The following is a 230,686-nucleotide window of genomic DNA, read 5'->3' as shown; positions in this document are numbered from 1 at the left end:
ATTACTTTTTCCCATGATTGATAAGTATTTAAACGAAAACTTCCTTGGAAATTAAAATTACATTGATCTTGAGCTATAATTGATAAAAAGTTTTCACCATTAGCTCTTTTATACAAATGATAGGTTTTACCTGTAATGGGTTCAAAATTAAATTTTGCATTGTATATGACGTTGTTAAATTCAAATTCTTGGATTAGTTGTTCGTACTGCTTTTTTATCTCTTCAAACCTTGAATGTATTTGATGGTTTAATTTATGAATGCTTCTGTTTTTCCAAGCTGCAGTGTCAGTACTTGTAATTACTGGTGCGCCAACATTGGTTGCATATGGTTTTAAAGAAGCGTCATATTTTTGCGATTCAATATTAAAAACAATACTATCGGGTTTCTTTTTATCGCTCATTTGTTAATTTAGATTTTCTAACTTTTTCATAATCTCCTCGGCTTCATAAACTTTTTGATCACTCAGTTTTCTATTATTAGAAGAGAGGCTATGTGCTTCTTTTGTAAGCTTTTTATATTGCTCGTATAATTTATCTTTTTCTGACTTCTTTTTAAATAGTCCAAACATATTAGTAGAATTTAGGTTGTTTTTTTATATTTATAAGTAAAGATATAAAAATGTTTAATTTAAAACTCAAAAAGTTAAACAAATAATGGTAAATTTTTATTTATTTTGTAATCTACTCCAAGAATAAAAGAATTTAGATTAGCTTTTTTATCTATATTTAAATTTATTCATGTAAATTATTAAATGTTTTTCACTACAAATAATGATGGATACAAACATAGTATCTCTATCTGATTATTGGTTTTCTTTTGATTTAGGAAGCGTAAGAAGTTTTAAAGAATATTTTCATTGACACGTTGATAAAACGGTATATTTTAATAATTAATTCGCTAAAGTGATTATCAACTATTATAAGGAGTTACTAAAAAGTAGCGGAGAACAATCTAAAGTAGATAGATCTTTATAAACTAAGAAGAGTTTATTTTAAACATATCAAAATTAAAGATGCGTTACAATATCATTTTTTCTATGGCGTTGTTTTAGCTTTGTAATTATACAAATATTTAATGCAATATAGTTTAAAAAAATAAATGTATTACATTATTATTTATAGGAATATCATTTTAAAATGAATTAGTCCAAAATCTAAATATTTGTAAAAATATCCATTAGAAATAGGGGAGAATAAATTATCATTTCAAATTACATTAAACTATAATAATTTATAGTTTTTTCATTTGTATATTTGGCGACTTATTAGAAAAGTGTTTTATGAAGAAAAGCCCCATAATGTTTGTTGGTACAGGATCAGATGTTGGAAAAAGTATTATTACAGCAGGATTTTGCAGAGTTTTAAAACAAGATGGCTATCATCCAGCACCTTTTAAAGCGCAAAATATGTCGCTGAACAGTTTTGTAACTCCTGAGGGTTTAGAGATTGGTAGAGCACAAGCAGTGCAGGCTGATGCTTGTGGTATTCCTTGTAAAAGCAATATGAATCCTGTATTGTTGAAACCAACTTCACATAAATCTTCACAAATAATATTGCACGGTAAGCCTATTGGAAACCAAACAGCAAACGAATATTTTTTAGGGAATAATAAAGAGAATTTATTTAATGAGGCTAAAAACGCGTTCGATTCTTTGGCTGCTGAATACCATCCAATTGTACTAGAAGGCGCAGGAAGTATTTCTGAATTAAACCTAAAGCATAGAGATATTGTAAATATGAGAATGGCACAATATGCCAAAGCCTCCGTTTATTTAATTGCAGATATTGATAAAGGTGGTGTTTTTGCAAGTGTTTACGGAACCATTGAATTGTTGGAAAAATGGGAGCGAGATTTAATTAAAGGAATTATTATAAATAAGTTTAGAGGTGATATTAATTTATTTGAAACTGGTAGAGACAAGATTGAAGAGCTAACAGGTATTCCCGTTATTGGAGTAGTGCCTTATGCATCGGATATTTATATTGAAGATGAAGATTCTGTTGCTTTAAGTCAGAAAAATGAAATGGCTTCTACAGAAAAAATTAATATTGCGGTTGTTTTATTACCACATATTTCAAATTACACCGATTTTAATTTATTGGAACGTGATGAGCGTGTTAATTTGTTTTATTCAAAAAGTGCTGAAGAAATAGAGAAGGCAGATATCATTATACTTCCAGGAACTAAGAACACTATTGCCGACTTACAATTTTTACGTACAGATTGTATTGCAAAAGTGGTATTAAAAGCATTTGATGTAGGTAAAAAAGTGATAGGTATTTGTGGTGGTTATCAAATGATGGGGGAAGAAGTGAGTGATCCTTTTGGTGTAGAAAGCGATGCTACCATTATTCCTGGTTTAGGAATATTACCTTTAAAAACAGCATTAACAAAAGAAAAAACCACTATTCAGCGTGAATTCAAGTTTAAAAACTATGAAGAAAAATGCAGAGGTTATGAAATTCATATGGGAACGTCTGTAACTAATAAACCATCACCATTACTTCAAATTAATGATACTAAAGAAGGTTATTTATTGAATGATAATTGCTGGGGATCTTATATGCACGGGATTTTTGATAATCAAGTGGTGATTGATGATTTATTAGGAAGTGTGTCTAAAAATGAAGTGAAAAACTACGAAGCATTTAAAAATGAAAATTTTGATAAGCTAGCAGATTTATTAAGAGATTGTCTTGATATTGAAAAAATATACGCTCAAACAACTATAGTAGCATGATAAATGGACACGGTGATGATTTGCATCAATTTAAGGGTGGCATAAAATACAATTTCAGTTCAAATGTATATTATAAAGGTTGTTCTTCTTTATTGTTAAAAGAGTTGGAAAGCAAGGTAGTTCAAATCCAAAATTATCCTTCACCTGCAGCTAAAGAATTAAACGTGTTGGCTGCCAAACATTTTGATTTAGATGAAGATCAGTTTTTGTTTTCTAATGGAGCAACGGAAGCCTTCTATTTAATAGCACAGTGTTTTCAACATAAAAAAGCTATAATTGTTGGGCCTACTTTTGCCGAATATGAAGATGCTTGTAAAATTAACAAGTTAGCACATCGTTTTATTTCAAGAGAAGAGATTTTTGAAACTAATTATGAAGATAACTTGGTTTTTATATGTAATCCTAATAATCCTGATGGAAAAATTTTAAACTTTGAAGAAATTGAAAGTTTACTAAAATCTTTTCCAAATGCACATTTTATAATAGATGAAGCGTATTATGAATTTACAAATGCTGTAAATTCTGTATTGCCTTTGATACGTACCTATTCAAATATTTCAATAGTACGTTCTTTAACAAAAACATTTGCAATGCCAGGTTTGCGTTTGGGATATGTAATATCAAATTCAATAGTTATCCATAATTTATTTGCGTTAAAAATGCCTTGGAGCGTCAATAGTTTGGCGATTGCTTCGGGTGTGTTTATATTTAATAATTATAAAAAGTTAACGTTTGATATTGATGAGCTATTAGCGGAAACAGCTGTTTTTAAAACTCAAGTAAATAGCATTCCTTATTTAAATGTGATGGAGGGTTATACCACCTATTTTTTGGTTGAACTTCAAAAAGGAACAGCTTCTGAATTAAAGAAGTATTTGATTGAAAATCATCAAATTTTAGTCCGAAATGCTACTAATTTTACCGGATTAAAAGGAGAGTGTATTCGTTTAGCAGTGCAATCTTCAATAGAAAATTCAGTATTGATAAAAGCCTTAAAAGAATGGAATTAACATTCGTTTATATATTAGTTTCAGGGTTTTTATTGGATCTTTTAGTTGGTGACCCCAAATTGTTACCGCATTTAATTGTTGGGTATGGAAATTTAATTTCATCAGGAGAAAAACAATTAAATAAAGGAGCTTCTCAATTTATAAAAGGAATGTTGCTAACCATCGTTTTGGTTGGAAGTGTTTTTCTATTGCCTTTTTTCTTTATTAATTTTTTGAGAAATAACAATTATCATATGGTTGAAATTGCTTTCTCAATATTAATGTTATTTTACTGTTTAGCAAATAAAACATTAGTGATTGAAGGTAAAGCTGTTTTTAATGTGTTAAATAACGAAGGGTTAGAAGCTGGCAGAAAAAGATTATCGTGGATAGTTGGTAGAGATACTTCAGCATTGAATGAGCAACAAATTAGAATAGCCACTTTAGAAACAATGTCTGAGAATTTAAGTGATGGTATTATTGCGCCGTTGTTTTATTTTGTTTGTTTTGGTGTGCCAGGAATTATGGCGTATAAAATGATCAATACTTTAGACTCTATGATTGGTTACAAAAATGACCGTTACGAGCAATTTGGTAAGTTTGCAGCAATTTTAGATGATGTTGTAAATTATATTCCATCAAGAATTACAGCTATTTTAATTTTAGTAGTTCAGTTTAAAATTAAAGGTGTTTTCTTTGTTTTTAAAGAAGGAAAAAAACATAGCAGCCCAAATGCGGGTTATCCAGAAGCAGCATTAGCCTATGTGATAAACTGTCAATTTGGAGGGCCAAATTTTTATGGTGGTAAAATTTATAAAAAGCCTTTTATAGGCACTAACAATCGATTAATTCAACATCAAGAAATTAATAAGGTGGCCAACATAAATTATGCATCTAGTATAGTATTTGTAATTGTTTCAGTACTTGTTTTTTTATGGCTGAAATAAAAAAAAAATATATTATATCGGGGGCTCCAGGATCTGGGAAATCGACATTGATAAATGCCTTAGAAGAAAAAGGAATTCAATGTTTAAATGAAGTTTCTAGAGACATAATTATTGCAGAACAAAATTCAGGAAATAACGGAATGCCTTGGGGAAATATGGAACGATTTGCAAGGTTGGTATTTGATGAAACATTGATTCGATTTAAAAAGCAACCTGAAAGTTTATTTTGTGACAGAAGTTTAATTGATACGATGGCATATTTAGAATTTGCTGACAAACCCATATTTGAGGATCTAAAAAACTTTGATTTCAATCAATATTATCACCCCGTAGTGTTTTTTGCATTGCCGTGGTCTCATATTTATATAAAGGATCCTCAACGGCCTGAATCTTTTGAGTATCAATGGTCATTATCCAATAAATTGATAGCATACTACAAAAATCATAATTTCAAAATTGTGTATTTGCCTTTTACTTCTGTACAGTTAAGAGTTGATTTTATCATAAATAATTTAAAAGACATTTACTGTTGAATTTAAGATAAATTAATATTTTATCTTAGGTTTAGATTGTATTAATATTTACATTTGCCTCGCTTTTGGTTTCTTGTTTTGTAAAAGAAATGGAATTAAAAAGGGAATCTCGTTTAAATCGAGAACTGTACCCGCAGCTGTAAGCTCTAAAAAAGCTTTTAACACTATGTCACTGTCAATATTTTGATGGGAAGACGTTAAAAGTAGAGTAAGTCAGAAAACCTGCCAAAAAGCAAAATTTATATACAAAACTTTCGGGAGTAAAAGTTGAAGTGTTTGAAAACTACCTATAGGTTTAGTTCTTACTCTTTGTTTTATTCTTGATGAAACAAAAGTAGAATGAAAAAATCAATTTTTTTTAAACTATTTTATGCAATAAACGGAGTATTTTTTGCGCTAAAAATAGTTTTTCTAATAGCTACTATCCATCTTAATTTATTAAGTAATGGGTAAAAACTTAGCAACAGCAACTACTACTACTACTTTTTTCTTTTGTGATGGAGATTCTTGTCAAAAGGCAGGAGGCGAAATTGTAACTAGAAATGCAAGAGCCTATATAAGAAATAATAACCTTTGGAATAAAACCCACACCATTAAAACTAGATGTAACGGTAGGTGCGAAGATGCTCCAACCTGTATTGTGCAATCTGGAAACTATTGGTATAAAAACTTAACAGCTTCTAAAATTCAAGAAATTATAGCATCTCATGTCAATGAACAAAAGGGGGTAACCCCTTATTTATTGTATCAAAATAATTGGGGTAAAGTAATTTCTGAAAAAGAAATAAAACCAATACAACCAAATGGTTTTCAGCAGAAAAATGATGTGGATTTGGGGATGTGTTGTATTACAAAAGGATTTAGTTCAGATCAATATTTATTTCCGTTATTTCTATTTCTTTTTCAAACAAAAAGTGGCGCTACGTTACAATTAAATAATGGTGAATTATTTGATTTTAAAGATTTGGTTGCAGTGCGATATGAAGATGTTTATGCAATAAATCTAGAATTTATAAATAACAAAAGCATCCATTTAATTATAGGTTTTGTTCCAAAAAGGAACCTATAGAACTGGTACAACAAAAAATAACGAGTACAGAATATTTTAGGTTGACAAGTAATGGCGCTAAAGGCATAGGATTTAAAAATAAAATAGGAGAAACAGTCGCAATAATTAAATTGGATTCAACAAAAAATACAATTTGGAATTATTGTTTAAATATTCAATTGGGAGGAATTTTAGAACCTCATATAAATGAAACAAATGTCTAAGAAAATAGCAATACTTGGTGTTGGATGGTTAGGAGAATCATTAGCCATAAATCTGCATCAAAAAGGAAATTTAATTACAGGAAGTACATCATCAATTGCTAAATCAAAAGAATTAGCAAAGCATCCTTTTTATGTTAGTAGGATTGAAGTTTTACCAACTAAAATTATAGGAGATTGGGATAGTTTTATTGAAGATACAGCATATTTAGTTATCAATATTCCTCCAAGAAGAATAGAAAATATATTAACTATTTATCCAAGTATAATAGCACAAATTGCAAATAAAACGCCAAAGAATGTAAAAGTGATTTTTGTAAGTACTACGGCTGTTTATGGTGCTAGTGCTATTCCTATTTCTGAAAGTATTGAAGCTATTCCAGTGAAAGAATCGGGTGTTGCCGTTTTGGCAGCTGAAAAAGTAATTCAAAATCATTTTGGTGAAAACGCAACAATTTTACGTTTAGCAGGATTAATTGGTCCTGACAGACATCCAGGGAAATTTTTAGCAGGGAAAAGAGTCTTAAAAAATGCTTCAGCTCAGGTGAATTTAATTCACAGAGAAGATTGTATAGGTCTTATAAATGCTATAATTGAACAAGATTGTTTTGGCGAAATTATCAATGGTTGCGCTTCAAAACATCCAGTAAGAGCAAATTATTATAAAAATGCAGCTAAAATTTTAGAATTAGATCAACCTGTTTTTGAGGCTTCAGAAAAAATTTCAGAAAAGAAAATAATTGATAACTCTAAATCTAAAGAGCTGTTGAATTTTACATACAAATTTGACAATCCTGAACAAATTTTCAAAAGTGAGTCTGAAGGTACGGTTTCTATCATAGGCGCAGGTCCAGGAAATATTAAACTATTAACACTTCAAGCGTATGAATTAATAAAAGATGCTGAAATTATATTACACGATAACTTAATTAGTGAAGAAATTTTAGATATAAATACAACTGCGGAAAGAGTTTATGTAGGACGAAAATTTGGAGATAAATTCTGTCAAATGGAGCGTCAAGATAATATCAATATGTTATTTCATAAATATTATTATTTAGGAAAAAAGGTTGTTCGTATAAAATCAGGTGATCCATATATTTATGGAAGAGCAGGTGAGGAAGCTCGTTATTTAACCAAAGAAAAAATACCATTTAATGTTGTGCCAGGTATTTCGGCGGCGTTAGCTGCTGCAAGTTATTGCAATATTCCAATTACCGAACGTAAAAAATCTAACGCAGTTTTAATTTGTACAGCACATACAGCCGATTATTCATTTGATCAGCTAAAGGGTATTGCATCTTTATTAAAGGCAGGTAATTCATTGGCTTTATATATGGGGTTAAAAAGTTTAGATAAATTAATTCCAAAATTAATTGAAGTTACTGGAAATCCAAACATTCCAATCAATGCTATTTCCAATGTATCTCGAGCAAATAAACTGTTGCTAAGTTCAACATTAGGAGAAATAGAAGCAGCTATAAAAGAAAATCCATTACCAATGCCAGTAGTGTTTTTAATAGGAGTTGAACCAATTCAATAATTATGAAAAAAGGAATTTTATTATGTGGTCACGGTAGTAGAACCAAAACGGGTACTACTGCATTTAAAGAAATGGTTGATGTTTTGAAGGCAAGGTATGCTGATTATGAAGTTGATTATGGTTTTTTAGAATTCAATCATCCTTTATATGAAGCTGCAGTAGAGCGTATGTATGAAAAAGGGATTCGTGAAATTTATGCGTTACCAATTATACTTTTTGCAGGTTCTCATGCCAAAAATGACATTCCGTATGAGTTAAATACGTTACAATCTTACCATTCAGATTTAACTATAAAAATGGGGAAACATTTAGGTGTTAGTACTTTTTTATTGGATTTATCTCAGAAAATTATTTTAGAAAAAGAACAAGAATTACCAGCAATACCAAGAAAAGAAACGGCTTTAATTGTGGTAGGAAGAGGAACCACTGATCCTGATGCAAATTCAGATGTACACAAATTATGTAGTATGCTTTGGGAAGGAATGGGATTTGGTTTTGCTACCGTTGGGTATAGCGGTACGGCGTATCCAAGTGTTAAAGAATCAATGGAGTTTGTTGAGAAATTAGGTTTTAAAAGAACCTATGTAATTCCATTTTTCTTTTTTACAGGAATTTTGTTAGAACGTATTTATAAAGCTGTTGAAGATTTTAACGAAACAACCACAAATACCTATATATCAACAAAACCTTTTGGAAAAGATGAGCTGATTTTAAAAGCTTTTGATGAACGCTTAGATGAGGCAATTAATGGAACGGGAAATATGAATTGCCAAGTTTGTAAATACCGTAAGCAAATTGTTGGGTTTGAAGAGGAAATAGGAAAAGAACAAATAGGTCACCATTTAAATGTGAAAGGAATTTTGTTTGAAGAAGATGAAAAAGTAGGTGCTAAAAAAAGTATTTCAAAAACATTAAAAAATATTTTAGGAATTTAATCAATTCCAATAAAAAAAGAATAAATGAATACAAAATCAATTATTTATGGAGTTTCATTAGGACCAGGAGATCCTGATTTAATTACCTTAAAAGGATTAAAAGTTTTACAAGAAGCAGATAAAATTTACTACCCTGGATCTTTGTTTAAAAGCGGAGTGAAATCAAGTTACTCACTAAGTATTTTAGAGCATTATAAATTAGATGCAACTAAATTTGAAGGGTTCTATTTAGAAATGGATTTGGCACGAGTTAAAGTAAGTAAATTATACGATTTAACTTTTGAACAAATTAAGGAGGATTATAAAAAAGGCTTGAAAATAGCCATTGTAAGTGAAGGAGATGTAAATACGTTTAGCTCTTTTTCATATTTGTTAGAGAAAATTAAAAAAGAAAATTTCAATGTAGAATTAATCCCTGGAATTACTTCATATGCATTAGCCGCTTCAGAACATTTAGCACCTTTATGTTTACAAAATGAAAAGCTTATTATTTTACCAAGAGTACAAACTGAGGCAGAATTAGAAGAAGCTTTAACATATTTTGATACTGTTGTTTTAATGAAAATTAAATCGGCAATGGGTGTGGTTAATAAGGTGCTTTCCAAGGGGAATTATTTCGTTAATTATTCTGAAAAATTAGGAACAAAAAATCAATTTATAGCTTCTAATTTAGAAGAAATTAACAAAAGAGATATTCCATATTTCTCTTTAATAACTATCAAAAAATGAAAATTACAGTAGCAGGTCTTGGACCAGGAGATAAAAATTATATGTTGCCATTAGTAAAAAATGCGTTGGCATTAGCTGATGTTGTTATTGGGTATGATTACTATTTTCAATTTGGAAAAGAGTTTTTCAGAGAAGATGCAGAGTTAATCTCAATGCCTTTAGGAAAGGAAGAAGCGCGTGCAGAAAAAGCAATTGAAAAGGCAAAAGAAGGTAAATATGTTGTTGTAATTGGTTCTGGTGATGCCAGTATTTATTCAATGGCAGCAATTGTTTACGAAATGGTTGCTAAACGAGATATTGAAAACCTTGAATTAGAAACCTTACCAGGTATTTCAGCATTTTTAGCCTCAGGAAGTAAATTAGGAGCACCACTAGGTCATGATTTCTGTTGTATTTCATTGTCAGATTTAATGACACCTTGGAATGTGATTGAAAAAAGAATTAGAGCAGCTGCAATGGGAGATTTTGTAACAAGTTTATACAATCCAAAAAGTATAAAAAGACACTGGCAGTTAGGTAGATTACAAAAAATATTTTTAGAAGAAAGAAGCGCTTCAACACCCGTAGCTATTGTAAAACAAGTGACACGTCCAGATGAAAATATTAAAATTACTACGCTTGGAGAATTCAACCCAGAAGATGTAGATATGTTTAGTTTGGTAATGATTGGGAACTCTCAAACATTTCAATTTAAAAACTATTTGGTAACGCCTCGTGGATACTTAAATAGAAAACCACATACAGGAAAAGAAATTCAGCAAGAAAGCTTTAGAATAGTTACAAATCATATTCAAGATTTAGACTACGCTAATAATGATAAATGGGCAATTACACGTGTAATTCATACCACAGGAGTTTTAGACGATCACCAGTTTTATAAATCTACTGAAAATGCAATTTCAACCTTACATAACTACCTTAAAAGCGGAGGTGAAATTATCACTGATGTAACTATGGTAAAAGCTGGAATTACGAAAGCTTTTAGTGAACAATATGGAACAAGTATCCATTGCTATTTAAATGATGAAGATGCACAGAAATTAGCCGTAAAAGAAAATATTACACGTTCTCAGGCAGGAATTAGAAAAGCCATTGAATTGCATCCAAACGCATTGTACGTTATTGGAAATGCACCAACTGCTTTAATGGAAATTACAGATCAGATTAGAAATAATAACGGTTTTAAACCAACGGGAGTTATTGGAGCACCCGTAGGATTTGTAAATGTAATTGAGTCTAAAGAACAATTATCACAGGTAAAAGATACCGATTGGGTACTTATTGAAGGAAATAGAGGAGGAAGTAATGTAGCAGCAGCAATTGTAAATGCGGCTTACACATTAGAAGAAGCTTCAACTTACTTCGAATCATAAACAAATTCCAATGAACAAATTTACTTCAGAAGACATAGAAACTTTAGAAAACATCATTCTTTCCAGAAGAGATGTTAGAGGAAACAGGTTTATAGATAAAGATATTTCAAAAGAAGATCTTGAAAAAATATTGTTTGCGGGTGTAAATGCGCCTTCTGTTGGATTTTCTCAGCCTTGGGAATTTGTTGTGGTAAAAGATGCTGCCATTAGAACTAAAATTAAGCAAAGCTTTTTTGAAGAAAATGAAAAAGCGGCTGATTTATTTGAAGGAAAAAAAGGAGATGCTTATACCCAATTGAAATTAGAAGGAATTTCAGAATCGGCTTTAAATATAGCAGTATTCTATAAGCCTAAAGAGCATCCAGTTTTAGGACAAACTTCTATGAAAGAGGCTGGAGTATTTAGTGTGGTTTGCGCTATACAAAATATGTGGTTAATGGCAAGAGCATTAGGTGTGGGGCTTGGTTGGGTTAGTATTTTGAACCCAAATAAAGTTAAAACTATTTTAAATGCACCAGAAGACCGAGAATTGATAGGTTATTTATGTTTAGGACACGTAGATTTTTTTTATGAAAATCCTGAGTTGGAGAAATTAAAATGGGAAAAAAGAAAAACTATTGACGAAGTTTTAATTTACAATCACTATTAACAATGAGTAAAAGACAACATATAGAATTTTATTTGGTTGGTATTGGCAATCATTCCAAACCAATTATAAATGATGCCATTTTGTTTTTAATACAAAGTACCAAGGTTTTTTCTGGCGGAAAAAGGCATTACGAACTCGTGAAATCAATGTTGCCAAAACAACATACTTGGATAGAAATATCTGGAAGAATGGATTCCGTTTTATTAAAATACGGTGATGCGCATAAACCAATTATGATTTTTGCTTCAGGTGACCCTTTCTTTTATGGGTTTGGAAACACATTAAAAAGGTATATGCCAGAAGCTAGTATCAAATCATTTCCATATTTCAATAGTATTCAACGGTTATGTCAAAAAACAATGATTGATTATAGTTTATTGCGTTCAGTATCTGTTCACGGTAGAGTTTGGTCAGCGTTAGATATTGCTTTAATTCATGAAGAGCCTTTGATTGGAGTTTTAACCGATAACAAAAAAACGCCTGCAGCTATTGCAGCACGTTTGTTAAAATATGGTTTTGATAATTATAATATTACAGTAGGAGAAGAATTAGATGGTGATGATGAAAAAATTAACACTTATAGTTTAAAGGAATGCCAGTTGTTAAATCATCAAAATTTAAACTGTGTACTATTGGAGCGGAAATTTGTGAAAAATAGTTCTTTTGGAATTCCAGATGCAGATTTTATTCCACTTCCGAACAGATTGAATATGATTACCAAAATGCCTATTCGGTTGAGTACTTTAAACGCTTTACAATTAAAAAACACAGCTGTTTTCTGGGATATTGGAGCGTGTACTGGCTCTGTATCTATTGAAGCAAAAAAACATTTTCCGCATTTGGATATTACCGCTTTTGAAAAAAGAGAGGAATGTAGCGCAATTATTCAGTTGAATAAAGAACGATTTTCAACGCCGGGAATTAACGTGGTAATCGATGATTTTTTCGATTTAGACTTGTCAGAATATCCAACTCCAGATGTTGTTTTTATAGGTGGTCACGGAAATAGATTGAAAGAAATGATTCATAAAATATATCAGTTAAATCCTTCAACAAGATTTGTAACCAACGCAGTAAAAGAAACAACTAGTACAACCTTTGTAAATGAGCTGACAGCACTTGATTATGCTATTGATAGCACAAGTATTCAGTTAAATCAACACAATAAAATTACAATTCACGCAGCAGTGAAAAATTAGAAAAAATGAAAAAAATAAGCATCATAGCAATTACGGATAAAGGGATTGAACAAGCCTTAGTTTTACAAAAACAATTTCCAAAATCATTAATAATTACAACGCGTACATCTGATAATAAACATGTATCAGTAGTCTCTTCAATTTCAGATTATCTGGCTGATAATTTCTCGAAAATTGACGGCATCTGTTTTATCAGTGCCTTGGGAATTTGTGTACGCACAATTGCACCATTTTTAAATGATAAATATAAGGATGCAGCTGTAATTTGTGCTGACGAATTGGGATTAAATGTACAGTCTGTAATTAGCGGACATACTGGCGGTGCCAATGATTTTGCAAATAAAGTTGCGCAATTATTGGGTGGAAAAGCAATTATTTCAACATCAAGTGATGTGCAAGAAATTTGGGGGGTGGATACGCTTGGAAAACAATTTAATTGGAAAACAGAAAGTACTTCGACATTAAATGAAGTAATGGCTTTATTTGTAAATAATAAGCCTACTGCTTTATTGTTAGATGTAAAAGACCACGGAACGGATTTTTTAGAAAAGAGTCTACCCAATTTTGTCACTGTTTTTTATAATGAAAGTGAAATTGATTTCACTCAATTTGAATTATTAATAGCCGTAACGTATAAAGAAATTACAACTACAATTCCAGTATTGTATTATGTACCTAAAGTGTTATCTGTTGGTTCAGGTTGTTCAAAAAGTTTAGATGAACGTTTATTTGATGAAACTTTTAAAGTAAAATTCGAAGAAAAAGGATTGTTGTTCTCAGCTATTGAAAACTTTGGTTCTATTGATATTAAAGCAAAACAAAGTGCTTATTTAGATTGGAGTAAAAATAATAAGACTCCTTTTAAAACTTTTACTTCTGAAGAAATTGATACTGTAAATGTGCCAAACCCAAGTTTAATGGTACAAGAAAAAATTGGAGTGGACGGTGTTTCAGAATCTACAGCTATGTTAATGGCAAATACCAAAACATTATTAGTTGAAAAGCAAAAAGTTATTTTGGATAATAATGAAAAATTCACGTTTGCCGTTGCTTTAAATTCAAAGGTTGAAAGAAAAGCTCAAATAGCAATTATTGGAGCAGGTCCTGGTGATGAAGAATTAATTACTGTAAAAGGAAAACAATACTTAGAAAATGCTGATTGTGTGTTATATGCAGGGAGTTTAATTCCTGAAGAAATGACCAATTGGTGTAAAAAAGGCGCTGTGGTTCGTAATTCAGCTTCAATGACTTTGGAAGAGCAAGTTGCTTTAATGCAAAAACATTATATCAAAGGAAATTCAATAGTTCGTTTACAATGTGGTGATCCTTCTATTTATGGCGCTATTCAAGAGCAAATGACCATTTTTGATGAATTAGGAATGGAATACTTTATCGTTCCTGGTATCTCTTCATTTAGTGCCGCTGCGGCAGCATTAAAATCAGAATTTACAATTCCTGAAGTCGTACAATCTATTATTTTAACTAGAGGAGAAGGTAAAACACCATTACCAGCAACTGAAAAATTAGTTGAAATGGCAAAGCACAAAGCTACTATGTGTTTGTTTTTAAGTGTTGGTATTGCGAAGAAAGTTCAAAATCAATTATTAGAACATTATGATGCAAGTACACCAGTTGCTGTGATGTACAGATTGACTTGGAAAGATGAAGAAATTTACCAAGGAAAATTAGAGGATTTGGCACAAATAGTAAAGGATAGTAAAAAATCGAGAACTGTTTTAATTATTGTTGGTGAAGCCATTGGAGCACGAAAAAATAGATCACATTTATACAGTCCAGAATGGAAACACATTTTTAGAACAAACAAAAAATTTGTTTTAAACGAGTAAATAGAGCGCACTTCGACAAGCTCAGTGTGACAATTATAGAAAGAGTGCAATTCGACAAGCTCAGTGAGACAATTTTAGAAGAGATAAAAAAATAAGAGAATAGAGATGATATTAGTTTTTGGAGGAACAACAGAAGGTAAACAAGCAATTGAGGTGTTAGAAGCACTTCAATTGCAGTATATCTATTCCTCTAAAACTGAAATAAAAGTGGAATTAGGTGATTGTGGAATTTATCGTTTTGGTGCTTTTTCTGTTGAAAATTTAGAGCAATTTATTTCTGATAAAAATATTACAGCCATTATTCACGCATCACATCCTTTTGCGGAAGAATTACATAGAACAATTGATGTAGTTGCCGAAAAATGTGAAATACCCGTTTATAGATTGCAAAGAGAGTATCCTGAGAGAATACAACATGCAATGATTCATTATGTAGATGATTATGAAGATGCATTGACTCTGTTGCATGAAAAATTCAATGGAAAAATCTTATTGGGATTAACAGGAGTTCAAACAATTGTAAAGTTTGAAAACTTTTGGAAAAATAACTTGAGTTATTTCAGAATTTTAGATAGACCATCTTCAAAAGATATTGCGTTGAAAAGCAATTTCCCAGAAAGTCAATTGATTTTGGGTTATCCAAATACATCAGTTGAAGCTGAGGTTGCACTTTTTCAACAAAAAATTATTGAAGTTGTGATCACCAAAGAAAGTGGGAATAGCGGCGCATTGTCGGTGAAGATAGATGCTGCAAAACACTGTAATATTCCAATTGTAATTATAAAAAAGCCTGAATTACCAATCTCTTTTCAATTGGTGAACAATAAATCAGCTTTGTTAGAAATTTTAAAAACAACAGTTCAATAAAATGGGATTAAGAAAAGTACCAGACGGACCTTTAAGAGATGGTTTTACAACCGGAACTTCTGCTACGGCAGCTGTTAAAGCAGCGTTGGTATCTATTATTGAACAAAAAAAACAATCGAAAGTCAATGTTCATTTGCCAATAGATAAAATATTGGAGATTAAAATTCATACCAATGAATTTACAAATGATAGTGCAAAATGCAGTGTTATAAAAGATGCAGGAGATGATCCGGATGTTACAAATGGCGCTGAGGTTGGCTGTGAAATTCAATTGACTAAAAGTAAAGAAATCAAGTTTGTTGGTGGTGAAGGTGTTGGTACGGTTACATTGCCCGGTTTAGAGTTGGCAGTTGGCGAACCAGCTATTAATCCTGTTCCAAGAAAAATGATGACAAGTGCAGTTCAAAAGTTATTGCACGACTATGATCTAGAATGTGGCTTGGTAATTTCAATTTTTGTAACCAATGGAAAAAAAATGGCAAAACGTACCTTGAATGAACGTGTCGGAATTTTAAATGGTTTATCCATTTTAGGAACTTCAGGAATTGTAAAACCATATTCCTCATCATCCTATATTGCAAGTATTGAACAAGGAATTGATGTTGCTGTCGCAAATGGAATTAATGAAGTTGTTATTAATTCTGGAGCGAGAAGTGAGAAGTATTTACGACAATTATTTCCAAATTTAACAGAACAATCTTTTATTCATTTTGGAAATTGGATAGGAGAAACTTTAAATAAAATAAGCACTTCAAAAATAGAAAAAGTAACGATTGGAATTATGTTGGGGAAAGCGGTGAAATTGGCTTATGGTAGAACGGATACGCATAGTTGTGTTTCTAGTTGGAATAAAGAATTTGTTGTAAGTGTTGCTGCAGCTTGTGGTTATGATTCAACAACAACCGATAAAATTTTAGAACTAAATATGGCAGGAAGATTAACTGAAATATTTCCGTTTAATAGTGAAGAAAATTTTTATCAAAAGCTATTGGAAAAATGCTATTTCCAAAGCAAAGAAATAATTAATAAAGTAGCATTAGATGTGTACTTAATCGGTAAAAGTGGCGAGTACATTAAATATAAAAAAATATGAGTATAGTAAATTTGGTGAGACCCTTAATGGCTGGTGTTTTACATTCATTTGAGCCAGATCACGTTACTGCAATTTCTGTATTAGCAACAGAAAATGCAATTACAAAAGAAAAAACATCATTTAAAACAGTTTTACAAGCTTCTCAATGGGCTTTAGGGCATTCTTTAACATTGTTATTGTTTGGAGTTGTAGCCTTGCTATTTAAATCTTCGTTAGGACTTTTTATTCAAGATATTTCTTACTGGGCAGAAGTCTCTGTTGGTCCAATTATGATTTGGTTGGGAGTTACTGCAATTAGAAGAAATCATAGAATCAAAGAGATGATTCAAAAGCATAAAGAAATTGAAGAACACGATCATTTAGATTCAAATTTAATCCATTTACACGGTAAAGGTGGTGAAGAAATAGCAATGAATCCAATGAATAAATCTTTTTGGGTTGGTATGTTACACGGATTGGCTGGTACTGGTGGAGCGTTAACTTCGGCATTGGTTATTAGTGCCGCAACAATTACAGATGCTGTTATTGTTTTAGTGGTTGAATGTTTGGGAATTATCATTGCAATGGGTGTTTATAGTTATTCTTTAATTGCCGTAATGAGTCGTTTTATAGAGAAGAATCTTTCCATTTTTAAATGGATGAATGGTGTTGCTGGTTTGGCTTCCATTTTAATAGGTTCTTATTGGATTTATAATACAATTTTTGCTGTATGAAAACATTAAATAACATATTTCCATTTTCTGCAATTGTCGGTCAAGACGATTTTAAATTGGCCTTGCTATTGAATGTTATTGATCCTTTATTAGGTGGTGTTTTGGCCATTGGAGATAAGGGGACAGGTAAAACAACTTTAATTCGTTCTTTGGCTCATTTAATTGAAGCTGAAGATTCGTTTCCTTTTGTGAATTTACCAATTGGTGTTTCTGAAGATCGGGTTTTAGGGCACGTGAATTTAGAGAAGTTGATTAATGAAAAGAGAGAGCAAGTTCAACTTGGATTATTAGCAAAAGCGCATAAAGGTTGCTTATATATTGATGAAATTAATTTGTTAAATGATTATTTAATGGATGTTTTATTAGATGCATCCGCTACCGGATCTTACCATTTGGAAAGAGAAGGAATTTCAAAAACTATTGAAAGTCGCTTTTGTTTAATTGGATCAATGAATCCTGAAGAAGGAGATTTACGTCCGCAATTAAAAGACAGATTTGGATTAAGTGTTGTTATAAAAACAGCTATTTCTTTGGAAGAAAGAACTCAAATTATTTCGAACAGATTGCAATTTGATGACCATCCACAAGATTTTGTAACTACTTATGCTGAAAAACAAGAAAAAATAGTTGAGCAAATTAAAAATGCTCAGAAAAATTTGAAGTCTATAAAAATAGATGAAAGTTTATATGAAATAGCAGCTAATTTGGCCTTGATAAATGAAGTTGAAGGGCATAGAGCAGATATTTTATTGTTGAAAACTTCAAGAGCGTATGCAGCATATTTAAGCGATACTATCGTTGAAGAGTTTCACTTGCAAAAAATAGCTCCTTTTGTATTGAATCATCGTTCAAATAATGGCGATTTTTCTAAAGAACAGAGTAATTCAAAAGAAGAACAACAACAAGAACAGCAACACCAAGAACAACAAGAAGAAAATTCTTCAAATAGTTCACAACAAGAGCATACATTTCAATCCATAATTCCTGCCAATGAACGTAAGCATTTAAATGGGGTAAAGGCTGGCTCAAAAAATGGAGCGAATACCAAGAGTTATCATCAGCAAAATCAATTGACTGAAAGTCCTTCAGAATTGAAGAATATTGACAATAGAAAAACGGTTTCTCAATATTTAGCTACGGATAAATTCGAAATAAAAAACAAATTTCAACAAAGTAAAACACAACCACATCTAATATTTTTATTGGATTCAAGCGGATCCATGTTAAAAGAAAAAGTGGTTGCGTATGCCAAAGGTTTGGTGGAGAAATTCGCAAAATCAGAGAGTGGTTTAAAACCTATTTATTCATTAATTTCATTATACAATGGTGATGCCGATTTAATACAAGACTCATCCAAAGATATGGATGAATTGCTAGAGAAACTGAAAGACATTAAAACAGGAGGTAAAACAAATATTATTCCTGCTTTTAAGAGAATTAAAGCCTTGACAAACAATTCAAAGGACATCAATTATGAATTAATCATTATTACGGATGGTAAATTTAATACCGATGCGGAGAATGCTTTTGATGAAGCCGTTATTGCTTGTCAGACCTACTGTAAATCTGTACATCAATTAACCGTTGTAGATGCTGAAAAAGGTTTGGTGAAATTAAATTTAGCGCAAAAATTTGCAACAAAAATTAGAGCGAATTACGAACCTTTAATGCTACAAAATGGTTAAACAAATTCCTCAATTTATTATTGCTGCACCTACAAGTAATTCAGGTAAAACTACCATTACTTTAGGTTTACTTCGTGCTTTAGAAAATCGTGGTATTTCTACGCAACCTTTTAAAGTTGGGCCAGATTATATCGATCCTAAATTTCATAAAGTAGCCTGCGGAAAAAATGGTTTGAATCTGGATTTATATATGACAGATACCGATGATATTTTAGCAACCTATGCAACATATGCTAAAGATAAAGGAGCTGTTTGTGTTGAAGGTGTGATGGGCTTATTTGATGGTGCCAGAAGGTCCAACGGAAGTACGGCAGAAGTTGCAAAAGTGTTGGATTTACCTATTATTTTGGTCGTTGACGCTAAGTCTGTAGCCTATTCTGTTGCTCCATTATTGTATGGTTTTAAAAACTTCGATAAATCGTTGAATATTGCTGGAGTCATATTTAACAGAGTGAATACCAAGAGTCATTATCAATTCTTATTAGAAGCTTGTGAAGATGTTGGTATTCCGGCTTTGGGTCACGTTCCATTTCTTGCCGATTGTGAAATTCCTTCCAGACATTTAGGATTGTCTATTCAAGAAATGCAAGGTTACGATTCAGTAATTGAAAAAGTTGCTAATGCAATGGAGGAAACAGTGGATATAGATTCATTATTGGATTGTTGCTTGTTGGATGAGAAGTCAACGAATGAAATTCCGACTATTTCAACTTCAAAAAAAATAAACATTGCTGTTGCTGAAGATGAAGGATTTAATTTTAGCTATGTTCAAAATGTTGAATGTTTAAAACAATTTGGTGATGTTACGTTTTTTAGTCCGTTAAAAGATGAAAAATTGCCCCATGTAGATTTGGTGTATTTACCTGGAGGTTACCCCGAATTTTACACAAAACAATTGTCTGACAACAAATCAATGCTTCAAAGCATCAAGAATTTTGCTGAAGCAGGAGGGAAGATTATTGCTGAATGTGGCGGAATGATGTATTTGGGGAAATCTATTATAGATAAAGAAGGAAATGAATTTGAAATGGCCAATGTTTTTGATTTTTCAACTTCAATGCAAGCAATGAAATTGAATTTAGGTTACAGAACCATTCAGTTTGATGATTTTGAATTGAAAGGTCACGAATTTCATTATTCAACAATCTTTCAACATAAAAATTCAAAAAGTATAGCAACCGTGTTTAACGCAAGAGAAAGCGAAGTAGATACGGTTGTGTTTCAATATAAAAATGTTTTAGCATCCTACATTCATTATTATTTAGGACAAGAAAAACTATTAAAAAACCTATTAAAATTACTTACTAACTAAAAAATTAAAAGAGATGAAAGTTTACACTCGAAAAGGAGATAAAGGACAAACAGGAGTTTTTGGAGGAAGCAGACAATATAAAGACTCACCAAGAGTGGAATGTATTGGAACTATTGATGAAGCAAATTCAACCATTGGACTGTTAAGAGCTAAATTGGGTGAAACCCACGAATGGCAACCAAATTTACATAAAATTCAAAAGGACATTATGAATATGATGTCTCATTTGGCACGTCCTTCAGATGCAAGAAAGGAAAATGAAAATCCGAGACCAGAAGATGGGGCAGAATTTTGTGAACAATGGATTGACGAATTGGAAGGAGCAATGAGTGCTTCTTCAGATTATTTTTTATTACCTGGAGGAAATGAAATTTCAGCATTATGCCACGTTTGTCGTACACAAATTAGAAGAGGAGAGCGTAAAATGGTAACGTTAATGCGAGAAGATCCTGAAAGTGTCCACGATTATATTTCAGCGTATATAAACAGATTGTCTGATTTGTTTTTTACAATGGCAAGAGCTGAAATGGACAAGCAAGGAGTTGCTGAAGAAAAATGGAATTTATTTCTATATAAAAGAAAAAAGAAAACTACTAAGTAAAAATAGCTACAAATGAAAAAAATACCTATTACTGTTATAACAGGTTTTCTTGGAGTAGGAAAAACTACGTTAGTTCACAATATGATTAAAAATGCCAACGGTAAAAAAATTGCTGTGTTGGTAAACGAATTTGGTGAAATTGGAATTGATGGAGATATTATAAAATCGGGTTGTGGAGATGATGAATGCAACTTAATTGAATTGGCAAATGGCTGTATTTGTTGTACCGTTCAAGAAGAGTTTTTGCCCGCTATGTTAGATTTAATTGAGCGTAAAAATGAAATAGACCATATTGTGATAGAAACTTCTGGTTTGGCAATGCCTAAACCTTTGATTAGAGCTGTAAACTGGCCAGATTTAAAGCCGCATATAACCATTGATTCTGTAATTACAGTTGTTGATGCTGTTGGAATGATTACAGGTGAATTATGTGATAGAGAACGAGTTCAAAAACAACGTTTGGCTGATGATTCTTTGGATCACGAAATACCCATTGAAGAATTATTTTTAGATCAGTTGTCTTGTGCAGATTTGGTATTGGTTAGTAAAACCGATTTATTAGAAGCTGAGAAATTAGCCGAGGTTAAGAACCTAATTATTAAAAAAGCCAGACCAAATGTAAAAATTATTTCCATTCAAAATGGATTAATTGATAATGAATTGTTATTGGGGATTGAAGCAAGTACGGAAGATGATTTAGACAATCGTCATTCAATTCACGAACATCACCATGAGCATCATCATGACCACGACCACGATGATGATATCAATACCATTGTTGTTGAATATCCTGAAACTGCTGATATTAGACAATTGGTAGCAACATTAAAAACACGTGTTCAACAAGAAGAAATTTACAGAATAAAAGGTTTTGTAAATATTCCAAACAAACCAATGCGTATGGTATTACAAGGTGTTGGCGAGCGTTTTGATTACTATTTTGACAGACCTTGGAAAGCAACCGAAATAAGAAAAACAAGCTTGGTTATTATTGGTCGTAATTTGAAATCAATTGCTGAAACTGTTTTATCATGACAATCAAACCAACATAATTTGCATTTAATATCAACCATACCTGGAGGCTGGAATCCTAATGACGAAGGTGTTTTTTATGTACAACAAAAACCTGGAGATGTGTTGTTTTTATCAGCAGCAGATACCGATTTGTACATTCTAAATAAAGTATATAAAAAATTATATGCTGAAAATGAGAAGCTACCAAGTTTACGATTGGCAAATCTCAGCTATTTTAAACAAGAGCTAACCATTGATACTTATATTGAAGAAGTAGTTTCAAAGGCAAAAGTGGTTGTTTTGAAGTTATTGGGAGGTACCGCTTATTTTTCCTATTTGTGTGAAGCGATTTCTGATTATGCTGAAGAAAATGACATTCAGTTAATCTTTATGCCAGGTGATGATAAGCCAGATTTAGAATTAATGCAATTATCTACACTTCCATTAACAGAAGTAGATAGTATTTGGAACTATTTAATGGCTGGTGGATCGGATAATACAGAAGAAGCTCTTAAAAAAATATTGAATTCAACTTTAGCTGTTGATTTTCAAATTAAAGAAAAAATAAATACGCCGGAGTTGTTTTTATTTCATCCTAAAGAAGGTGTATTAACAACAGCTTATAAACCAACAAATCAACCGTTGGCAATTATTTTTGGATATAGAAGCTATTATTTAGCTGATAATTTAGATCCAATTTTAAAATTGACTGAAAAGTTAGCGGAAAATGGAGTGTTGGCCATAACTGTAATGGCTTTATCTTATCGAGATAAAAACATAAAATATAGCATTCTTGAATTATTAAAAGAACATAATTTAAGCACGCCAAAAGTAATTATTAATACAACTGGTTTTTCAATTCAATCGTTTAACGAAACTACTGAAGATGGCTTGTTTAACACGTTTAATGTTCCTGTAATTCAAGGAATAATGGCAAGTTGTAATAAAGAAACTTGGGCTGAAGGTAGTTTTGGGTTGCCTCCAACGGATGTTGCTATGAATATTGCTTTGCCTGAAGTTGATGGTAAAATTATTTCTACAGCTATTTCATTTAAAGAAGCTTTAGAAAAAGATGATTTAACCGATTCTGAAGTCGTAAAATATGTTGCTTTTGATGAAGGTTGTAACAAGGTTGCTAAACAAGTAAAAGCTTGGATCAGGTTGAATAGTAAAGAAAACAACGAAAAAAAAATTGCTTTAGTCGTTCCAAATTATCCGAATAAAAATAGCAGATTGGCGAATGGAGTTGGTTTAGATACACCACAAAGTACGGTAGATTTAATTCACGAATTAAACAAAGTTGGATATGATTTAGGGGCAGATATTCCTAATACTGTTGATGATTTAATAACTCAATTAACGGAGAATATTACCAACGATCCTGATTCTTTGCATTCAGCAACAATAAATTTGACTATTCCAGCAAGTGACTTTTTTGCCTATTACAATAATTTAGCCATTTCATTACGTGAAAAGGTTGAAGAGCAATGGGGAAACCCAACTGATTCTCCTAATTACAGAAATGGCAATTTTATAATTCCTGGAGTTTGTTTAGGAAATGTTTTTGTAAGTATTCAGCCAAGTAGAGGATATGATATTGATTTACAAGCAACCTATCACTCACCAGATTTACCGCCAACATATGCGTATTTGGCGTATTATGTTTGGTTACAGCAGTATTTTAAAGCGGATGCCATTATTCATATGGGAAAACACGGGAACTTGGAATGGTTGCCAGGAAAAAGTGTTGCTTTAAGTGAAGAAAGCTGTTTTCCGAGTGCTATTTTAGGCGAAATTCCACATTTCTATCCGTTTATTATCAATGATCCGGGTGAAGGTACACAAGCAAAAAGAAGAACACACGCTATTATTTTAGATCATCTAATTCCTCCAATGACTCGTGCTGAAAATTATGGGGATTTGTTGAAGTTAGAATTGTTAATTGATGAATTTTATGAAGCCGCTTTATTAGATCCTAAAAGAGCTAGTTTGATAAAAAGTAAGATTGAAGCATTGGTGAATACCACCAATTTGAAATCCGATTTAAATAATGATGGTAAAGATATTGATGAATTGTTAGAAGTAATTGATGGTTATTTATGTGAATTAAAAGAGGCACAAATTAGAGGTGGACTTCATATTTTTGGAAAACATCCAGAAGGTGAAAAATTAACCGATTTAATGGTGGCTTTACATCGTTTACCATCAACTAATAATCCAGGGATTACGCAAGCTATTGCAAACGATTTAAAACTTAATTTTAATCCGATTGACGTGGATTTTGAATTGAATTATAATCATTTTATAGATTCCATTCAATGTAGAACTTATGGTCAAGCGGTTGAAATATTAGAGCTGAAAGCGAAAAATTATATTGACGATTTGTTAAATAATGAATTGAATAAAGAAGGTTTAGGTACTGAAACGTTGGCTGTTATTAATGAAGTCGAAACTTCTACGTTACCAAAAATCACAAGAACCAAAGATGAAATTACAAACCTGTTAAAAGGTTTAAATGGAAGTTATGTTCCTCCCGGTGGTTCAGGTGCTCCAACACGAGGAAGGTTAGATATTTTACCAACTGGGAAAAACTTTTATTCTGTAGATACAAGAACAATTCCTTCTCAATCAGCGTATGAATTAGGTGTGAAAAGTGCTAAAAATATTATTGATCGTTATGTTCAAGATCAAGGAGAATATCCAACCTCCATTGGAATTTCTGTTTGGGGAACTTCAACAATGCGAACAGGAGGAGACGATATTGCGCAAGCATTTGCTTTATTAGGAGTTCGGCCAATTTGGTCTGGAATGAATAGGAGGGTAAGTGATTTTGAAATTATATCATTATTAGAATTAAAACGACCAAGAGTTGATGTTTTATTGCGTATTTCTGGATTTTTCAGAGATGCATTTCCTGATGTAATTTCATTATTTAATGCTGCCATTGAAAAAATTGCGACGTTGGATGAAGATGATGAAATGAATCCTATAAGAAAACGATTCAATGCTGAAAAAAAGGATTGGGTAGCTAAAGGATTATCTGAACAACAAGCAGAAGAGCGCTCACTGTACCGGGTTTTTGGATCGAAACCTGGAGCTTATGGAGCAGGATTACAAGGTTTAATTGACGGAAAGAACTGGGAAACACAAGAAGACTTAGCGCAAGTATATATCAATTGGAGCGGTTTTGCGTACTTCGGAAACAAAAATGAAGGAAAATCTGCTCACGAATCTTTTGAAAAACGCTTAGAAAATATTGAAGTTGTAATTCAAAATCAGGATAACAGAGAACACGATTTGTTAGATTCTGATGATTATTACCAGTTTCAAGGCGGAATGACTTCCGCAGTAAAAAAGGTTAAAGGAGAGCAACCAGAAACATTCTTTGGAGACCATTCAAGACCCGATAATCCCAAAATTAAAACGTTAAAAGAGGAATTACATAAAGTATATCGATCACGCGTTGTAAATCCGAAATGGATGAGCGGAATGCGTGATCACGGTTATAAAGGTGCTTTTGAAATGACAGCTACAATGGATTATTTGTTCGCCTATGATGCTACCACAAATTTAATTGAAGATTTCATGTATCAGGGGATTACAGAATCTTACTTATTTGATGAAGAGAATAAAGCATTTATTGAGAAAAATAATAAATGGGCTTTAAAAGATATGTCTGAGCGTATGTTGGAAGCTATTCAAAGAGGTATGTGGGAAAATCCTTCGGAAGAAACCGTTGAAAAATTGCAGAACTTATTTTTGGAATCTGAAAATGAGTTGGAATAAATTTGAATAAAATAGTTATTATGAAAAAATTAGGAATTGCTTTATGTGTGTTATTAATACCTTTTAAAGGATTTAGTATGCATATTGCTGAAGGTTTTTTGCCTAAAGAATGGGCTTTGTTTTGGGTGGTTATTTTTACGCCGTTTTTAATAATAGGTTATAGGAAATTAAAAAAACAACTAGAAGAAGTTCCAAAAGCTAAAATGTTATTTGCGGTTGTAGCAGCATTTGTATTTGTCTTGTCATCATTTAAAATACCATCAGTTGCAGGAAGTAGTTCGCATTTAACAGGTATTGCATTGGGTGCAATTTTGTTTGGAGCGTCTACTATGTCTGTTGCAGGAGTAATTGTCTTATTATTTCAAGCTTTATTGCTTGCCCACGGGGGAATTACTACGCTTGGAGCAAATGCTTTTTCAATGGCTGTTGTTGGTGCATTTAGTGCAGTTTTGGTATATAAATTAGCATTGAAACTAAAACTATCACAATGGTTAAGTATTTTTTTAGCAGCTGTTGTATCTGATATTTTAATATATGTTGCTACTTCATTTCAATTAGCTTTAGCGTTCCAATCAGAAACAAATAGTTTATTAGAAAATACGAATAAATTTTTGAGTGTTTTTGCTATAACACAGGTTCCGTTAGCTTTAATTGAAGGTGTTTTTACCGCTTTTGTATTTAAGCTTATTATGAATTACAGTAAAACAGAGCTTCTAACAATAAATCCTTCATTGAAATGAAAAATAGAAAAATAATTAATATTACAATTATTGCTGTTGCTTTAGGACTTATTGCAATGCAGTTTTTTTTAGCAGATATTGTATCCAATTTTGCAGGTACAGACGATCAAACAGTTGGAATAATTAATGAATTAGCGCCTAACTATAAGCCTTGGGCTGAAAGTATTTGGGAACCATCAGGAGAATGTGGAGAAACCCTTTTATTCGCTTTTCAAACAACTTTGGGGTTAAGTGTAATAGCATTTTATTTTATTCAAAGAAATTCAAAACAAAAAGCGTAAATGCTCATTAAAGATTTATATAATTACAATCATAAACTAGTGAAAACACCTGTAGTCATAAAAAGTCTATATGTGTTACCTGCATTTATATTGTCTATTATTTCAACTAATATATTTTTTCATATTGGTATTGTTGTCATTTTTTTAATAGCAATTATATATGTAACACAACAGTCAATTTTAAAATTACTAAAACTATTTTTAATACCAAGCGCTTTTATTTTTATAGGGTGTTTAACATTGCTTGTGTCAATTAATTTGAATGGAAATTGGCATACGTATATTTATTTTAACAAGGAGACATTACCTGTTGCTATATCCATTTTATTTAGAAGTTATGCAATTGTAAGTGTTGTGTATTTTTGGTTATTAACGCATACAATTTCTGAAATTGCAGAAATTATGTTTGTTTGTAAAATAACAAGCTTGTTTATAGAGTTGTTTGTGCTTATCTATAAGTTTATTCATATGCTTATGTATACTACTAAAACCATGTTAATTGCTCAAAAATGTAGAATGGGCTATGCTTCTATTCGAAAAAATTCAATAAACTCATTTGTCTATCTTTTTGGAGCCGTTTTTAAACAATCTATGCTGCAAACTTCAAAAATAGAAATAGCAATGGATTCAAGGTTAGGAAATAATGAATATCTATTTGTAAAACCAAAATTGAATTTCGATATAAAAAAGATAACAATTCCTTTAGCGGTAAACATGGCAATAGTTGCAGCCTTTATAATTTCTATAATATGATTCAAAATATAATTGAACTGAACAATATTAGTTATACCTATCCGAATGGTGATACAGCTTTAAATGGAATTAATTTAGAAATTCCGATAGGAAAAAAAATTGCTTTACTTGGAGGGAATGGAGCAGGGAAGTCAACTTTAATGTTGTTGCTTAATGGTATTTTAAAACCTACAAAAGGAGATTTGTCATTTAAAAATGTAGCGTATAGTTATAAGAAAAAAGGATTACGAGAATTGCGATCTAAAATAGGGTTGTTATTTCCTGAACCCGATTATCAATTAATAGCACCTAGCGTATATGAAGAGATTTCTTTTGGTTTATTGAATAAATTTAAAGATGTTGAGATTGTAAGAGCAAAAGCAGAGAAAGTAATTATTGATTTTTCGCTAGAATCTATTATAAATAAACCACCATATCAATTAAGTACTGGACAAAAAAAGCGGGTGTGTTTAGCTTCAGTATTAGCAATGGAGCCTGAATTAATTGTTTGTGATGAACCAGCTTCTAACTTGGACCCTATGTATTCAAAATTAATTTTTAATTATTTAGATACGTTACATAAAAAAGGAAAAACAATATTAATTTCAACTCACGATGTTAATAGGGCATATTTTTGGGCAGATTATGTTATCATAATGGATAAGGGTGAAATACTTGAAAAAGGAGTTCCAGATACTATTTTTGAAGATAAAGAATTGCTAAAAAAAGCTAATTTAAATCAACCTTTTATTATTGACTTTTTAAATAAGTTTGGAGATGAATTTATAGGTACATTTAAAGAAATTTCAATGTTGAAAAAACACTACAAAAAAACTTTTATATAGCGTGTTGACTTTTGTCTTATCTAACTTAAAAATGAGTTGTTAAAAGATCATTGTTTCCCAAAGTCAATTATTGCCCTCATTATATTTAACTAGGTAAATTATATTAGTGTATTGCACCTTTAAGTTTGTCTACTTCAATATTATTAACCCTCAATAGGGTTCTGCCTCATCTGCTAAAAATAAGTTTTTAGACTTAACTAATATTGGAAACTAAATTAGTAAACCCTCTATAGGAATGGATGCGAAAAGTATCAGTCGTTGGAATTCTTTTATTGGATAACCAGCACATTTGTTGCTAAATAAAAGAAGAGGAATCATGAAAAAAAATAATCTTGTTACAATCCTTGTCTTATGTTTTGTGTAAAGGTAATTACAGTTTAATATAATTACAGGTAAAAAAGTCGTAGGCGAAGCCAATGGAATAAATTGAACAGTTTTTCGTGATTTATTGAATATAGTTAGCCGCCAATATGTAACTCAAATATAAACTGCGGAATGTTGCGGGAAAACTACGGAAACAAAAAAAAACAGCGGAAATTCAACGGAAAAACAGCGGAAAGTAGCGGAAAACAGCGGAAAATAGATAGACCAGTCTAAATTAAGAGGAATTTATTTTAATCCATCTTAATTTTTAAGTTGCGTTATTCTGAATAATTTCAAACACACCTTCTCCCAGTTTTTTTTAAAGTAAATTTGCGATCTGTAATAAATACATTCTAAAAACACTACAAAACCATAGAATACGCCACCACATAAACACCAAGAGCCACCAATTCTTTATTAAATTCGCCACCAACAGCCACCACTAGCCACCAAAATACCCCGTTTATATCTAAATTTGCCACCAGTTGCCACCGTTTAAGGTGAATTCGCCACCACCAACCACCAAAACACTGGTTTTTATGTGTGATAAGTATTTATGATAGCTTTATCAACATTAAAAACGTTTATTAAAATCATACTTTCGATTTCATCAAGATCTAATTGAGGTTTTTCTTTCACCTTTTTAGCAACTAACTTCTTAGATTGCTTTTTTATTATTTCTTGATTGGTGTCTTCTGATTTTTTTTGTTTTAATTCCTTTTTGTTAATCTCATTTTGAACGACTACTTCATCTCGATTTTCAATCATTTTAGAATATCTTGATAAGATATCAGGAAGGTATTCAAAAACAAACAGCCCTACTGTGAAATTAAAATCCTTTTCTAAATTCAAAAGCTCTCCAAAGTAATTACAGATATCCTTTAAATGTTTTATGAAAAATTGATGCTGTACTTGGAACGCTCCAATAATACTTAAATCTACATTTTCTCCATTGTACTTTTTAATATTTGTAATTAACCATTCTGTGAAATCTATAAATAGCATTAAGTATTCGTAATACTTTTCTATAATAGCCAAGAACTCTAATTTTTTCTTTTTTTTAATTAATTTAAACGTATTCTGTTCTAGAAAAGCTCTTTTACCAATTAAATTTGAATTTAGGTCTTTCGCATCATTATTGTTAAATGCACTAAATCCTAATTCATTATCTGCGAAATAATATTGGTCAAAGTAGTTAAGTTTTATTTGAAGCCTTACAGCATCTTTAGCGTTTTCAGGAATGATTTCGCTAGGAATATAGTATATCGACTTATGAAAAAACACTTCTACTAATTCATCTAAAAACAAAGTGGTATTTTTAATTTTGGATGCCATTTTAGGTTGTTTTTAAAAGTTCAGAATAGTCTTCAGCAAGTTCAGCATCAATATCTCTTAAATATTTTTCCAAAGCAGTCATTGATGCATGACCAGTAATTCGCATGAGCCTACTTTTTGCTTCAAAAGGAGCGTATTTCTTTTCAAGTTCGTTATATGATTTAGAGATAAAATAATGTCTAAAACTGTATAATCCATAGTCTATACCTAAATCAAAATGATCTTTGACGACACTTTTAAATCGTTTAGAAAAATAATCCCTTTTATTTTGTTCTGAAGATTCCCAAACAACTCCAATTTTTTTTGGAGTGAATAAATAATCATCTGGATTTAGGTTAGATAAATCTGGTAGTTCATTTAGTAAAATATCTGGAATACTCTTCTTTTTAAAAGGTTTGTTCTTTGCTTTAAATTGTAGATACTTCTCTTTTATATTGATATCCTTTACTTTTAATCTGTTTACTTCGATAGGTCGAAGAAAATTGTAAGAAATAAACAAGATATACAATCGGAGTAAAGGGTCCTTGGTTTCTAAATAGCTAAAAATCTCTTCTTGAGTTTTGCTTGAATAGGTTTTGTGCCGTTCTGGGGTGGTTTTTAAAGCAGAAATTTTCCTAACTATGTTAGACGCAATGATTTCATTGTCTTCCAATATCTGCATTAAACTACTTAAGTCCAAACGATAATTGTTTCTACTTCTTGCACTGGTACGTTGCAACACACTATTTAAAAATTGCAGTACCATATTTTTAGTTAACTCATCTATATAAGTTATATGCGGATACTGTTTCTTGATAAACGCTTGTAGTTTTTTTGCTTGCTATCGTATTCTGTATAAGTTCTAGGATTAACGACGTTTTTCTTTAATGATAGCGCAAATTCAAAGGCTTCTTTAATGGTTTTTTGATCGGTTGTAACCACTTTTTGAGGCTCTTTAGCTATTTCAAGTTTTTCAGGTGTAACTGGTTTTGAGTTTTTATAGCTGCTTCCTGTTTTTCAATTGAAACCACTTTGGGATGTTCCGCCTCATGTTGTTTTTGAAATAACGCTGTATTATTTTCAAAAGGATTGTAACCTTTCTTTAATAATTCCAATAATTTTTTACGGTAGGCAGATAAAACATATAAACGATCTTCCTTCGTTTTATACTTGTTGGCTTTTCCATAAAATGGTGTAACTCTTTTTAATTTTCCAGTTTCAGGATTTTGAAAGGAAAAATATACATACCAACGCTTCTTTAAATCGCCATTGGCGGTATATATTTTGGGGTTAGAAAAATTCTTATTCATTGGAAAATCGTATGCACTTTTGACATTAAAGGTAAGTAATTCATTTAAATTAGGCATAAAACAACGGTTTAGAAAGTTAAACCGTTGTTTTTATTGAATTTAAAATAGTAGCGTGATGCAGAATTGAACTGCAGACCTCCGGGTTATGAATTTGAATAAAACCCGTATTTTATGCTATTATATGCTTTTTTCTACTTAAATCGTTTACGGAACTGTTTACGGTAAATTAAACAATATTTGTAAGTATAAATATAGCTTATTTTGAGTTACTAAAGATTTAGATTTTAAAAAAATATCTCAATTAATCATTTAGAAACTCATCAATTTCTATTTGAGATATTTTGGGATTAGCACCATCATTTTGTGCAACTATGGCACCAACAGCACAAGCAAAATTAATAGCCTCTTGTGGATCGGGTTTGTTAAATAATTTTGTTATTAATGCTGCTAAAAATGAATCACCGGAACCAACTGTATCAATTACATCAACCTTAAAGCCATAATTATTGTAAAACTTTCGTTTGTGATATAATACGGCCCCATGAGAGCCTAAGGTTACACAAATAGTATTTGTATTAGTTTTTTTAGAAATGTATTTTATATTTTGCTCTAAAGATTTATGTTTTGAATCTAAAGATTTTGCAACCTTAAACAATTCATCATCATTAAATTTAATGAAATCTGCAGCTGCCATAAGTTCTTTTAGCGTACTTTCAGAATAATGTGGAGCTCTTAAGTTTACATCAAATATTTTGTATTTTGCTACTTCTAAAAGTTGTAATAGTGTTTTTTTTGTAGATTTATCACGAGAAGCTAAACTTCCATATAATAAAAGATCAGCATTCCTAACTAGTTCAGTGTCATCTCTAGTCAAACTAATTTTATCCCAAGCAGAAGGGTGAGTTATATTGTATGATGCATTTCCTTTCTCATTTAAACTTACGTTTACAATTCCAGTTGGGTAATTTTCATTAATTTGGATTGAATCAGAATTAATATCTAGATTATTGAAATACTCAATCAGCTCTCTGCCATTATTATCATTGCCTACAGCGCTTATAATCAAAACATCAATTCCAAATGATTTTAATCTTGAAATTACATTTAAAGGTGCGCCTCCTATTTTTTTATGTTTTAGAAATACGTCGAAAAGAATCTCTCCAAAGCATACAGCTTTTATTTTACGCATTATCTAAATAATTTTTTTGGTTACTTTAAAATTCATTCTAAATTCAGAAGGTGTACAGTTTTGTTTCTTTTTAAAAATACGATTAAAGTTAGAAATGTTATTAAACCCACAACTATAGCAAATTTCGGAAACACTATCATTTGTATCAATCAATTGCCGTGTTGCATATCCTAATCGAAATTCATTGACAAACTCAACAAAAGTTTTTCCTGTTCGTTGTTTAATTAATCGACTAAATGAAATTACAGACATATTGATGGTTTTTGCAGCATCTTCAACTCTAATTTTATTATTATAATTTTCTTTTATGTATTTAAAGACTTTTTCAATCCTATTGCTGTTATGAAAATCATTTTGATCATCAAATGATAAATTTGTTAAGATTTTTTGTCCACGACTAATTGCTAAGTCGTACAGTAGTGATTGAAAGTCAATAAAATTGTCAAATCCATTCTTTTTACTGATGATATTTAATTTACTTTCTAAGTTTTTGGTGGTTTCCTGAGAAAAGAGAACTCCGTGATTTGCATTTTTAAATAAATCTTTAATTGGTTTTAATATATTTTTATTCAGTAATTGCACATCAAATAAGTATCTCGGGAATTGAATGGTAATTTCATACATTTCTTTAGAATTATCATTTTTATAGTTTTCCCATCCGTGATATATGTTTGGCCCAACCATCACCAATTCAAAATCTTCAATTTCCCCAATGTGATCTCCAACAACTCTTTTTGCTCCTTTTCCACCTTTAATAAAATTAATTTCAAATTCAGGATGAAAATGAATTGGAAAATCAAAATCATTTTTATGTCTGTCAAAAACTAAAAAGCAATCATTTTCATTTAACGGAGTAATTTCTCGATGTATTTCCATTTGTGTCGGTGTAAGATTTGATGTAAAAGTATAATAATTTGTTGTATTTGTATTGCTTGATATTGAAATAGTACTAATGCTATACTGATGGTTTTATGTATTATTTTGTTTTTTACATAAGTAGATTTTGCTTAATCACTTGATTATAAGTCTATTGTTTTGATGTGTGTGTATTGGTTTTAGTACGCTGTAATAATTGAATGATGTAAAAGTATCATCTAATGATGTAAAAATATTTGTTAAAATTACACTCTCAGCATAATTTTGATAGTATCATTTATTTATAGTTTCTGTAAGTAATTTGAAATCAAACAAACAATTAATTATTTAAAAAGAAGGTTTATGATAATCAACTTAACAGCTTAAAAACAATAGTTATTTCATAAGCCTTAAAACCAAATTTATTATTTATTATGAAAAAAAATCTTCGATTTATTTTAATGATGCTCTTTCTAGCTTCCTCTTGGGTTTCAATTGGACAAGAAAAAGTTTTAACTGGTGTGGTTACTGATGAGAGTAATCAACCTTTGCCTGGTGTTACTGTTGTAATTAAAGGAATGTCACAAGGTACAACAACTGATTTTGATGGTAATTATACTATTAATTTAAGTAGTGGTCAAGAAATTTTGACATTTTCATTTATGGGGTTTACTACCCAAGAAATTAAGGTAGACGGAAAGTCTACAATTAACATTGTTTTAAAAACGGATTTAGTGGGACTTGATGAGGTGGTAGTTGTTGGTTATGGTACCATGAAAAAGAGTGATTTAACTGGTTCTGTAGCTCAAGTAAAAGGAGAGGTTTTTGAAAACTTTGCTTCAAATCAACCTTTACAAGCAATACAAGGTCGTGTAGCTGGTGTAAATATTACTAAAAGCTCGGGTGAACCAGGTGCAGGATTAAAAGTTAGAATTAGAGGGGTAAGTAGTACAAATAATTCTGACCCATTATATGTAATTGATGGTATACCTTCAGGTACAAGTATGGAACATATAGCTCCTGAAGATATCCAAAGTGTAGAGATATTAAAAGATGCATCTTCAACTGCTATATATGGTAATAAGGGAGCAAATGGAGTTGTAATTGTTACTACTAAATCTGGAAAAGCTTCAAGCAAGCCTGTTTTTTCTTTTAACAGTTATTATGGTTATGGAGAAGTTCCTAATCAAGTTGATATGTTAAATGCCAATCAACAGGGTAGCTTAATATTAGAAGCAGCTGCGAATGATGGAATTTCTATTCCAACAGATTTAGAAACAAGAATAAACTATGTACTTGCAAATAATTCAGTTGGAACTAATTGGCAAGATGAAATTTTTAGAAACGCTTCACAAAATAATTACAACTTAAGTGTTAGAGGTGGTTTTAATGATGCAAACAATGAAGATAGAAGCTTAATGTATGCTATTAGTGGTTCTTATTTTACGGAAGATGGATTGGTTAAAAATACTGATTTTGAAAAATACATGTTACAGTCAAAGTTAGATTTTCAATTCAGTAAAAGAATTAAAGCAGGTATGCAAATAAATCTATTTCATAAGGAAAATGGAAACATACCACAAGGATTATATAGTGGGCCTGTGCCATTAGGTTTAAAAACGAGCCCTATGGATAGAGGTATTGATGATGAAGGTAACTATATTTCAACAGGAACAACTTTGGGCCAAAACCCTTTGTGGGCAGTTCATGAATTGCAATATGGTGATAATGCTACAAATTCTTATGGTTTAAGAAGTTGGTTAGATATTAATATTACTGAAGGGTTAGATTTTAAAAGCACCATTAATATTTCAAAAGGGTTTACTCACAGTAAAAATTATGCGCCAAGTTACTATTTAAATGAAAATTTTTATAGAGCTGATAGTGAATTATATGAAGGAAGAGGTGAATGGTTTAGTAGAACTTGGATCAATGTTTTAAATTATAATAAAACATTTAATGATGTTCATAAGTTGATTGCTACATTAGGTCAAGAGTCTTCTTTTAATGAAAATGACGGATTTAGTGGTGTTGGTATTAATGTGCCAGAAGATAGTGATTTGCGTTATTTAAATTTGGCTAGTTCTTATAAGGAACAATTAGGTGCATATCAAGGGCAATCTTCAACTCAATCGTTTTTTGCGCGTGCTTTTTATTCTTTTAAGAATAAATATATGATTACAGGTACTGTACGTTATGATGGTTCAAGTAAATTTTCAGGAGACAATAAATGGGGGCTTTTTCCATCGGTTGGAGCATCTTGGAAATTGGATGAAGAAGAGTTTATTCAGAATTTAGATGTGTTTTCAGTATTAAAGTTTAGAGTTGGATGGGGGCAAGTAGGAAATGAAGCTAGTGCGCAAGCAGGTTCTGATGTTGCGAATATTGGAAACTATGGAATGTACTATGTGTTTAATGGGATTCCTTATAAAGGAGGAACAGCTACAAATATTCCAACACCAGATTTAAAGTGGGAAGTAATTGAAACTACTAATATTGGTTTAGATGCAGGTTTTTTAAATGGAGACTTAGCTATTACTGCTGATTATTTTATTAAAAATACGGAAGATATGATTACCCGTGTTTCACTTCCTGGTTACTATCCAAAAGATAGACCAAACGCAAATATTGGTACAATGTCTAATAAAGGGTTTGAGTTTTCAGCTAATTATGGTAAAACATATGATAAATTTAAATTTAATGTTGGAGCAAATTTTACGGCAATTAAAAATGAAGTTGTAAAATTAAATTCTGATACAAACGCATATTTAGATGGTGGTTACATAGATAAATTAGGATATACCACAAGAACTGAAAAAGGGCATGAGATCGCTTATTTTTATGGGTACCAAACAAACGGTATTTTTAGAACACAGGATGAAGTTGATGCATATGTAAGTGAAGGAGGAGATCCTATTCAACCTGATGCTAGAGTAGGTGATGTAGTATTTGTTGATAATAATAATAACGGATTAATAGATGCTGATGACCGTACTAAATTGGGATCTGGTACACCTGATTTTTCTTATGGATTTAACTTTAGTATGGAGTATAAAGGTTTTGATTTATCTGGAGATTTTTTCGGAGTTTCTGGAACTGAAATTGTAAATGGAATGGGAATCTTCACTTTAGAGGTTAAAGATTATACCAACGCATTTGCTTCAAGAATGGATCGTTTTCACCCAGTAAATAATCCTAATGGAACTGAGCCTAGAGCTACATTATCTGATACAAATAATAATACACGTTTTTCAGATAGATATGTTGAAAACGGGTCTTATTTAAAATTAAGAAACCTTCAAATTGGATATTCATTACCAGCTTCAGTTTATGAAAAAAGCTTTTTAACTAAAGTTCGTTTTTATATGTCAGGTCAAAACTTGTTAACCTTTACAGATTATAAAGGGTATGATCCTGAAATTGGTGATTTAACTCATGATGCAAATAGTGATAATTCAAGTTTGGGTATTGGAGTTGACTTAGGAAACTACCCTCAACCAAGATATTACTATTTTGGTGTAAACGTAACATTTTAATTAAAAAAATAATATAGATATGAAATATTTCAAATTTATGTCCCTTTTTACGATTGTATTTTTCACAATGTCTTCTTGTACCGACTTGGACTTGGAGAATATAGGGACTCAAACAGCAGAGTCATATTTTAATAATCCTGAAAACGCACTAGCAGGTTTAAATGCTTGCTACTCAACAATGTCGAAGGATGAATACTTTGTATATGGTGATTTAATGTCAGATGATGCCTTAAAAGGAGGTAGTGATTTATTTGACTGGGCTGAACGTCAATATGTACGAGATTTTACTGCAAATGCAGGAAATGGGGTTTCTTCAGGAACTTGGTCGTTATTGTACACAGGAATTGTTAGAACTAATGAGATTATTAATTCATTACCTGAAGCTACTTTTGATGAAGAGTTAAAAGAAAGAATAATTGGAGAAGCAAAATTTTTAAGAGCATATTCTTATTCTAAACTTGTTTCTTTGTTTGGTGGAGTTCCGTTAGTAACTGCAGATTATTCAGTTGATGACCTTATAGAGCCAAGAGCGTCGGTTGCAGAAGTGTATGCGCTTATTAAAAAAGATTTAGATGATGCAATTGCAGTACTTCCTAAAAAAGGTAGTTACAATGCAAATGATTTAGGTAGAGTTACTAAAGGTGCTGCTATGGCTTTAAAAGCAAGAGCTTTAATTCAAGAAACATCATATGCCAACAATACAGTTTTAGCTGCTTCGTCAGGACATACAGTTGATGTAATGACCAATTGGAATGAAGTTTACAACTTAACAAATGATATTATCAATTCAGGTGAATATTCATTAGCTGCTAATTTTGCTTCAATTTTTGAACAAGATGGTGAAAATAATAATGAATCAATTTTTGAAGTACAACACGAAACTACCAATAATGAATGGGGAGAAAGTGTAGGTAATACAACAGTAGTTCAAATGGGGAACCGTGATGATTGGGGATGGTGTTTTAATCTTCCAACAGATGCATTATACAATGCATATGGAGATAAAGATCCACGTAGAGAATCAACAATTTACGGTCAAGAATTTGATGTTTTATATGGGGTTAAGCAAAGTTGGGAAAAACAAGTTTGGACTTTAGAACACAGTAGTACTAAAGACTTTGTAACTAGCTGTAGATTAAATAGAAAATATGCTTTAGCTCCTGATGCAAGAAATGGGAATCATAATAACCAACCAAATAATAAAAGAGTTATTCGTTATGCTGAAGTTTTACTAATGCATGCTGAAGCTGCTTATATGAAAGGAATGGAGAGCGATGCTCGTTTGTATTTAAATATGATTAGAACAAGAGCAGAAGGAAGTACTTTTCCATTAGGTTCAGCATTGGGTCAAAAATCAGGATTTACATTTGATATATATCCAGGCGCTTCAGTTCCAGAAGTAACAAGTACTGGAGATGATTTACTTGAAGATATTTGGAATGAAAGACGTTTAGAGTTAGCACTTGAAGGTATCAGATATTTTGATATTATAAGAACGGGAAAAATTGATTTATTACCTGAAACTGGAAATTACGAATCTCACGATGGATTATTACCAATTCCATTAGCAGATGTAAATACTTTTGGGTTAGAACAAAATAAAGGCTATTAATAAAATAAAACAGAATAAAATGAAAAAATATTTCATAAATACAATTGTGATGGTATTATTTTTAGCTGGATTTACTAGCTGTCAAGATGATACTGAATATGATATCCTCTGGCCAATACCAGAAATTTCGAGCGTAAGTTCTTATAACGATGTACTTTCAAGTACTATTACTTTAAAAGGAAATTTTACACAAGTGAAAAGTGTATACTTTGGTGAGACCAAAGGAGATAATTTACAAGTTTCAGCTGATGAGCAGTCCTTAACAATACAGGTTCCAAGAACTATGTCAGTTGACGGTGCTCCAATAATCGTTTCTAACGAGTATAGACAAACGTATTCAACTTCAGAAAAATTTGTACCTATAATACCAGAATCATCGGTATCAGAAGTAAGTGATATACAAGTAGGTTTAACATTTATTGTTACGGGTGAGAATGTAGATTTATTAGATGAAATTTTAATTGATGGAGAAACTGCGGCTGTTGTTTCAAAAGGACAGAATGCCATTATAGTTTCTGTAGCTGGATTGGATTTAAAAGCAGGTGATTTAGTTGATGTTGACTTTGTAAGTTTAGCAAAAAATGATGTTCCAACAGTTGAAAAAGTAAATGTGATTTATCCATTTATAACTTATGAAGAAGTTGTGATTTGGGATTTTGCTGATGGTACACATGAATATATTGGTGAGCCAACTGCAAGTGTTGAGAATGGAGATGTATTAGGAAAAACAGCTAATTACTTTTCTTTAAGAGCGCCAGGATATGGTTGGGATAAAGCAACAGGAGAAATGACATCAAATGAAGTTCCTGATATTAGTGGTATTGTAACACCTTATTTAACTTTTGCAGTAAGAACTCCTGTAGGAAGCGGTGGTTATTTTCAAATGGAAGACCAAGCTGGAAATTGGAGACATTTTGGATATGGATTTGATACAGGAGGAGAATGGGTTATTATTTCGCAACCACTTAAATCTAATTGGGAAGGTGGAGAATTTAACTCGGGTGATTTTAAACCTAAATTAGGATTTAAGGCTGGTAATGCTGGTACAAATCAAGATTTAGATATTGCATTTGTAAAAATAACTGAAGGACAGTATGATGGTAGTCAGGATATTGGAGATGTAATTGGTGGTTCGTCAAAACCTGCAAAAATAGTAGTTATGGGGTTTGAAGATACTGAAAACTGGCCAGATGTTATGAATGGAAGCGAAGTAATAGGTTCATTGGATTTCAGAAAAGATGCTATAGAACCTTTTTATGGTGATAATTTTTTCACATATGTTGATGATGGTTCTTTAGGAGGCTGGGGAGCTTACTGGGGACAAACAATTTCAACAGATATGTCGAGTGTAGATTTATCTTTATATGAAGATCCTTACCTATCATTTGCTGTAAATTCTATAGATGCACAGCAATATATAATTGTAAGAATGTATCAATATGATGAGCAGTTAGTAATGGTTCAAAAATTCTTCCCAAATACTTCAAAAGATTGGCAAACATTTCAATTTAGCTTATTTAATACAGATATGGAAAATTGGAGTGATGATAGCACAGATTTAGGAGCACATTATAAGTCAAAAACTAGATTTGCTTTTGATGTACCGTTTGATAGAATTGAGGTAATTGTTGGAAGAGCAGGAAGCAATGAAGTAACAGTTAGTATTGATGAAATGGTAATAACAGAAGGAGCTCGTTATTAGTTTTTTGTGTTTGATTTTGATTTAAACAGAGCATAATTTTATTATGCTCTGTTTAAAATTTAATTATAAAATAAAGTATTTGAAATGAAATATTATATAAAAATTATAGTACTGTTTTTTATAGTGGTAGCTGCCTGTACAAAAGAGGATGATGAAACTGTTGAGAAAAGTAGCGAATCTAAATTGATAAGTTTTTCAATAAAAGATGTATCAAGCACTTTTACTATTTCATCAAATAATAATGTTGAAACTATTTTAACGGAAGATATTGATGTTACAAATTTAACTGCTGTTTTCTCAATATCTGCAAAAGCTAAAATATTTGTTGGTAGTACGCAACAAAATTCAGGTGTAAGTAAAAATGATTTTTCAAATCCATTAAAATATACAGTTGAGGCAGAAGACGGATCACGAACAACATATACCGTAATCATAAATTCTGAATCAAAAATTTTAACTTTTAGTGTTGTTGAATTAAACAGTGTTACATTTTCAATAAGTGAATTAGATATAGAGGCAACTGTTCCGTCAGGGACAGAACTTGAAAACTTAACAGCTAAATTTACGGTAAGCGAAGATGGCGAATTATATATTGGCAGCACAAAACAAGTATCCAATGAAACAAAAAACAATTTTAGTAACCCAATCAATTATGATCTTAAAAAAGATGGGATTACAAAAAAAACATATACTGTTAAAATAATTATAGCAGAAAATAACAAACCTATAGCAAATGCAGGTCCAGATAAATTAGTCCTTATCTCATCAAGTGAATCAGAAGGCTCCGTTAATTTAGACGGCTCAAATTCTTCAGATGTTGAAGCTCCTATAAAAAGTTTTGAATGGTTATTAGACAATACCGTTATAGCTTCAACAGAAATGACAACTGTTAATTTACCGTTAGGGACACATGCAATTACGTTAAAAGTTATTGATTCCTCAAATGAAACAGCTACAGATGAAATGAATGTAGAAATTAGACATCAAGGCGAATATAAGCCTGTAGATGTTGATGCTTCTGCAATGACAAAAAATTTATATACCAATATTGCTTCTATAGCCAATAGTAGTCAATTTGCTTTTGGGCAAGAGTTTCCTCTTTCATTTCAACTTAATAGTATTAGTGATAATGTAAATACTTCAGACTGTAAAGATGTTACAGGTGATCACCCTGCAGTTTATGGAATAGATCCACATTATATGTTGTATAAAATAACTGAGCAAAAACAAATTCATATCAATGAGGCTAAACATGCCTATGATAACGGATCTATAGTAACATTTGATTTTCACCAACAAAGTAAAACAGATCACAAAATTTATTTGAATGATATAACTTCAAGTACAGACAAAAGTTTAATGTATGATGTGGTAAAAGATAACAATGGGTCTCAAGCTTGGTTTTATGATGAACTAGATCAATTAATTGATATCATCAACAATGATTTAGGTTTCCCTGTTGTATTTAGGTTATTTCACGAAATGGATGGCGATTGGTTTTGGTGGGGTTCAAAAGCTACAAACCATTCTTCTCAACTGTATGTTGATTTTTATAGGTTGGCCGTAGATTATATTAAAGAAAGAACAAATTTGGTGTTATTTGGATGGTCTCCAAATCAACAATTAAATGAAAGTTATTATCCTGGAGATGCCTATGTAGATATAGTAGGGATTGATATGTATGACTCAGGCTCATCAAGCTTAAAAGATAATTTAATTCAATTATCAAATTTCGCATACAATCACGGAAAAGTTGCTGCTTTAACAGAAACGGGTAAAAATAATTACATTAATCTTTCACCTAAGTTTTGGACTTCAAATATATTAACAGCTATTGAACAAGGTGGAACAGACATAAGAATTGCTTGGGTACTTGCTTGGTTTAATGCACCTTGGAAATCTTCTCAAAATGATTTGTTTATTCCAAATAATAACAGTTCAACAACGGTTAAAGATGACTTTGTAGATTTTAAAAATAGTTCAACAACATTGTTTCAGGAAGAAGTTAAGACTCTTTCGGTTTATAATTAAATTACCAATTTAGAAATGGGAAAATTAATAAAAATTATAATTTTATCTTTTATAGTTTTAAGTTGTTCGCAACCAGCTAAAAAAGTAGAAAGTAGAAAGGAAACTCCTGCAATCTTATTGTTAAGTAAGTTAAATAAACTAAATGATAAAGGGGTTTTATTTGGTCATCAGGATGATTTGGCTTATGGAATAGGTTGGAGATATGATGGCGGTGCGTATTTACAATCTGATGTAAAAAAAGCAACAGGAAGTTATCCTGCAATTTTAGGTTGGGATATTGGTCATATAGGAGATTCTTTAAATATAGATAAAGTCCCATTTGATCATATTAAAAAATTAATTGTAAAAGGAGACTCAATTGGGGCAATAAATACCATTAGTTGGCACCCTTCCTTTTTAAATGATAGTATAAACTCTTGGTTTAAAGAAATTGACATGGTAAATACGTTAATTCCTGGAGGTGAAAATCACCAAGAATTGATTTATAAATTGGATCTTTTTAGTGCTTTTCTAAGAGGTTTAAAAAGAACAGATGGAAGTTTAGTTCCAATCATTTTTAGACCTTGGCACGAAATGAATGGCAATTGGTTTTGGTGGGGTGAAGATTTTTGTGATAATGAACAATATAAAAAACTGTTTCAATTTACTGTGAATTATTTAAGAAATGAAAAAGGTTTAAACAATCTTTTAATTGCATATTCTCCAGATAGGCAGTTTCATTCTGAAGAAGAATATTTAAAATGGTATCCAGGTGATGCTTATGTAGATATTATGGCAATGGATAATTATTACGATTTTCAGCCTGGAGGCGAAGGGTTAGATGCGGCAGTTAATAAATTAGAAATTGTTGCAAATGTTGCAGAGAAGAAAAGTAAACTAGCAGCGTTTACCGAAACTGGATTTGATAAATTGGAACATCAAAATTGGTACTCTCAAGAGTTGTTACCAATACTTAAGCAAAAAGAACTTATTAAAAAAATATCATATGTAATGGTTTGGCGTAATCATGATACCACTCATTTTTATGTGCCATACAAAGGACATCCATCATTGCCAGATTTTTTGAAATTTAAAAATGATGAGCAGATATTATTATTAGACGATATCAATTAGAAAAAGTATAAAATATTTAAAAATATATTGAAATGAATTATTTAAAACGTATAGAACATATAGAAGACAACTACAAGGAGTTAGTTGTAGAGCAAAATAAAATGTTATTTAGCACAAATGGAATATATAATAAATACGAAAATCCAATTTTAACCAGAGATCATATTCCTTTAGAATGGCGTTTTGATTACAACCCTGAAACTAATCCTTATTTTATGGAACGTATTGGTTTTAATGCAACGTTTAATGCAGGGGCAATAAAACTTAATGGTAAATATTTATTGGTAGTAAGAGTAGAAGGTAATGATAGAAAATCATTTTTTTCAATTGCTGAAAGCCCAAATGGTGTAGATAATTTTAAGTTTTGGGATAAACCAATTACAATCCCTCAAATTGTAGGTGATTTTGATACAAACGTTTATGATATGCGTTTAACACAACATGATGATGGTTGGATTTATGGTGTGTTTTGTAGTGAGCGTAAAGATCCATCTTCACCTGATGGAGACACTTCAACAGCAGTAGCCAATGCAGGAATTGTAAGAACAAAAGATCTATTAAGTTGGGAACGCTTACCAGACCTAATTTCAACAACTGGTCAACAACGAAACGTAGTTTTGTTTCCGCATTTGGTTGAAGGTAAGTACGCTTTTTTTACGCGTCCTCAAGATGGGTTTATTGACACTGGAAAAGGTGGGGGAATAGGATTTGGCCTGTCTGACACCATTGAGAACCCTGAAGTAAAAGAAGAGAAAATTGTAGATGCAAAAACCTATCATACTATTTATGAAGTAAAAAATGGCTTAGGTCCAGCACCAATTAAAACATCAAAAGGATGGTTGAATCTAGCACATGGTGTTAGAAATACAGCAGCTGGTTTAAGATATACGTTGTATATGTTTATGACAGATCTTGAGAAGCCTTGGATAGTAACTCATAAACCTGGAGGTCATTTATTGGCTCCTCTTAAGGAAGAAAGATTAGGAGATGTTTCTAATGTTGTATTTTCAAATGGTTGGATTGATGATGAAGATGGAAAAGTTTACATTTATTATGCTTCATCTGATACAAGAATGCACGTAGCAACTTCAACAATTGATCAATTGGTAGATTATTGTGTGAATTCTCCTGAGGATAAATTGTATTCACATTTATCTGTAGAAACTATCATAAATCAAGTTGAAAAAAATCAACAGCACAAACAAATTACCAAGGTTGTTTAACACACATAAATTTAAAGTAAAATGGTAATTGATAATAACATATTAGCTAATAATATCAATAATTTAAAAGAGGAATTGTCGCTTGAACTAAGTTCCTTATTAAGTTTTTGGGCTTTAGAAGCTATAGACAATAATAATGGAGGTTTTATTGGAGAAATTAATCATTTTGGAGAAAAAAATAGTGAAGCTTCAAAAGGGGTTATTTTAAATACTCGAATTTTATGGACATTTTCAGCTGCATTTAGAACCACAAATTTAGCGGAATATAAAGCTGTTGCTGACAGGGCTTACAATTACCTTATCAATCATTTTTGGGATGCTAAAAATGAAGGATTGATTTGGGAAGTAGATTATCTTGGAAATCCATTAAATAGCAGAAAACAGGCATACGCACAAGGTTTTGGAATATATGCGTTTTCAGAATATTATAGAGCTACACAGCATACAAAAAGTTTAAATTATGCTAACTCTCTTTATGAAATTCTAGAAAATAAGTTTTGTGATAAAATAAGCGGAGGTTATATAGAAGCATTGAAGGATGATTGGAGTGTAATTAAGGATATGCGTCTAAGCGATAAGGATCAGAATTCTCCGAAATCTATGAACACTCATTTACATATTATTGAACCATATGTGAATCTTTATAGAATAAATCCTTCAGAAAAATTAAAACAAAGCATTACTGCATTGTTAGAAATATTTAACGATAAAATCATCGATAAAAACACAGGGCATTTTAATTTGTTTTTTGGAATGGATTGGGAAATACAATCCACAGCAATTTCTTTTGGTCACGATATTGAAGGCGCTTGGCTTTTGCATGAAGCAGCTCTAATAATTGGTGATGAAAATTGGATTAAAACAATTCGAAAAAAGGCATTACAACTTGTTGAAATAACGATAAAAAAAGGATTAGATATTGATGGGTCATTGTTCAATGAATTTGATAATGGTCATATGGATACAGATAAGCATTGGTGGCCACAGGCAGAAGCTATGGTAGGATTAATGGATGCATATGAGATCAATCATAACGAAAAATATTTAGAAGGAATAATCAAACTTTGGAACTTTATTAAATTCAATTTAAAGGATAAAGAAAATGGAGAATGGTATTGGAGAGTAGATGAGAATGGAAATCCAATTACATCAGAAGTTAAAGTTGGTTTTTGGAAATGCCCCTATCATAATGGAAGAGCATTAATGGAGTTAATTGAACGTATAGAAAAAATTTAAAATATGTCAGAAAAAATAAACTTTAAAGAAAAAGTAGGTTACGGATTTGGGGATTTTGCATCCTCAATGTTTTGGAAATTATTTTCCATGTTTTTAATGATATATTATACGGATGTTGTTGAAATTTCACCAGCATCTGTTGGTACAATGTTTTTATTAACTCGTTTATGGGATGGATTAAACGATCCTATAATGGGAATCGTTTCTGATAGAACGAAAACTTCAATGGGTAAATTCAGACCGTATTTATTATGGGTAGCAATTCCTTTTGGACTTATAGGTGTTTTAACATTTTCAACACCGGATTTAGGTCCTTCAGGCAAATTAATTTATGCCTATGTAACATATACTTTAATGATGATGGTTTATACAGCTATTAATGTGCCGTATTCATCGTTAATGGGCGTAATGACTTCTGATACCAAAGAGCGAACCTCGTTGGCTTCATTCCGATTTATAGGCGCGTATTCGGGTGGTATTTTTATGACAGCTACCGTTCCTTATTTACTAGATTTTTTCAGAAATTCAGGAAATGATGATGCGCAAAGCTATCAATATACCGTTGCTATTTATGCAGTTTTAGCCGCATTCTTTTTTATAATAACCTATAAATGGACAAAAGAGCGTGTAAAGCCTCTTACTGAAAAGTCATCCATAAAAAAAGACATCAAAGATTTAGCAAAAAATGGTCAATGGTTTATAATGTTGGGAGCTGGTATTGCAGTTTTAATATTTAACTCGTTACGTGATGGAAGTATCATGTATTATTTTAAATATTTTGTGCACGATCAAGTATTGCCAGTTTTTGGAGAAGTTAAATGGGATAAGCTAGCAGGAGCTTATATGACTGTTTGGTTGGTAACAAATTTATTAGGTGTGTTATTAGCAAAACCGCTTTCAGCAAAATATGGAAAGAAGAACACTTTTATTGGAGCAATGGTTTTAGCCTCTATATTCAGTTTTGTATTTTATTGGGTTAATCCAAATGATATAGCTGTCATTTTTGGATTGAATATTATTATCGGAGTTACAGCAGGTATTGTATTGCCACTAATTTGGTCTATGTACGCTGATATTGCTGATTATTCTGAATGGAAAACAGGAAGGCGTGCAACAGGTTTGGTATTTTCATCTTCATCAATGTCACAAAAAATGGGGTGGACATTAGGAGGAGCAATTACTGGTTGGTTATTAGCAGGATATGGTTTTGAAGCCAATGCTGAACAAACCGTAGAATCTTTAAAAGGAATAAGAATGTTGATAAGTATATATCCAGCTGCAGGTGCTTTGCTTTCAGCAGGAATTTTAGTAATCTATAAATTAAGCGATAAATTTATGGATGAAATCACGAAAGACTTAGCATCAAGAAGAAAATAAAAAAAAACAAAAATATTTCAAAAAATGAAACAATTAGCTATATTATTTTTGTTTATGGCAAGCATCGCTTGTACAAAAAATGAGTCTAAGAAGGAGCAAGTTAATGAAGATAAATTTAAAGGGTTTACCACATTTATTACAGCAAAAGAGCATTCATTAATGGATGGAGAAAAGGAATTTAGGTTTGTTTCTATGAATATTCCTAACCTTAATTATATTGAAGACGAATTAAATTTTTTAACTAAAAATCCATACAGATACCCTACTGAATTTGAAATACGTGATGCTTTTGAAACTGTAAAGCAAATGGGAGGAACGGTAATTAGAATTTATACGCTTCCTGTTAAAAGAGCTGATGAACCTGACAACCCAACGTTTATTACTGGTCCAGGAGAGTTTGTTGAGGAAGCATTTGTGGTGAATGATTTAATGTTGAAAATTGCAAATGAAACAGGTGTGAGAATTATTTTTTCGTTATTAAACAACTGGAAATGGATGGGTGGTGCACCACAATATGCGGAGTTTAGAGGAAAGACATTTGATGATTTTTGGGTAGATGAGCAACTAATGGATGACTTCAAAAAAACAATTGATTTTACGTTAAATAGAACCAATACTTTAACTGGAGAAAAATACAAAGACGATAAATCTATTTTGTGTTGGGAAACAGGAAATGAGTTGAGTTCGCCATATTCTTGGGTGAAAGAAGTAGCAAAATATATTAAATCTATTGATAAAAATCATTTAGTTATGGATGGTTATTATGCGATGGATAATTATAGATATGTGCATAAAGAATCTGTTGAAGATTCAAATATTGATATTTTATCTTCTCATCACTACGAGCAAAATCCTTATTCACAAATAGATAATATCAAGTCAAACTTGGCTGTTATTAAAGGTAGAAAGCCTTATATTTTAGGAGAATTAGGGTTTGAGAGTACAACTGCACATAGAAGTGCATATGATTATATTATTTCAGAAAAACAAATTGCTGGTACGTTAAATTGGAGCATTCGTTCTCATAGAGAAGAAGGTGGTTTTTATTGGCATTCAGAACCTGTAGGTCATAATTTATACAAAGCATATCATTGGCCTGGTTTTGCGTCTGGTTTTAATTATGATGAAATTGGTTTGTTAAAACTAATGCGTGAAAAAGCCTATGAAATAAGAGGCGAACTAATTCCTGAATTACCAATACCAAAAGCACCAAAACTATTACCAATTAAAAATGTTTTTGAAATTTCTTGGCAAGGTTCGGTGGGTGCTTCAGGATATAATATTGAAAGATCAGAGAGTGAAAATGGTCCTTGGAATGTTATTGCTCAAAATATATCAGATGCAGCAGTTCAATATGTAGCATTGTTTAATGACGAAACAGCAGAAATGGGCAACTCATATTATTACAGAATTGAAGCATTAAATTCAGTAGGAATTTCACCTAAATCAAATGTTGTTGGTCCTGTTAAAGTTTCTGAAAAAGCTTTGATTGATGAAATGGGGAATTTAATGACTGTTTTTGGATATAATAATGTAATTGTAGATCAAGGATTTGATCGAAAATTTAAAGAAGACACTGAAAGAATACTAGGTGATAAAGGAGGTAATGTGTCTTATATAGTTCCTGGTGATATTAAAAAAGTGACAATTTATTCTTTTGAACAAGCTAATGAAAATGGTTTGACTTTTTCAGTATCTAAAGATGGTAAAGAATTTGTACCAATCACGTTCAGTGTTTTAAGTGAAAAACATGGAGAAGGAGATTATGGTTATTGGAATCCAACCTTATATGAGTTGTCAAATTTTGTTGAAGGGTATAAGTACCTAAATATTGATTTTCAACATAAAGCACAGATAGGTAGAGTTTTAATTAGTTATAAATAGCATAATTGACAGTGAGTTATAAATTAATATTATTAAAGAGAATTATAAATGAAGAGTTCTATCATTAGCCCACGAATTAAACTTGTAATTCTCTTTTTCATTGTCTGTACTCAGTTGATTAGAGGGCAGCTAAATGAAAGGTTAGAAGGGTCTTATTCTTTTGAAAATACGTTAGAAATAACAAAAGACAAGACAGCAACAAAGCGTTCTTTTTTAAGACTTGAAGACAAGGGTAATGTAAAATGGAAAGTGAATTTACCAAAAGAAGGGTACTATAATGTTCATATTGCATACAGAGCATTTAATGGTAGTAAAGAGCAATATTTATTAAAAAATAATGATACAATACCTGTTGGTTTTTCAATGTCCGAAACATGGAATGAGTTTAAACAACCATTTTATTTTCAGAAAGGATCAAATATACTAGGATTACAAGAAAATTGGGGGCATATGGATATTGATTGGTTGATGCTATCTGAAGCGCAACCAAAAGTAGCTATTAGTCCTAAAAAGCAACAATTTGTAAAAGAAATACATACTCCTTTGGTATTTAAAGTAGAGAATTATCACCAAGAAATTGAAACTGTTTTGTTGAATGAGAAACCAATTGAATTTAGTGTAGAATCATATACTTATCAAGAATCATCGGTATTACTAAAAATATCAAGTGAAGAATTAAATAGTTTTGAGGAAGGTGATTTTCTGTTAAAAGTGGTATTAAATAAATCTACTATTACCACCCATCTTTCAATTGTAAATAATTCTGAACAAGCTGGGGTAACAATAATTGTACCTGACGTAGAACATGGCTCGTCAGTTTTTATGAGACTACCGTCAGGAAAAAATTTATTGATTGACTCTGGGAAAAAATGGGTAAGAGATAGCATTGTTGTCCCAATGCTAAAGAGGCACAAAATAGATACAATTCATACTTTTATGATTACACATTATCATGGAGATCACGATAGTGGAGATAGAGGAGAACTTATAAAACGTGAATTTAATGTTCAGCAGTTTATAGACTATAATTCTTATCCTACAGGGTATGTTTTAGAGCAAGATGGAATTGCAATAAAATTTCTTAATTGTAGTGAAAATGGAAATGAGGAGAATACAAAATCATTAGCGTTAAAAATTACATATAACGGTTTCACATATTACCATGGAGGGGATACGTATGCGTCTAATCAAGAAAATATACTAGAAAATTATCCTGATGATATAAAAACGGATGTTTTTTATGCTAATCATCATTTTCACGGTTCTGTTTTGCCTAAATATATTTTAAAAGCAGACCCAGATATTGTTGTTGTACAAGCACAAGAAGCGGTATATGCAAGAAGTGCTTTTATGGTAAACTACAAAAAAAAATTCTTAGAAATTTCTAATAGTAAAAGAAAAGAACCTGTTGAAACACTTCTTGGGTTAGAAACTGGAGCTACTGTAATTTCAGTTAACAGTGGTAAAGATTGGACATATAGAGCCCATCGCGATCAACATAAAGTTATTGCACCCGAGCTTATTAAAAATTAATTATTACGAATAGACATAATTAAATATAATAACTATGAATTCAACAGTGAAACTGGTTTTAGTAGGTCTGTTTTTAACTGTTTTTACTTCTTGTAAAAATGAGAAAGAGCAGCTTGTAGAAAGCCCAAATGTTATTTTAATTGTTACTGACGATCAAGCTTATGGAGATGTATCATTCACAAATAATCCTTTAGCAGAAACACCGATTTTAGACAATTTAGCTAAAGAAGGTGCGTTTGCCAATCATTTCTACGTTAGCCCTGTTTGCGCACCAACGAGAGCTAGTTTACTAACAGGGCGATACCATCAACGTACAGGAGTTTCTGGAGTTACTCGTGGTCGAGAAAATATGAATTTGAATGAAACTACATTGGCTGATATTTTTAAATCTTTCGGATATAAAACGGGAGCATTTGGAAAATGGCACAATGGCGCTCATTATCCATACCACCCTTTGGGTAGAGGTTTTGATGAGTTTGTTGGTTTTACTTCTGGACATTGGACAAATTATTTTGATACTACTATTGAAAAAAATGGAAAACCATTTAAAACTGAAGGGTATTTGCCTGATGTTTTAACAAATGAAGCAATTCGTTTTATTTCAGAAAGTAACAAAGAAAATACTCCTTTTTTGTGCTATATTCCTTTTCAAACTCCACATACTCCATTACAAGTTCCAGATACCTATTTTGATAAATACAAACAAAAAGGTGTCGATGATTTTAATGCTACTATCTATGGAATGGGAGAAAATATTGACGACAATGTTGGACGAATCCTTAAAGAATTAGATAGTCTGAATATTCGAGAAAATACCATAGTCATCTATATGTCGGATAACGGACCATTGAATTATAGATTTAATCAAGGACTTAAAGGTCGAAAGGGAATGGTAGATGAAGGTGGAGTTAGAGTTCCTTTTATCATCAATTGGAAGAATAATATTAATACAGGTCAGATTATACACCAATCATTAGCACACATTGATGTTTTACCAACATTGTTAGATTTAATTGATAAAGAGTATCAATATAAAAAATCAATTGATGGCATTAGTTTTAAGCCTTTATTACAAGGAGAAAAAGATTTTCTAAAAAGAAAATTATTTTCAGAATGGAGTGGCAAAAAAAGAGTCCTTTCAAATAATTATTTGATGATAAATGATGAATTATTTAATATTGAAAAAGATCCAGCTCAAACTTCTAATATTCGTGAAGATTTACCAAAAGTATATGATTCATTAGTATCATCTTATAATCAGTGGTATTCTGGAATAGAAATGCATTCAGAAACTAAAGAAATTCCTGTAGGATATTCTAAATATCCTACAACGGTTTTACCAGCTCATGAAGCAAACTTATATCCTCCTTTTGAATTTAGAAAAGATCGCCGTCATACAGGAATTGCATATCACAGTTTATATGGTTGGGCACACGATTGGATTGACTTTTGGACAAATACGTCAGCTTATGCACAATGGGAAATTGAAGTTGTTGAGGAAGGTGATTATGAAATTCATTTACAATATGCCTTAGACCAAGAAAATTTAGGAGTGAAATTACAAGTAGAGATTGGAAATCAAGAGTTAATAGTAGAAAATTTGGAAGTATTTGAACATTCAAAATTTAAAAACAATGATAGAGTTCAAAGAGAACAAGAAGCTCCAGAAACAGATTGGAATTTAATTATAGGAGGTACATTGAAATTAAACAAAGGAATCCAAAAAGTAAAAATAAGTTCAATTGAAATTCCTGGAGGAAAATCAATAGAATTGAAAGCTATTCATTTAAGAAAAATAAAATTATGAGGTACAATCAATTAGGAAATTCAGGTTTGGTGGTTTCAGAATTATCATTAGGTACAATGAATTTTGGGAATGGAGTTTCTGGAGGCTTAAATTTAGTGTTTGACGAAAAAAAAGCACAAGAATTAGTAGGCAAAGCAATTGATTATGGGATTAACTTGTTTGATACTGCTGATATGTATAGTGAAGGAGAAAGTGAGTCAATATTAGGAAAAACTCTAGAAGGAAAGAGAAAGGATGTGTTAATTTCAACAAAATATTCTTTTAGAACAGGGAATCAAGCCTTTAATGCAGGAGTAAATGCAAAGCACTTAATTGAACAAGCTGAGAATAGTTTAAAAAAATTAAAAACAGATTATTTAGATGTTGTTTTACTTCATAATGACGACCCTATAACTCCAATAGATGAGACTTTGAGAGCTATGGAAAATCTAGTACAAAAAGGAAAGGTTCGATATATTGGTTTTTCAAACTATCAAGCCTGGAAAGCAGCTACAATGATTCAACGTCAAAAGGATTTGAATTTTCAACCTTTTACAGCTTCTCAAATGCATTATTCAATTTTAAATCGTGAAATGGAACACGAATTTATTCCAATGAGTTTACATCACGGAGTAGGTATGATGGTTTGGTCACCTTTAAGTAGTGGTTTTTTAACAGGTAAATACACCAAAGAAAATCCTGAACCAGCTGGGGCTAGATTAAACTCATTTGATTTAGGATTATTTGATAGAGAATTAGGTTATAGAGTTGTTGATAAACTTAAAGAAATTGCAGAAAACCATAACAGCTCAGCTGCAGAGGTTTCTATAGCTTGGTTGTTGTCTAAAAAAGTAGTTTCAACGGTAATTGTTGGTGTAAGTAAGTTAACACAACTTGAAAGCAATGTGAATGCAACTAAAATTAATCTTACTAAAAAAGAGATTGAAGAAATTGATAATTTAACGAAACCAGAAGTAAGGTACCCAGCTACATTTATGGGGTATCAAGATGAGGTTCTTATTAATTCGGTGAAATAGAAGATGAAAAATTACCTGCTAATATTATTGATGTTTGTTTTTTTATCTTCTTGTAATGCACAAGAAAAAAAAGATAAACAGTTAAGTATTATATATTCAAAACAGATAGAGAATTTAATTAGTTTTTTTGATGAAAATGCTTACGATTCAATTCAGAAAACATACTATTCTGAAATTGATAATAAAGGGAAAGTAACCTCTAAAAAAATATACAATGTTGCTTTAAGTAGAATGGTTTATGGATTATCCTATACGTCTGAATTTTATCCTGAAAACATAAAAAAAGCCAAAAATGCAATAAACTTTCAACTAAACAATTTAATAGCTAATGATTCAATAGGAATGTATTTTATTTCTAATGTTGAGAATGGTATAAAATCTAATTCAAATGAAATTGACATTTGGCAACAAGCATATGGTTTATGTGGCTTAATTGAATATTATGGAAACAAACCTAATGATCAACTATTAAAAAAAATACACCAATTAAATGCCGCCTTTGTAAAACGATTTAAGGATACAATAAATGGAGGGTTTTATGGTAATTATAGTTTTTTGAAAGGTCAAATATCTGGAAGTAAATCATTACAGTCTTTAATGTATCCAGTGACTTCTTATATGGCGAATTTATGGGAAGTAGATTCAGAAAACAGGATTAAATATGAAACTATTTTAAAAGAGAACCTTCAGCTTTTATATCAAAAAGCGTGGAATAAAAAAACGGGATGGGTAAATGTCAAATTTACCGATACTTGGAATGTTTGTGATAATTCGGATGAAAACAATCCTTGTTTTACTGTAACTCCAGGACATAATTTTCAACTAGCATCTTTGTTTTTAAGAACTAGAGATTGGAGTTTTTTACCCGAAAAAGATAAGGTGAACTATCAACTTCTTGGGCAGGAAATTATAAAAAATACAATTTCAAACTTAAAAACAATTGAAAATGGATTTTATAGTGAATATAACCCAATAACAAACAAAGTTATAGATCAACGAAAAACATGGTGGCAGCATGCTGAAGCAATAATTGCACTTTCATTAGCTGAAGGTAACTATAAAAAAGAACTTATTGAACTTGAAGAATTCTATTTTGAAAATTTTCAAGATTTTGAATATGGAGGTGAGTATTTCTATTTGACAAACAAGAATACCTCTATTAAAACAGAATTGAAAGGTAGTATTGGGAAATCAATATATCATACCATTGAAATGATACGATATCAAACAAAAAACCAACAAATAAATGAAAATTAAAATAATATGCTTAGGACTAATTATCTTGTCTGTAGTCGCTTGTCAATCAAAAAAAACTAAGAATATGATTATACAAGAAATACACTCAAATTGGGTGTTTGCTGAGATTGATGGAACTCATACAGGTAAAGCAACTGTACCTGGAACAATTCATACAGATCTTTTAGCTAATAATTTTATTGAAGATCCATTTTATCGTGTAAATGAAAAGGAACAGCAATGGATTGATAAAAAAGATTGGGAGTACACAACTATTTTTACTGTTTCAACAGAAGAATTTAAGAAAGACAATATTGTTTTAGAATTTAAAGGTTTAGATACTTATGCTTCCATTTATGTAAATGATAAATTCTTGTTGAATGCTCACAATATGTTTAGAGAATGGGAAATTGATGTTAAAAAGCTTGTAAAAGTTGGAGAAAATAAGTTAAAAGTAGTATTGCATTCTCCAATAAAAAAAGGGTTGGAGTTACTGGAAAATCATTATCCATTACCAGCGATTAATGATCAGTCTGAAAATGGAGAAATGGGAAATGAAAAAGTATCTATTTTTACACGTAAGGCAGGTTACCACTATGGTTGGGATTGGGGACCTCGCTTGGTGACTTCAGGTATTTGGAAACCAGTTTTATTAAAATCTTGGAATCAAATTAAAATTAAGACTGTTTTTATCAAGCAGCCAAAAGTAACAAAAAGTGTTGCTGAATTAGTTACTGAAATTGAATTGGACATAACGACTAATTTTTCTGGTCAATTAAGGATTTCAAATCAAGAAACAAATGAGCAATATATAACTGAAACTCTTAAATTAGAAAATGGAGTTGCAAAAGTTTCATTTCCAATTACTATTCAGAACCCTAAATTATGGTGGACAAAAGCGTTAGGAGAACAAAATTTATATCATTTTAATGTTGAATTATTAGATGAAGGCAATAACCAATTAGCGTCTAAAGATATCACTACAGGATTACGAAGTATTAAATTAATTAGAGAAAAAGATGAAGCTGGTGAATCGTTCCTTTTTGAATTAAATGGAGTTCCTGTATTTATTAAAGGAGCAAACTATATTCCTAATGATAGTTTTGTAACGCGTGTAACAACATCAGATTATGAGAAAGTAATTAAAGATGCCGTAGATGCCAATATGAATATGTTGCGTGTTTGGGGTGGAGGAATTTATGAATATGATCAATTTTATGAGCTTTGCGATAAAAACGGTTTGTTAGTTTGGCAAGACTTTATGTTTGCTTGCTCTATGTATCCAGGTAATAAAGACTTTTTAGAAAACGTAAAGCAAGAAGCTATAGACAATGTAATTCGTCTTAGAAATCATCCAAGTATTGCGATTTGGTGTGGAAATAATGAAATAAATACAGCTTGGAGCCATTATTCTGATGGTGGTTGGGGATGGAAAGAAGAATATAAAGAAAAGCAAAGAGAGGAAATTCAAAAAGCATATTTAGATATTTTTCATGAGATTCTTCCAACCGTTGTAAATAAATATACAGATGGTGATGACTATTGGCCATCATCACCACAAGCGGGTTTTGAACCAGAAAAGCATGCAGGTTATGAAAACCCTTCAGGAGATATGCATTATTGGGGAGTTTGGCACGGAAAACATCCATTCGAGGATTTTGAAAAGTACAAAGCACGTTTTATGAGTGAGTATGGTTTTCAATCTTTTCCTGATTTAGAAACCGTTAAAAAATATGCGCTACCAGAAGATTTTAATATTGAAAGTGAAGTAATGTCATCACACCAGCGAAGTGGTATTGGAAATCTTACAATAAAAGAATATATGAGTTGGGACTATAATGTTCCTACTAATTTCGAAAACTTTTTATATATGAGCCAAGTGTTACAAGCTCGTGGAGTCAGAAAGGCAATTGAAGCACATCGAAGTGCAATGCCTTACACAATGGGAACTATGTATTGGCAAATTAACGATTGTTGGCCAGTAGCTAGTTGGAGTAGTACAGATTATTATCATAAATGGAAGGCATTACATTATGCAGTAAAGAAAGCCTATGAACCTGTTTTATTAGTTACTAAAGAAAAGGAAGATACCATTTTAGTATATGGTGTTTCTGATTTATTGGAAGAAACAAAAGGTGAATTGAAATTGTCTTTAATTGATTTTGATGGAAACATATTAAAAGAAATTTCAGATGAAGTTTTATTAATTAAGAATACAAGTACTAAAGTTTTTGAAATTAGAAAAGAAAATTTTTTAGCTAAGGTTAATTCAAGTAAAGCTGTATTAAAAATTGAGCTAAAGAAGGATGAAGCTGTACTTTCGGAAAATCTGTTCTATTTTGAAAAACCAAAAGACTTGCAGTTAGAAGAACCAAATTTCACTACTGAAATAGTTGAAGAAGATGGAGAGCATTTTATATATATAACATCAAATAAATTAGTGAAAAATTTGTATTTGAATTTTAAAAATCAACATATATTTCTTTCAGATAATTATTTTGATTTATTGCCAAATACTACAAAAAAAATTAAAGTTACAACTACTGAAGTTTTAGACCTCAAAGACTTAAAACTAAAGCATGTTCAACAAGTTACAAACAATATTAATTAAAAATTAACATATGGAATTATATCCTTTAAAATTTCAACCAAAATTTCATTACAGAATTTGGGGAGGCGAAAAATTAAAAACTGTATTAAATAAAGAGTATACAGAAGAAAACATAGGAGAGTCTTGGGAGATTTCTACGGTTCCAAACAGTGAAACGGTCCTAATAGGAGGAGAACTCAAAGGAAAAACAATTAACGAATTAATAAGTTCCTTTGGTGCTGATTTTTTAGGAGAGGTCGTTTATCAAAGATTTGGTACTGAGTTCCCGTTGTTAATTAAATTTATTGATGCGAAAACTCCATTATCTATACAGGTGCATCCTGGGGATGAATTAGCCAAAAAAAGACACAATTCATTCGGTAAAAATGAAATGTGGTATGTTTTGGAAGCTGAAGAAAATGCGGAATTGATTGTAGGATTAAACAAACAGCTAGATAAAAGAAGCTATGTAGATTTAATTTCGAAAGGAGCAATTGAAGAAGCTATGAATAAAATAAATGTAAATGCTGGTGATACTTTTTATATTCCTGCTGGACGAGTTCATGCTATTGGTGGAGGCGTATTAATAGCAGAAATACAGCAAACATCAGATGTTACCTATCGTATTTTTGACTTTAATAGGGTTGATAAAAAAACAGGAGCTAAAAGAGAATTACACGCGGATTTATCAGTTGATGCCATTGATTTTAATTTAGTAGATAACTATAAAACACAGTACGATCTTGGTCAAACTCAAAATAAGTTGGTGCATTCCAATTATTTTAGAACAAATATTTTAAACATAAATGGCGAAGCAACGATAAGTATGTCTAAAAAAGAATCGTTTAAAATTTTAATAGGTGTCGAAGGGAATTCAGAGATTATATATAAAAAAGAAAACTATTTCATTAAAAAAGGAGAGACAATTTTATTACCTGCAGGTTTAAATGAACCAATAGTTTTATCATCTACAGGTTGCAAATTATTAGAAGTTTTTATTTAATCGACAATATTAAATTATGCCCAACAAAACCAAAGTTCCTGTTGTACCAAAACAATTAATTGGATCTTTTATTTTAATCACATCTTTGTTCGCTCTTTGGGGCTTTGCAAACGCTGTGACTGACCCTATGGTTCAAGCTTTTAAAAAAGTTTTAGAGTTAACTAATTCAGAATCAGCTTGGGTGCAAATGGCGTTTTATGGAGGCTATTTTTGCATGGCATTACCAGCTTCATATTTTATTCAAAAATATTCATACAAAACAGGCATACTTATTGGTTTGGGGTTATATGCTCTTGGAGCATTGTTGTTTTATCCAGCTGCAACTTATCAAGAGTTTTGGTTTTTTTGTTTAGGGCTTTATATTTTAACTTTTGGATTGGCATTTTTAGAAACAACTGCGAACCCATATATTTTAGCAATGGGAAGTAAAGAAACAGCAACGCAGCGGTTAAATTTAGCACAAGCCTTTAATCCTTTAGGCTTGGTATTAGGCTTGTTAGTAGCAAAGTATTTTGTACTTAAAAATCTTCAGTCAGACAGTATAGATAATTTTGCAGGGTTAGAAGAAGCCAAAAAAGCATTGATCAGAGCTTCAGATTTAATTGTAATTAGAAACCCATATGTAATTCTTGGTTTAGTTGTTTTACTCTTTTTCGTGTTGATTCTACTTTTTAAAATGCCGCAAATAAAAGGTGAAGAAGGTTTGAGTTTTAAAGAGACATTTGTAATGCTCTTGAAAAAAAAGAAATATACATTAGGTGTCCTTTCACAAGTGCTTTATGTTGGTGGACAAATAATGTGTTGGACGTATATATACCAATATGCCGAGTCTAAAGGCATTTCAAATAGTATTGCTGCAAATTATCAATTTTTCGCTTTTATTATTTTCCTTGTAGGTAGAGCCATAGGAACCTATTTGTTGTCTTTTATAAATTCAGGAAAACTTTTGATGATTTTTTCTATAGGAGCCGTAATATGTATGTTAATAACAATTGGGAATTCTGGAATTACAGGAATGTATAGTTTAGTGGCTGCCTCTTTATTTATGTCAGTCATGTTTCCAACAATTTATGGAATTGCACTTGAAGGACTTAACGAGGAAGAATCTAAAATTGGCGCAGCTGGCTTAGTAATGGCAATTGTAGGAGGTGCCATTATGCCAAAAATGCAAGGAATGATTATTGATATTGGTGGAAGTGGTGTAAATGACTCACAAATTTTTGGGATTTCAGAAGTGAATATATCTTTCATATTACCTCTTATTTGTTTCTTTTTTATTGCACTTTATGGTAAATGGATAACAGTTAGGTTCAATAAAACAACGTAGATTATTACAATTTAAATTACATCATTAATACTATAACCATTTATTATTATGAACATTAAACAATTTATACTTAGCTTTCTAATTGCAATTGTATTTATTTCTTGTAATCAAAAATCGCAACCAAATTTTGTAAAGGTTGCTGATAATAATTTTAAAATCAACAATGAAAATTATAGTTTTATTGGGTCCAATTATTGGCAAGGAATGAATTTAGGAGCTCCAAAAAGTGGAGATAGAGATCGACTTGTTAGAGAGTTAAATGAAATGCAATCTTTGGGGATAACCAATTTAAGAGTGTTAGCCGCAATTGAAGCAGATGAAGAAATGAAATACTGTATTCATCCTGCGTTACAAACAGCTCCAGGTGTTTATAATGAAGATATTTGGGAGGGATTAGATTTTCTGTTGGACGAAATGAAAAAGCGAAATATGAAAGCAGTCATGGTTTTGGGTAATTTTTGGACTTGGAGTGGCGGTTTTCCTCAATATTTAAAATGGGTTCATAATGATACGATTCCTTTTCCACAAGATCCAGCATATAGTTGGCAGAACTTTACGGATTATTCTAAGCAATTTTATGTGAATGAAAAAGCGCAAGAAATGATGAATAATCATATCAAAAAAGTAATTAATAGAAAGAACTCAATAACAGGAACTCGATATAAAGACGATCCAACAATAATGTCGTGGCAACTAGCCAATGAACCACGTGGTTATGACATGCCAAATGAATTTAGAAAATGGACAGTTAAAACAGCTGCATTTATAAAAAAATTAGACAACAATCATTTAGTTTGTTTAGGGACAGAAGGGAATACATCAGGAAAAACAGCAGGTGTTGATGCCTTGTTGGATAATGACAATCCGAATATTGATTATATTACCATGCATATTTGGGCTCAAAATTGGGGGTGGTTTAATCCTACGCAGGGAGAAGAAGCATTTACAGATGCTCTAAAAAAGGTAGATGCTTATTGGAATGATCATTTGGTTGTTGCTGAAAAACTGAACAAGCCAATTGTTTTAGAAGAATTTGGGATTGCTCGTGACAGTTCTTCATATAATCCTAAAGCAACTACAGTATGGAGAGATCGTTTTTATACACATTTATTTAGTAAAGTAACAACATCTATTAAAGAAGGAAAGTATGTAAAAGGATTAAATTTCTGGACATACTCAGGTGAAGGAAGACCTCCAAGGCCAGGTCAGTTTTGGGAAAAAGGAGATGTGTTTTTAGGTGATCCACCACACGAATTACAAGGTTGGTATGGCGTATATAGTACTGATCTTAGAACTTTAGAACTAGTAAAGAAGTATTCTGATAAAATTAAATAGAAATATAGTTTTGTTCTGACTAGATTAAAACGGAATTAAAAATAGATTATTAGTATGAAAAGTTAGAGTTCTTCAGTTTAGTTTTTTACATGTTAGCATCAAAAATAAAGGAATATTTTAAAAAGTCTATTCTAACGGATTTAAAAAAAAAATGAGAAGTGTAATAATAAATAAATCTTATCTAATCAATGTTTAATAACTAGTTGTTATAAAACTTCTTTAACTAAATTTCACAACAAATAAATCGGTTTGAATTGAAAATCAAAAATATAAAGGAAAGTAAAAGAACTCTTTTTTAATTGAAGACTTAGTTAATTAAGGTTGACTAAAAAGTTGACATTTTTAATTGTGAATGTTGTAATATCCCACTTTTTAAGAGACCTTTCGAATAGACTTTTTATTAGTATTTAAAAATTTTTGATGTTGATAATTTGATGTTGACTTGTTGTAAACTCGAGGTACAAGAGTTTTCAATAAATCAATATCTGCGTATTGTTTTGGCGCTATATTTCCAATAGAATTATGAGGTCTTTCATAATTATAATCATCCATCCAAATATCTGTTTGTTGACGTACTTCGTCTAGATTCGCAAATAAATAAGCATCCAACACAGATTGTCTATATGTTCGATTTAATCGTTCTATATAAGCGTTTTGTGTCGGTTTTCCTGGTTGAATATACTTTAGCTCGATTCCTTTAAATTTACACCATCCTTTCATCATATTTGAAATAAATTCAGGACCATTATCCATTCTAATACATTTAGGAGTACCTCTTTGCTTGGTTAATCTATTTAATACTTAAACAACTCTTTTACTAGGTAAAGAATAATCAACTTCAACATGTAATGCTTCCCTGTTATAATCGTCAATCACATTAAACGTCCTAAATTTTCTCTTATTTTCAAGAGTGTCAGTTGTGAAATCAATGCTCCAAGTGTCGTTGAAATCAGAAGGAACAGCTAACTCCTCTTTAACTCTAGAAGGTAGTCTTTTTTTCTTTTTACGCCTCAAACTTAATCCCATTTGCGTGTAAACACGCCATACGCGTTTATGATTCCATTTCTTACCTTGATTCTTAAATCGATAAAAACTAAGCCAAAAACCTTCCTCTGGATGCGCTTCTACTTGGTTATTCAAGGCCGTTATAATGACTGAATCATCTTTAGGTTTTGATTTGTGATAATAACCATTTGTACTTAAATTTATAACTCGGCACGCCCTGTGGATGCTGTACTTTTTTTTATGAATCAATTCCTTTACAATTGATCTTTTAGCGCAGGGCTCTATAGCTTTTTTTCAATAATCTCTTTAGCTAATTGATGATCCAATGCCAATTCCGCATACATATGTTTTAGTTTACGGTTTTCTTCTTCCAAGGATTTAAGATGTTTTAATGACTTTGAATCCATTCCTTGATAGTTTTGACGCCATTTGTAAAATGTAGCACGTGAAACTCCGTATTCTCGCACAATAGTGTTTACATCTTTACCGTTATCGTAAGCTTGTAAAATCACGCTAATTTGTTCTGGTTTAAATCGTTTTCCTTTCATAATTTCAGTTTAAAGTTAAAAAATTATTTTCTATTTCTAAACTGTCTCATTTTTGGGGAAGATTACATGAATATGTTTTGTTTCTAGTAGGTATTGATTTTAGTGTAGGTATTTTCTTTGCATAATTAGAAATAATAATTTCATTGTCTTCTAATATTTGGAAGATGCTACTAAGGTCTGCTCTAAAATTATTTCTATTTCGTGCACTTGTTTTTTCTAGTTGATAATTTAAAAATTCAGTGAGAATTTTTTTATTGAGAACTTCAATAGTTTTGAGTTTTGAATGATTTTTTTCAATCCATTCAATAAAATTATTCATTCTATTGTTAAGTCCTCTATATGAAGTCTTAGCTAATGATTGTTTTTTAAGGTTAAGAGCAAAATCAATCGCTTCTTTAATCGTCATTTTAGGCTCTTCAACATCAGCTATTGTTGATGGAATTTTCTCAATTTCTTTATTATATAATTCTTGATTTTCCTTAAATGGATTGTATCCTTTTTTTAGGAGATTTAATAAATTTTTTTGAAGTGAAGTTAGAATAGATAGACTTTCAGCTTTGGTTTTGTAATGATTGGAATTACCATAAATGTTCCCCATTTTTTCCAATAGGCCTGTTTTAGGATTTCTAAAATAATAATATACATACCAACGCTTTTTTAAATTATCGTTTCCAGTGTATATTTTAGGGACGGAATAGGGTTTTTTAATTTGCAAACTATGTTCGTTTCTATGTTCAAAGATAAGCAATTCAATAAGTTTAAGCATAAAAAAAACGGTTTAGTGAACACTAAACCGTTAATTTCTAATCTTATAAATTTGTAGCGTGATGCAGAATTGAACTGCAGACCTCCGGGTTATGAATTACAAGTAAAACAAATTTTTAACAGTTTTACTGGGCTCCCGAGCTATGTGATTTTAAAATCGTATGCAAAAACGTATACAGTTTTAAGCTTTGTTGTTGTACAATATATTTAGCGCAATTTAGAAAATAAATGTTTGATTAAAAAGTTATATTTTATAAAATTAAAAATCGTTGTATTAGTTTATAATTAGATGAAGTAAGAAAGAAAGTTAAGACTAATTTTATTGATATTACAAGAATATTTTCATTGCTGATTATCATTTATTAATAATATTACTATTGAACTAAACATGTTTGTGTTTTAACAAAAATGAGGTTTTCATCATATGTAATTATGGCTTTTCCATAAATTATATGGATTTCATACTATATGAAATTAAGTTCTAATAATTGTCACCTTTTATTTTAGAAAAGAAACTTTTTTGATTTATGACGGTTATTATTGGAATAAACCCAGGCGACTTATTTCGAATATACTGAAATGATCGTAATATTAAAATATACATTTATATATGTTAGTGTGTTTTGAAATATATGAAGTTGGTAATAATTAAAAAAGCTAATCAATTAGGGAAACAACCTTCTTACGGAATACCGTAATTTAATTTTAATTAAAATATCGATATTTACATAAATAAAAAATACTATGGCAACATTTGAAATTAAAACTGGTCAAACAATTAATGTGAATGGAGAGTATGTTGATAAAGGTTTATCCGTTCAAATAAGCTCAATGTTTTCTAACCCTTTTGATGAGGCTGAAAAAGTACACAAAGCTTTTATGAGGGTTCATGGTATTGATTTTAAAAAGGAGGGATATTTAAACCCTGGATATTTTGAATATAAAATAGTATAATTGAAATGACTTTACCCCTGAACCCCAACAGAGCCTACCGTAGATTAGAAATTGACTTAGTATTTAAGGCTTTAAAAGTGAGCATGCATAAAGAGGCATGTATTCGTGGTAACGGTGTAGCTTTATATGAAGACCTATATACTGGGGAAACACTAAGAGGTGGAGATCCTTATGATTATGATCACATACGATCGGCAGAAGAAATATTTAGCAAATACAAAAAATGTTTAACTGATAAAGAAATTGCTGCTGTAGTAAACTGTAGAGAGAACGTAGGCGTTACTCTATCCTCCATTAATAAATCCAAAGGGAAAAAAAGAATGGAAGAATGGCTGTCAAACTCATCAAATATAGATACTTATAATATCGATTTAAAAGTAACCTTACTAAGTTTAAAAAGAGCAGATAATGGGATTGAAATGGGTGTAAAGCAATTTTCTAAGGTTATAAAATAAATATTTATTTTATAACGTCACTATGTGGCGATATAGGAAGATAATTTTAGCATAATTAGGTATTAAATATAAATTAATAAGAAAGGACGTTTAATTGGTAAGATGTATTGTTTGAACTATAGATGAAATAATTATTAGTTTGGTATATATACTTGAGGCATAAACTTAATAAAAAACTTAATAAAATTAAAATGAAAAAATTGAATTATTTGATAGATGTTGCAGAATTTTTAAAAATAGATGATGTAATGGTTGAATTAAATTATATAAAAAATCGGTTAAATTCAGAAACAACAGATTTAATATTACCTATTGTGGGAGAATTTAGTTCAGGGAAAACAACTTTTATAAATGAAATTACGGAAGGGAAAAAGTTGGAGACAGCTTCAAAACCAACAACTTCAGTTATTTATGAAATTTATTTTAGTAATAAAGAAGAAAAAGCAGAAATTATTTTTGAAAATAATGATATTAAACTTGTAGAAGATGTTACATCAATAAAAAACGATGACTTAGAAAATGTAAAGCGTGTTAAAATTTATGATACTAGTACAAAAATAACTAGTGAAACTATATTGGTTGATACTCCTGGTTTGTCTTCGAATGATCCAAAGCATATAGAAGCCTTGAGCAGTTATTTACCATATGCAGATGCTATATTTTTGTTTTCAGATGTTAATCAGCAAATCACCAATTCACTTTTAGATTTTATTAATACAAATAAATTGGTACATCTCCCTTTATATTTAGTAATTACAAAGTCAGATACAAAAACCAAAAAGGATATTGAGGATGTTAAGGAATATATTTCTAAAAATATTAATTTAAAAATTGATAATATTATTAGTATTTCCTCTGAGAAGCACGATTTAGAAGAATTTTATCAATTAATGAATAAAATTCAAGATAATAAGAAATATATAATTCATAAAACGCTTGATTATAGGCTTGAGAAGATAGCAGTATATCTAAAAATCTATATTGAAAATTTAATAAAGAATACCAGTTCAGATTCAAATTTTGAAGTAGAAATAAAATTACAAAAAAGAAAACTTGATTCAACAATTATGACCATTGAAAACTTAATATTTGATATTCGAAATGGTATTGATGATATTGAGTATGGAGCTGTTAAGCAATTTGAAAATCATATTTTTTCTAAATTAAACACTTTAATTGCTAAAAATAGTGAGAATATTGACAATGAGATTAGAGGAGTAATTAACAGTACTGCTAATTTAGTTTTTGCTAATTATCAAAATGAAATTAAAAGAAAATTATTTATTACAGCCTCAGAAAGAAAGCATTCACAATTGGAAATACCATTAAGATCAATAGAAAGTATAGATTTTTCTGGTATTAGTATGGGGGAATTGTCATATGATATGAGTTTATCAGAAGCCGGACAGGGGACGATTAAAGGTATAACTACTGGTATAAAGATTGCAGCTGTTGTAGGTGCGGTTGTATTAACAGCAGGAGCCGCTTCTGCAGCTGCAGCTCCTGCCGCTGCAGCAGGGACTACTGCTACAGGAGCTGCAGCAGTTACTACGGCGGGAACTACAGCTGCAACTACAGTTGCAACTGGAGCGGCTGCTAATTTAGCAAGTAAAGCAGGAACTATAATTAGTGCTGCTGATACAGTAAGTGATGTTGCTAGTATTCAGTCTAATAGGAATTTAAGGAAGAAGGTAATAGAACAAACTCAAAATACAGGCAGGTATGTTAAAGAAGTTCAACAGAATATTAAAACATATGACCAGTATAATGAACAGGCAGGTCAAATGATCAAACCTAAACAAAAAATAGGATTTATGGAGGCGATGGTTGGTTCCGCTACAGATGGTGTTATTGGTAAGCCAGAAAGAAAGAGAATGATAAATAATTATTTGAGAGATTCTCTTAATCCAGAGTTTAGAAACAAATTAACAATTATTTCAGGGGATTTATTAAGAGATATGCAAAATTCATTAAATCAAGAGGCTGCTACTACAATAAATCGTTTAGAAGAGCATTTGATGGAATTAGATGAGCAGCGTAAAAATGAAAAAGAAAATTTTGAAGCTTACAAGAAAACATTAGAACAACATTTAGAACAATTAACATAATTATAATGGGTATAGCATTATTAAGTATTGGAGCAATTTTTGGAGGGGGTATTAGCTATTTTTATTTTCAAAAAATGAATAAAGAGTTAAAAAATAAACTTGATAAAGCAGATAAGGAACTTTTAGAGATAGAAAATAAAAACTCTGAAAGATTGAAAATTCTAGAAGGTGAATTAAAATCAAAAGATAATGAATTAAAAAAATTGCGAGGAAAAAATGATTCTACCGAAGATAGATTTGATGATTTAGAGTTTGAAGTATCTAAATTAAAAAAAGTAAATCATTCTCTTAAAGAAGAAAATGAGCAACTTACTTCATCCATAAGAGAATATGATATGCTTTACAATGCGAAAAAAGACGAAATAGAAAAACTTAAAAATCAAATAGGCCAATAGCTTTAAAACCTTTTATATAAATGGATTACACTATAATTTCAATTACAACAACAGCAGTATTAGCTAGTGCTGGATTTATATTTTTATTTATTTCTAAAGTTAAAACAAATAAAGAGATAAAATCAAATCAATCTTCAAATGAAAATAGTAAGTCGATAAAAAAAAAATTAAGTGATAATATAAATAAATTACTAAGTGAGAAACTAGTAATGGAAAAATTATTAAAAGAAAAAGAGAGGCAGTTGTCTGATTTTGAAAAGGTTAAGCAGTCGGGTGCGAAATTTGAAACTGATGAAAAGTTAATAAAAGAAATCAACGATTTAAAAGAAAAGATTGAGGATCTAGAAGATGAAATTTCTGATTTAGAAAAAAGAAACAAACGTTTAAAGGAAGAGAAAAATGAATTAGAGGAAAAAATTTACAGTATTGAGAAAGGAAAAAATGAATTAGAAGATACTTTACAAAAAAATGAGAATAAACTTAATGAGGCTGAAAAAGTAAATAAGAGACAACAAGAAACTTTAAGTTTTATTAGTGATATTTTAAATGCTAATAATGCTAAAAATGAAAAGTATGAAGAGATTAATAATAAAACGTGGGAGATTTTTTCATATATAAATGATAATTTAAAAAATGGATTATCCTATTTAGAAAACGATTTTATAAATGATGATACTATAGACGAATGTTGGAATTGGTGTAATCAAGAGGTTAAAACATGGATAAAAAATAAAAAAGTTGTTGCTATAGTTGGGGAGTTTTCTGCAGGTAAAACAACTATTGTAAATAGAATATTAAAACAAGACGATCCTAATGCAATAGAATTACCTGTGAAATCAACAGAAACTACTGCGATACCAACATATATATCAAAAGGAATAGATTTTAATTGTCAATTTTACTCTCCGTCTGGAGATTTAAAAAACATTTCTTCAGAATCATTTCAAAAAGTAACTAAGTCTGTATTAGATGATATTAATATTTCCTCTCTTGTGAAATATTTTGTGTTGTCATACAAAAATGAAAACTTGTCTAACCTCTCTATTCTAGACACTCCTGGTTTTGGTTCAAATAGTGAGGAGATTATCAATAAAACAACAAAAGTCGTAAAGGAGGCTGATGCTTTATTTTGGGTTGTTGATGCCAATTCAGGCGAATTAAATAGCAGTTCTGTTAAAGTTATTAAAGATAACCTTCAAGATATACCGCTTTATCTAATTATAAATAAGTCAGATACTAAAAGTCCAAAAGATTTGAAAATTTTGGAATCTAAAATAAAAGAAACATTAGATAAGAATAAGATTAATTATAAAAAAGTGATAACCTTTTCACATGTTAAAGAGTTAGATGAGTTAATGACTATTCTTAATTCAATCTCACCTAAAAACCAAAGAAACATAATTTCGGAAATTAGAGAACAAATTAATATTACATTAAAGGATTCCAAAGCGTTATTAGGTGAACTAAAGAGAGAAGAAAAAAGTTTACGAAGAGGTATAGAAGTTGTAAAAAGAAAATTGAATGATATAATTAATGAAATAGATTATTCATTAGATGATATGCAAAGTGTTATAGAGTTTAAAGAAAAATTTTTCGTAGAAGATTACTATAAAATCACAAAAGACAAATATGGAAAATTTGAGAATGGAAAGGAACGTATATTAAGTTCAAACGATAGATTACCAGATTCAATTAATAATTTTATCGATTTAAATGGATCTCATTCTGAAATGTTAGAAAAAATAAGTAACAAAAAATACTTTATTGATAATTTAAAAGATTCAAATAAAAAATTTGAAGACTTAATTAATAATTATAACCCTAAACTAATAAGCTAATATGAGTAATAACATTTTTAAAAGTATAGCAGATAAAAAAGAAGATTTTAAAAGATATGCTCAAAAAGCTTTGGATTTTAAATGGATTAGTCAAGATGAGTTTGATGGGATAATCAACAAATTAGAAAAAGATGTTTTAACTATTGGAGTTATTGGACAAATGAAGTGTGGTAAGTCCACTTTTTTAAATGCGTTGCTCTTTGGAGAGGAAAAATTACCTGCAGCAACAACGCCAATGACCGCGTCTCTATCTATAATCACTTATGGAGAACAGAATAAATTAGAAGCAGAATTTTATACATCTAATGAATGGGAGGAATTAAAACATCTTTCAAAAAGAAGTATTGAAGAAGTAGAATCGGATGATAATTTAAAAACAAAAATAAAAGCAGCCAAAGAGATAGTTGACAAATCTCTCAAGATTGAATCAGAAATTAGAAATCTTCTGGGTACCAAAAAAGAAGATGAATTTAACAAATTAATTGATTACGTAGGTGCAAATGGTAAGTATATTGCAATTACTAAGTCTGTTAAAATTTTTATGCCTTTAGATTATTTAAAAGGTGTAGAAATTGTTGATACACCTGGTTTTAATGATCCTATAGTTTCTAGAGAAGAACGCACTAAAGATTTTTTAACAAAAGCAGATGCTGTAATAATGTTGCTCTATGCAGGGAGAGCATTTGATTCAGTAGATAAGGATATTATATTTAATCAATTAAGGACGATTGGTATTGGTAAATTATTGATTGGTGTTAATAAATATGATTTATGTATTGAAAACGAATCTGAAAATGAAATTGTTTCGAATGTTAAAAATCAGTTATTGTTAGCAAGTAAAGAATATCATAATAATTCAATTGCAGAATTAGTTACAGAAAAAGATCCTTTACTACTTTCTGCTAGTATGGCCTTAATGTCAAAAATGAAATTTGAAGAAATATCTAAAGATAGCGACTGGGATTTTTATTATAAAAATGCCTCAGACGTTTTTGGAATTAGTAGCCAAAAGGAAATGTTTGAAAAAAGTAAACTTTCTAAATTTGAAGATGCTTTAATGGGGGTTATTTTCGATTCAAAAGATGAAATTTTATTAAAGAAACCTAGAAACTTCATTAAGCAGAAAGGTGAAAATAAAACAGAGGAATTAACGAGTGCAGTTAATCAAACAAAAAACAAACTTGTAAGTTTGAATAAGCCGGATGTTGAGCTAGAAGAACAATTAAAAAACACTAAAAAATCTGAAAGAAAAATTAATAGAAAAATTAATAATCTTGAGATTGATATTGAAGAAGTTTTAAGAAGAAGACTTAAAGATTTAACACGTAAAACAGAAGATTTAATTAATGCTTCTAAAAGTAATTGTAAGAGAATAATTGATGACAATGGTATTGTGGTAAATTCAAGTAATCTAAATTTAAAGTTAGAATCAGAAATAGAAGATCTTGAGATACTTTTAAAAAGACTTTTTGAGAAAAGTAATGATGACATAAATTATGATTTGAAAAAATTAATAGATAATTTTATTTGTGAAATAGAAGAGATTGCTGAAGATAATTTAGAGGATTTCGATATGCAAGATTATATAATCTCTTGTAAGAAAATGTTATTTAGAAATATTATAAATTTAGATTTTAGAGATTTAATACCTTCCTCGGAAGAAAGTGAAGAAGGAGACAGCTTATTTGAAAAAGCATTAAGTCTATCCGCTTCTTTTATTGATGGAGCTACATTTGGTATCTTAAAAGGTACAATCAGCACTACATTAAATGTTATGTCAGGGAAAAAGGATGCTAGAGAATGGGTTGATTATTTTTATTCAATTTTAAATTTAGAACCAATAGAAAATGAAATCTTCGAAAATGGAGTAGATATTCTTGAGGAAATAAAGCGAAAGTTTATGGGAGATTTTTTAACACCTATAATAGAACATACGGAAGAGCTAATTAAAAATAAAGATAACAGAGAAAATGACCTACTTGTTGAAAATAATAAATTATCAGGTTTAGAGAAAGAAAAGGAGCAATTAGAAGGGCAAATGGGTGAGATTGAATTATTGGTGTAATGGAAATGTTTCAGGGATTCAAATTCAATACCAAGGTTACTGGCATAATACCAGTCTAAATTGGGATAATAATAGGAAGTATGTTAAAAACCCGAATAATAAACGGTATTATTTTTAACTATTTATTATTCAATTCTTATTTATATAAAACTTAACAGTATATTTTTTTAATAGAGTGGTCTACTTTATTTATACAGAAATTTATAAAGATTTCACAAATCACAAAGACATAGTTTGTCTGTCTGTAAGCTATATTTGTAGTTAAAAGTAACAATGTCAAAGAAAGAATATATAAATCGTATTTTATTAATAATTAAACGAGTTGAAAGACGGGATTATCCGTCATATGAAAACTTGGTTGATTATGTAAAAGAGAATGCATATTTGCTAGGGCAAGATAATTATCAAGTAGGATTTTCTCAAAGAACTTTAAATCGTGATATTAATGAAATTAGAGAGATTTTTGGGGTAGATATTCTACACTCAAGTAAAGAGAAAGGTTATTATTTAGAAAATGATGATTATAACCGACCCAACTTCATAGAAATGCTGGAAACATTTGAAGTTTTAAAACTTTCTCAATTTCAAAATGAAGTAAATAAGGTTGTCCTTTTTGAACAAAAACAATCAAAAGGTACTGAATATTTAAAGCCCATTATTTATGCGATCACACATAGAAAAAAAATAACAATTCAATATGAGAAATATTGGGAAGGAACTATAAATAAAACATTATTAGAACCTTATGCTTTAAGAGAAATTCAAAACAGATGGTATATAATAGCCAAAAATACTAGAAATTATATTGCTACTTATGCACTAGATAGAATTAAGGAAATTAGCATTGAAAAATCAGCTGATTATATTTTACCTGATAATTTTGATGTTTCGGAATTGTATCAATACAATTATGGAATATCTATAGATAATGAGTTAAAACCCGAAAAAGTGATTTTTAGTACTGACACCATTCAAGCAAAATATTTAAAGAGTTTACCCATTCATAGTTCTCAGAAAATTATTGAAGAAACTGATAGTAATATAGTATTTCAATTGGATTTGAAATTAGGAGACGAATTAGTTTACAAGTTACTTTCATATGGAGACAGAATTACAATACAGCAACCAATAGAATTAATAGATCTCATAAAAGAAAAATTAAAAATTTTAAATAAAAGATATGAAAAAATCTAAGAATATTTTGTTTGAATTATTTTTTGAAAACATCGCATATAGAAAAAGAAATGAAAATGATCTTTCAGATATAACATGGGCTGCTTGTTGTACATCACCCTCATTTCAATTACTATTTCTTAATTTTTTTTCCCAAATGTAACTTTCAATAACATTACACGATTTGAAAGAGAGAAATCAGAAGGAGATAGTAGGCCTGATTTTTTAATTGAAAATAATGGGTTAATTTATTTGATAGAAATTAAAATATATGATACGAATCATCATTTTGAGCAGTATGTAGAAACATTTAATATTCCCAAAGAACGCTTAGGGTATATTACAAATTATCATATGACTAAATTGGGTTTTACTGTTCATACTTGGGGGAATTTTTATGATGAAATTCTTAAACAATTACCCAAAGATGAAAATGAAAAGGAATTATGGATTTGTTACTCATCATATTTAAAAAATGTTTGTTCAATTATTAAAATAACAAAGGAGATGGACTTAAATGGAATGTATTCATTGTATTCTTTCAATGAAATAATAAAAAAAATTGTCAATCGAGATGAAGTTGATTTCGAATTAAGTTATTATTCAAATAAAAACATTCAGGGAGGAGCTGGAATTAGTGGGAATTATTTCCATATTAAATATAAGAATGTTGATATCAAAGATACATGGGCATGGATTGGTGTTTATTATGAGCGTGAAGAGCCATTAATTTGCATTGGCTTTGAAAATAAAGATGGTTGGGGAAAACCTATTTTTGATTTAATTGATAGTAATTTAAACAAATTAAATGAAGGGGAATTGACAACATTACCTTATCTAATTTCTGGTTCAATTTGGTTTGAATTAACTAAAGAAAAACACAAAGAGTTTCAAACATGTGATTTAGAAGCTCAAATTCAAATGTTGAAAGATTTTTTAGATGAGGTGATAAAATTTCCGTTAAATATTCTTAAAAAAAATATTTAAACTTAAATAACTATTTTATACAAAGACACCCTTTGTCTTTCAGCTATTTAATTTTGTATTCTAATTAAAATTAGAACGATGAAATTAAAAAAGAAATGTTTTATAGGTTTAGGAGGAGCTGGCAGAAATGCGTTAGTTTATTTTATAGAAAAAGAAAAAAATGCAGAGTTCATGTTGTTTGATGCTGAGTGTACAACTAAAGATGATAAAATACTGGATTACGAGGGAAAGTATTCGGAACAAATAGTAAATATTGAAAAACTAGATGCTATTACAAATCAATTTTCTAAAGATAAAAGTTATGTGCTTTTAGCATCATTATCATACTCTGAGTTTAGAAAAAAAGCGAGTACAGCCTTGGTAAAGCATATTGCGTTGTATTTTTATAAAAATAACTATGACTTTAAAATAGTTTTAACAACTCCTTTAATTTTTGAATATAATGCAGTACAACATTTAAAAATTAATAAGATTAAATTAGAAATAGAAAGTTTAGGAGAAACCATCATTGTTAATTTAGATGAATATCTAAAAAAATACGGTGATTATGATTTAGTTCATTTCACCAAATTTCATTATATCGCCTGGAAAAATGTAATTAATAAAATATAAAAATTTAGTTAACAAGTACTAACTAAGTACCTTCAAAAACCAACCATAAACAATTAACATTTTTAAAACCTATTTGAATATATAATTATGTTAAACCGTAATTGTATATCAAATAGGTTTCTTACTTTTAAGTCTTCAAAAAAGAAAGCGAATAAATGACCGAACAGAAACAAAAATTAGAACAACAATTGTGGAATATTGCCGATAGCCTTCGTGGAAATATGGATGGTAACGATTTCAAAAACTACATATTAGGTTTTATATTTTACAAATATTTAAGTGATAAAATGAGTCTGTTTGCCAATGTAATTTTAGAACCAGACAACCTGAAGTTTAATGTGATTGATGTTGAAACTGAAACAGGAACTGAATATTTAGAAGCCATAAAAGGCGAAGCATTAGATAGCCTAGGATATTTTTTAAAACCTAACGAGTTATTTAGCGAGCTAACACGCCGCGGAAATGCCGATGGGAAAGCTAAATTTATACTAAACGATTTAGCCAAAGTATTGACCAATATAGAGCAAAGTACAATGGGTAGCGAAAGCGAAGACGATTTTGGCAACCTGTTTGAAGATTTAGATTTAACAAGCAGCAAGCTAGGGAAATCTGAAAATGCAAAAAACGAACTTATTGTAAAAGTATTATCCTATTTAAACGAAATAGACTTCGACATAAACAATACCGAAAGCGATATTTTAGGTGATGCCTACGAGTATTTAATAGGTATGTTTGCCAGTGGCGCAGGAAAAAAAGCCGGTGAGTTTTACACACCGCAACAAGTAAGCAAAATATTAGCAAAAATAGTTACTGTAGATAAAACCAAGCTAAAAAGCGTGTACGATCCAACTTGTGGGTCCGGTTCCTTGTTATTGCGTGTAGCTAAAGAAGTAAGTGATGTAGGTACGTTTAATGGGCAAGAAAGCAACCCAACAACCTACAACTTGTGCCGTATGAATATGATTATGCACAATGTACATTACAAACGCTTTGATATTTATAATGAAGATACTTTAGAAAACCCATCACCAAGCCATATAGACCAACGTTTTGAAGCTATTGTAGCCAATCCGCCATTTTCAGCAAATTGGAGTGCAAGTCCGTTGTTTTTAAGTGACGATCGTTTTTCTGCCTACGGAAAATTAGCACCAAAATCCAAAGCCGATTTTGCCTTTGTACAACATATGGTACATCAGTTAGATAACAACGGAACAATGGCATGTGTTTTACCGCACGGTGTATTGTTTAGAGGTGCTGCCGAAGGTCATATTCGTACATTTATAATAGAAGAACGTAATTATTTAGATGCCGTTATAGGCCTACCAGCCAATATTTTTTACGGTACCAGTATACCAACGTGTATTTTGGTGTTAAAAAAACAACGCGAACACAATAAGGATATTTTATTTATTGATGCCAGCCAAGGTTTTGAAAAAGTAAAAACCCAAAACTATTTACAAGACAGCCATATTGAAACTATTGTAAACACGTATAAAGAGCGAAAAACAATAGACAAATATAGTTATGTAGCCAAATTAAGCGAAGTTGCTGAAAACGACTACAATTTAAACATACCAAGGTATGTAGATACCTTTGAAGAAGAAACACCAGTAGTTTTAGCTGAAGTTTCAAAAGAATTAAAAACGTTAGAAACCAATATTGCCAAAACTGATGCTACTATAGCCGATTTTTGCAAACAATTAAATATTGAAACTCCTTTTTAAAACGTTATCCTGAACTTGTTTCAGGATCTCAACAAAACGAGCACAAAACAACCAAATGACCAACAAAGCACAACATACAATTACTCGTCATCCTGAACTTGTTTCAGGATCTCATCATAAAAAAACCAAAACCAATACTTTGGGCGTGCCCCAAGGGTCGGGCTTTACGTTGCAATCTTTTGGCTTGTGCCGCGCCAAAAGGATTTTCACTGCAATCCCTCACGCAAAAAATACAACGCTATGAAAACTACAACACAAAAATTAACACCACAATTAAGGTTTAAAGAGTTTGATGGAGAATGGGAACAAAAGAATTTGGGAGATGTAACAAAATACATAAAAGGTTTTGCTTTTAAATCTGAAGATTATAAAAACGAAGGTGTTAGAATAGTGAGAGTTTCTGATTTAGGTGTGGATAGAATAAAAAATAATAATGGTAAATTATTTATTGATGAAGACAAAGCAAGCGAGTTTGATAAGTACAAGTTAAGAACTGGAAATATTGTCATAACAACAGTTGGGTCTAAACCTGAAATGTTAGAATCAGCGGTTGGAAGAGGTATTTATATTCATAATGATAATGAAGGGTTGTTAAATCAAAATATGTTGAAATTTGAAAATGTAAAAGATGTTTCAAATGGTTTTATTATTGGATTAATTAATTCAAAAAGATACCAACATTATATGAAGGGTATTGCAAGAGGAAATGCAAATCAAGCTAATATTACTGTAGTTGATTTATTACAATATAATCTTAATATTCCTCAACTCCCAGAACAACAAAAAATAGCTACATTTTTAACATCGGTTGATACTAAAATACAGCAACTAACCCGTAAAAAACAATTATTAGAAACCTACAAAAAAGGAGCAATGCAACAATTGTTTTCTCAAAAGTTGAGGTTTAAACAAAATAATGGAAGTGAGTTTCCAAAGTGGGAAGAGAAGAGGTTAGGGGCTGAAGTTGTATCATACAATAAGAAATCAACTTTTAATGATGAATTTGAAGTTTTAACGTCTTCAAATAAAGGATTGATGCTACAAAGTGAGTATTATGGAGAAAATAGATTAACTGAAAGAGATAATTTAGGCTTCAATGTAATTCCTGAAAAACACATCACATATAGGTCTAGAAGTGATAATAGAAAATTTACTTTTAATATTAATAAGTTAGGAATAACAGGTGTTATAAGTACTTATTACCCTGTTTTTATATCTAAAAATGGAAGTTCTAATTTTATTGTTGAATTGCTTAATTTTAATCAAAATTATATCGGTAAATTTAGTGTGGGAACTTCGCAAACAGTACTTTCTTTTAATGAACTAAAACGAATTAAATTCAAAATTCCTTGTTCAGAAGAACAACAAAAAATAGCCAATTATTTATCGGCACTAGATACTAAAATTGAAAGTGTACAAAAACAACTAAGCCAAACCCAAACCTTTAAAAAAGGCTTGTTGCAGCAGTTGTTTGTGTAAAAAAAGAAATAGAAATGACTATAGATACTTTAAAAGAAATTAGTACTAAAATTAAACCAACAGAAGTCTATAATGAAGGTTGGATGACAAGATTGTTGGTGTATTATTCTATAGAAGAAAAACTAGTATTAAAGAATAAGGAAAAAGTAATTATAGATTTTTCTAAAATCCAAAATTGGACTTCTGAAGCATTAATTTCTAGCCCGTTTGTAAAAGCAAAAGCTATTAGAGAAGGATATACTCATGCAGATATTGCTCTAGGTGATTTTACAGTTAAGTATAAGAAAAAAGGAGAAAAAGAAGAAAAAGGTAGTGGTAAATTAACAGTTAAAGATAATGCTAATAATTTTGGAATTATTGAAGCTAAAATGGCGAGTCCTTTAAGTAAAAAAACTAGTAATACAGAAGACTATAATCAAGCCGCTAGAAATGTTGCTTGTATTGCGTATAACACGTATGAGCTAAGTTGTAAAACTTTCTTCTATGTTGTGGCTCCTCAATCAAAATTGAAGTTGAATAAGAAAAACGTTAATATAATAATTGATTTAGTTGATTCAGAAAAAATTGTTAAGTGTATTGATAAACGGATTGAAGATCATAATGTTAAGAATACTAATGACGAAGATAAAATAAAGAATAAACAAGATCTTATAGATCAAGCGAGCAATTGTGAGGTTGGAGTAATTAGTTATGAAACTTGGATTGAACAAATTCAAGATGAGAATACAAAAGCTGAATTAAATGAGTTTTATACTAAATGTAAAAATTGGAATAATATAAAAGACGCTTGATCATTGATTATAAAAAATTGCTAAATGGAACTAAAAGAGCTTAAAAAAAGACCAGAATTTACCCAAAATAAAAAATTGACCAATGCTTTTAATCAATTGGATAACCTTCTAATTGAATTGAACAAAAAGGAACTTCCTAACAACATAATAAACACTATAAATAGTGAAATAGACCAAGTAAATTCAGTTTCACAATCAGAAAAAAAATTAAAAAAACAATTAGTAAAAGCGCAAAATGCTATTCTAAAATTGGTTGAGAAAGAGCTAAAATACGTGTCTAAAAGCCACTATAGAAACCTTTGGCTAGTTTTAGGTATGGCGGTATTTGGTGTTCCGTTTGGAGCTGCTTTTGGAGCAAGTACTGGAAATATGGGATTACTTGGAATAGGTTTACCTATAGGAATGGTAATTGGTATGGTGTTAGGTGCTAATTTGGATAAAAAAGCACAAAAAGAAGGCAGACAATTAGATTTGGAAATAAAACAATAAGTACAACAAAATAAATACCTATGGATTTTTCAGATATATTAGTAATTGGAGTTTCGTCTAGATCTTTATTTAATTTAGAGGAAGAGAATGAAATATTTAATAAAAAGGGAATTGAAGAATACCGAAAGTTTCAACAAAAAAATGAAGATGAACCTTTAGAGCCTGGAACAGCTTTTTATCTGGTTAAAAGTCTTCTTGAGTTAAATAATCAGGCAGATAAAAGAATTGTTGAGGTTATAGTAATGTCTAGAAACAGTCCGGAAACGGGTGTAAGGATGTTAAATTCAATAAAAAAACACAACCTAGATATTACTAGAGTTGCTTTATCTGGCGGAGAACCGTTATCACCTTACATTGATGCGTTTGACATTGACTTATTTCTGTCAAAAGATGAAACAGATGTTCAAACTGTTATTGATTCTAAAGTTTGTGCAGCTGCAACTATTTATGCACCACCTGAAAAATTTGATTCAAAAGATAGCCGAGTTAAAATAGCATTTGATGCAGATGCAGTTTTATTTTCTGATGAATCGGAATTACGATACAAACAGGAAGGAATGGATGCATTTCACAAGTACGAGTCTGAACACGAAAATGATCCATTAAAAAAAGGTCCTTTTGCAAAGTTACTAATTAAGCTATCTAAAATTCAGGAACATTTTCCAACACGAATAGAATTTTCTCCGTTGAGAATTTCTATAGTCACGGCAAGAAATGCTCCATCGCATATGAGAGTTATTAGAACTTTAAGAAAATGGGGTGTTTATGTTGATGAAGCCTATTTTTTAGGAGGATTATCAAAGGATAAAGTTTTAAAAGCATTTGGTGCACATATTTTCTTTGACGATCAAGAAACGCATTTAGAAAGCTCAAGTAAAGTTGTGCCATCAGGAAAAGTGCCATACAATACGAACTCTCCAATGAAAAATTTAGAAAAGAAATAAAAAAGATGCTATGAAGAAATATAATTTACCAGTAAATGAACTTGAAAAAGTTGTAAATGAAATTGAACTACATTTATTAGATAGGTCTAATAGAATATCGTTTACATACGAAACCAATTGGAACAAAGAGAATTTTCCAAAAGCTCCAGGAGTTTATGCAGCATTTGAAAATGACGATCTTATTTATATTGGCCAAACAGCAGAATTAAAGTCTAGAATGAGTGATATTAGGAGAACCTACAATCATACACTTCGTAAAAAACTAGGTAAGAAAGAATTTGATGGTGAATTAATTAAGAATAAATTTTCAGATGAAATAGAAGAAAAACTTACCAATTATATGGTGGAAAATATAAGTTTTTCATTTCAAGAAATTTCATTTGGGCGTTTAGAAGTAGAATCACAACTAGTAAAAAAATATGATCAAAAAAACGGAGTGAAATTGCTAAACTCCAAAAGTGTTAGAGGTTTAAAATAGAAAAAAAATGAATGAAAAAGAACAGACTAAAGCAACTTGTAAAAAACTTACAAGTTTGCTTTCAACTACAAAACGTATTGTAAAACATAACAAAGAATTAACGATTGCAAAAGGAGAACATTTCAATTTGTTTTCGGTATTAGATATTGAAACCAAAGAAAATAAAACACATTCTGCATTTTTAACAGAGTTGTTAAATCCAGATGGTTCTCACCAAATGGGAGATGTGTTTTTAAAGTTGTTTTTAGAAATTCTTGTTCCTGTAGTAACCAATGATAATGAAGAAGATAAAACAACATTAAAAATATCACAATTTAACACTTCAAATCCTTTCGTTAAAGCCGAGTATTCTATTGGTAAAATTAATTTATATGAGAAAGAAGGGGAGGATGTATCAATGGCAAAAGGAGGAAGAATAGATATTTATTTAAAAGACATAAATAATACTATTATTTGTATTGAAAATAAAATTCACGCAGGCGATCAACCAAAGCAAATACAACGTTATTACAATCATAATACATCTAAAAACACCGTGTTTCATCTTACGTTAAAAGGCGGTGACCCGAGTAAAGAAAGTAAACTTGAATTAAGTTCAGGAGAAGATTTTTATAATATAAGTTATAGAGAACATATTGTACAATGGTTAGAATTGTGTTTGAAAGAGGTTTCAAATTTTACGTATTTACGTGAAGCCATAAACCAATACATTTTACTAATAAAAAAATTGACACATACTATGAATAAAGAGCAAGAAAAAGAACTATTAGAAATTATGATGGCAAATATTGAGGAATCAAAATTTGTAGCTAATAATTATGAAAAAGCTTTAAATAAATTACGAAATAATTTTAGAGAAGATTTAATGAAAGCTTTAAGGTTAAAACTAGGTGATAAAAATTATGATGTTTTAGAAGGAAAACCAGTGAAAAATAAATTTTCACAAATTTGGCTTCATTTTAAAAGTAACCCTCAACCTCAAATTTTATTTGGTGTAGAGTCTTTTAGCGGTAGAGGTCATTATAATGGAGATATGTTTGTTGGTCTATTGGATAAGTATAAATCACCTGCAGTAGCTAATCTTCCAGAAGAAAATAGGTTAAATGGAATGTGGAAGCAAGTTCGTTTTATTAAAACAGAAAAAAAGAATAATATAAATTTAGGACATAATTATACCATCAATATTTTAAATGATAAAACATCAGATGATTATAAAACGTTGTTAAATACTTGTTGTACTCAAATTGTGGCATTTATTGAAGATTATGAACAAAAATTATCACCCGAATTGTTTCAAAGTAAATTAATTGAAAATTAGTTAAATCTATTGTATTTAAATGTGATTTAGTAAATTTATAGTTCAAAAAGATGAATGTAAAGCTATGAGCCATCAATCAGAAGCTGAATTAGAAAATAACCTGATAAAACAATTAACAGGTTTAGGATATAAACAAGTTCAAATTAAAGACGAACAAACCTTATTATCAAACCTAAAAAGTCAGTTAGAAACCTTTAACAATACCAGTTTTTCTAAAAATGAATTTGAAGCTATCTTAAATAATTTAGCCAAAGGATCCATTTTTGAAAAAGCAAAAAAACTAAAAGATCGTTTTCAGTTAAACCGTGATAATGGTGATGTTTTTTATGTGCAGTTTTTTAATAATGAAAATTGGACAAAAAACTTGTTTCAAGTTACCAATCAAATTACGCAAGAAGGAACTTATAAAAACAGGTATGATGTTACTATTTTAATCAATGGTTTACCATTGATTCAAATTGAATTAAAACGAAAAGGATTAGAGTTAAAAGAAGCATTCAATCAAATTTGTAGGTATAAACGACATTCATTTTGGACAAATTATAGTTTGTTTAATTATGTGCAACTATTTGTAATAAGCAATGGTGTAAACACAAAGTATTATTCAAATAATCCGCTTGCTGCATTAACATTTAAACAAACATTTTTTTGGGCAGACAAGCACAATAAAAATATAAAGGATTTAACAGATTTTTCTACTGAATTTTTAAATACTAGCCAATTAGGTAAATTCTTATCTCAATACATAGTTTTAAACGAAACACATAAAATATTAATGGCTTTAAGGCCATATCAATACTATGCAACTGAAGCAATAGTTGAGCATGTAAAAACTACTGAAGAGAACGGATATATTTGGCACACCACAGGATCAGGAAAAACACTGACTTCGTTTAAAGCTAGTCAAATTATTATGGATTTACCGGAAGTGCATAAAGTTGTATTTGTGGTAGATAGAAAAGATTTGGATTACCAAACAATGAAGGAGTTTAATAGCTTTAAAAAAGATAGTGTTGATGTAACGGACAATACAAAATCGTTGGTTTCTCAATTTGCAGATGATACAAAACTAATATTAACTACTATTCAAAAGTTAAACAATGCTATTTCTCCAGGTCGTTATCAAAATAGTATGAATCATTTAAAAAATAAGAATATCGTTTTTATTTTTGATGAATGTCATAGAAGTCAGTTTGGAGATACGCATAAAAAAATTACAGATTATTTTAATAACAGTCAGCTTTTTGGTTTTACAGGAACACCCATTTTTGCTGATAATGCGTCAAAAAATGATTTAGGAAAACGTACTACGAAGGATCTTTTTAATACGTGTTTACATAAATATGTAATAACAGATGCTATTAGAGATCAGAATGTTTTAAAATTTGGAATCGAATATATAGGAAAATACAAGCAAAATAGCAATACGTATATAGATATTGATGTTGAAGCTATTGATACCAAAGAGGTATTAGATTCCCCAAAACGATTAGAAAAAATTGCTGATTATATTATTCAGCATCACGATCAAAAAACACATAATAGAACGTATTCTGCTCTTTTTGCTGTAAGTAGTATTGATAATTTAATTACTTATTACGATATTTTTAAAAAGAAAAAAGAAGCTGGAGAGCATAGTTTGAGAATAGCTACTATTTTTACTTATGGTGCTAATGAAGAAGATGAAGAGGCAACAGGTTCATTGCCTGATACTGAAAATAAAGCTGCTGAGCCACAAACGGTATATAAGTTAAACCATACCAGAGAAAAATTAGAAGAGTACATACAAGATTATAATAAAATGTATGGTACAGGTTTTTCAACAAAAGATAGCAAACAGTTTGAGAATTATTTTAAAGACATAAGTAAACGATTAAAAGAACGAGAAAAAGTTATTTTTAATGAAGATGACCGATTAGATATTTTATTGGTTGTAAATATGTTTTTAACAGGTTTTGATGCTAAAAAGGTTGATACATTGTATGTAGATAAAAACTTAAAGCATCACGGTTTAATTCAGGCTTACTCAAGAACCAATCGTATTTTAAATGAACAAAAGTCACAAGGGAATATTGTAGCTTTTCGTAATTTAAAACAAGCTACAGATAATGCTATTGCACTGTTTTCAAACAAAAACGCTAAAGAAGATATTTTTGTTCCAGAGTATGAAACTATTGCACAAAAATTTAGCGAAGCATTTATTGAATTATTAAAAATTGCACCTACTGTAAAAAGTGTAGATACTTTACCCAGCGAAGATGAAGAGTTAGCTTTTGTAACTGCTTTTAGGAAGTTAATTAGAATAAAAAATGTATTAGCTTCTTTTGCCGATTTTGATTGGGATGACTTACCTATGAGCGAACAGGCTTTTGAGAACTATAAAAGTAAATATGTTGATATTTATAGTAAAGTGAAAAATGAGCATCAAAAAGAGAAAACGTCTATTTTAGATGATGTAGATTTTGAACTGGAATTGATTCATAGAGATGAAATAAATGTGGCTTATATTTTAAAGCTAGTCGCAAAGTTAAAACAAGCTAAAGAAACAGATAAAGAACAGCAGAAAAAAGCAATTTTAGAGTTGCTAGGAGGTGAAGTTGAACTAAGAAGTAAACGAGAATTGATTGAACAATTTATTGAAGAAAATTTACCTCACATTGAAGATGTAGATTTAATACAAGATGAATTTGAGAAATTTTGGCGAGAACAAAAAGTGCTAGCATTACATAAGTTATGTGAAGAAGAGCATTTAGATGAAGTTCAATTTAAAAACTTGATTGATGCTTACTTATATAGTGGTCAGGAGCCTATACGGAATGAAGTTTTTAATTGTTTGGAAAGTAGACCTAGTGTATTAAAAGCAAGAACAATAGGAGAAAGAATTATTTCGAAAATGAAAGAGTTTGTTGAAACTTTTGAAATAGGAATGGTTTCGTAAGTGACGCCACCAATGTTAAAACCTTGCGAAAACCCGTAAAATTCAGTTTTTAAAAAGGATTATTTTTGTGTTTTAAATAAATAAAAAAAATATGCATATTAAAAGTATTGAAATCAAGAACTTTAGAAATTTCTCAGATTTCAAGATTGATTTTACAGAAGGATTCCAAACAATTATCGGCGAAAATAATATTGGAAAAAGTAATTTATATTGGGCAATAAGACTTGTTCTTGATAGAAACCTGTCATATAACTCACGGAATCTAGAAGAAAAAGAATTTTATGATTTTATTGATTTAGAAATTGATACATACTCATCTATTAGCATTGAGCTGTATGGAGATAATTTAGCTAGCATGCCAAATCTACATGCGTTAAAGATTTCTGATGATACAGTTAGAATATCTTATCTATATGCTCATAAATCAAAACTAATTGAAACTGATGAAGACTTTGATAAAATTGAAATTAAAGATTTTCAATGGCGTTTATATGGGGGGGGGACTGAATTTAATATTGAAGAAATTGATAATCTTAATCAAATTACCTTTAGAGATATTGAAGGCATAAATCTATATTATATATCTGGATTTAGAAATATTAATTCAGATTTATTTGGGGGTTCAAAATCCTTACTTAGTGAATATTGTAAATCAAGAACAGAAGCAGATATTGAGTTAGAGTCGGTAAAAACAATTCTAACTAAAACATCAGATGATTTAAATGAATTAGAGTTTATTCCTGAAATTTCTGAGACTGTAAAGAATAAGAATAAAGAAATTGCAGGTAGTCATTTTACTTTCCCAGTTAGCCTAGGGTTTATAAATAATGATGACAATGAGGTATGGAATCAATTAAAATTGTTTTTCAATCCTAAAACAGGTAAAAATGTACCAATAAATGTTCTCGGTTTAGGTCAGAAAAATTTATTGTATTTAAGTTTATTTCTTTCAAGATTGATAAATGAACAAAATACGAATGAAGTAAATATTCTTTTGATTGAAGAACCTGAAGCTCATTTACATCCTCAGTTACAAAAAATATTATTTTCAAATTTAAGTGAGTTATTGAATACTCAAGTTTTTATGTCGTCTCATTCAACGCATATTGCAAGTGATTGCAATTTTAAAAACCTAAATATTATATACAAGAATCCTGATAATGTAGTAAAATCTTTTTCACCTTTCATAGAAAAAAAGGAAGAAAAAAGAGAACAGAGAGAAGAACTTCTTTTAAAAAGATATTTAGATGCTACACGTTCTGAATTGTTTTTTTCAACGGCAGTAATATTTGTTGAGGGAGTCGCTGAGCAATTCATAATTCCTGCTATTGCACAACAATTGTATGGAGTTAATTTAACTGAACACAACATATCTGTAGTTCCAATTCATAGTAGGTATTTTGACCCATTTCTTAAATTATTTCAACCAAATAAATTAGAATTAACTGCTTGTGCAATAATTGATGGTGATAGCAAAGAACATGAGGATGATGAATCAACAACGGCTGTAGCTAATGCCAAAATCTTTGAGGTAGATGAACGAGTTTTAGTATTTGAAGGTATTGAAACACTTGAAGTTGATTTATTTCCTAGTAGCGAAATAAATGATACATATTTAAAAATATGTTTTGAAAATCTAGGACATACTAAATCATATGGAAATCTTATGGCAACAGATGATGATTGGTCTGATGAGTTGCTAAAAAGAGTAGATGGAACTGTGAAAAAAGGAAGGTTTGCTCAAGAATTAGCGATCAACATTGATAAAAATTTTATAATACCCGACTATATAAAGGATGCTTTGGAATTTATCTTTAAGCAAAATGAAATAGCCTTTGATGTATGAAGCTAAATAAAAATCAGAGAAAAGCAGTTTTTGAGTTAATTGGTAGTGCTTTAATTACTGCATCACCTGGAACGGGTAAGACAAGAACCCTTGTTGCTCGTGCTATTAATAAATTAGAAACTTTACCAAAACACAAATCTATTGCATTAATTACCTATACAAATGCAGGGGCTGATGAGATAGCATCAAGATTGATTACTGAAAAACCCGTATTTGTAGGTACAATCCACAGCTTTTGTTTGGAGTATATTTTGCGACCATTTAGTTGGTTAAATAAATGGAAAAGACCAAAAGTAATTAGTTACGAACAGCAGGAAGAATTCTTTGAAGTAAATGAAGATATTGATTTAGAAGGTAATTTTGGACAAAATAAGTTTGATGAGTTAGGAAAGATTGGTAAAAATCTTGACGGATCTTTAAACTCTGAAATTGAATGGAATCATTCAATACCCATTCAAGAGGTCGCATTGAGATATTATGACTATCAAACAAGTATAGGTGTAATGGATTTTAATGAAATACTATATCGTTCCTACTATATTGTAACGAATAATTCATTTGTTTGTAAATCCCTTTCCTCTAAATTTCATGAGATATTGGTTGATGAGTTTCAAGATACTAATCTTTATCAATACAAAATTTTAAAATCAATAAATGATTTTGGTACTTGTACATTTTTTATGGTTGGCGATTCAAAACAAAGAATTTTCTCATTTGCAGGGGCAATTAAAAAATCATTTGAGCAAGCAAAGATTGATTTTAACTCAGAACAACTTGAATTAACAGAAACCTATCGCTCAACAGACAATATAGTTAATACTTATTCAAAATTATTTGAAGACCATCCTATTATAGATAATAAATCGGATAATAGCCGCCTTGATATTGACGTTACTCTAATTCAAACAAAAAAGGATAATCATTTAGAATATGTTAATAGCATCGTCAATCAGTTAATTGAGAAAGAGAATATTGAATTGAATGAAATAGCGGTCTTATCAACAAGTTGGTTTTCTGCATACCCTCTAAGTCAATCTTTACGACAAAATCATCGTATAGTTGGCCTCGGAGCCTTACCGCATAAATACATTAGTAATTCGACTACTAGTTTATTGAGAATCTTAGCTAAGCATTATCTTGAACCAAGTATAAGAAAACTAAGGAGTATTAAGAGAAACATTGAAATGCACCTTTTAGAAAATGGTCTACAATTATCAGAAAAAGAGCTTACATATAAAACAAACACCTTAATTACAAACTTCTTATTATTGAATTCAGACAATAATATTGTTGCTGGATTTTGTGAGATTAAGAAAATGTTTCATTCCGTATTTAAAATTACACATGCAACATTTGATGAAATTTTAGATAAAATATCTACTGAGGAAAAACAAACATGGACAATAGGTGAATACTTAGAAACATTAGCAGGAGTTAATGGCATTAATTGCAATACGATTCATAAAGTAAAGGGACTTGAATTTGATGCTGTAATTCTGAATGAGATGAATGAAAATAAAATACCTTTTCAAAAGTTTTTAGGAAAGGAAGGGAACGACTGGATATATCAAGAGCTTTCAGAAGAAGATATTGAGAATGGGAAAAACCTATTTTACGTTGCTGTTAGTAGAGCAAAAAAATATTTGATAATTTTACATAACTGGAAACCTTCAATGTTTATTAATATAATAAGAAATTAACTCCCATAACATTATGTATAAATAATATATAATGATGTGCGTAATTTGAATTTTGTTTCTCATTTCAGAGTTTATCTCAATTAGAAAAAAAATCGAAATATTGCACTACTGATACATGAGTATCTCATTACAAAACAATAAATAAAAAACCAAATGAAAATACTTCATACTGCCAATTGGCATTTAGGACATAGATTACATGAACAATCTCAACTAGAAGAACAAACGTTGTTTTAGGTTGGATTGAAGATTATATCATTGACCAAAAAATTGATGTACTGTTAATTTCGGGAGATATATTTGATACTGGTTCGCCATCAAATCAAAGTTTAGAAATGTACTATAGCTTTTTAGTGAAGTTAAAAGCAACAACTTGTAAGTCTGTTATTATTACAGGAGGTAATCACGATTCGGCAGGGACATTAAATGCGCCAAAACATATATTGGATGCCTTATCAATAAAAGTAATTGGAAAAGCAACAGAAAACATAGAAGATGAGGTTTTTGAAATTGAAGTGAATGATGAAAAAGTAATTATAGGAGCTGTTCCTTATTTGCGTGATGGTGATATTAGACGCGCTGTTGCAAGTGAATCATTTGAAGAGTTAACCGATAAATATAAAACAGCATTAATTAATCATTATAAATCATCTGCTGAGCAATGTAAATTGATAAATTCAACCAATGCTCCTGTTATTGCAATTGGACATTTATTTGCAACAGGTGGCTCAATATCGGATAGTGAACAAAATATTTATGAGGGTACATTAGGTCATATTGGTGCTGAAGATTTTCCAACTTATTTTGATTATGTCACTTAGGGGCATTTACACAGACCATAAATAATTAGGAGGAAACGATAAAATAAGATATTCTAGATCACCACATATTTTAAGTTTTAGTGAAGTTTCTTATGAGAAAAAAGTAGTTGTTTTAACAATAGAAAATAATACATTCAGTCAAATTGAAGATGATCTAATTCCTCGTTTTAGAGAATTTTATAGTCTAACTAGATCCTTGACTGAATGTATTGATCAATTTCCAACTGTTATTTCTAATTCCTACGAATTAACACCTTGGTAATGTCCATTTATACAGGTTAAACAAGCGTTATTCATTAAAACTGGAAGATAGTTATATATCAAAAGAAGAGCTTAATTTTAATTTGATTGATCATTGCCAAACCGATCACGCTAGATTGGTAGATATATCAAGTGGAGGTGGAAAATTCATTATCTGTTTAACCTTAGCCTTAGGACAGTCAGATTTAGCTAGTAAAAACGTGAAAATTGATTCTTTATTTATAGATGATAGGGTTTGGAACTTTAGGTAACAATACTTTAGAAACATTACAGTCACAGGGAAAGATGATTGGAATAATATCACACGTTGAAAATTTGAAAGAGCGTATTGCTACACAAATACAGATTACTAAAAAAAAGTAACAGAGTTAGTGTTGTTGGTATATTGTAATTAACAAGTGTATATCAATATCTCAAATTAAGGTAAATAAAAGTTTAAATTAACACAATTTACATCGAGATGTAAGTGTGTTTTTTTTACGTTTCTAGTGGTCTCTATCTAATTGTATGGTTTAAGGTAATTTAAATTAGTTTGTAACAACTACCTTTGAGTATAAAATAATTAGAATGAGTTTTTATAAGCAAATAGTTTCCTATTATCATCATATTTTTAAAATTAATGCCAATCAAGTTGATTTTATTAAGTTAAAAATACTTGAAGGTGATTTTAAAGTTTTAGATGTAGGATGTGGAATTGGCACGCTTTCTTTTGAGTTAGCTAATTATTACAAGCATGTATTAGCAATTGATATGGATGCTGAAATGATATGAGCAGCTACAAAAAGAAAGGAAGATGAGTCAAAACACATTCAATTTAAACAAATAAGTATGCTTGAATTAGATGCTTTTATCGATAACAACTCTGTTGACGGCATCATTTGTTTTGGAAATACCTTAGTCCATTTGAATTCGTTAGATGAAATAGCTGATTTTTTACAACAATCAAAAGCTACGCTAAAATCAAATGGGAAATTGTTGCTACAAATAGTTAATTACAATAAATTTGTTGAAAAAAACATTCAGCAATTACCCCTTATAGAGAATGATGAAATTATATTTGAACGAAATTATTCTTATCGTAAATCTGAAAATAAGATTGATTTTAATACACGTTTAACAGTTAAATCAACTCAACAAATTATTGAAAATAGTATTAAATTATTACCTGTGTTAAAAAATGAATTAGCTCTTTTATTGAATAAGGCAGGTTTCAGCAATTGTAACTACTATGGTAATTTTAATATGGAATTATATTCTATTGATAGCCCACTTAATAATAGAGGCTTGGTAATAAAATTATGTGGAGAGTAGCTTTTAGATTAAACCTAAGTCTTTATAAATTAAAATAAACCTAATTGTCCATTATTACTTTTCAATGAGTTAGCAACCAAATCACAGCTATAAGGAAATGAAAAATCTTTATAATTATCTCCTTGTAACCAGTTTTGTTCATCTTGTTTTTTTAAGATGATAGGCATTCGTTGTTTAGTATTGTGAATTTCACTCATTAGTTCATTAGCCTGTGTGGTGATAATAGAGTAGGAGTTTACAATTTCATTATTAAAATCAATCCATTGAGAATATATTCCAGCAAAAGCAAATAATTCTTCATTGGGTAATGTAATTAGATATTTTTCTTTTACTGATCCAGTTTTATTCCGCCATTGCCATTCATAAAAACCATCGGCTAAAATCAAGCAACGATTTTGTATGACATTTTTAAAAGATTTCTTTTCGTCCAGTGTTTCAATACGTGCATTTAAAGTATAATTTCTTATTGAATTATCCTGAGACCACTCTGGGATTAATCCCCAGTTAAATAGTTGTGCTTTATTTGGTGATGCATTGGTTATAATAGGTGTTTTAGGGAAGTCAAAGGCACTACAGAACTCTATTGGGTTGTATTCATTAATAGTATCTATAGCAACGTTAAAACGATCCTTGATTTCTTGTTTTTGTTTTATTATTTTAGTCTGGAAGCACATAAAATACGTAATCTATTTAGAGTTCTAATTTATTCAATTTTTCTTTAACCAATAATTCCATAGATATTTTACAATAGCTTGATAGCTCAATTAAAAAACGTATTGATGGTTTAGCTCTGTTTTCTTCATAAGAGCTAATTCTGGAACGAGAGACTTTTAAATCATCCGCAAATTGTTCTTGCGTTAATCCCTTGAGTGTCCTTATGTAACGTATATTTTTTGATAAATAATTCACAATGCTAATTATATGAGCAACGATTGATTTAATAATGAGCTAAATTAGCAAAAACATTTTACTCATTTAAGTTTTGTTAATAAATGTATTTAAATACGCATACATATTATAGTTTAAGGTATGGTACAATTTCACCTAAGGAGTTAATTGCAAGTGCACTGCGATACAAATTAGCTGCGCTGTGTTTAACAGAAATAAATAGTACTTCCTCAAATTTAGAATTTGTGCGTTTATCAAAGGAAAGTGTAATAAAACCAATACTTGGTGTAGATTTTAGAAATGGTATACAGCAGCAATTTATATTGATAGCAATAAATAATGAAGGCTTACAATCCATAAATTCTTACTTATCTGATTTTTTGCATACACCAAGTTTTGTAATTCCTAAAAGAGCTAAATATTTTAAAAACACCTATGTTGTTTACCCTTTTCAAAGTAATATTTATGAGTTAAGAGAAAATGAATTTATAGGAATTAAACCTTCCGATATAAATAAATTAAAGTTTTCAGAATGGAGGTTTCATCTTGAAAAATTAGTGGCTTTAAACACTGTTTCATTTCAAAATAAAAAAGGATATAATACACACAGATTATTAAGAGCAATTGATAATAATACATTATTGAGTAAACTTCCATTAACAGAACAAGGACAAGAAACTGATGTGATGTTTGAAGTGGAAGTTTTAAAAAGTATGTATCATGAGTTTCCTCAATTACTTTCAAATGCACAAAATTTGCTTAATAATTGCTCTATAGAGTTTGAGTTTTTGGATGCAACACCTAAAAACCAGGAAAGCTATACGAATAATCAAGAGTTAGATTTTAAACTATTAAGAAAGTTAGCTTATGATGGGTTGAATTATCGTTATCAAAAAATAGGAAAAAGAGTATTTACAAGACTGGAAAAAGAATTAGATATAATTAAGAAAAAACAGTTTGTGTCTTATTTTTTAATCAATTGGAAAATATTAAAATATGCCAGAAGTAAACAATATTACTATGTAGGAAGAGGAAGTGGAGCTAACAGTATAATTGCTTATTTATTACGTATTACAGATGTAGATCCTATTGAGTTGGATTTGTATTTTGAGCGTTTTATCAATCTATACAGAACCAATCCGCCAGATTTTGATTTGGATTTTTCTTGGAGAGATAGAGATGATATAATGAACTATATTTTCAGAACTTTTAAAAACACATCTCTTATAGCTGTTTACAACACTTTTAAGTACAAGGCTTCTGTTAGAGAATTAGGTAAAGTCTTTGGGTTGCCTAAAGAAGAAATAGATAAACTAACAACCAACAATTTCAATCCAAATCAATTAGATAAGTTATCTAAGCTGGTATTAATTTATAGTAAATATATTCAAGGTTTCCCTAACTATTTGGGTATTCATCCAGGTGGTATATTAATTTCAGAAAAACCAATTCACTACTATACAGCAACTTATTTACCTCCAAAAGGATTTTCAACTGCAATGTTTGATATGGTAATTGCTGAAGATGTTGGGTTGTATAAGTTTGATATTTTAAGTCAGCGTGGTTTGGGTAAAATTCGTGAAGCTGTAGATATTGTAAAGTATAATCATCCAAAACATCCAGCTATTGATATTCATGATATTAAACGTTTTAAGGAAGATGAAAAAATTAAAACGATGTTAAGAAATGCTAAGGCTATAGGATGTTTTTATGTCGAATCGCCTGCAATGCGAATGCTGCTTAAAAAATTGCAAGTAGATAATTATTTAGGTTTGGTTGCTGCTAGTTCAGTTATAAGACCAGGAGTATCAAAATCAGGTATGATGCGTGAATATATTAAACGTTATAGAAATCCTGAAATGAGAAAAGATGCACATCCAATTTTATTAGAAATTATGCCAGAAACTTTTGGTGTTATGGTATATCAAGAAGATGTAATTAAGGTAGCTCATTATTTTGGTGGATTAAGTTTAGGAGAGGCAGATATGTTGCGAAGAGGAATGAGTGGGAAGTTTAGATCTAGAGATGAGTTTTTAAAAGTTAAAAACCAGTTTTTTGACAATTGTAAAACCAAAGGGCATTCACAAGAACTTACTTCTGAAATATGGCGACAAATAGAAAGTTTTGCAGGGTATGCTTTTGCTAAAGGACATTCAGCATCTTATGCCGTTGAAAGCTATCAGAGTTTATTTTTAAAGGCTTATTACCCTTTAGAATATATGGTAGCAACATTAAATAATTTTGGAGGGTTCTACAGACCAGAGTATTATGTACACGAAGCAAGAATGAATGGAGGAATTATTCATCCACCAAGTATAAACAGGTCCTATTATCAAAATTATATTGAAGCAAATAACATTTATTTAGGGTTTATTATGTTGCATTCATTTGAATTAAAAAATGCGGAAAAAATAGTAGCTGAAAGAACTAAAAACGGACAGTTTTTAGATTTGGATGATTTTATAGATCGTGTACAAATATCATTAGAACAAATTGTGATTTTAATAAAAGTAAACGCATTTAAATTTACAGGAAGAAATAAACGTGAATTACTATGGGAAGCCCATATGAAAGTACATAAAGTAGTTTTAGAAGAAAATATATCGACCTTATTTAAATCGGAAAAAATAACCTATAAAACACCAGAGTTAGTTAGCTCTCATATGGAAGATGCTTTTGATGAATTACAGTACATTGGTTTTACACTGGACAGTCCTTTTAATTTATTAACCACTCCTTTAAAATCTCAATTATTTGCAAATGAATTGATAAATTATATAGGGAAGAGAGTTACAGTTTATGGTTATTATGTAACAGTAAAGAGAACAATAACAAATAAAGGAACTATGATGTATTTTGGAACCTTTATTGATATGAAAGGAGATCATATAGATACGGTCCATTTTCCTCCTTCAGCAAAAAAATATCCTTTAAAAGGAAGAGGTATTTACAAGTTAATAGGAAAAGTAACTGAAGAATTTGATTGTGTTAGTATTGAAGTTCAGGAGCTTGAAAAATTAGCTATAATTCAAGATCCTAGATATACAGATGAACCAATACAGAAATTAGGATAATGGAGCGTTCAATAGTACATATGGATTTAGATACTTTTTTTGTGTCTTGTGAGCGATTAATTGATAGTAGGTTAAATAACAAACCTGTATTAATAGGAGGAACCTCAGATAGAGGAGTAGTAGCGAGTTGCAGTTATGAAGCTCGTAAATACGGAGTACATTCTGCAATGCCAATGCGTATGGCAAGGCAATTGTGTCCTGAAGCAATTGTATTACGTGGTAATTCTGGAATTTATACCAAATATTCTAAACTGGTAACAGATGTTGTGAAAGAAAGTGTTCCTCTTTATGAAAAATCATCAATAGATGAATTTTATATTGATTTAACAGGAATGGATAAATTTTTTGGTTGTCATCAATTAGCTTCCGAATTAAGGTCTAAAATTATACGAGAAACTGGCTTGCCTATCTCTTTTGGATTGTCTGTAAATAAAACCGTTTCTAAAATTGCCACTGGAGAAGCAAAACCGAATAATGAGTTGAAAATAAATTTTGGAACAGAGAAACCATTTTTAGCACCATTATCTGTTCGTAAAATACCAATGGTTGGAGAAAAAACATATAACTCTCTTTGTGATTTGGGAATTAAACGCATAAAAACTGTACAGGAAATGCCTATTAATATGATGGCAAGAGTTTTTGGGAAACACGGAGCTTCTATTTGGAAAAAAGCAAATGGTATAGATAATACCCCAGTTGTAAAATATCACGAAAGAAAATCAATTTCTACAGAGCGTACTTTTGATAAAGATACAACGGACATTAATAAACTGAAAAGTATTATTGTTGCTATGACAGAGAATTTGATCTATCAATTAAGAAGAGGAGATAAACTAACTGCTTGTGTAACCTTTAAAATTCGATATTCAGATTTTCAAACATATACTAAGCAAAAGAGAATATCATATAGTTCTTCTGATCATTCTATATTACCAGTTGTAATGGAATTGTATGAAAGTTTGTATCAAAGACGATTGTTAGTCAGATTGATTGGTGTTAAGTTTAGTCATTTGGTAAGTGGAGGGCATCAAATTAATTTATTTGAAGACAATGATAAAATTCTAAGTTTATACCAAGCAATGGATAAAATGCGTGAGCGTTTTGGTGATAGAGCTGTTATAAGAGCTGCAGGAATGGATGCGAAAAGTATAAGCCGTTGGAACCCTTTTAATGGAGAACCACCTCCTTTGTTGCCAAATAGAAGAAGGTAATACATGAAAATATAATCATGTTACACCCCTTATCGTATGTTTTCTACAAAGTTTATTCCATTCTAAAATTAATGAGGGTGGCAAGTTGTAGCGGAAACCAGCGGAAAGTAGCGGAAAGTAGCGGGGAAATTTCGGGAATTCTCCGGAAAGTAGCGGAAAACACCAGAAATTCAACGGAAATATTGCGGAAAACAGCGGAAAACAGCGGAAAGTAGATAGACCAGTTCAAAATTAAGAGGAATTTATTTTTATCCGACTCAATTTTAAAGTCACGTTATTCTGAATAATTTCAAACACACCTTCTCCCAGTTTTTTTTACAGCTGATTTGCGATCTATAGCAAACACTTTTACAAACACTACAAAACCATAGAATACGCCACCACTAAACACCAAGAGCCACCAATTCTTTATTAAATTAGCCACCGACCGCCACCACTAGCCACCAGTTGCCACCAAAAAACACCGTTTACACGAAAATTTGCCACCACTAGCCACCGGTTAAGGTGAATCCGCCACCACCAACCACCAGAACACTGGTTTTTATGTGTGATAAGTATCTATGATAGCTTTATTAACATTAAAAACGTTTATTAAAATTGTACTTTCTACTTCATCAAGATCTAATTGAGGTTTTTCTTTCACCTTTTTAGCAACTAACTTCTTAGATTGCTTTTTTATTATTTCTTGATTGGTGTCTTCTGATTTTTCTTGTTTTAACTCCTTTTTGCTACTATCATTTTCAACGACTACTTCATCTCGATTTTCAATCATTTTAGAATATCTTGATAAGATATCAGGAAGGTATTCAAAAACAAACAGCCCTACTGTGAAATTAAAATCCTTTTCTAAATTCAAAAGCTCTCCAAAGTAATTACAGATATCCTTTAAATGTTTTATGAAAAATTGATGCTGTACTTGGAACGCTCCAATAATACTTAAATCTACATTTTCTCCATTGTACTTTTTAATATTTGTAATTAACCATTCTGTGAGATCTATAAATAGCATTAAGTATTCGTAATACTTTTCTATAATAGCCAAGAACTCTAATTTTGATAATTTTTTCTTTTTTTTAATTAATTTAAACGTATTCTGTTCTAGAAAAGCTCTTTTACCAATTAAATTTGAATTTAGGTCTTTCGCATCATTATTGTTAAATGCACTAAATCCTAATTCATTATCTGCGAAATAATATTGGTCAAAGTAGTTAAGTTTTATTTGAAGTCTCACCGCATCTTTAGCTTTTTCAGGAATGATTTCGCTAGGAATATAATATATCGACTTATGAAAAAACACTTCTATTAATTCATCTAAAAAAAAGGTGGTATTTTTAATTTTGGATGCCATTTTAGGTTATTTTTAAAAGTTCAGAATAGTCTTCAGCAAGTTCAGCATCAATATCTCTTAAGTATTTTTCAAGAGCAGTCATTGTAGAATGCCCTGTAATAAGCATTAATCTACTTTTAGCTTCAAAAGGAGAAGAAGTCTTTCTTATTTCTCTGTATAATTTTGTAATATAAGTATGTCTAAAACTATACAAACCATAATTCTTATCCAGATTAAAATGATCCTTCACCACCTTTTTAAATCGTTTTGAAAAATGATCACGTTTATTATTTTCTGATGCTTCCCATTTTGCACCGAATTGTTTAGGAGTAAATAGAAAATCATTAGGATCTATCTCTGATAAATCAGGGATACTTTCTAATAAGATATCAGGAATAATCTTTGTTTTCAGTGCTTTATTTTTTGCTTTAAATGAAAGAGTGCGCTCCTTCAAGTTAATATCTTTCACTTTAATTCTATTAACTTCAATTGGTCTGAGGAAATTATAAGAGATGAATTTAATGTACAACAGTAATATTGGATCTTTTTTTTCTAAATAATTGAAAATATCATCATCTAATTGCTTAGAATATGATTTATGTCTCTCAGGAGAAGATTTTAGGACTGGTATATTTTTGACAAAGTTTATTGGAATAATTTCATTTTCTTCTAAAACCTGTACCAGACTACTTAGTTCAGTTCTATAATTATTTCTAGTTCTTGGGCTACTTTTATCTAATATGCTGTTTAAAAACTGAACAATTATACTTTTAGTTAGCTGATCTATATAAACCATATCTGGATAATTCTTCACTAAGAATTCTTGCAACGCATTAGATCTACTTTTATATGCCTTTAATGTAACTTCATTTACTAACTTCTTTTTTAAGTTTAATGCAAATTTAAATGCTTCACTAATAGTTTTTGATTTTATAATTTCAGGTGTCTTTGCAACAATTTCAGGAGTTGTTTTTGTTTCAATAATTTTATCATCACTTTTTTGAGCTACCTCTATTCCTTTTTGTTGTTGTTCTTTTATGAATAAATCCGAATTATCTTCAAAAGGATTATAGCCTTTTTTTAATAGCGTTTCAATTTTATGCTTGTAAATCGACAAAACAAACATCCGATCTGATTTCGTTTTATGCTTATTCGCATCACCATAAAAAGGAGTAATTCGTTTTAATCTTCCTGTTTCAGGATTTCGAAAGGAAAAATAGACATACCAACGTTTCTTTAAATCACCATTGGCGGTGTAAATTTTGGGGGTTGAAAAATTTTTTCTCATAGACAAATCGTATGCAAAATCGTATGCACTTTTGCTTTCAAAGGTAAGAATTTCATTAAAAAAAGACATAAAAAAACGGTTTAGAAAGCTAAACCGTTGTTTTTATTGACCTTAAAATTGTAGCGTGATGCAGAATTGAACTGCAGACCTCCGGGTTATGAATCCGACGCTCTAACCAACTGAGCTACCACGCCAATTATTGAGGGTGCAAATATAAAAATAAATCTTTTGTTTCAGCAAATTATTTCATTTATTTTTTTTCATAATTTTAATTTTTTTTAAATAGAATATTTATATATATTGTGGTCATAAATTTAACAGATGTCAGTAAAAATAAAATTTGAAATTGAATTTCCAATACACGCTTCACCACACATGTTATATCAATATTTTGGAACGCCTTCAGGGCTGTCCGAGTGGTTTGCAGACAACGTAAATTCAAGAGGAGAAGTGTTTACTTTTATTTGGGATGGAGCTGAAGAAAAAGCAAAAGTATTACAGGAAAGACCAGATGAAAAAATAAAATTTAAATGGGAAGAGGATGAAGATCCTAAATCATATTTTGAATTTAGACTAGAAATTGATGCGATCACTAAAGATGTGTCTTTAATTGTAACCGATTTTGCCGAAGAAGATGAAATTGAAGAGTCAAAAATGTTTTGGGAAAATCAAATTGATGAACTGAAGCATACTATAGGAGCTTAAGATTTTTATTTTAATAAATTTGAACCTTGATTTATCAAGGTTTTTTTTATGATATGTAATTAAAAAATATAGAAATTGTAATGATAAATTTTAATGGAAATTTAACAGCATCAAATTTAGTGCTATCTTCTAATAATAGAGCCTTTAAATATGGTGATGGCATTTTTGAAACTATTAAAGTTGAAAACTTAGATATTCGTTTTTTAGAAGATCATTATTTTAGATTAATGGCTTCAATGCGCATGTTAAGGATGGAGATTCCAATGGAGTTTACAATGGATTTTATTGAACAAGAAATAATAAAAACAGTTCAATGTAATAACCTAAATAATGCTCGAGTTCGAGTTTCTGTGTACCGTGAAGATGGTGGTTTATATACGCCCAAATCCAATAAAATTAACTTTATAATTGAAGCTTCTGAACTTAATGTAAAAGTTAAAGATAGCTATGTATTAGATTTGTTTAAAGATTTTTACGTGTATTCTGGACTACTTTCTACAGTAAAAACAACGAATAAGTTAGTAAATGTTTTAGCAAGTATTTATGCCGATGAAAATGCTGTTGATAATTGTATTTTATTAAATGAGAAAAAACAAGTTGTTGAAGTTATGAATGGTACTATTTTTTTGGTAGTAGGAAATACCATTAAGACTCCAGCCATTACTGAAGGTTGCGTAAAAGGAATCATCAGAAAAAAAATAATTGAAATAATAACAGCACATCCTGTTTATACTATTGAAGAAACTCAAATTTCTCCTTTCGAAATTCAAAAAGCAGATGAAGTTTTTATAACAAATACAATAATAGGTGTTCAACCTGTAACCAATTATAAAAAGAATATTTTTGAAACTAAAGTATCAAAAGAGTTAGCATTAGCTTTAGCTAATTTAGTTTAAAGCAGGATTTTCAGGCGCATTTGCCCAAATTTGATATTCTCCACCGAATTTTAATAGCTGATTTTTCCAAAACTCATCACTTTCTATGTTTAATAGGTTTTGAAATTTATTTTCGGTAACAATCCAAGTTGATTCTTTTAATTCTTCAGTTAATTGTTCTTCAGACCAACCTGAATATCCTAAGAAAAAGCGAATTTTAGATTTGTCTATTGAATTAGAATTTAATAAATCTGTTAAGGCATCAAAATTTCCACCCCAATAAATATCATCTGAAATTTGAATACTGTTCGGAATTAATTCAGGTAACTGATGAATAAAGTATAAATTTTCTTGTTCAACAGGTCCACCATTGTAAATCATAAAATCCGATTCAATTTCAGGCATTAAATCGCTTAAAATAAATTCTGTTGGTTTATTTAATATAAAGCCAATACTTCCTTCCTTGCTATGTTCGGTTAAATAAATTACAGATCTGTTAAATGATTTGTCATTTAATATAGAAGGTTCGGCAATAAGTAATTTTCCTTTTGATGGATGTATCTTTGTCATAAAATTACATTTCTTTAAATATAGCAAAAAAAAAGTATAAAAAAAACTCTCTAAAAATTAGAGAGTTTTTATTACTAAGAAAATATCTTAGGTATTAGTTTACTGCATCACTAAATCCAGCTCCTGCTTTAAATTTAACAACATTTTTTGCTGCAATTTGAATAGTTTTTCCTGTTTGAGGGTTTCTTCCTGATCTTGCTGCTCTTTTAGAGATAGACCAAGTTCCCCAACCTACTAATGTTACTTTTCCACCATCTTTAAGTGTTTTTGTTACATTTTCTGTTAATGATTCTAGAGCTGCTTTAGCTGCTGCTTTTGAAATGCCAGCGTCAGCTGCCATAGCATCGATTAAATCTGATTTGTTCATAATTAAAATCTTAATTTATTTTTGGTTAAACATATTTTGTGCTTAATAGCTTAACAAAGTTAGACGGAATAAGGGTTTGTGCAAGTTTTTACTATAAAAAGTGCTGTTTTTGTTGATAAAAGATGTTAAATGTTAATAACCTATCCATTGTTTTTTGAAAAACGCTGTAAAGCCCCATAAAATATAGGTTTATTGGAAATATGCTTGTTCACTAAAAGCAAACCCATTTAATAAACTTTTACTATCCATTTTTCTTTTTCCAGAAAGCTGTAAACTATCAATAATTAAGTAACCATTTTTAACGGCTACTTTTATGTCGGTTTTAGTAGTGCTAATTGTTCCTGGTTTAAGTTGGTGTTCTTGGAACTCTTTTTTAACATCGTAAATTTTGACTTTAATTTTGGTGTTGTTATCATTTAAAGTTGTCCAAGCTGCTGGATACGGATTTAAACCTCTAATTAAATTATAAATATTGGTTAATGTGTCGTTCCAGTTTATTTTACACGTTTCGTTAAATATTTTTGGAGCCGATTTTTCTTCAATTTCCGGTTGTTTAAATGTTGTTACCTTATCCTCTTTAATAAGTACTACAGTTTTTACAACTAAATCACTTCCAACACGCATTAAGGTGTCGTGTAATTCTCCTAAGGTATCATGTTCGCCAATTGAAACTTCTTCTTGTAAAATAACATTTCCAGTGTCAATTTTTTCATCAATAAAAAAAGTAGAAACACCCGTTTTTGTTTCACCATTTATAATGGCCCAATTTATAGGAGCTGCACCTCTATAGTCTGGTAGTAAAGAAGCATGCAAGTTAAACGTTCCATATTCGGGCATTTGCCAAACTACTTTTGGTAACATTCTAAAAGCAACTACAATTTGTAAATTGGCATTTAAACTTTCTAATTCAGCAATAAAAGCTTCATCTTTTAAATTGGTGGGCTGTAAAACTTTCAAGTTATTTGCTACTGCAAATTTCTTTACAGCCGATTCGTTTATTTTTCGTCCTCGTCCTGCAGGTTTGTCAGGTGCAGTAATAACACCAACAACATTAATGTTTGCTTTTAAAAGTGCTGCTAAGGTACCAACAGCAAAATCAGGCGTACCCATAAAAACAATTCTTAAATCTCTCATGAACTAATTTGTTTAAATTTATTTTGCGAAGTTATTGTTATTTTATCTTGTTCTAATAATATTTTTAAGGAATTTAGAATTGCCTTTTCGGGGTGATTTAAAATCGTAGCAATTTCAAAAGAAGTCAATTCCTGATTTTTTAATACATCAAAAATGTCTTCAGTAATTATTTTTAATGAAGTGTTTTTCGTGTTTTTTGATAAGCACACATCACAAGTTCCACAAGGTATTGTTGATTTTTCATTAAAATAGAAGAGTAGCTGAATGGTGCGACACGTTTTTTTGTTTTGAATAAAATTAATTACAGCGTTTAATTTTTCAAATTTCAAGTTGTTTTGCTGTTCAATATTTTTTGAAATCCGATTTATGGTATATGCATCTTCTCTAATCACTAAAAAATGAAGTGTAGAAGTAGTATTTGCATGATAATAGGTTAGAATTCCTAAGTCATGTAATTCCTTTAAACTTTTAATAACTTCATTCTGACTAACTTTTAGCTTTTTAGACAATACATATTCATTAATAATGGTGTAATGTTCAAAAACACCACCGTAGCTTCTTAAAATTAACTGTATTAATTCGGTTTTAGAATTATTGTTGTCTAAATAATTAAATAATTGCTGATTACTAATTGCGAATTTTAGTGTTGATTTTTTGCTGTAGTTTTCGTCTAATAATACAATATTTTCTCGTTCTAAAATTTTGATAGCGTTGTAGGTTTGTAATAAATTGAGTTGATATACTGAACAAAATTTTTGTAAAGAAAACTCAAACGAAGCTAAAGGCATTTCACCCAAAGAAATAGAAAAAAATTGATTTAAATTGAAATAGACCTTTTTTATAAATTTTATAGTAGGAATGTTTGCTTCAAACTTTGTTGTTGTTTCATGTAAAATACCATCGTTGGTTAATAATACCGAATGCGATTTTTCACCATCTCGTCCTGCTCTTCCGGCTTCTTGAATAAAATTCTCTAAACTATTTGGAGTATTAATATGTATAACCACTCTAACATTTGGTTTGTCAATTCCCATACCAAAAGCATTGGTTGCTACCATAATAGGAGTCTCATCGTTCATCCAATTTAAATAGGCTTCATTTTTTTCAGAATTAGACAAACCGCCATGGTAAAAACTAGTTTTAAAATGTTGACGATTTAAAAACAGACTCACTTCTTTTGTTTGTTTTCTGTTATTGGTGTAAACAATTACCGAATTCTTGGCTCTTTTTAAAAGTTGAACCAATTTAGCATAGATATCTTCACTTTTTAAAATATGATAGCTTAAATTTTTACGTTGAAATGATTTTTTAAAAATCCGTGCATTTTCAAGTACTAAATTTAATTGGATATCATCTAAAACCTTTTGTGTTGCGGTGGCTGTTAAAGCTATAAATGTTGCGTTTGGTTGCAACTCGTGAAGTATATTTAATTGTAAATAAGAAGGTCTAAAATCGTGCCCCCATTCCGAAATACAATGCGCTTCATCAATGGCTATTAATGAAACGTTTAATTGTTTTATTTTTTCCTGAATAAATTTTGATTGTAGTTTTTCAGGCGAAAGATATAAAAATTTAATACCTCCAAATTGTAAATTGTCAAAAGCTATAATTATATCATCTTCAGAAAGCTGAGATGTTAAAGCTATTGCCTTAATATTTTTTTCCTTTAAGCTGTTTACCTGATCTTGAATTAGTGCAATTAGAGGAGAAATTACAATACAAACACCACTCATTGCTAAAGCAGGAATTTGATAACAAATAGATTTTCCACCACTTGTTGGTAATAAAACCAATGAATTTTCACCTTTTAGAACGGTGTTTATAATTGCTTCCTGCGGAGGTCTAAATTCAGTATAGCCCCAATATTTTTTTAATATATCAAGAGGCTTTTCCATTATTTTATACAGTTTAAAATAAAATCAGTGCGGTTAGTTACTGAACCTGTTGGAACTTCAATAATAGGGTAATTTAAATCTTTGTAGGTGCGCTCAAGGTGATTATGAATGGCTAAGGCTTGTTCAAAATTTTCATAACGTTCATTGTCTGAAATATAAATTTCTTCCCAAGGAGGCATTAAAAAAATATAATCGTAGCGGTATAAATTACTTTTATGAATGTAAGTTGAAGGATAATCAATACTTATATAATTCATATATGCATGTACATCTGGAATTCCTCTATCAAAAAACACCATTTTATTATTTTTTTGTTCGGCTTCAGTAAATTGGTTAATTCTACCTTCAAGCAGTAACTCACTAAACAATAAAGGTTTTGTTAAAAATAATTGTTCAATTCCTTTTTCACGAGCATTTAAGGTTACTTCACGAGATATTTCGGGCATACACGTAAAATTACGGTTACATAATTCTTCAATTACAGTAGATTTTCCAGTACCTGGTCCGCCAGTAATAACAATTTTTGTTTGCATTTGGTAAAAATAATGTATTAGATAAATTTAACTAAAAATATTCTTGTAAATTTGTTATTTGATATTAACAATGCTAAATGGTAATTTCGTTTAGCTTTTTAAAGACGATACAATGAGTAAAAAAACTGAATTTTACGATAAATTAAGAACTACTTTAAACGAGGAAACAAAATTTCCAACTAAATACTTGTTCAAATTTATTGTTCCAACTTCCGAAGAAGGCATCCTTCAAATTGAAAATATTTTTAATGATGGCGGAGCTGTAATTAATAAAAACGTTTCTAAAACTGGTAAATTTACAAGTGTTTCAATCCATGTTGTTATGAAAAATGCAGATACTATTATCGATAAATATATACAAGCTGAAAAAGTAGAAGGTATTATTTCTTTGTGATACTTTTAACAGCCCTTTTTAAAAATAAAAAATAAATTGCAGCGTTTTTACATAGCTGCATTTTTATTTTTATCGTAATTTCTAAATGCAAAATAATTATTTTATGAAGTTAAAAATTTCGTTATATATTTTACTTTTTTTAAGTACAAAATTCTTTTCTCAACAAGTCTCAGAGGTTTTATTTACAATTGACAAGGAGCCTTATTATACCTCTGAATTTTTAAAGGTTTATAAAAAAAACAATGCGTTAATTCAAAATCCACAAAATACTGATATTGAAAATTCACTTGAACTATTTGTGGCTTATAAATTAAAAGTAAAAGAAGCAAAAGATAATGGTATTGATACACTGCAATCTTTTAAAAATGAGTTAAATAGCTATAAAAATAAATTAATTTCACCTTATTTAAAAGATGAAAAAGTAACCAATAAGCTTGTTATTGAAGCTTACAATAGATTACAAACAGAAATAAATGCGAGTCATATTTTAATTTTTTTAAAACCAGATGCATTGCCACAAGATACTTTAGCTGCTTATAATAAAATTGTAGAAGCTCAAAAATTAATTAATGATGGACAGGACTTTTCTGAAGTTGCAAAAAAATATTCAGAAGATCCTTCAGTAGCTCAAAACGGAGGTGAAATAGGTTACTTTACAGCACTGCAAATGGTTTATCCGTTTGAAAGTGTTGCGTATGCTACAAAACAAAATGAAGTTTCGGAACCTTTTAGAACAAAGTTCGGTTACCATATTTTAAAGGTAAATGCTATTAGGCCGGCCAAAGGTGAAGTTGAAGTGGCGCATATTATGCGAAATAATAATTCAACAAATGCAAAAGTTAAAATAGATTCAATTTATTCACTTTTGCAAAACAACCCATCTCAATTTGAAGCTTTAGCAAAAGAATTTTCTGAAGATAATTCAAGTGCTATGAGCGGAGGAAAGTTAAGGAAATTTAGTTCAGGCCAAATGATTGAAGATTTTTCTAATGTAGCATTCTCTTTAAAAAATGAAGGCGATTTATCATTGCCTTTTAAAACGGATTATGGATGGCATATTGTAAAGTTGCTTCATAAATATCCAATTCAAAGTTTTGAAGATTTAGAACAAGATTTATTACGTAAAGTTGAAAGTGATTCGCGTTCTGAGTTGATTGGGAAATCTGTAGTAGACAGTTTGTTAACTATTTATAATGTTACCATTCATAATGAAGCTTTAGAAGCATTTAACACGAACGAATGGAAAACTACACCAGAAAACTTCACAAAAACCTTATTCAAAATTGAGCATCATAAAATTAACCAAACTGAATTTATTGCTTATTTAAATTCAATAAGAAACAGTTCAATTGATAAGGATTTTGAATCGTTTAAAAATAAAGAGATTTTAAAATACTTCGAAAACAATATTCAATTAACAAATAAAGACTTTGCAGCAATTTATAAAGAGTTTGAAGAGGGAATGTTGTTGTTTGAAATGCTTGAAAAACAGGTTTGGGAAAAATCAAAAGATAGTGTAGGATTGGCAAATTTTTATAATTTGAATAAAACAACAAAATATGCATCACAAGAAATGGCAGAAATAAGAGGCGTTGTAATTTCAGATTACCAAACTTATTTAGAAAAATTATGGATAGATTCATTATATAAAAAGTACAACGTTTTGTTTCATGAAAAAGAAAAAACAAAAGTTTTAACCACTAAAATTATAGAATGAGAAATTATAGTATCATTATATTATTGTTAATTTTAAATTCGTGTAATTATTTTACAATTAAAAACGAAACAAAAGAAGCGGTAGCTCGTGTTGATGAAGTTTTTTTATATAAAGAAGATTTAAAAGGAGTAACAGCTTCATTTACGAGTAAACAAGATAGTATTTTGGTATCGAATAACTTTATTAATAATTGGATTAAACAACAGTTGTTACTTTCAAAAGCTACCATAAATTTAGAGAATGATGTTCAAAAATTCGAGAAATTAGTACAAAAATATAGAGAAGATTTATACATTAATTCGTATAAGGAAGCTGTTGTTAAAGAATATTTGAATACAGAAATTTTAACAGAAGACATTGAGAATTTTTATGCTGAAAACAGTCAGAATTTCAAATTAAATGAAGAGTTGTTGAAGTTAAAGTTTATCAAAATTGGTAAAGATGTATATGAAAAAAAGGAGATAGTAAAGCTGTTTAAATCAAATAAAAAAGAAGATTTAGATAGTTTAGTTTCAAAAGAAATGTATTTAAAATCAAATCACTTAAACGACTCTGTTTGGGTGAAATACAGTGATTTGGTTTTTAAAATTCCAATGCTGAAAACAATGGATAAAAAGCAGTTATTAAAAAAAGGAAATTTTATTCAAAAAGAAGATTCATTAAGCTTATATTTGGTCACTGTTAAAGAGGTTTTGGGTAGAAATGAAGTGGCACCTATTACGTACATTTCTCCAACCATAAAGCAAATGATTTTACATCAAAGAAAATTATTACTAATAAGAAATATTGAAGAAACATTAATTGATGATGCAAATAAAAAACAACAATTTGAAATATATTAATATGAAATATAGTACCCTGTTAGCATTTTTATTCATTTTAAGTGGGGTAACTGCTCAGGAAAGAATCAAAGTAGATGGCGTAGCTGTAGTTATTGGTGATAATATTGTATTAGATTCTGACTTAGGTAAGTTTAAGAAAGAACTGCAGCAACGACTGGAAGGTAAAGCTTTAGAGATAACAGACTGTGGGATTTTAGAAGAAATCATGTTACAAAAATTAATAGCACATCACGCTGTTATTGATAGTGTTGAAATTTCCGAAGGCGAAATAAATGAAGAAGTTGATCGTAACATAGCTTATTTTACACAACAGTTGGGTTCTATGGATAAAGTTGTTTCTATGTATGGGTTTAATGATGAAGAAGATTTGAGAAAAGAATTGTACGGAATTCAGAGAGAGCAAATTTTAATTCGTAAAGAAAGCGCTAGTATCACCGAGAGTATTGATGTTACTCCTGATGAAGTAAGAACGTATTTTAAAAATTTAGAAGTAGATAACAATTTACCAGAATTTAGTGCTGAAATTGAATTGGCTCAAATTGTTAAAGTATTAAAACCTTCAGAAGAAGAAATTGAACGAGTTTTAGCAAAATTAAACGAAATTAAAGAAGATGTAGAAGAAGGCTTTAGTTTTAGATTAAAAGCAATTATCAATTCTGATGATCCAGCAGTTTCAAGTAATGGACCAGGAGCTGGTGGTAAATATACCATTACGCGTCAAAGTGGATTCATAAAAGAATTTAAAGAAGTCGCTTTTAGTTTGGATGAAGGGCAGATCTCGGAACCTTTTGAGTCTGGATTTGGTTACCATATAATTATAGTTGATAAAATTAAAGGGCAAGAGCGAGATGTTAGTCATATTTTAATTCAGCCTCAAATTAGCAACGAAGAAAGAGTTGCTGCTGAAGACGAATTAAATAAATTAAGAGAACGAATTATAAATGGTGAAATTACATTTGAAGATGCTGCTAAAGAATTTTCAGATGATAAAGAAACAAGAATGAATAGAGGTTTGCTTTTAAACCCTCAAACAAATGATACAAAATTTGATTTAACAAGAATGGATCCTCAATTATACAACCGTGTAAGTAATATAAAAACAGGTGAAATTACAGCTGCTTTTTATGAAGAAGTTAGGGGAGAAGATAAAATGTTTAAAATTATAAAAGTAAACGAAAAAGTAGATGCTCATACAGCTCATTTTAGTCAAGATTATGAAAAAATTCAACAATTAGCATTAGAAAAAAAGAAAGAAGAAGTTGTTGAGAAATGGGCGAAAGATAAGCTAGAAGATACTTATATTAAAATTAATAAAGATTACGTAAAGTGTGATTTTCAAAAGAATTGGAATAAATTTTAGGAACAATGTCTGATGTTGAAGTATTAAAGCAATTGGTAATTAAACACCAAGCGCTAAAAAAAGAAATAGGAAAGAGAATTATTGGTCAAGAAGCGGCTGTTGATCTTATCTTGTTATCTATATTTAGCGGTGGTCATTCTTTATTGATTGGCGTGCCAGGTCTTGCCAAAACTTTAATGGTACACACCATATCAGAAACATTAGGACTCGATTTTAAGCGTATACAATTCACTCCCGATTTAATGCCTTCGGATATTTTAGGAAGTGAAATTTTGGACGAAACTAGTCGTTTTAAATTTATAAAGGGACCAATTTTTAGCAATATTATTTTAGCTGATGAAATAAATAGAACGCCACCTAAAACACAGGCGGCTTTATTAGAAGCAATGCAGGAAAGAACGGTTACAGTTGCTGGCCATCATCATGTATTAGCAAAGCCATTTTTTGTATTAGCTACACAAAACCCAATTGAACAAGAAGGTACTTATCCTTTGCCTGAAGCGCAGTTAGATCGTTTTATGTTTTCAATTCATTTAAACTATCCAAGCTTTGAAGAAGAAGTTCAAGTAGTAAAAAGCACTACAAATGATGAAAAGGTAACAATTAAGGCTTTATTATCCGCGCAAGAAATTAATGAATTTCAACATTTAATAAGACGTATTCCAGTAGCTGACAATGTTATTGAATACGCCGTAAAATTAGTTTCTAAAACGCGTCCAAATAGCGAAAATGCCCCTGAAATTGTAACTAATTATATCGATTGGGGTGCGGGCCCAAGAGCTTCTCAAAATCTTATTTTAGGAGCAAAGGCAAATGCAGCCGTAAACGGTAAATATTCTCCAGATATTGAAGATGTTCAAGCCGTAGCTTATGCTATTTTAAAGCATAGAATTGTTAAAAATTATAAAGCGGAAGCTGAGGGTATTTCAGAAAAGCAGGTAATTGAAGCTTTATTCTAATTCTGAAGTTTCATTTTCAAAAAAACTAAACATATTTCCACCATATTTTTTTTGGTAACTCAATTGTGAATTATCTATAAAATTAGTATGTTTTGAATGTTCAATTATTAAAACTCCACCTTCATTTAAAAGGTTTTTTTCAAAAACTAAAGCAACGATTTTCTCAAATTTAGCTACGTCAAAGTCATAAGGCGGATCTGCAAAAATAACATCGAATTTGGTGTTGCATTTTTCTAAAAATTTATACACATCACTTTTATAAGCTTGTATATTTAAATCTAGCTCTTTTGACGTGGTGTTTATGTACTTTATGCAACCAAAATGAGCATCAATTGCAGTAATATTTTCCGTACCTCTAGAGCCAAACTCATAGCTTATATTCCCTGTGCCAGAAAATAAATCAAGTACATTGAGTTCGTGAAAATAATATAAGTTGTTAATAATGTTAAATAGCGCCTCTTTAGCCATATCGGTTGTTGGTCGTACAGGTAAGTTTTTGGGAGCCAATAAGCGTTTGCTTTTATGTTTTCCTGATATAATGCGCATTTATAAGTGGTTTAAAAGTGTAAAATTTGAATGCTCTGATAGTTGATCTTTTAAAAAATCAGATCCATTTGTTGGAGAATAAAATGAAATATTTCTAATGTATTGGTATGCAATAGTGTATAATTCAGAGTTCTTTTCAATATCCCCCATGAGTACTAATTTTAAATCCTCTGGGTTTAATTGAAGTTGTTCAGCAGTAAATAAAATATAATAAATAAAATCCTCCTTAGTATTGAACTTAAAACAGTTGAATAATTCAAAATTATTGTTTTTTAGCACAACAATCTCAAAATGATGATGCGTTACGTTTATAAAGCAAAAATCGTTTGTAAGGTTTTTATATTCGTGCAGTAATTTTTCAATTAAAATTGTTGAAGAATGTTTGTATTCAAATGCTCCGAAAGTGTCAATTAAAAAATTATTAATGTTTACAAAGGGAATATACACATTTACAATATCAGTATTTTTAAGTTTATCAAACGCAATAAAGTCGTTTTCCAATACTTTTACACTGTATTTTAAATATTGATTTAATTTATCTTTTTCAAAGAATGGCTCAGGAACCTGAGTGTTTAAGTTATTAAAATGTGAAACACTTACAGAGCTATATTTTTGTTGCAGTAATTTTTCTTGCTGAAATATTTCTGAAACCAAATCTAAATGTTGATAAGGCGATATTGAAGTTTGTTCAAATTCGTATATCGCAAAAGCACAAAAGTCATTTACAACTTTGTTATAAATACAAAAAGAAAATCCATCCAAACTAAGTTGGATGGATAAATGATTTTCTTCTAGATTTTTAAAATCTAACGTATTATTCTTTATTTTTTTTATCTCCTTTGTCATAAAATGGAGGCCAGTTACCGTCTTCGCTAACTTCACCTAATGAACCAACTCTTAAAAATTCACCTCTAATTTCTTCACCACCAATAGCTTCTTTTTCTTGTTTAACAAGATTGATGTCCATTCCTTCTAAAATTAAGCCTTTATCAACTTTAATTTCAAAAACAGGAGCTTTTAAACCAGCAATCTTTTCAACTTCACCAACTTCAATTTTAAATTTCTCAGTAGTACCAGGAATTTCAAGCATGTTTTTATAATCTTTCCCAGCAAATTGAGCTTTTACATCTTCGTATCCAATAGTATCAACTACTCTAATTTCTATTTCTTTAGTAATACCACCACCAACATTAATTGTTTGAGGAACGTTTCTTGTTTGAGTTAAAGCAAATTTTGCAGTATCAATAAATTGAATTAAACCTTCAGCATCACTAGTGTAAGTTCCAGTAACTTTTTTATGAGCTACTTCAGCATCACGAAGCATTTTTAGTTGTTCAATTACTTTTGCATATCTTACTTTCTTTTCTTTGTTGAAATTGATTGGTTTTTGAATTTCAAAGTTGATTTTGTAAACCAAAAATGCTGCAATCGCTATTAAAAAAATTGAAATAATCCAATGTAATTTTCTTGGGACGAAATTCACAATTGCATATGCTAAAAGAAATGTAACTATTATACCTGCTACAATAATTAAAATTGTTATCATTTTGAATATTTATTTTTTATGTGTAGGCAAATCTACAAATTTTTTTTAATGAGAAAAACTTTTCAGGGTAAATCAATTTGTATATTTGAAATTTATTTTACACATGACAAAAACAGTATCTCAATTTTACGAAGATTTAGTTAAATCCTTTCCATTTAAACCCACAAATTCACAAGATTTATTGCTATCAAAATTAGCCGATTTTATTTTTGATAGTAGTAGTGATGGTTTGTTTTTAATAAAAGGCTATGCTGGAACTGGTAAAACAACTACAATTAGTACGGTAGTTAATAATTTATGGAAAGTCGGTAAAAAAGCAGTATTATTAGCACCCACAGGTAGAGCTGCTAAAGTGATATCTGGATATTCTAAAAGACAGGCATTTACCATTCATAAAAAGATATATTTTCCAAAAAAGAATAAGGCAGGTGGTGTTGATTTCACATTGCAACCAAATAAGCATACCAACACTGTTTTTATTGTAGATGAAGCTTCTATGATTCCAGACAGTCCAAGCAATGCTAAATTGTTTGAAAATGGATCGCTGTTAGACGATTTGATCTCTTATGTGTATTCTGGAGTAAAATGTAAAATTATTTTCATTGGAGACACGGCTCAATTACCACCGGTAAAATTAACTTTAAGTCCGGCGTTAGATGCGAATAAATTAGCCTTAAACTATAATAAAGAAGTTACTGAAATTGAATTGAGTGAAGTAATGCGTCAACATGAAAACTCTGGTATTTTAGTAAATGCAACAGACTTAAGATTGATAGTTGGAAATAATGGGTATGAAACATTTAAATTTCAATTAGGTTTTCCAGATCTAATTAGATTGGTTGATGGTTATGATATTCAAGATGCTATAAACACTGCCTACGATCATATTGGAGTAGAAGATACTGCTTTTATTGTTCGTTCTAATAAAAGAGCTAATTTATACAATCAGCAAATAAGAAGTAAAATTAGAGGACAAGAAAACGAAATTTCTACGGGGGATTTTGTAATGGTTGTTAAAAATAATTATTTCTGGTTAAAAGATTCTAGCGATGCAGGTTTTATTGCCAATGGTGATATCTGTGAAATACTAGCGATAAAAAAGATTATTGAATTGTATGACTTCAGATTTGCTGAAGTAAAAGTAAGAATGATTGATTACCCAAATCAAGCTCCTTTTGAAACTGTACTCTTGTTAGATACTTTAACATCTGAAACACCTTCATTGTCTTACGAAGAGTCTAATAAGTTATATCACGAAGTAGGAAAAGACTTTGCACACGAAAAATCTAAGTACAAGCAATTGTTAGGAATTAAAAAAAGTCCATATTTTAATGCGTTACAAGTGAAATTTTCCTATGCAGTTACCTGTCATAAATCACAAGGTGGGCAATGGAAAACAGTATTTATTGAGCAGCCATATTTGCCTGAAGGTCAGAATATTGAATATTTACGTTGGTTGTACACCGCTGTAACTAGGGCGCAAGAAAAAGTATATTTAATAGGTTTTAAAGATGAATTTTTTGAAGATGAATAAGCATTTTTAATAACGGAATAGATAAAACTACATAATCACTTCATTTTCTAGTTGTTATAATAAAATAAATTTCTTAAATTTGCACTCCTTTTTACGAGAACAGATTTAAAAAGGAATTTAAATGAAAATTTTATAAATAATCTCTTAGCATTATTATCGTTTAAAAATCTGAATAATAATAAGATACAAAAATTAATCATCAGCAATTATGTCTGAAGAAACAAAAAAAACTGAAGAGCAAGTTGAAGCTCCAAAAGTAGAAAAAACTGAAGCAGCTGCTCCAGTTGAAGCACAAAAAGAAGCTGTGGAAGAAGTAAAAGTAAGCCCAGAAGAATTTTTAGAATCATTTGACTGGCACAAGTACGAAGAAGGAATTGAAGCAGTTGACGAAGAAAACATTAAAGCATTTGAAGCTGCCTTAGAAGGTACTTTAGGTTTAGTGAATGAAAGAGAAGTAATTGACGGAACTGTTGTAAGAAAAACTGATCGTGAAGCAATTATCGACATCAACTCAAAATCAGAAGGTGTTATTTCTTTAAACGAATTTCGTTACAACCCTAACTTAGCGGTTGGAGATATCGTTGAAGTTTTAGTTGATAAAAGAGAAGATAGCTCAGGTCAATTAGTGTTGTCTCACAAAAAAGCAAGAGTTATTAAAGCTTGGGATCGTGTAAATAATGCACACGAAACAGGTGAAGTAGTTAACGGTTTTGTTAAGTGTAGAACTCGTGGTGGTATGATTGTAGATGTTTTCGGAATTGAAGCATTTTTACCAGGTTCTCAAATTGATGTGAAGCCAATTAGAGATTACGATCAATACGTAGAGAAAACAATGGAATTCAAAGTTGTGAAAATCAACCAAGAGTTTAAAAACGTTGTAGTTTCTCATAAAGCACTTATTGAAGCTGATATTGAAATTCAGAAAAAAGAAATTATTGGTAGATTAGAAAAAGGACAAGTATTAGAAGGTGTTGTTAAAAACATTACTTCTTACGGTGTATTTGTTGATTTAGGAGGTGTTGACGGTTTAGTTCACATTACAGATTTATCATGGTCTAGAATTAACCACCCAAGTGAGGTTGTTGAATTAGATCAAACATTAAACGTTGTAATTCTTGATTTTGATGATGAGAAAACAAGAATCCAATTAGGTTTAAAACAATTAAATGCACACCCTTGGGAAGCATTAGATGAGACTATTAAAGTAGGTGATACAGTAAAAGGTAAAGTAGTTGTACTTGCTGATTATGGTGCATTTATTGAAGTAGCTCAAGGAGTTGAAGGTTTAATTCACGTTTCTGAAATGTCTTGGTCTACGCACTTACGTTCTGCTCAAGATTTCGTGAAAGTTGGTGATGAAGTTGAAGCGCAAGTTTTAACTTTAGATAGAGACGAAAGAAAAATGAGTTTAGGTATTAAGCAATTACATCCAGATCCTTGGACTAACATTGCTGAGAAATATCCTGTAGGTTCAACTCACGAAGGTACGGTACGTAACTATACTAACTTTGGTGTATTTGTTGAATTAGAAGAAGGAATTGACGGTTTAGTTTATATTTCTGACTTATCTTGGACTAAGAAAATTAAGCACCCATCAGATTTCGTATCAGTTGGAGATAAATTAGCTGTTCAAGTATTAGAATTAGATGTTGAAGGACGTAAATTAAACTTAGGTCACAAACAAACTACTGATAACCCTTGGGATGCTCACGAAGATACTTACGCAATTAATTCAATCCACGAAGGAGTTGTAAAAGATAAGAGTGATAAAGGTTTAATCGTAACTTTCGCTGATAGTGTTGAAGCATTTGTACCTAGTAGATTTACTACTAAAGAAGATGGAACAAAACTAGAAAAAGGTGAAACTGCTAAATTCAAAGTAATTGAATTTAACAAAGAGTTTAGACGTGTTGTTGCTTCTCATACTTCAATATTTAAAGCACAAGAAGAGAAAAATATCAAAGTAGCTCAGAAAAAAGCTGAGTCTGCTGAGAAAACTACTCTTGGTGATTTAGGTGGTGATTTAGCTGCATTGAAGAAAAAAATGGAAGGGAAATAAAATTCTCTAATATTTAAATATATTAAAAGCTGTATCATTTGATACAGCTTTTTTTTATGTTATTAAATCAAGAACAATTACCTTTGGAACCTTTAAAAAAAATAAGATATGGCATTAATAAAATCAATATCAGGAATAAGAGGTACTATTGGAGGGGAAGTGAATACTAATTTAACCCCATTAGATACGGTAAAATTTGCAGCAGCTTACGGTATGTGGCTTAAGCAACATTCAAATAAAGAAAATTTAACCGTAGTTGTTGGTAGAGATGCTCGTATTTCGGGTAAAATGGTAAGTAGTTTGGTGTGCAATACGTTGGTAGGTTTAGGAATTAACGTTACAGATATTGGTTTATCTACTACACCAACAGTAGAAGTAGCTGTAACTTTAGATAATGCAGATGGAGGTATTATTATTACCGCAAGTCATAATCCTAAGCAATGGAATGCCTTAAAATTACTAAATGAAAAAGGGGAGTTTTTAAACGCAAAAGATGGTGAAGAGGTTTTGAAAATTGCAGAAGATGATGCCTTTTTATTTTCAGAAGTTGATGGTTTAGGAGCTTATAGAAAAAAGCAAGGTTATATAAATAAACATATTAAAGAAGTGCTAGCCTTAGAGCTTGTAGATATTGAAGCTATTAAAAAAGCCAATTTTAAAGTGGTGGTAGATGCCGTAAATTCTACTGGAGGAATTGCAATACCAGCCTTGTTAGAAAGGTTAGGTGTTGAATGTGTAGAATTGTATTGTGAACCAAACGGGCAATTTCCACACAATCCTGAACCTTTAAAAGAGCATTTAACTGATATTTCAGAATTGGTTGTAAAGGAAAAAGCTGATTTTGGAATTGTTGTTGATCCAGATGTTGATCGATTGGCTTTAGTGAATGAAGATGGCTCTATGTTTGGTGAGGAATATACCTTAGTCGCTTGTGCCGATTATGTGTTGGGTAAAACAAAAGGAAATACGGTTTCAAATTTATCTTCTTCAAGAGCGCTTAGAGATATTACAGAAAAGCATGGAGGAACTTACCAAGCAAGTGCAGTAGGTGAAGTAAATGTAGTTGAATTGATGAAGGCCTCAAACGCCATTATTGGAGGTGAAGGGAATGGAGGTATTATCTACCCTGATTCACATTATGGTCGTGATTCACTAGTTGGTGTTGCTTTATTTTTGTCGCACTTGGCAACTTCAAAAATGTCATGTAAAGAATTAAGAGACAGTTACCCTAGTTATTATATGAGTAAAAATAAAATTGAATTAACACCTCAAATTAATGTTGATGAAATTTTAGCAACAATGGCTTTAAACTATAAAAATGAAGACGTAAGCACTATTGATGGGGTGAAGGTTAACTTTACTTCAGAATGGGTGCATTTAAGAAAATCGAATACCGAACCAATTATTAGAATATATACAGAAAGCACCTCACAAAAAAGTGCAGATGCTTTAGCTGTAAGATTTATTAAAGAAATTAAAAATTGTATTTCATAAGTTGAAAAAATATTTAATAGCAGCCTTATTGCTAGCAACAGCCTTGTCTTATTCACAAGAAGTTATTACCGAAGAAAACCCTAAACTTAAAAGAAATTTTAATGATGTAGTACATAACAAAGGAAGAATGTTTGTTTATTGGGGATGGAACAGGGGAAGTTACTCAAAATCTGACATCACGTTTAAAGGCGATGATTATTATTTCACTTTATTTGACACAAAAGCTCGAGATAAACCAAAACCTTTTGGTATTTACTATTTTAAATTAGATGAAGTAACCATTCCGCAAACCAATTTTAGAGCGGGTTATTTTTTTCACGATCATTACAATGTTGCTTTAGGTGTTGACCATATGAAATATGTAATGCACAACAATCAAGTTGTAAATGCGAGTGGAAATATAAATACTGGAGGAGTGTACGATGGAGTATACAATAACACTCCAATTAATTTAGAAAAAGACTTTCTAACTTTTGAACATACTGATGGTTTAAATTACGTAACTGTTGAAGTAAACAGATTTGATACGGTTGATAACTGGATTGGTTTTGGTGTTAAAAATATAGATATCAATTTAACAGAAGGACTTGGTTTTGGTGTATTGTACCCAAAAACCAATACCAAATTATTAGGGAAAGAACGTTACGATGAATTTCATGTTTCGGGTTATGGTATGTCTGCACACGTTGGATTAGATATTACTTTTTTTAAGTATTTCTTTATTCAATATACTTTTAAAGCTGGATATATTAATATGCAAGATATTAGAACTACTGCAAGTAAATCAGATTCAGCTTCTCAAGATTTTACATTTCTTGAAAATATGTGGGTGTTTGGAGGTAAATTCAATGTTGCAACTGGAAAAAATAAAAACAAAAATAAATAAGTTTTTACATTCATTGGCATAAAAAGGCTGTTTAAAAATTATAATTTTTAAACAGCCTTTTTTATATAGGGAAATAGTTTTTAATTCATTTTTTTAACAGCACCTGAACCGCTAGCATTTGCTTTTATAATGCTTGGATTTCCTGAATAAAGAATGTTTCCTGAACCAGATACCTTAGCGTGAATTTCTTCTAAAGCTTGAATTTTTACATTTCCTGACCCTGAAACTTTTGCATTTGTAATAGTTGCTTTTAAATCGGACGCATTTAAATTTCCAGAACCAGAAATGGAGCATGTTACGATATTTGTTTCTCCGTGAAGTTTCAAATTACCAGAGCCGGATATGGCAGCTGTTAATTGATCAGTAAACAGTTTTAATTTCATATTTCCAGAGCCAGAAACTTTTAAATCTAAGTTGTTTGCAATAATTTCATCTGCAGAAATAATACTTCCAGAACCAGATAATGAAACTCCTGAAACAGTTTCAAACGTAACCGTAATGTTTACTTTTTTATAGGTTCTAATATTCCAACCGCTCTTAAATTTAATTTTCAATAAACCATCTTTAACTTCAGTTTCAATAGCTTCCATTAAATTAGAACTAGCTTCAATAGTAATAGTCCCAGCTTTTCCTTTTATCAATGTAACATTAAAAGAACCCGAAACCGCTATGTTGTCAAAGTTATCAACAGTTCTTGTTGTTGTAATAATGTTGCTATTTCCTTTTACTTTTTTCTTTTGAGCAAAACTAGTTGTTGATATTAAAAGTAAAAAAGTAATTAATATTGGTGTAATAGTTTTCATAGTGTTCGTTTTAATTAGTTGTAAAAGTGATATTTCCGTAGTTAGCTTTTAAAGTAATTGTACTAGTTGAATTTGATGAATTATAATAGCCTTGGTAATATTTAGAACTTGTTTTTGTAATTTCTTTATTGAAGGTAAAATCGTCATTATACTTTAAATTACCATAACTTAGGCTTGCTTCAAGATTAAATGAGTTGGTTGAATTTATGCCCAATTTAATTTGTGTATAAGAAGATTCAACAGTTAATTTTTTAAAATTTTCACTTAAAGCATTTATTTTTAAAGATCCATAGTCAATATCAAAACTTCCAGCTTCAAATAATTTTCCAATTGATGTTTGCATATAATCACTGTTTCCAACAATATTAGCACAATTTTCTATTTTTAAATCGCCATAATCACAGTTATAATCTAAGTCTGAAATCATTCCAAACGAAATATGTGAATAGTCGGCGTTCAAATTAACAGTTCCTGATTTTTCCACATGTAATGTTGAATAATCGGCATTGATATTGCCACTTTTTAGATACTCAATATTAGATTTATTGGTGTAATCAATATTTATACTGTTGTTTGAATTTAATAATTCACCTATGGTAATTTTTCCATAATCACAATTTATTTTAGCAGTACCTTCTAGTTTATCCAAGTTAATACTCCCATAATCATTTGAAAGATTCACATTGTTGGTAACGGGCATTTTAACAATATAATTAATTTCCATATTCACATTGCTTTTACGTCCCCAGCTCCAAGAACTAGAACTTTTTCCTATAATAGTTTTTGCTGAAACATTGCTTGAGTTTCCGTCAAATTCAATATTTATTTGGTTCAAACGTTCTTGTACTTTTTCTTCATTATCTCCACTGGTAGTAATGTTTACTTCAATTTCAATGTTGTTTGAATTTCCAGTAACAATATGTATGTTTCCATACTTGTTTGAAATTGTTAAAGAAGCATCTTTGTTTACGGTATATTCTTTAGTAACCTTTTTATTTTTGGTATACTTTCCTTTATGTTCTGTTGCTGCAACTACTAATGGTATTAAAAAAAGTAGGAGTGCTATTTTATACATATTTTTCATTGTCTTCTGTTTTTAGTTGTTTAATAGTTTCTATTTGAAATAAGATACTCTGTAACAAATCAATACGTTGTTGAAAATTAGAAATCATTGCGTAAATAATTCGTTTATCTCCAGTACTTTCTTTGAGCTCTAAAGTAAGTACTTGGTATTGTGTCTCAAGTTTTTCAAGTTGCTTAAGGCCATCGTTTATTACTTTTTTATTGGTATTATTTCGTTCTTTTTCAATAGTTTGTAATTCTTTATGAATGGTATTTACAAAGTAACTTTGTGTTTCTTGCATTTCAGTTGAAATTCCTGCGAGTTCCATTCCTTTTGAACTATATTCAGAACCAATCCAAATACCAACAAACAGAATTATAGAAGCTGCAATAGAAAAGGTTGCTATAAATTTTAATAGGTTGCTTTTCGAATTTGATTTAGGTGTATTTAACTTTGCTTCAAACCTGTTAAAGTGTCCAATGGTTGGTTCTTCAATATCAAATTCATTTTCTAAATTTTTAAATCTATGTTCTAAATTATTGTTCATTTTAAGTAGCTAAAAGTTGTCTTAATTTATTTTTTGCTCTAGATACTGTTGTTCTGCTATTTTCGTATGAAATATCCATTATCTCAGCTATTTCTTCGTAATCGTACCCTTCAATTAAATGCAGCGTAATAGCTACTTTATAATTAGGTTTTAACTTAGCAATTTGTGCTAAAATTTCTTTAACACTTAACAAGCTGTAATCTTCTTTTTCTTCTTCTGAATTTTTAATCGTAACTTTTTCTATAGAAACGGTATCAATTTTTTTATTCTTTTTCAAGGCAGTTAAGCTGTGATTAATTACAATTCTTTTTAACCAAGCACCAAACGTTACATTTCCACTAAATGAACCTAATTTTGTAAATGCGGCTAAAAATGATTCCTGCATAATATCTTCAGCTTCAAATCTGTCATTCACAATTCTATAAGCAGTGTTAAACATTGCTTTGTAGTATTGTTTGTAAATTGCAAACTGAGCTTTTTTATCTCCGTTTTCGCAACTTATAATCAGTTCGTTTTTATGTTGAATTTCGGTTTCCAAAAATTGATTTCTATTAAAAAGACATGACTATTTTTAATCTGTTACACTTTAATCTAAAATTAATGAAAATAGTAGTTGTATTTGTTTTTTTGGCATAACTATTGAAAATTATAGTATAACTTAACAATAATTGTGTTGTTAAGCTATTGATTAATAGAGAGATAAATAATTTTTGTGATGCTGTTATTTCGAAAGAAACTAATTTGAATGACAAAATGACCCAATATATACTATGAGTGAATCAAAATTTTTAAATATGGACAATCTGTCATTAGAGCACATTTTAGATGAAGATGCGGATTTAATACCTTTAATGACACCTGAAGATGAAGAGGAAATAAATAAGGAAGATATTCCTGATGTATTGCCAATTTTACCTTTAAGAAATACCGTGCTTTTTCCTGGTGTTGTAATTCCAATTACTGCAGGAAGAGATAAATCTATTCAATTAATAAAAGAAGCCAACAAAGGAAATAAAATTATAGGTGTTGTGGCTCAAAAAAATGAAGAGGTTGAAGATCCAACAATTAAAGATGTTTATAAAGTTGGAACGGTAGCACGTATTTTACGAATGTTAAAAATGCCTGATGGAAATACAACGGTTATTATTCAAGGGAAAAAACGTTTTGAAGTAGATACATTTGTTCAGGAAGAACCTTATATTAAGGCAACTACTAAAGGCCGTATTGAAGATAGATCTAGTGAAGAAGAAGAAGAGTTTGAAGCTATTATCGATTCTATAAAAGAAATGGCTGTTAAAATTATCAAGGAAAATCCTAATTTACCTTCGGAAGCTTCATTTGCGATTAAAAACATTGAAAGCAAACCGTTTTTAATCAATTTTGTTTCTTCTAATATGAATTTAAAAGTTGAGGAGAAGCAAGAACTATTAGAAACTACGAATTTAAAAGAACGTGCATTATTAACATTAAAAAAGATGGATGCTGAGTTACAGCGTTTAGAATTACGTAATGTTATTCAGTCTAAAACACGTTCTGATATGGATCAGCAACAACGTGAATATTATTTACATCAGCAATTAAAAACCATTCAAGAAGAATTAGGTGGTGTATCCTATGATGAAGAGTTGGAGGAAATGCGTGAGAAATCTAAATCTAAAAAATGGAATAAAGTTGTAAAAGAGGCTTTTGATAAAGAGTTAGGACGTTTACAACGTATGAATCCTCAAGTTGCAGAATATTCAGTACAGCGTAACTATTTAGATTTGTTATTAGATTTACCGTGGAATGAGTATTCTGATGATCAATTCGATTTAAAAAGAGCACAAAAAATATTAGACCGTGATCACTTTGGTTTAGAGAAAGTGAAAGAACGTATTATTGAACACTTAGCTGTATTGAAACTAAAAGGGGATATGAAATCGCCTATTATTTGTTTATACGGACCTCCTGGAGTTGGAAAAACTTCCTTAGGAAAATCCATTGCAGAATCTTTAGGTAGAAAATATGTACGTATGTCTTTAGGTGGTGTGCGTGATGAAGCTGAAATACGCGGACATAGAAAAACCTATATTGGTGCGATGCCGGGTAGAATTATAAAAGATTTGAAAAAAGCAGGAACATCAAATCCAGTTTTTGTATTGGATGAGATTGATAAATTAGCATCATCTAGTCATAATGGAGATCCTTCTTCAGCAATGTTAGAAGTGTTAGATCCTGAACAAAACACCACTTTTTACGATAATTATTTAGAACTAGATTACGATTTATCAAAAGTGTTGTTTGTAGCTACAGCAAACAGTTTATCAACAATTCCTTGGGCATTGCGTGATAGAATGGAAATTATCAATGTTTCAGGTTATACTATTGAAGAAAAAGTGGAGATTGCTAAGCGTCACTTATTACCAAAACAATTAGAAGCGCACGGATTAACCAAAGAACACATTTTAATTGGTAAAAAAGAATTAGAAAAAATTGTAGTTGCTTATACACGAGAATCAGGAGTAAGAGGTTTGGAAAAGAAAATTGCAAAAATGGTGCGTTACGCAGCTAAATCAATTGCAATGGAAGAAACGTATGATGTGAAAATTACCGTTGAAACTATTGAAAAAGTGTTAGGTGCTTCGCACTTAGAACGCGATAAATATGAGACCAATGATGTTGCTGGTGTTGTTACAGGATTGGCTTGGACAAGTGTTGGTGGTGATATTTTATTTATTGAATCTATTATTTCTAAAGGAAAAGGATTATCTATCACAGGGAATTTAGGAAAGGTAATGAAAGAGTCTGCTACGATTGCTATGGAGTATATCAGAGCTAATGCTGAAGATTTTGGTATAGATTCTAAAGTGTTAGATGAATACAAGGTACATATTCACGTTCCAGAAGGAGCAACACCAAAAGATGGGCCAAGTGCAGGTATCACTATGTTAACATCGCTAGTCTCAGTATTTACACAGCGTAAAGTGAAAGCTAAATTGGCTATGACTGGTGAAATTACTTTGCGAGGAAAAGTATTACCTGTTGGTGGAATTAAAGAAAAAATATTAGCTGCTAAAAGAGCAAATATAAAAGAACTTATTTTATGTAAGGACAATGAGAAGGATATTTTAGAAATAAAAGAATCGTACTTAAAAGGATTAAAATTCCACTATGTTACTGAAATGAAAGAAGTAATTGAAATTGCACTTACCAAACAAAAGGTAAAAAACGCAAAGAAATTATAACATATAAAAGCAGCCATTTGGCTGCTTTTTTTATGGTCGTTTATGAAATAAACCGTCATTTTATAAATGTCATACAGAGCTTGTTGACTTGTAGATTCACAATCTCATTATTTTTAATTGATTTTTTTTGTTTAAATATTTCTAACATCTAAAATACGTCCGTTTTTTAACTCTCCAGAAATATCTAATTTGTATATTTTTTTAGCAACTTGTTTTGGTGTAAATAACTCTCCGTGTTCGTAAAAATCAATAAAACGTTGTACCGATTTAAAGTTTTCTTTTGGCGTGTTTCTAGCCTGTGCTTGCATATCAGTATCTACAATTCCAGGATAAATAGATACTACACTAACACCATTTTTTAATTCTTTTTGCTCTTTTGAAAGCACTCTAGTCATCATGTCAATTCCCGCTTTTGAAGCGCAATACATAGCCCAACTTTCATAAGCATTTATTGCAGCACCCGATGATATATTGAAAATTTGCTTTTTGCATTTCCAATTTTTTGTTAATTTGATAAATTGGGAACTAATAACCAAAGGTGCAATAAGGTTTACACTAAGTGTATAATTTATGTCTGAAGGTTCAATATTATCAAGGGTGTTAACCGTTCCTAAATTACCTGCGTTATTTATTAAAGTAATACTTTTAGTTTGGGTATTGTCTAATTGAGAAAATATTTCAATCAACGTTTTTTCTACTTTTTCTACATTTGTAACATCGCACTGATATTGTTCAACCGAATAGAGTTTTTCAATTTTACTTCTTGAAATAGAAATAATTCTATACCCGTTTTTATGATATTCTTTTGCTAGCCCAAGTCCAATTCCTTTACTTCCGCCAGTAATTATTAAAATATTTTCCATTATTTTTTTATATGATTCTCGTATAATTTAATCCATTTTTCAGGTGTAATTTTCTGCATTAATTCCGCGATTAATTCAAAAGGAATTTCTTCGGGTTTTTTAAATCGAATGCAACTTTTACCCATATCTAACTTTCTTTTGCAATGTTTTGGATATTCAGAAACAAACCAATCTAAGAGTTCTTTATCTGCATAAATTCCCATATGATACAATGCAATAAAATTCTTTTGATTCGCAATGTTTATAAATGGCAGCGGTAAACTGGTGTCGCAATGGTATCCTTTTGGGTAGTTACTTTTTGGAACAATATAGCCAATCATTCCATAACTCATTTGCTCTTCAAAACCAGTTGGAATATTAGTTAATATAGTAGCTCTTAATTTTTCAAAGTAAGGAATGCTGGCTTCAGGGATTTGAGCAATATATTCAGAAGGAGTGTTGGCTTTAATTTGCATAAATTCAATTACAATTTAAGAATTACGATTTATCATATTGAGTTCAGCAAAGTAATTAAAAATGAATTTTTGCTGGTTTCAGAATAAAACGTAAAATACAAATTAATTATGAACTACCAAGAGGTGTTATTTGAAGTGTTTTTTAGATGCGTTCCAAAACACGTCCATTTCTTCTAAAGACATATCATGAAGAGATTTGTTCACCTTTTTAGCTTCGGTTTCTAAATATTGAAACCGGTTGATGAATTTTTTATTGGTACGTTCTAACGCATTTTCAGGATTTACGTTGATAAAACGCGCATAATTAATCATAGAAAATAAAACATCGCCAAATTCAGACTCTATATTATCGGTATTTCCTTTTGCTATTTCGGCATTTAACTCAGCTAATTCCTCCTGTACTTTTTCCCAAACTTGTTCAGGTTTTTCCCAATCAAAACCAACGGCAGTCACTTTATCTTGAATTCTATTTGCTTTCACCATTGCAGGCAGCGATTTAGGAACACCTTCTAAAACAGAATCTTTACCTTTTCCTTCTTTTAACTTTAATTGCTCCCAGTTTTGTTTTACCTCTTCTTCATCTTTAACTTCAACATCGCCATAAATGTGAGGGTGACGGTAAATTAATTTTTCAGAAATAGCATTGGTAACATCAGCAATATCAAAATGGTTGGTTTCAGAACCAATTTTGGCATAAAAAACAATATGAAGTAGCACGTCGCCTAATTCTTTTTTAATTTCATCGAAATCGTTATTCAGAATGGCGTCGCCTAATTCATATGTTTCTTCAATAGTTAAATGTCGTAATGATTGAAAAGTTTGCTTTTTATCCCACGGACATTTTTCGCGCAACTCATCCATAATGTCTAATAATCGACCAAAAGCTTGGAGTTGTTGTTCGCGAGTATGCATAATTTAAGCTTCTTCAGTTTCTTCTTCAACTTCTTGTATTGCAGTAAAGTCAAAGTTTTTTGAAGCTAATAAATTATACCATTGTAATACTTTTTTAATGTTTGAAGTGTAAACACGTTCTTCATCAAAATTTGGTAAAATTTCTCTAAAGTATGAAGTTAAAACTTTTCCACTTTCTTTTGGATTAATGGCTTCTTTACCACCTTCTTTTTCTCCAATAGTTTTAAAAATAATACGCAATGGAACTTCTTCTTCATACGTATAAATTGCGATTTCATTTAAGGCACTAAGGTTGTGGGTTACCGTTACAGGAAACTTTTTACCATCTAATAATGATTCTACAATAATACCACCTTTAGATTGTGCTTTAATTTCATACAATCCTGGTTTTCCGTTTACAGCTACTATATCTTTTAACTCCATAATTATCTTCTTTTTAATAAAGGAAATTTCATTCGGTAATCAGCGTTTACTTTCCCTTTTGAAATATTTTCTAATTTCTTTTTAATTAATCGTTTTTTTAATGATGAAATTTTATCGGTGAATAAAATTCCTTCAATATGGTCATATTCGTGTTGAACAACTCTTGCGGCTAAACCCGTTAAAACTTCAGAATGCTTTTCAAATTTTTCATCCAAATACTCAATAGTAATAGTATCTTCTCTAAAAACATCTTCACGAATGTCAGGAATACTTAAGCAGCCTTCAGTAAAAGCCCATTCATCACCTTCTTCTTTTACTATTTTTGCATTGATAAATGTTTTTTTGTAACCTTCTAAAAAAGCACGTTCATCATCTTCTAAATCTTCATCAGCACCAAAAGGAGAAGTGTCAACAATAAATAGTCTTATTGCTTTTCCAATTTGTGGAGCAGCTAAGCCAACGCCTTGTGCATTTTCCATGGTTTCTTTCATGTTTTCAATCAACTCAGCAAGATTTTGATAATCTTTATCAATATCAACTCCTACTTTTCTTAAAACAGGATCACCATAAGCTATTATAGGTAAAATCATTTTTTATTTTTTGGATTGCAAAAGTACGAAATAATTAGTGGAAACTAAAATAAGGAAATTTATTTCTGTTGTAAATACGTTTGTAAAATAATGGTAGCACTAATTTCATCAATCAAAGCTTTATTCTGACGTTGTTTTTTCTTCAATCCGCTATCAATCATACTTTGAAAAGCCATTTTTGAAGTAAAACGTTCATCCACTCTTTTTACAGGTATTTTCGGGAAAGTTTGTTGTAATTTTTCTATAAAAGGTCTAATCAATTGCTCGCTTTCACTTGCTGTATTGTTCATTTGTTTAGGTTCTCCAACAACAAATAATTCAACTTTTTCAACTTTTAAGTAATTGGTTAAAAATGAAAATATCTTTTTAGTATCAACAGTTGTAAGTCCTGAAGCAATAATTTGCAATTCATCTGTAACAGCAATTCCTGTTCTTATTTTTCCGTAATCTAAAGCTAATATGCGTGCCAATATGTTAACATAATTATTAAAAGTGTTCAAATTTACTCATTTAGGTTTAAATAATTATTTTAAATTTTATATTTGCGCAAAATGAATTTTAAAAGAATGGAAGCAATTAGAGAAATTATAGAAAAAGCTTGGGATAATAGAGAGCTGTTAAAAGAAGAAATTACTCAAAATACAATTCGTGAAGTTGTTGGTTTGTTAGACAGCGGAAGTTTACGTGTTGCTGAACCTACTACTGATGGTTGGCAAGTAAACGAATGGGTGAAAAAAGCAGTAGTTATGTATTTCCCTATTCAAAAAATGGAAAAAATGGAAGTAGGTATTTTTGAATATCACGATAAAATTCCATTAAAAACAGGTTATAAAGAAAAAGGAATTCGTGTAGTACCTCATGCAGTTGCTCGTTATGGATCTTATATATCAGCAGGTACTATTTTAATGCCAAGTTATGTAAATATTGGTGCGTATGTTGATGCAGGAACGATGGTTGATACTTGGGCTACAGTTGGTAGTTGTGCTCAAATTGGAAAAAATGTGCATTTAAGTGGAGGAGTAGGAATTGGTGGTGTTTTAGAACCATTACAAGCTGCTCCGGTAATTATTGAAGATGATGTTTTTGTAGGTTCTCGTTGTATTGTTGTTGAAGGAGTTCGTGTTGAAAAGGAAGCTGTATTAGGTGCGGGTGTTGTGTTAACAATGAGTACCAAAATTATTGATGTAACAGGGCCAGAGCCTGTTGAATTAAAAGGTAGAGTTCCTGCACGTTCAGTGGTAATTCCTGGTAGTTATAAAAAACAATTCCCTGCAGGAGAATTTAACGTGCCTTGCGCCATGATTATTGGTCAAAGAAAAGAAAGTACCAATAAAAAAACATCTTTAAATGATGCGTTAAGAGACAATAACGTAGCAGTTTAAATTATTAAGTTATAATTTTCATAAAAGAGTCGCTTGTATAAAGCGACTCTTTTTTTTTAGTTATTTTTGTAATAAATTTAAAAGAAGTGTATGAATGTTGATTATCCAATAGACGCTGTAATAACTTGGGTAGATGGGAATGATGTAAATTGGCAACAAAAAATCAATCCTTATCTAGAGAAAAAAATTGATTGGAAAGACAAAAAAGAAAGTATTAGATACAATTCTATTAATGAAATAATAATAGCAATTGAGTCTATAATAAAATTTGCACCTTTTGTTAGAAATATTTTTTTAGTTACAGATAATCAGGTACCTGAAGGATTAGATAGGCTAATGAAGTTAAGTTCAAAAATTGGTGTTAATTTAGAGGTTATTGACCATACTGTGATTTTTAGAGATTATGAAAATTATTTACCTTGTTTTAATTCAATTTCAATAATCTCTATGTTATTTAGGATACCTGGTTTGGCAGAACATTTTATTATTTTTAATGATGATACTTTTTTAATGAAAGTAGCATCGAAGAATGATTTTTTTAAAGGTGAATACCCCATTGTAAGAGGTGTTTGGGACAACTATTATGAAAATCAAAAATTACGAAATTTATATGTAAAATTTTCATCTTTTTTTGGAACTAAGAAAGATGTTGGTAAACCAGGATATAAGAAAGTACAACAAAAAAGCGCTAAACTATTAGGATTAAAAAAGTATATTAAAAGAGGTCATACACCTGTTTCAATAAGAAAGTCTACTATTGAGACCTTTTTTAAAGAGCATCCTCAAATTTTTGAAAATAATATCAAGCATAGGTTAAGAAATAAAAATCAATTTATGATATCATCTTTATCTAATCATTTAGAGGCTAAACAAAACACCTATCATTTAGATAATAATCTAAAACTTACATATTTTCAATCCTATAAATATTTGTATATAATTAAGATTAAATTAAAAAAATTTACTTTAGATAAAGATAAATTATTTATGTGCTTCCAAAATTTAGAAATAGCAGGAAATAATCAACTAAATTATATTATTAATTGGATTGAAGCTAAATTGAAATGATTAATTATTTTGAAGATGAAAAAGGAACTATTAAACTTGTGAAATAGCGTAGAGTTTTCAAAGAGAGTAAAAAACCAATGAATGACTTTTCTTTAAAAGCTTCGTTAAAAGTATAAAAGATACCTGTTAATAAATATATCAGATAAACAAAAAGAGTCACTAATATTGTGGCTCTTTTTGTTTTAGAATTATTATTTTTACTTAAAATTATAATTGAAAAAGTTTATGAATAAAGATTTTCCAATTGATATTGTTATACCTTGGGTTGATGGCAATGAACGTAAGCTTAAAGAGAAAATGAAACTTTATGTTGAGAATAAAGAATTATTTGAAAGCAAAAATTTCAGGACAAGATTTGATCAAGTTGAAGAAATTAAATTTTCGATAGATTCAATTTTAAAATTTGCACCTTATATTAGAACTATTTTTTTAGTGACAGACTCTCAAGTACCAAACTTTTTAATAGAAGGTATTCGAACTGAAAAATATTCAAAAGTTAAAATAATTGACCATAAAGTCATTTTTAAAGGGTATGAAAAATATTTGCCAACATTTAATTGTTTACCTATTGAAACAATGCTTACGAAAATACCAAATTTAGCTGAACATTTTATTTATTTTAATGATGATTTTTTTTTAATCAAAGAAACAAAACCCTCAGACTTTTTTGTAAATAGTACTCCTGTTTTAAGGGGTAAATGGAAGCAGTTTAATAATAAAGTGTGGTATAAAATAGTTTATAGTAAACTTTTAAATCTTCTAGGTGAAAAGCATAAAAATGAAATCTGGGGCTTTAAGAAAGGTCAGCAAATTATAGCACATAAATTAGGCTTTAAAAAGTATTTTAAATTTGATCATACACCTGCTCCAATACGTAAATCTACTTTAGAGAATTATTTTTCTAAGAATCCTGAAATGCGAGATTTAAATATTAAACATAGGTTTAGACATCCAGAACAATTTACATTTCAAGGTCTGGCAAATCATATTGAAATTAAAAACAAGACGTGTGTTATAAAATATAATTATCAGTTAGAATATTTTGGGTCTTATAAAAAACCATTTTTATGGTATAAATTTGTATTATGGTTAACAAATAAAAATAGCAGTAAATTATTTTTATGCCTACAAAGTTTAGATCAATGTTCACCAAATAAGTTAAACTATTTCAGAAAATGGTTTGCTAAAACATTTGAAAATTAAAATTTTTATCTAATAAATTGAAAAAAGAACTATCAAATAGCCTTAAAACACTTACTCAATCAAAAGTGTTATTATACCCAACAGATACCGTTTGGGGTATAGGTTGCGATGCTACTTCTGAAGAAGCTGTTGCTAAAGTGTATGAAATTAAACAACGTTCAGAAAGCAAGAGTTTAATTATTTTAGTTGATGGAATTGAAATGCTGCAACAATACATTCCTTCCATTTCACAAGGAATTTTAGAATTATTGTCTTCAGCAGTAAAACCAACAACCATTATTTATAACCATCCGGTTGGCTTGGCTAAAAATGTTGTTGCAAACGACAATACAGTTGCTATTAGAATTCCACAAAATGAATTTTGTAAACAATTAATTGCAGCTTTTGGAAAACCTATAGTTTCAACTTCAGCAAACATTAGTGGAAACGAAACTCCTAAAAGTTTTAAAGAAATCAACCAAGCTATTTTGGATAGCGTAGACTATGTTGTAGATTTGCATCGCGAAGCAATAAGCGATAAATCTTCTACTATTTTAAAAGTAGGCGAAAAGGGAGAAATAATTGTACTTCGGAAGTAAATTTAAATTTTTGTCATTCTGAACTTGTTTAGCTACGCTGAATCTTTGATTTCAGAATCTCATCACGTAAATTTCAAATTATCATGTGAACCTGAAACAAGTTCAGGTTGACGTTTTTAATGTTTAAAAAACTGAGTGATTAAAAAATATGTCAAATAATAAGATATATAAAGATGCATTATCGCATCCAATTTTCAATTATATTTCAAAAGCAGCTGATATTTTACAATTAGAAACCTATGTGATAGGTGGTTTTGTACGCGATTATTTTTTGAAAAGAGGTTCGCATAAAGATATAGATGTTGTTGCTATTGGGAGTGGAATAGAATTAGCTTTAGCTGTTGCAAATTTATTACCTAACAAACCAAAAGTACAGGTTTTTAAAACCTACGGTACAGCAATGTTGCGTTACAATGATATTGAAGTTGAATTTGTTGGAGCTCGTAAAGAATCATATACCCAAGATAGTAGAAACCCAGTAGTTGAAAATGGCACACTTCAAGATGATCAAGAACGACGAGATTTCACCATAAATGCCTTGGCTTTAAGTTTAAATAAAGCAAATTATGGAGCTTTATTAGATCCGTTTCATGGTATTGAAGATTTAGGAGCAAAGATTATTAAAACACCTTTAAATCCAGATATCACTTATTCTGATGATCCTTTAAGAATGATGCGTGCCATTCGTTTTGCAACGCAATTAAATTTTACTATTGAAGAGGAATCATTAAATGCAATAACTAGAAATTCCGAGCGTATTGATATTATTACACGAGAGCGTATTGTTACTGAACTCAATAAAATTATTGCATCACCAATACCTTCTGTTGGTTTTTTACTGTTACTTGAAACCAACTTATTACAACGAATTTTACCTGAGTTAACAGCTTTAAAAGGTGTTGATGAAATTGAAGGTCAAAAGCATAAAGATAATTTTTACCATACCTTAGAAGTGGTTGATAATATTTCGGAGCATACTAATGATTTATGGTTACGTTGGGCTGCTTTATTACACGATATTGGAAAAGCACCTACCAAAAAATTTGATAAAAATGTAGGTTGGACATTTCATGCACATGAATTTGTTGGTTCAAAAATGGTGTATAAGTTATTCAAAAGACTAAAAATGCCTTTGAACGAAAAAATGAAATTTGTTCAAAAAATGGTATTCTTAAGCTCAAGACCAATAGTATTGGCTTCCAATGTAACAGATTCAGCAGTAAGACGTTTAATTTTTGATACGGGTGAAGATATTGATAGTTTAATGACCTTGTGTGAAGCAGATATTACTACAAAAAACCCTGTAAAATTTAAAAGGTACCATGAAAACTTTAAAATTGTTCGCGACAAAATTAAAGAAGTGGAAGAGCGTGATCACGTCCGTAATTTTCAACCACCAATTTCTGGTGAGTTAATTATGAAAACTTTTAATTTAACACCTTGTCGTGAAATTGGTCAAATAAAAGATGCTATAAAAGACGCTATTTTAGACGGTAAAATTGCCAATGATTATGATGAAGCCTATGCTTTTATGCTTGAAAGAGCTGAGAAGTTGGGTTTAAAAAGAGCGTAATTATTAGATTTTAACTATTATGCGGAATTGCATACTCTCTGGGGTTCGTTTATAACGAGTGCCTACTTATAAATTGGAAGATGGTATTCCTGCAAAAAAGATTACAAATCTACGCAATATTTTTGTTTATAAATCAAGTATTTTAATTTGTTGAGACACTTCTGATAAAAAGTGGCGCAACTTTTAAAAAAAGGTCTACAACTAATTTAATAAGTTGTACACCTTTTTAAAATTGTTGTAGGACAATTCTAATTTATAGGTTTTGGAGCTAAAATGATTGCATAGTTACCAATTTGTAGTATTCACCTTTTTTTGCAAGTAATTCTTCGTGTTCACCTTGCTCAACAATTTTACCCTTTCTCATCACTACAATTAAATCTGCTTTTTGAATTGTTGACAATCGGTGTGCAATTACTAAAGAAGTTCGGTTCTTAGTCATTTCTTCTAACGCTTTTTGTACCAATTGCTCACTTTCGGTATCTAAAGCCGAAGTTGCCTCATCTAACACCATAATAGGCGGGTTTTTAAGAACCGCTCTCGCAATACTTAAACGTTGTTTTTGTCCACCAGATAGGGTGTTACCACTATCTCCAATATTGGTTTCAAATTGTAGCGGTAAATCTTTGATAAACTCGTAAGCATTTGCAATTTTAGAAGCCTCCATAACTTCATTATCGCTAGCTTGTTCTACACCTAAACAAATGTTATTTTTTATGGTATCGTTAAAAAGAATAGAGTCTTGGGTAACAATCCCCATTAAACCACGTAATGATTTTTGACTGATATCTTTAATATCTACACCATCAATTTTAACGGCTCCTTTATTTACATCGTAAAAACGCGTAATTAAATTAGCTAAGGTAGATTTCCCACTACCAGACTGACCAACAAGCGCCACCGTTTTTCCTTTTTCAATTGTTAAAGAAAAATCCTTTAACACATATTCATCCTTGTATTTGAAAGAGATGTTTTCAAAGGTAATATTGTTTGTAAACGTTTCTTTCGAAGGTGCGTTTGGTATGTCTATAATGGTGTTTTTTGTATTCAGTACGTTTAAAATACGTTCCGCAGAGGCGTTTCCTTTTTGAATATTATAAAAAGCAGTTGAAATTGCTTTTGCCGGATTTAATACCAAATAAAACAATCCAATATATCCAAAAAATTCTTGCGGTTTCATATCACTATTTTCACCTAACACCAATCTTCCACCAAACCATAAAATAGCAATTATGGTAGCTGAACCTAAAAATTCACTCATAGGTGAAGCCAATGTTTTACGGTGTAATACACTGGTCATTAAATTTCGAAACTTTTTGGTAGAATCAGTGAATTTTTGTTCAATTTTAGCTTCAGCATTAAAACCTTTGATAACACGTAAACCAGTTAAAGTTTCTTCAATAAAAGATAAAAAATTACCCGTTTCTTGCTGTGCTAATAACGAATTTGCTTTTAATTTTTTTCCGACAGAAGAAATAATAAAACCAGATACCGGTAATAAAATAAATACAAATAATGTCAATTTTGCACTAATGGCAAACATTGAAATTAATGTAAGAATAATGGTTAACGGCTCACGAACAACGGTTTCTAAGGAAGTTAAAAATGAAACTTCAACTTCTTGAACATCTGAAGTCATACGTGCAATTATGTCTCCTTTTTTCTTTTCAGAAAAGTAGGCGAGTGGTAAGTTTACTATTTTTTTATACAAGCTGTCTCTTATATCTTTTACTACACCATTTCTTAAAAACACCAATACAAAAGAGGCTAAATAGCGAAATAAATTTTTAAAGAAAAATAAACTGAATGATAGTATACAGATAAATAGTAACGCTTTATCTATTCCACCGCTTTCCATTAATTCGGTAACCTTAAAGTTTAAAGAACCTGATACATATTCATAAAGGCTTGAGATTCCGTTATAAACAGGTTTTACAGTTACTTTTTCTTCTTTTCCGAAGAGAATACCTAGCACTGGAATAAAACCTAATACAGAAAGTACATTAAATAATGCATACAAAATGTTGAATACAACATTTAAGTATGCATATTTAAGATAAGGTTTTGCGTATACTAAAATCTTTTTGAAATAGTTCATTAAGATAATTCCATTTCTTTAATGATGCGTTGTACTTTTGCATCTAACTCAGCTTCAACTTCTTTAGCTTTTTCAATACAACACAATTCACCTCTAACGCTAAAGTAAAACTTTATTTTAGGTTCAGTTCCACTTGGTCTTGCGGCTACTTTTGTACCTTCAAGCGTTTCATAAATTAAAACATTCGATTTTGGAATATCAATTGTTTCAACAGTATTTTTTAGTAAATCTGTTTTTGTTGAAGCCTCATAATCGTACACAAAATTTACTTTAGAACCGTCAATTTCAGTAACTGGATTTTCACGTAAATCAACCATCATTTGTGCAATTTGTTGTGCACCATCCATTCCTTTTTTTACTAAAGAAATTAAATGTTCTTTATAAAAATTATTGTCAACATAAATTTGCAACAATTCTTGATACATAGAGCTACCTTTTGCTTTAGCATCTGCAGCAATTTCGCAAGCTAAAACAGTTGCCGTAACAGCATCTTTATCACGCACAAAGTCGCCTACCATATAACCAAAACTTTCTTCACCACCACCAATAAAGTCTTGCGTTCCTTCAGCTTCACGCACCATTTTTGCAATCCATTTAAAACCAGTTAAACCAACTTTAGTTTCAACACCATAACTAGCAGCAATTTCATTTACTAAATTTGTAGATACAATGGTAGAACCAACAAATTGTTTTCCGTTTAATTTACCAGCTTCTTCCCATTTTTTAATAAGGAAGTTGGTCATTAAACACATGGTTTGATTTCCGTTTAACAATTTCATATTGCCTTCTAAATCCCTAACAGCAATACCCAATCTATCACAATCAGGATCTGTACCAATCACAATGTCAGCATTTATTTTTTCAGCTAAATCTGTAGCCATTTTTAATGCTGCAGGCTCTTCAGGATTTGGAGAAGCTACTGTTGGAAAATCTCCATTTGGTACACGTTGTTCTTCAACAATATGAACATCAGGATAACCTGCTTTTTCTAGGGCATCAGGAACGGAAACAATTGATGTTCCGTGTAATGAAGTGAAAACAATTTTTAAATTTTCTTTGCCTGCCGTGTTAAAAGCAACGTTTTTTACAGAAGCATTTACAAAAGCATCATCTACTTCTTTTCCAATAACTTCAATTAAATCTTCATTTGCATTGAAATTAATTTCAGAAAACTCTAAGCTATTAACTTCATCGATAATTTTATTATCGTGCGGAGGAACAATTTGTCCGCCATCACCCCAATATACTTTATACCCGTTGTATTCTGGAGGATTGTGAGAAGCTGTTAATACAATACCTGCATCACACCCTAAATGTTTAACTGCGAACGAAAGTTCAGGAGTAGGGCGTAAGTCTTCAAACAAGTATACTTTAATATTATTGGCTGAAAGTACATCAGCTACAACTTTTGCAAATAATTGACTATTATGACGACAGTCAAAAGCAATTACAACACTTAATTGTTTATTTGGTAAGGTTTGAATTAAATAATTAGCTAAGCCTTGTGTAGCTTTACCCAATGTATATTTATTAATTCGGTTTGTTCCTGCGCCCATAATTCCGCGCATTCCACCCGTTCCAAATTCCATATCTTTATAAAAACTATCAGCTAGTGTATTTTCATCGGTGTCAATTAACTGCTTAATTTCTTGTTGTGTATCAGCATCAAAAGTGTCTGATAACCATAGTTGTGCCTTCTCTAAAATAGTCATGTTTATATTGTTTTGATAATTACAAAAATAACATTATTAAGTATTAAAAAAATAATAAAAAATTTCTTTTCACTAAAACGTTATAAATTTATTTTTTTTGATATTGAATATCGTTTGGTATCTGATTTTGTTCTTAAAATTATTTCACCTAAAAAACCTGCTAAAAAGAATTGTGTTCCTATAAGCATGGTTACTAAAGCAATATAAAATATAGGTTTTTGCGTAATTAATTTTCCTGTAGGATTTAAAAATAGTTTGTCGATTCCTAAATAAAAAGAGAATAAAAATCCTAACAAAAACATGATGGTGCCTAACAAGCCAAATAAATGCATTGGTCGTTTTCCAAATTTTGATAAAAACCAAATAGTAATAAGGTCTAAAAATCCATTGATAAAACGATCAATACCAAATTTTGTAACGCCATATTTACGGGCTTGGTGGGTTACTACTTTTTCATCAATTTTGGTGAAGCCTGCATTTTTGGCAAGTACAGGAATGTACCTGTGCATTTCACCGCGCACATCTACATTTTTTACAACTGCTTTTTTATAAGCTTTTAAACCACAATTAAAGTCGTGCAATTTTAAACCCGACGTTTTTCGTGCTGCAGCATTAAATAATTTTGAAGGAATGTTTTTTCTAATTTTTGAATCGTAGCGTTTCTTTTTCCATCCTGAAATTAAATCGAAACCTTCGTTTGCAATTAAGTTGTATAATTCAGGAATTTCATCGGGGCTATCTTGTAAATCGGCGTCCATAGTTATAACAACGTCGCCTTTTACTTCTTTAAACCCAGCATTTAATGCTTGTGATTTTCCGTAATTTTGAAGAAACCGAATCCCTTTTACGTTTGGGTCTTTTTTAGATAAACGTTGAATTACTTCCCAAGAGTTGTCTGTGCTACCATCATCAATAAAAAGTATTTCATAAGAATAACGATTGGATTGCATAACTTTTGCAATCCAATCGTATAATTCGTTTAAAGACTCGTCTTCATTAAGTAGTGGAATAACTACTGATATATTCATGTATGTTGTACTTTTTTATTCGTTGTCTTCTTCTGTTCTTTTCATTATTAAACCTGCAATTAGTGAAATTACAAAACCAAATAATAAGCTCATAATCATAACAATTGCTGATATCATTCCAAATCCTGACATTTTTTGAGCCATTTCTAAAGAGGCTTCCATTTGTTCATCAGACCAGTTTGGATAAGCTTCTAGCATTGCAGCTTCTTGAACTTTACCTAAATTTGCAAAATAATCAGGTTCAATATAGTTTACAAATACAAAAAAGTAAATGATATAAATAACACCTGATACCAGCGCAATACCTAATCCTGTTTTTAAGGCTTCGCCTAAACTTAAAAGGTTGCCGTTACTTTCTTTTAATTTTTTAAGTCCTAAAACAATTAAAGCAATAGTTGCAGCACCACTAACAACTTGCATGCTCCAATGTGGTTCGTAAACATCACCAAAGGCAAAATTTGCAACGCCTAATAATATTGAAACGAATCCTAAAATTAAACCGTAGTTTAACATAATACTTGTTGAAGATGATTTTTGGTTTTCCATAATTTTTGATAAGTTGATTTTTGTTTAACAAATATACTAAATAGAGTTTTAGTACAATAAGATAATTTAAAGATTAATAATTGATTTTACACTAAATCATTAGTTAGCAGAAGTTTAAAAATGTTACATAAAAATATGAAAAAAATGATTGTTTATACTAAAAAATGATTGTAAATTTGCAACTGGCAAGTCCTACACAACTAGCTCCCTTTGAATCCTCCAGGGCGGGAACGCAGCAAAGGTATTAGGTTGTAGCAGTGTGATGTAGGTAGCTTGCCTTTTTTTATGCTCTTTTTTTAAGAAATCTACTTCACTTCCAATTAACTTTTTACCTTTACATCTTTTAAATTTAGAATCAATTTATGTCAAAAGTTGTTTTAATTACAGGTGGTTCATCTGGAATTGGTAAATCAGTAGGGGAATTTTTAACTCAAAAAGGTTGTATTGTTTACGGTACAAGCCGAAATCCACAAAAAATACAACAGCATCCTTTCAAATTAGTAGCATTAGATGTGAATGATATTGAAAGTATTAACCAAGCTGTTGCTGAGGTTATTACTGCTGAAGGTAAGTTAGATGTATTGGTAAATAATGCAGGAATGGGTATAACTGGACCTATTGAAGAAACACCAACCAATGAAATGCGCAAAGTTTTTGACACCAATTTATTTGGAGCCATTGATGTTATGAAGGCAGTTTTACCACAAATGCGAAAACAACAAAGCGGTTTAATTATAAATGTTACTTCAATTGCAGGTTATATGGGCTTGCCTTTTAGAGGTATTTATTCAGCAACAAAAGGTGCCTTGGAAATTGTAACCGAAGCTATAAGAATGGAAGTGAAAAACTTTGGAGTCGAAGTTACCAACGTTGCTCCTGGTGATTTTGCTACAAATATAGCTTCAGGTAGATATCACACGCCGGTTTTTGAAAATTCACCCTATAAAAAAGTGTATCAAGAAAATTTAGATTTAATGGATGCACACGTAGATAGTGGAGGAGATCCTATTGAAATGGCAAAAGCTATTTATAAGGTAATGCATACTTCAAAACCTAAAATTCATTATAAAGTTGGCGATTTTATGCAGAAATTTTCTATTGTGTTAAAGAAAATCCTACCAGATAAAATGTACGAAAAGTTATTAATGAATCATTATAAATTATAGTTTGTTGATTCTTTTTTAATCAAAAAGTTAATCGTCTATACTATTGTTAATGTTTCTTTGGTGTTGAAAACGCCAAAAATCTTGATATGCATACATTAAGTCAACCGACATATCCATCCATTTTACTTTACGGGTTTTAATGGCATCTCTTAATTTTTGATATTTCTTTTTTGATAACGGTAATTTCATTTTTTTTAAATCTAGTTTTTTCATTGGAATCGTATTAAAAGTTTATAATTTAACAAAGTAAAACCTACAATGTAAATGATTTAGAAGGGGGAAAGCGATAATACTACTGTAGAGTTTTGATTTGAAAGCTGATTTGGAGTTTACTGTTAATCAGTCTCTTAAATTTTTAATATAACAAATTTAGTTGAATATTGCAACTTTTTAATTAACTAAACAATATATGTTTGTTTGCATTTTAAAATGAACTTCTTAGTAAGTTGGTTTTATGAACTATAAATTGTTCTTATTTAAGTACTTTTGCTAAAAATTATTTTATACTAAAATTAAAACACAACGAATGAAATTTTTTATTGATACTGCAAACTTAGATCAAATTAAAGAAGCACAAGCTTTAGGTATTTTAGATGGTGTAACTACAAACCCGTCTTTAATGGCTAAAGAAGGAATTACAGGTGCTGAAAACATTTTAAAGCATTATGTAGATATTTGTAATATTGTTGAAGGTGATGTTTCTGCGGAAGTAATTGCAACTGATTTTGAAGGAATGGTGAAGCAAGGTGAAGAGTTGGCAGCATTGCACCCTCAAATTGTAGTGAAATTACCTATGATTGCTGATGGTGTAAAAGCGTGTAAATATTTTTCTGATAAAGGAATTAGAACAAATGTAACTTTAGTGTTTTCTGCAGGTCAAGCTTTATTAGCAGCCAAAGCAGGAGCAACCTATGTATCTCCGTTTTTAGGTAGATTGGATGATATTTCAACTGATGGATTGCATTTAATTTCTGAAATCAGACACATTTATGATAATTACGGATTTGAAACTGAAATATTAGCAGCATCTATTCGTCATACAATGCACGTTATAGATTGTGCAAAAATTGGCGCAGATGTTATGACAGGACCTTTATCTTCAATTACAGGATTGTTAAGACATCCTTTAACAGATAGTGGTTTAGCACAGTTTTTAGCTGATTACCAAAAAGGGAATTAATTAATAAAATTAATATCAAAAGAGGTAGCTAAAAAGAAATTTTTAGGCGACCTCTTTTTTTTATCCTTTTATTTGATTTCTTTTGAAGGAATTAAATTCAGTTTCTGTTGTTTTTGGCCAACTATTGTTGCTGGTGTCAACATCGGCTGTTTGTTCATCTGGATCTACGGTAATTTTAACAATTGCTTTAGTTGAAGGAATTAATTTAGTAACTTCAGCATCGCTTTTTCTCCAAACTTGTGCTGGGTATTGTTTGCGATCTTTTGTGCCATCTTCATATTCAAATTCAACAATAAGAGGCATTACCAACTCTCCTGGTTTTTCAAAAACGACTTCATAAAAGTATTTTGGTGCTTTTAATTTTGTTTTTTCTTCAGTAGAAAAATTTTGTTTGATGTATTCGTTTAAAACCGTATAATCTTCAGGTTTATTAGTTTTTAGTTCTTCGGTAAAGTCATTGCTATCTTGAGCAACTAAATACAATGAAGGAGGCAATCTGTCAATTGTTGTTCCATAACGTTTTGCAATACTTTTGGCTTGTTCCGTTGGTGTATCGGTAACATAATATTTTTTAACTTCTTTAATACCAATATCATTGGTTCCTGTTGTATAAAACCAACCTCTCCAAAACCAGTCTAAATCCATAGCAGAGGCATCTTCCATAGTTCTAAAGAAATCAGCTGGAGTAGGGTGTTTAAAAGCCCAACGCTTTGCATATGTTTTAAAAGCGTGGTCAAATAATTCAGGTCCCATAATGGTTTGTCTTAATATAAATAAACCAGCAGCTGGTTTTGCGTAGGCGTTTGCACCAAAATTATATACATTATCTCCTTGTGACATAATTGGAGCTATTCTGCTTTGGTCTCCTTTCATATAACGTGTAATATCTTTTGGTTGTTTTCCCATAGGAAACATTTCAGAATCATATTCATATTCTGCTAAAATTTCAACAAAAGAATCTAAACCTTCATCCATCCAAGTCCATTGGCGCTCATCAGAATTTACAATCATAGGAAAAAAGTTATGACCAACTTCGTGAACAATTACGCCAATCATTCCTTTTTTAGTACGTTCGCTAAAATTACCATTACGATCGGCTCTTCCAAAGTTAAAACAAATCATAGGGTACTCCATACCCATTTGTACGTTTACAGAAGTAGCGTGTGGGTAAGGATAATCAAAAGTATGTTTAGAATAAACTTCTAAAGTTTTAGCAACTACTCTTGTAGAATGCTCTTCCCATAATTTACCACCTTCTTTTGGGTACAATGAATAAGCCATTGCTGTTTTATTTTCTAATTTAACAGCCATTGCGTCCCACATATAACTGCGTGAAGTTGCAAATGCAAAATCACGTACATTTTCGGCATACAATTTCCAAGTTTTTGTTTTGTTGCTTTTTTCTTTTGAAGCTTCCAATGCTTCTTCAGGAGTTACAATAAACATTGGTTTGTCAAAGGAAGTTTGAGCTGATTGATATGCTTTGTATTGTGTTTTTGTTAGCACATCTTTTGGGTTTTGAAGAACTCCAGTACCATTTAAAACAAAATCACTTGGTGTTGTAATATTTACGTTAAAATCTCCAAACTCTAGGGCAAATTCACTTGAACCCCAAAATTGCATATGTTGCCAACCTTCAACATTGTTGTAAACTGCTAAACGTGGATAAAACTGTGCAATAGCATAAGCGGCATTTCCATCTTCAAAAAATTCAAATCCAGATCGACCTCTATCTGTCATATAGTTATTAATATTGTACCACCACTTTATATTAAAAACAAAAGTTTGTCCGGCTGCAATTGGCGCTGATAAATTAATTCGCATCATAGTGCTATTAATCATATAGTCAATTGGGTTTTCATTTGCATCCTTAATATGGTCAATATTAAAACCACCTTGAAAAGTTTTTCCCATAAAACTATTCGCAAATTTTTCAGGAGAATACAATGCACTTGGACCCTTTCCATTAATAAGTGGGGTTTTTGAATTAGGAGCACGCATATTTTGATCTAACTGTACCCACAAATAATCTAAGTTATCTGTAGAATTGTTGTGATATGTAATAGTTTCTTCTCCATAAATCCGTTGATGTTCATCATCTAAAATAATGTTCATGTCGTAATCAACTTGTTGTTGTGTGTATTGATATCCAGGAGCGCCAGAAGCTGTATGTTGCGTGTTAGGAGTAGGTAATTCCTCGTTTAACTGCTTAAATTTACTGGTATTGTAATGTGCAGCTTGTTTTTCTTTTGTTGAAGCTTCTTGAGCAAAAAATGGGGTTGTAAATAGCGCAGAAAGCACTATTAATAGCGTTTTTTTCATTTCGGGTTGTTAAAATTAAAAATAAGGATCTAAAATAATTATTTTTAACAAAATTTAGAAGTTATGTCTAAATTTTTAACAAACAATTAGCGTTTTTTTTATCTAAATAAAATGTTTTGTGAAGTTTGTTTACTTTTATTTTAATAATGTTTTGTTGATCTTCAAACTCTTTAGTAAGGCAGTTGTTGAAAATTTTAATAGACCGTAGTTGTTCAACACCTTGTATTTCAAGATAAAATCGAACAATATCATCATCATATTCTTTGCCAATATAATGGTAAGTACTTAATTTATTGTTAACAATTACCTTAAAATGACTGTTTAAATACGATTCATAATAAGCATCAGTATCTTTAGCTTCATTTTCTGTGCCTAAATTTAATTTTAGTTGATGTTCTTTATTTAAAACAACTTCAAGATCATCAATAAAAATACCCAATATAATTTGAATTGATTGTTGTTCTTCCACATATTCAATTTCGCACAAACTTAAATAGTACTTATGAAGCGTGAATGCAAATAAAGGCACTAAAATTACAACAGATAGGTATTTAAGAAGCTTCATGGGGTAACTTTAATGAACGAAGCATAAGTTTAAAGCTATTTTTTTAGTTTTAGATATTCATTACTTTCTAAAACAAGAAAATTTTTCACAATAAATTCATTACTTTCATAAAGTTCACCTAATCCGTTTTCCTGGCAGAAATCTAAAAAAAGATTTATTTCATCAGCAGGAATATATAGCCATTCTGTAAAAAAATCCTCGCCATATTCGGCTTTTATTTTAGTAGGAAATTCATTTTGTAGGTGTGTAATATGGTTTTTCTCGTCGTTTTCACTTCGTTTTTTAGCTCTTGCTTTTTTGGTTATAGCATTATAAATACTTGTTAAACTTACTCCGTTTGTCAATTGTGTATTGTAATCAAATGTTTGTTGTACATTAGGAGCTGAATTAACAGAAATTTCATCAGCATCTAAAACAGCTCTTTGATCAACTGCTACGTTGTTAAACTCTAACCTAACTTTTCTTAAAATTTCAACCTCATCTAATTCATTAAAACCAGGCTCAAGATAAACAGTCATTAAATGATCTTGAATATGGTGATCTGTAACTACAATAATTCGGTTTTGATAAGAGATAGATGAAAATAAAATAGAATCTCCTTCTACTGCCGGAATAATGAAAATTCCATGAGAATTACTTGAAGTACCTAAATTACTTCTTAAATTTATAATATTAATATCTTGTAAATAAGAGTCTTCATACTTTACTTTACCTTGTAGCACTTCAGCTTCTTCTTGTGCCACTAAAGAAGTAGTTGTTCCAATGCTAAAAAGTAATAGAACTAAAAGTGCTGTTTTAACGTTTAATGTTATTATATGTTTTGCTTTCATCTTTTAATATTTGGATAACTTCTAATATGTTGTTGTTATAATATTTTTCGAAAATTTCAAAATATTCACAATATGTTAAGAAATTATTTATTTGTGTTTCTTTTATTTTTAAATCGTTTGTAAAATACTCAATTCCAAATTCATTTTTTAACTTTTCAGGAAATTTTTTTCGTAAAGCGAATTCTCTTTTTTGTTTTAAGAGTGCTTGGTAGCGTTTATCAGGTAAACCTGCACCACCACTTAAAGGGCCTAGTGGATCTGTTATAGATTGTGCGTCAGGACGTTTGGATTTTTCGTAGCTGTCTGGTGGTAGTGTTTTGTATAAATCTTTTTTATGATATACATATCCAATTTTAGGGGTGTTGTCTTTGGGTTTATTGGCCATATCAGCCTTTAAATTCCCTGTCAAGTGTCTTAAAAATACTTCATCTAACTCATTTACAACTGGTGTTAGCCCAATTACTAACTCTTTTGTGTCAATATTTATAGCTGTTACAACTACTGTAGTTTTTTTATATTGAAGAGATGATACGTATAAAGTATCTTTAAATGAAGCATTTATCTGAAATTTACCAAGATTATTTGTTACTGCGCCTATTCGTTTGGTAATATTATATACATGTACATTTTCAATTGCTTTAGAATTGCTTGTAATTGTACCAGTTAATGACACCATTTTTTCTTGAGCATAAGATGTAAATAGTAAAAAAAATAAAAGAATACAATAAGTTAGTTTGAGTTTCACATATACAAATTAAGAAATTGAAATCTTAAAAATCTATTAATGCTATTGTAAACTTTTGTTAAAGCATCTAAAAGAGTACCTTTGATGAAACTTCAATATTTATGAAAAAATTACTGATTGCGAGTACTTCAACAGTTCATGGAAAGGACTATTTAGAATACATATTACCAGAACTATCTGAATTTTTTAAAGGCATTCACGAAATTTTATTTATTCCTTATGCACGCCCAGGTGGAATTACTTACGACGAATATACAGCAATTGCTCAAAAAGGGTTTGATAAAATAAATCTTAAAGTAAGAGGAATTCACGAGTTTAAAAATCATTTTGGAGCTGTAAATAGTGCCAAGGGAATTTTTACAGGTGGTGGAAATACATTTTTATTGCTGAAGAAATTGTATGAGATGAAATTAATTTCATCAATTAAAAATGTTGTTGAGAACGGGACTCCTTATTTTGGAACAAGTGCCGGAAGCAATATTACGGGTTTAACCATTCAAAACACCAACGATATGCCAATTGTGTATCCTCCAAGTTTTGATGCTTTTGGGTTTATCAATTTTAATTTGAACCCACATTATTTAGATCCAGACCCAACGTCAACACATATGGGTGAAACTAGAGAAACGCGTATCAACGAATTTCATACCTTAAATAAAATACCAGTATTGGGTTTAAGAGAGGGGAGTTGGTTAAATGTGAAAGGAGATAAAGTGTTGCTAAAAGGTGAATTAAATGCCAGATTGTTTCAAAAAACAAAATCTCCTTCAGAATTACCTCCAGAAACAGATTTAAGTTATTTAATGAAGCTTTAGACTTTCAGCAACGATAGTTGCATCAGGAGCGTTTTTAACTTTTAGCGAAAGGGTGTGATAAGCGTTTATAATTTTAAGTGTATCAACAGTTGAAGCTTTTAGTTGATCGCGTAAAATCATACCAGAAACATAAGAACTTTGGTTGTTTTGAATAAATTGAAAACTAAAATCGCTGAATTCTTTTTCAATAAGTTGCATCTTTTTTCCAATTTCAGCAAGTTCATCAGCATCATTCTCTAAGCGTGCTTTTTGAAATTGAGGAAATAAATAATCTATTTTTTTGAAGATGTTTTTAGAATGTGTTTTATACGCATTCAACTTATAATTTAATGGAGAATTTATAAGTGTAGGTTCTTGTAATTGAGTTGGTTTTAATTCTATTTGAAAATTGGTGTTTTCAAGTATAAAAATAACTGGTGTAGCGTAATTGTTAAACGTCAAAGCAAAGCGTTCTGGGTATTCAACTACTCCTTCAAAAATAAATTGATTATTAATAATAGTTGATGAATCTACCGGATAAAGTGTGTTTTCAAGTATTTTGTTCAAATACACTTTATCTGATATATTCGTATGTAAAGTGCCGTTTAAAACAAACTTGTTTATAACGGTTGGATTATCTTCTTTTATTGACTTTTTTTTAGGAGTAGTGCAACTGAAAAAAATAAAGAGGAAGCTACAGAAAACTAAAATTATTTTTTTCATAATTAAAACAACTAAAATTAATAGGTTACGTATTCAATAATTTCAAGTCCGTACCCTGTCATGCCAACACGTTTTCTATAGGTTGTAGCGTTTGATAAAACACGTAATTTTGTAATACCAATATCGTGTAAAATTTGAGCTCCAATACCAAAGTCTTTTTCATCCATTTTTAAATTAGGAACATAAGCTTCGTTTTTAGCTTGACTTTCTTTTAAAATTTTCAACCTAGATAATAAGTTGAATGATTGATTTTCTTGGTTGATAAATACAATTGCACCTTTTCCTTCCTTATTAATAGCGTCAAAAACACCTTTTAATTTATCGTCAGGGTTTTTGGTTAAGGTTCCTAAAACATCATTATTTACTAAGGTTGAATTCACTTTTACCAATACTTGTTCATTGGCTTCCCAAGTACCTTTGGTAAGTACTAAATGCACTTGTTTGTTAGTGGTTTGCTTGTATGCACGTAACCTGAATTCTCCAAAACGGGTGTTGATAGAGAAATCTTCAGATAATTCAATTAAAGAATCGTGTAACATTCTATATTCAACTAAATCTTCAATAGAAACAATTTTAAGGTCGAATTTTTTAGCAATTTTTAATAATTGAGGAAGACGAGCCATGGTGCCGTCTTCGTTCATAATTTCAACAATTACTCCAGCCGGATTTAAACCAGCCAAGCGTGCTAAATCTATAATCGCTTCTGTATGTCCAGTTCTTCTTAAAACACCACCTTCTCTTGCTTTTAAAGGGAAAATATGCCCCGGTCTGCTCAAGTCGTGAGGTTTGGTTGTTTTATCGGTCAATGCTTTAACAGTAATAGCCCTGTCGTTTGCCGATATTCCTGTGGTAACACCTTTTCCGTGATAATCAATTGAAACGGTAAATGCAGTTCCAAGCGGATCGGTATTTAAACCTACCATTAAATTTAAATCCAATTCTTTACATCTACTTTCTGTGATTGGTGCACAAATTAATCCTCTACCCTCGGTAGCCATGAAATTTATCATTTCAGCAGTTACCATATCTGCAGCAGCAACAAAATCACCTTCATTTTCTCTGTTCTCATCATCAACAACAATAACAATTTTACCATTTTTAATGTCTTCAATGGCTTCTTCTATGCTATTTAATTGTACAGCGTTTTCTGATATATTCATTGGTTAGTTTTTTGAAGTTTTTTTAAATTTTAGGGATAGTTTTTTAATACTATCGAAAAGTGCATCAATGTTAAAAATTCCCATTCCTTTTGTGGCTCTTCTGGTAAGTAATATTCCAAAAGGTAGTAAAATAATAGTTGAAATCCAACTACCTAAAAAAGCGGATATAGCACTTTCTTCTGCTAAATTTTTTCCAAATTGAGATATGAAAAAGTAGATTACAAATATAAAAATAGCCATAATCATTGGTAATCCAAATCCACCTTTTCTAATAATTGAACCAAGCGGAGCTCCTATGAAAAAAAGGACTAGGCAGGCCAGTGCAAATGAAATTCTATAATAAAATTCATAGTCGTATAAATTCAGCATTTTACGTTGATCTTTATAGCGCTTTAAATTATTTTCATTTCTTTCAGTAAGTCTTTTTACACTTTGAATGGCATCGCTAATAACTATATGTTTATTATTAAGGTTAAAATTATCAAGTATTACCGGAGAAAGAAGCGTGTCTATTATTGAGTCTGGGTATTTGTATAGTTTATTACCATTTACTGAAGAATAAAATGAACGAGCTTTACTAGCAAGATATTTATCGTAATCAACTTTTTTTATTTTTGAAATAGAATCAAGCTGGACAACACTTAACATTCCGTGGTGATTTTTAAGCTTTTCGTCTTTTAAACTATCGTCATCATTAAATGAAGATATGTCAATATTTATCGTGTATTTATCAAATGTAGCGTGCGATGCAGGCATCTTTTCACGATCTTTTTTTCGATTTATTTTTTTAATATGTTCTTCGTAGTAGTTACCATCTTCCAAGGTAAGCGTCATGTATTTACTACCTTCATCACTTGAAATAATTCCCTTTTTAGCAGTAATTACTTTTATTTTTCCACGACCTGCACTTAAATCAGCAATTTGAACATTTTTAAGTAAGTTTTCTTCTTCGCCATATTTTTCTTCAAACTTAATGCTAAATCCAGGTATATCAGTATTAAAAGTTCCCGGCACCAATGCAAGTGCGGGCTTTTTCTTTTTCATATTTAAATACAAATTCTTTTGCTTAAGTGTTGCCCAAGGATAAATGTTATTTAAGAATATAAAATTTAAACCACTCAATAAAATAGTTAAAACAACCAAAGGTCTTATAACTCGTTTTAAAGAAATTCCTGACGATTTGATTGCTGCAAACTCATAATTCTCCGATAAATTACCGAGCGCCATAATTGAAGATAATAAAATACCAATAGGTAATGCAGTAGGAGTAAGCATTAATGCCAAATACCATAAAAATTGTAGAATAAAAAACAAGTCTATTCCTTTTCCTGCAATTTCATCAAAAGCTAGCCAAAGCGCCTGCATTACTAACACAAAAAGAACTACAAAAAAAGTAGCTAAAAATGGTTGTAAAAAGCTTTTTAAAATATATTTATCAAATATTTTCAACGCGACTAGTTTGGTTCAGAGATGGTGTAGTTTTTTTGATTTTTGAATTTTTCTAAATCAAATTTGAAAAGATTTTCTGATATTGGTTGATTGGTTTTGAAGGTTCTTACTTCTAAAGTAGTTACCGTATTGTTTTCTCCAATTTCAATAATATTATAAATGTGTTTTGTTTTTACATCAATACCAACAAGTATTTGCTTAATTTCAGAATCACTTTCAAGAGGCGTTAATTTTACATATTGAATTTTGATACCTTTAATTGTTTTTAATTTGTCCATTTCATAAGCAAATCCATTTTTATAAAACGAAAACATTTTTGAAGGTGTTAGGGTTTCTTCTTCAGTGGTTGAAGGATCTTGAATAATGACTTCTTCATCTTCATGTATAATTAAATAGATTTTATTACCATCAAAAATTTGCTCAGTACCCATATAATTTAAATGGTATAAATCGCCTTCTAAAGATACATTTCCTCTTGTTTGTTGATGTACATCCGCATCATTATTGTCTAATTTATGAATAAATTCAAGTTGAATATTTTTATAACTTTCAACTCTTGTGGCTACTTCATCGAGCAATGATTTTGCTTCCTGAGAATTTTGACCAACGATTGGGAAACTTAAAAATACAATGCTTAATACTACTATTATTTTTTTCATTTTAACTATAATTCTTTAACTATCAGTGTTTTTTTCTCCGTCTAATAAAAGGTTTAAAGATAATTCATCAGGCACTAAAACCTGACGAGCTTTACTTCCTTCAAATGGACCAACAATACCTGCTGCTTCCAATTGATCAATCAATCTACCCGCCCTGTTATAACCTAATTTTAATTTTCGTTGTAATAAAGATGCTGAACCTTGTTGCGCATGTACAATTAATAATGCCGCGTCTCTAAATAAAGCATCTCGTTCGCTAATATCAATATCAAGACTTGTGCCAACTTCTTCACCACTATATTCAGGTAATAAATGTGCTTCAGGATATGCTCTTTGCGAACCAATAAAATCAGTAATTTTTTCAACCTCAGGAGTGTCAACAAATGCACATTGTAAGCGTACAACATCATTTCCATTTGTAAATAACATATCCCCTTTGCCAATTAATTGATCGGCACCTGAACTGTCTAAAATTGTTCTTGAATCAATTTTTGAAGTTACTCTAAATGCTGCTCTGGCAGGGAAATTAGCTTTAATAATACCTGTAATTACATTCACAGATGGTCTTTGAGTAGCCACAATTAGGTGAATACCAATGGCTCTGGCAAGTTGAGCTAAACGCGCAATAGGAGTTTCAACTTCTTTACCAGCAGTCATAATTAAATCGGCAAATTCATCAATAACCAACACAATGTAGGGTAAAAATTTATGACCGTCGTTCGGATTTAATTTTCTTGCTTTAAATTTAGCATTGTATTCCTTAATATTTCGCACCATGGCTATTTTCAGCAAATCATAACGGGCATCCATTTCAATACACATAGAATTTAGTGTATTAATTACTTTTGTAGTATCGGTAATAATGGCATCTTCAGTGTCAGGTAGTTTGGCTAAATAATGTCTTTCAATATGGTTAAACAGCGTTAATTCAACTTTTTTAGGGTCAACCAATACAAATTTTACTTCAGCAGGATGCTTTTTGTATAATAATGATGTTAAAACAGCATTCAACCCAACAGATTTTCCTTGACCTGTAGCACCTGCCATTAATAAATGGGGCATTTTAGCCAAATCAACTACAAAAGTTTCGTTTGAAATAGTTTTACCTAAAGCAATAGGCAATTCCATTTCTGAATTTTGAAATTTGGTTGAAGAAATTACAGATTTCATAGAAACCATCGTTGGTTTTTTATTTGGTACTTCAATACCAATGGTTCCTTTTCCTGGGATTGGCGCAATAATTCGAATTCCTAAAGCAGAAAGCGATAAAGCAATATCATCTTCTAAATTTTTAATTTTTGAAATACGAATACCTGCATCGGGAACAATTTCATACAAAGTTACTGTAGGTCCTACGGTAGCTTTTATTTTAGCGATACCAATTTTATAATTGTTTAAAGTTTCAACAATTCTATTTTTATTGGCTTCTAATTCTTCTTGATCTACCGAAATGGTCTCATTGTAATCTTTTAATAAATTAAGTGTCGGGAATTTATAATTGCCCAATTCAAGGGTAGGATCAAATTCTCCAAAATCTTTTACTAATTTATCAGATAAATTTTCTACTACATGTTTTTCTTCAACGCTTTGTTCAACTTCGATTGAAACATCCTCATTATCTTTTTCGTTTTGTGTTGTTTTAACCGTATTTTCAACAACTAAAGTTTCAGTAATAGTATTTTCTTCAATAATGGGTTCAACCTTATCAAGAGATAATTCAACGATCGAATTCTCTTCAGTATCTAAAACTTGTTTTTCGTTAATTTCAGAAGTTAAATTAGCCGTTATATCTGAACTTTCAGTAGCAACCAGTTTTTCTTTTTTAGGTAAATTTTCCTTTATTTTTTCAGGAGTTAATTTAAAACGTATGATAAAGTAGGAAATAAACAAAAACAATAAGGCTAAAAACAGACCTGTTTTTCCTAAAAACTGCTGTAAATAGCTATTTAATTCAAAGCCTACAACACCTGCTAGTAAAGCATTTTTATGTGCTAAAAAGCCAAATGCAATTGAAAACCATAAAACACCTAAAATTCCCCAACCCCAAGAATTTCTAATTTTGGTTAAGCTACCTTTCATAAAAATAAGTAAACCTGAAAAGAAGACTAAAACTGGAATATATAGTGAAATAAAACCGAAACCATCATAAATAAAAAAGTGACTAATACTTGCGCCTATTTTACCTAATAAGTTTTTAACGCCGACTTTTTTATTTGAAAAATCTTCAAGTTGACTTTGGTCATCTTGCCAATTAAAAAGGTAGGAAATAAAAGAAACGAGTAGAAAGATTGCAAACAGCATGATAAACAAGCCCAAAATTGTTTGAGTTTGTCTATTTCCAAAAAATGCTTTTATTTTTTGAAACCTTGGTGCTTTGGGTGTTTTAGTAGTTGTTTTTTTCTTTTTCGCCATGTATGTAATTATGTCACAAAAATATAAAATTAAAGTGATTGAGGTTAATTTACAAAATAAATTTAGGGATGTAAATTATTAAACCAATAATTACAGCGAAAATAGCTGCAAAAAAAGCAGCGCCTGCAGAAATATCTTTAATACGACCAATTTCTTTATGATATTCAGGATGTACAAAATCGGCCAACTTTTCAATACCTGTATTTAATGATTCTGCTACCAAAATTAAAGCTATTGCAATAATTTGAAATAACCATTCGGTAGCAGAAAGATTCATTATAAACCCAAATATGGTAACTATAATACCAATTATAGCTTGGGCAATAATACTTTTTTCAGTAGTAATTAAAATCCAAAAACCTTTTGCAGCATACTTAAATGCTTTTATTCTATTCAGAAAAAAATTACGCTCTGTATTCATTTATAATTATAATGCTTTTAAAGCAGCTTCGTAATTTGGTTCGTCAACAATTTCAGGAACTTGTTCCGTATAAATTACATCACCTTTTTCATCAACAATAACAATTGCTCTTGAATGTAGGTTTGCTAAAGGTCCGTTTTCAATTGTTAAACCGTAGGCCTTTCCAAATTTTCCTGAAGCAAAGTCTGATAAAGTAATTACGTTTTCTAAACCTTCAGCTCCACAAAAACGAGCCTGAGCAAAAGGTAAATCTCTTGAAATACATAATACTTTGGTGTTTTCTAATTTTGCTGCTTCTTCATTAAATTTGCGAACTGAAGCAGCACAAGTACCTGTATCTAAACTAGGGAAAATGTTCAAAATCACTTTTGATCCTTTAAAGTCTTTTAATTTGCTTTTTGATAAATCAGCAGCAACTAAAGAGAATTTAGGTGCTTTCTTGCCTACTTTAGGTAATTTTCCAACTGTTTTAAAAGGGGTACCTTTCAATGTTATTTTAGCCATAATATTTTTTATTTTTTAAGATTATCAAATTTAGTTTAAAAATAAAAACTCTCGAAACAAATCGAGAGTTTTTTAGCAATTTAATTTTAGTTAGTATTAGTAGTACTTTAATTTTTTGATAAATAATCAGCAACACCTTCGTGAGTTGTTGTTAATCCTTCTTTTTCTGAAGTCCAGTTTGCAGGACAAGCCTCTCCGTGTTCTTCATTAAATTGTAAAGCGTCAACCATTCTTAAAGCTTCGTCAACATTTCTTCCTAATGGTAAATCATTTACAACTTGGTGACGTACAATTCCGTCTTTGTCAATTAAAAATAATCCACGGTAAGCAATTAATTCACCGCTAGCTTGTAATTGATCATTGTCATCGTAAAAATAATCTCCAGCTAAAACATCGTAGTTTTTAGAGATTGTTTTGTTAGTATCCGCAACTAGAGGGTAAGTAACACCTTGAATTCCTCCAGCATTTTTTTCCATTTGTAACCAACCCCAGTGAGACTGCTCAGTATCAGTAGATACAGCAACTATTTGCACATTTCTTTTTTCGAATTCTGCTAATTTTTCTTGGAAAGCAAAAAGTTCAGTAGGGCAAACAAAAGTAAAATCTTTTGGGTAAAAGAATAATACAACATATTTTTTACCTTCAAATTGTTCTAAAGAATAATTTTCAACAAACTCCATTCCATTAACTACCGCTTGAGCGTTAAATTTTGGTGCTTTTTTTCCAACTAATACAGCCATTTTTATAATTTTTTAAAGTGAATATTTTATTTTTGTTTTACAAATATACGTATTTAAATAGGTATTTAAAATGTTGTTTATTTTAATAGTTTATTCCGAAATAGATTTTATTTATATAGAAGTAATAACACATTAAAAATCAATTTTATTTACAAAATAATGTATTTTTGAAACTTTAATAATTAACATAGAAACAATGAAAATACTTGCTATAGGCAAAAATTACGTAAACAATATTGAAGAAGTAGCTTCAAATAAAAATGGTCAACAAATTATTTTTTCAAAACCTGAATCTTCTTTGGTTACAGATAATAAAGATGTTGAATTTCCTTCATTTACAAATGAATTGATTTACGAAGCTGAATTGGTTATAAAAATTGGTGAAAAAGGAAAAAATATTTCTGAAGCAGATGCTGTTTCTTATATTTCTGAATTAGGAATAGGTATTGATTATACGGCGAAAGATGTATTAACTGCCTACCGAGATGTAAAAGGGCCTTGGGATTTAGCGAAAGGATTTGATGGTGCGGCACCAATTTCTTCGTTCAAACCAATTTCAAATTTTTCAGATTTGAATAATATCAACTTCGATTTAAAAATTAATGGAGAACAATTGCAAACAGGAAACACAAGCTTAATGATTTACAATTTTGCTGAAATTATTAGTTACGTGTCTGGTTTTATGACCTTAGAGCCTGGGGATTTAATTTTTACTGGAACACCAGCGCACGGAACTGGTAAGATTTTTAAAGAAGATCGTTTACAAGCCTCAATTGAAGGTGAAATATTGCTAGATTTTAAAATGGTTTAAATAGATATTTAATCGATTTTTTAAGAGACAAACTAAAAAGATGAACTTTTTAGTTTGTCTCTTTTTTGTATAACATTATTAAGAATGCTTTTTAAAACTTGTATCTTCGCAGCCTAATTAAGGTTAAATTGGATTTAAAAAGGTACACATCAGAGTTTAAAAAGAACTTAAAAATAGCTACACCAGTAATGATTGGTTCATTAGGTCATTTATTGGTTGGTTTAATTGATGATATTATGGTTGGTAGGCTAGGTCCTGTTGAATTAGCTGCAACGTCATTAGGAAATAGTGTTTTTTTTATAGCCATTTCAATAGGAATGGGGTTTTCTTTTGCAATTACACCTTTAATTGCAGAATCTGATAGTGAGGGAGATGAAAAGAAAGGACGTCTAATTTTTCAACATGGTTTAGTGCTAACTACTATTATGGGAGTTGCAATGTTTGCAATGTTGGTACTGATAAAACCAATTCTGTATCATTTAGACCAGCCAGAAGAAGTGGTGGTTTTGGCAATTCCTTATTACGAAATTGTTGCATTTTCTATGCTTCCTTTAATGATATTTCAAGGGTTTAAACAATTTACAGATGGTTTATCTCAAACAAAATATGCGATGCATGCCACTATTGTAGCAAATATAATTAATGTATTGTTGAATTTTGCCTTGATATATGGAATGTGGATTTTTCCAAGATTGGAAATTGTAGGTGCGGCAATTGGTACACTAATTTCAAGAATTGCAATGGTTTTCTTTATGTATATTGTTTTAAGTAACAAACTGATATTTACGGTGTATTTAAAACGTATTCATTTTGCTGAAATTAAAAAAGAAATACTAAAAAGAATTATAAAACTAGGTTTTCCTACAGCTTTACAAATGTTATTTGAAGTTGGTTTATTTACAGCTTCAGTTTTATTAGCTGGGACTTTTGGAGCCTATGCGCAAGCTTCCAATCAAATAGCTTTAAAGTTAGCTACAACCACTTTTATGATTGCGGTGGGAGTAGGTGTGGCTGCTACGGTAAGAGTTGGAAATCAAAAAGGATTGAAAAATTATGTGGAATTAAGAAGAATTGCTTTTTCTAATTTTTTATTGGTATTTATAATCATGTTTTGTTTCTCCATAGGTTTTATGCTTTTAAAAGATATTTTACCCTGGATGTTTACCGATAATTTAGAAGTGATTGGAATTGCTTCAAGCTTATTAGTTGTTGCTGGATTTTTTCAATTATCCGATGGAATACAAGCGGTGGTGCTTGGAGCATTACGCGGATTACAAGATGTGAATATTCCTTCGATATTAACGTTTATTGCATATTGGATAATTGGTTTCCCGGTGTGTTATTATTTAGGCACAATTTTAGAAATGGGACCATTAGGAATTTGGATTGGACTTTTAACAGCCTTAACATCTTCAGCAATTTTATTATTACTTAGATTTAATTACTTAACAAATAAATTAATACAACAGAAAAATGGAACTACCTAAATTTTTATTAGGAGACAACACTGATTGTCCAGACGATATTTTTGTAATTCATACTGAATTCCCAAGATTTTTAATCAATTTAGTTGATGATGAAATTGAATGGTGGGAAGACTTTCAGGGTGAAGATCAAACTGAATTAGAAACGCAAGTAGCGGTGCTTATAGAGCAAGCAAGCGAATTTTATGATCGTGAAATGGAACGCTATCAGAAAGATTAATTATTTATTTTTTTGCTGCCTGTACCAGTTCTAATTTATTTAAGGTAGTTTTAGTAGTAAAGAAACCATAATTAATAAAGGCGTTTTTCTTTTCAATTTTTTCAATAATTCCTGTTGAATTACTATCCATAATTTTAACGCGATCACCAACTTTAAAAACGTAGTCAGCTTTTTGCTTGGCTACTTTTTTTGCTTCAATTTCTTTAACAACTCTTACCTTTTCAACTGCTACAACAACTTCTTTTTCAATAACTTTTAGTTTTTCTTCCACTTTTTTATTTTCAACCTTTACTTGTTTTTTTTGAGCTTTGGTTTTAGGTTTTGGCGGATTCTTTTTTAAATGTTTTGTTTTTTCAATAGCAACCCATTTATTAAGATCGGCAGTAAACGCTTTTTTATTGTTCGTTTGAAAATATTTGTTAACTAATTCATTAAATTTTCTTCCATAATACAGCATTTTCTGATTACGGTCATACAATTCTTGAAAGCCTTCTAATTTTTCCTGAATTTTTTGTTGTTTTTCAGTCAAATTGTCCGTTTGTTCAACAGCTTTTGATTTTTCTTTTTCTAAAGTTTCAGAAGTATGTTGTAACTTGTTTCGTTCTTTTTGAAGTTTAGAAATGGTTTTATCTAATCTAACTTTTTCGCCTTCAACACGTTTTTTAGCTTTGTTAATTAAACTAAAAGGGATGCCGTTTTTTTGTGCTACTTCAAAAGTAAACGAACTACCAGCCTGACCGATAAATAGTTTGAATAAAGGCTCTAGTGTTTTTTCATCAAAATGCATATTGGCATTGGCAACATTTTCTAATTCACTTGCCAATACTTTTAAATTGGCATAATGTGTTGTAATAATACCAAAAGCTTTTTTGTAATAAAACTCTTCTAAAAATATTTCAGCCAAAGCACCACCCAATTCAGGGTCACTTCCTGTTCCAAATTCATCAATTAAAAACAGTGTACTATCATTACAGCTTCGTAAAAAATTACGCATATTTTTTAAACGATAACTGTAAGTACTTAGTTGATTTTCAATAGATTGATTATCTCCAATATCTGTCAGTATTTTTTCAAAAAAGTAAGTTTCTGAACGTTCGTGTACGGGTATTAAAAAACCACTTTGTAACATAACCTGTAATAAACCAACGGTTTTTAGGGTAATACTTTTTCCACCTGCATTGGGCCCCGAAATTACAATTATTTGCTGCTTAGAGTTTAATTCTAAGGTTTGAGGAACTGTTTTTAGTTGTTGTTCGTTGTTTTTTAAAAATAAGATGGGGTGATATGCATCACGGAAAAATACTTTTTTTTCAGAAGTAATTTTTGGTAAACAAGCATTTATTTTATTTGCATACGTTGCTTTTGAAGCAATAACATCAAGTGTTATTAAATAATTTTGAAATTGATTTAAATTAGGCACAAATTCACGAAGAGAATTGGTTAAATCTTTTAAAATTCTAACAATTTCTTGATGTTCTTCATACGCAAGATTTTGTAATTCTCTAGTAAATTGCAACGTAGCTTCAGGTGCAATATAAACAATGCTACCCGTTTTGGAGCTTCCAACCAAGCTACCTTTCACTTTTCGTCTGTGCATTGCCATTACAGCAAGCACACGTTGATTGTCTATAACCGATTCTCTAATGTCGTCTAAATATCCAGCGCTGTTGTATTGGCTTAATGCACGTGTAAAACTTGAACCTATTTTTGCTCTAATTGCATTTATTTCCTTTCTAATACTTTTTAAAAGTGGTGAAGCATTCTCGCTTACTTCTCCAAACGAAGTTATAATTTTATTGATGTTTTCCGCAATTATTTTTTGATATTCAATTTCTTCGGAAGACATAAATAGGGTAGGGTAAATGTCTTTAAATTTTTTGAAGAATTTTAGAAGTTCAAAAATAGTATTGGTATTGTTTAATATTTTTAAAAATGCAGCAGGTTCTAAATAACTATTTTCAATTTTTAATAAATAAATTTCTTTTTGTATATCATCAAAATAATGATTTGGAATACGGTTATCGTTTACATAAGACGATAGATATTCATTTACCTGATTCAATTCAAGTTGTGCTGCTACTTTATTCTGAAAAGGTTTAATTTCTAGCGTAGTTTTTTTACCTAAATCAGAAATACAAAATTCACTTACCGTTTTTAAAATGGTAAAAAATTCTAAATCTATTAATGTCTTTTCTGAAATGTTACTCATAAAAATTACTACTTTTGAAACATAGGCAAAAGTATAAATTTAAGACGAACTGATATAATGAATGTTAAAATTGATGATAGCTGGCAAAAACACCTACAATCTGAATTTGAAAAACCTTATTTTGAACAACTTACCCAATTTGTAGCGCAAGAATACCAATCAAATATATGCTACCCAAAAGAAGAACAAATTTATGAAGCCTTTAATTTATGTCCTTTTGAAGCGGTAAAAGTTGTAATTATTGGACAAGATCCATATCACGGAGAAGGTCAAGCTAACGGATTGTGTTTTTCGGTAAACGATGGAATTGCGAATCCTCCTTCATTAATAAATATTTTTAAAGAAATTAATTCCGATTTACAGCTTCCTTTTCCAAAAACTGGAAATTTAAAGCGTTGGGCAAAACAAGGAGTGTTGTTGTTAAATGCTACTTTAACCGTTAGAGCTCACCAAGCGGGTTCGCATCAAAAAAAAGGTTGGGAAATATTTACTGATGCCGTTATTGCAAGCATTTCAGAAAACACAGAGAATGTTGTGTTTTTATTGTGGGGTGGTTATGCAAAAAAGAAAGGACTAAAAATAGATTGTTCAAAACATACAGTTTTAACAAGTGGGCACCCTTCACCTTTAAGCGCTAATAGAGGTTATTGGTTTGGGAATAAACATTTTAGTGAAACAAATAAGCAATTGAAAAAAAATGGTTTAGCCGAAATTAATTGGTGATGAATATCAGTTGTTTTGTAAGTGATATTGGTTACATTTATAAAAATTTAATAGTATAAAAAATGAAAAACAAATTAAACCTAGTACTCGTTATTTTAAGCGTTTTTATATTGATAAGTTGTAAAGACAAAGCAACATATTCAAAGATGGATAATAGCCCTAAAGTTGAAAAATCATCAGTGCATAAGATTGTAATTAACGAATTTATGGATGCTGCAGGATACACTTATATCAATGTTTCTGAAGGTAGTGAAACGTATTGGATGGCAATTCCAAGTACCACTGTAAAAAAGGGTGAAACCTATTATTATGCAAGTGGAATGCAAATGGTTAATTTTGAAAGTAAAGAACTTGAAAGAACTTTTGATGTTATAATTTTTTCTGAAGGAATTAGTGCTTCGGAAGAAGCAGCTTCAAAACCAACAGTTAAAACCCCACATTCAGAAAGTGATAATTTATCAGAAAAAACGGAAGCTATCTCAATAGAACTGCCAGAAGGTGGGATTTCAATAGGAGCACTTTATAAAAATAAGAGCGATTTCAATAAAAAAGAAATTATAGTTAGAGGGAAAGTAGTAAAAGTAAATAAGAATATTTTAGATAAAAATTGGATACACATTGTTGATGGAACTAATTTTGAAGGTAAAAAAGACTTAACTATTACAACAAGTGAATTGGCGCAATTAGGAGACATTGTAACTTTTAAAGCTACCGTTGTTTTAGATAAAGATTTTGGAGCAGGATATGTTTATAATTTACTATTAGAAAATGGTGAAATTATAAAGTAAAACAAAATCAATTAACAAAAAAAAGCGCTTATGGGGCGCTTTTTTTAATTAACTCAAACATTATTTAAAATGAAAACAAAGCTAACAACTTCTCTGTCTTGATTGTTATAACGCAATTGTTATGCCGTTCATATTCAAGGGGTTGTTAATTAAAAGTTAAAATATTTTTTTAAACAATTATTCTTTCAGAAATATATAAAAATAAAAAAAGCGCTTTATGGGGCGCTTTTTTTAATCAACTAACTCAAACATTTTTATATGAAAAACAAAGCTAACAACTTCTTTGTCTTGTTTGTTATAACGCAATTCTTATGCCATTAATATTCAGACAGTTGTTAATTAAAAGTTAAAGTAGAATTCAGTTAATATTTAATAAAAAAAGTCCTACCGAAGCAGGACTTTTTTATTAAGTAAAAAATAATATTTTTAAAAATTACTATTCTAAATGTTTTTGAGCCTTATATGATGAACGTACCAAAGCGCTACTTTCCACATGTCTGAATCCCATTTTTAAACCAATTTCTTTGTATTTATCAAATTGTTCAGGTGTAATAAATTCTTTTACAGGCAAGTGTTTTTTACTAGGCTGTAAATATTGACCAATGGTTAAAATATCAACTTTGGCATTGGCTAAATCCTGCATAGTCTCAATAACTTCGTCTTCTGTTTCTCCTAAACCAAGCATAATCCCAGATTTAGTTCTTCGTTGACCTTGGTCTTTCATATATTTTAATACCTCTAAACTACGGTCGTATTTAGCTTGTATACGCACTTCTCTGGTTAAACGTCTCACCGTTTCTAAATTATGAGAAATTACTTCAGGTGCCACTGCTAAAATACGGTCAACATTTGTTGTGTTTCCTTGAAAGTCTGGAATTAAAGTTTCTAAAGTCGTTTCAGGGTTTGTTCGTCTTATGGCATTAATGGTTTCAGCCCAAATAATAGAACCGCCATCTTTAATGTCATCTCTATCAACCGATGTAATTACGGCGTGCTTAATTTTCATTAATTTAATAGAACGTGCTACTTTTTCTGGTTCTTCCCAATCTACAGTTTCAGGTCTTCCGGTTTTAACACCGCAAAATCCACATGAACGCGTACAGATATTTCCTAAAATCATAAAGGTTGCAGTTCCTTCAGTCCAGCATTCACCCATATTTGGGCAACTTCCACTGGTACAAATGGTGTTTAATTTATATTTATCAACAACACTTCTAAGCTCAGTGTATTTTTTACCAACAGGCAGTTTTACTCTCAGCCATTTTGGTTTTTGAATTCGTTCTTTAGTAGTTTCTGACATTCTTTATAAAAATTGAATGCAAAAATACAAAGAATTTTATAAACTAATAAGATACCATATACTAAAGCCTATTAAAAATAAAATTCCAATCCAACTTAATAATTTTAAACCGTTTGAAGGACGGTGTTCTTTTGGTGTGTGTTTTCCTGATATCAATTTAAAATTAATAATTGCAAAAAACGGAGCTGTTAAAAAAGAGAGTATTGTAGCGATTTTAATTAATAAACCCATTTCAGACATAAAAAATAATAATATTGAAATGGTTCCAATGGCTAAAAAACTAATCCAAAACCAGTAGCTGTTTTTGTACGATTTATCGGTTAATAAATCAAACGTTTTTGTCATTGCTCTAGGGGAAGCATCTAGTGTAGTTAATGTAGTGCTAAACATGGTAGTAAATGCGGCGACTGCAATAAAAACAGAAGCTTTAGCACCCAAGCTACTCGTGTATAAATTTATGAGTTGTTCTGAAAATTTAAAAGCACTGTTGCTAAACGTTTCACCAGAATTGAACATTACTATAGCTCCAAGTGAAACAAAAAATACTCCAAGAATTAATGTTGAAATATAACCAATGTTAAAATCAAAAATTGATTGTTTAGTATCGAACTTAGAATTTTTGTCTTTTTGTTTTTCTATAGCCCAAAGCGATTGCCAAACGGAAACATCAAGTGGTGCTGGCATCCAACCTAAAAAAGCAATTAAAAATGCAACTTCAATACTTCCTTCAGGAATAATTTGATCAAAATTATAACTAGTGTTTGAATTGATAACAGCTAAAGCGAACGCCGTAATTGTGCTAATTGAAAGTATTACTATTATGAATTTCATTAAATGATCTAATAATTTATAACGACCAATAATTAACAGTAAAAAGCATATAACGGTTATAATAATACTCCAGATAATTGGGTTTGTAGTAATACCAAATAAGTTAGCTGCTAAGCCTGCAGTTACAACAGTTACAGCTGCTTGAATGGTAAACATAGTGGCTAGGTTCAATACAAAATAGGCTGCTAAAACGCCTTTTCCTAATCTTTTGTAACCATCTAATAAACTTTCACCGGTGGCGGTAGCGTAACGAGGTCCGAATTGAAAAAAAGGATATTTTATTAGATGAATTAAAATCAATGCCCAAATTAATCCAAAACCAAAATCTGCTCCTGCGCGTGTAGATTGTACTAAGTGAGAAACTCCAATAGCAGCACCTGCAAACAATAAGCCAGGACCTAATTTTTTTAACCAATTAAAAAATGAAAACTTCAATTTTTTCGTGATTTTTCAATAATGTCAGCTAATAATTTTTTAGCTCTTAATAATTTTACTTTGATATTACTCATAGGTTCATTCAACATATCAGCCATTTCTTTATAGCTCATTTCTCTAAAGTAGCGAAGATTGATAATCTCTTGATAATGAGGTTTTAATTGTTTGATGTAATTCAATAACTGGGCTAAATTTTGTTCAATAATAAGCTGATCTTCTGGAGATGGTGTTTCATCAAAAATTTTATAAGCTTCAGATTCCTTTTTATTGATAGAAATAATATCAGTACGTTGTTTTCGCTTATGGTCTAAAAATATGTTTTTTGAAATTGAAATTAACCAAGTTTTAAAGTTGTAGCGTTCATTGTACAAGTGAATTTTATCAAAAGCTTTTGAAAATGTTTTAATGGTAATGTCTTCAGCTTCATCTTCATTTTCAGCTTTGGATAGCTGAAACCTAAACACATCACTCCAATACGTGTTCAAAAGTGCATTAAAAGCTTTTTGATCCTTTAAACGTGCTTTTTCAATTAAAGTTGAAATATCGCTATTTTTTGTTACCAATGTGAGGGTTTTGAGCTTAGATTTTTTATAAAGATAAACAATTGTACTAAAATCAGAAATAATTCATAAATAGGCAAGAACAAAATCAAGTCTTTTTCATTAATTTTTTTTGCTGAAATTCCAACAGAAAGATACAACAAAATATTGCGAAAAATAAACAAGCCAACAACTATTTGCCAGTTATATAAAAATAAAAGTAAAACAGCACTTAACATCCAAAATAGCAGTTGTGAACTATAGTATAAGCCTAATAAAAATTTATGTAATGGCTTGTAGTGTGAAGCGGTAGATATATGCCTTCTTTTCTGTTGAATCCAGTTTTTAAAAGATGTTTTAGGTGTTGAAATAGTAAAACTATTAGTTGAAGTACAAATGGCTGTGTTTTTTTTAGTTGCCACCTGATTTACAAATAAATCATCGTCACCAGATTTAATTTTAATGTGGTTTACAAAACCTTTATTGGCGAAAAACAAATCTTTAGTGTACGCTAAATTTCGTCCAACCCCCATATACGGAATTCCAATTTTAGCATACGAAAAATATTGTACAGCAGTTATAAGCGTTTCAAAACGAATTATTTTATTTAAAAACGATTTATTGATTTTTTTATAGGCGCCATAACCTAAAATCAATTCTTTTGAATCACTGTAATTCCCTGCCATTTCAGTAATCCAATTTTTAGAAATCGGTTTGCAATCCGCATCTGAAAATAATAAATATTCGTGAGATGCAGCTTTTATGCCAAGTGTAAGAGCGTATTTTTTACTCCCCCAAAATTGTTCATTGGCAGCAACATTTACAATTTTAATTAGTGAAGGTTGTTTTTTTTGAAACGCTTCTAAAATGTTTAGCGTATCGTCATGAGAACTATCATTGATCAAAACTAATTCAAAATCCGAATAATTTTGTTCAATAAAAGTAGGGATGTTTTTTGTTAAATTTTTAGCTTCGTTTTTAGCGCAAATAATTACAGAAATGGGTTTGTTAAAAGAAGGGGGATTTGTATGCTGCCTTGAAAAAGCAAAAGATCCAAATAATGGAATGTAATACATAAATTGAATACAAACAATTGCTATAAAAGCAATAAACACATATTCAAGCAACATATATTACCTGTTTTCACATTCATCTGCAGTTTTCCCACAGAATCCACAAGGCTCTCCATTTTTGTTTAAATGCGGGTTCTGACTAGCACAAGTACCAGCGAATTTACCGTCTTTTTTTGCCCAAATTTTTATTGCTATTCCCGCAACCCCAACACCTAAAAGTGCCAATGTTAAAAGTAATAATTTCATAGTTACTAAATTAGTTTGCAAATATAATGATTTCTTCTACATTTTAAGTTGTTATCAGATGAATATCTATTGATTGCTAAAAACGCAATTAATATTGTTAAATTTTTAATTAAAAACCATCTAAAGTGTTAAATATTAGTGTATTTGTTTCTGTAATCAGTTATTTATTAATAAATTGCAAGTGTATTGGTATTTATTAATTTATAAAAATTGTGTTAAGTAACAAACCGACTAAACCAATGTGAATTATAAAATTAAATTGAATTAAGTAATAAATATTGATATGAATACCAAAAAAGACTCGCCAAATTCGTAAGAAAAGGCGAGTCTTTAATTTAAAAATAAATGTTTGGTTAACTTCCTGTTTTTGTTAACGTATCTTGAATATTATTTGGAACGAGTTCAAAGTTTGAGAATTTAGTGCTAAAACTTCCTCGACCTTGAGTAATAGAACGTAGAGTTGTAGAATAACGATACATTTCTGCCAAAGGAGTTTTTGCTTTGATAGATTGGTATCTGCCATCACTATCCATTCCTAAAATAATAGCTCTTCTAGATTGTAAATCGGTCATCACATTTCCCATTAATTCTTCAGGAACCTTAACTGTAAGTTCATGAACGGGTTCTAATAATTTTGGTTTTGCTTGTAAAAATGCAGCTTTAAAAGCGTGTGCTGCAGCAATTTTAAAAGAAATATCATTAGAATCTACCGAGTGCATTTTTCCATCAAAAACCATTACTCTAATATCTCGGGCATACGATCCTGTTAACGGCCCCTCTTCCATAACTTCTAGGCAACCTTTTAATACAGATGGTAAGTATCGAGTATCTATAACACCTCCAACTATACAGTTATAAAATATTAATTTTCCGCCCCAATCTAAAGAAACTTCATCTTTACCTCTAATGTTAAATCCTTCTGGTTCTGGCATTCCTTCAAACCAAGGTTCAATTTTTAAGTGAACTTCACCAAATTGACCAGATCCTCCAGATTGTTTTTTGTGCTTATAACTTGTAGTTGCTGAACGCTGAATAGTCTCTCTATATGCAATTCTAGGTTGTTCAAATTTAGCTTTGATCCCATAAATTTTTTGAAGCATTGAATTTATAGTAGCCAAATGCAATTCTCCTTGACATGATAAGATTTGTTGCTTTAATTCTGTTGAATATTGAATGGTAACCGTTGGATCTTGACTGTGAAGTCTTTTAAGTGCTTCGTTTAATTTTTCTTCGTCATTTTTATCAACAGCATTTACGCATTTTCTTATTCTTGGGTCCGGATATTTTATAGGTTTTATAGTGATGTTAGCATCTTTTGTCCTTAAAGTATCATTGGTCTCCGTGTATTTTAATTTCAAGGTAGCACCAATATCACCTGCACTTAATTTTTCAACAGGTTCACGGTTTTTACCGTCCATAATATACAACTGATTCAAAATCTCAATTTCTTCGTTTCTTGAATTTTCTAATTTATCATTTTGTTTTACTTCACCCGATTTTACTTTAAAAAAACTAATTTGTCCTAAGTTAGGTTCATACAAAGTTTTAAAAATGAATAATGAAGTTGGCGCATCAACCTTACATTCTATAGTTTCGCCTTCTACACTTTGCTCGGGTTTTAAATCTGCAGCAGAAGGTGCCACATTATCAATGAATCCCATCAAACGACCACTTCCCATATCATTCAATGCTGAAATACAAAATACAGGGAAAATTTCATGATTTAACATTCCTTTTTTAATTCCTTCGCGCATTTCATCTTCATTTAATTCACCTTTATCAAAATAAAGTTCCATTAAATCTTCGTCGTTTTCAGCAGCTTTTTCAACTAATTCATTGTGTAATTTATTTGCAATGTCAATTTGATCTGAAGGAATTTGATGTTTTTCAGGTCTGCCTCCTTCAGGCCCAAACTTGTACATTTTCATTTTAAGTACATCAATAATACATTGTGCACCACCATCTATTATTGGATATTGAATTTTAACAGCGTTATTTCCAACTAAATCTACAATACTTTTAAAACTTTCATTAAAATCGGCTTTAAGACTATCTATTTGATTGATTACGAATAACGTTGGTTTTGAAAAACGATCTACATAATTCCAAATAATTTCAGTTCCAACTTCAACACCATGTTGTGCGTTTACTACAGTAACAATAGAATCTGCAACACGCATAGTTGAAGCGATTTCACCAATAAAATCGTCTAAGCCAGGAGTATCAATAATGTTTATTTTGTAATTGCGCCATTCAGTATGAAGAGGAGTGGCAAAAATGGAAGTTTCTCTTTCTTGTTCAATTTCGTGATAGTCTGAAACAGTATTTTTGTTTTCAACACTACCACGGCGTTTGACTAAGCCAGCTTCAAAGAGCATTGTTTCTGCAAGCGTGGTTTTCCCACTTTTGTGAGCGCCTACAAAAGCAACATTTTTAATGTGTTTATCATCGTATATTTTCATAATATGTGCGGTTAATATTAATAAAGTGTTATAAAGTTACGAACTTTTTGATATAAAAATATGACAAATGTTAGGTTTTTAAATTACCACTTTATTAGCTCTTAAAACGTTTGAAATTGGGGGTTGTTGTACGTAGATTTTCTTTTTAAGTGTGTGTTATTTCTAAATTCTTTCAAATTATTTTTATTGAAAAAATGAGAATAAGTAGGAATCAACAATTCATCCCATAAAAACAACAGTTCAGTAATAATCTATTTTTTCATAGTGGTTTTTGCTGCACTTTTGAAGTGTGAAAATTAATAATTAACCATAAAAACAATTAAACATGCAACATCTAATTTTAGCACTGACTTTTTTATTTACAACGGGCGTAATGGCGCAGTCAACTGAAAAAGAGCAATTAAAAGAAACAGGAAATATTAAAGTATCTGTAGTAAATGCTTTAAGTGACAATGGAACAATAGCTTTTGCTTTGTACAATGAAGAAGGTTTTTTAAAAACACCTTTAGAAAGTAAATCTGCAATTATTGAAAATGGTTTGAGTATAGTTGAATTTGAAAATATTTCTACAGGAAACTATTCAATAGTTTGTTTTCATGACGAAAATAGCAATGGTCAAATGGATTTTGAATTAAACGGAATGCCAAAGGAAGCTTTTGGAGTATCAAACAATGTAATGAATTTTGGTCCGCCACAATTTGAAGATGCTAAATTTGAAGTGTCTAATAACAACGTAATTTTAGAAATTAAGTTTTAAATTGCAGCATATAATCAATACATATAGCATGAGAAAAGATTTAAAATACCTGCTTAAAATTTCATTAATAATTGCCATTGTAATTTTTATAATTGAGCGTTTTGTTTTTGGAGGTGGTTTTAATTTGCCTTTAGACCAATTATTTAAGGTCTTTAGTATTCATTTTATGTATGCGTTTGTACTATCAACTATCAATGGTTATTTTTTCTATTATTTGAATTCAAAATTTTCTTGGGAAGCGCATTCAAAAAAGAGATTGGTAATTGGTGCTTTGGGGTCAGTAACACTATCAATGCTAGGTTTGGTGCTTTTAAGGTTTGTAACGTTAGTTCTAATTTTAGGAAAACCAGTAGATACTTTTTTATATGATGAAGGCGCAACAACTTATTATTTATTTGGATTGAGTTTAACATTAATTGCCAGCTTGGTTTTTCATGCTATTTTTTTTTACAAGGCTTTAAGCGAGAAAAAAGTTACCGAGCAACAAATAGTTGCAAAAACAGAAACAGCTAAATATGAGTCGTTAAAAAGTCAAATAGATCCTCATTTTTTATTCAATAGTTTAAATGTTTTAACTTCTTTAATTGGTGAAAACCCGAAACAAGCAGAAAAGTTTACCACAAAACTTTCAAAAGTGTACAGGTATGTGTTGGAGCAAAAAAACAAAGATTTAATTGATTTAGATGAAGAACTATTGTTTGCAAAAACCTATATGGAATTGTTAAAAATGCGTTTTGAAGACGCTGTTACCTTTGAAATTCCAGAGAAAGCAAGTAATCCAGAATTAAAAATTGTTCCTCTATCGCTTCAGTTGTTATTAGAAAATACCATAAAACACAATGTGGTTTCCGAAGAAAATCCACTAACAGTAAAAATTATTGAAGAAGATGGTTATTTAATTATAACCAATAATTACAATCCAAAAACCATTGTTGAAAAAGGAACAAAAGTTGGATTGAAAAATATTGTAGATCGTTACAATTTAATCACATTAAAAAAAGTGTCTGTAGATAAAACAGGACAAGCATTTACGGTAAAATTACCGTTATTAACTCAAAAAACAACAATTATGAAAACATCAGAAAATATAGAAAGCTCAAAGTACATAAAGGCTGTAGAGCGTGTAGAAGAGATAAAAGGGTTTTATTCAAGCTTAATTGCATACTGTCTTGTAATTCCTTTTTTAATGTACATTAATTTCACCTATGTGCCACAATTTCACTGGTTTTGGTTTCCAGCTATGGGGTGGGGTATAGGTTTGATATTTCAAGGATTAAAGGCCTTTGCGTACAATCCGTTTTTAGGAAGAGATTGGGAAGATCGTAAAATTCAGGAATATATGAATGAAGATAAAAAGCAATATTGGGAGTAACTAAATATAGTTGGAAAGTCTTGAATTTTAAAGTCAAAAGTCAAAAGCTGAAAGTCAAAAGTATGCTGATTTCTAAGCGAAGTTGAAGCGATAATTTTATAACAAAAATATTAAGCAACTAGCTAAAGGCAAAAGCCAGTAGCTAAAACGATAAAAACAATGAAAACATATTTTACAGAAGAGGATAAATACATTAGAGCAAAGAAAAAAGTTGATAATATAAAAGGGTTTTATGCTAATTTATTAGCATACTGTTTAGTAATTCCTTTTTTATTTTTTATAAATTATATGACATCTCCAGGAGTTTGGTGGTTTTATTGGCCAATGATAGGTTGGGGTATAGGTGTTTGTTTCCACGCATTTGGTGTGTTTGGAAATAATTTAATCTTCGGAAAAGATTGGGAGCAACGCAAAATCCAGGAAATAATGGATGAAGATAAAAATAGTAAATTTTAAGAAGATGGAAAATTCAAATTTAGAAGAGCAAAAATATATTAGAGCCAAAAAACGGGTAAAGTCTATCAAAGGTTTTTATGTTCATTTAACTGTTTTTGTTATCGTCAATGCTTTTTTATTAATTTCAAGCGCAGTTTCTTATGGCGGATGGAAAATATTTTGGGAATGGCAATCGTACAATACGTTAATATTTTGGGGAATAGGGATTGTTTTTCATGCATTTAATGTATTTGGAATGAAGTTTTTATTAGGAAAAGACTGGGAGGAGCGTAAAATAAAAGAAATTATGGATAAGGATAAAAAAGAATTTTGGGAGTAGCCTTTGAAAGGCTGAAGTCTAAAGTCCAACTATTAAATACTAAAAATGAAAGTAGTAATTATAGAAGATGAAAAACCTGCAGCTCGTAGGTTGAGTAGAATGTTACATGAGTTAGAAATTGAACCATTAACGATGTTGCATTCTGTAGAAGAAGCTGTAAACTGGTTTAGCAATCATGAGCATCCTGATTTATTATTTTTAGACATTCAATTGTCTGATGGTTTGTCGTTCGAAATTTTTGAAGAAATAGACGTAAAGAGCGCTATTATTTTTACAACAGCGTATGATGAATATGCGCTAAAAGCGTTCAAACTAAATAGTATCGATTATTTATTAAAACCAATTGATAGTGACGAGTTAGCACATGCAATTTCTAAATTTAAAGAATTTCAACACGGTGAATCGCAAAGCAGAATTGATTTAGAACAGTTAAAATTGTTGGTAGCGCCTTCGCAAAAGAATTATAAAAAACGGTTTACGGTAAAAATTGGGCAACATTTAAAAATGATTTCAGTAGATGCTATTGAATGTTTTTTTAGTGAAAATAAAGCAACTCACATTCATACTATTGACAACAGAAGTTATCTGTTAGAAAACACCTTAGACCACTTAGAAGATACACTACAGCCTGAAACATTCTTTAGAGTAAACCGAAAATTTGTAGTAAATATAAACGCTATAAAAGATATGATAGCGTATTCAAATAGCCGCTTAAAATTACAACTTCAAACGTATAACGAATCTGAAATTATTGTGAGCAGAGAACGAGTAAAAGATTTTAAAAATTGGCTAGAGTAGCATAGAAGTCTAAAGTTTTAAGTCTAAAGTCAAAAGTTGGGAGGCCGAAGTTGTTATTTCGAAATAAATAGAAATTAGAAACTTCAAACTTCTAATATCAAGTATCAAATATCAAACTTCAAAAATCTAATATCTAATATTTATTTCCCAAACATATCCATTCCAGGAATATTTGGCATTCCGTCTTTTGCAGCAGCAGCCAATTCGGCTTCACTAACACTGTTGGCTTTATCTAAAGCTGTGTTTAAAGCAAGTATTAAATAATCTTCAATTTCTTCTTTATCTATTAAATCTTCTGAAATAGAAATATTTTTCACCTGTCTGTTTGCAGTAACGGTCACTTTTACCATTCCATTTCCGGCATCACCATCAATTAAAATAGTGTTTAATCTAATTTTTGTTTCTTCAATTTTTTGTTGAGCTTCTTTTAATTTGCCCATCATTCCAGATAAATCTCCAAACATTTTATTATATTTTTAACAAGTTGCGTTTGCAAATATAGTATTTTTGGAGTTTAGAAAAATAACATAAATGTTAGTGAATAAAGTAAGATTGCCAAAAGCCGAGAAAATTGCAAAGAAGTTGGAGATGCACGGCGATGTAAGAATAGATAATTACTATTGGTTGAACGAAAAAGAAAACCCAAAAGTAATAGATTATTTAAATGCTGAAAATGCTTATTTTGATGAAGTAACAGCGCATACGAATGAGTTGCAAGAGGAGCTATTTGCAGAAATGAAGGCTCGAATTAAGGAAGATGATGAGTCGGTTCCTTATAAAAAGAACAATTATTTTTACATTACAAAGTTCAAAAAGGGAGATCAATACCCTGTGTATTCTCGTAAATTTCAAAACTTAGAAGCTAAAGAAGAAATTTTATTCGATGTTAATAAATTAGCCGAAGGGCATAATTATTTTCAGTTAGGCGGACTCTCGGTTAGTCCTAATAATAAGTTGGTTGCTTTTGGAACCGATGCTGTTAGTAGAAGACAATATACACTTCAATTTAAAAATTTAGAAACAGGAGAATTATATCCTGAAAAAATTGAAAATACTACAGGAGGTGCTAGTTGGGCAAGTGACAATAATACGGTGTTTTACACACAAAAAAATCCTACAACGTTACGAAGCGAAAAAATATTTAGGCATGTTTTAGGTACAAATCCTGCTGAGGATGAACTTGTTTTTGAAGAAAAAGACGAAGCTTTTAGCGTATATGTGTATCGTTCAAAATCTGAAAAATTCATTATCATTGGTTCGTATAGCACGGTTTCTACAGAGTATCGAATTTTAGAAGCCGATAATCCTACAGGTGAAACTCGTGTTTTTCAACCAAGAGAACGAGATTTAGAATACAGCATTGCGCATTACGATTCAGATTTTTATGTAATGACGAATAAAGATAATGCGACTAATTTTAAATTAATGAAAACTCCGGATACACAAACTTCAAAAGAAAATTGGGTTGATGTAATTCCGCACAGAGAAGATGTTTTGTTAGAAGATATTTCAATTTTTAAAGATTTTTTAGTGTTAGAAGAGCGTTCGCAGGGGTTAAATAAAATTAGAATTATTCGTTGGGATAATTCCGCAGATTATTACCTTCCTTTTGAAGAAGAAACTTATGCTGCTGGTGTTTATTCAAATCCAGAGTTTGATACCAATATCATTCGTTATGGATACAATTCTATGACAACTCCAAGTTCAGTTATCGATTTTAATGTAGATGATCAAACAAAAACCATTAAAAAAGAAAGCGAAGTTTTAGGTGGTAAGTTTGATAAAGAAAATTATAAAAGTGAGCGTTTGTGGGCAACTGCGGTTGATGGAGAAAAAGTTGCAATTTCTTTAGTGTATCATAAAAACACAGAACTTTCTAAAAACACACCATTGTTATTATACGGTTATGGTTCTTATGGTCATACTATAGATGCCGGCTTTAGTTCAACCCGTTTAAGTTTATTAGACAGAGGTTTTGTATATGCTATTGCGCATATTAGAGGTAGCGAATACCTAGGTCGTAATTGGTACGAAAACGGTAAATTATTACAGAAAAAAAATACATTTAATGATTTTATAGATTGTGCAAAGTATTTAATAAGTGAAGGGTATACATCTAGTAAACATTTATATGGTTATGGTGGTTCAGCAGGAGGTTTGTTAATTGGTACGGTAATAAATATGGAACCAGAACTGTTTAACGGAGCTATTGCAGCAGTTCCTTTTGTTGATGTGGTTACCACAATGTTAGATGATACCATTCCATTAACAACAGGTGAGTATGATGAATGGGGAAATCCTAACGAAAAAAAATATTACGATTATATGAAGGAGTATTCTCCTTATGATAACGTAAAAAGTTTAAATTACCCGAATTTGTTAGTTACAACAGGCTTACATGACTCTCAAGTGCAGTATTTTGAACCTGCAAAATGGGTTGCTAAGTTAAGAGAGTTGAAAACTAATGAAAACTTATTATTATTACATACCGATATGGAAACCGGTCATGGTGGGGCTTCTGGGCGTTTTGATGCTTTAAAAGAGACTGCTAGAGACTATAGTTTTATTATTGATCTAGAAGTTACATAAACATTTAAAAAAAATTATTAAATTTGCACGTTGTAGTAATTAATCAAAATTCGTAATATCAGAATTTTGATGTTTTAATTAAACTATTGAAAATGACAAAAAATACTGGTATAAGTAACAATATTCTAGACCTTATAGGTAATACTCCCCTTATTAAGCTTAATAAAATAACAAAAGATCTTCCAGGTAATTTTTATGCGAAGTACGAAGGATTTAATCCTGGACATTCGATGAAAGATCGAATTGCATTACATATCATTGAAGAAGCAGAGAGGCAGGGTATATTAAAAGAAGGAAGTACTGTTATTGAAACTACCTCAGGTAATACTGGTTTCAGTATGGCTTTAGTTAGTATAATAAAAGGATATAACTGTATTTTAGCTGTAAGTTCAAAAGCAGCATCTGGAAAAATTAATATGTTAAAAGCAATGGGAGCAAAGGTATATGTGTGTCCAGCACACGTAAAAGCCGATGACCCAAGATCATATTATGAAGTTGCTAAAAGATTGCATGCTGAAACAGCAAATTCAGTTTACATCAACCAATACTTTAATAAATTAAACGCTGAAGCACATTATAATTCAACAGGTCCTGAAATTTGGAAGCAAACAAATGGTGAAATAACTCATTTAGTAGCTGCAAGTGGTACTGGAGGAACAATTTCTGGAGTAGCAAAATATTTAAAAGAACAAAACCCAGATATTAAAGTGTTAGGTGTTGATGCATTTGGATCAATTTTAAAGAAATTCCACGAGACAGGAGAGTTTGATAAAGATGAAATTTATCCATACAGAATAGAAGGTTTAGGGAAGAATTTAATTCCAACAGCTACAGATTTTAGTGTAATTGATGTTTTTGAAAAAGTAACAGATGAAGCATCAGCCCATAGAGCAAGAGAGTTGGCAGTAACTGAAGGGTTATTTACAGGATATACAAGTGGAGCAATTATTCAAGCTACAATGCAATATTCAGAACAAGGTTATTTTAATGAGAATTCAAAAGTAGTATTGATATTACCTGACCACGGTTCTCGTTATATGGAAAAAATATATTGTGACGACTGGATGAAAGAACAAGGTTTTTTTGATTCACAAAAACAAGCACACGCAGTTGTTGAATATGTAAAGTAAGTATTCAAACAGAAATATAAAAAAAGAGGTTAAAATTAATATTTTAACCTCTTTTTTTGTATCTATAACGTTTGTTAGCCGAAAAAAAATCACGTAATTTGCATGCTCTTAAGTATGGTTATTATATTATGCTTATGTTAAATATTTATATAAATGAAAGATTTATTTGAAAGAATAGTAAAAGATAAAGGTCCATTAGGTAAATGGGCTAAACAAGCTGAAGGATATTACGTATTTCCTAAACTAGAAGGAGATATATCTAACAGAATGATATTTAATGGTAAAAAAGTTATCACCTGGAGTATTAACGATTATTTAGGTTTAGCAAATCATCCAGAAGTAAGAAAGGCTGATGCTGAAGCTGCTGCTGAATATGGTATGGCCTATCCAATGGGTGCAAGAATGATGTCTGGTCATACAAAGTTTCATGAGCAGTTAGAACAGGAATGTGCGGAGTTTGTAGATAAGGAATCTGCTTATTTAGTGAATTTTGGCTACCAAGGAATGGTTTCAGCTATTGATGCTTTAGTTAGTAAAAATGACGTTATAGTATACGACATTGATGCACACGCTTGTATTATTGATGGTGTTAGATTACACCACGGTAAAAGGTTTACTTACCAACACAACGATATTGAAAGCTTAGAAAAAAACTTACAAAGAGCTACAAAAATAGCAGAAGATAACAACGGAGGTATTTTAGTAATCTCTGAAGGTGTTTTTGGAATGCGTGGTGAACAAGGTAAATTAAAAGAAATAGTTGCATTAAAAGAGAAATACAATTTCAGATTTTTAGTTGATGATGCGCACGGTTTTGGAACTTTAGGTGAAGGAGGAAGAGGAGCTGGTTTTGAGCAAGGTGTGCAAGACGGTATTGATGTTTATTTTGCTACGTTTGCAAAATCTATGGCAAGTATTGGAGCTTTTTTCGCAGCAGATAAAGATATTATTCAATACTTACAATACAATATGCGTTCTCAAATGTTTGCGAAATCTTTACCAATGACCTTGGTAAAAGGAGCTCTAAAACGTTTAGATATGTTAAGAACAATGCCTGAGTTAAAAGCAAAACTTTGGGAAAATGTTGATGCACTTCAAAATGGTTTAAAAGAAAATGGTTTTAATATTGGTAAAACAAATACCTGTGTTACACCAGTATTCTTAGAAGGAGATATTCCAGAGGCAATGGCTATGGTAAATGATTTACGTGAGAATTATGGTATTTTCTGTTCAATAGTTGTATATCCTGTAATACCTAAAGGATTAATTATTTTACGATTAATTCCTACGGCAACTCATAATTTAGAAGATGTTAAAATAACAATCGAATCTTTTTCAGCAATTCGTGAGAAATTAGAAAAAGGGATTTATAAGCGTATTGCAGCTTCAATGATGTAATAATTAAAACAAGTATAAAAAAAGCCTTTTAGATTTCTAAAAGGCTTTTTTATGAATAAAAACTAAATTAATAGCCTTCAGAAATATTTTTAAGAGAATTTTTATTTAAGATCTTTATTTTTTTTCCAATTAAATCAATAACACCATCTTTTTTTAAGTTTGAAAGCAGTCTAATGGCAGATTCAGTTGCTGTACCAATAGTATTTGCAATTTCTTCTCTAGTTAAAACAACATCAATACAATCTTCATTATCTAATCCAAAAATAGTTTCTAAATGAAGTAGCGTTTCAGCCAAACGATCTTTTACAGGCTTTTGAGCCATTTGTGAAATAGAAGTATTTGCTTCATTTAATTGATGTGAAATATTTCGCATTAAATCTAATGAGAAGTTATTATTTTCCCTAATAGTATCTAAAATATCACCTTTAGGTATAAAGCAAACATGCATGTCTTCTAAGGCAATAGCATTTAGGCCAACCAATTCTTCACTTAAAATTGAACGATGTCCTAAAATATCTCCTCCTTTTACAAATTTTATAATTTGCTCTTTACCATTCGTATTAAGTTTAGTCAATTTTCCTTTCCCATCTTTAATACAATATAAACCATTTATGGAGTTACCTTCAGTCATTAAATTCTCACCTTTTTTTATAAGAAGTGAAGTTTTGTGATCTGAAAATTTCTCTAATTCATCATGGGTCAATGTTTTAAGTGCATTGAACCTCTTAATGATGCATTGTCTGCACTTTGAAGGCATATTATCTATTTTTGTTTTAGTGGTTGTGATGTTACAAATGTAACAAAATTTATGACATTTATCATAGAAAGAATGGAATAATTGAATAGATTTGTCAATGAAATAGGAATATTAATGGGTAAAACAAGTTGTTATCATTGTGGATTAGATTGTGATAAAAAAGCAATTTTATTTGATGAAAAAAGCTTTTGTTGTAATGGGTGTAAAACAGTTTATGAAATACTGAATACTAGTGAGTTAGGTTGTTATTATGATTTTGAAAAAACTCCAGGTACAATCCCATCTGAAATTCAAGGAAAATATAATTATTTAGAAAACGAAACTATTGTAGAAAAGCTATTAGAATTTAATGATGGTGACACTTCTGTTGTAGAACTTTATATACCTAGTATTCATTGTAGCTCTTGTATTTGGGTACTCGAGAATTTAAGTAAATTAAATAATGGAGTTACTACTTCAATGGTTAATTTTACAAATAAAACATTACGTGTAACATTTAAAAATGCGCGAACTTCTTTAAAAGAAATAGTAGAACTATCTACCTCAATTGGTTACGAACCTTATATTAGTTTAGATGATGCTGATGCTAAAACAAACAAAGTTGATAAAACATTAATTTATCAAGTTGCCATTGCTGCATTTTGTTTTGGTAACATCATGCTATTGTCTTTTCCAGAGTATTTTCAAGTAGATGGTTTTTGGTTAGAAAAATATAAATATCTGTTTAGGTATTTAATGTTTTCTATGTCAATTCCTGTTGTTTTTTATTCAGCAAAAAACTATTTTATATCTGCCTATAAAGGGTTAAAACATCGTATTTTAAACATAGACGTGCCTATTGCAATAGGTATTTCAGTATTATTTATACGAAGCTCAATTGAAATATTTTTAGATATAGGAAGTGGTTTTTTTGATAGTTTAACAGGCTTGGTTTTCTTTCTATTAATAGGGAAGTTTTTTCAACAAAAAACCTATAATTTTTTATCATTTGAACGTGATTATAAATCGTATTTCCCTATTGCTGTAACAAAAATAATAGATGCTTTTGAAGCGAGTATACCCGTAAATGATATTGTAAAAGGTGATCGTTTGCTAATTAGAAACGAAGAATTAATTCCTGTTGATGGAATATTAATAAATGGAAATGCAGCTATTGATTATAGTTTTGTTACAGGAGAATCTGTGCCAGTTTCCAAACAATCTGGAGATAAATTATTTGCAGGAGGTAAGCAAACTGCAGGGGCTATAGAAATGGAAGTTGTAAACACCATGTCTCAAAGTTATTTAACACAGTTGTGGAGTAATGATGTGTTTAGTAAAACAAATGAAATTACCATTAAAAATATAACCGATACGATTAGCAAATATTTTACTATTGCTATTTTAACAATTGCACTATTTGCTGGAATTTATTGGTATGTAACCGATTCTTCTATGGCTTTTAATGTGATTACTGCAGTGTTGATAATTGCTTGTCCTTGTGCTTTAGCATTATCGGCGCCGTTTGCAATAGGAAATATGTTGCGTATTTTTGGGTACAATAAATTTTACTTAAAGAATGCAGAAACAATTGAACATATTTCAAAAGTAGATACCATTATTTTTGACAAAACAGGTACAATTACATCAAGCGATAAAACTCAAATCAACTATGAGGGCGAGAATTTGATTGAAGAAGAATTGAGGTTGGTGAAAACAGTTTTACGAGCTTCAAACCATCCTTTAAGCAGATCTTTATATCGTTTTATTTCCGAAGAACCCTTCGAGGAAAAGCCAACACATTTTGAAGAAATTTTGGGGAAAGGAATACAAGCGGCAGTAAATGATAATTATATAAAATTAGGGTCATCTAGCTTTTTAGAGGTGAATTCAAATACAACAAATGAAACTTCAATTTATATTAAAATAAACAATCAATTAAAAGGTTGTTTTAGGTTCAAAAATAGTTATAGAAGTGGTTTAGATAGTGTTTTTAGTGAACTATCAAGACAATACAAATTGATCATTTTATCGGGGGATAATGATGGTGAAAAAAGTTATTTAGAGAAAATATTGCCTACAAATATTGAATTTTATTTTAATCAAAAACCTGAGGATAAATTACAGTTTATTAAAGAACTTCAAAGTAAAGGCAATAAAGTAATGATGGTTGGAGATGGTTTAAATGATGCTGGAGCTTTGGCTCAAAGTACTATTGGAATTGCCATTTCAGAAGACGTAAATGTTTTTTCACCAGCTTGTGATGCTATTTTAGATGCTAAATTGTTTCATAAATTTCCAGAGTTTTTAATGCTTTCAAAACAAACAATAGGAGTTATAAAAGCAAGTTTTATTGTTTCTTTTTGCTATAATATTATTGGAATGTATTTTGCTTTAACGGGGCAATTAACTCCTGTAGTAGCTGCAATTCTAATGCCGTTAAGTTCCATATCTATAGTTGTTTTTGTTACAATTCTTACGAATTGGATATCAAAAAAGCTTTAATTTAGGAGGGGATTTAAGAATAAAATCAGCTATTTTTTAAAATTGATAATTATCATACTAATTTAAGAAATAAAATTTATATTTGTGTTAACTAACTATAAAAACTCGTAATTAAATATGGAGGTAGTCTACATAACAATAGGCGTAAGTATTATTGTTGCCGTATTTTTTTTCATCGCATTTATTAAATCAGTCAAATCAGGGCAGTATGATGATACATACACGCCATCTGTTCGTATGCTTTTTGATGACGAGTTGGTTACCACAAAAAAAGAGAACAAACAATTAAATAATAATTAACACTTAATTAATCAAACAAGTATGGAAAAAGAACAGTTTTATTATGATAATAAAATCGTAAAAATGTTTCTTTGGGCTACAATTCTATGGGGAGTTGTAGGTATGTTAGTAGGGCTTTTAGTAGCGCTACTTTTTGTTTTCCCAGGATTATTAGAATTTGCAGGAGCTGATAACGCTATTTCATGGTTAAGTTTCGGGCGTTTGCGTCCATTACATACCAATGCCGTTATTTTTGCATTTGTTGGTAATGGAATTTTCCTTGGAATTTATTATTCAACCCAAAGATTGCTTAAAGCAAGAATGTTTAATGACGTTTTAAGTAGAATTCACTTTTGGGGATGGCAAGCAATTATTGTAGCTGCAGCCATAACGTTACCTCTAGGTTTAACTTCATCTAAAGAATATGCAGAATTAGAATGGCCAATAGATTTAGCCGTTGTATTTATTTGGGTAATATTTGGGATTAACCTTATTGGTACTATTTTAAAAAGAAGACAAAGACATATTTATGTTGCAATTTGGTTTTATATTGCAACACTAATAACCATTGCTGTACTTTACATATTTAATAATCTTGAAATGCCAATTACAGCATTTAAAAGTTACTCTATATATTCAGGAGTACAAGATGCTTTGATACAATGGTGGTACGGACATAATGCCGTGGCATTTTTCTTAACAACTCCAGTATTAGGTTTAATGTATTACTTTGTTCCTAAAGTAGCAAACAGACCAGTGTATTCTTATAGACTTTCTATAATTCACTTCTGGACATTAATTTTCTTATACATATGGGCAGGACCGCACCATTTATTATACACAGCATTACCAGAGTGGGCACAAAACTTAGGTACTGTATTTTCTATTATGTTGATTTTCCCATCTTGGGGTGGTATGATTAACGGTTTATTAACGCTTCGTGGAGCGTGGGATAAAGTTCGTGAAAACCCAGTGTTAAAATTCTTTGTAGTTGCAATTACAGGTTATGGTATGGCAACGTTTGAAGGTCCAATGTTATCATTTAAAAACTTAAATGCAATAGGTCATTATACAGATTGGATTGTAGGTCACGTTCATATTGGAGCGTTAGCTTGGAATGGATTTATGATTGCAGGTATTGTTTATTGGTTAGCCGAAAAACTTTGGAAAACACCATTGTACTCTAAAAAGTTAGCCAATACACACTTCTGGTTAGGTACTTTAGGTATTTTATTTTATGCAATTCCGTTGTATGTTGCAGGATTTACACAAGCCTTTTTGTGGAAACAATTCAATCCTGATGGTACATTAGTTTACGGTAACTTCTTAGAAACAGTAACACAAGTAATACCAATGTACGCAATGCGTGCTATTGGAGGTACTTTATATTTAACAGGTTTTGTTTTATTGGCGATTAATATTATTAAAACTGCCAAAGCAGGTTCAACGGTTGAGGATGAATTAGCTGAAGCAGCTCCATTGAAAAAAATTAGTGGAAAACGTATAGCTGGTGAAGGTTTTCATACTTGGTTAGAACGTAAAGTAGTTTTGTTTTCTATTTTGACTACTGTGGCAATTTTGATTGGTGGTTTGGTTGAAATAGTACCGTTATTTTTGGTGAAATCAAATGTTCCAACAATATCAAGTGTAAAGCCTTATACACCTTTAGAATTAGAAGGTAGAGATATTTATATTAGAGAAGGTTGTAATAACTGTCACTCGCAAATGATTCGCCCTTTCCGTTCAGAAGTTGAGCGTTATGGAGAATATTCAAAAGCAGGTGAATTTGTATACGATTTCCCATTTTTGTGGGGATCACGTAGAACAGGACCAGATGTACATAGAGTTGGTGGTAAATACAACGATAACTGGCACTTTAACCATATGATGGATCCACGTTCAACATCTCCAGGTTCAATTATGCCTCGTTATTCTTGGTTAATTAAAAACGATTTAAATGCTTCAAATATTGAAGATAAAATGGGTGGTTTAGTTAATTTAGGAGTGCCTTATTCAGATGAAGATATTGCTGGAGCTAAACAACAATTATTGGCACAAGCTAAAGAAATTGAGAATAACCTAAGACAAGATCCTGAGTTTGTGAAAAATTACGGTTCAAGTAATATTCAAAATAAAGAGATTGTAGCTTTAATTGCCTATTTACAACGTTTAGGTACAGATATTAAAGTAGGAAGAACAGCACTAAAATAATTAAAGGATGTTAAAATTTATCAAACATAATCTAGAAGGTATTGATGGTGTTGAAATGTATCCAATAATTTCATTATTATTGTTTTTTACGGTTTTTATAACAATGATTGTATTTGTTTTTAAATTACCTAAAAGAAGTATTGATGAAATAAGCCAATTACCTTTAGATAACGAAACTAATATTAAAGAAATTAACCATGAGTAAAAGTTCAGAAAATTTATCGGGTTGGAAAAAGTTCATGAAATCCATGACAAAAGCCCACGAGTTAGGGACAGAGGAAGATATATTATTAGACCACGATTATGATGGTATTAGAGAATTAGACAATGTATTGCCGCCTTGGTGGTTGTATGGTTTTTACATTACCATTGCTATAAGTGTATTTTATATTTTTCAAGTATTTTATAATTCAGAAGAATATAGCCAAGAGAAAGAATATAAAGCTGAAGTAGCACAAGGAAAAGCAGAGGTTGATGCTTATAAAGCAGCAAATCCACAATTATTTGATGATTCAAATATTGTTGTTTTAACAGATGCTGAAAGTATTGCAAAAGGAAAAGAATTGTTTACTTCAAAAACTTGTTTTGCTTGTCATTTAGCTGATTTAGGAGGTAGTATTGGACCTAATTTAACTGATAATAAATGGATATTAGGAGGTGATGTTAAATCGATCTTTAATACCTTAACAAATGGAGGAAGACCGGGTAAAGGTATGATTGCTTGGGAATCTACAATTACCAGAGAAGAAAGAATTCAATTGGCTAGTTATATTATTTCAATGCAAGGATCAACTCCTGCAAATCCAAAAGCTCCTGAAGGAGACATTACTTGGCCAGAAGAATAAAAACTAATTGATAACAATAAAATTAGTTTATAATTTTAGTTATATAAAAAGGAAAATGAAGTATCAGTTTTAAAAAACAACTTCCTTTTCCTTTTTTTTGTCACTTAAGTTTCTAATGCAGTCAAATAATCTTGATAAATTTGTGATTATCATTTCAAGAATTTTAAATTAAATATGGATAAAGAAAACAAAGAAGTATTTAGAGATTCTATTGCAACAATAGACGAATCTGGGAAAAGAAATTTTATTTTTCCTAAAAAACCTAAAGGTGATTTATATAAGTATCGTACGTATGTAAGTTGGGTATTGTTGGCTTTTTTGTTGGCTGCTCCTTTTGTGAAAATTAAAGGAAATCAATTTTTATTGTTCAATATAATTGAACGTAAATTTCACATTTTTGGATTTCCTTTTTGGCCGCAAGATTTTCATTTATTAGTGATTTCAATGTTGGTAAGTGTTGTTTTTGTGATATTATTTACCGTAGTTTTCGGACGAATTTTTTGTGGATGGATGTGTCCACAAACCATTTTTATGGAAATGGTATTTAGAAAAGTTGAGTATTTAATTGAAGGTGATAGGTCAAAGCAAATTAAGCTAGAAAAGCAAGAATGGAATGGTGAAAAAATTAGAAAAAGATTCTTAAAATGGTTTTCATTTTTTTTAATATCATTTATCATTTCAAATGTGTTTTTGGCTTATATTATTGGTTCTGATGAGGTCTTAGGTTATATTACTGAAGGCCCTTTAGCAAACATAGGAATGCTTATTAAATTATTAGTTTTTACAGCTGTATTTTATTTTGTATTTGCTTGGTTCAGAGAGCAAGTATGTATTATTGTTTGTCCGTATGGAAGATTACAAGGAGTGTTGTTAGACAATAAATCAATCAATGTTGCGTATGATTTTGTAAGAGGTGAAGGAGAAAATGGAAGGAAAAAACTACGAAAAGATGAAGATAGAGCTACCTTAGGAAATGGAGACTGTATAGATTGTAAACAATGTGTACATGTTTGTCCAACAGGTATTGATATTAGAAACGGAACCCAATTAGAATGCATTAACTGTACCGCTTGTATTGATGCTTGTGATGAAATAATGGACAAAACAGGTTTTGATAGAGGCTTAATACGCTATGCTTCTGAAGATGATATTGAGAAAAAAGCAACATTCAAATTCAACGCACGTTTAATTGCTTATTCGGTTATTTTAACCATTTTAATTGGTGTATTGGTTACAATGTTGTTTTTAAGAACCGATGTTGAAGCTACTATTTTAAGATTGCCAGGGCAAACTTTTCAAAGCACAGAAACCACCATTAAAAATGTATATACGGTTAAGTTTATCAATAAAACAACTGAAGACATAAACAATGTTTCTATCAAGTTAATTTCACACAAAGGTTCTGTTGAAATGGTTGGTGGTAATGTTGATGTTAAAAAGCAAGGTTTAAAGGAAGGAACTTTATTTGTTGAAATTGATAAAAAAGATTTAAATTCGTCAAAAGAAAAATTAAAAATGGGTATTTATTCTAATGATAAGTTGATAGAACAAACTTCTACTAATTTTATGGGACCATTAATTATTAAGTAATAATGATTTTTTTATTACAATCTAAAACTAAAATAACGTATGAAATTTAAAATAAGTTGGCCTACAGGTATTATAATTGCTATTGCCTCATTTGTTATTTTTATTCTGTCATTTGTATATAAAGTAACTTTTTTACCAGAATATGATCACCATTTAGTTTCTGATAATTATTATATGGATGAGTTAAATTATCAGCAAGAAATAGATAAGCAAAATAAAGGTCTTGATTTAAAAGAGAATGTTACCCTGCAAAAAGTAGCTGATGGTTTGCTAGTTTCATTTCCTTCAGAATTTGATTTTTCAAAAATAACAGGAACTATAGATTTTAAAAGATTGTCAAATGATAAAATTGATTTTTCATTGCCAATCAATTTAGTTGCGAATCAGGTTTTAATAAAAGATGATATGTTGGTGGTAGGTAGATGGGATGTGAAGGTTGAATGGAAGGTTGGTGATAACATTTATATGTTAAAAGAAAAAATCAATTACTAGTATGCTTTGGACCGCACTGGTATTAGGACTAGCAGGAAGCTTTCATTGTATTGGTATGTGTGGACCTATTGCTTTTGTATTACCAGTTGATAGATCTACAAAGACTAGATTATTTTACCAGATATTCTTGTATCATTTAGGGAGATTGATAAGCTATTCAATAATTGGTTTATTATTCGGTTTTATTGGTAAAGGATTATATTTAGCCGGTTTTCAGCAGCGTTTATCCATTTTAATGGGGGTAATTATGATTCTTTTAATTGTAATTCCCGCTTCAATTTTTAATAAGTATAATTTTTCTAAGCCTTTGTATAAAATTATAGGGCAAGTCAAAAAAAAACTAGGGTTTTATTTAAATAAAAAGTCCAATAAATCTATATTTTCAATTGGGTTTTTTAATGGTTTTTTACCTTGTGGATTAGTGTACATGGCATTAATTGGTTCAATTTCAACAGGTAATTCTTCTCAAGGAGCCTTTTACATGTTCTTATTCGGATTGGGTACAATTCCTTTAATGACGGCAGCAGTATTAATAGGAAATTTTGTAAATTTATCTATTAGAGCAAAAATTCAGAAAGTAATACCTGTTTTTGTTGTTATTATTGGATTATTGTTTATTTTGCGAGGGCTAGGTTTAGGAATTCCTTATATTTCTCCTTCCGATGCTAAATTGCAAATTTCTAACAACCCAGCTGATTGTGTAACCATTGAAAAGATAGAATAAATGGAAGAGACTCCTAAATTAACGCTTGAAGATTTTCAGAATATAACTTCAAATGAAGAATTATTTGATGCAATTACTTGTAAAAAAATTCCTATTGACAAAGTAAAGAAAAGACTGTTTTATGAGGAAGAGTTAAAAAAACTTCAAATAGAATTAGTAAAACTACAGCAATGGGTAAAGAAAAATAACAAACGAATTGCTATTATTTTTGAAGGACGTGATGCAGCTGGTAAAGGTGGTAACATTCGTCGTTTTACAGAACACTTAAATCCTAGATCTACACGCTTAGTAGCATTAACGAAACCTACAGATGTTGAGCGAGGTCAATGGTATTTTAGACGTTATATTCGAAAATTACCAAACCCAGGCCAAATGGTTTTTTTTGATAGAAGTTGGTATAATAGGGCTGTTGTTGAGCCTGTTATGGGGTTCTGTACGGAAACTCAATATCAAAATTTCATGTTGCAAGTACCCGAGTTTGAACACATGTTATACGAAGACGGTACAACACTTATTAAGCTTTGGTTTTCAATATCAAAAGATGAACAATTACGTAGATTTAATGCACGACTAAAAACACCATTAAAAAGATGGAAATTTAGTCCTGTAGATAAAGAAGGGCAGCGACTTTGGGATCAATACACCCATTACAAAGAGCAAATGTTTAGTAAAACACATACAAGTTATAGTCCGTGGATTATTGTAAGGGCAAATGACAAAAAAGTAGCTAGGTTAGAGTGTATTAGATACGTTCTTTCATTATTTGATTATGATGGTAAAAATGAAGCATTAACTACTTTATTACCTGATCCAAATATTATTATGAGATATTATCGTTCGTCTAAACAAATAGATTAATTATGGAACTGAACTTAACGCAAGAAGATATTGATATTCTGAATTCAAGCAAAGGGTTAAAAGCCTTATTGTCTAAAGAACCTTTTAACATAGAAAAGGCGCTTCGGTATGTTAGATACGAAAAAAAATTAAAGAAATTACAGGTTGAATTGATAAGATTACAATCTTGGGCAATTGATGAAAATGAGCGTATTATTGTTGTTTTTGAAGGTAGAGATGCCGCAGGAAAAGGGGGAGCAATACGTAGAATTACAGAGCGCATGAACCCTCGTCAACTTAGAATTGTAGCCTTAAGCAAACCTTCCGAAGATGAAAAAACACAATGGTACTTTCAACGTTATGTGAGACAGTTTCCAAAAGCAGGTGAAATTGTTTTTTTTGATAGAAGTTGGTACAATAGGGCTGTAGTTGAACCTGTCAACGGCTTTTGTACCATTGAAGAACATGAAATTTTCATGAATCAGGTAAATGATTTTGAGCGTATGATTACGGAGTCTGGGATTAGACTTGTGAAAATCTATATGTCAATTTCCAAAAGAGAGCAAAATAAACGTTTTCATGACATTGTAAATGACCCTCTAAAGCAATGGAAAATGACCGCTGTAGATAAAAAGGCTCAGAAGTATTGGGATGTTTATACCGAGTATAAAAATAAAATGTTTGCCAAAACAAAAGATGGCGTAGTACCTTGGAAAATAATTAAGGCAAATAGAAAAACTTTTGCAAGAGTAAGTGTTATTAACCATGTATTAAGAAGTATTCCTTACGATAAAAATAGAAAAGTATAAAAAAAGGCTTCAATTTAATTGAAGCCTTTTTTGTATTATAAAATAAAGAATTTAATCTTCAGTCAATACCCAATCACCTTTTTGAATTAGAGGAATGGCTTGTTTGTATTTCATAGATTTATTTTCTCCGCTTAGTACATTTTTAATAGTTACTTTTTCGTTCCTACCAATTTTACGTTCTGTTCTAACAATAGTTTCAACAACCTGTTGTTCTTGTGTTTGATTTGTTTGAGTACCTTCTGTAGGACTCTTATAATCAGCTTTGCTTAACTGAACTTTTTCTCTTTTTTGCTCTTTAGCTTGTGAAACTTGATTTGCATCTTGCGAAGGTAATTCCCCCTTAAATAAGAAAGATAATACGTCTTTATTTACACGGTCAAGCATTCCGTTGAACAATTCAAAAGATTCAAATTTATAAATTAATAAAGGATCTTTTTGTTCGTAAGTTGCATTTTGAACAGATTGTTTTAATTCATCCATTTGACGAAGATGGTCTTTCCAAGTATCATCAATAATGGCTAAAGTAATGTTCTTTTCAAAATCAGTTACCAAACCTTTACCTTCAGATTCGTAAGCTTCTTTTAAATTAGTAACAACTTTTAATTCCTTAGTTCCGTCAGTAAATGGTACAACAATACGTTCGTATCTATCGCCTTGATTTTCATAAACATCCTTGATTACAGGAAAAGCTGCTGCAGCACTGCGCTCTAATTTTTCTTTATAATGTTTGTAAACTACATCAAACAATTGATCGGTTAATTCTTGTTCTGAAAGCGATTTAAATTCTTCTTCAGAAAAAGGAGAACTTGTTGAAGAAAAACGAATCAATTCAAATTCAAAATTTTGATAATCGCTAGTTGCTTTATTTTCACGAATCAATAAATTACAAGTATCATATACCATATTTACAATATCAACTTGTAAACGCTCTCCATACAATGCGTGTCTACGACGTTTGTAAACTACCTCACGTTGAGAGTTCATAACATCATCATATTCTAACAATCGTTTACGAACTCCAAAGTTATTTTCTTCAACTTTACGTTGTGCACGTTCAATAGATTTGGTAATCATAGAATGTTGAATTACTTCACCTTCTTCTAAGCCCATTCTATCCATCATTTTGGCTATACGTTCTGAACCAAACAAACGCATTAAATTATCTTCTAAGGAAACATAAAATTGAGAAGATCCTGGATCTCCCTGACGACCAGCACGACCACGTAACTGACGGTCAACACGACGAGAATCATGACGTTCTGTACCAATAATTGCTAAACCACCTGCAGCTTTTACTTCATCAGACAATTTAATATCCGTACCACGACCCGCCATATTGGTTGCAATTGTTACAATGCCTGGTTGCCCAGCTTGTGCAACAATGTCGGCTTCTTTTTTGTGAAGTTTTGCATTTAATACATTGTGATTAATTTTACGGATAGAAAGCATTCTACCTAACAATTCAGAAATTTCAACAGAAGTTGTTCCAACTAAAACTGGACGACCTTGATTTACTAAATTTTCAATTTCATCAATTACAGCGTTGTATTTTTCACGTTTTGTTTTAAATACTAAATCTTCTCTATCTTTTCTTAATAAAGGAACATTTGTAGGGATTTCAATCACATCTAATTTGTAAATATCCCAAAATTCACCTGCTTCAGTAATGGCAGTACCTGTCATACCCGAAAGTTTGCGGTACATTCTAAAGTAGTTTTGTAAAGTTACGGTAGCATAAGTTTGTGTAGCATCTTCAATTTTTACATTTTCTTTAGCTTCAATTGCTTGGTGTAAACCATCTGAATATCTACGACCGTCCATAATACGTCCCGTTTGCTCATCAACAATTTTAATTTTGTCTTCCATAATAACATACTCAATATCCTTTTCAAATAAGGTGTATGCTTTTAGAAGTTGATTCATTGTATGAATACGTTCACTTTTTATGCTGAAGTCTCTATATAATTCATCTTTTTTAGAAACAATTTCATCTTTACTTAAATTCTGACTTTCAATTTTACCAATTTCAGTACTTAAATCAGGTAAAATAAAGAAGCTTTCGTCACCATCATCACCTGATAAAAAAGTAATTCCTTTGTCGGTTAATTCAATAGAATTATTTTTTTCGTCAATTACAAAATATAAGGCCTCATCAATTTTTGGCATCTCACGGTTATTATCTTGCATATAATAATTTTCCGTTTTTTGCAGTAATTGTCTAATTCCTTCCTGACTTAAATATTTAATTAAAGCTTTACTTTTAGGTAAACCTCTAAATACACGTAATAATAAAAATCCACCTTCTTTGGTGTCGCCTTCGCTAATTAATTTTTTAGCTTCAACTAATACACCTGTTAAATAATTACGTTGAGTTGATACTAGTTTATCAACACTAGGTTTTAGTTCGTTAAATTCATGACGACCAGCATTTGCAGTCGCACCAGAAATAATTAACGGAGTACGCGCATCATCAATTAATACAGAATCCACCTCATCAACAATAGCGTAGTTATGTGGGCGTTGTACCAAATCATTTGGAGAATGCGCCATATTATCACGCAAGTAGTCAAATCCAAACTCATTATTTGTACCGTAGGTAATATCGGAATTGTATGCTTTTCTACGAGCATCAGAATTAGGTTGGTGGTGGTCAACACAATCAACACTTAACCCGTGAAATTCAAAAATTGGTGCCATCCAAGCAGCATCACGTTTTGCTAAATAATCATTTACCGTTACTACGTGTACACCTTTACCAGTTAATGCATTTAAATATACAGGAAGAGTTGATACCAATGTTTTACCTTCACCCGTCATCATTTCAGCAATATTACCTTGGTGTAATACAGAACCACCAATAAGCTGAACATCGTAATGAATCATATCCCAAGTAACTTCTTTTCCTTGTGCATCCCAAGTGTTTGACCAAATGGCTTTTTCGTTATCTAGGGTAACATTGTCTTTTTGTGCTGAAAGTTCTCTGTCAAAAGGACTGGCAGTAACAATAATTTCTTTATTTAAAGTGAAACGTTTAGCTGTTTCTTTAACAACAGCAAAAGCTTCAGGCATAATTTCTTTTAAAATAACTTCAGAAGCGGCGTAAACATCATCTTCTAACTGATCAATTTCAGCATAAATTTCTTCTTTACGATCTACATTTGCTTTATGAGCTTCTTCTTTTAAAAGTTCAATTTGCGAATTAAATGTATCTGTAGCATCTTTTATCTTTTGCTTAAAATAAGTTGTTTTGTTTCGTAATTCGTCATTGCTTAAAGCTGCTATTTCACTTTCAAAAGCGTGTGTGTCTGTAACAACAGGTTGTAGTAATTTTAAATCTTTTTTGTATTTGTCTCCTACAAATACTTTTAGAATTGAATTTATGATACTCATAATTTTTTTGGTACTATTTTAAAGAATTACACTTGTGTAAAATGTAATAGAATATGTTAATTTTATAGTAAGCGAATTTAAAATAAATAGTTCAAATTCTATTTGTTTTTTTTGTTTATTAAGCAAAAAAAAAGCCTCTATAGAGACTTTTTATTTTTGTAGTTTGCTTAATATTCATCTTCATTCCAAAGATAATCTTCTTCGGAAGGGTAATCAGGCCAAATTTCAAGAATAGTTTCAAAATTTTCTTCTGCATCTTCAATTTCTTGAAGATTTTCTACAACTTCTAAAGGCGCTCCTGTTCTAATTGCATAATCAATCAACTCATCCTTTGTTGCTGGCCAAGGTGCATCTGCTAAATAAGATGCTAATTCTAAAGTCCAATACATAATTTGTATTATTTAATTTTGTGCAAAAATAATTTTTTTAGTCATAAAAGCAAGTGATTTTTGCTTTTTTTTCAATATTCAAAAGAACTTATTTATTTTTAACAGGAATCCAAGGTATTTCCTGTGATTTAGTATCAAGTGTCAATTTTCGTGCCAATACAAATAGATAGTCAGATAGGCGATTTAAATACATTAATATTTGTGGGTTTACGCTACTTTCATCACTTAACTGTGTGGTAATTCGTTCAGCTCTTCTGCAAATACAACGTGCAATATGACAATATGACACAGTTGTATGGCCGCCTGGTAATATAAAATTTGTCATTGGAGGTAAACTTTCATTCATTAAATCAATTTCTTGTTCTAGTAATGAAATTTTTTCATCGTTTGTTTTTTCAATATTCAAACGTTCTTTACCACTTTTTAGTAATTCTTTTTCTGGAGGAGTAGCAAGCATCGCTCCAAGCGTAAACAACTCAGTTTGTATGTTTAATAAAACATCAGAAGTATGTGTATCGATTTCTTGATCTCTAACCAAACCTATATAAGCGTTCAATTCGTCAATAGTACCGTAAGCTTCAATTCTTGTGTGGTATTTTGGAACTCTTGTACCTCCAAATAAAGAAGTTTTTCCTGTGTCGCCTGTTTTTGTATATATTTTCATAAGTGCAAATTTAATTATTTAATATCAAAAAAAATGAAAAATGAACCATTTCAATTTTCAACATCTTATTGTGAAATTTTGTTTATTTTGTTCTTTTCTAAAAAAAACAATTCCCCAAAAATAGGTGTCAATAGTAACAGTCACTTTCGGGTGTTTTTTTATGAATTCCCAAGCTTCTAACATTTCAGTAGACCAATAAATGTCATCAAAAATAAATACAGAATTATTATGAACAGTGTTTAAACAAGTGTCAAAGTAGTTTAAAGTGGCTTCCTTTTGGTGATTTCCATCGAAATAAATAAAATCAAATTGTTGATTTTTTAAAACCTTCGGAAGTGTAACATTAAAATTACCTACAATTAATTGAATGTTTTTTAAATTATATTGGTTAAATAAATTATCAGCAATTTTAGCGGTATTTTTGCAACCCTCTATACTTGTAACTTGTGCCGAAGGGTTTGCAATACTTAAAGCTGAAGTAGCTAAGCCAACTGATGTGCCAATTTCTAGCATACTTGAAAAATCAAAGAACTCAATAATTCTAATCAGTAATAAGGCTTTTTTATTTGAAATTCCAGCAATTTTAGCAATATCAGCAACCTTTCGTTCGTTGGTTTTAAATACTTTAGAACCCTTTCCAAAATCGGTAATATGAATAACTGTTAAATCGTTGTAAAGGTTTTTTTTAAACTTTTTAAAAGTTGTTATTTTTGAAGCAGCTGTTTTTTTGTAAAAACAATTGGTAACCAAGTCAAATACAAATGGCGAGTGAACTCCATGCTGATTGGTTGATTTCAGTAAAAATGTTAGATATGATTTTATTTTAAACCACATATAAGTTTATATTTACTGCGAAAATAGTTGAAAAATTATTTTAATAAGCGATTTAAAATTATATTTGCTTTGTCCACATTATATTTATGAAGAAATTTTTTTTATACGCATTCGTTTTATGTTTTTTATCTTCCTGTATACCAGCAAAAAAGCTGACATATTTTCAAGGAGAACCAGCTACTAAATCGGAACTTTACAGATTGAATAACGAGCCTTACAGGTTGCAAGTAAATGATATATTGTACATAGATATTAAAGCTGAAAACCCAGAAATTGTTTCATTGTTTAAAAATAGTGCTACAACATCAACTACTCAAGGAGGTGAGGGATTATATTTTACAGGGTATACTATTGATAGGCACGGAAATATAAGAATTCCATATATAGGCGATTTAAATGTACTTGGATATACCGAAAAGGAAGTCCGCCAAAAAATTGAAAGTGAATTGACGAAGTATGTCAAAAAAGTGGAATCGGTTTTTGTAACAGTTAAACTAGCCGGAATAAATTTTGTAATTACAGGTGAAGTTGGTTCTCCAGGAACCATCAATTTGTCTCAAAACGAAGTATCTATTGTTGATGCCATTGCCAATGCAGGTGATGTTAATACTTTTGGGGATCGGGAAAATATTGTTGTAGTTCGAAAAACAATAGATGGTGTTAAAAAATACAAGGTAAACTTATTGGAAATAGAAATTTTTGAATCGGATAATTTTTATATAAAACCAAACGATGTGATTTATGTAGCGCCCTTAAAACAAAAAACTTGGGGATTTGGAGCAACAGGATTCCAAACGTTTACAACACTAGTAACGGTATTTTCGTTTGTAACTACCACCATTTTATTGATTAATACTTTATAGTAGTGTATGGAAAATCAATTTAAATTCATCCAAAACCCGAAAGAACATATTTCAGATATTAAAGACTATATTTTTAGGGTTTTAGCAAATTGGAAATGGTTTGTATTGTCTGTGGTAATAGCTTTAGGAATTGCCTATTACTACAATATTTCAGCGCCAAAATTGTATGGTTTATCTTCAACAATTGCGGTAAAGGAAAAACAAAACCCACTTTTTTCAACAGGAACAAATATTGCATTTAATTGGGGTGGGGTAAGTGATAAGGTAGAATCTATTAGGAAAGCATTGACCTCGCGTTCACATAATGAAAAAGTAATTAAAAGATTGAACTTTTATATTGATTATTTAAAAGAAGGGCAATTTAGAAAAGAAGATGTTTACGGAAAAACACCTTTTAAATTTATTCTACAGCCCAACCAATATCAATTATTAAACACACTTATAAAAATTGATTTTATTGAAGAAAATACTTTTACAATTTCAGTTGATTTTGGTGAAAATACGTCTTATAATTTAATGAATTATAAAGATGAAACAAAAAAAACATTAGCTGTTGAAGAACCAAAAATAACTAAAACTTTTACAGTTGATGAGTATATAAATTTACCATTTTTAAAAGCGCAGGTTTTAAAAACTGACTCTATAAATTCCATAAAAGGGAGTTCTTATTATGTGAAATTAAACGCTATAAATCAGGTTACTAGTAAGTATCAAAATGTAAGAGCAAGTGGTTTGTCTGGAACCTCGTTAATTCAATTATCGTTAACCGGGGCAAATAAAAATCGTATTGTGGATTATTTAAACACCACCATTCAGGTTTTAGCAGAAGATGAATTAGAGCAAAAAACAAATTATGCTCGAAGTACTAAAGCATTTATTGATGCTCAATTTAAAAATACTTCTGATAGTTTAAAATTGATTGAAGCTAATATTGGCAAGTTTAAACAAGAAAATGATATTTATGATTTATCCGCACAAGGCGGGTTAATTTTTTCTAGAACTACAGGTTTAGATGAAATGCAAAAGCAGCTGACAGATAGAATCGTTTATTTTGAAAATTTAGAAAACTACATAGAAACTACATCTAATTACGAGAAGATTCCTGCACCTGCAATTATTAATATTGAAGATGCTTCTATAGCTACTATGATGGGCGAATTAACGCGTTTGTCTATTGAAAAAAATAAATTAGTAACAGAGGTTACAGCCAACCATCCTTCATTAAAATTAAAAAACGATGAAATTGATACTGCACGTGGCGTTTTATTAGAAAATTTATCTTCCTTAAAAAATACAACACTTATAAGTTTAAACAACAGTAAAAAAAGGTTAAATAGTTACAATTACGAGTTAGATAAATTACCAAACAAAGAACAAAAATTATTAAATTTTGAACGTAAGTATTCTTTAACAGAATCAAATTTTGTGTTTTTAATGCAAAAAAGATACGAAGCTGATATTGCAATTGCAGCAAGTGTTTCAGATATTACAGTACTAGATTCAGCAAAAGATACAGGGCAAGGAGCTATTTTGCCAAGAATTCAGTTCAACTATATGATAGCTTTATTATTAGGAATTATATTACCATTATTTGTAATAGTTGCTATTGAAATTTTGGATAGTAAAATTCATACGGTTGAAGAAATTGAACGCATTTCTCCTATTCCAATTTTAGGAGTTGTTGGTAAAAGTACTGCTGAAAATAATTTAGCAGTGTTTCTAAAGCCAAAATCATCAGTTGCAGAATCTATACGTGCGTTACGTTCAAATATTCAGTTTTTATTTCACAGAGAAGCTAAAGATAAGTCGAAAACAATTTTAGTTACCTCATCTATAAGTGGAGAAGGAAAAACATTTGTTTCTATCAATATGGCATCGGTGTTTGCTTTAGGTGGAAAGAAAACGATTCTTGTGGGGTTAGATTTAAGAAAACCAAAAATTGTAGAAGATTTTGAACTTTCGAATGAAACAGGTGTTGTAAATTATTTAATTGGCGAAAAAAATCGCTCAGAGATTATTTATAAGACAAAAATTTCAAATTTAGATGTTATTCCGTCTGGACCTATTCCTCCAAACCCGTCAGAACTATTAATAAGTAATGATATGGATGAATTGATAAACCAACTAAAAGCAGAATATGATTATATTATTTTAGATACACCTCCAATAGGTTTGGTAAGTGACGCTATTGAATTGATAAAATATACAGATGCTACTATTTATGTGGTACGTCAAAATTATTCTGAAAAGGGGATGTTAAAATTAATCAATGAAAAGCATTCAAAAGAAGAAATTACCAATATTAGTATTGTTTTAAATGATTTTAAAGTAAAAACTAAATATGGTTATGGCTACGGTTATGGCTACGGCTACGCTAAATATTCCAATGCTTATCATGAAAATGACAAGCAATCTTGGATTAAGAATATCTTTAAAAAAATAAAGAAAAGTTAAATAGGGTTTCCTTCTAAATAAACAGCTTCAATTTTATGATTTCCAAATGAATAGGGAATAAAACCATAACTAGGGATTTGTTCTGTAATTATAAAGTTAGCTTTTTTACCTTTACAAATACTACCGTGTGTTTTTTCTAAATTCATTGCATAAGCACCATTTATGGTTGCAGCGTTTATGGCTTCTTCGGGAGTCATTTTCATTTTAATGCATGCAGTAGAAATTACAAAATTCATATTTCCAGAAGGTGTAGAACCTGGATTATAGTCCGAGGCAAGTGCTAATGGTAGTCCGGCGTCTATCATTTTTCGAGCAGGAGTGTATGGAATTCCTAAAAAATAAGAACAAGAAGGTAAGGCAACGGGCATTGTTTGCGAATCTTTTAAGCTTTCAATGTCTTCGGTTCTCATTTCTTCTAAATGATCTACAGAAAGTGCTTTAAATTTTACACCAGCTTGTACACCGCCAATAGCATGAAATTGATTCACATGAATTTTAGGAATCAATCCATATTTTTCACCTGCTTTTAGTAAACGCTCGGCATCTTCAACAGTAAAATAGCCTTTTTCACAAAAAACATCAATAAAATCAGCTAAATTTTCTTTGGCAACTGAAGGAAGTATTTCATTTATAACTAGATCTAAATAGCCTTTTTTATTGTTTTTATAATCAACGGGTACTGCATGTGCACCCAAGTAAGTAGCTTTAATAGCAATAGGGTAATTTTTATTTAATTTTTTTATCACTCGTAGCATTTTTAGTTCAGCTTCTTTGGTTAAACCATAGCCAGATTTAATTTCAACAGCTCCTGTACCTAATTTCATGATTTCTTCCAAACGCTTGGAAGATTGCTGGTACAATTCCTCTTCAGAAATTAGCTGTAATTGATGTGCTGAATTTAAAATTCCACCACCTTTTTGTGCTATTTCTTCATAAGATAAACCATTAATTCTGTCAATAAATTCTTGTTCTCTATTTCCCGCATAAACTATATGAGTGTGGCTATCACACCAAGTTGGTAATATCATTTTGCCTTCAAGGTTCATAGATTTATCGACTTTAATAGTTGGTAAATCCTTCATTTTACCGAATTTTTTTATGGTATTATTTTCAATTAAAAGAAAAGCATTTTTAATGGTCGGAAGCAGTTTCATTTCAGCTCCAGAAACCATTTTATTTGGATATTCTTCAACTTGAATAAGTTCTTTTATATGAGTAAATAAGGTTGTCATAGATAAATAGATTGGTAAATCAAAGGTACTTATATTTTATAAATCTTAATTTAATGCGAAATTATCTAAAAACGTGACATATATCACCAAAAAATAATAGCAAAAAACTGGTTGACCAATTATTTGTGGTTATATTTGCAAAAAAAATATATAAATGAATAAAGCTATATATATTGCAACAAGCGAGGCCGATAGTGGTAAATCAATTGTTGCTTTAGGGTTAATGAGTATGTTACTTGGTAAAACAGCTAAAGTAGGATATTTTAGGCCGATTATTGATGATGTGACAAAAGGTGGACATGACAATCACATTCAAACAATAATTTCTCATTTTCAATTAGATATCGATCCAAATGATGCTTTTGCTTGTACGCGTAAAGAATTTATTAGTAAGCGTAATAAAGGAAAAGAAGGTGAGATTTTTGATACCATAATTGAAAAATACAAGGCCTTAGAAGAAAAAAATGATTTTGTGTTAGTTGAAGGTTCTGATTTTTCAGGGGAAGGAAGTGCTATTGAATTGGATGCAAATATCGAAATAGCAAAAAATTTAGGGATACCTGCAATTATCGTTTCAAGTGGTGTTGATAAAACATTAGACGATTTTACAGAAGGTTTGCACTTGGCGTATGATTCTTTCAAAGAAAAAGAAGTTGAAGTGTTGGCTGTAATTGCTAATAAAGTTCAAGAAGCGAATATTGAAATTGCAAAAAAGGAATTAGAAGCAAATTTACCTGCAGATGTTTTTGTAAGTGTAATTCCTTTAATAGCTCAATTAAAAAATCCAACAGTTAAAGAAATTGCAGACGCTATTGATGCCAAAATATTATTTGGAGAAGAGCATATCAACAATCAAACAGATAGCTTTACGGTTGGAGCAATGCAGTTAAGAAATTACTTAACACATTTAAAAAACGATAACTTAATTATTACCCCAGGTGATAGAGCCGATATTATTTTAGGAGCGCTTCAAGCAAATATTTCGTCTAATTATCCATCTGTAGCAGGAATTGTTTTAACAGGAGGAATTATACCAGAAGAACCTATTGTTAAGTTAATAGAAGGGTTATCTCAAATTATTCCAATACTTTCAGTAAAGCAAGGCACTTTTGGTACAGCTAACAAAATTGGTTCAGTACGTTCACATATGTATGCTGACAATAAGCAGAAAATTATAAAGTCAATAAATACATTTGAAAAATATGTTGAACTAGAGCAGTTAACTGAAAAATTAGTTGCATTTAAAAATGATGGGCTTACACCAAGAATGTTCCAATACAATTTAGTGAAACGTGCTAAAACTGAACGTAAACACATTGTATTGCCAGAAGGGTCTGACGATAGAATTATTACTGCAGCTGCACGATTAGTTGAAACAGATATTGTAGATTTAACAGTATTAGGTGAATATGATAAAATTGCTGAAGCAATTGCTCGTTTAGGATTGAATGTTGATATCGAAAAATTAAATATTGTAAATCCTATTGATTCTGAACATTACGAAGACTTTGCAGAAACCTTATTTAAAATAAGAGAAAAGAAAGGAATGACCATTGATATGGCTATGGATTTAATGGCTGATGTTTCGTATTTTGGTACAATGATGGTGCATAAAGGCTTGGCTGACGGAATGGTTTCTGGAGCTGCACATACAACACAACATACTATTTTACCTGCTTTGCAGTTTGTAAAAACAAAACCAGGCGTTTCAGTTGTTTCATCTATTTTCTTTATGTGTTTAGATGATCGTGTTTCAGTATTTGGAGATTGTGCTATCAATCCTAATCCAAATTCAGAACAATTGGCTGAAATTGCTATTTCTTCTGCAGATTCAAGTATTAACTTTGGAATGGATCCAAAAATAGCAATGCTATCTTACTCTTCAGGTTCTTCAGGAAAAGGAGCTGATGTTGATATTGTAAGAAGAGCAACCGAAATAGTAAAAGAAAAACGACCAGACTTAAAAGTTGAAGGGCCAATACAATACGATGCTGCTGTAGATAGTACAGTTGGTAAAAGTAAACTGCCAGATTCAGAAGTTGCCGGACAAGCAAATGTATTAATTTTTCCTGATTTAAATACTGGAAATAATACTTATAAAGCAGTTCAGCGTGAAACAGGAGCCTTAGCTATAGGGCCAATGTTACAAGGGTTGAACAAACCTGTAAACGACTTAAGTAGAGGTTGTACCATAGACGATATTTTTAACACAGTTATTTTAACAGCAATACAAGCACAAGGAATATAATGAAAATTTTAGTAATTAATTCAGGAAGTTCATCTATTAAATATCAATTATTTAATATGCCTTCTGAAGAGGTGATTTGTTCAGGTTTAGTTGAACGAATTGGATTAAATAATCCAAAAATTAAATACAAATCTCAAACTGAGAAAATTGAAAAGGTTTGTAGAATTTCTGACCATAAAACAGGTTTAGAAAAAGTAGTCAAGTTTTTACTTGATGAAAAAGTAGGAGTAATTAAATCAACTTCAGAAATTGGTGCAGTTGGGCACAGAGTTGTTCACGGTGGAAGTACATTTTCTGAAACAGTTGTAATTAATGATGTAGTGAAGGAAAAAATTAAAGAATTATTTTCTTTAGCACCATTGCATAACCCTGCAAATTACGAAGGAATTATTGTTGCTGAAGAAATTTTCCCTGAAGCAAAACAAGTAGCAGTTTTTGATACAGCATTTCATCAAACAATGCCTGTTGAAGCTTATAAATATGCGATTCCAAATAAGTTTTTAGACGAGTATAAAATTCGTAGATATGGTTTCCACGGAACAAGTCATAAATATGTAGCTGAACAAGCTATTCAGTATTTAGGTGCTGAAAACGCTTCAAAAATTGTCACCATTCATTTAGGTGGTGGTTGTAGTATGACAGCTATTAAAGACGGGAAAAGTATAGATACTTCATTAGGATTTGGGCCAGTTGCTGGTTTAATTATGGGAGGTAGAAGTGGAGATATTGATCAGTCAATTATTTTTCATTTAGTAAATAACTTAGGATATGAACTAAATGAAGTGAACAACATGCTACAAAAAGAAAGTGGTATGGTTGGGTTAACTGATGGTTTATCTGATTATAGAGACATTGAGGCTGAAGCTGCAGCAGGAGATGAAAAATGTCAGGTTGCTTTAAACATGGTTGCATACAGAATAAAGAAATATTTAGGTAGTTATGCCGCTATTTTGAACGGATTAGATGCGATTGTATTTACTGCCGGAATTGGAGAAAACTCTGATGTGATACGTAAATTGATTTGCGAAAATACAGACTTTTTAGGAATTCAACTTGATGAAGAAAAGAACGATACTAGAGCTAGTGAAATTCTTGAAGTTCAAACAGCAACTTCTAAAGTGAAAGTTTTAATTATTCCTACAAATGAAGAAGTAGAAATAGCAAAACAATCTTTTGAATTGATTAACTAATCAATTCGTAATAACAATTTTATAAAGGCGTTGAAATTTATTTTAACGCCTTTTTTTAGCTTCAAATGTTTGTATATGCAACAATACTATTACTAATTTCAAATTTAAGATGTATTTCTTGCAGTATAAATTAATAAATTTGCAAGGCTTAATAATTTAAATTAAAAATGATGCGTAGCATACTATTATTCTTTTTATTCGTACTTACAATCAATCAAATGACCGCTCAAAAAATGATGACGCCTGAACTATTGGTTCAGCTAGGAAAGGTTTCTGGAAAAGGAATTACTAAAGATACCAAAAATGTGATTTACACAGTTTCAACCTATAATTTAAAAACCGATACAACTACTAAAAAAACATTTAGTATTCCTTTAGAAGGAGGTTCACCAACTGAAATTAAAGATGTTAGTAACTTGTTAGTTGATACTAATATTTCTCCTGATGGTAGTTTTAAATTAACTTCAAAAGAAGTAAAGTTAGAAAATGTATTAGGTGTTGATGTACATAATGATGTCCCAAAATCAAATGTTAAAATATACAATGCTTTAAATTATCGCCATTGGGATACTTGGTCTGACGGAACTTTTAATCATGTGTTTTATGGTGCTGTAAATGCGTCAGATTATGAATTAATTGATATTATGCCAAACGAACCTTATGATAGTCCGCAAAAACCTTTTGGTGGTTCTGAAGATTATTGTTGGGGCCCAGACGGAAAAAGTATTTTATATGTATCTAAAAAATTAAGTGGTACAGCGTATGCTACAAGTACAAATACAAATATTTATGAATACAATTTGGTAACCAAAAAAACAGTTAATTTAACGCCTGATAATAAGGGATACGACACACAGCCCTCTTTTTCTTCAAAAGGACAATTGGCGTGGTTGCAAATGAAACGTGATGGATATGAGGCTGATAAAAATGATATTATTGTAGACATAGACGGAGTTCAGGTAAATTTAACTGAAGGATGGGACGGAACTGTAAATAGTTTTGTGTGGAATGAAAAAGGAAATGCTATTTATTTTATAGCTCCAGTTGATGGAACTGTACAATTGTTTGAAATTGAGATTTCAACTAAAAATAAAGTACCAAAACAACTTACAAATGGTCAGTTTGATGTCAGTGGTATTGTTGGTCAGGCAAAAAACACGTTGGTTGTAAATCGTAGAGATATGAATCACGCCGTTGAGTTATACACTTACCATCTTAAAAGTGGTGAGCTAAAACAATTAACACACGTTAATGATGAAGTTTACAATAGTATTGAATTGAGTACAGTTGAAAAAAGAATGGTAACGACTACTGATGGAAAAGAAATGGTTTCGTGGGTTATTTACCCTCCAAATTTTGATCCTTCAAAAAAATACCCAACCTTATTGTATTGTCAAGGTGGTCCGCAAGGAGCATTGAGTCAGTTTTATTCTTTCCGTTGGAATTTTCAAATTATGGCGGCACACGGGTATATAGTAATTGCACCAAATAGACGAGGAATGCCAGGGCACGGTGTGGAATGGAATGAACAAATTAGTAAAGATTATGGTGGGCAAAATATGAAAGATTATTTAGCAGCTATTGATGATATTTCAAAGGAAGAATATGTTGATACTAATAGGTTAGGAGCAGTAGGAGCAAGTTATGGAGGTTTCTCTGTATTTTATTTAGCCGCCATTCACAACAATCGTTTTAAGAGTTTTATAGCACACGACGGAATGTTTAACTTGAGAAGTATGTATGGAACTACGGAAGAGTTGTTTTTTGTGAATTGGGATTTAGGAGGTCCGTATTGGGATACAAGTAATGCTGCTGCTCAAAAAACATTCGAACAATTCAATCCTGCAAATTTTGTTTCAAAATGGAATACACCCATTTTAATTATTCAAGGGGGAAAAGATTATAGAGTCCCAATTGGGCAAGGGTTAGAAGCTTTTCAGGCAGCACAATTACAAGGAATAAAAAGTAGATTACTATATTTTCCAGAAGAAAATCATTGGGTGTTAAATCCGCAAAATAGTATTGTGTGGCAGCGTGAATTTTTTAAATGGTTGAAAGAAACGTTATAGTTTTTAAAAAATAGACCTAACAGGTTTCTGAAACCTGATAGGTTTGGGAATATCAAACAGACTTTTATAAGTTGCTATTAATTAGTGTTGTTTCAAGGTTTTTCGAGAGGCTCAATATGATATTGTATGTAATTTTTATGATTTATTTTGTCAAACTGAGCTTGTCTAAGTTAATTTAGTTAAGACCTTTATAAAGGTTCAATATTGTATTTTTTATAGTTTCTATCGCATAAAAAAAACCTAACAAATTTTAAATCTGTTAGGTTTTAATAGTTTTAAAGAATCTCTTTTGATAACTAAATTACTTATACAATTCTTTATAATATTGATCTGCCATTCTATGACTTCCAAATTCAGGAAGTACATCATCAATGCCGTTCCATACTACTTGTTGCCATTTTTTTGGAGCGTCGTAATACGTTGGTAATACTTCGTTTTCTAAAATATCAAATAAATTAGCGCAATCTTTTTCGTCTTGTTCCCAAACAGGTAGTTTATAATCTAATTCAGGTAAAACAAAACAATTTTCGCCATTCTTTTGAAATTCAGGAATCCACCCATCATTAATAGAAACATTTACAGAACCATTCATAGCAGCAGTCATACCACTAGTTCCAGAAGCTTCACGAGTTATTCTAGGCGTGTTTAGCCAAACATCAGAACCTAGTTTTAACTTACGAGATAAATCCATTTCATAACCAACCAACACCGCTAAGTTTTTAGATTTTTTTGAAAAATTAATCAAATGATTAAATGTTTCAATCGCGTGATAATCTTTTGGATATGGTTTTCCAGCCCAAATAATTTGTATTGGATATTTAGAGTTTGAAATTAATTTTTCAAAACGTTCTAAATCGTACAACAACATATCAGCTCTTTTGTACCCAGCAAAACGTCTTGCCCAAACAACAGTTAATACATTAGGGTCAAAAATCTTTTCAGTCTGATTCAATACTTCATCAAAAAGTTCAGATTTCAACTCTGACTTTCTTTTTTTGTAAGCTTTTACATTTTTCTTTTTCCAAGCTTTTTTAATATCATTGTCTTGCCAAAAAGTCTGATTTTGAGCATTGGTAATTGGAATTATTTCTGAAACACCATCAAAATCTTTCCACATATCATTAGAAACAACGGCGTGTAGTTTAGAAACGGCATTTGATTTATTAGCCATTCTTAAAGCTGAAACCGTGTAATTAATCATTCCGTCATTCACCATTTCTTTTCTTAATTCTTCTTCAGATAAAGTTCTTCCGAAGAAACCACAACGATTTAAATGACGACCGTCACGTTCCTCATTTCCTGCTTTTTCAGGTGTATGAGTAGTAAATGCCATTTGTTCTTTTTTTACACCCTGATCGCGTAAGTAATAAAATGCAGGTAATGCGTGACCTTCATTTAAATGATACATATCTGCACCACCTAAAGCTTCAACTACTTTTGCACCACCAATACCTAAAATAATACTTTGCGAAACACGCGTAAGTTCATTAGAATCGTATAAGTGATTGGTAATTGTTCTTGATAAATGGTCATTTCCTTCAACATCTGTACTTAATAAATACATTGGTACACAGCCAAATATTTCAGGTTTTAAAACGTAGGCACGGACTTTTACTCCTGGGTTGTCATGTAAAGGCACTTCAACCTCAATACCTGTATCTTCTAAAAAATTATATGTTTTTTCAATAAAATCGGTACGCAAAGTTTGATCTTCGTTTCTAGCTTGGTCATAATATCCATATTTCCAAAGCATACCAATACCAATCATATTTTGTTTCAATTCAAATGCTGAACGCATATGAGAACCGGCTAAAAAGCCAAGACCTCCTGAATAAATTTTTAAGGCTTGGTGAATTCCGAATTCCATGCTAAAATAAGCTGCCTTTTTTTTGTATTCTTTGGCAATTTTATAAGGATGATGCCATGTACTGTATTCGCTACTCATAAGTGTTTTATTAATGATTTATAAGCCACAAAATTAATTTTTTACATTGAAAATAAACTGTGCTAAATTACCATAAATGTGCTGTATTTAAATGTTATTTTACCAGTAAAAAGTAAATATGCTGCTTGAAGGTAAAAAAAGAACATAAAATTTACAGGGACGATCTTTTTATTTACTGAAAGAAAAATAGTATATTTAATTAAGTAAGTTTGTTGTATATTTTATAATAGTACAACGTTAGTTCAAGTGATTTTAATATTTGTTCTTCGATAAGAATTGATGAGATTTTATTAAAACTCATAAGGAGTAAATAACTTATTTTTATTCAGAAATATGATTATGAAAAAATTACTTGCCATTGCAATAAAGGCAGCCATTGAAGCTGGTATTGAAATTATGAAAGTGTATACTGAGGATTTTAAGGTTGAATTAAAATCAGACAATTCGCCCATTACAATTGCAGATCAAAATGCAAATTCGGTCATCAATGCATACTTAATCAAGACTGACATTCCAATTATAAGTGAAGAGAACAAGCAAGTTGATTTTTTGGAACGTAAAAATTGGGAAACCTGTTGGATTGTTGATCCTTTAGATGGAACTAAAGAATTTGTAAAACGAAATGGTGAATTCACCGTAAATATTGCTTTAATTCATAAAAATAAACCTGTACTTGGCGTTATTTATGTACCTGTAACTAAAACTTTGTATTATAGTTTGGTTGAAGCGCAAAAAAGTTATAAAACAGTTTTGCAACAACATTATTTTTCAGAAGAAAATCTAATGAATGTAGCGGATGAAATTCACCCATCAAAAAATAGCAGTATTATAAAAGTTGTAGGAAGTCGTTCTCATAATAGTGCAGAAACTACCGCTTTTATTGAAAGCATTAAAGCAGCAGAAAAAAAAGTTGAAATAGTTGCTAAAGGAAGTTCGTTAAAATTTTGTTTGCTTGCTGAAGGTAAAGCTCAAGTATATCCAAGATTTGCACCTACAATGGAGTGGGATACGGCTGCAGGTCACGCTATTTGCAATGCTGTTGGCTTAAAAGTTATGCAAGCAACTGGTAAAGAAGAATTACAATATAATAAACAAAATTTATTAAATCCATATTTTAAAGTGCAATAAAAATGAATCCAGTATATATTGTTAAACACGAGTATGCAATAAACAGATTAGATCGCGAAAAATTAAACAAACACAAGTCCTTTTTAGTTTGGTTTACAGGTTTGTCAGGTTCGGGAAAATCTACCATAGCTAATTTATTAGAAAAAAAATTACACGAATTAAACGTGCATACGTATTCGTTAGATGGTGATAATTTACGAAGCGGACTCAATAAGAACTTAACCTTTTCAAAAGACGATAGGAACGAAAATTTACGTCGTGCAGCTGAGGTCGCAAAATTATTTGTTGATGCTGGAGTGGTAGCCATTGCTGCATTTATTTCTCCTTACATAAAAACACGCGAAGAAATCAAAGAGTTAGTAGGCGCCGAGAATTATATTGAAGTTTTTGTAAATACTTCTTTGGAAATTTGTGAACAACGCGATGTAAAGGGATTGTACAAAAAAGCACGAGCAGGTGAAATTAAAAATTTTACAGGAATTAATTCAGTTTATGAAGCGCCTGTAAACCCAACTATTGAAATTAAAACACCGTCAGATTCACCTGATGTTGCTGTTTCAAAAATAATGGAGGTGATAAAAAGTAAATTATAGTTGCATTGAATTTTTAGTGAACAGATAACCTTTTCAGTTTCATATCCTTGAAATGTTAGACTTTTGGTTTTTATTTGTTCGATAAGTAAAACTTGAGCATTAATATGGAGTGAGTTTGAATGAAATAATCAAATGAAAAGTGAATTTCTTTCAATATTCGGTTAATTTAGAAGGGTTCCACTTAAAAGTTTCGTTATATTTGTTTTAAACATTTTTGTTAAACCCTAAAGATATACCATCTTTAAATAAAAAATAATATATGAAAGTAGTAGTTATTGGCTCAGGATACGTTGGTTTAGTGTCAGGAACTTGTTTTTCTGAAATGGGGAATAAAGTTACCTGTGTAGATATTGATGAAAGAAAAATTGAAAAACTTAAAAATGGAATCATCCCAATTTACGAACCAGGATTGGAACCCATGATTCTTAAAAATGTAAAAGCAGGGAATTTATTTTTCACTACTAATTTAGGAGAGGCTATTAAAGGTGCCGCTATTGTGTTTATTGCAGTTGGTACTCCAATGGGAGATGATGGTTCTGCAGATTTACAATATGTGTTAGCAGTAGCAAAATCGATAGGAGAAACGATGCAGCAACGTATTGTTGTGGTTGATAAGTCTACAGTACCTGTTGGAACAGCAGATAAAGTTAAAGCAACCATTCAAACAGCATTAGATAAAAGAGATTCTTCTTTAGATTTTGATGTGGTTTCTAATCCGGAATTTTTAAAAGAAGGTGCTGCAATTAACGATTTTATGAAACCAGACCGTGTGGTTATTGGTGCTGATACAGATTATGCAATTGATAAAATGAAGCAATTGTACAATCCATTTTTTATGTCGCATGATTGTTTAATTGCAATGGATATACGCTCTGCGGAAATGACTAAATATGCCGCAAATGCAATGTTGGCAACAAAGATTTCATTTATGAACGAAATTGCAAATATTTGTGAAAAGGTAGGTGCAGATGCAAATAAGGTTAGAGTAGGAATTGGTTCTGATTCTCGTATTGGCTATAGTTTTATTTATCCCGGAGCTGGTTATGGTGGTTCTTGTTTTCCAAAAGATGTAAAAGCCTTAAAGAAAATTGCAGAAGAATATGGATATGAAGCAAAATTAATCACTTCAGTTGAAGATGTAAATGATGCACAAAAATTGGTGATTGCACAAAAAGTAGTAAAACGTTTTGGAGAAGATTTAACAGGTAAAACTTTTGGTATTTGGGGATTGGCATTCAAGCCGGGAACTGATGATATGAGAGAGTCGCCTGCAATTTATGTGATTAATGAGTTGGTAAAAAGAGGTGCTAAAATTCAGGCTTTTGATCCAAAAGCTATTGAAGAAGCAAAGGAATGTTATTTAAAAGATGTTGAAAATATTACTTATTGTACTTCAAAATATGAAGTACTTCAAAATGCAGATGCATTGATTTTATTGACAGAATGGAAAGAATTCCGTTCTCCAGATTTTGAAGAAATTAAAGCGCAATTAAAGAATCCAATCATATTTGATGGAAGAAACCAGTACAATATTTTTAAATTAGACGAAAACGGATTCGAATATTTCCAAATAGGAAAAGAATAGTCGAATTTAATTCAGAAAAGGTTTAAAAGTATTTAATGAATACAAAAACAATCATATGAAAAGAATATTAATTACAGGAGGTGCTGGTTTTGTTGGATCTCATTTGTGCGAACGCTTATTAAATGAAGGAAATGAAGTTATTTGTTTAGATAATTATTTTACAGGAGCTAAAAAGAATATTATTAAGTTGTTAGATAATCCTTATTTTGAAATGGTACGTCATGATGTTACAGAATCGTACTATGCAGAAGTAGATGAAATATACAATTTAGCCTGTCCTGCTTCACCAGTTCATTATCAACACAATCCAATTAAAACCATAAAAACATCCGTAATGGGTGCTATAAATACTTTAGGTTTAGCGAAGCGTGTTGGAGCTAAAATTTTACAAGCAAGTACCAGTGAAGTTTATGGAGATCCTGCAGTGCACCCACAGCCAGAGAGTTATTGGGGTCATGTAAATCCAATAGGAATTCGTTCTTGTTATGATGAGGGGAAGCGTTGCGCTGAAACATTATTTATGGATTACCACATTCAAAATAAGGTAGCAATTAAAATTATAAGAATTTTCAATACCTATGGCCCAAATATGAATCCTTCTGACGGAAGAGTGGTTTCTAATTTTATTGTGCAGGCTTTAAAAGGTGAAGATATTACAATATTCGGAGACGGATTACAAACGCGTTCATTTCAATATGTTGATGATTTAGTAGAGGGAATGGTGCGTATGATGCATTCAGATCCATCATTTTTAGGTCCCGTAAACTTAGGAAACCCAAATGAATTTACAATGTTAGAATTAGCTCAAGCTGTGATTGGTTTAACGAATTCAAAGTCAAAGATTATTCATTTACCATTGCCACAAGATGACCCTAAACAACGTCAACCAGATATTTCTTTAGCAAAAGAAAAATTAAACGGCTGGGAACCAAAGATTGAATTACAAGAAGGCTTGAGTAAAACCATTGCTTATTTTGAATCGTTGCTTTAAAGTATAAGTTTATTTATATAGTTTATAAGCATTTCGCACTTTATACGAGATTATTTAATTAGAAACTTCGATTTTTTTTAAATCAAAAAAAGATTCTAAGTCAAACTGAGGGTGATGTGACGGTTAGTATTATTTATTGTATAGCATACTATTACTAACTGTCATCTCGCACTTGATGCGAGATCTTTTCCATCTAAGTTTTAAACTTTAGAATTATATGTTTAATATTAAAGAATATTATAAAAAATGAAAATAGGAATTACCTTTAGTACTTTTGACCTATTGCATGCAGGTCATATTAAAATGTTAGAAGAAGCAAAAAGTCAATGCGATTATTTAATTTGCGGGTTACAAACGGATCCAACGATTAACCGCCCAGAAAAAAATAAGCCGATACAAACTGTAGTAGAACGTTATATTCAGTTGAAAGGCTGTAAATTTGTTGATGAAATTGTTCCTTATACGATGGAGCAAGATTTGGAAGATATTTTAAAATCCTTTAAAATTGATGTGCGTATTGTAGGTGATGAATACGAATTTAAAGATTTTACAGGGAAAGCATACTGTATTGAAAAAGGAATTGAATTGTATTATAACGGTCGTGATCATCGTTTTTCAAGCAGTGGTTTACGCAAAGAAATAGCTGTCAAAGAAAGTAAAAAATAAATATTTTCATAGATAAAATGGAAGCTTGTTAATAGTAATTAATTAGGGTATTTGTGATAAATAGTTCTATATTTGTCGCAAAAATTAATTCAACACAACTATGAGATACTGGATGAGGGCATGTTTCATGCTCATCTTTATTTTTACAACGCAATTAACAATAGCCCAAAACGTAAGTCAAGCTCAAATGGCAAGCATCAATATTGATGAATTGTCTGATGAGCAAATTGAAACATATTGGAATAAAGCACAGGCAGAAGGTTATACTTTAAATCAGTTGGAAGTAATGGCAAAGGCAAAAGGAATGCCTGCAAGTCAAATTTCAAAATTAAAGCAGCGTATTAGTGCTTTACGTTTTAAAGATACTTCTTCAACAGATACTGAGACAACAGATGCTAGTGAAATTTCAAGCACTGAGACATTTGGTTTATTGGGAGGGGCTGAGGAACCTTCTGAAAAAAATGATTTATTCGGTTATGATTTTTTTAGCAATCCAAATATTTCATTCACACCCAATTTAAATATGGCAACTCCAAGTACCTATGAGTTAGGACCTGGAGACGAACTATTGATTGATATTTGGGGAGCTGCAGAAAACAATTACATCAAACAAGTAAATCGCGAAGGGGCTATTAAAATTGAAAGTATTGGTCCTATCTATGTAAGTGGCTTGTCTGTTGAAAAAGCCAAAGCAAAAATAATTTCTTATTTACAAAAAATTTATAGCGGTATTACTGCTTCAAGTGATAGTTATGAAAAAGTACATGCCGATATATCTTTGGTAAATGTGCGTACCGTTCAAGTAAATATTATTGGGGAAGTTAAAGTGCCTGGCACCTATTCGTTAAGCGGACTTTCATCTGTTTTAAATGCTTTATATGCTGCTGGAGGACCTACAGAAAATGGTACTTTTAGAAGTATACAAGTTATAAGAGGAGGTAAGCATTTAAAAGAGTTCGATATTTATAATTATTTAATAAATGGTTCTGAAGAAGGGAACATTTTATTAAGAGATCAAGATATTATTATTGTAAAGCCTTATGAAAACATTGTTACAGTTTCAGGGAATGTAAAACGACCAGGTTTGTATGAGTTAAAGCAAGGAGAAACTATTTCAGACTTAGCTAAATATTTTAGTGGATTTACAGCTGATGCTTATCAAGACCGTATTATTGTTGAGCGTGTAAATGGCTCACAAAAAGAAGTCAATGAAATTGTTTTTAAAGAACAACCAAATTTTTTATTGAAGGATGGTGATGAATTAACCATTGGTACAATTCTAGACCGATATGAAAATAGAGTTCAATTAGAAGGCGCAATATATAGACCAGGAACTTATGAATTAACAAAAGAACTTACTTTATTAGACTTGTTGCAAAAAGCAGATGGAGTAACAAAAGATGCTTTTTTAGATCGAGGATTGATTTATAGAACTATTGATGATGTAAAAAAAGAAATTGTTTCGTTTTCAGTGTCTGAAATATTAGATAAAACTTCAAATGTTGTATTGAAAAGAGAAGATAGTATCCAAATTTTTAGCGCAGCAAGTTTAAAGGAGGATTACACAGTTTCAATTGACGGAGCTATTAATAATCCACAAACTGTTGTGTTTATGGATCAGATGCATTTAGAAGATTTAATCGCCATGTCTGGAGGTTTTAAAGAAGGAGCTGATGCCACTGTGATTGATGTTTTTAGAAGAGTTAATGATGATCGTTTTGAAACAATTAGTAAATCAATCAAACGTTCTGGTTCAAATAATTTATTGATCGATGAGAATAAAGACTTTTATTTAGAACCTTTTGATAGAGTATCTGTACGTTATTTAAGAGGGTACACAACTCAAAAAAATGTAACAGTACTTGGGGAGGTTAGTTATCCGGGTAGTTACGCTATAGTGAATAAGAATGAACGAGTTTCGGATTTGATAGATGTTGCAGGCGGGTTATCTCCTTATGCATTTATTGAAGGAGCATATTTATCAAGAAGAGTTGGTGAAGCTATTGAAAATTCTCAAATCACCTTATTAGATCAGTTAACCGCTAAAGATTCTGTAGCTAATGCAGAGGTGTTGGAAAAAGAATTGAAAATAGGTTTAGATCTTTCCAAAATTATGAGTTCTGGAGGTAAAGGCTCTAAGCACGATTTAATTTTAGAAGAAGGAGATAAATTAACAATTCCTTCTGAAAAACAAACAGTTTCTATTAGAGGCGAAGTATTGTCACCTTCATTAATTCGTTTCGATAAAAAACATTCGTTAAAAGATTACGTTAATTTTTCTGGAGGGTATGCGTTGAGAGCTAAAAAAAGTAAATCCTATGTGATTTATGCCAATGGAGATATCAAGGCTACTAAGAACTTCATGTTTTTTAAAACCTATCCAAAATTAGCGCCAGGAGCAATGGTAGTTGTACCAAATAAAGGAGAAAGATCAAAAGTGTCAATTACCGAAGTATTGGCAATTACTACTGCACTATCAACTTTAGGCTTGTTAATTAGTAGTTTTTAGAATGCGTTAAGAATTAGAAGTTATCGTCATTCTCAGCTTGGCTAGGAATCTCGTGTTAATAAGTAAAATTATAAAGAACGTCATTCCGAACTTGATTCGGAATCTGTTTCCTTTGGAAATAAAAAGTATTATAGTATGACTGAACAAAATTCAAAAATACAACAGAATTCATCTGATGAAGATGAAATAGATTTGATAGCTCTCGCCAAAACCCTCTGGGGAGGTCGTAAAACAGTTATAAAAACCACCCTAATTTTTATGGCGATTGGTTTATTCGTTGCTATATTTTCTGAAAAGGAATATTTATCAATCACAAAATTTATTCCACAATCTTCAGATAGTGAAATTAAAGGGAGCTTAGGAGGGTTAGCGGCAATGGCGGGCCTTAATATTGGCGGACTTGGAGGGGATTCAGGTATTCCTCCTAGCCTATATCCTCAGATAATGAGTAGTATTCCATTTCAAAGAGAGCTGTTGAAAACTAAACTAACAATTGATGGAGAAAAAGATAAGGTAAGCTTTTATGACTATTATGACTTAATATATAGGCCAAGTCTTATAGGTTATGTAAAGAAATATACAATTAAATTACCTAATCTGGTAAGAAATATATTTAAGAGTAAGAATACTAGCTATTCAGAAGAAAAATTTAACACTTCTCAGAATCAAGTAATAATAATTACAGAAGATGAATATGAGTTAATTGAAAGATTAAAAGATCAAGTTTTTTTAGAAGTAAATGAAAATGACGGTTTTGTTACTATATCAACAAATATGCCTCAACCAATTGCAAGTGCTGAATTAGCGTATAATACACAGCTATTATTGCAAAAATACCTGATAGATTTTAAAGTTCAAAAATCAAAAGAACAATTAGATTTTATGAATTCGCGTTATACGGAGGCAGAAGTGAAATTTAAAGATGCTCAGCAAAAATTAGCCAAGTATAGAGATCGTAACAAAAATGTTGTCACAGCTTTGGGTGGAACAACTTTAGAACTACTTCAGGATGAATACGATTTGCAATATAGTGTGTATTCACAATTAGCAAAGCAATTAGAAGCGCAATACATTAAGGTAAGAGAAGATACTCCTGTATTTACAATTCTTGAACCAGCAATGGTTCCTATTGAAAAATACAAGCCAAAGCGAATTATGATATTGGTTATATATTCTTTTTTAGGAGGAATGATTGGGGTAGGTATTGTTTTTGGAAATTTTTATTTAAAACCTTTATTTGCAAAAAGAACATAAAACAAATCTAGTTTAATGATTGCAAAAGAGAGTACAATGAAGCCGGCAAATAAAGTAATCCTAAATACTGTCATTCTATATTCTAGAATGATACTAACTATGGGGATTACCTTGTATTCTACAAGGTTAGTGTTAGACGCTCTTGGTACTTCCGATTACGGTATATTCAATTTGTTGGCAGGAATTATTTTAATGCTTTCATTCCTTAATTCGGCAATGGCAACTTCAACTCAGCGCTATTTATCGTTTTATCATTCAAGTGGAGATATTCAAAAACAAAAAGAAATTTTCACGAATAGTTTATTCCTTCATATTATTATTGGTTTTATTGTTGTTGTTTTTCTTGAGGTTTTAGGCTTTTTCTTGTTTAATGGTTTTTTGAATATTCCATACGATCGCATTGATAGTGCTAAAATTATTTATCACTATATGTCCTTAACAGTTTTTTTTACAATTGTTTCTGTCCCTTTTAATAGTGTATTAATTGCACATGAAAACATGTTGTGGGTAGCAATAGTTAATATAATAGAAACTTTCCTTAAGCTTGGTGTGGCATTACTTTTATATGTCGTCATTTCAGATAGATTAGTTGTTTTTGGAATGCTTACAGCGAGTATAACAATAATTAGTTTTATTTTATATGCAGTTTTTTGCCTTAAAAATTACGAGGAATGTACTTTAGAAGGAGTGTTAAAACCAAAAATCACTTTTTTAAAAGAACTGGGCTCATTTGCAGGGTGGAATTTATTTGGAGCAATGTGTGGAATGGGAAGAAATCAAGGGGTTGCTTTAATTTTAAATATATTTTTCGGGACAATTGTAAATGCGGCTTATGGTGTTGCAAATCAGGTTGGTACGCAATTGATGTTTTTTTCAAATACGATGCTTAGGGCTTTAAACCCGCAAATTATGAAAAGTGAAGGGGCAAATGATAGAGAGCGAATGTTGAGACTGTCAATGATAGCAAGTAAATTTGGTTTTTTCTTACTTTCAATATTTGCGATTCCTATAATATTTGAAATGGAATCTATTTTGGGATTTTGGCTAAAAGAAGTGCCAGTAAATACAGTGATTTTTTGTCGTTTAATTTTATTTGCAAGCTTGGCAAATCAATTAACAATTGGTTTGCAATCAGCCATGCAAGCTTCGGGAGATATAAAATTATATCAAGCAGTTGTTGGGAGTGTATTATTATTAAATTTACCCATAGCTTACCTTCTAATAAAATATGGTTCATTTCCTTCGTATTTTGTGTTAATTTCTTTTGTTTTTATAGAACTTATTGCTTGTGTTTTAAGGTTAATTTTTGCAAAAGAAAAATTAGGATTATCTATAAAGAGATATGTAAACGTTGTGTTTAGAAAAGAGATAATTCCAATTATTGGAGTTGTCGCTGTTAGTTATGTACTATTAACCTTTTTTGAAATGCATTTCATGTATAATCTAATTTTATCATTCATTTTCTATTTAGTTTTTATATTTCTATTTGGACTGAATGAAAATGAACGCCTATTAGTTTTAAATATTTATAAAAAAATAAAATTTCTTAAATGATTAAAATTCCAAAAGTAATAGACTTAGTTGTAAAAAACGATTTATGTATTGGCTGCGGTGTTTGTGTTTATCAATGTCCATCAAATGCACTAGAAATGAAATGGAATGATAAAGGTTTTTTAATTCCAGAAATATCAGGAGTTTGTGATTCCGATGGTGGTTGTCTGGATGTATGTCCTTTTAACCCAATTCCTAAAAAGGAAGTGACTACAGAAGATGATTTGGCAGATGTTTATTTAAATGATGCGACTAAACATCATTCAAAAATCGGAAAATATTTAGGGATTTATGCAGGTTACTCAAACCAATATAGATTAACTTCTTCTTCTGGCGGACTAGCCACTTATGTTTTTATTAAACTATTGGAAGAAAATATTGTTGATTATGTTTTTTCAGTAAAAGACTCTACAAAAGTTGGAGTAAATTATGAATATTCAATAGCTAGTACTAAAGAAGAATTATTGAATGCATCTAAAACAAGATATTTCCCTGTTACTTTAGCTACTGTGTTACCAAAGATTAATGAATTAAAAGGCAAAGTTGCAATTGTAGGGGTTGGTTGTTTTATTAAAGCTATTCGTTTAGCTCAGCATAAAAATCCAAGTCTTAGAGAGAAGATTCCTTTTTTAATTGGGATTATTTGTGGCGGTGTTAAAAGCCGTTTTTTTACCGAATATTTATCAGGGAAAATTGATGTTGAGCTTGAAAACATACGTAAGCCAGAGTTTAGAATAAAGGATTTAAACAGTACCGCAAGTGATTATTCTTTTGGTTGTCTTGATGAAGATGACGGTAAAGAAAAAACAATAAAAATGCGTGAGGTAGGTGATATGTGGGGTACAGGAATGTTTAAGGCTAATGCTTGCGATTTTTGCGATGATGTAACTACTGAATTAGCAGATATTTCAATTGGTGATGCATGGATTCATCCTTTTAATAAAGATGGGAGAGGTACTAATGTGTTAATTTCTAGGACGAATTTATCAGAAATAATTATTCAAGATGGAATTAAAAAGGGTGATGTTACTATAGAAAATATTTCTCTTGAAAATATTTTGATGTCTCAGCAAGGAAGTTTTAATCATAGACATACAGCCTTAAAATATCGTGTTAAAAGAGCTAAGAAAAGAGGTTTTCTTGTACCTCCAAAAAGACATTCTAATTATAATATTACTAATGATTTTAAGTTAGTGCAACGTTATAGAATGAAAGTAAGGAGTTTTAGCTTGTATATTTGGGCTAAAAATAAAAATTCTTTAGCTTTTGATGCTGCTATAAAAAGGAAACTAAGTATTTTAGGATATTTAACATATTTGTATCAGCGTAAAAAAAGAATAATAAAAAGAATTCAGAGAAAATAGTTTTTTTTAATAAAATAAAGATTATGAAGATTGGAATAATGACTTTTTGGGAGTCTAAAAATAACTATGGGCAAATTTTACAGCTTTTTGCATTACAAAAAGCATTGATAAAATTAGGGCATACTCCATTTTTAATAAAATATAAAAGAATAGGAAAACCTCATAAAGAATCTATTTTAAAAAAAATATTTTCCCCTGAAGTATTTACTAAAATATATAATAAATTAAATAATACACATAAGAAATCATTGATTAATGATGGGAATAGGAAATTTGATGATTTTAAATCTCGAAATATAATTTTTGGATCAAATGAATATGATTCATTTGATTGCTTAATAAATAATCCTCCCGAAGCAGATATTTATCTAGCAGGAAGTGATCAGGTATGGAATAATAGTTTTAATGTTTCTGCTGAAGCCTTTTTATTAGGGTTTGGAAATAAAAAGGTTAAACGTGTTGCGTACGCTGCTAGTTTTGGGCAAAAGGAGTTAAGTGAAGACACAGAAAAAATGTTTTGTCGTTATTTCCCTTCATTTGATTCAATAAGTGTAAGAGAAAAAAGTGGTGTTAATATTTGTAATAAACTAGGAGACGATAAAACTCAATGGGTTCTTGATCCAACTCTATTATTTAATAAAAAAGAATGGGAAGATATTTTAAATCTTAAGGCATTTGATAAGAAAGAAAATATTAAACAAATATTTATTTATACTTTAGGTAATAGTTTAATAAAAGATAAAAATAAGTTTAAGAATTACGCTAAAAAGCAAAACGATTGTAATGTAATTCATGCAGCTGCTAATAATGATTATTCTGGGGATGTTGCACCTTCAATTGAAGAATGGGTTAATTATATAAGAACTTCTAATTTAGTTATAACCACATCCTTCCATGGCATGGTTTTTTGTATTATTAATAATGTCAATTTTATTATTTTACTTAATTCAGGTGATGCCAAAGGAATGAATGAAAGAATTGAGAGTTTACTTGATAGGTTGGGTCTTACAAAGCATATAATGGATGGTTTTAATAAAACTAAATTTGATTATTTATACTCAAAGGAAATCGAATGGGGTCCTATTAACAAAGAAATAGAGGCATGGAAAAAGGAAAGTGAATTTTTTTTAAAAAACATATAATACTGAAATTAGGTATAGGTTTATGTTTAAAACGATAATAATATTTGTATTAGTTTTAATTGGAATCATTAGATACCTTTTAAAAAGACAGAAGAAAGAGGATTCTAAATATATTCTTTTAAGTACATTTATCCAAATTATCCCGTTTGCTTTTGGAAAAAGTTTATTTACTTTTTTTAGTGGTTATGAAATAGGTGGTGGGCACAATTTGGTTATAGGTGCTTTTTATAATAGTATAAAAATAGGGACGGAATTTATTTTCGTTATAATATTTATTCTTTTTGGATTTTCTAAATTTTCAAAAAAAGCTTTTGTGTTTAAGGAAAATATATGGTTTTATGTTTTTATAATTTTATGTGGAATATCATATTTTAACCCTGTGAATTTTGTGCCATTATCATTTACTCCTCTGTTTTTTTTTATTATTCAATTTGTGTTTCTGTTAAAACTAATTGAGATAAATTTGTCAAGAAAAGACATTTTACGTGGTATTTATGATGGGTTGGCGATGTATTCATTATTAAATCTACTGTTAACAATCTGTTATCCAATATTAGGTATTGAGACTGCTGTTACAGTCTTTAGTGGTAATTCTGGTCTTAGTTGGTCTTTAAGGAGAGGTGTGAAATCAGCGGTAGGTGTTTTTGGTCATCCAGGCACTTTTTCATTATCGTGTTTATTGACCTTAATATTTTTTTATGCTAGTTTTCTAAATGATTATAAAAAGACAAAATCAAAAATGTTTTTAGCAATTAATATTTTTATTATAGCGCTGACTTTTTCAAGAACTACATATATGGGGGCAGTTTTAGTGATGCTTTTATTAACAATAATTAGTAAGAAAAAAGAAGGGATTTTTTCAATTAAAAATATCATTATTTTTTTAATTCTTTTTTTTGTATCAATATTCGTTTTGTATTTAACGCCTTTAAGTGAAATGTTTTTGGGTGTTGAAGCTTTAGGTCAAGTTCAAAATCGCTTAGTTCATTATTTTATTGGATATGAAATATGGAGAGGCTCACCAATAATTGGGGTAGGTATTAATGAACATATATACTATATGCAACAAGTATTTAATGTTAATCTTTTACCAAATACAGGTAGTGAATCTTCTGCATTTTATTTAAGAAGCCCAATACATAACATTCATATTATTGTTTTAGCAGAAACAGGCTTAATTGGCATTTCATGTTGGTTCATATATTTTATAAGCAAAATTAATTTTTACTCAAAAAACACAAACACAAAATATTTTGATGACAATATTTTAAGTTTATCATTTACAGGAATGTTAATAGCTATCTTTGTTTATGGTTTTACTGGTTGGTCACCTTTCAATTTCCAAGTTTTTCCAATAATTATTCTGATAGGTTATTTTGCTAGAGTTTTTTTGAAAGAGACAAAATTGGAAGAAATAAAATCAATAAGTTAATTTAATTAAAAAATATTTATGAATATTATTTTTGACCCCTCCTTTAACCCAAGAAATAAATATATTAGTATTATTGTTGAAGGTTTGAAAAAGAGTGGTTTTAATGTTAAATCATTTGGAGATTCGATAAGAAGTCCAAGGTTTTTTATTTCTGCTTCTTATGTTCATTTAAATTGGTTTGAAGGTATCCAGGGGGATAAAGTTTACAACATAATTTTATTGTTTTTGAAGCAATTATTTAAATTGGTCATTTTATTAATTTTTAATAAAAAAATTATTTGGACAATGCATAATAAAGTGAGCCACGATAATAAAGCATCACATTATAGTAGAGTACTTACTTGGCTATTAATTAAGTTTAGTGATAAAATTGTAATACATTCTCATCTTTCAAGAAATATATTGGTTGAAAAATATAATAAACCTGTGAATAAAATATATTATATACCACATCCAAATTATATTGATGTTTATAAGGATTTTAAAAAAGGTACTAATGTTGAAAATAGAGAGAAGTTGAAAATTCTCTTTTTTGGAGCAGTTAAGCAATATAAAAATATAGAGCTAATTGTGAAAGCAGCAAAGGAGTTTGAAGGAAGTGATATTGAATTTAGTATTATCGGTAGTCCTAATAGTAAAACATATGCAAATAGTTTAAAGGAGTTGGTGAAGCACACCAAAAACATTAACTTATCATTATCATTTATTGAAGATTCTAAGCTGGTTGAAGAAATAGGAAACCATGATATTATAGTTTTACCTTATTCAATATCGAGTAGTTTAAATTCAGGATCTGTTATTTTAGCATTTTCATTAAAAAAAACGGTTATATGCCCAAATATTGGAACAGTTTTGGACGTTAAAGATCATATAAAAGTTTTTAGTTATGATTATGCATCTGAGGAAGAGCATTTTTTAAACTTAAAAAAACAACTGAAACAGGTTTATAATGAATGGATAAAGGATAAATATATTTTAGATGAATATGGCTATAATGCGTATAGATATATACTAGAAAATAACGATATTACAAATGTTATTAGCAAATACCATAATCTCTATAAAGTTTAATACAGACCTAGATAAAAAATGGATTCAAATATAAATACTTCAATAATAATACCCTGTTTTAATGCCGAAGATTTTTTAGAAAGAGCGGTAGAAAGTGTATTTATTCAAAAATTATCGAATTTTGAAATTATACTGATAGATAATAATTCAAAAGATAATACAATATCAATAATTAATCAATTAGTAGGGAAGCATCCAAAAATAATAACATCAATTGTTGAATCAAAACCTGGAGCTCCTTATGCCAGAAATGCAGGATTAAATTTAGCAAAAGGAAAATACATTCAATTTTTAGATGCTGATGATGTTTTGTTTGAAGGTAAAATTAAAAGGCAAATTGAATTAATAGAGCAATATTCATCACATGTTGTTTTAGGTAGTTTTTTAAAAACTAAGGGAGATAAGTACAAAAAGTTTAAAGTAAATGTGTGTAATGATTTTTGGAAATCTTTTGTGTCTTCAAACCTTGGTATAACAAGTGCAAATTTATATTTAAAGACTAAATTAGAAGAAGTAAATGGGTGGACAATTGGATTAAGTTCTTCACAGGAATATGAATTGTTATTTAAAATTATTAAAAACGGTGGACTCTTTACTTTAGATCAAAGTTTTAATACAGTAATTTATGAACCAGACAATTCTATTACAAGGACTTTGAGCCCAGAAAGAACAATTAAATTAATTGATGATTATGTTTTTCTTAGAATTGCTGTTAAAAGGTTTTTACAAAATAAAAATGAGCTAAATAAAAATCTTAATATTTATATAGATAAATGTATATATAGAACTTTAATAGGGAGGCAAAAGAATAATCCATCTTATGTGAATGAGAAAATTTCAAGCTTAAATTTAATAGTGCCACTTTATTATAAGCTAATTGTTAGGCTTCATAATTTATTAAAAAAATAGAGGTATGTTAAAAAGAATAATATTTATTATACTTATATTTAGTTTTGTTATAAATTTAAATAGCCAAAATGATTATAATAAATTAAAATTTGGAGCATATTATTTTGATGGATGGGATGGGGCTCCAAAACATTTAACGTTAGAACTTATTAATAATAAAAACCGAGAACCAATTTGGGGTTGGCAAACAAGTACTTATGAAATTGTAAAAAAACAGGTTGGATTAGCGTATAACTCAGGCTTGAAGTTTTTTACTTTTTGTTGGTATCATAAAGAAAGTGAAAACTCAAAAATAGGAGGTAATAAATTAAATAATGCTCTTAAATATTATATTCAATCACAAGATTATAGTGGGTTTGAATTTAATATCATGGTAGTAAATCATGGGACTTACTCTTTAAATAAAAAAGACTGGCCTGGTTTAGTCGATTATTGGACAGAACTTTTTAGACAAAAAAATTATTTAAAAGTGGAGGGGAGGCCTTTAATTGTTTTTTATGATTTTAATAAACTAATTGAAAGTTTTGGTAGTAGACGTAAATTAAATAAAGCATTAAAATATTTTAGAAAAACAGTTAATAAAAAGGGATTTTCCGGTGTGAGTATTGCAATATCCTCAAGTATTTTAATAGAAATACACGATGAGTTAAAAAAAACAGACTTTGATATTTTTACTACTTATAATGATCATTCCGTGTTGTTGAAAAAACAGAATTATAGGAATGCAATTGAAGATGAAAAGAGAAGTTTAAATTTTAATACGAATGAGCAATTGAATATATGGAGTTCAAATTCAACTTTAACAAAATTACCCATAATTCCCACTATTACTCTTAATTGGGATGATTCACCATGGAAAAAAGGAAAGATAGTTCCTAACTTTGGTAAGTATTCTGAAGAAACTATTTTTAGATCAATTAAATTGTCAAAAGAATGGTTGAAAACGAATAAAATAAAACTGACTAAGGAAAGACTCGTTTTAATTTATTCTTGGAATGAGTATGGAGAGGGAGCATGGTTGACACCTTCGAAGGATGGATTTAACCCTTTAAGTGGGTTGAAAAAAGGTATATAAATATAATTTGATTGATAAAATGAGCTTTTTAAAAAGGATTAAAATACAATTAAAGAGGGTATATAACCCTCATACAATATTTTTGAATAAATTAAGAAAGCAGGGAGCTATAATAGGAAAGAATGTGCAAATAGTAGATAAGGGAAGTTTTTTATATGAACCTTGGTGTGCAGAACTAATAGAAATTCAAGATGAAGTTGTAATTGCGGCAGGAGTAAGATTAGTGAATCATGATTCTTCCTATGCTAATATTTTTGGAAAATTACCAACAAAATATGGTAAAATTATTATAGAGAGTAATGTGTATATAGGTGTAAATTCAATTATTTTGCCTGGTGTTAGAATTGGAGAATCTTCTCTAATAGGAGCAGGGACTATTATTAATAAATCAATTCCTCCTAGATCTGTCGTAGTTGGTAGTCCATGTAAAATAATTGGGACTATTGACAAAGGTGTTGAGAAATACATTAAAATGATTGATAATGACAATGAATTAATAGATTTTATTGATGTAGGAGGAAGTTATAGCGAGATTATGAGTAATCATGGTTTTAAATCAGACCAGTATATTATGAATGCATATAATGAATATTATAAGAAAAATAAAGAATGAAAATACTAGTTGATGCTCATATTTTTGATAAATCATACCAAGGGACGGCTTCATATATAAAAGGTTTATATTCTGAATTAGTTAAAGTTGAAGGTTTTGAAATTAGTTTATGTGCTAATAATATTGAAAAGCTAAAAATTATTTTTAAGGATCCTAGATTTAAATTTGTCAAACTTAAATCAACATCAAAATGGCAAAGATTAATTTTTGAAATACCTAAAATAATAAAAGAAAATAAATATGACTACGCACATTTTCAATATGTTACACCTATTATAAAAGGTTGTAAATATATAAATACAATACATGATCTTTTATTTTTAGATTTTAAACAATATTTTCCATGGAAATATAGAATAAAGAATTGGGTTTTATTTTATTTATCAGCTTTTAGGTCAGATATCTTACTTACAGTTTCAGAATATTCAAAGCAAGACTTAATAAAGAAGTTTAATTTACCGAAGAATAAAATTTTTGTGACACCTAATGCTGTAGATATCTATATAGGAGATTACTTAGATATTAAAATGAAATATAATCTTAATAAATACATACTATATGTTAGTAGATTTGAGCCTAGGAAAAACCATAGTAAATTATTAGCAGCTTTTTATAATCTTAGTTTAGATAAACAAGGTTATGAGTTAGTCTTTGTTGGAAGTAAAACAGAGGCAATTGAAATAGAAACGTTTAATGAATTAAAAAAAGAAGTTAATTTATTGGATAATAATTCGAAAGTTAAATTTTTCGAAAACTTAAATTGGGAAGAACTACATTCTTTTTATCATTATGCAGAGTGTTTTGTTTTTCCATCACTAGCTGAAGGATTTGGAATTCCACCAATAGAGGCTTCTTTAAATAATACTAAAGTAGTTTGTTCCAATCAAACAGCGATGGAAGACTTTAGTTTTTTTAAATATAGATTTAATCCAAACAATGAAGGAGAAATTGAAGAAGCTTTAAGCTTATGTTTGAATGATAATGATTATCCTTTTGAAGAAATAAATAAAAGTGTTATAGCTAAGTATAATTGGAATAAAATTGCTTATAAATTTTATAACTACTTAAATTTAATTAATGAGTAAAATGAAAATAGCTATTATAGGGACAAGAGGTATTCCTAACCATTACGGGGGTTTCGAACAATTTGCAGAATATTTGTCAGTTGGCCTTGTTAAACAAGGTCATCATGTAACAGTTTACAATTCACATAAGCATCCTTATCAAAAATCAGAATGGAATAGTGTGAAAATTATTCATTGTAATGACCCTGAACACAAATATGGTACAGTTGGTCAGTTTATATATGATTTTAATTGTATTATGGATACGAGAAAAAAAAACTATGATATTATTCTACAATTAGGATATACAAGTAGCTCCATTTGGGGGTGGTTATTACCTCGTAAAAAAAGTATAGTAACAACAAATATGGATGGTTTAGAGTGGAAACGCACTAAGTTCTCAAAACCAATACAATTTTTTTTAAAATATGCTGAAAAATTAGGTGTAAAGTATAGTGACCATTTAATTGCTGATTCAGTAGGAATACAGGAACATATTAGAAATAAATATGGTAAAGAATCGGACTATATACCATATGGTTCTCATTTATTTGAAAAATGTAATGAGGAAATATTAGAAGAATATAATGTGGTCTCCTACAATTATAATATGCTAATTGCAAGATTAGAACCAGAGAATAGTATTGAAACTATTCTTGATGGTGTTGTTTTATCAAAGTTAGAAGTTCCTATATTAGTAATTGGAAACCATGAAACAAAGTTTGGTGAGTTTTTAAAGAATAAATTTAAGAGTAATAAAAATATTTGTTTTTTAGGTGGAATATATGATATTAATGTATTGAATAATTTACGCTATTATTCGAATCTATATTTTCATGGTCATACTGTTGGAGGAACAAATCCATCACTTTTAGAGGCCATGGGGTCTAATTCGTTAATTTGTGCTAATGATAATATTTTTAACAAGTCTATTTTGGGAAGTGATGCTTTTTATTTTAAAGATCAAAAAGATGTAGCATCATATATAAAGGATATTAAAAAGAACGAAAATTTAAAATTATTAGATAATAATTCTATAAAAATAAAAACTACCTATTCGTGGGAAGTAATAATCAAACAATACCTAAATCATTTTAAATCAATTATTATAAAAAAACAAAAATGAAAGTTATAAAAACTTCAATACCAGATGTACTTGTTTTTGAACCAACAATTTATGGTGATGAAAGAGGGTATTTTATGGAATCATTCAGAGAAGATAAAATTAAAGAGTATATAGGGAATGTGAATTTTGTGCAAGACAATGAATCTTTTTCAGAATATGGTGTTTTAAGAGGTTTGCATTTTCAACGTCCACCTTTTACGCAAAGTAAATTGGTTCGGGTTATGCAAGGGGAAGTTTTAGATATTGCTGTTGATATTCGTTTAGGTTCTCCAACTTATGGAAAATATGTAGCTGAAAAACTATCAGGAGAAAATAAAAGGCAATTATGGGTGCCACAAGGTTTTGCCCACGGATTTGTAGTTTTAAGTAAAACAGCACTATTTAGCTATAAATGTGATAATTATTATGCCCCAACACATGACGGAGGCATCGCTTGGAATGATCCAGCAATTCATATAGATTGGTTATTACCAAATTCAGTAATTCAATTATCTGAAAAAGATAAACATCAACCTTCACTAACTGAAATAAAGGATTTTACATTTGAACAATTTAATAAAGAAGCTACCTATTAATGAATATTTTAATAACAGGTTCAAACGGACAATTAGGAAATGAAATAAAACAGTTAGCGTTTAATTATAATAATTGGAATTTTATTTATAAAGATTTACCAGATTTAGATATAACCAATAAAGCACTGCTTGAAAACTTAATTAAAGAAGAATCTATTCATGCTATTGTGAATTGTGCCGCTTATACAGCTGTTGATCCTGCGGAATCAAATCAAGAAATTGCATATGCTGTTAACGTGCTTGGAGCCAAAAATTTAGCGAAGTTATCGAGTCTTTATAAGATAAAATTGATTCATATTTCTACAGATTTTGTATTTGATGGTAAACATTATTTACCATATAAGGAAACCGATCAACCCAATCCTTTAAGTGTATATGGAAGTACAAAATTAGAAGGCGAACAGGAAGTTTTGGCTGAATGTTCAAATTCAATTATTATAAGAACAGCTTGGTTGTACTCTTCTTTTGGTGCAAATTTTGTAAAAACAATGCAAAAATTAGGAGCTGAAAGAGATCAACTAAATGTTATTTTTGATCAGGTTGGAACACCAACTTTTGCGGGTGATTTAGCTCAAACCATATTAGAGATACTTAAACAATTAGAAGCAGGTAGTACAAAAAAAGGGGTTTACCATTATTCTAATGAAGGAATTGCTTCTTGGTACGATTTTGCAGTTGAAATTATGAGTTTATCAAACTTAAAGTGCAGGGTGTATCCAATTGAAACTTTCCAATATCCAACACCGGCACCTAGACCTTCATTTAGTGTGTTAAATAAAGAAAAAATAAAAACTGATTTTGGAATTGAAATTCCACATTGGAAAAGTAGTTTAAAAAAATGTATTCAAATATTGAATGAAGCTGATAAATAACTTTATTGAAAATCTATATTCATATTAAAAAAATAAAATGGAAAGCAAAACAATATTAATAACTGGAGGCGCCGGTTTTATAGGTTCACACGTAGTACGATTATTTGTAAATAAATATCCTAATTATAAGGTTATAAACCTTGATAAATTAACTTATGCAGGTAATTTAGCTAATTTAAAAGATGTTGAGAACAAACCAAACTATGAATTTGTAAAGGCAGATATTGTTAATGCTGAAGCCATGTTTAAATTATTTGAAGCATACCAATTTGATGCAGTAATTCATTTAGCTGCAGAATCGCATGTAGATAGATCTATTACCAACCCAACAGAATTTGTTTTTACAAATGTAATAGGAACGGTAAATTTATTAAATGCAGCCAATAGCATTTGGAAAGATAATTTTAAGGATAAATTGTTTTACCATGTTTCAACCGATGAGGTTTATGGCTCTTTAGGAGATGAAGGCTTGTTTACAGAAACAACAAATTATGATCCGCATAGCCCGTATTCGGCATCTAAAGCAAGTTCAGATCATTTTGTAAGAGCTTATTTTGATACCTACGGTTTACCATCGTTAATTTCAAACTGTTCTAATAATTACGGCTCTTTTCAATTTCCTGAAAAGCTAATTCCATTATTTATTAATAATATCAAAAATAACAAACCATTACCTGTTTATGGAAAAGGAGAGAATGTAAGAGATTGGTTATGGGTTGAAGACCATGCACGTGCAATTGATGTTATTTTTCATAAAGGAAAAGTAGGTGGAACTTACAATATTGGTGGACATAATGAATGGACGAATATTGATTTAATTAAGGTAATGTGTGCTATTTTAGATAAAAAATTAGGCAGAGATAAGGGAACTTCTGAAAAATTAATAACGTATGTGAAAGATCGTGCAGGTCACGATTTGCGTTATGCAATTGATTCCACAAAATTAAAAAATGAGTTAAACTGGGTTCCTAGTTTACAATTTGAAGAAGGATTGGAAAAAACAATTGATTGGTATTTAGAAAATGTCGAGTGGATGGAGAATGTAACAAGTGGAAATTATCAAGAATATTACGAAAAACAGTATACAAAAAGATAGTGTTTTTTTAAATTAAAAATAATAGATATGAAAGGAATTATTTTAGCAGGAGGTTCAGGTACAAGATTATACCCTATAACAAAAGGTATTTCAAAACAATTATTACCAATTTTTGACAAGCCAATGATTTATTATCCATTAAGCACCTTAATGTTGGCAGGTATTAAAGATATCTTAATAATTTCTACACCACAAGATATGCCATTATTTGAAAACCTTTTAGGGACAGGTGAGCAATGGGGTATTAACTTAACATATAAAGTGCAACCTTCTCCTGATGGTTTGGCACAAGCATTTTTAATAGGAGAAGATTTTATTGGAGACGATAATGTTTGTTTAGTTTTGGGTGATAATATTTTTTACGGGCACGGGTTTCCAGAGCTATTAAACGATGCAATAAAAAATGTTGAAGAAGAAAATAAAGCCAGTATTTTTGGGTATTATGTAAATGATCCAGAGCGATATGGTGTTGCTGAGTTTGACAGTGAAGGAAATGTAATAAGTATTGAAGAAAAACCAGAAAAACCTAAATCTAGTTTTGCAGTTGTCGGATTGTATTTTTATCCTAATTCAGTAATTAAAGTTGCAAAAAACATAAAACCCTCTAAAAGAGGAGAATTAGAAATAACTACGGTAAATGAGCATTATTTGCATGCAAATGAATTGAAGATGAGTTTAATGGGGCGTGGATTTACCTGGTTAGATACTGGCACACATCAATCTTTATTAGAAGCATCAAATTATATTGAAACCATTCAAAATAGACAAGGACTAATGGTTTCTTGTTTAGAAGAAATAGCATGGAGAAAAGGTTGGATTTCCGATCAATTATTAGAAGAAATGGCACAGCCACTTAGCAAAAATGATTACGGAAAATATTTATTAAAATTAGTAGGCAATTAATGAAAAGGATTGTCTTACTAATATATATCGTAACTTTAGTTGGCTATGCGCAACATTCTGGCTTAGACTTAGGTGTAGAAGTTAATTCAGGTATTTCCACCAAATCAACTTTGCCTTTTTGGGCAACAGCCAATCAATATGGAGCTATTCCTAATAGTACTTATGGCTCGCTTAATGCCTATGTTGGTCATGCTTTTAAGAATCAGCATAAAAATTGGGATTTTTCATATAAAGGTTCATTTACAGGCTATTTGGCAACCGATAATTTAGCTTTTGTAAATGAATTGTATGGAAGCGTTCGTTTTAGGAAACTTATATTAACAGTAGGAAATAAAAATGACGCTGTAAAATGGCAAGGATTATCTTCATCAAATGGTAATTTTATAAAGTCAGTCAATGCGCGTGCTATGCCAGGTATTAATTTAGAAACCAATGGTTTTGTTACCGTAGGTTTTTGGAAAGATTGGTTCTCAGTAAAAGCAAATTATGCAGAATATTTAATGAATGATGATAGGCTTGTAGATGGAACACATGCACATCATAAAAGTTTACATTTCAACTTTAAAACTTCAGAAACCTTTAGTTTTAGTGTTGGATTGGATGATTGGGCGCAATGGGGAGGTATAACACCTAATGGAGTCCAACAACCAGAAGATTTTAATAGCTATTTAAAAATGGTGTTTGGAGCAGCAGGAGGCTCTAATGCAAATGAGGGAGATCAAATCAATGCCTTGGGAAATCATATGGGGAATTATTCAATTCAATTAAATCATTTAGGTGATAATTTCAATTGGCATTTTTATTGGTCGCATCCTTTTGAAGATCGCTCGGGAAGAGAACTGATGAACTGGCCAGATGCGTTGTATGGTTTGGCTTTTGATTTGAAAAAAAACAAAACATTCATTAATTATATAGTAGCTGAAGTAACTTATACCAGAAATGTGAGTGGTTCAAGTCCGCATTATATCGATGAAAATGGAAACCCTGTAGCTGCAAGTGGAAGGGATCAGTATTTTAAAAACTATATATACGCATCTGGTTGGTCTTATTTTGGTAAAACTTTAGGAACTCCATATATAATTACTGAAGTTGATGAAAATGGTATTGCTACAGGACCCGATTTAAGTTACAATCGTTTTTTAGCATTCAATATTGGTGCAAAAGGATTTATCAATAAAAAAGTACCTTACAATATGTTGCTAAGTTATGTGCATTATTATGCGTGGTTTGATGAAACCTTTGAAACAACACCTACGCAATTTTCTGGTTTTGCTGAAGTTGATATTTCTTCATTACTAAACTGGCCTTTAGGGATTGAATTAGGAACATCATTTGATCTAAGTAATAGGTTACCTAATAATTTTGGAGGTTTTTTAAAAATATATAAGCGGTTAGCCTTTTAAAGTGTGAAATTGCTTCGCAGTGAACGATGAACAGTGAGCAGTGAACAGTTGCTTCGTATGCTCAGCAGTGAACTGCCAATCACTAACAACAACCACAAAAAAAACACCGTCATCCTGAATTTATTTCAGGATCTTTTACATCTTAGTTCTAATACAACAGATACCGAATCAAGTGCTGTATGACGGTTCACTAAGGAACGTCATTCTGAAATTTATTCATGATTTTCTACATCTTAGTTCCTATACAACAGATACCACATCAAGTGCGGTATGACGGTTTTATAAACAACCAATCTCCAATCGCTATCAATAAAAATATCAACTAAACAAAATAACTCTTCAATACTTTCGTTAATTGTATTCAGTAGAAGAAATAAATTAATATATTTGTCAACCTATAAAAAAGAAAGAGATGTTTAAAACCCCAACCATAAATACGAATACTTTACTTGCAAGCTATAAATTGAATAGGTTTTTTTGCTGTTATAAATAATAGTTTTTACAATGATGCCTCAACCAAAATCAAAGGTAGTTCTTACAATCTCATTTTCAGTAGATTTACTGTTATTAGCATTTGCTTTTTTTATTTCTAATTATATAAAATTTGGAGTTCTATCTCCCAAGGATTCCTTTTATTATACTTTATTTTTAATTTGGGAAACAATTTGGGTATTGCTAGTACTAAAATTTAATTTGTATGAAATACCACGAATATTATACATAGATAAACTAATTTCCAAAAATGCTCAAGCATTAATCGCATTTGTTTTTTTAAGTGCAACAGTTGTGTTTTTTAGTACCAATTATAAATTTTCAAGAATATTTTTTATCACTACGCTCTTGTTATTTTCTGCTTTTGTACTTATTTGGAGAGCGTTGTTTCTATTCTTTTTTAAAAAGTACCGTGCCAAAAAAAGGTATAGGTTTACTGAGTTAGTATTTATAGGATTCAATAATCATATTAAAAGGTTTATTAAAACAGTATATCTAGATCCAAAATATGGTTATGAAATTAAAGCCATTTTTACAGAGGCACCTTTAAAGGGCAAGCTAGGAGCATTAAAAAAGGGTAAATTAAAAGATGCTATTAAATTTTTAGAGCAAAACAAAACCAAAGAAATCGTCATTTCGTTACCTCATACACAAGCCAAATTTATCAATGAATTGTTACAGTATGCCGATAATAATTTAATAAGAGTTAGTGTGATACCCGAATTTTCAGAATATTTATCGCAAATATTCACGATTAATTATATTGAAAATGTTCCTGTATTGAAATTTAGACGGGAACCTTTGCAAAGTTTAACCAACCGCATCCTAAAAAGAGGTTTTGATGTAGTCTTTTCAAGTTTGTTAATTGTTTTTGTATTTTCTTGGCTGTTTCCTTTAATCGCTATTCTTATTAAATCAACAAGTAAGGGGCCTGTATTTTTTGCTCAAGAAAGAACAGGTAGGGATGGAGAAACATTCAAGTGCTACAAATTTAGAAGTATGGAGGTGAATGCAGATTCAGATAACATACAAGCAAAGAAACATGATAAACGTATTACAAGAGTAGGAGCAATTTTAAGAAAAACAAGCTTAGATGAACTACCTCAAATTGTGAATGTGTTGTTAAATAATATGTCGTTGGTAGGTCCAAGACCACATATGTTAAAGCATACCGAAGAATATCGTTTGTTGGTTGATAAGTTTATGGTGCGTCATTTTGCCAAACCTGGTGTTACTGGTTGGGCGCAAATATTAGGATTTAGAGGAGAAACAAAGACCGTAAAAGATATGAAAAATAGAGCAATGGCTGATATTTGGTATATTGAAAACTGGAGTTTTATGTTAGATCTTAAAATTATCCTAAGAACCGTTTATACTATATTATTTAAAAAGGAAGAAAACGCATATTAATTATTTTAACCGTTTACTGTTAGGTGTTTTAAATACATGTCCTACCTACGTTTGTAAAACAGTATTGATTTTAATTTAGACCATAAATAAATAATCAGAAGGAGAAAGAACAAGACGAAACTAGAATCTCATTAGTTTTAAAAATAGATTGGGATGTTAGTTAATTCGAAATTATTACTTCTGTTATTGCTTAATTAGACTGCTTATGTTTCAAAGTAGGTCATAAATTTTTCTATCTCGGTTCATTTGTTAAAATTAAGATTGTATGCTTAACACTAATTCTAAGTTGTATTAATATACCACATGATTTTTTATAAAGAGATTGAAGCCATCTGTTATAAGGTAGTTATTGATTTGTATTTAAGAGAGTCATTATTTAAGAAGCCAAATTCAAGTGATAGAATTAAATATTTGTAAGAATCTTATTCCTTATAACAGGAGTTTAAAATATGTAGGATTGCTTTTATTTTTTAGAAGAAATAAAAAAAGGATTGTTTTATGAGTCTTTAAAAATTTAAATGTTAGAATTCAAATAGAAGTATGTATTATAAGTTACACGTTTTCAGCGCTGTATATTTCACTTCAAAAAAACTTAATAAAAACCAGATAAAAAGTTTGTTTAGGAAAGGAAAAAGGTTGTACATTTGCAGCCGCTAA

199 protein-coding genes, 1 tRNA gene, 1 other RNA gene, 1 pseudogene and 1 riboswitch (1 of these 203 cut by a window edge) are annotated in these 230,686 nt (G+C 30.4%); of the genes and pseudogenes, 138 read left to right on the top strand and 64 right to left on the bottom strand.

Translation table 11 applies throughout. The features are described from left to right. Both CHB67_RS08390 and CHB67_RS17030 read right to left on the bottom strand, forming a co-directional pair. A protein-coding gene (locus tag CHB67_RS08390; protein ID WP_089381316.1) for a DUF2452 domain-containing protein crosses the window boundary here: on the bottom strand, positions 1-401 show its 5' portion. Its footprint begins 4 nt before the window's first position; the window shows 401 of its 405 coding nt (coding positions 1-401); the start codon lies at positions 399-401; the stop codon falls past the left edge of the window. Positions 402-404: 3 nt separating this feature from the next. Further along, on the bottom strand, positions 405-569 hold the full coding sequence (locus CHB67_RS17030) for a Lacal_2735 family protein (protein ID WP_141119696.1): 165 nt from the start codon (positions 567-569) through the stop codon (positions 405-407). 711 nt (positions 570-1,280) lie between these two features. Here CHB67_RS17030 and CHB67_RS08385 point away from each other — a divergent pair. The 24 genes from CHB67_RS08385 to CHB67_RS08270 all read left to right on the top strand — a co-directional run bounded on the left by CHB67_RS08385 (position 1,281) and on the right by CHB67_RS08270 (position 28,423). Continuing rightward, positions 1,281-2,741, top strand: a complete 1,461-nt coding sequence (locus CHB67_RS08385; RefSeq protein WP_089381315.1) for a cobyric acid synthase — start codon at positions 1,281-1,283, stop codon at positions 2,739-2,741. Continuing rightward, positions 2,738-3,751, top strand: coding sequence for a pyridoxal phosphate-dependent aminotransferase (locus CHB67_RS08380; RefSeq protein WP_089381314.1), 1,014 nt, complete (start codon positions 2,738-2,740; stop codon positions 3,749-3,751). Before CHB67_RS08385 ends, CHB67_RS08380 begins: the two co-directional genes overlap by 4 nt. After that, a complete protein-coding gene (cbiB, locus tag CHB67_RS08375; protein ID WP_089381313.1) occupies positions 3,742-4,677 on the top strand; it encodes an adenosylcobinamide-phosphate synthase CbiB in 936 nt (311 codons plus the stop codon). The genes CHB67_RS08380 and cbiB overlap by 10 nt, the downstream gene beginning before the upstream one ends. Further along, entirely contained in the window at positions 4,665-5,210 is a 546-nt protein-coding gene (locus tag CHB67_RS08370) for an AAA family ATPase (protein ID WP_089381312.1), read from the top strand. Before cbiB ends, CHB67_RS08370 begins: the two co-directional genes overlap by 13 nt. 49 nt (positions 5,211-5,259) lie before the next feature. Next, positions 5,260-5,454, top strand: a riboswitch (cobalamin riboswitch). A 201-nt stretch (positions 5,455-5,655) separates the two neighbouring features. After that, a complete protein-coding gene (locus tag CHB67_RS08365; RefSeq protein ID WP_089381311.1) occupies positions 5,656-6,279 on the top strand; it encodes a (2Fe-2S) ferredoxin domain-containing protein in 624 nt (207 codons plus the stop codon). A 195-nt stretch (positions 6,280-6,474) separates the two neighbouring features. Then, a complete protein-coding gene (gene cobA / locus CHB67_RS08360) occupies positions 6,475-8,022 on the top strand; it encodes a uroporphyrinogen-III C-methyltransferase (RefSeq protein ID WP_176461241.1) in 1,548 nt (515 codons plus the stop codon). 2 nt (positions 8,023-8,024) lie between these two features. Further along, positions 8,025-8,957 (top strand): sirohydrochlorin chelatase, encoded by a 933-nt coding sequence (locus tag CHB67_RS08355; RefSeq protein WP_245813470.1) that lies wholly within the window; start codon positions 8,025-8,027, stop codon positions 8,955-8,957. A 24-nt stretch (positions 8,958-8,981) separates the two neighbouring features. Continuing rightward, positions 8,982-9,686: a precorrin-2 C(20)-methyltransferase gene (cobI, locus tag CHB67_RS08350; protein ID WP_089381308.1), complete on the top strand. Its 705-nt coding sequence runs from the start codon at positions 8,982-8,984 to the stop codon at positions 9,684-9,686. Next, on the top strand, positions 9,683-11,059 hold the full coding sequence (gene cobJ, locus CHB67_RS08345; protein ID WP_089381307.1) for a precorrin-3B C(17)-methyltransferase: 1,377 nt from the start codon (positions 9,683-9,685) through the stop codon (positions 11,057-11,059). Before cobI ends, cobJ begins: the two co-directional genes overlap by 4 nt. A gap of 10 nt (positions 11,060-11,069) precedes the next feature. Beyond that, the gene (gene bluB, locus CHB67_RS08340) at positions 11,070-11,708 is read left to right on the top strand and encodes a 5,6-dimethylbenzimidazole synthase (RefSeq protein ID WP_089381306.1); all 639 of its coding nucleotides are present in this window, start codon (positions 11,070-11,072) and stop codon (positions 11,706-11,708) included. Positions 11,709-11,710: 2 nt separating this feature from the next. Next, positions 11,711-12,907, top strand: a complete 1,197-nt coding sequence (cbiE, locus tag CHB67_RS08335) for a precorrin-6y C5,15-methyltransferase (decarboxylating) subunit CbiE (protein WP_089381305.1) — start codon at positions 11,711-11,713, stop codon at positions 12,905-12,907. A gap of 5 nt (positions 12,908-12,912) precedes the next feature. After that, positions 12,913-14,754, top strand: coding sequence for a precorrin-4 C(11)-methyltransferase (gene cobM, locus CHB67_RS08330; protein WP_089381304.1), 1,842 nt, complete (start codon positions 12,913-12,915; stop codon positions 14,752-14,754). Between the two features lie 105 nt (positions 14,755-14,859). Next, entirely contained in the window at positions 14,860-15,621 is a 762-nt protein-coding gene (gene cobK / locus CHB67_RS08325; RefSeq protein WP_089381303.1) for a precorrin-6A reductase, read from the top strand. Between the two features lies 1 nt (position 15,622). After that, complete coding sequence (cbiD, locus tag CHB67_RS08320) at positions 15,623-16,714, top strand: cobalt-precorrin-5B (C(1))-methyltransferase CbiD (protein ID WP_089381302.1); 1,092 nt, start codon at positions 15,623-15,625, stop codon at positions 16,712-16,714. Next, on the top strand, positions 16,711-17,427 hold the full coding sequence (locus CHB67_RS08315) for a cytochrome c biogenesis protein CcdA (protein WP_089381301.1): 717 nt from the start codon (positions 16,711-16,713) through the stop codon (positions 17,425-17,427). Before cbiD ends, CHB67_RS08315 begins: the two co-directional genes overlap by 4 nt. Then, positions 17,424-19,112 carry an AAA family ATPase gene (locus CHB67_RS08310; protein WP_089381300.1) on the top strand — a complete coding sequence of 563 codons (1,689 nt, stop codon included), beginning with the start codon at positions 17,424-17,426 and terminating at the stop codon, positions 19,110-19,112. The genes CHB67_RS08315 and CHB67_RS08310 overlap by 4 nt, the downstream gene beginning before the upstream one ends. Then, complete coding sequence (locus CHB67_RS08305) at positions 19,105-20,424, top strand: cobyrinate a,c-diamide synthase (protein WP_089381299.1); 1,320 nt, start codon at positions 19,105-19,107, stop codon at positions 20,422-20,424. The genes CHB67_RS08310 and CHB67_RS08305 overlap by 8 nt, the downstream gene beginning before the upstream one ends. A gap of 13 nt (positions 20,425-20,437) precedes the next feature. Then, positions 20,438-21,025, top strand: a complete 588-nt coding sequence (locus CHB67_RS08300) for a cob(I)yrinic acid a,c-diamide adenosyltransferase (RefSeq protein ID WP_089381298.1) — start codon at positions 20,438-20,440, stop codon at positions 21,023-21,025. A 12-nt stretch (positions 21,026-21,037) separates the two neighbouring features. Continuing rightward, on the top strand, positions 21,038-22,060 hold the full coding sequence (gene cobW / locus CHB67_RS08295) for a cobalamin biosynthesis protein CobW (RefSeq protein ID WP_089381297.1): 1,023 nt from the start codon (positions 21,038-21,040) through the stop codon (positions 22,058-22,060). Positions 22,061-22,078: 18 nt separating this feature from the next. Further along, positions 22,079-25,825, top strand: a complete 3,747-nt coding sequence (cobN, locus tag CHB67_RS08290) for a cobaltochelatase subunit CobN (protein WP_089381296.1) — start codon at positions 22,079-22,081, stop codon at positions 25,823-25,825. 20 nt (positions 25,826-25,845) lie between these two features. After that, positions 25,846-26,565 (top strand): energy-coupling factor ABC transporter permease, encoded by a 720-nt coding sequence (locus tag CHB67_RS08285; RefSeq protein ID WP_089381295.1) that lies wholly within the window; start codon positions 25,846-25,848, stop codon positions 26,563-26,565. Then, positions 26,562-26,846, top strand: coding sequence for an energy-coupling factor ABC transporter substrate-binding protein (locus CHB67_RS08280; RefSeq protein WP_089381294.1), 285 nt, complete (start codon positions 26,562-26,564; stop codon positions 26,844-26,846). Before CHB67_RS08285 ends, CHB67_RS08280 begins: the two co-directional genes overlap by 4 nt. Beyond that, positions 26,847-27,599, top strand: coding sequence for an energy-coupling factor transporter transmembrane component T family protein (locus tag CHB67_RS08275; protein WP_089381293.1), 753 nt, complete (start codon positions 26,847-26,849; stop codon positions 27,597-27,599). After that, positions 27,596-28,423 (top strand): energy-coupling factor ABC transporter ATP-binding protein, encoded by an 828-nt coding sequence (locus CHB67_RS08270; RefSeq protein ID WP_089381292.1) that lies wholly within the window; start codon positions 27,596-27,598, stop codon positions 28,421-28,423. Before CHB67_RS08275 ends, CHB67_RS08270 begins: the two co-directional genes overlap by 4 nt. 900 nt (positions 28,424-29,323) lie before the next feature. On the opposite strand, the gene CHB67_RS08265 is transcribed toward CHB67_RS08270, so the two are convergent. The 5 genes from CHB67_RS08265 to CHB67_RS08245 all read right to left on the bottom strand — a co-directional run bounded on the left by CHB67_RS08265 (position 29,324) and on the right by CHB67_RS08245 (position 33,475). After that, the gene (locus tag CHB67_RS08265; protein ID WP_089381291.1) at positions 29,324-30,121 is read right to left on the bottom strand and encodes a hypothetical protein; all 798 of its coding nucleotides are present in this window, start codon (positions 30,119-30,121) and stop codon (positions 29,324-29,326) included. 1 nt (position 30,122) lies between these two features. After that, positions 30,123-30,866: a tyrosine-type recombinase/integrase gene (locus CHB67_RS08260; RefSeq protein ID WP_141119695.1), complete on the bottom strand. Its 744-nt coding sequence runs from the start codon at positions 30,864-30,866 to the stop codon at positions 30,123-30,125. Between the two features lie 193 nt (positions 30,867-31,059). After that, positions 31,060-31,467: a hypothetical protein gene (locus CHB67_RS08255; RefSeq protein ID WP_089381289.1), complete on the bottom strand. Its 408-nt coding sequence runs from the start codon at positions 31,465-31,467 to the stop codon at positions 31,060-31,062. Positions 31,468-31,711: 244 nt separating this feature from the next. Further along, positions 31,712-32,599 (bottom strand): carbohydrate kinase family protein, encoded by an 888-nt coding sequence (locus tag CHB67_RS08250; RefSeq protein ID WP_089381288.1) that lies wholly within the window; start codon positions 32,597-32,599, stop codon positions 31,712-31,714. A 3-nt stretch (positions 32,600-32,602) separates the two neighbouring features. Beyond that, positions 32,603-33,475 (bottom strand): AraC family transcriptional regulator, encoded by an 873-nt coding sequence (locus CHB67_RS08245; protein ID WP_089381287.1) that lies wholly within the window; start codon positions 33,473-33,475, stop codon positions 32,603-32,605. A gap of 413 nt (positions 33,476-33,888) precedes the next feature. On the opposite strand from CHB67_RS08245, the gene CHB67_RS08240 reads away from it, so the two are divergent. The 17 genes from CHB67_RS08240 to CHB67_RS08160 all read left to right on the top strand — a co-directional run bounded on the left by CHB67_RS08240 (position 33,889) and on the right by CHB67_RS08160 (position 61,015). Continuing rightward, positions 33,889-36,990 carry a SusC/RagA family TonB-linked outer membrane protein gene (locus CHB67_RS08240; RefSeq protein WP_089381286.1) on the top strand — a complete coding sequence of 1,034 codons (3,102 nt, stop codon included), beginning with the start codon at positions 33,889-33,891 and terminating at the stop codon, positions 36,988-36,990. A gap of 19 nt (positions 36,991-37,009) precedes the next feature. Further along, positions 37,010-38,602: a RagB/SusD family nutrient uptake outer membrane protein gene (locus tag CHB67_RS08235; protein ID WP_089381285.1), complete on the top strand. Its 1,593-nt coding sequence runs from the start codon at positions 37,010-37,012 to the stop codon at positions 38,600-38,602. 19 nt (positions 38,603-38,621) lie between these two features. Then, the gene (locus CHB67_RS08230; protein WP_141119694.1) at positions 38,622-40,304 is read left to right on the top strand and encodes a hypothetical protein; all 1,683 of its coding nucleotides are present in this window, start codon (positions 38,622-38,624) and stop codon (positions 40,302-40,304) included. A gap of 84 nt (positions 40,305-40,388) precedes the next feature. Beyond that, positions 40,389-42,335 carry a glycosyl hydrolase gene (locus tag CHB67_RS08225; RefSeq protein WP_089381283.1) on the top strand — a complete coding sequence of 649 codons (1,947 nt, stop codon included), beginning with the start codon at positions 40,389-40,391 and terminating at the stop codon, positions 42,333-42,335. Positions 42,336-42,350: 15 nt separating this feature from the next. Further along, positions 42,351-43,448, top strand: coding sequence for a glycoside hydrolase family 26 protein (locus CHB67_RS08220; protein WP_089381282.1), 1,098 nt, complete (start codon positions 42,351-42,353; stop codon positions 43,446-43,448). A 32-nt stretch (positions 43,449-43,480) separates the two neighbouring features. After that, positions 43,481-44,671 carry a glycoside hydrolase family 130 protein gene (locus CHB67_RS08215; protein ID WP_089381281.1) on the top strand — a complete coding sequence of 397 codons (1,191 nt, stop codon included), beginning with the start codon at positions 43,481-43,483 and terminating at the stop codon, positions 44,669-44,671. A gap of 21 nt (positions 44,672-44,692) precedes the next feature. Further along, positions 44,693-45,907, top strand: a complete 1,215-nt coding sequence (locus tag CHB67_RS08210; RefSeq protein WP_089381280.1) for an AGE family epimerase/isomerase — start codon at positions 44,693-44,695, stop codon at positions 45,905-45,907. A 3-nt stretch (positions 45,908-45,910) separates the two neighbouring features. Next, positions 45,911-47,284: an MFS transporter gene (locus CHB67_RS08205; protein ID WP_089381279.1), complete on the top strand. Its 1,374-nt coding sequence runs from the start codon at positions 45,911-45,913 to the stop codon at positions 47,282-47,284. 24 nt (positions 47,285-47,308) lie between these two features. Then, positions 47,309-49,168, top strand: a complete 1,860-nt coding sequence (locus CHB67_RS08200; RefSeq protein WP_141119693.1) for a glycoside hydrolase 5 family protein — start codon at positions 47,309-47,311, stop codon at positions 49,166-49,168. 48 nt (positions 49,169-49,216) lie between these two features. Beyond that, on the top strand, positions 49,217-50,701 hold the full coding sequence (locus tag CHB67_RS08195; RefSeq protein ID WP_089381277.1) for a CBM35 domain-containing protein: 1,485 nt from the start codon (positions 49,217-49,219) through the stop codon (positions 50,699-50,701). 34 nt (positions 50,702-50,735) lie between these two features. Continuing rightward, positions 50,736-52,508, top strand: a complete 1,773-nt coding sequence (locus CHB67_RS08190) for an arylsulfatase (protein ID WP_089381276.1) — start codon at positions 50,736-50,738, stop codon at positions 52,506-52,508. Continuing rightward, positions 52,505-53,524, top strand: coding sequence for an aldo/keto reductase (locus CHB67_RS08185; protein ID WP_089381275.1), 1,020 nt, complete (start codon positions 52,505-52,507; stop codon positions 53,522-53,524). The genes CHB67_RS08190 and CHB67_RS08185 overlap by 4 nt, the downstream gene beginning before the upstream one ends. Before the next feature lie 3 nt (positions 53,525-53,527). Then, positions 53,528-54,781 (top strand): AGE family epimerase/isomerase, encoded by a 1,254-nt coding sequence (locus CHB67_RS08180; RefSeq protein WP_089381274.1) that lies wholly within the window; start codon positions 53,528-53,530, stop codon positions 54,779-54,781. Positions 54,782-54,845: 64 nt separating this feature from the next. Beyond that, positions 54,846-57,371 carry a beta-mannosidase gene (locus tag CHB67_RS08175; RefSeq protein ID WP_176461239.1) on the top strand — a complete coding sequence of 842 codons (2,526 nt, stop codon included), beginning with the start codon at positions 54,846-54,848 and terminating at the stop codon, positions 57,369-57,371. Positions 57,372-57,381: 10 nt separating this feature from the next. Then, positions 57,382-58,353, top strand: coding sequence for a type I phosphomannose isomerase catalytic subunit (locus CHB67_RS08170; protein ID WP_089381272.1), 972 nt, complete (start codon positions 57,382-57,384; stop codon positions 58,351-58,353). A 16-nt stretch (positions 58,354-58,369) separates the two neighbouring features. Next, positions 58,370-59,680 (top strand): L-fucose:H+ symporter permease, encoded by a 1,311-nt coding sequence (fucP, locus tag CHB67_RS08165; RefSeq protein ID WP_089381271.1) that lies wholly within the window; start codon positions 58,370-58,372, stop codon positions 59,678-59,680. Positions 59,681-59,728: 48 nt separating this feature from the next. Then, entirely contained in the window at positions 59,729-61,015 is a 1,287-nt protein-coding gene (locus tag CHB67_RS08160) for a glycoside hydrolase 5 family protein (RefSeq protein ID WP_089381270.1), read from the top strand. A gap of 372 nt (positions 61,016-61,387) precedes the next feature. Here the strand turns inward: CHB67_RS08160 and CHB67_RS17360 are convergent. Both CHB67_RS17360 and CHB67_RS08140 read right to left on the bottom strand, forming a co-directional pair. After that, positions 61,388-62,568 (bottom strand): annotated as a pseudogene (locus tag CHB67_RS17360) (IS3 family transposase). A 46-nt stretch (positions 62,569-62,614) separates the two neighbouring features. Beyond that, a complete protein-coding gene (locus CHB67_RS08140; RefSeq protein WP_089381266.1) occupies positions 62,615-63,334 on the bottom strand; it encodes a hypothetical protein in 720 nt (239 codons plus the stop codon). Positions 63,335-64,077: 743 nt separating this feature from the next. Here CHB67_RS08140 and CHB67_RS08135 point away from each other — a divergent pair. From CHB67_RS08135 to CHB67_RS08020, 23 genes are all read left to right on the top strand, one after another. Next, a complete protein-coding gene (locus CHB67_RS08135; protein WP_089381265.1) occupies positions 64,078-64,287 on the top strand; it encodes a DUF6140 family protein in 210 nt (69 codons plus the stop codon). Positions 64,288-64,292: 5 nt separating this feature from the next. After that, positions 64,293-64,742, top strand: a complete 450-nt coding sequence (locus tag CHB67_RS08130; RefSeq protein WP_089381264.1) for a hypothetical protein — start codon at positions 64,293-64,295, stop codon at positions 64,740-64,742. 191 nt (positions 64,743-64,933) lie between these two features. After that, on the top strand, positions 64,934-66,850 hold the full coding sequence (locus CHB67_RS08125) for a dynamin family protein (RefSeq protein ID WP_089381263.1): 1,917 nt from the start codon (positions 64,934-64,936) through the stop codon (positions 66,848-66,850). A gap of 5 nt (positions 66,851-66,855) precedes the next feature. Then, a complete protein-coding gene (locus CHB67_RS08120; protein WP_089381262.1) occupies positions 66,856-67,245 on the top strand; it encodes a hypothetical protein in 390 nt (129 codons plus the stop codon). Between the two features lie 20 nt (positions 67,246-67,265). Beyond that, positions 67,266-69,083, top strand: coding sequence for a dynamin family protein (locus tag CHB67_RS08115; RefSeq protein ID WP_089381261.1), 1,818 nt, complete (start codon positions 67,266-67,268; stop codon positions 69,081-69,083). Between the two features lies 1 nt (position 69,084). Further along, positions 69,085-71,148, top strand: coding sequence for a dynamin family protein (locus tag CHB67_RS08110; protein WP_089381260.1), 2,064 nt, complete (start codon positions 69,085-69,087; stop codon positions 71,146-71,148). A gap of 273 nt (positions 71,149-71,421) precedes the next feature. Next, positions 71,422-72,342, top strand: a complete 921-nt coding sequence (locus CHB67_RS08105; protein WP_089381259.1) for a helix-turn-helix transcriptional regulator — start codon at positions 71,422-71,424, stop codon at positions 72,340-72,342. A gap of 231 nt (positions 72,343-72,573) precedes the next feature. Further along, positions 72,574-73,308 carry a hypothetical protein gene (locus CHB67_RS08100; protein WP_089381258.1) on the top strand — a complete coding sequence of 245 codons (735 nt, stop codon included), beginning with the start codon at positions 72,574-72,576 and terminating at the stop codon, positions 73,306-73,308. A 78-nt stretch (positions 73,309-73,386) separates the two neighbouring features. Beyond that, positions 73,387-73,920, top strand: a complete 534-nt coding sequence (locus CHB67_RS08095; RefSeq protein WP_089381257.1) for a hypothetical protein — start codon at positions 73,387-73,389, stop codon at positions 73,918-73,920. Between the two features lie 155 nt (positions 73,921-74,075). After that, the gene (locus CHB67_RS08090; RefSeq protein WP_089381256.1) at positions 74,076-75,644 is read left to right on the top strand and encodes a type I restriction-modification system subunit M; all 1,569 of its coding nucleotides are present in this window, start codon (positions 74,076-74,078) and stop codon (positions 75,642-75,644) included. 240 nt (positions 75,645-75,884) lie between these two features. Beyond that, a complete protein-coding gene (locus CHB67_RS08080) occupies positions 75,885-77,123 on the top strand; it encodes a restriction endonuclease subunit S (RefSeq protein ID WP_089381254.1) in 1,239 nt (412 codons plus the stop codon). A 14-nt stretch (positions 77,124-77,137) separates the two neighbouring features. Continuing rightward, positions 77,138-77,914, top strand: a complete 777-nt coding sequence (locus tag CHB67_RS08075; RefSeq protein ID WP_089381253.1) for a hypothetical protein — start codon at positions 77,138-77,140, stop codon at positions 77,912-77,914. Positions 77,915-77,938: 24 nt separating this feature from the next. Next, positions 77,939-78,403, top strand: a complete 465-nt coding sequence (locus CHB67_RS08070; protein ID WP_089381252.1) for a DUF2207 domain-containing protein — start codon at positions 77,939-77,941, stop codon at positions 78,401-78,403. Positions 78,404-78,423: 20 nt separating this feature from the next. Further along, positions 78,424-79,347: a 5'-nucleotidase gene (locus tag CHB67_RS08065; RefSeq protein WP_245813467.1), complete on the top strand. Its 924-nt coding sequence runs from the start codon at positions 78,424-78,426 to the stop codon at positions 79,345-79,347. Positions 79,348-79,357: 10 nt separating this feature from the next. Then, on the top strand, positions 79,358-79,825 hold the full coding sequence (locus CHB67_RS08060) for a GIY-YIG nuclease family protein (RefSeq protein ID WP_089381250.1): 468 nt from the start codon (positions 79,358-79,360) through the stop codon (positions 79,823-79,825). A gap of 7 nt (positions 79,826-79,832) precedes the next feature. Further along, positions 79,833-81,143 carry a PDDEXK-like family protein gene (locus CHB67_RS08055; protein WP_089381249.1) on the top strand — a complete coding sequence of 437 codons (1,311 nt, stop codon included), beginning with the start codon at positions 79,833-79,835 and terminating at the stop codon, positions 81,141-81,143. A gap of 64 nt (positions 81,144-81,207) precedes the next feature. Next, complete coding sequence (locus tag CHB67_RS08050) at positions 81,208-84,081, top strand: type I restriction endonuclease subunit R (RefSeq protein ID WP_089381248.1); 2,874 nt, start codon at positions 81,208-81,210, stop codon at positions 84,079-84,081. 91 nt (positions 84,082-84,172) lie between these two features. Next, the gene (locus tag CHB67_RS08045; RefSeq protein ID WP_089381247.1) at positions 84,173-85,927 is read left to right on the top strand and encodes an ATP-dependent nuclease; all 1,755 of its coding nucleotides are present in this window, start codon (positions 84,173-84,175) and stop codon (positions 85,925-85,927) included. Further along, positions 85,924-87,627 (top strand): UvrD-helicase domain-containing protein, encoded by a 1,704-nt coding sequence (locus tag CHB67_RS08040; protein WP_089381246.1) that lies wholly within the window; start codon positions 85,924-85,926, stop codon positions 87,625-87,627. Before CHB67_RS08045 ends, CHB67_RS08040 begins: the two co-directional genes overlap by 4 nt. Before the next feature lie 206 nt (positions 87,628-87,833). Next, entirely contained in the window at positions 87,834-88,448 is a 615-nt protein-coding gene (gene sbcD / locus CHB67_RS17355; protein ID WP_317045698.1) for an exonuclease subunit SbcD, read from the top strand. 344 nt (positions 88,449-88,792) lie between these two features. Continuing rightward, positions 88,793-88,960, top strand: a complete 168-nt coding sequence (locus CHB67_RS17350) for a hypothetical protein (RefSeq protein ID WP_245813465.1) — start codon at positions 88,793-88,795, stop codon at positions 88,958-88,960. Positions 88,961-89,276: 316 nt separating this feature from the next. Then, positions 89,277-89,480: a methyltransferase domain-containing protein gene (locus CHB67_RS08025; RefSeq protein WP_089381245.1), complete on the top strand. Its 204-nt coding sequence runs from the start codon at positions 89,277-89,279 to the stop codon at positions 89,478-89,480. A gap of 57 nt (positions 89,481-89,537) precedes the next feature. Beyond that, on the top strand, positions 89,538-90,020 hold the full coding sequence (locus tag CHB67_RS08020) for a hypothetical protein (RefSeq protein WP_089381244.1): 483 nt from the start codon (positions 89,538-89,540) through the stop codon (positions 90,018-90,020). A gap of 29 nt (positions 90,021-90,049) precedes the next feature. Here CHB67_RS08020 and CHB67_RS08015 read toward each other — a convergent pair whose 3' ends face one another. Further along, the gene (locus CHB67_RS08015) at positions 90,050-90,694 is read right to left on the bottom strand and encodes an SOS response-associated peptidase (RefSeq protein ID WP_089381243.1); all 645 of its coding nucleotides are present in this window, start codon (positions 90,692-90,694) and stop codon (positions 90,050-90,052) included. A 16-nt stretch (positions 90,695-90,710) separates the two neighbouring features. Continuing rightward, positions 90,711-90,929 (bottom strand): helix-turn-helix domain-containing protein, encoded by a 219-nt coding sequence (locus CHB67_RS08010; RefSeq protein ID WP_245813463.1) that lies wholly within the window; start codon positions 90,927-90,929, stop codon positions 90,711-90,713. Positions 90,930-91,012: 83 nt separating this feature from the next. Between CHB67_RS08010 and CHB67_RS08005 the strand changes: the two genes are divergently transcribed. Then, on the top strand, positions 91,013-93,982 hold the full coding sequence (locus tag CHB67_RS08005) for a DNA polymerase III subunit alpha (RefSeq protein ID WP_089381242.1): 2,970 nt from the start codon (positions 91,013-91,015) through the stop codon (positions 93,980-93,982). Further along, complete coding sequence (gene dinB, locus CHB67_RS08000) at positions 93,982-95,193, top strand: DNA polymerase IV (RefSeq protein WP_089381241.1); 1,212 nt, start codon at positions 93,982-93,984, stop codon at positions 95,191-95,193. The genes CHB67_RS08005 and dinB overlap by 1 nt, the downstream gene beginning before the upstream one ends. Before the next feature lie 541 nt (positions 95,194-95,734). Here the strand turns inward: dinB and CHB67_RS07995 are convergent. From CHB67_RS07995 to CHB67_RS07985, 3 genes are all read right to left on the bottom strand, one after another. Further along, entirely contained in the window at positions 95,735-96,541 is an 807-nt protein-coding gene (locus CHB67_RS07995) for a hypothetical protein (RefSeq protein WP_089381240.1), read from the bottom strand. Between the two features lies 1 nt (position 96,542). Beyond that, the gene (locus tag CHB67_RS07990) at positions 96,543-97,877 is read right to left on the bottom strand and encodes a tyrosine-type recombinase/integrase (RefSeq protein WP_089381239.1); all 1,335 of its coding nucleotides are present in this window, start codon (positions 97,875-97,877) and stop codon (positions 96,543-96,545) included. A gap of 51 nt (positions 97,878-97,928) precedes the next feature. Further along, positions 97,929-98,002: transfer RNA gene (locus CHB67_RS07985), tRNA-Met, on the bottom strand. Between the two features lie 127 nt (positions 98,003-98,129). Here CHB67_RS07985 and CHB67_RS07980 point away from each other — a divergent pair. Beyond that, complete coding sequence (locus CHB67_RS07980) at positions 98,130-98,513, top strand: START-like domain-containing protein (RefSeq protein ID WP_089381238.1); 384 nt, start codon at positions 98,130-98,132, stop codon at positions 98,511-98,513. Between the two features lie 80 nt (positions 98,514-98,593). Further along, on the top strand, positions 98,594-99,409 hold the full coding sequence (locus CHB67_RS07975) for an aminotransferase class IV (RefSeq protein ID WP_089381237.1): 816 nt from the start codon (positions 98,594-98,596) through the stop codon (positions 99,407-99,409). Here CHB67_RS07975 and CHB67_RS07970 read toward each other — a convergent pair. The 5 genes from CHB67_RS07970 to CHB67_RS07950 all read right to left on the bottom strand — a co-directional run bounded on the left by CHB67_RS07970 (position 99,401) and on the right by CHB67_RS07950 (position 103,887). Continuing rightward, entirely contained in the window at positions 99,401-99,958 is a 558-nt protein-coding gene (locus tag CHB67_RS07970) for a YqgE/AlgH family protein (protein WP_089381236.1), read from the bottom strand. The two genes, CHB67_RS07975 and CHB67_RS07970, sit on opposite strands and share 9 nt — an antisense overlap. A gap of 94 nt (positions 99,959-100,052) precedes the next feature. Beyond that, positions 100,053-100,325, bottom strand: a complete 273-nt coding sequence (locus CHB67_RS07965) for an HU family DNA-binding protein (RefSeq protein ID WP_089381235.1) — start codon at positions 100,323-100,325, stop codon at positions 100,053-100,055. A 189-nt stretch (positions 100,326-100,514) separates the two neighbouring features. Then, entirely contained in the window at positions 100,515-101,459 is a 945-nt protein-coding gene (gene fmt, locus CHB67_RS07960; RefSeq protein ID WP_176461238.1) for a methionyl-tRNA formyltransferase, read from the bottom strand. After that, the gene (locus CHB67_RS07955) at positions 101,456-103,354 is read right to left on the bottom strand and encodes a RecQ family ATP-dependent DNA helicase (protein WP_089381234.1); all 1,899 of its coding nucleotides are present in this window, start codon (positions 103,352-103,354) and stop codon (positions 101,456-101,458) included. The genes fmt and CHB67_RS07955 overlap by 4 nt, the downstream gene beginning before the upstream one ends. Further along, positions 103,354-103,887: an AAA family ATPase gene (locus tag CHB67_RS07950; RefSeq protein WP_089381233.1), complete on the bottom strand. Its 534-nt coding sequence runs from the start codon at positions 103,885-103,887 to the stop codon at positions 103,354-103,356. The genes CHB67_RS07955 and CHB67_RS07950 overlap by 1 nt, the downstream gene beginning before the upstream one ends. 112 nt (positions 103,888-103,999) lie before the next feature. Here CHB67_RS07950 and CHB67_RS07945 point away from each other — a divergent pair, with 112 nt between their 5' ends. The 5 genes from CHB67_RS07945 (at position 104,000) to CHB67_RS07925 (ending at position 109,159) form a co-directional block, all read left to right on the top strand. Next, on the top strand, positions 104,000-104,281 hold the full coding sequence (locus CHB67_RS07945) for a DUF493 family protein (protein WP_089381232.1): 282 nt from the start codon (positions 104,000-104,002) through the stop codon (positions 104,279-104,281). 103 nt (positions 104,282-104,384) lie between these two features. Then, a complete protein-coding gene (locus CHB67_RS07940; protein ID WP_176461237.1) occupies positions 104,385-105,998 on the top strand; it encodes a peptidylprolyl isomerase in 1,614 nt (537 codons plus the stop codon). Next, a complete protein-coding gene (locus CHB67_RS07935) occupies positions 105,995-106,840 on the top strand; it encodes a hypothetical protein (RefSeq protein ID WP_089381230.1) in 846 nt (281 codons plus the stop codon). The genes CHB67_RS07940 and CHB67_RS07935 overlap by 4 nt, the downstream gene beginning before the upstream one ends. 1 nt (position 106,841) lies before the next feature. Further along, positions 106,842-108,200, top strand: a complete 1,359-nt coding sequence (locus tag CHB67_RS07930) for a peptidylprolyl isomerase (RefSeq protein WP_245813462.1) — start codon at positions 106,842-106,844, stop codon at positions 108,198-108,200. Positions 108,201-108,205: 5 nt separating this feature from the next. Beyond that, positions 108,206-109,159: an AAA family ATPase gene (locus CHB67_RS07925; RefSeq protein WP_089381229.1), complete on the top strand. Its 954-nt coding sequence runs from the start codon at positions 108,206-108,208 to the stop codon at positions 109,157-109,159. On the opposite strand, the gene rsmD is transcribed toward CHB67_RS07925, so the two are convergent. The 3 genes from rsmD to CHB67_RS07910 are packed head-to-tail and all read right to left on the bottom strand — an operon-like array spanning position 109,151 to position 111,251. Continuing rightward, complete coding sequence (rsmD, locus tag CHB67_RS07920; protein WP_089381228.1) at positions 109,151-109,705, bottom strand: 16S rRNA (guanine(966)-N(2))-methyltransferase RsmD; 555 nt, start codon at positions 109,703-109,705, stop codon at positions 109,151-109,153. The two genes, CHB67_RS07925 and rsmD, sit on opposite strands and share 9 nt — an antisense overlap. Then, positions 109,706-110,551, bottom strand: a complete 846-nt coding sequence (locus CHB67_RS07915) for a DUF3822 family protein (RefSeq protein ID WP_089381227.1) — start codon at positions 110,549-110,551, stop codon at positions 109,706-109,708. Then, entirely contained in the window at positions 110,520-111,251 is a 732-nt protein-coding gene (locus CHB67_RS07910) for a hypothetical protein (RefSeq protein ID WP_089381226.1), read from the bottom strand. The genes CHB67_RS07915 and CHB67_RS07910 overlap by 32 nt, the downstream gene beginning before the upstream one ends. Positions 111,252-111,354: 103 nt before the next feature. Between CHB67_RS07910 and CHB67_RS07905 the strand changes: the two genes are divergently transcribed. From CHB67_RS07905 to CHB67_RS07890, 4 genes are all read left to right on the top strand, one after another. Beyond that, positions 111,355-112,785 (top strand): ATP-dependent DNA helicase, encoded by a 1,431-nt coding sequence (locus CHB67_RS07905; protein ID WP_089381225.1) that lies wholly within the window; start codon positions 111,355-111,357, stop codon positions 112,783-112,785. Between the two features lie 208 nt (positions 112,786-112,993). Continuing rightward, positions 112,994-114,844 (top strand): 30S ribosomal protein S1, encoded by a 1,851-nt coding sequence (gene rpsA / locus CHB67_RS07900; RefSeq protein WP_089381224.1) that lies wholly within the window; start codon positions 112,994-112,996, stop codon positions 114,842-114,844. A gap of 108 nt (positions 114,845-114,952) precedes the next feature. Next, a complete protein-coding gene (gene glmM, locus CHB67_RS07895) occupies positions 114,953-116,338 on the top strand; it encodes a phosphoglucosamine mutase (RefSeq protein ID WP_089381223.1) in 1,386 nt (461 codons plus the stop codon). A gap of 1 nt (position 116,339) precedes the next feature. After that, entirely contained in the window at positions 116,340-117,224 is an 885-nt protein-coding gene (locus tag CHB67_RS07890) for a hypothetical protein (protein ID WP_089381222.1), read from the top strand. 80 nt (positions 117,225-117,304) lie between these two features. Here the strand turns inward: CHB67_RS07890 and CHB67_RS07885 are convergent, their stop codons facing one another. Genes CHB67_RS07885 through CHB67_RS07870 form a run of 4 tightly spaced genes read right to left on the bottom strand, consistent with a single transcriptional unit; the run spans position 117,305 to position 120,175 of the window. Next, on the bottom strand, positions 117,305-118,027 hold the full coding sequence (locus CHB67_RS07885; protein WP_089381221.1) for a head GIN domain-containing protein: 723 nt from the start codon (positions 118,025-118,027) through the stop codon (positions 117,305-117,307). 10 nt (positions 118,028-118,037) lie between these two features. Continuing rightward, positions 118,038-119,111, bottom strand: a complete 1,074-nt coding sequence (locus tag CHB67_RS07880) for a hypothetical protein (protein ID WP_089381220.1) — start codon at positions 119,109-119,111, stop codon at positions 118,038-118,040. Beyond that, complete coding sequence (locus CHB67_RS07875) at positions 119,095-119,637, bottom strand: hypothetical protein (protein WP_089381219.1); 543 nt, start codon at positions 119,635-119,637, stop codon at positions 119,095-119,097. The genes CHB67_RS07880 and CHB67_RS07875 overlap by 17 nt, the downstream gene beginning before the upstream one ends. Position 119,638: 1 nt before the next feature. Continuing rightward, entirely contained in the window at positions 119,639-120,175 is a 537-nt protein-coding gene (locus CHB67_RS07870; RefSeq protein WP_089381218.1) for an RNA polymerase sigma factor, read from the bottom strand. 232 nt (positions 120,176-120,407) lie between these two features. Between CHB67_RS07870 and lon the strand changes: the two genes are divergently transcribed. Further along, positions 120,408-122,861: an endopeptidase La gene (lon, locus tag CHB67_RS07865; protein WP_089381217.1), complete on the top strand. Its 2,454-nt coding sequence runs from the start codon at positions 120,408-120,410 to the stop codon at positions 122,859-122,861. Positions 122,862-122,992: 131 nt separating this feature from the next. On the opposite strand, the gene CHB67_RS07860 is transcribed toward lon, so the two are convergent. From CHB67_RS07860 to ruvX, 6 genes are all read right to left on the bottom strand, one after another. After that, positions 122,993-123,724, bottom strand: coding sequence for an SDR family NAD(P)-dependent oxidoreductase (locus tag CHB67_RS07860; protein WP_089381216.1), 732 nt, complete (start codon positions 123,722-123,724; stop codon positions 122,993-122,995). Further along, positions 123,724-124,179, bottom strand: a complete 456-nt coding sequence (locus CHB67_RS07855; protein WP_089381215.1) for a DUF1801 domain-containing protein — start codon at positions 124,177-124,179, stop codon at positions 123,724-123,726. The genes CHB67_RS07860 and CHB67_RS07855 overlap by 1 nt, the downstream gene beginning before the upstream one ends. 126 nt (positions 124,180-124,305) lie before the next feature. Next, on the bottom strand, positions 124,306-125,091 hold the full coding sequence (gene mazG / locus CHB67_RS07850) for a nucleoside triphosphate pyrophosphohydrolase (RefSeq protein WP_089381214.1): 786 nt from the start codon (positions 125,089-125,091) through the stop codon (positions 124,306-124,308). Between the two features lie 3 nt (positions 125,092-125,094). Continuing rightward, positions 125,095-125,514 carry a DUF5606 family protein gene (locus tag CHB67_RS07845; RefSeq protein ID WP_089381213.1) on the bottom strand — a complete coding sequence of 140 codons (420 nt, stop codon included), beginning with the start codon at positions 125,512-125,514 and terminating at the stop codon, positions 125,095-125,097. 2 nt (positions 125,515-125,516) lie between these two features. Continuing rightward, a complete protein-coding gene (gene def, locus CHB67_RS07840; RefSeq protein ID WP_089381212.1) occupies positions 125,517-126,104 on the bottom strand; it encodes a peptide deformylase in 588 nt (195 codons plus the stop codon). A gap of 59 nt (positions 126,105-126,163) precedes the next feature. Then, positions 126,164-126,574 carry a Holliday junction resolvase RuvX gene (ruvX, locus tag CHB67_RS07835; protein ID WP_089381211.1) on the bottom strand — a complete coding sequence of 137 codons (411 nt, stop codon included), beginning with the start codon at positions 126,572-126,574 and terminating at the stop codon, positions 126,164-126,166. 96 nt (positions 126,575-126,670) lie between these two features. Here ruvX and CHB67_RS07830 point away from each other — a divergent pair, with 96 nt between their 5' ends. From CHB67_RS07830 to CHB67_RS07810, 5 genes are all read left to right on the top strand, one after another. Then, positions 126,671-127,486 (top strand): 2,3,4,5-tetrahydropyridine-2,6-dicarboxylate N-succinyltransferase, encoded by an 816-nt coding sequence (locus CHB67_RS07830; RefSeq protein WP_089381210.1) that lies wholly within the window; start codon positions 126,671-126,673, stop codon positions 127,484-127,486. A gap of 90 nt (positions 127,487-127,576) precedes the next feature. Next, on the top strand, positions 127,577-128,554 hold the full coding sequence (locus CHB67_RS07825; protein ID WP_089381209.1) for a Stealth CR1 domain-containing protein: 978 nt from the start codon (positions 127,577-127,579) through the stop codon (positions 128,552-128,554). 225 nt (positions 128,555-128,779) lie between these two features. Next, positions 128,780-129,757 (top strand): Stealth CR1 domain-containing protein, encoded by a 978-nt coding sequence (locus tag CHB67_RS07820; protein ID WP_089381208.1) that lies wholly within the window; start codon positions 128,780-128,782, stop codon positions 129,755-129,757. Positions 129,758-129,774: 17 nt separating this feature from the next. After that, positions 129,775-130,335: an L-threonylcarbamoyladenylate synthase gene (locus CHB67_RS07815; protein ID WP_089381207.1), complete on the top strand. Its 561-nt coding sequence runs from the start codon at positions 129,775-129,777 to the stop codon at positions 130,333-130,335. Between the two features lie 148 nt (positions 130,336-130,483). After that, entirely contained in the window at positions 130,484-131,908 is a 1,425-nt protein-coding gene (locus CHB67_RS07810) for a CCA tRNA nucleotidyltransferase (RefSeq protein ID WP_089381206.1), read from the top strand. Positions 131,909-132,176: 268 nt separating this feature from the next. Here CHB67_RS07810 and CHB67_RS07805 read toward each other — a convergent pair whose 3' ends face one another. The 4 genes from CHB67_RS07805 to CHB67_RS07790 all read right to left on the bottom strand — a co-directional run bounded on the left by CHB67_RS07805 (position 132,177) and on the right by CHB67_RS07790 (position 137,289). Beyond that, the gene (locus CHB67_RS07805; protein ID WP_089381205.1) at positions 132,177-134,003 is read right to left on the bottom strand and encodes an ABC transporter ATP-binding protein; all 1,827 of its coding nucleotides are present in this window, start codon (positions 134,001-134,003) and stop codon (positions 132,177-132,179) included. Beyond that, positions 134,003-135,715 carry a phospho-sugar mutase gene (locus CHB67_RS07800; protein WP_089381204.1) on the bottom strand — a complete coding sequence of 571 codons (1,713 nt, stop codon included), beginning with the start codon at positions 135,713-135,715 and terminating at the stop codon, positions 134,003-134,005. Before CHB67_RS07800 ends, CHB67_RS07805 begins: the two co-directional genes overlap by 1 nt. Before the next feature lie 80 nt (positions 135,716-135,795). After that, positions 135,796-136,743 (bottom strand): glycosyltransferase family 2 protein, encoded by a 948-nt coding sequence (locus tag CHB67_RS07795; RefSeq protein ID WP_089381203.1) that lies wholly within the window; start codon positions 136,741-136,743, stop codon positions 135,796-135,798. Between the two features lie 15 nt (positions 136,744-136,758). Beyond that, complete coding sequence (locus CHB67_RS07790) at positions 136,759-137,289, bottom strand: DUF4199 domain-containing protein (RefSeq protein WP_089381202.1); 531 nt, start codon at positions 137,287-137,289, stop codon at positions 136,759-136,761. A 183-nt stretch (positions 137,290-137,472) separates the two neighbouring features. On the opposite strand from CHB67_RS07790, the gene ffs reads away from it, so the two are divergent. Both ffs and CHB67_RS07780 read left to right on the top strand, forming a co-directional pair. After that, an RNA gene (gene ffs, locus CHB67_RS07785) (signal recognition particle sRNA small type) lies at positions 137,473-137,571 on the top strand. Between the two features lie 80 nt (positions 137,572-137,651). After that, positions 137,652-138,455 carry an SDR family oxidoreductase gene (locus CHB67_RS07780; protein ID WP_089381201.1) on the top strand — a complete coding sequence of 268 codons (804 nt, stop codon included), beginning with the start codon at positions 137,652-137,654 and terminating at the stop codon, positions 138,453-138,455. Positions 138,456-138,482: 27 nt separating this feature from the next. On the opposite strand, the gene CHB67_RS07775 is transcribed toward CHB67_RS07780, so the two are convergent. After that, a complete protein-coding gene (locus CHB67_RS07775; protein WP_089381200.1) occupies positions 138,483-138,668 on the bottom strand; it encodes a hypothetical protein in 186 nt (61 codons plus the stop codon). 313 nt (positions 138,669-138,981) lie between these two features. Here CHB67_RS07775 and fsa point away from each other — a divergent pair, with 313 nt between their 5' ends. Beyond that, the gene (gene fsa / locus CHB67_RS07770) at positions 138,982-139,635 is read left to right on the top strand and encodes a fructose-6-phosphate aldolase (protein ID WP_089381199.1); all 654 of its coding nucleotides are present in this window, start codon (positions 138,982-138,984) and stop codon (positions 139,633-139,635) included. Positions 139,636-139,695: 60 nt separating this feature from the next. On the opposite strand, the gene CHB67_RS07765 is transcribed toward fsa, so the two are convergent. The 4 genes from CHB67_RS07765 to CHB67_RS07750 all read right to left on the bottom strand — a co-directional run bounded on the left by CHB67_RS07765 (position 139,696) and on the right by CHB67_RS07750 (position 144,097). Further along, complete coding sequence (locus CHB67_RS07765; protein WP_089381198.1) at positions 139,696-141,957, bottom strand: M1 family metallopeptidase; 2,262 nt, start codon at positions 141,955-141,957, stop codon at positions 139,696-139,698. 67 nt (positions 141,958-142,024) lie between these two features. After that, on the bottom strand, positions 142,025-142,522 hold the full coding sequence (locus tag CHB67_RS07760; protein ID WP_141119691.1) for a DUF6702 family protein: 498 nt from the start codon (positions 142,520-142,522) through the stop codon (positions 142,025-142,027). Positions 142,523-142,557: 35 nt separating this feature from the next. Further along, positions 142,558-143,352, bottom strand: coding sequence for a hypothetical protein (locus tag CHB67_RS07755; protein ID WP_089381196.1), 795 nt, complete (start codon positions 143,350-143,352; stop codon positions 142,558-142,560). After that, positions 143,318-144,097, bottom strand: a complete 780-nt coding sequence (locus CHB67_RS07750; RefSeq protein ID WP_217900260.1) for a carboxypeptidase-like regulatory domain-containing protein — start codon at positions 144,095-144,097, stop codon at positions 143,318-143,320. The genes CHB67_RS07755 and CHB67_RS07750 overlap by 35 nt, the downstream gene beginning before the upstream one ends. Before the next feature lie 101 nt (positions 144,098-144,198). Here CHB67_RS07750 and pepE point away from each other — a divergent pair, with 101 nt between their 5' ends. Next, a complete protein-coding gene (gene pepE / locus CHB67_RS07745) occupies positions 144,199-144,912 on the top strand; it encodes a dipeptidase PepE (protein ID WP_089381194.1) in 714 nt (237 codons plus the stop codon). Here pepE and CHB67_RS07740 read toward each other — a convergent pair. The 8 genes from CHB67_RS07740 to CHB67_RS07705 form a co-directional block, all read right to left on the bottom strand. After that, positions 144,898-145,614, bottom strand: a complete 717-nt coding sequence (locus CHB67_RS07740; RefSeq protein WP_089381193.1) for a DUF4369 domain-containing protein — start codon at positions 145,612-145,614, stop codon at positions 144,898-144,900. The two genes, pepE and CHB67_RS07740, sit on opposite strands and share 15 nt — an antisense overlap. Before the next feature lie 17 nt (positions 145,615-145,631). Beyond that, a complete protein-coding gene (gene ribB, locus CHB67_RS07735) occupies positions 145,632-146,774 on the bottom strand; it encodes a 3,4-dihydroxy-2-butanone-4-phosphate synthase (protein WP_089381192.1) in 1,143 nt (380 codons plus the stop codon). A gap of 3 nt (positions 146,775-146,777) precedes the next feature. After that, positions 146,778-148,223, bottom strand: a complete 1,446-nt coding sequence (locus CHB67_RS07730; RefSeq protein ID WP_089381191.1) for an LptF/LptG family permease — start codon at positions 148,221-148,223, stop codon at positions 146,778-146,780. A 5-nt stretch (positions 148,224-148,228) separates the two neighbouring features. After that, positions 148,229-148,882: a LolA family protein gene (locus CHB67_RS07725; RefSeq protein ID WP_089381190.1), complete on the bottom strand. Its 654-nt coding sequence runs from the start codon at positions 148,880-148,882 to the stop codon at positions 148,229-148,231. Between the two features lie 15 nt (positions 148,883-148,897). After that, complete coding sequence (locus tag CHB67_RS07720) at positions 148,898-151,294, bottom strand: FtsK/SpoIIIE family DNA translocase (RefSeq protein WP_089381189.1); 2,397 nt, start codon at positions 151,292-151,294, stop codon at positions 148,898-148,900. Between the two features lie 49 nt (positions 151,295-151,343). Beyond that, a complete protein-coding gene (locus CHB67_RS07715; protein WP_089381188.1) occupies positions 151,344-151,715 on the bottom strand; it encodes a diacylglycerol kinase in 372 nt (123 codons plus the stop codon). A gap of 6 nt (positions 151,716-151,721) precedes the next feature. After that, positions 151,722-152,219 (bottom strand): thiol peroxidase, encoded by a 498-nt coding sequence (gene tpx / locus CHB67_RS07710; RefSeq protein WP_089381187.1) that lies wholly within the window; start codon positions 152,217-152,219, stop codon positions 151,722-151,724. 107 nt (positions 152,220-152,326) lie between these two features. Further along, a complete protein-coding gene (locus CHB67_RS07705; RefSeq protein ID WP_089381186.1) occupies positions 152,327-152,959 on the bottom strand; it encodes a peroxiredoxin in 633 nt (210 codons plus the stop codon). A gap of 196 nt (positions 152,960-153,155) precedes the next feature. Between CHB67_RS07705 and CHB67_RS07700 the strand changes: the two genes are divergently transcribed. From CHB67_RS07700 to CHB67_RS07690, 3 genes are all read left to right on the top strand, one after another. Then, positions 153,156-153,770, top strand: coding sequence for a fumarylacetoacetate hydrolase family protein (locus CHB67_RS07700; RefSeq protein WP_089381185.1), 615 nt, complete (start codon positions 153,156-153,158; stop codon positions 153,768-153,770). Between the two features lie 128 nt (positions 153,771-153,898). Then, positions 153,899-155,257, top strand: a complete 1,359-nt coding sequence (locus CHB67_RS07695) for an MATE family efflux transporter (protein ID WP_089381184.1) — start codon at positions 153,899-153,901, stop codon at positions 155,255-155,257. Continuing rightward, the gene (locus tag CHB67_RS07690; RefSeq protein WP_089381183.1) at positions 155,244-155,474 is read left to right on the top strand and encodes a hypothetical protein; all 231 of its coding nucleotides are present in this window, start codon (positions 155,244-155,246) and stop codon (positions 155,472-155,474) included. Before CHB67_RS07695 ends, CHB67_RS07690 begins: the two co-directional genes overlap by 14 nt. A 4-nt stretch (positions 155,475-155,478) precedes the next feature. On the opposite strand, the gene CHB67_RS07685 is transcribed toward CHB67_RS07690, so the two are convergent. Further along, complete coding sequence (locus CHB67_RS07685; RefSeq protein ID WP_089381182.1) at positions 155,479-157,683, bottom strand: endonuclease MutS2; 2,205 nt, start codon at positions 157,681-157,683, stop codon at positions 155,479-155,481. 57 nt (positions 157,684-157,740) lie between these two features. On the opposite strand from CHB67_RS07685, the gene ung reads away from it, so the two are divergent. Beyond that, complete coding sequence (gene ung / locus CHB67_RS07680; protein ID WP_089381181.1) at positions 157,741-158,406, top strand: uracil-DNA glycosylase; 666 nt, start codon at positions 157,741-157,743, stop codon at positions 158,404-158,406. A gap of 62 nt (positions 158,407-158,468) precedes the next feature. Continuing rightward, positions 158,469-159,194 (top strand): DNA-binding protein, encoded by a 726-nt coding sequence (locus tag CHB67_RS07675; RefSeq protein WP_141119690.1) that lies wholly within the window; start codon positions 158,469-158,471, stop codon positions 159,192-159,194. 436 nt (positions 159,195-159,630) lie between these two features. On the opposite strand, the gene lipA is transcribed toward CHB67_RS07675, so the two are convergent. The 6 genes from lipA to CHB67_RS07645 form a co-directional block, all read right to left on the bottom strand. Continuing rightward, positions 159,631-160,494, bottom strand: a complete 864-nt coding sequence (lipA, locus tag CHB67_RS07670) for a lipoyl synthase (protein ID WP_089381179.1) — start codon at positions 160,492-160,494, stop codon at positions 159,631-159,633. A 36-nt stretch (positions 160,495-160,530) separates the two neighbouring features. After that, positions 160,531-161,760: an NRAMP family divalent metal transporter gene (locus tag CHB67_RS07665; protein WP_089381178.1), complete on the bottom strand. Its 1,230-nt coding sequence runs from the start codon at positions 161,758-161,760 to the stop codon at positions 160,531-160,533. Beyond that, positions 161,757-162,323, bottom strand: a complete 567-nt coding sequence (locus CHB67_RS07660; protein WP_176461236.1) for an RNA polymerase sigma factor — start codon at positions 162,321-162,323, stop codon at positions 161,757-161,759. Before CHB67_RS07660 ends, CHB67_RS07665 begins: the two co-directional genes overlap by 4 nt. Further along, positions 162,317-163,429 carry a glycosyltransferase gene (locus tag CHB67_RS07655; RefSeq protein ID WP_176461235.1) on the bottom strand — a complete coding sequence of 371 codons (1,113 nt, stop codon included), beginning with the start codon at positions 163,427-163,429 and terminating at the stop codon, positions 162,317-162,319. Before CHB67_RS07655 ends, CHB67_RS07660 begins: the two co-directional genes overlap by 7 nt. Positions 163,430-163,432: 3 nt before the next feature. Next, positions 163,433-163,618, bottom strand: a complete 186-nt coding sequence (locus CHB67_RS07650) for a membrane or secreted protein (RefSeq protein WP_089381176.1) — start codon at positions 163,616-163,618, stop codon at positions 163,433-163,435. 353 nt (positions 163,619-163,971) lie between these two features. Further along, complete coding sequence (locus tag CHB67_RS07645; RefSeq protein WP_089381175.1) at positions 163,972-166,080, bottom strand: elongation factor G; 2,109 nt, start codon at positions 166,078-166,080, stop codon at positions 163,972-163,974. A gap of 325 nt (positions 166,081-166,405) precedes the next feature. Here CHB67_RS07645 and CHB67_RS07640 point away from each other — a divergent pair, with 325 nt between their 5' ends. The 5 genes from CHB67_RS07640 to CHB67_RS07620 all read left to right on the top strand — a co-directional run bounded on the left by CHB67_RS07640 (position 166,406) and on the right by CHB67_RS07620 (position 169,782). Next, positions 166,406-166,837: a DUF2141 domain-containing protein gene (locus tag CHB67_RS07640; protein WP_089381174.1), complete on the top strand. Its 432-nt coding sequence runs from the start codon at positions 166,406-166,408 to the stop codon at positions 166,835-166,837. Positions 166,838-166,865: 28 nt separating this feature from the next. Then, positions 166,866-168,209 carry a 2TM domain-containing protein gene (locus CHB67_RS07635; RefSeq protein WP_089381173.1) on the top strand — a complete coding sequence of 448 codons (1,344 nt, stop codon included), beginning with the start codon at positions 166,866-166,868 and terminating at the stop codon, positions 168,207-168,209. 159 nt (positions 168,210-168,368) lie between these two features. Then, positions 168,369-168,665 (top strand): 2TM domain-containing protein, encoded by a 297-nt coding sequence (locus CHB67_RS07630; RefSeq protein ID WP_089381172.1) that lies wholly within the window; start codon positions 168,369-168,371, stop codon positions 168,663-168,665. Between the two features lie 4 nt (positions 168,666-168,669). Next, positions 168,670-168,984 (top strand): 2TM domain-containing protein, encoded by a 315-nt coding sequence (locus CHB67_RS07625; RefSeq protein ID WP_089381493.1) that lies wholly within the window; start codon positions 168,670-168,672, stop codon positions 168,982-168,984. A gap of 45 nt (positions 168,985-169,029) precedes the next feature. Then, positions 169,030-169,782 (top strand): LytR/AlgR family response regulator transcription factor, encoded by a 753-nt coding sequence (locus CHB67_RS07620; RefSeq protein ID WP_089381171.1) that lies wholly within the window; start codon positions 169,030-169,032, stop codon positions 169,780-169,782. Between the two features lie 140 nt (positions 169,783-169,922). On the opposite strand, the gene CHB67_RS07615 is transcribed toward CHB67_RS07620, so the two are convergent. Continuing rightward, positions 169,923-170,246, bottom strand: a complete 324-nt coding sequence (locus tag CHB67_RS07615; protein ID WP_089381170.1) for a YbaB/EbfC family nucleoid-associated protein — start codon at positions 170,244-170,246, stop codon at positions 169,923-169,925. A 67-nt stretch (positions 170,247-170,313) separates the two neighbouring features. Between CHB67_RS07615 and CHB67_RS07610 the strand changes: the two genes are divergently transcribed. The 3 genes from CHB67_RS07610 to CHB67_RS07600 all read left to right on the top strand — a co-directional run bounded on the left by CHB67_RS07610 (position 170,314) and on the right by CHB67_RS07600 (position 174,899). After that, complete coding sequence (locus tag CHB67_RS07610; protein WP_089381169.1) at positions 170,314-172,371, top strand: S9 family peptidase; 2,058 nt, start codon at positions 170,314-170,316, stop codon at positions 172,369-172,371. A 92-nt stretch (positions 172,372-172,463) separates the two neighbouring features. Then, entirely contained in the window at positions 172,464-173,501 is a 1,038-nt protein-coding gene (locus CHB67_RS07605; protein ID WP_089381168.1) for a PLP-dependent cysteine synthase family protein, read from the top strand. A gap of 153 nt (positions 173,502-173,654) precedes the next feature. Then, on the top strand, positions 173,655-174,899 hold the full coding sequence (locus CHB67_RS07600) for an aminotransferase class I/II-fold pyridoxal phosphate-dependent enzyme (RefSeq protein WP_089381167.1): 1,245 nt from the start codon (positions 173,655-173,657) through the stop codon (positions 174,897-174,899). A gap of 67 nt (positions 174,900-174,966) precedes the next feature. Here the strand turns inward: CHB67_RS07600 and CHB67_RS07595 are convergent, their stop codons facing one another. Beyond that, a complete protein-coding gene (locus CHB67_RS07595; protein WP_089381166.1) occupies positions 174,967-175,656 on the bottom strand; it encodes a Crp/Fnr family transcriptional regulator in 690 nt (229 codons plus the stop codon). 114 nt (positions 175,657-175,770) lie between these two features. Between CHB67_RS07595 and CHB67_RS07590 the strand changes: the two genes are divergently transcribed. From CHB67_RS07590 to ppk2 (CHB67_RS07545), 10 genes are all read left to right on the top strand, one after another. After that, positions 175,771-178,140: a heavy metal translocating P-type ATPase gene (locus CHB67_RS07590; protein ID WP_089381165.1), complete on the top strand. Its 2,370-nt coding sequence runs from the start codon at positions 175,771-175,773 to the stop codon at positions 178,138-178,140. Between the two features lie 117 nt (positions 178,141-178,257). Continuing rightward, positions 178,258-178,440 (top strand): cbb3-type cytochrome oxidase assembly protein CcoS, encoded by a 183-nt coding sequence (gene ccoS / locus CHB67_RS07585; RefSeq protein WP_089381164.1) that lies wholly within the window; start codon positions 178,258-178,260, stop codon positions 178,438-178,440. Between the two features lie 21 nt (positions 178,441-178,461). Next, positions 178,462-180,630, top strand: coding sequence for a cytochrome-c oxidase, cbb3-type subunit I (ccoN, locus tag CHB67_RS07580; protein ID WP_089381163.1), 2,169 nt, complete (start codon positions 178,462-178,464; stop codon positions 180,628-180,630). A 7-nt stretch (positions 180,631-180,637) separates the two neighbouring features. Continuing rightward, entirely contained in the window at positions 180,638-180,835 is a 198-nt protein-coding gene (locus tag CHB67_RS07575) for a CcoQ/FixQ family Cbb3-type cytochrome c oxidase assembly chaperone (RefSeq protein ID WP_089381162.1), read from the top strand. After that, a complete protein-coding gene (locus CHB67_RS07570; protein ID WP_089381161.1) occupies positions 180,828-181,475 on the top strand; it encodes a cbb3-type cytochrome c oxidase N-terminal domain-containing protein in 648 nt (215 codons plus the stop codon). Before CHB67_RS07575 ends, CHB67_RS07570 begins: the two co-directional genes overlap by 8 nt. Before the next feature lie 174 nt (positions 181,476-181,649). After that, positions 181,650-183,065, top strand: coding sequence for a cytochrome c oxidase accessory protein CcoG (ccoG, locus tag CHB67_RS07565; protein ID WP_089381160.1), 1,416 nt, complete (start codon positions 181,650-181,652; stop codon positions 183,063-183,065). A 39-nt stretch (positions 183,066-183,104) separates the two neighbouring features. After that, entirely contained in the window at positions 183,105-183,557 is a 453-nt protein-coding gene (locus CHB67_RS07560; RefSeq protein WP_089381159.1) for a FixH family protein, read from the top strand. 1 nt (position 183,558) lies between these two features. Further along, positions 183,559-184,281 (top strand): sulfite exporter TauE/SafE family protein, encoded by a 723-nt coding sequence (locus tag CHB67_RS07555; protein WP_089381158.1) that lies wholly within the window; start codon positions 183,559-183,561, stop codon positions 184,279-184,281. Further along, positions 184,282-185,139 carry a polyphosphate kinase 2 gene (ppk2, locus tag CHB67_RS07550; protein ID WP_089381157.1) on the top strand — a complete coding sequence of 286 codons (858 nt, stop codon included), beginning with the start codon at positions 184,282-184,284 and terminating at the stop codon, positions 185,137-185,139. A gap of 2 nt (positions 185,140-185,141) precedes the next feature. Next, positions 185,142-185,927, top strand: a complete 786-nt coding sequence (ppk2, locus tag CHB67_RS07545; protein ID WP_089381156.1) for a polyphosphate kinase 2 — start codon at positions 185,142-185,144, stop codon at positions 185,925-185,927. Positions 185,928-185,978: 51 nt separating this feature from the next. Here ppk2 (CHB67_RS07545) and secA read toward each other — a convergent pair whose 3' ends face one another. From secA to CHB67_RS07525, 4 genes are all read right to left on the bottom strand, one after another. Then, positions 185,979-189,317, bottom strand: coding sequence for a preprotein translocase subunit SecA (secA, locus tag CHB67_RS07540; RefSeq protein WP_089381155.1), 3,339 nt, complete (start codon positions 189,315-189,317; stop codon positions 185,979-185,981). A 167-nt stretch (positions 189,318-189,484) separates the two neighbouring features. Continuing rightward, on the bottom strand, positions 189,485-189,706 hold the full coding sequence (locus CHB67_RS07535) for a DUF2795 domain-containing protein (RefSeq protein ID WP_089381154.1): 222 nt from the start codon (positions 189,704-189,706) through the stop codon (positions 189,485-189,487). An 88-nt stretch (positions 189,707-189,794) separates the two neighbouring features. After that, complete coding sequence (locus CHB67_RS07530; RefSeq protein WP_089381153.1) at positions 189,795-190,370, bottom strand: cob(I)yrinic acid a,c-diamide adenosyltransferase; 576 nt, start codon at positions 190,368-190,370, stop codon at positions 189,795-189,797. 57 nt (positions 190,371-190,427) lie between these two features. Further along, a complete protein-coding gene (locus tag CHB67_RS07525; protein ID WP_089381152.1) occupies positions 190,428-191,204 on the bottom strand; it encodes an O-methyltransferase in 777 nt (258 codons plus the stop codon). Positions 191,205-191,290: 86 nt separating this feature from the next. Between CHB67_RS07525 and CHB67_RS07520 the strand changes: the two genes are divergently transcribed. Together CHB67_RS07520 and CHB67_RS07515 are read left to right on the top strand one after the other, a co-directional pair. Then, positions 191,291-192,067 carry a polysaccharide biosynthesis/export family protein gene (locus CHB67_RS07520; protein WP_089381151.1) on the top strand — a complete coding sequence of 259 codons (777 nt, stop codon included), beginning with the start codon at positions 191,291-191,293 and terminating at the stop codon, positions 192,065-192,067. 6 nt (positions 192,068-192,073) lie between these two features. After that, positions 192,074-194,521 carry an exopolysaccharide transport family protein gene (locus CHB67_RS07515; protein ID WP_089381150.1) on the top strand — a complete coding sequence of 816 codons (2,448 nt, stop codon included), beginning with the start codon at positions 192,074-192,076 and terminating at the stop codon, positions 194,519-194,521. Here the strand turns inward: CHB67_RS07515 and hutI are convergent. After that, on the bottom strand, positions 194,518-195,753 hold the full coding sequence (gene hutI, locus CHB67_RS07510; RefSeq protein WP_089381149.1) for an imidazolonepropionase: 1,236 nt from the start codon (positions 195,751-195,753) through the stop codon (positions 194,518-194,520). The genes CHB67_RS07515 and hutI overlap by 4 nt on opposite strands. Positions 195,754-195,907: 154 nt before the next feature. On the opposite strand from hutI, the gene pta reads away from it, so the two are divergent. The 3 genes from pta (at position 195,908) to CHB67_RS07495 (ending at position 201,260) form a co-directional block, all read left to right on the top strand. Continuing rightward, positions 195,908-198,001, top strand: a complete 2,094-nt coding sequence (gene pta, locus CHB67_RS07505) for a phosphate acetyltransferase (protein ID WP_089381148.1) — start codon at positions 195,908-195,910, stop codon at positions 197,999-198,001. After that, the gene (locus tag CHB67_RS07500) at positions 198,001-199,191 is read left to right on the top strand and encodes an acetate/propionate family kinase (protein WP_089381147.1); all 1,191 of its coding nucleotides are present in this window, start codon (positions 198,001-198,003) and stop codon (positions 199,189-199,191) included. Before pta ends, CHB67_RS07500 begins: the two co-directional genes overlap by 1 nt. 170 nt (positions 199,192-199,361) lie before the next feature. Continuing rightward, on the top strand, positions 199,362-201,260 hold the full coding sequence (locus CHB67_RS07495; RefSeq protein WP_089381492.1) for a S9 family peptidase: 1,899 nt from the start codon (positions 199,362-199,364) through the stop codon (positions 201,258-201,260). A gap of 301 nt (positions 201,261-201,561) precedes the next feature. On the opposite strand, the gene glgP is transcribed toward CHB67_RS07495, so the two are convergent. Beyond that, complete coding sequence (glgP, locus tag CHB67_RS07490; RefSeq protein ID WP_089381146.1) at positions 201,562-203,205, bottom strand: alpha-glucan family phosphorylase; 1,644 nt, start codon at positions 203,203-203,205, stop codon at positions 201,562-201,564. A gap of 339 nt (positions 203,206-203,544) precedes the next feature. On the opposite strand from glgP, the gene cysQ reads away from it, so the two are divergent. From cysQ to CHB67_RS07375, 23 genes are all read left to right on the top strand, one after another. After that, positions 203,545-204,333 (top strand): 3'(2'),5'-bisphosphate nucleotidase CysQ, encoded by a 789-nt coding sequence (cysQ, locus tag CHB67_RS07485; protein ID WP_089381145.1) that lies wholly within the window; start codon positions 203,545-203,547, stop codon positions 204,331-204,333. A gap of 2 nt (positions 204,334-204,335) precedes the next feature. Further along, positions 204,336-204,926, top strand: a complete 591-nt coding sequence (cysC, locus tag CHB67_RS07480; RefSeq protein WP_089381144.1) for an adenylyl-sulfate kinase — start codon at positions 204,336-204,338, stop codon at positions 204,924-204,926. A 259-nt stretch (positions 204,927-205,185) separates the two neighbouring features. Continuing rightward, on the top strand, positions 205,186-206,511 hold the full coding sequence (locus CHB67_RS07475) for a UDP-glucose dehydrogenase family protein (RefSeq protein ID WP_089381143.1): 1,326 nt from the start codon (positions 205,186-205,188) through the stop codon (positions 206,509-206,511). Between the two features lie 55 nt (positions 206,512-206,566). Next, the gene (locus CHB67_RS07470) at positions 206,567-207,502 is read left to right on the top strand and encodes a UDP-glucuronic acid decarboxylase family protein (protein WP_089381142.1); all 936 of its coding nucleotides are present in this window, start codon (positions 206,567-206,569) and stop codon (positions 207,500-207,502) included. Positions 207,503-207,748: 246 nt separating this feature from the next. Next, positions 207,749-208,168 carry an adenylyltransferase/cytidyltransferase family protein gene (locus CHB67_RS07465; protein ID WP_089381141.1) on the top strand — a complete coding sequence of 140 codons (420 nt, stop codon included), beginning with the start codon at positions 207,749-207,751 and terminating at the stop codon, positions 208,166-208,168. A 127-nt stretch (positions 208,169-208,295) separates the two neighbouring features. Continuing rightward, entirely contained in the window at positions 208,296-210,677 is a 2,382-nt protein-coding gene (locus CHB67_RS07460) for an SLBB domain-containing protein (protein ID WP_217900259.1), read from the top strand. A 135-nt stretch (positions 210,678-210,812) separates the two neighbouring features. Continuing rightward, entirely contained in the window at positions 210,813-211,931 is a 1,119-nt protein-coding gene (locus CHB67_RS07455) for a Wzz/FepE/Etk N-terminal domain-containing protein (protein ID WP_089381139.1), read from the top strand. A 15-nt stretch (positions 211,932-211,946) separates the two neighbouring features. Then, the gene (locus CHB67_RS07450) at positions 211,947-213,485 is read left to right on the top strand and encodes an MATE family efflux transporter (RefSeq protein ID WP_245813459.1); all 1,539 of its coding nucleotides are present in this window, start codon (positions 211,947-211,949) and stop codon (positions 213,483-213,485) included. After that, a complete protein-coding gene (locus tag CHB67_RS07445; protein WP_217900258.1) occupies positions 213,482-214,846 on the top strand; it encodes a Coenzyme F420 hydrogenase/dehydrogenase, beta subunit C-terminal domain in 1,365 nt (454 codons plus the stop codon). The genes CHB67_RS07450 and CHB67_RS07445 overlap by 4 nt, the downstream gene beginning before the upstream one ends. Positions 214,847-214,869: 23 nt before the next feature. Then, positions 214,870-215,988 carry a polysaccharide pyruvyl transferase family protein gene (locus CHB67_RS07440; protein WP_089381138.1) on the top strand — a complete coding sequence of 373 codons (1,119 nt, stop codon included), beginning with the start codon at positions 214,870-214,872 and terminating at the stop codon, positions 215,986-215,988. A 22-nt stretch (positions 215,989-216,010) separates the two neighbouring features. Beyond that, entirely contained in the window at positions 216,011-217,420 is a 1,410-nt protein-coding gene (locus CHB67_RS07435; protein ID WP_089381137.1) for an O-antigen ligase family protein, read from the top strand. An 18-nt stretch (positions 217,421-217,438) separates the two neighbouring features. Further along, positions 217,439-218,491, top strand: a complete 1,053-nt coding sequence (locus CHB67_RS07430; RefSeq protein WP_089381136.1) for a glycosyltransferase — start codon at positions 217,439-217,441, stop codon at positions 218,489-218,491. 18 nt (positions 218,492-218,509) lie between these two features. Continuing rightward, positions 218,510-219,400: a glycosyltransferase family 2 protein gene (locus CHB67_RS07425; protein WP_089381135.1), complete on the top strand. Its 891-nt coding sequence runs from the start codon at positions 218,510-218,512 to the stop codon at positions 219,398-219,400. Positions 219,401-219,404: 4 nt separating this feature from the next. After that, the gene (locus CHB67_RS07420; RefSeq protein WP_089381134.1) at positions 219,405-220,475 is read left to right on the top strand and encodes a glycoside hydrolase family 99-like domain-containing protein; all 1,071 of its coding nucleotides are present in this window, start codon (positions 219,405-219,407) and stop codon (positions 220,473-220,475) included. An 82-nt stretch (positions 220,476-220,557) separates the two neighbouring features. Beyond that, positions 220,558-221,088, top strand: coding sequence for an acyltransferase (locus CHB67_RS07415; protein WP_176461233.1), 531 nt, complete (start codon positions 220,558-220,560; stop codon positions 221,086-221,088). After that, positions 221,085-222,173, top strand: coding sequence for a glycosyltransferase family 4 protein (locus CHB67_RS07410; RefSeq protein ID WP_089381132.1), 1,089 nt, complete (start codon positions 221,085-221,087; stop codon positions 222,171-222,173). Before CHB67_RS07415 ends, CHB67_RS07410 begins: the two co-directional genes overlap by 4 nt. Next, the gene (locus tag CHB67_RS07405) at positions 222,166-223,278 is read left to right on the top strand and encodes a DUF1972 domain-containing protein (RefSeq protein ID WP_317045696.1); all 1,113 of its coding nucleotides are present in this window, start codon (positions 222,166-222,168) and stop codon (positions 223,276-223,278) included. Before CHB67_RS07410 ends, CHB67_RS07405 begins: the two co-directional genes overlap by 8 nt. Then, positions 223,275-223,853 (top strand): dTDP-4-dehydrorhamnose 3,5-epimerase, encoded by a 579-nt coding sequence (gene rfbC, locus CHB67_RS07400; protein WP_089381131.1) that lies wholly within the window; start codon positions 223,275-223,277, stop codon positions 223,851-223,853. Before CHB67_RS07405 ends, rfbC begins: the two co-directional genes overlap by 4 nt. After that, a complete protein-coding gene (gene rfbD / locus CHB67_RS07395; protein ID WP_089381130.1) occupies positions 223,853-224,725 on the top strand; it encodes a dTDP-4-dehydrorhamnose reductase in 873 nt (290 codons plus the stop codon). Before rfbC ends, rfbD begins: the two co-directional genes overlap by 1 nt. Before the next feature lie 37 nt (positions 224,726-224,762). Beyond that, positions 224,763-225,821 carry a dTDP-glucose 4,6-dehydratase gene (gene rfbB, locus CHB67_RS07390; protein WP_089381129.1) on the top strand — a complete coding sequence of 353 codons (1,059 nt, stop codon included), beginning with the start codon at positions 224,763-224,765 and terminating at the stop codon, positions 225,819-225,821. Between the two features lie 27 nt (positions 225,822-225,848). After that, positions 225,849-226,724 carry a glucose-1-phosphate thymidylyltransferase RfbA gene (gene rfbA / locus CHB67_RS07385; RefSeq protein ID WP_089381128.1) on the top strand — a complete coding sequence of 292 codons (876 nt, stop codon included), beginning with the start codon at positions 225,849-225,851 and terminating at the stop codon, positions 226,722-226,724. Further along, positions 226,724-228,127, top strand: coding sequence for a capsule assembly Wzi family protein (locus CHB67_RS07380; protein WP_089381127.1), 1,404 nt, complete (start codon positions 226,724-226,726; stop codon positions 228,125-228,127). Before rfbA ends, CHB67_RS07380 begins: the two co-directional genes overlap by 1 nt. A gap of 504 nt (positions 228,128-228,631) precedes the next feature. Then, positions 228,632-230,029: an undecaprenyl-phosphate glucose phosphotransferase gene (locus CHB67_RS07375; protein WP_245813457.1), complete on the top strand. Its 1,398-nt coding sequence runs from the start codon at positions 228,632-228,634 to the stop codon at positions 230,027-230,029. Positions 230,030-230,686 lie beyond the last annotated feature (657 nt).

It is taken from the genome of Lutibacter agarilyticus (assembly GCF_900188235.1).
Classification (GTDB): Bacteria; Bacteroidota; Bacteroidia; order Flavobacteriales; family Flavobacteriaceae; genus Lutibacter; species Lutibacter agarilyticus.
This window is presented reverse-complemented; position numbering and strand designations above follow the sequence as displayed.

Excerpts from the sequence above, each read along its gene's own strand:
- CHB67_RS07555 (WP_089381158.1), top strand. The coding sequence starts at position 183,559 with ATGCTTTGGACCGCACTGGTATTAGGACTAGCAGGAAGCTTTCATTGT.
- CHB67_RS07645 (WP_089381175.1), bottom strand. The coding sequence starts at position 166,080 with ATGAAAATATACGATGATAAACACATTAAAAATGTTGCTTTTGTAGGC.
- glgP (WP_089381146.1), bottom strand. The coding sequence starts at position 203,205 with ATGAGTAGCGAATACAGTACATGGCATCATCCTTATAAAATTGCCAAA.
- CHB67_RS07520 (WP_089381151.1), top strand. The coding sequence starts at position 191,291 with ATGAAGAAATTTTTTTTATACGCATTCGTTTTATGTTTTTTATCTTCC.
- CHB67_RS07715 (WP_089381188.1), bottom strand. The coding sequence starts at position 151,715 with ATGAATACAGAGCGTAATTTTTTTCTGAATAGAATAAAAGCATTTAAG.
- CHB67_RS08220 (WP_089381282.1), top strand. The coding sequence starts at position 42,351 with ATGGGAAAATTAATAAAAATTATAATTTTATCTTTTATAGTTTTAAGT.
- CHB67_RS07720 (WP_089381189.1), bottom strand. The coding sequence starts at position 151,294 with ATGGCGAAAAAGAAAAAAACAACTACTAAAACACCCAAAGCACCAAGG.
- CHB67_RS07880 (WP_089381220.1), bottom strand. The coding sequence starts at position 119,111 with ATGAAAAATATGTATAAAATAGCACTCCTACTTTTTTTAATACCATTA.
- hutI (WP_089381149.1), bottom strand. The coding sequence starts at position 195,753 with ATGACAACCTTATTTACTCATATAAAAGAACTTATTCAAGTTGAAGAA.
- CHB67_RS08315 (WP_089381301.1), top strand. The coding sequence starts at position 16,711 with ATGAGTATAGTAAATTTGGTGAGACCCTTAATGGCTGGTGTTTTACAT.
- ccoS (WP_089381164.1), top strand. The coding sequence starts at position 178,258 with ATGGAGGTAGTCTACATAACAATAGGCGTAAGTATTATTGTTGCCGTA.
- CHB67_RS07650 (WP_089381176.1), bottom strand. The coding sequence starts at position 163,618 with ATGAAATTATTACTTTTAACATTGGCACTTTTAGGTGTTGGGGTTGCG.
- CHB67_RS07970 (WP_089381236.1), bottom strand. The coding sequence starts at position 99,958 with ATGACAAAGATACATCCATCAAAAGGAAAATTACTTATTGCCGAACCT.
- cobK (WP_089381303.1), top strand. The coding sequence starts at position 14,860 with ATGATATTAGTTTTTGGAGGAACAACAGAAGGTAAACAAGCAATTGAG.
- CHB67_RS07640 (WP_089381174.1), top strand. The coding sequence starts at position 166,406 with ATGCAACATCTAATTTTAGCACTGACTTTTTTATTTACAACGGGCGTA.
- CHB67_RS07465 (WP_089381141.1), top strand. The coding sequence starts at position 207,749 with ATGAAAATAGGAATTACCTTTAGTACTTTTGACCTATTGCATGCAGGT.
- CHB67_RS08070 (WP_089381252.1), top strand. The coding sequence starts at position 77,939 with ATGGAACTAAAAGAGCTTAAAAAAAGACCAGAATTTACCCAAAATAAA.
- CHB67_RS07635 (WP_089381173.1), top strand. The coding sequence starts at position 166,866 with ATGAGAAAAGATTTAAAATACCTGCTTAAAATTTCATTAATAATTGCC.
- CHB67_RS07940 (WP_176461237.1), top strand. The coding sequence starts at position 104,385 with ATGAAGTTAAAAATTTCGTTATATATTTTACTTTTTTTAAGTACAAAA.
- CHB67_RS07525 (WP_089381152.1), bottom strand. The coding sequence starts at position 191,204 with ATGTGGTTTAAAATAAAATCATATCTAACATTTTTACTGAAATCAACC.
- CHB67_RS07820 (WP_089381208.1), top strand. The coding sequence starts at position 128,780 with ATGAATAAAGATTTTCCAATTGATATTGTTATACCTTGGGTTGATGGC.
- CHB67_RS07925 (WP_089381229.1), top strand. The coding sequence starts at position 108,206 with ATGTCTGATGTTGAAGTATTAAAGCAATTGGTAATTAAACACCAAGCG.
- CHB67_RS08065 (WP_245813467.1), top strand. The coding sequence starts at position 78,424 with ATGGATTTTTCAGATATATTAGTAATTGGAGTTTCGTCTAGATCTTTA.
- CHB67_RS07450 (WP_245813459.1), top strand. The coding sequence starts at position 211,947 with ATGATTGCAAAAGAGAGTACAATGAAGCCGGCAAATAAAGTAATCCTA.
- CHB67_RS08045 (WP_089381247.1), top strand. The coding sequence starts at position 84,173 with ATGCATATTAAAAGTATTGAAATCAAGAACTTTAGAAATTTCTCAGAT.
- CHB67_RS07425 (WP_089381135.1), top strand. The coding sequence starts at position 218,510 with ATGGATTCAAATATAAATACTTCAATAATAATACCCTGTTTTAATGCC.
- CHB67_RS08275 (WP_089381293.1), top strand. The coding sequence starts at position 26,847 with ATGCTCATTAAAGATTTATATAATTACAATCATAAACTAGTGAAAACA.
- CHB67_RS07930 (WP_245813462.1), top strand. The coding sequence starts at position 106,842 with ATGAAATATAGTACCCTGTTAGCATTTTTATTCATTTTAAGTGGGGTA.
- CHB67_RS07500 (WP_089381147.1), top strand. The coding sequence starts at position 198,001 with ATGAAAATTTTAGTAATTAATTCAGGAAGTTCATCTATTAAATATCAA.
- CHB67_RS08090 (WP_089381256.1), top strand. The coding sequence starts at position 74,076 with ATGACCGAACAGAAACAAAAATTAGAACAACAATTGTGGAATATTGCC.
- secA (WP_089381155.1), bottom strand. The coding sequence starts at position 189,317 with ATGAGTATCATAAATTCAATTCTAAAAGTATTTGTAGGAGACAAATAC.
- CHB67_RS07515 (WP_089381150.1), top strand. The coding sequence starts at position 192,074 with ATGGAAAATCAATTTAAATTCATCCAAAACCCGAAAGAACATATTTCA.
- CHB67_RS08240 (WP_089381286.1), top strand. The coding sequence starts at position 33,889 with ATGAAAAAAAATCTTCGATTTATTTTAATGATGCTCTTTCTAGCTTCC.
- CHB67_RS07470 (WP_089381142.1), top strand. The coding sequence starts at position 206,567 with ATGAAAAGAATATTAATTACAGGAGGTGCTGGTTTTGTTGGATCTCAT.
- def (WP_089381212.1), bottom strand. The coding sequence starts at position 126,104 with ATGATTTTACCTATAATAGCTTATGGTGATCCTGTTTTAAGAAAAGTA.
- CHB67_RS07800 (WP_089381204.1), bottom strand. The coding sequence starts at position 135,715 with ATGACTATTTTAGAGAAGGCACAACTATGGTTATCAGACACTTTTGAT.
- CHB67_RS07795 (WP_089381203.1), bottom strand. The coding sequence starts at position 136,743 with ATGAATATATCAGTAGTTATTCCACTACTTAATGAAGACGAGTCTTTA.
- CHB67_RS08225 (WP_089381283.1), top strand. The coding sequence starts at position 40,389 with ATGAAATATTATATAAAAATTATAGTACTGTTTTTTATAGTGGTAGCT.
- rsmD (WP_089381228.1), bottom strand. The coding sequence starts at position 109,705 with ATGCGCATTATATCAGGAAAACATAAAAGCAAACGCTTATTGGCTCCC.
- CHB67_RS08300 (WP_089381298.1), top strand. The coding sequence starts at position 20,438 with ATGAAAGTTTACACTCGAAAAGGAGATAAAGGACAAACAGGAGTTTTT.
- CHB67_RS08215 (WP_089381281.1), top strand. The coding sequence starts at position 43,481 with ATGAATTATTTAAAACGTATAGAACATATAGAAGACAACTACAAGGAG.
- CHB67_RS07825 (WP_089381209.1), top strand. The coding sequence starts at position 127,577 with ATGAATGTTGATTATCCAATAGACGCTGTAATAACTTGGGTAGATGGG.
- ung (WP_089381181.1), top strand. The coding sequence starts at position 157,741 with ATGAATGTTAAAATTGATGATAGCTGGCAAAAACACCTACAATCTGAA.
- CHB67_RS08005 (WP_089381242.1), top strand. The coding sequence starts at position 91,013 with ATGTATTTAAATACGCATACATATTATAGTTTAAGGTATGGTACAATT.
- CHB67_RS07775 (WP_089381200.1), bottom strand. The coding sequence starts at position 138,668 with ATGAAAAAACTAGATTTAAAAAAAATGAAATTACCGTTATCAAAAAAG.
- CHB67_RS07915 (WP_089381227.1), bottom strand. The coding sequence starts at position 110,551 with ATGACAAAGGAGATAAAAAAAATAAAGAATAATACGTTAGATTTTAAA.
- CHB67_RS07380 (WP_089381127.1), top strand. The coding sequence starts at position 226,724 with ATGAAAAGGATTGTCTTACTAATATATATCGTAACTTTAGTTGGCTAT.
- ppk2 (WP_089381157.1), top strand. The coding sequence starts at position 184,282 with ATGGAAGAGACTCCTAAATTAACGCTTGAAGATTTTCAGAATATAACT.
- CHB67_RS08180 (WP_089381274.1), top strand. The coding sequence starts at position 53,528 with ATGAAAAATTACCTGCTAATATTATTGATGTTTGTTTTTTTATCTTCT.
- lon (WP_089381217.1), top strand. The coding sequence starts at position 120,408 with ATGAGTGAATCAAAATTTTTAAATATGGACAATCTGTCATTAGAGCAC.
- ribB (WP_089381192.1), bottom strand. The coding sequence starts at position 146,774 with ATGAATATATCAGAAAACGCTGTACAATTAAATAGCATAGAAGAAGCC.
- CHB67_RS08230 (WP_141119694.1), top strand. The coding sequence starts at position 38,622 with ATGAAAAAATATTTCATAAATACAATTGTGATGGTATTATTTTTAGCT.
- fmt (WP_176461238.1), bottom strand. The coding sequence starts at position 101,459 with ATGAGAGATTTAAGAATTGTTTTTATGGGTACGCCTGATTTTGCTGTT.
- CHB67_RS08095 (WP_089381257.1), top strand. The coding sequence starts at position 73,387 with ATGAAATTAAAAAAGAAATGTTTTATAGGTTTAGGAGGAGCTGGCAGA.
- CHB67_RS07455 (WP_089381139.1), top strand. The coding sequence starts at position 210,813 with ATGACTGAACAAAATTCAAAAATACAACAGAATTCATCTGATGAAGAT.
- CHB67_RS17030 (WP_141119696.1), bottom strand. The coding sequence starts at position 569 with ATGTTTGGACTATTTAAAAAGAAGTCAGAAAAAGATAAATTATACGAG.
- CHB67_RS08245 (WP_089381287.1), bottom strand. The coding sequence starts at position 33,475 with ATGGAAATACATCGAGAAATTACTCCGTTAAATGAAAATGATTGCTTT.
- CHB67_RS08055 (WP_089381249.1), top strand. The coding sequence starts at position 79,833 with ATGAATGAAAAAGAACAGACTAAAGCAACTTGTAAAAAACTTACAAGT.
- CHB67_RS08125 (WP_089381263.1), top strand. The coding sequence starts at position 64,934 with ATGAAAAAATTGAATTATTTGATAGATGTTGCAGAATTTTTAAAAATA.
- cobW (WP_089381297.1), top strand. The coding sequence starts at position 21,038 with ATGAAAAAAATACCTATTACTGTTATAACAGGTTTTCTTGGAGTAGGA.
- CHB67_RS07595 (WP_089381166.1), bottom strand. The coding sequence starts at position 175,656 with ATGCCTTCAAAGTGCAGACAATGCATCATTAAGAGGTTCAATGCACTT.
- CHB67_RS07560 (WP_089381159.1), top strand. The coding sequence starts at position 183,105 with ATGAAATTTAAAATAAGTTGGCCTACAGGTATTATAATTGCTATTGCC.
- CHB67_RS07725 (WP_089381190.1), bottom strand. The coding sequence starts at position 148,882 with ATGAAAAAAATAATAGTAGTATTAAGCATTGTATTTTTAAGTTTCCCA.
- dinB (WP_089381241.1), top strand. The coding sequence starts at position 93,982 with ATGGAGCGTTCAATAGTACATATGGATTTAGATACTTTTTTTGTGTCT.
- CHB67_RS07445 (WP_217900258.1), top strand. The coding sequence starts at position 213,482 with ATGATTAAAATTCCAAAAGTAATAGACTTAGTTGTAAAAAACGATTTA.
- CHB67_RS07460 (WP_217900259.1), top strand. The coding sequence starts at position 208,296 with ATGCTCATCTTTATTTTTACAACGCAATTAACAATAGCCCAAAACGTA.
- CHB67_RS08285 (WP_089381295.1), top strand. The coding sequence starts at position 25,846 with ATGAAAAAATTAGGAATTGCTTTATGTGTGTTATTAATACCTTTTAAA.
- CHB67_RS08235 (WP_089381285.1), top strand. The coding sequence starts at position 37,010 with ATGAAATATTTCAAATTTATGTCCCTTTTTACGATTGTATTTTTCACA.
- CHB67_RS08310 (WP_089381300.1), top strand. The coding sequence starts at position 17,424 with ATGAAAACATTAAATAACATATTTCCATTTTCTGCAATTGTCGGTCAA.
- CHB67_RS08305 (WP_089381299.1), top strand. The coding sequence starts at position 19,105 with ATGGTTAAACAAATTCCTCAATTTATTATTGCTGCACCTACAAGTAAT.
- CHB67_RS07910 (WP_089381226.1), bottom strand. The coding sequence starts at position 111,251 with ATGATAACAATTTTAATTATTGTAGCAGGTATAATAGTTACATTTCTT.
- ccoG (WP_089381160.1), top strand. The coding sequence starts at position 181,650 with ATGGATAAAGAAAACAAAGAAGTATTTAGAGATTCTATTGCAACAATA.
- CHB67_RS07605 (WP_089381168.1), top strand. The coding sequence starts at position 172,464 with ATGACAAAAAATACTGGTATAAGTAACAATATTCTAGACCTTATAGGT.
- CHB67_RS08365 (WP_089381311.1), top strand. The coding sequence starts at position 5,656 with ATGGGTAAAAACTTAGCAACAGCAACTACTACTACTACTTTTTTCTTT.
- CHB67_RS07805 (WP_089381205.1), bottom strand. The coding sequence starts at position 134,003 with ATGAACTATTTCAAAAAGATTTTAGTATACGCAAAACCTTATCTTAAA.
- CHB67_RS08075 (WP_089381253.1), top strand. The coding sequence starts at position 77,138 with ATGACTATAGATACTTTAAAAGAAATTAGTACTAAAATTAAACCAACA.
- CHB67_RS07875 (WP_089381219.1), bottom strand. The coding sequence starts at position 119,637 with ATGAACAATAATTTAGAACATAGATTTAAAAATTTAGAAAATGAATTT.
- CHB67_RS07410 (WP_089381132.1), top strand. The coding sequence starts at position 221,085 with ATGAAAATACTAGTTGATGCTCATATTTTTGATAAATCATACCAAGGG.
- CHB67_RS07935 (WP_089381230.1), top strand. The coding sequence starts at position 105,995 with ATGAGAAATTATAGTATCATTATATTATTGTTAATTTTAAATTCGTGT.
- CHB67_RS07405 (WP_317045696.1), top strand. The coding sequence starts at position 222,166 with ATGAGTAAAATGAAAATAGCTATTATAGGGACAAGAGGTATTCCTAAC.
- CHB67_RS07790 (WP_089381202.1), bottom strand. The coding sequence starts at position 137,289 with ATGGAAAACCAAAAATCATCTTCAACAAGTATTATGTTAAACTACGGT.
- CHB67_RS07855 (WP_089381215.1), bottom strand. The coding sequence starts at position 124,179 with ATGCAAATTAAAGCCAACACTCCTTCTGAATATATTGCTCAAATCCCT.
- CHB67_RS07760 (WP_141119691.1), bottom strand. The coding sequence starts at position 142,522 with ATGAAGCTTCTTAAATACCTATCTGTTGTAATTTTAGTGCCTTTATTT.
- CHB67_RS07655 (WP_176461235.1), bottom strand. The coding sequence starts at position 163,429 with ATGTTGCTTGAATATGTGTTTATTGCTTTTATAGCAATTGTTTGTATT.
- CHB67_RS08200 (WP_141119693.1), top strand. The coding sequence starts at position 47,309 with ATGAAACAATTAGCTATATTATTTTTGTTTATGGCAAGCATCGCTTGT.
- CHB67_RS07610 (WP_089381169.1), top strand. The coding sequence starts at position 170,314 with ATGTTAGTGAATAAAGTAAGATTGCCAAAAGCCGAGAAAATTGCAAAG.
- CHB67_RS08280 (WP_089381294.1), top strand. The coding sequence starts at position 26,562 with ATGAAAAATAGAAAAATAATTAATATTACAATTATTGCTGTTGCTTTA.
- CHB67_RS07535 (WP_089381154.1), bottom strand. The coding sequence starts at position 189,706 with ATGTATTGGACTTTAGAATTAGCATCTTATTTAGCAGATGCACCTTGG.
- cbiD (WP_089381302.1), top strand. The coding sequence starts at position 15,623 with ATGGGATTAAGAAAAGTACCAGACGGACCTTTAAGAGATGGTTTTACA.
- CHB67_RS08015 (WP_089381243.1), bottom strand. The coding sequence starts at position 90,694 with ATGTGCTTCCAGACTAAAATAATAAAACAAAAACAAGAAATCAAGGAT.
- CHB67_RS07530 (WP_089381153.1), bottom strand. The coding sequence starts at position 190,370 with ATGAAAATATATACAAAAACAGGCGACACAGGAAAAACTTCTTTATTT.
- CHB67_RS07830 (WP_089381210.1), top strand. The coding sequence starts at position 126,671 with ATGGAAGCAATTAGAGAAATTATAGAAAAAGCTTGGGATAATAGAGAG.
- CHB67_RS07780 (WP_089381201.1), top strand. The coding sequence starts at position 137,652 with ATGTCAAAAGTTGTTTTAATTACAGGTGGTTCATCTGGAATTGGTAAA.
- CHB67_RS07990 (WP_089381239.1), bottom strand. The coding sequence starts at position 97,877 with ATGTCTTTTTTTAATGAAATTCTTACCTTTGAAAGCAAAAGTGCATAC.
- lipA (WP_089381179.1), bottom strand. The coding sequence starts at position 160,494 with ATGTCAGAAACTACTAAAGAACGAATTCAAAAACCAAAATGGCTGAGA.
- cobJ (WP_089381307.1), top strand. The coding sequence starts at position 9,683 with ATGAAAATTACAGTAGCAGGTCTTGGACCAGGAGATAAAAATTATATG.
- CHB67_RS08385 (WP_089381315.1), top strand. The coding sequence starts at position 1,281 with ATGAAGAAAAGCCCCATAATGTTTGTTGGTACAGGATCAGATGTTGGA.
- CHB67_RS08040 (WP_089381246.1), top strand. The coding sequence starts at position 85,924 with ATGAAGCTAAATAAAAATCAGAGAAAAGCAGTTTTTGAGTTAATTGGT.
- CHB67_RS07845 (WP_089381213.1), bottom strand. The coding sequence starts at position 125,514 with ATGGAGTTAAAAGATATAGTAGCTGTAAACGGAAAACCAGGATTGTAT.
- CHB67_RS07950 (WP_089381233.1), bottom strand. The coding sequence starts at position 103,887 with ATGCAAACAAAAATTGTTATTACTGGCGGACCAGGTACTGGAAAATCT.
- CHB67_RS08265 (WP_089381291.1), bottom strand. The coding sequence starts at position 30,121 with ATGGCATCCAAAATTAAAAATACCACTTTGTTTTTAGATGAATTAGTA.
- CHB67_RS07475 (WP_089381143.1), top strand. The coding sequence starts at position 205,186 with ATGAAAGTAGTAGTTATTGGCTCAGGATACGTTGGTTTAGTGTCAGGA.
- CHB67_RS08120 (WP_089381262.1), top strand. The coding sequence starts at position 66,856 with ATGGGTATAGCATTATTAAGTATTGGAGCAATTTTTGGAGGGGGTATT.
- ppk2 (WP_089381156.1), top strand. The coding sequence starts at position 185,142 with ATGGAACTGAACTTAACGCAAGAAGATATTGATATTCTGAATTCAAGC.
- CHB67_RS08270 (WP_089381292.1), top strand. The coding sequence starts at position 27,596 with ATGATTCAAAATATAATTGAACTGAACAATATTAGTTATACCTATCCG.
- CHB67_RS07995 (WP_089381240.1), bottom strand. The coding sequence starts at position 96,541 with ATGGCATCCAAAATTAAAAATACCACCTTTTTTTTAGATGAATTAATA.
- CHB67_RS07630 (WP_089381172.1), top strand. The coding sequence starts at position 168,369 with ATGAAAACATATTTTACAGAAGAGGATAAATACATTAGAGCAAAGAAA.
- CHB67_RS08080 (WP_089381254.1), top strand. The coding sequence starts at position 75,885 with ATGAAAACTACAACACAAAAATTAACACCACAATTAAGGTTTAAAGAG.
- CHB67_RS07975 (WP_089381237.1), top strand. The coding sequence starts at position 98,594 with ATGATAAATTTTAATGGAAATTTAACAGCATCAAATTTAGTGCTATCT.
- CHB67_RS07860 (WP_089381216.1), bottom strand. The coding sequence starts at position 123,724 with ATGGAAAATATTTTAATAATTACTGGCGGAAGTAAAGGAATTGGACTT.
- CHB67_RS08250 (WP_089381288.1), bottom strand. The coding sequence starts at position 32,599 with ATGCGTAAAATAAAAGCTGTATGCTTTGGAGAGATTCTTTTCGACGTA.
- CHB67_RS08190 (WP_089381276.1), top strand. The coding sequence starts at position 50,736 with ATGAATTCAACAGTGAAACTGGTTTTAGTAGGTCTGTTTTTAACTGTT.
- glmM (WP_089381223.1), top strand. The coding sequence starts at position 114,953 with ATGGCATTAATAAAATCAATATCAGGAATAAGAGGTACTATTGGAGGG.
- CHB67_RS08255 (WP_089381289.1), bottom strand. The coding sequence starts at position 31,467 with ATGCCTAATTTAAATGAATTACTTACCTTTAATGTCAAAAGTGCATAC.
- CHB67_RS07905 (WP_089381225.1), top strand. The coding sequence starts at position 111,355 with ATGACAAAAACAGTATCTCAATTTTACGAAGATTTAGTTAAATCCTTT.
- CHB67_RS07700 (WP_089381185.1), top strand. The coding sequence starts at position 153,156 with ATGAAAATACTTGCTATAGGCAAAAATTACGTAAACAATATTGAAGAA.
- bluB (WP_089381306.1), top strand. The coding sequence starts at position 11,070 with ATGAACAAATTTACTTCAGAAGACATAGAAACTTTAGAAAACATCATT.
- cbiE (WP_089381305.1), top strand. The coding sequence starts at position 11,711 with ATGAGTAAAAGACAACATATAGAATTTTATTTGGTTGGTATTGGCAAT.
- CHB67_RS08110 (WP_089381260.1), top strand. The coding sequence starts at position 69,085 with ATGAGTAATAACATTTTTAAAAGTATAGCAGATAAAAAAGAAGATTTT.
- CHB67_RS08025 (WP_089381245.1), top strand. The coding sequence starts at position 89,277 with ATGAGTTTTTATAAGCAAATAGTTTCCTATTATCATCATATTTTTAAA.
- CHB67_RS07435 (WP_089381137.1), top strand. The coding sequence starts at position 216,011 with ATGTTTAAAACGATAATAATATTTGTATTAGTTTTAATTGGAATCATT.
- cbiB (WP_089381313.1), top strand. The coding sequence starts at position 3,742 with ATGGAATTAACATTCGTTTATATATTAGTTTCAGGGTTTTTATTGGAT.
- CHB67_RS08160 (WP_089381270.1), top strand. The coding sequence starts at position 59,729 with ATGAACATTAAACAATTTATACTTAGCTTTCTAATTGCAATTGTATTT.
- CHB67_RS07590 (WP_089381165.1), top strand. The coding sequence starts at position 175,771 with ATGGGTAAAACAAGTTGTTATCATTGTGGATTAGATTGTGATAAAAAA.
- CHB67_RS08210 (WP_089381280.1), top strand. The coding sequence starts at position 44,693 with ATGGTAATTGATAATAACATATTAGCTAATAATATCAATAATTTAAAA.
- CHB67_RS07625 (WP_089381493.1), top strand. The coding sequence starts at position 168,670 with ATGGAAAATTCAAATTTAGAAGAGCAAAAATATATTAGAGCCAAAAAA.
- CHB67_RS07955 (WP_089381234.1), bottom strand. The coding sequence starts at position 103,354 with ATGGAAAAGCCTCTTGATATATTAAAAAAATATTGGGGCTATACTGAA.
- CHB67_RS08380 (WP_089381314.1), top strand. The coding sequence starts at position 2,738 with ATGATAAATGGACACGGTGATGATTTGCATCAATTTAAGGGTGGCATA.
- CHB67_RS08115 (WP_089381261.1), top strand. The coding sequence starts at position 67,266 with ATGGATTACACTATAATTTCAATTACAACAACAGCAGTATTAGCTAGT.
- CHB67_RS07440 (WP_089381138.1), top strand. The coding sequence starts at position 214,870 with ATGAAGATTGGAATAATGACTTTTTGGGAGTCTAAAAATAACTATGGG.
- CHB67_RS07685 (WP_089381182.1), bottom strand. The coding sequence starts at position 157,683 with ATGAGTAACATTTCAGAAAAGACATTAATAGATTTAGAATTTTTTACC.
- CHB67_RS07570 (WP_089381161.1), top strand. The coding sequence starts at position 180,828 with ATGAGTAAAAGTTCAGAAAATTTATCGGGTTGGAAAAAGTTCATGAAA.
- CHB67_RS07755 (WP_089381196.1), bottom strand. The coding sequence starts at position 143,352 with ATGAAAGCAAAACATATAATAACATTAAACGTTAAAACAGCACTTTTA.
- CHB67_RS08130 (WP_089381264.1), top strand. The coding sequence starts at position 64,293 with ATGACTTTACCCCTGAACCCCAACAGAGCCTACCGTAGATTAGAAATT.
- CHB67_RS08260 (WP_141119695.1), bottom strand. The coding sequence starts at position 30,866 with ATGGTACTGCAATTTTTAAATAGTGTGTTGCAACGTACCAGTGCAAGA.
- CHB67_RS08170 (WP_089381272.1), top strand. The coding sequence starts at position 57,382 with ATGGAATTATATCCTTTAAAATTTCAACCAAAATTTCATTACAGAATT.
- CHB67_RS07575 (WP_089381162.1), top strand. The coding sequence starts at position 180,638 with ATGTTAAAATTTATCAAACATAATCTAGAAGGTATTGATGGTGTTGAA.
- CHB67_RS07705 (WP_089381186.1), bottom strand. The coding sequence starts at position 152,959 with ATGGCTGTATTAGTTGGAAAAAAAGCACCAAAATTTAACGCTCAAGCG.
- pta (WP_089381148.1), top strand. The coding sequence starts at position 195,908 with ATGAATAAAGCTATATATATTGCAACAAGCGAGGCCGATAGTGGTAAA.
- CHB67_RS08185 (WP_089381275.1), top strand. The coding sequence starts at position 52,505 with ATGAGGTACAATCAATTAGGAAATTCAGGTTTGGTGGTTTCAGAATTA.
- rfbC (WP_089381131.1), top strand. The coding sequence starts at position 223,275 with ATGAAAGTTATAAAAACTTCAATACCAGATGTACTTGTTTTTGAACCA.
- CHB67_RS07600 (WP_089381167.1), top strand. The coding sequence starts at position 173,655 with ATGAAAGATTTATTTGAAAGAATAGTAAAAGATAAAGGTCCATTAGGT.
- cobM (WP_089381304.1), top strand. The coding sequence starts at position 12,913 with ATGAAAAAAATAAGCATCATAGCAATTACGGATAAAGGGATTGAACAA.
- cobI (WP_089381308.1), top strand. The coding sequence starts at position 8,982 with ATGAATACAAAATCAATTATTTATGGAGTTTCATTAGGACCAGGAGAT.
- CHB67_RS07615 (WP_089381170.1), bottom strand. The coding sequence starts at position 170,246 with ATGTTTGGAGATTTATCTGGAATGATGGGCAAATTAAAAGAAGCTCAA.
- ccoN (WP_089381163.1), top strand. The coding sequence starts at position 178,462 with ATGGAAAAAGAACAGTTTTATTATGATAATAAAATCGTAAAAATGTTT.
- CHB67_RS07980 (WP_089381238.1), top strand. The coding sequence starts at position 98,130 with ATGTCAGTAAAAATAAAATTTGAAATTGAATTTCCAATACACGCTTCA.
- CHB67_RS07945 (WP_089381232.1), top strand. The coding sequence starts at position 104,000 with ATGAGTAAAAAAACTGAATTTTACGATAAATTAAGAACTACTTTAAAC.
- CHB67_RS07690 (WP_089381183.1), top strand. The coding sequence starts at position 155,244 with ATGGAACTACCTAAATTTTTATTAGGAGACAACACTGATTGTCCAGAC.
- CHB67_RS08205 (WP_089381279.1), top strand. The coding sequence starts at position 45,911 with ATGTCAGAAAAAATAAACTTTAAAGAAAAAGTAGGTTACGGATTTGGG.
- mazG (WP_089381214.1), bottom strand. The coding sequence starts at position 125,091 with ATGCATACTCGCGAACAACAACTCCAAGCTTTTGGTCGATTATTAGAC.
- CHB67_RS07810 (WP_089381206.1), top strand. The coding sequence starts at position 130,484 with ATGTCAAATAATAAGATATATAAAGATGCATTATCGCATCCAATTTTC.
- CHB67_RS08140 (WP_089381266.1), bottom strand. The coding sequence starts at position 63,334 with ATGCTTAAACTTATTGAATTGCTTATCTTTGAACATAGAAACGAACAT.
- rfbA (WP_089381128.1), top strand. The coding sequence starts at position 225,849 with ATGAAAGGAATTATTTTAGCAGGAGGTTCAGGTACAAGATTATACCCT.
- CHB67_RS08060 (WP_089381250.1), top strand. The coding sequence starts at position 79,358 with ATGAAGAAATATAATTTACCAGTAAATGAACTTGAAAAAGTTGTAAAT.
- CHB67_RS08175 (WP_176461239.1), top strand. The coding sequence starts at position 54,846 with ATGATTATACAAGAAATACACTCAAATTGGGTGTTTGCTGAGATTGAT.
- CHB67_RS07420 (WP_089381134.1), top strand. The coding sequence starts at position 219,405 with ATGTTAAAAAGAATAATATTTATTATACTTATATTTAGTTTTGTTATA.
- CHB67_RS08370 (WP_089381312.1), top strand. The coding sequence starts at position 4,665 with ATGGCTGAAATAAAAAAAAAATATATTATATCGGGGGCTCCAGGATCT.
- CHB67_RS08020 (WP_089381244.1), top strand. The coding sequence starts at position 89,538 with ATGCTTGAATTAGATGCTTTTATCGATAACAACTCTGTTGACGGCATC.
- CHB67_RS08355 (WP_245813470.1), top strand. The coding sequence starts at position 8,025 with ATGAAAAAAGGAATTTTATTATGTGGTCACGGTAGTAGAACCAAAACG.
- tpx (WP_089381187.1), bottom strand. The coding sequence starts at position 152,219 with ATGGCTAAAATAACATTGAAAGGTACCCCTTTTAAAACAGTTGGAAAA.
- CHB67_RS07965 (WP_089381235.1), bottom strand. The coding sequence starts at position 100,325 with ATGAACAAATCAGATTTAATCGATGCTATGGCAGCTGACGCTGGCATT.
- CHB67_RS08135 (WP_089381265.1), top strand. The coding sequence starts at position 64,078 with ATGGCAACATTTGAAATTAAAACTGGTCAAACAATTAATGTGAATGGA.
- cysC (WP_089381144.1), top strand. The coding sequence starts at position 204,336 with ATGAATCCAGTATATATTGTTAAACACGAGTATGCAATAAACAGATTA.
- CHB67_RS07740 (WP_089381193.1), bottom strand. The coding sequence starts at position 145,614 with ATGAAAAAAATAATTTTAGTTTTCTGTAGCTTCCTCTTTATTTTTTTC.
- cobA (WP_176461241.1), top strand. The coding sequence starts at position 6,475 with ATGTCTAAGAAAATAGCAATACTTGGTGTTGGATGGTTAGGAGAATCA.
- CHB67_RS07375 (WP_245813457.1), top strand. The coding sequence starts at position 228,632 with ATGATGCCTCAACCAAAATCAAAGGTAGTTCTTACAATCTCATTTTCA.
- CHB67_RS07495 (WP_089381492.1), top strand. The coding sequence starts at position 199,362 with ATGCGTAGCATACTATTATTCTTTTTATTCGTACTTACAATCAATCAA.
- rfbD (WP_089381130.1), top strand. The coding sequence starts at position 223,853 with ATGAATATTTTAATAACAGGTTCAAACGGACAATTAGGAAATGAAATA.
- pepE (WP_089381194.1), top strand. The coding sequence starts at position 144,199 with ATGAAAAAATTACTGATTGCGAGTACTTCAACAGTTCATGGAAAGGAC.
- CHB67_RS07620 (WP_089381171.1), top strand. The coding sequence starts at position 169,030 with ATGAAAGTAGTAATTATAGAAGATGAAAAACCTGCAGCTCGTAGGTTG.
- fucP (WP_089381271.1), top strand. The coding sequence starts at position 58,370 with ATGCCCAACAAAACCAAAGTTCCTGTTGTACCAAAACAATTAATTGGA.
- cysQ (WP_089381145.1), top strand. The coding sequence starts at position 203,545 with ATGAAAAAATTACTTGCCATTGCAATAAAGGCAGCCATTGAAGCTGGT.
- CHB67_RS08195 (WP_089381277.1), top strand. The coding sequence starts at position 49,217 with ATGAAGAGTTCTATCATTAGCCCACGAATTAAACTTGTAATTCTCTTT.
- rfbB (WP_089381129.1), top strand. The coding sequence starts at position 224,763 with ATGGAAAGCAAAACAATATTAATAACTGGAGGCGCCGGTTTTATAGGT.
- CHB67_RS07430 (WP_089381136.1), top strand. The coding sequence starts at position 217,439 with ATGAATATTATTTTTGACCCCTCCTTTAACCCAAGAAATAAATATATT.
- CHB67_RS07765 (WP_089381198.1), bottom strand. The coding sequence starts at position 141,957 with ATGAAAAAAACGCTATTAATAGTGCTTTCTGCGCTATTTACAACCCCA.
- rpsA (WP_089381224.1), top strand. The coding sequence starts at position 112,994 with ATGTCTGAAGAAACAAAAAAAACTGAAGAGCAAGTTGAAGCTCCAAAA.
- CHB67_RS08050 (WP_089381248.1), top strand. The coding sequence starts at position 81,208 with ATGAGCCATCAATCAGAAGCTGAATTAGAAAATAACCTGATAAAACAA.
- CHB67_RS08105 (WP_089381259.1), top strand. The coding sequence starts at position 71,422 with ATGTCAAAGAAAGAATATATAAATCGTATTTTATTAATAATTAAACGA.
- CHB67_RS07885 (WP_089381221.1), bottom strand. The coding sequence starts at position 118,027 with ATGAAAACTATTACACCAATATTAATTACTTTTTTACTTTTAATATCA.
- CHB67_RS07675 (WP_141119690.1), top strand. The coding sequence starts at position 158,469 with ATGAAAAACAAATTAAACCTAGTACTCGTTATTTTAAGCGTTTTTATA.
- fsa (WP_089381199.1), top strand. The coding sequence starts at position 138,982 with ATGAAATTTTTTATTGATACTGCAAACTTAGATCAAATTAAAGAAGCA.